Below are 227,754 nucleotides of genomic sequence, written 5' to 3'. Positions count from 1 at the left end.
AGTGGTCGACAGTGCGGTTGACGAAAGCCGCACTGTTAAAGTGCAGTTTGTCGCGCAAAATAACGAGCTGATGCCTTGGGAGTTTGGCCCGAATACCAGTCAGGTAGAGGTTCATCCCGGAGAGCCTGCGATGGTGACGTTCTACGCCAAGAACACCCAGAGCCACTATATGGTATCGCAGACCATTCCCAGCATCGTGCCCTCGCGTGCGGCAGAGTACTTTCATAAGACCGAGTGCTTCTGTTTTAACCAGCAACCGCTGGATGCCGGCAAAGAAGCCGATATGCCGTTGCGTTTTATTGTCGACCGGGATCTGCCCAAAGACATACACGTAATCACCCTTTCCTACACGATTTTTGACGTAACCGAGATGGCCGCAAAGCAGGATTCTGTCGCGGCGTCTAAATAGAAAGAGATTTTTCTCAAGCGAGAAAACGGAGAATTAATCATGGCGGGTCAAAGCAATGCCGGGCACGAAACCTATTACGTGCCGGAGAAAAGTAGCCTTGCTATCAACGCAACTATCGGTTTGGTAGCTTCGGTTTATGGCGCGGCCAGCGTAATTAACGACGCCAGCTATCGCCCCGGCGAAGAAACCAACTCTAGTTTTATCCTGTTTGCAGGTTTGGCGTATTTCGCCGCCACCCTGTGGGTATGGTTCGCAACCACTATTCGTGAAAACCGCCAGGGCATGAACAGTGCTCAGCTCAAGCACTCTTACGTGATTGGCATGCAGTGGTTTATCTTCTCGGAAGTGATGTTCTTTGCAGCCTTCTTTGGCGCCCTGTTCTACATTCGCAACCTGGCTGGCCCATGGTTGGCGGGCGAAGGCGATGGCGCGATGAACACGCTGCTGTGGCCTGGCTTTGAGTACAGCTGGCCGCTAATGGAAACGCCTCAGGACGCCGTTGGTGGTGTTTCCGGTCAGGCGGCTGCGGGGCACCTGGCGAACAATGGTGAATTTACCGGTGCCGAGAAGCACCTGTCGTTCCCCGGGTTCGCTAACATCGGCCACTGGTTGCCGCTGTACAACACCATCATCCTGCTGACCTCCAGCTTCACTTGCCACATTGCTCACATGGGCATCAAAGAGAACAACCGCAAGAAGTTTAACCTGTGGTTGTTCATTACTGTGGCGCTGGGTGCGATCTTCCTGTACTTGCAGTACATGGAATACCACGAAGCCTTGTTTGAATATGGCATCAAGCTGAACAGCGGTGTTTACGGCACAACGTTCTTCATGTTGACCGGCTTCCACGGCTTCCATGTGGCGATGGGTACCGTCATGCTGTTGATCCAGTGGCTGCGTTCAACAAGCAAGGGGCATTTCACGGCCGACGATCAGTTTGGCTTTGAAGCGTCGTCTTGGTACTGGCACTTTGTAGACGTGGTATGGGTATTCCTGTTCCTGTTTGTCTATATCTTGTAAGTAGCGTTTAGTGACGCCGAAAACGGCCGGATACGTGAGTTTGCATGGCAAATAGGCGTTTCCGGCCGTTTTTTTATGTGGTGCTTAGCGTGTGGCGCGGCCGTCATCCAGGTAGCGCTGATCCCAGGGAGCCTTTGAGCCAAGTTGGCCGGTATACACCCCGTAAAATAGAAAGCCCATCAGCAGCGTCGCAATCGCGAGGCGTACGCTCAGTGACTGCCAGGTGCGCATCGTCGTGCCCCGGTCTTTAAATAGAAAAAACAGGCCACTGAACAGGCTGAAACACAGTGCAATAAATAGCACTACAATGACGACTTTTAACCACATTAGAACTCTCCCATAGCGTTTGCCGCAGTATACACAATCGGAATCTCGACATGCCTCACACGCGCACGCCTTTGCAATGGTCGCTCGACTGGAAGTCTTTGATCGTTATCTTGTTGGCCCTGCCCCTGACGATACGGTTGGGCTTTTGGCAGCTGCAGCGTGCCGACGAGAAGCAACAGCTATTGGCAGCCGCTCAGGAGCGTCGACAACAAGCCGCAGTGGATATCGCCGCGCTTGACGACTACCCGAATTACCGTCCGGTTTTTGCCCTGGGACAATTTGACACCCAACGATACTGGTTATTGGACAATCGAATCAGGCAGGGGCAATTCGGTTATGAGATAATCGCGCTCCTGAATTTGGCTGATGGACGTAAAGTTCTTGTCGAACGGGGCTGGATTGCTGCTGATCCGAGCCGCCAAACCTTGCCGCAGATTACGTGGCCTGAGGGCAAGCTTCGTCTACAGGGTGAGCTATACAAATCGCTGGAAGAGCCGTTCAGCTTAGGAGAAGAGTCGCCGACAACGTGGCCGCGGCGCCAACAGTGGTTCGATGCCGATGAGGTCGCGCAGGAAATAGATGGTGTAATACCGACGGTAATGCGCCTGAGTGAACGCAGCCCGGCTGCGCTACGTACAGATCGTGTGCTGATAAATGTTTCGCCACAAAAGCACCACGGCTATGCCGTGCAGTGGTTTGCGATGGCGGCGATGTTGGCGGTGATATTTTTGATTCGCAACAGCAATGTGCTGGCGGTAATTAAACAGCGTTTAAAACAAGAGGGAAAATCATGACGTCGGAGCTGCCTTCAGGTAGTAAAAAGCAGGTTGCGCTAATTCTTGCCATTCCGGTGCTGGTTATTGCCGTGTCCAGCGTAATGTTTTTGTTGGCGCAAAAGCGAGTATTGGATTTTGGCACGGTCAATCGCGGTAGCTTAATTCAACCGCCGGTGCAGCTTAGCGAATTAACGCCGACCCGCGTTGATGGCAGCGAATACCTGTTTGACACCGCCGAGTCGCGTTGGGTGTTTATGGTTGTCGGTGGTCGCGAGTGCCAGGGCGCTTGCGAGCGCATGCTGTATTTAACGCGGCAGACACATGTGGCCTTGGGCAAGAAAACGGACCGGGTCGAGCGCGTCTACCTTGCTACTGAAGGCCCGTTGTCGCCACAGCTTCGCGATTTTATCGAACAAGAGCACAGTGACATCACAGTAGTAAATGTTGATGGTAGTCGCTTCCTCAAGGCCTTTTCGGCATTGCCGACTTCGCCACTGGACAAGCACAGCTTCTACGTTGTCGATCCGCTGGGGTGGGTGATGATGGTCTACCGTGCGGAGGATACCACCACGGAAACGTTAACAACCCTGGGCAAGGACGTGCTCAAAGACATGCGCCGCTTGCTTAAGTAGTGCGGTGCTGGCGAATACAAAACAGATTGGTAGAGAGATAGATGACGCTGTTTAATAGTCCCGATTTGCGTAAGCCCGGATTTCGTCTGGCATTCAGTGCCTGCTTGGTTGCCATTATTGTGTTGGGCATGGGGGTGTTTACCCGTTTGGCTGACGCCGGCTTGGGTTGCCCCGATTGGCCGGGTTGCTATGGTCACGTGTTATGGCCGACCGAAGACCACGAAGTTGCTCGCGCGAATGAAGCCTACCCGGAAATGCCAGTGGAGCACGACAAGACCTGGCCGGAGATGGTGCACCGTTATTTAGCGACGAGCCTGGGATTGTTCACCATTGGCATCCTAGTGTTTGCGCTGCGCAACCGTGGCCCAGAGCAGCCCCTGAAACTGCCGGTTTTTCTGCTGGCCTTCATCATCTTGCAGGGCATGTTCGGCATGTGGACGGTGACGCTGAAACTGTGGCCGCAAGTGGTCACTGCCCACCTGCTGGGCGGTTTCACAACCATCAGTTTATTGTGGCTGCTTACCCTGCGATTAAATAATCAGCGCTGGCAATTGCCTGCTATTGTTGAGCCAAAGCTGACCGCACTGCGGCCTTTGGTTGTTGTCGGGCTGCTGATTGTTGTCGGCCAAATCGCGCTCGGTGGCTGGACCACTTCCAATTACGCCGACATTGCCTGCCCCGACTTTCCGCGCTGCCAGGGTGCGTGGTTGCCGCCGATGGACTTTGCCAACGGCTTTAATATCGCTCAGCAGGTTGGGCCGAACTACCTCGGTGGCGTGCTGGACAACGACGCGCGGGTGGCCATCCATGTCAGCCATCGCATCGGCGCGCTCATAACGAGCCTGTACTTGCTGTTTTTGTTTGTGAAACTGCGCGGCTTGGCGACGGCGCCTGCGAAACGTCTGTCGGTGGTAATGCTTGCCGTGCTCGTTGCCCAGGTGCTTTTGGGTATTAGCAATATAGTATTTAACTTCCCCATTGCTGTGGCGGTGACGCATAACCTAGTCGGCGCGCTACTGTTATTGGTAATGGTGACAATGAATTATTGCGTGTTTACCGCAACGGTAAACCGTGGGGGTGTACGAGTATGAGCCGGGAAAATGTCGCCGAGGCCGAGCCGCAATCGTCGGCGGTGAGTTGGCGCGATTACTACGAGCTGTGTAAGCCGAATGTCGTCTTTCTCATGCTGCTGACATCGATCATCGGTATGTTTATGGCGGTCCCCGGCATGGTGCCATGGCGGGTGTTGGTGTTTGGCAACCTGGGTATTGGCTTGTGCGCGGCGGCCGCGGCGGCGGTCAATCATTTGGTGGATCGCCGTATCGATCTCATTATGGCGCGCACCCACAACCGTCCGATTGCGCAGGGGCGTTTGAAAACGGTTAATGCGGCGATCTTTGCTGCGGTTCTTGGGGTTGCAGGAATGGCGATCCTGTTAGTTGAGATCAATGCCCTGACGGCTTGGTTGACCCTCGCCTCGCTGCTCGGTTACGCCGTGGTGTATACCCTGTATTTAAAGCGTGCGACACCACAAAATATTGTCATCGGTGGTATTGCTGGTGCGGCGCCGCCGCTACTGGGCTGGACGGCGGTTACCGGTGAGATTCACGGGCATGCTCTGCTGCTGGTGCTGATTATCTTTGTGTGGACGCCGCCACACTTCTGGGCGCTAGCGATCCACCGGCGCGATGATTACGCTAAGGTCGATATCCCCATGCTGCCGGTGACCCACGGCATTGGTTACACCAAATTGCATACCCTGCTCTACACCCTGTTGTTGTTCGTGGTCACGCTGCTACCTTTCGCCACTGGAATGAGCGGCATGTTGTACCTGTTGGGGGCGATCTGTCTGGGTGCCGGCTTTATTTACTGGGCTATCGTGCTGCTGCGCGGCAATGACCCGAAAGCGCCGATGGCGACCTTCAAGTACTCCATTATTTACTTGATGGCCCTGTTTATTGTTATGTTGTTGGACCATTATATGCTGCCCGCAACGATCATTTACGAGGTGTCTGGCTATGAGTGAGGCCGCGGAAGCGACAAATAAGCAGCGGCGCGGCATACGTCTAACAGTTTTAGTTATTCTGCTGATTGCCGGCAGCTTGGTTGCAGGTTTCTTTTACGCCTTCACCAAAGCACGGGTGATGAGCAAGGACGAGCTGCGTGATCAGGGGGCCTACCTCTATGAGAACCCGCGCATGATTCCCGGGTTTAGTTTGCTCGATGAACAGGGGAAAACGCTGACCCCGGAGGCCCTCAAAGGCCAGTGGAATCTGATTTTCTTCGGTTTTACTTACTGCCCTGATATCTGCCCCACCACCCTGGCCCAGCTCAAGCTGCTATATCAGGAGCTGGAACCGGACGTTCAGGCGAACACTCAAATTTGGCTGGCCAGTGTTGATCCGGCCCGGGATACGCCCGAGCAAATGCGCAGCTACTTAGCGTTTTTTCATCCGTCATTTCGCGGGATCACAGGGGATTTTCTCGAGATCCACCGTTTTGCCACGGCGTTGAATATCCCCTTCGCCAAAGTGCCGGGCGGCGGTGACGATTACATGGTGGATCACAGCGCCAACGTTGCCTTAGTCAATCCTCAGGGGCATTCCCTTGGCTTTTTCAGGGCGCCGCTAGACATCAGTAAGATGAAGCGCAGCTTCCTGACGATCCGCGAGCATTATTAGGGTAGAAGCAAAAGCGCTAAAAACGCCGCGAGTCGGCGTTTTTTTATGCCTGACGAAAGCCGCGGCTAAACTGCGCCGCAACGAAGATAAGTGCTGCGCACAAGACAACGCTTGGCCCGCCTGGGCTGTCCCACGTCCAAGCAGCTGCCAGCCCTGAGGCCACCGCTGCGACGCCGCATAAAATCGCAATTACCGCACACTGCTCAGGGCTTCGGGATAATCTGCCCGCCGCCGACGCGGGAATAATGAGCATCGCGGTGATGAGCAGCACACCGACAACCTTCATCGCGACCGCGACGGTTGCGGCAATCAGCAGCATCAACAAAAGGCGCAGGGCGTTCACATTTCGGCCCTCTACAGCCGCTAACTCGGCGTGAGCGATTACCGCCACCAGGCCGCGCCAGTAGCAGCCCAGTAATAGCAATACAACGGTGGCGATGCCCGCCAGTAAGCGCAAATCTTCCGGCATTACCGCCAGCAAGTCGCCGAATAAAAAGCTATTGAGATCAAATGCCGGGCCATCCATAAATGACAGCGCTACCAAGCCCAGTGCCAGGCTGGTGTGGGAGAGAATGCCCAGTAAGCTGTCCAGGGCGGTGTCGCGCCATAACTGCAGGGCGAACAGCAGCACGGCGATGCCGGTGCAGGCGAGTAACACCGCCCACTCCAAGCGTATTTGCCAGCTTAAGCCGAGCGCGAGCCCCAATAGTGCCGAGTGCGCAAGAGTGTCGCCAAAGTAGGCCATGCGCTGCCAGGTGACCAGCGTGCCAAGGGGGCCGCACACCAGCGCCAATATCAGTCCGGCCGCCAGTGCGTTGAGTAAAATATCAGTCATGATGGCAGGGGCCGCCGCCCTTCTCCCTTACAACTTCGCCATGCATGTCGTGGCGGTGATCGTGGTCGTGTTGATAGAGGGCAATGGCCTCTGCGTGACGACGACCGAAAAGTGATAGATAAGCCGGATCATTGCTGACCGTCTCTGGGTGCCCGTGGCAGCAAACGTGCTGATTGAGGCAAATAACGGTGTCGGTCTGGGCCATCACCCAGTGAAGGTCGTGAGAGACCATCAACACCGCGCAGCCCAGCTGATCTCGCAACTCGCCGATCAACTCATAGAGTTCGGTTTGGCCGGTAATATCCACCCCTTGAGCGGGCTCGTCGAGTACCAGTAGTTCGGGCTCGGCAAGCAACGCGCGGCTAAGCAGTACGCGTTGAGTCTCACCGCCGGAAATATCGTGGAGTGGCCGGTCAGCCAGGTGGGCAATGCCCGTGCGGGACAGCGCTTGCTTGATGCTGCAGCGCCGCTGCTGCGACATGCGTAAGAAGCGACTGACGCTGATCGGCATCAGTGGGTTGATGCTCAGGCGCTGCGGCATGTAGCCAATGCGCAGGCCTGGGGCGCGCGTCACGGTGCCACTATCGGGGCGTTGGAGGCCCAAGGCGATGCGCAGCAGGGTACTTTTACCGGCGCCATTCGGGCCGATAATTGTCATGATTTCGCGTCTTGCCAGGTTCAGATCGATCTCTGACAGCAGGGTTTGCTGGCGGAGGCTGAGCGACACCTTTTCAAGCTGCAGAAGTCGGCTGTCACTCACTCTCGGGTTGCTCCTGGCAGCGCTGGCAGCTGCCGACGACCTCTACGCACTGCTCTTCTGCCTGGAATCCGCGCCCTTCAGCGGCTTGGCGGATAGCGCTATCGATCGCCTCGGCGTCGAGTTCAATGGCGGTATTGCAGTGTCGGCAAATGAGGAAGTGCCCGGAGTGTCGATGGCTTGGATCCGCGCAGCCGACAAAGGCGTTGAGCGACGCAATGCGGTGGACAAGCCCCTGCTCTAGTAAAAAATCCAAGGCGCGATAGACGGTAGGGGGCGTGCTGCGACGCTCGCTTTGCGCATCGAGCGACTCCAGCAAGCTATAGGCGCCCACCGGTTTGTGGCTATCCCAGATCAGGCTGAGAACATGCTCGCGAATCGGCGTGAGTCGTGCTCCGCGGTCGGCACATATCTGGCGCGCACGCTGCAGGGCCTCATCAATGCAATGTTGATGGTTGTGATGTTGCTCGGGTGCCTCGGTAGGCATTGGTCAGCACCTAGTAGAAATAATAATGTTATAATATTTCAATTTTCTTTCTGTTACACCACCTGACGTTGAGGTTACTGTCGATCATGCGCCGCTGCTGGCTGATATTGCTGTGTTTTTGCTGTATTTCTGTGCCGGCTTACGCGTCGTCCTTGCAACTGATGACTACCGTTAAGCCGCTGCAGTTGTTGGTGGCCGATATTGCCGGCGATGCCGCCGAGGTTGCGTTGCTGCAGTCTGCCACGACGTCACCTCACGATTTTCAGTTACGCAGCTCTGATCTCGGCCGTTTGGCAAAAGCGGATATGGTGCTGTGGTTTGGGCCCGCGTTGGAGCACTACCTCAGCAAGCCGATCCGCCGCTTTGACCATGCGGTTGCTCTGTATCCGGATGATCAGCCCGGTGATGTTGATGCTCATTACTGGCTGGATGTTGAGCAAATTCACTATATGGCGCGGCGCATCGCTAAGCTGCTGTCAGATCGGATGCCCAGTCGCAGCGCCTACTTCCATGCCAACGCGGCGCGCCTCACCTCTGCCCTGCGCCTGTATGACAAGTCATTAGCGTCTCGCTTGCAGCGAGCAAGTGATCGGCGCTATCTGTTTTTGCATGACGGCTTTTCCCGTTTTGAGGCTCGCTATGATTTGCGTGGCGGGCAGGTATTGTCGGGTGGTGAGGGCCGTATGGCGGGTGCGCGGCACCTGGCCGAGTTGCGCGAGCAATTGCAGGCGGGCGAGATACAGTGTGTGTTTCGCGAACCGCAATATCCTGCCGCGATGTTGAGGGTGTTGACGCAGGGACTGGACGTGCCAGTTGTCGAGCTAGACCCGATGGCGGGTGATATCACGACAGCTGGCGGCTTTATCGGCTTTTACCGCCAGCTTGGAGAGGCATTTGCGAGCTGTCTGGTCGCAAGCCCTTAGCGTTTACTGGTCGAGGCTTTTTGCGCCAGGCAGTGACGGCGCTTCGAAGTTGTCCAGTGCTACGCTCAGTGAGGCTGAGACCACATCCAGTGTGTTTGCCAGTACGCGTTCGGCATTAACGGTGTTGTTAACAGTCGTATTCTCCGGTGCATAGCTCGCGGTGGCTTCACTGTAGGCTAATACCAGCGGCGCGCCCGACGCCGTGTCCTCGTCAGCGGCAAACGCTGCGGTGCTGGCAATCAAAAGTAGTACTGCGCTGCTTAGCTTTTTCATCTCTCTTTCTCCTCTGTGGGGCGCTGTTGCCCCGGAACAAGATGCTGTTGTCACCTTGTGTTACGTAAGGTAACACATTGCCGATGGTTCAATGTGCTTAAATTTTGTTCATATTTGCGTAATGCACTGTTCATGGGGGTGTTGGGGTGTTACCTGGGGAAGTTTTCGGTAACACTCTGGCCGGCTGTGTGGGTCACTCGATTTCTGGCTTCGTGATACACTCGCGGCTTCTTCGGCTGGCAATGAATATTTCGACAATGACTGCGACATCTCCCCTTGTTTTGGTAGACGGTTCCTCTTATTTATACCGGGCTTTCCACGCTCTGCCTCCACTAACTAACTCCAAAGGACAGCCAACGGGGGCGGTGAAAGGTGTTATCAGCATGTTGCGCCGCCTGCAGAAGGATTACCCCGATAGCCCCATTGCCGTGGTATTTGACGCCAAGGGCAAAACCTTTCGCGACGACATGTACAGCGACTACAAGGCCAACCGCCCGCCTATGCCGGACGACTTGCGGGCGCAAATTCAACCTATTCACGACATTGTCGACGCCATGGGGCTGCCGAGACTGGTGATCGATGGTGTAGAAGCCGACGACGTGATTGGCACCCTGGCGGCCCAGGCCGGCGCGGACCGGCCGGTAGTGGTGTCGACCGGAGATAAGGATATGGCGCAGCTAGTGAATGCCCATGTCACGCTGGTGAATACCATGACCGATACCAAAATGGATGAGGCTGCCGTCGCCGAAAAATTTGGTATTCCACCGTCGTTGATTATCGACTATCTCGCGCTAATGGGGGATAAAGTTGACAATATTCCCGGTGTGGCCGGCGTTGGCGAAAAAACCGCCCTGGCCCTGCTGCAAGCCCTGGGAGGCATAAAAGATATCTATGCTCGGCTAGATGAGGTTGCGGACCTATCCATTCGCGGCGCCAAGAGCCTAGCGAAAAAGTTAGAGGCGTCGCGCGAGGCGGCTGAATTGTCCTATGAGTTGGCGACTATTAAGTGCGATGTGGCGCTCGATGTTGCGGTGGCGGATCTTCAGCCGGGTAGCGTCGACAATGAGCAGTTATTGGCGCTGTTTCGCGATATGGAATTTAAAGGTTGGGTCGACGAGCTGCAGCGCAATGAGGGGGCTGCCGAGGGAGGCGACGATCAGCCTGGTAACCCCTCCTCGGAGAAGCAGTACAGCGTTATTCTCGACGAAGAGAGTTTTCAGCAGTGGCTGGATCGACTGAGCGCAGCGGCATTGTTCGCTTTCGATACCGAGACAACCAGCCTGAATTATATGCAGGCGCGGGTGGTTGGGGTGTCTTTTGCCATTGAGCCGGGTGAGGCGGCCTATGTGCCCTTTGGTCACGACTATATCGACGCTCCAACGCAGCTCAGTGAAGAGCGCGTGCTCGGGGCCCTAAAGCCCTTGTTGGAAGATGAAAATGTCGCCAAGCTGGGACAAAATCTTAAGTACGATGCGAATGTCTTGGCGAACCACGGCATTACCCTGCGGGGTATCGCCGAAGACACCATGCTTGAGTCGTATGTGCTGGATTCCACGGGCAGCCGTCACGATATGGATAGCCTGGCGTTGAAATACTTGGGCCAATCAACCATCCACTTTGAAGACATTGCTGGCAAAGGCGCTAAGCAGCTTAGTTTTAATCAAATCGCTCTCGAGCAAGCCGGCCCCTACGCCGCTGAGGATGCCGACATCACCCTATGCTTGCATCAGGCCTTGGCGCCCAAGCTCAGCGAGGCGCTAGCCCTAGTTTCGGTGTACCGGGACATTGAGTTGCCGCTGGTGGCAGTACTGTCACGGATAGAGCGCAACGGCGCCCTGATCAGCCGAGACATGTTGGCGGTGCAGAGCATGGAGATTGCCGACAAGCTCAAGCAGCTGGAGCAGCAAGCCTACGACATTGCCGGTGGTGAGTTTAATTTGTCCTCGCCCAAGCAGCTGGGTGAAATTCTGTTTGAACGATTGGAAATCCCCGTTATCCGCAAAACGCCAAAGGGCGCGCCGTCTACGGCCGAAGAAGTGCTCGTTGAGCTGGCTCACGATTACCCCCTGCCGCAAGTTATTCTCGATTACCGAGGTTTGGCGAAGCTGAAGTCGACGTATACCGACAAGTTGCCGCAATTGATCGACCCGCAAACCGGGCGCGTGCATACCTCCTACCATCAGGCTGTTGCCGCCACCGGGCGTTTGTCGTCGTCAGACCCTAACCTGCAGAACATTCCCATTCGCAGTGCTGAAGGCCGCCGGATAAGAAAGGCCTTCGTTGCGCCGCAGGGGTACAAGATACTGGCGGCGGACTATTCGCAAATTGAGCTTCGCATTATGGCCCACCTCTCTGGTGACGAGGGCCTGATCAACGCCTTTAAAAATGGCGAGGACATTCACCGCGCCACGGCTGCTGAGGTATTCGGTGTGGAGTTAGACGCGGTGAGTGATGAGCAGCGCCGCAACGCCAAAGCCATTAACTTTGGGCTGATCTACGGCATGTCGGCCTTTGGCTTGGGGCGCCAGCTCCATATCGGGCGCAACGAGGCCCAGCAATATATCGACCTCTACTTCGAGCGCTACCCGGGGGTCAGGGAATATATGGACAATACCCGCGCGCTCGCGGCGGAAAAGGGCTATGTGGAAACCCTGTTCGGCCGCCGCCTGCACCTGCCGGAAATTAATGCGCGCAATGGCCAGCGGCGTCAGGCTGCCGAGCGCACGGCAATCAATGCCCCCATGCAAGGCACGGCTGCCGATATTATCAAGCGGGCAATGATTGCCGTGGATGCCTATCTGAGTGAGCAACAGCCCGACGCGAAAATGATTATGCAGGTTCACGACGAACTGATTCTTGAGGTTGCCGAGGATCAGCTCGATAGCGTTCAGGAGCGTGTTGTCGCGTTGATGGAGAGCGCTGCCGAGTTGGCTATACCGTTAGAGGTAGGAGTGGGCAGTGGCGACAACTGGGATGAGGCGCACTAGCGCCGCGTCTCAGTCCTGGCCGTCGAGCTCCTCGTCTTCTTCAAAGCGAGCCGTTAGCCATACATCGAGCTGTTCGCGAAGGTCATCCAGGCCGTCGCCACGCGGTGCTGAAAACAGCTGCGCGTTTACCAGCCCACCGTAGGGCTGCAGGGCTTTTCGCACTTGCAGCAGGGTCGACATTGCCGGCCCGCGCTTGAGTTTGTCGGCCTTAGTCAACAGGATGCGCACTGGCATCCCCGCTTGGTGGGCCCAATTCAGCATAGTGGTGTCGAAGTCGGTGAGCGGGTGGCGAATATCCATCATAAGCACCAGGCCGCGCAGCGATTGGCGGTGCTGCAGGTAATACTCCAGGTTGCGTTCCCATTCTTGCTTCACCTTTAGTGGCACTTTGGCGAAGCCGTAGCCGGGTAGGTCAACAAGTCGCATGCTGTCTTGTTCGTTCACAGAGAAAAAGTTGATAAGCTGGGTACGGCCTGGTGTTTTACTGGTCTTGGCCATCTTGCTGTTTTCCGTCAAGCGATTAATGGCGCTCGACTTGCCGGCGTTCGAACGGCCGGCAAATGCGACCTCCGCGCCGCTGTCTTCCGGGCATTGGGCAAGTTTGGGTGCACTTTTCATGTAGACGGCGCGGCGGTAATTAACAGAATTGGCCTTGGGCATAAAATATCCGGGGGAGTATTGCGGTGCATAGCAAGTCTAGGGGGGCCAAAAAATGGCCCAGACTCGGGCTTGTTGTGTATAATGCCGCAGTTTTTACTGGGGGTCATCACCCAGCGTGTCGCAGCTTTCACCGCGGGCGCCGGTCAGAAGAGAGGGTAAACCATGAAAAAATGCTTATTCGCAGTACTTCTTGCCATTACCAGCGTAGCCGCTAGTGCCAACGCCGATGTCGAGGCGCGTTACAAGAAGTCCTGTTACGCCTGCCACGGTTTTGGTGCCAATGGTGCGCCTAAAACTGGTGATGTTGCCGCCTGGACTCCGCGTTTGGAAAAGGGAATGGAAACGCTCGTAAAACACGCTCGTGAAGGCTTTAACACTATGCCGCCGATGGGTTTGTGCTTTGATTGCAGCGATGCCGACTTCCAAGCGCTAATTGAGTATATGGCGACGGCCAAGTAAGGCGCGCTAGAACTTCTGTTTTTAAAGAGTAAGTGATCATGAACAAACCTTTGCTAGTTTTTCTTGCTTCCCTGCTGCTGAGTAATGTTGCGGTGGCTGTGGAAGGTAACGCTGCTGCCGGTAAGTCAAAATCTGCCTCATGCGCCGCCTGTCACGGTCAAGACGGCAACAGCCCGGCACCCACCTTTCCTAAATTGGCTGGCCAGGGTGAGCGTTACCTGATCAAGCAAATTCATGACATCAAGTCGGGTGCGCGTCCTGTGCCAATGATGGCCGGCCAGACTGACAACCTGAGCGATCAGGACATTGCCGACATCGCCGCTTACTACGCGAGCCAGACTGGCTCTGTTGGCCAAGCGGACCCGGCGCTGGTTAAGAAAGGCGAAGCGATTTACCGTGGCGGTATTGCCGAGCGCGGTATTCCAGCGTGCTCCGCTTGTCACTCTCCTACGGGTGCAGGTATGGCAGCAGCAGGCTTCCCAAAATTGAGTGGCCAATACGCTGACTACACCGCAGCGCAGCTGAAGGCGTTCCGTGCAGCAATGGATGGACGCGAAGGTCGCGACAATGACGGCGAAGCGAAGACCATGCGCATGATCGCGTTCAAAATGAGCGATGCCGAGATTGAAGCGGTCTCAAACTTCATTCAAGGTCTGCATAACTAAGGTGTGCAGAGCTTGTGAAAGGCGGCAATAGCCGCCTTTTTTTTCGCCGCTGAATTGTTGAGCTGTAGGAACCGCACAGGCGTTGGCGTGTCTGATACACTCTATCGGCATCGCACTCGACTCGCATAAGTAATTAGGATGGGAATGATGAAGAAACACATCTCAATGTATCTGTTTGGCATGATGGCGCTGCTGGTATCGGCCTGTAGCAACGGTGATGCGACAGGGGGGCAGGCCGCCCAGGTTGCTGCTAAAACGACGGCTGAAACGCGCACCGCGCCGCCAGCCACAGCGGTCAACGGCGAAGGCTTTGTTCGTATTGCCCAGCCGGTACGCACGTCCGATGCGAATAAAATCGAAGTCGTGGAAGTGTTTTGGTACGGCTGTAGCCACTGTTTTGACTTCGAGCCTATGGTGAGCGCGTGGGCGAAACAGTTGCCTGAGGATGTGGCGTTTGTGCAGTCACCGGCAATGTGGAACGACTTAATGGTGCTGCACGCTCAGGCCTTTTATACCGCCAAAGCGCTGAACATTCTCGACCAGGTGCACGAGCCGCTGTTTGACGAGATCAACCTTAAGAAAAACCCGCTGCGAAATCGCGATGCGATTGAAAAACTGTTTCTTGAGCACAGCAATATTGATGCCGAGACCTTTCGTAAAACCTTTGACTCCTTTGGTGTGAAGAGCCAGGTACGGCAAGCCGATTCCCGTGCGCGTAGTTACGGTATCGCGGGTACCCCGGAGTTGATCGTCAATGGCAAATACCGGGTTACTGGCCGCGCAGCAGGCAGCAAAGCTAATATGTTGAAGGTGGCTGAGCAGCTTATTGAGCAAGAGCGCGCCGCCCGCTAAGCGCTTCCGCAAGTTAGTTTGACCCCGCCAGCGCGGCCCAGTCGCGCTGGCTTAGCGACGCGGTTATGTAGCGACTAACGTCGCCTATGCATCAGCGAAACGCCCCTTCATACTCTTTCTTTCCCGCGCCTTGTGGACCGTTTTATGTCGCCACTTCGTATCGCTGTTTTCACCGCCCTGTCGATGTTGGCCTTTACCGGCAATGCGCTTATTTGTCGTGCAGCGCTGTTGGGCGGCACGATAGATGCGGCCAGTTTTACAGCGCTGCGCCTGCTGTCGGGCGCCGCTATGTTGTGGGCGATTATTGCGGTGCGCAACATTCCCCATCGCGACGTCTCTCCCCCGGTATCCGCGCGCGTTATCTCCGGTTTTGTATTGTTTGCGTATGCCGCGGCGTTTTCCTATGCCTACGCTCGAGTATCCGCTGGCGCGGGTGCCCTGATTCTATTTGCCGCGGTGCAAACGGTGATGATCGGCTACGGCTTCTACCGCGGGGAGCGCTTTAACGGTTTGCAATGGCTGGGCCTGCTCCTTGCCTACGGTGGCCTGTTGGCACTCATGCTGCCCAGTGCCACAGGTGCATTAGAGGGCGCACCGTCGCTGCTGGCTTACCTCATTATGTTGATCTCTGGCGCGGCGTGGGGAGTCTACTCTTTGTTGGGGCGAAGGGTGGGCGATCCGCGCGTGATCTCGGCGCACAACTTCCTCTACTCTCTGCCATTCGCCGCGCTTCTTAGTCTGGCGATGTGGGCCGTTGAGCCGCCGCGGTTAGGCGCAGAGGGTGTTGTACACGCCCTGCTATCCGGAGCCGGCGCTTCGGCGCTGGGCTATATCGTATGGTATTCCGCACTGCCAGCGCTCAGGGCGACAACGGCGGCAAGTGTCCAGCTGAGCGTGCCGTTAATGACGGCATTGGGCGGCATTTTGCTACTTGCCGAGCCCTTCACCCTGCATTTTTTGCTGGTGTCGGCGGCAATTATTGGTGGCTTGGCGCTGGTGATATTCAGTAAATCACAGCGCGTCGAAAAAACCGGGCTGCGCCCTCGGTAGCTTGTATCGCTATACCGGCCGTTGGCTGACCATACGCGCCGGTGCCTGCTGAAAGTGGCGCTTGAATTCGCGGCTGAATTGCGAGGGGCTGCGGTAACCGACCAGTACTGCGGCTTCATTTGCGCGCCGTCCCTCGGTGGCCATCAGCTCTTTCGCCTTGCTTAGGCGCAGCTTCTTTAAGTACTGAAGGGGGGTTTCTCGGGTCACCTGGCGGAAGGCGCGATGAAAACTCGAGGGGCTCATTCCCGCATAGTCAGACAGGGCATCGACATTCAGGTCTTCGGCATAATGCCAGTGCATATGCACCAATACCCGTGCCACGCGTGCGTAGTGGCCGTCGTGTTGGGCAAGCTCGGTGAGTACATGCCCCTTCGGGCCAATCAGTATTCGGTAGATAAACTCTCGAACAATTGCCGGCCCCAGAACCTGTGCGTCCTGAGGGCTAAGCAGGGCCTCAAGCAAGCGTTTTAGCGTGTCGTTCATATTCGGACTCAAACGGTCGGAGCTCAGGCCGCAGTCGCCATTATCGCCGCGTTTTTGACCGAGGCTGGGTGTGACGTCAATGAGCTCCTGGAGCAATGCGGGATTAATGCTGATGGATATGCCCAGCAAGGGTAAGTTGCCGTCGCTATGTGCTTCGCACTCGAGTGGCAGCGGCACACCTTGCACCAAGTAGCGGCCGGGGCCGTAGTCTACCTGCTGGCCATTGAGATGAATGCGTTTGCGGCCTTGGGCCATCACGATAATGCCAGACTGATACACAAAGGGCTGGCGGGGGCTGCCGCGGCTTGCTCGGTAGATGTGAACACCGGGAATGATCGTGCTAAGGCTGCCTTCCAATGTATCCAGTGATTGACTGCTGATATAGCGCTGAAGCAGCTCGCGAATCGTATTCATAGAATGATTGCTTGTGGGGTGTTTTTTGCATTTTGGCAGGAATAGGCAAATAAAATCCAGTAATTGCGGTTTTTATTCCCATTAATAGCTCGTATTGTACATTGCATTGTGGCGCTGTTGTTGGCGCGACTCCCTGTGTTATCAATGAGGTTTAGTATGAAATTTTCGTTTGTGAACCCAACTCAAATTCATTTTGGTCAGGGCCAGATTGCCCGTATTGCCGACGCTATTCCCGCTGATTGCAAGGTTTTGCTGCTCTATGGCGGTGGCTCGATAAAGAACAACGGTGTGTATGAGCAGGTGGTTAGCGCCTTAGCTGAGCATCAGTGGCAGGAGTTCGCCGGGGTCGAACCCAACCCGACGGTTGAGACCTTGGACAAAGCGGTTGCTCAAGTAAAAGACAGTGGTCTGGATTATATTCTGGCTGTGGGCGGCGGCTCGGTTATTGACGGCGCTAAATATGTTGCCGCCGCCGCACTGTATGATGGTGAGGGCTGGGATATCTTGCTGGGCAAACACCGCGTAAAACAGGCGCTGCCAATTGGCGCCGTATTGACCCTGCCTGCGACAGGCTCAGAGTCTAACGGTGGTTCGGTGATCACCAAGAAGGCGACCCGCGATAAGTTGAATTTCATGTCGCCAGCGGTTCAGCCCGGTTTTGCCGTGCTCGACCCAGATGTGATGAAGACGCTCCCTGAGCGCCAGCTTGCCAATGGCCTGGTCGATGCCTGGGTGCATACGTGTGAGCAATATCTGACCCTGCCCACCGAGGCAATGGTTCAGGAAGGCTATGCGGAAGCACTGCTCAGAACGCTTAAAAGCCTGGGCGAGCGTTACGCTGAGCGCGATGATGACAGCTGGCGGGCCAACTTGATGCTGGCTGCCAACCAAGCGTTGAATGGTTTTATTGGCAGCGGTGTCCCGCAGGACTGGGCAACCCATATGATTGGCCATGAACTCACCGCACTCTATGGGGTGGATCACGGCCGTTCATTGGCGATTGTCCAGCCGTCACTGCTGCGCCATCAAATTGCGGTGAAGCGCGAAAAGCTTGAGCAAATGGCGCGCAATGTTTTTGGTTTGACTGCGTCTGCAGATCTCGCGGAGCGCTGCATTGATGCGATCGAAGACTTCTATCACAGCCTAGGCGTGGCCACCCAACTTACCGAACACGGCGGTGATAAAGCGGCGGCGATCGATGCGATTGTCGCGCAGCTGGAAGCGCACGGCATGGTCAAGCTGGGCGAAAATCGCGCCATCACGCCGAAGGAAAGCCGCGAGATTCTAGAGCAGGCGGTTGCATAGGGGCCGATGGCCCCTACTGTTGGGCCGGCGGTGGATTGCCTGACTGGGGCACGCGAATGCCGGCATCGACCGATGGGTCGTCTGCGCCGGGTTTGCTTGCTGCACGGAGGGCCGCTTCTTCATCGGCCGCCTCTTGTGCAGCGCGCTGCTCGGCGAGTTCTTTCGCCAGGGCGGCGCACTCGGCATTGGCAAAGGTGTTTTGGCAGAACGCCAGGCGCTGGTCGGGTGTTGGCGCGTTAACTCCCTGTTTCTCCAGGCGCTCTATCTCGGCTTCGACGGCTTGGCAGCGCGCCGACAGGCCGGTGTCATTGGCGATTTGAATGTTGAGCCCCGGCCGCGCGTTGAGCTCTAACATCATAGGGCCCAGGTCCTTATCCAGCACCATATCAACACCGATATAACCCAGGCCGGTAAGTTCATAGCAGCGCGTTGCCAGGGAAATAAAGCCCTCCCAAAATGGCAGTTCAACCCCGCGAACGGGGTTGGTGGTGTCGGGGTGGGTTTGAATCTTTTTGTTGAGCCAGGTGCCGTCGAGGGTGATGCCGGTGGCCAGGTCAACGCCGACGCCAATGGCCCCTTGGTGGAGGTTGGCCTTGCCGCCAGACTGGCGGGTTGGCAGGCGCAGCATCGCCAGAACGGGATAGCCCTTTAGCACGATGATGCGAATATCTGGCACGCCCTCGTAGCTGATGGCACTGAAGATGGGGTCCGGGATCACGCGGTACTCGATTAGCGCGCGATCGCGATGGCCACCGAGGGAATAGATTCCCGAGAGTATGCCCGACAGGTGGAACTCAATATCCTCAAGGCTGAGTAAGCGGCCTCCGGCGCTGCGGTAATAGCCCTCGAATTGATCGGCGATCACCATAATGCCATCGCCGCCAGCACCCTGAGACGGCTTGATGACGAAGTCACGGTGGCTGCCGATAATGTCGCGAATCTGACTAATTTGTTTCTCGGAATCAATGATGCCGTACATGGGTGGCACATGAATGCCGTTGTCTATCGCCTTTTGCTTGGTGAGAATTTTGTCGTCAACCAAGGGGTAAAGGTGGCGAGCGTTGTAGCGCAACACATAGTCGGAGTTGCGTTCATTGATGCCCATAATCCCCTTCTCGCGAAGGGTCTTCCAGGTTTTAAGTAGCGAGGTCATTGGCCGTCCTTAAGCATTGCTTTAAAGCGGAATAACTCGCTGATGCGATAGCCTCGGTAGTGGCCCATAGCCAGCATAATGGCCATTAGCATCAATAACACGCCGGGGAAGGTGAACACGAAATAAATCCACGGCGCGTAGCTCATCATCAAGTGGGCCAGCGTAGCGGCAATCAGGGTGCCGATGCCCACTTTTAGACTGTGCAGTCCGCCCCGCTCTTCCCAGACGATCGACAGCCGCTCTATCGACATGGTCAGGATCACCATTGGGAACAACGCAATCGACAGCCCGCGGTCGAGCCCCAGTTGGTGGCCGAGCACACTGATCAGCGCCATCACAATGACGACGAAGGTCAGCACGACCGATAGCCGCGAAAGTAACTGCAGGTGGAGGTGTTCTAAGTAGGAGCGCAGCCCCAGGCCGAGGGCGGAAATGGTCGTGAAGAGAATGATCCCCCACACCACCTGCGTTTCTCTGAAGGCCAAGCCGATTAATACGGGTGTGAAGGTGCCCAGTGTTTCGATGCCGACAATGTTGCGCAGGAACAGGATCAGCATCACCCCAATGGGGATCATCAGAATAATTTCAAAGGTCTGTTGGGATTGCAGCGGCAGGCTGTACATTGACAGCGCCCAGCTGTTTTCCTGACGACTTTCATTAATGCTCTGTGCCAGCATGATTGAGTTCATGGTTTGCCGAGTGGAATTAATCTCCACCTTAACCTGCCTGCCGCCGTCGACTTTTACCAGCGGGTCGCGTCCCGTCCACCACACAATTCGGTCATCGGGCAGGCCGAAAACACCGGTCTCGGTGTTGAAGTACAACCAGCGTTGACCGTTATAGCTGCGCATCCACAGCTCGGGCTGCTGGGTGCCGCTGCTCAACAGGCGCAGGGTATGTACCTGCTCCACGGGAATGTGGGCCGAAGACAGCAACAGCTCAAGTACGCGGGACTTACTCAGCTGAGAATAGTCATTGCGCAGCAACAGCCGCGCGTTGTCGTTGTTGCTGTCGTTAATCAGCTTAATGGCTTCGCGAATAAAGGTTTCGATATCGGCGGAGTGCTCGCGAATGGGCTTTAGCAGGGCCTCAACGGCCACTTTTTCAACACCTTTGAGATTGGGGCTTTCGCGAAATTGGGGGCCGGGTTCTTCATTGGACAAGCGCGTATTGCTGCGCTGGGTCAGCATTAGTCGGTAGAACAGTTGCTGCTGACCTTCAGCGCGCCGCGCTGACCATACCGCCCGGCGATTTTGTTCCAATTCGTCGATGTTCACCCCGTAGTTGCGAGCGATGAAGCTTTCATCAAGAGTGATGAATTTGCTCCAGCTCGGAGGCAGATACATCTGCACCTTCACCGGCGTTTTTTCCCGCGCGTTAAAGCTGATCTTGGTGTCGATAACCCAAACAGGCTCGGTGGTCTCCGCGCTGACCGGAATGTTCAACGCAAAAATCTGCCAGGCCGTGGCCGCCGCACCTAGCAATAGCAAGGCTGCGGCAAGCACTTTAACGTGCAGTTTGACGCCTTTCATTCGGCGCTCTCCTTATCGATATGTTTTGCCTTTTTCGCACAGGCGTTTTTGTCTTGAAGGTATTTTTCGCTGGGGTCGACAATCGCGTTGAAGGCAATCAATGGGTCAGAGCCGATCAGCATGGCCTTTGAAAATTGCCGGCGATCGGCCAGGTTCACTTCAACTTTACGAGAGGCGCCGCCAATACACAGGGTCAATTCAAGTACTGGGCGGCGGTGATAGTATTTGTCGTCCTCATCCATGTCGCCAGCCCGCCGAATTATACGGATGTGTTTCTCCAATGGCTGCGAAACGGACTTGAGCTCGCCACTGGGCAGTACTAAATCGAAGTGCACCATGTCGGGCTCGTCGCCGCGCCCCTTCTTCACTTTTGGGTTAATGGCGTTGATGGAGGCGCTCTCTGCGCCAGTGTCAATTTTGGCTTTGTAGCGGACCCCCAGTTCTTCGATATAGACATACTCACTGATGCCGAAGACGGTCTTCGCCTCGCTCACCGTTTGCGCATTGGACATGGCGGCTGCCGACAGACTCATGGCGGCGCTAACGATCAATAGACTGTGTCGAAGTAGTTTCACATCTTCTCCCGGTAATCGATGGTGGCGTCGTCGTTGCTTATCTAGCATAGAACACCGCGCTGTGACGGCGCCAGCGTTAAAGTCTCAACAGAGCTTGCCGGGCTTTAGTCCCTAATTTCCTGAAAAAGTGCTAAACAGGTTTCGCGACTTTCTTTGTGGTCGACAATCGCCTGGGGGTAGCCGGCGACATTTTTGGGTTGGTGCAGCGCCTTGCCGGAGAGCTCGCGCAGTTCGGGAATAAACTGCTTGATAAACTCGCCATCGGCGTCGAAGCGCTGACTCTGTGTGGTGGGATTAAAAATGCGGAAGTAAGGCACGGCATCGGTGCCCGTGGAGGCCGCCCACTGCCAGCCGCCATTGTTTGATGCGAAATCGGCGTCGATAAGCTGCTCAAGAAAGTGCCGCTCGCCCCAGCGCCAGTCGATGTGTAAGTGCTTGCAGAGAAAGGAGGCCGTTACCATGCGCAGACGATTATGCATCCAGCCAGTTTGTGCGAGCTGGCGCATGCCAGCATCCACTATTGGGTAGCCGGTCTCACCCGCTTGCCAGGCGGCAAAGTGTTCGGGATTGTTGCGCCAGCGCAATTTTTCGGTGTCAGTTTGAAAGGCGCGCCCCTTAACCACCTGGGGGAAGTGGTAGGCCACTTGGCGGTAAAATTCGCGCCACAGCAATTCATTAAACCAGTTGCCTGCGCTGGATTTCGCGTCCCACATGGCCTCGCCGCACTCCATTTGCAGGCGCGCTAAACATTGCCTGGGGCTGATCACGCCTAGCGCTAAGGCCGCCGATAAGCGCGAGGTGCCGTCGATAGCGGGGAAATTGCGCTGGTCGCTATAACTTGGCGCTTGCTCACTACAGAACTCACGGAGCTGCTCAAGCACCGCGTTCTCTGACACTGGCCAGTCACTGGCGTCGCGTTCTTCGCCAAAGGCCTCGATGCGGGGGATCGCCGCAGCTGCCGCTTGCGCTGGAGGGCGTGGCAATACGCGTGGGAAGTGCTCGCGCAAGCGCTGGCGGGCACGACGCGAGTACGGCGTAAACACTTTATAGGCGCTGCCATCGTCTTTGGTGCCCAGGTTTGGGTGAATGAGGCAGTCATCAAGCAGGGTAAGGGGAATCGGCAGCGCTTGCTTGCAGGCGGCATCGCGCTGCATTTCATCAACCAGTAGCTCTTCATGCGCGAATATTTGTGCAATGCCGTATTGCTGGCAGTAGTCCGCCAGCATCTTTGGAACATGGCGAAAATGCGCGGCATCGATAATGTCGAAGGGTATTCCCAATGCGGCGAGCTGCTCCGCCAAGGCCTGCAATGCGCGGCGCAAATAGTGGCGACGTATCGGTGCGATGCCGTGTTCGTCGAGTTGCGCCGGGCACAGGAAATAGACGGCCCGGCAGGGGCTGGCTGCCACTGCGGCGCTGAGAGCCGCGTGGTCGAGGCTGCGAAGGTCGTTGCGAAACCAGGCCAGTGCTGTCACAGGCCCACCCGCAATTTAAGGTCGCGCGGATAGGGATCGAAATAGTATTGATCCAATAAGTAGTCGACTTGGTACTTTTTCAAAAACATGGCCAGCATCTCCAGTGGCACCAGCAGTGGCAGCAGGCCGTTGGAGTAGTCCTCAATCACCTTGGTTAGTTGTGCTCGGTCCTCTTTTTCCAAGTGGTCTTTGAAAAAGCCCTGAATATGCATCAGCGTGTTGCGATGGTTTTTGGGGTTCGCGGGTTTCTTCAGAGCGTCCATAAAGCGGCGGATGTACTCGTCGGCACTTTTCTCTAGGTTGTCACTAAGGGTATCGGCGACCAGTGGCCCCAACTGCCGATAGATAGACTGGTTGTGTGCGAGCAATAGAAACTTATGCCGGCGATGGAATTCCTGCAGTGCGGCCACCGTCAGCCCCTCTGCTTGTATGGCCTGCCAGCGCGAGTAAGCGATAACGCGCAGTACAAAATTCTCTCGCAGGGGCAGGTCGTTCAAGCGGCCATTTTCCTCTACGGGAAGTAGTGGCAAGGCTTCCATCAGCTTGCGAGCATAAATGCCTACGCCGACCTTGCCTAAGCCCTGACCCGTTTCAGAGACAACGGGAACGCGCTCCATGCCGCAGCTGGGTGACTTGGCGCAAAAAATATAGCCACTGATATGTCCGAGCTTGGCGGCAGTGTCGCTGGCGAAAACCTGCATTTTCTCGGTGACATCCAGATCCGGGCCTTCCTTGCTGCCCTGTAAGCGCGGATTCTCCGGGTCGCCGACCAGGCGGATGGTTGGGCGCGGTACGCCCATACCGATGGCCTGCTCGGGACAGACTTTTACAAAGTCGAAGTGTCGGCTGAGCTCATCGGTAGCAAAAGGGAGGCGCTTGTGGCCGCCATCATAACGAACTTGGTCGCCGAGCAGGCAAGCACTGATACCAATTTGAATCGGGTGGGGAATTTCCATAGCAGCGTCCTCTGCGCACGTTCTTATGAGTCGAAATACGTGTTTGCATTGGCGCTAGATCAGCGCCACGAGGTTCTAGCTTAGTCGTTTTCGGCCGCTTTAGGCGAGGTTTGATGCGGTGTAGCCATAAACGTGATCAACGCATGATAGTCCTCGCGGCTGCAGCTGCCACACATCCCTTTTGCTGGCATTGCCTTAAAGCCACCTGTGGTGTGCTGCAGAAGGGTATCCATGCCCTTTTCAAGTCGCGGCCGCCAGTCTTCGGCATTGCCGCTGCGAGGGGCTCCCTTGGTGCCGCGACTATGGCAGCTATAGCAACTCTGGATATAGAGCGTCTTTAAGTCAGAGGATGATGGCATTACCGCCTTGTTGCCGGGTTCGCCGCAAGCGGCCAGCAGCATGGCTAAGAGAACAATGGCCGCGCGACTATTTTTCATTGAAGCCAAAGCTCGGTTGCTCGTGTTCACTCTGGCGGTCGATGGCACCCACATCCAGCAGCGGTGCCGCGTCGATATGTTGTGCATCCATCATCTGCGCGACGCGCTGTAGCGAGCTGATGATCTGCATTTGTTCCCAGTCCTGCAGGTCGCGGAACTGCCGCTTGAAGTATTCCTGGAGTGGTGTTGGCGCGTTGCGAATAATTTCAGCGCCCTGCTCGGTCAGGCAGGCAAAAACCTTGCGTTTGTCCTGGCTCGAGCGTTCGCGGACCACAAGCTGGCGCTTTTCCAGTCGGTCGATGATGCTGGTGACGGTTGCCTGGCTTAGGCTCACCTGTTTGGCGATATCCGAAATGATGGCGTCGCCCTGATCGCGCAGGGTTTGCAGAATCAGCATCTGTGGCGCCGTCAAGCCGGAGGTCTTCATCAGGTGTTTGGAGTGCAGGTCAACGGCGCGGGTAACGCGCCGCAGAGCAATCAAAACCTCTTCGATATTGTCGTCATCTTTCATGTTGGATGTCCTCGCAATCGGCCCATTTTAGTGCGCTTGCGGCAAAAATGCATTGCCATGATGCATTGCTCTCTAAGCCTTTGTTTGAAAAATGTGCAGCCATAAGGTTATAATGCTTCGTGTACTAAGTAATTATTTGGGAGGTTGAGTTCATAAACAGGCCGAATACAGCATAAATTGTTTATTTTTTGCTCATTTTTGTGGCCGGTTTATAATGAACACAAATAAATTGTGTTGAAATCAAATGAAGCGACGTCAGCGGACGCTTTTGAGCTGGTTTTTCGCCAACCTACGGCGGAAGATGGCTATCCACTCAATCAATTGGTGGCGAATAGCCCCCCCCTCGATCCGAATTCGGTCTACTGCAATCTGCTGCAGTGTACCCACTTTTCAGAAACCTCGGTTGCCGTAGAAGAAGATGGCCAGCTGGTCGGTTTTATCTCTGCCTACATTCCCCCAGCCAAGCCCGACACAGTATTCGTGTGGCAGGTTGTGGTTGATAAGAGCCAACGTGGCCGGGGATTGGCAAAAAAAATGATGCAGGAAATTGTGCAGCGGCCAGCTTGCGCCGATGTGCGATTTTTAGAAACGACGATCACGCCAGACAACGAGGCGTCATGGGCACTGTTCCGCAGCTTCGCTCGGGATATGAACACCGAGTTGAATCACGACATCTGGTTCGAGCGCGAGGCCCATTTCCACGGAAAACACGACAGCGAGGCATTGCTTCGCATCGGACCCTTCCCTCGACCCCCTTTAGAACAATAGCGGTCGACAACATTAAAGGATGCTAAGAGGACATTATTATGAGTATTTTTGATCAGCTTGAATCTGAAGTGCAGTGTTATGCACGTTCATTCCCGGTAACGTTTAATAAGGCGCAGGGTGAATACCTGTACGACGTCGATGGTAATCAATACCTGGATTTCCTCGCCGGTGCCGGCACGCTGAATTATGGTCACAACCACCCGGTGCTTAAAGAAGCACTGGTTGAATACATCATGCGCGACGGCATTACCCACGGTTTGGATATGCACACCGACGCCAAGGCCGACTTTTTGAACGCGTTTAGCGAGAACATTCTCAAGCCGCGCGATATGGAATACACCTTCCAGTTCACTGGCCCCACCGGCACCAACGCGGTTGAAGCCGCCATGAAGCTGGCGCGTAAGGTAACGGGCCGCAATACCATTATCTCGTTTACCAACGGGTTCCACGGCGTGACCCTGGGCAGTGTTGCTGCAACGGGTAACGGTCATCACCGCGGTGGTGCCGGTGTTGCCTTGGGCGACATTTCGCGTATGCCATTTTGTGGATACCACGGTCGCGACGTCGACACCATTAAGATGATGGATAAGCTACTTAGTGACCCGTCTTCGGGCATTGATCTTCCCGCAGCGGTGCTGGTGGAGTGTGTGCAAGGTGAAGGCGGTTTGAACGTCGCCAATAGCGATTGGTTGCGCGGCTTGGAAAAGCTGTGTCGCAAGCACGACATCCTGTTGATTGTTGATGATATCCAGGCCGGCTGTGGCCGCACGGGTACCTTCTTCAGCTTTGAGCCAAGCGGTATCAAACCCGACATCGTGACGATGTCGAAGTCGCTGAGTGGCTACGGCCTGCCCTGCGCAATTGTATTGCTGCGCCCCGACCTGGACGTGTGGGCACCGGGTGAGCACAACGGTACTTTCCGTGGCAATAACCACGCTTTTGTTACCGCAGCGGCTGCCATTCGCCATTTCTGGAAAGACGAGAGCTTCTCGAACGAGATCATTGAAAAGTCGGCGATTGTACGCGACCGCTTCAAGAAAATTTCTGATCGCTACGGTGTTACGCGAGCGGCTGTTAAAGGTCGCGGCATGATGCAGGGCATCGCCCTTGCCGATGGTGATACCGCCGACGCGGTAGCCCGTGCCTGTTTTGAGCGCGGCTTAGTGATTGAAACCTGCGGTAACCGTGGGCATATCGTAAAATGTTTCTGCCCGCTGACCATCGACAAAGACGAACTGATTCGCGGCATGGATATCGTCGCCGATGCCGTCTCGGAAGTCTTGTTGAAAGACGTTAAAAAAGCGTCTTAATCCTGCCTTGTATTCGAGCCCGCCCGGGCTCGGGTTTGGACCCGCCTTATGAGCGGGTCTTTGCAACAACTAAAGAAATTGGAAATCGAGTAATGATCGTAAGAACATTGGAAGAGTGTGAAAATTCAGAACGCAAAGTCGACGGCGGCAATTGGCAAAGTGTGCGCATGCTGCTGAAAGACGACAATATGGGCTTTTCTTTCCATATCACCACGATTCTTGCTGGCACGGAAACACCAATCCACTACCAGAATCACCTGGAGTCTGTGTACTGCATGGCGGGTAATGGTGAGATCGAAACCGTTGAAGACGGCAAGATATACAAAATTGAGCCCGGTACGCTGTATATCCTCGACAAGCACGACAAGCACTTACTTCGCGGTGGTAGCGAGGACATGAAAATGGCTTGTGTATTTAATCCGCCACTAAGTGGCAAGGAAGTTCATGATGAAAATGGCGTTTATCCCATTGACTGATTATTAAAAAGCACGCGAATAACGTCCTTTTTAATGACCGAATGGAGAATACGATGTCACACAGTGTAGAAAAAATTGGCGGCACCTCAATGAGCGATTATGCCGCGGTTCGCGACAATATTATTTTGGCGGGTGCTGAAGGTGACCACCTGTACGGCAGAATTTTTGTTGTGTCTGCCTATGGTGGCGTGACGGATATGTTGCTGGAAAATAAGCGCAACGGTAATCCGGGTGTCTACGGCCTGTTCGCCGATGATGAAGGCAGTGAGGCACTGTGGCGCGAAGCGTTGCGCAATGTTGCTAAGGCCTTGCATCAAATCAACGAAGAGCTGTTTGACGACGCCGAGCAACTTAATGAGGCCAATGCGTTTATTGACGGCCGCTTGTTCGAAGCTGAGCGCTGCATGGATAACCTGCACCGCCTGTGTCAGCACGGACACTTTGGTTTGGAAGATCACCTGCTAACGGTGCGTGAAATGCTGGCCAGTATCGGCGAAGTGCACAGTGCATGGAACACCGCCCAGTTGCTGCAGCGCGACGGTATTAACGCGCGTTTTGTTGATCTTTCCGGCTGGAGAATGGAATCGGCAATTCCCTTGGATGCCCACATTCTGCGTGAGCTGGAAAAGATCGACGTGCAGAAAGAGCTGCCCATTGTTACCGGTTATGCCTACTGCAGTGAAGGCTTGATGGCGACTTTTGACCGCGGTTACAGCGAAATGACGTTTAGTCGTTTGGCGGTAATGAGCAAGGCGGAAGAAGCGATCATTCACAAGGAATACCACTTGAGCAGTGCAGATCCACGCCTGGTTGGCGCAGAGAAAGTCGTGCCGATTGGCCGCACTAATTACGATGTTGCCGACCAGCTGGCCAATTTGGGCATGGAGGCGATTCATCCGCGTGCCGCCAAGGGCCTGCGCCAGGACAATATTCCGCTGCGGGTGAAAAATACCTTTGAACCAGAGCACGGCGGCACGCTGATTGATGGTGAATACACCAGTGAGCGCCCCTGTGTAGAAATTATTGCCGGTCGCAAGCAAGTTTATGCACTGGAAGTGTTCGACCAAGACATGGTCGGTTCACTGTGGGACTACGAGCAGAGAATACTCAGTGCGATCTCTCGCTTTAAAGCGACGGTGATCACCAAAGATATTAACGCCAACACCATTACCCACTACTTGGGCACTAACCTGAAAACGGTGAAGCGCATTGTTAAAGCAGTAAATGATGAATTCACGACTGCCGAAGTTAGCACGCGCAAGGTGGCCATTGTGTCGGCCATTGGCAGTGATATGAAGGTGCCAGGTATGCTGGCAAAAACGGTCTCGGCATTGGCGTCGGCGGATATCAGTGTACTGGCTATGCACCAGTCTATGCGTCAAGTGGACATGCAGTTCGTGATCAATGAAGATGACTACGAGGCAGCGGTCGCCAATCTGCACCGTTGTTTAGTAGAAGTCCATGATCACGGAGAGGCAATATGCGTGGCTTGACCCTGTGCTGGATAGTGGCAGCGCTGCTACCCTTAATGGCGTTTGCTGCTTCAGAGCAAGAGGTTAGTGACGAGCAGATCGATCAGCATATTGATCAACTGCAAGAGCCACTCTACTCCCCCTTCATCGAGCGCTATATCCTCGATGAAGTGCGGTCGCTAAGAATGGATATGGAGCGCAAGCATCGCGAACTCACTCAGGAAGTGGTGGATCGCGAGCTTGGCGCTGCAGACAAAGCGGTGTCCTACGCTACCAATACGGTTACGTATTTCTTCTATTTAATCGCGGGTGTCAGTTCGGCGCTGGTGTTGATCGGTTGGAATTCTCTGCGTGATATTCGCGATAAAGTGCATAGTGTTGCCAGTGAGCAGGTGGCCGAAATCGTTGAAGAATACGAAAAGCGATTGCGTGCGATAGAGAAGCAACTCAAGCAAGAAACTGAGCACATCGAATCCAACCGTGAAGAAATCAACCGCACGCAGGAGATCCATTCGCTGTGGTTGCGTGCCAGTCAGGAGGCCAGTCCGGCGGGTAAAATTGGCATCTACGACCAAATACTGGCCATTCGCCCCAGTGACATCGAAGCCATCACCTACAAGGCTGACGCCGCGCTGGATCAGGGCGAGCCACAGTGGGCGGTTAATCTGTGTCATCAGGCCCTCAGTCTCGACGAAACTAATGGCCACGCATTTTATCAGTTAGCCTGCGCTCACTCAGCAATGGGCAATCTCGATGACGCCGCACGTTACTTTGCTAAGGCGGTTTCTCAAGCTGAAGCCTATCGTGAGGAGTTGGAGCGAGACCCTACACTGGAGTCTCTGCGTGACCACCCCTTGGTCCACGAGTTACTTGACTCAACAGCAAACGACAATATTTAACGCTGCTCGGCACCGGGCAGTAACAATAGGAAGCCTATGCTTACTGCCTGGAGTTTTATTGCTTTTTTAAGTCTATTTGTCCTTATCGGCCTGTCGTCACTTTTCTACAGTAGCCATCACAGCAAGGACTACTACCTAGCCAGCAACAGTGTTAAGCCCTGGTTAGTCGGCCTTTCAGCGGTGGCTACTAATAACAGCGGCTATATGTTCATCGGTGTTATTGGCTATACCTACACTGTTGGTTTGTCCGCGTTTTGGGTCATGCTGGGTTGGATCAGTGGTGACTTTATCGCTTCCCATTTTGTGCATCGCAGACTGCGTGCGATGACTGCCAGGAATGGTGAGGTTAGCTATATCGGCGTGTTGTCGTCGTGGACAGGTAGTGCAAAACCCGCTTACCAAAGGTTAGCCGCAACCATTTGTTTGCTGCTGCTGGTCGCCTACGCCGCTGCGCAATTGCTTGCTGGCAGCAAGGCGCTGCATGTCTTGTTCGACTGGCCGATATGGGCGGGGGCGGTCAGTGGTGCTGTACTGGTATTGATGTACTGCTTGGCAGGAGGGATTCGCGCATCAATCTGGACCGATGCCGCGCAGTCGATGGTGATGATCTCCGCGATGGGACTGCTGTTGTGGGTGGCGGTCGATGGCCTGGGTGGAGCTCAGGCGACCCTCTCTCAGTTGCGCGACGTACCCGATTACATGAACTGGTTTCCCGAGGATCTCGCCTTTCCCGGCGTAATGGGGGCGGTGTTATTCGCATTGGGTTGGCTGTTTGCCGGCCTTTCCGTGGTTGGTCAGCCCCATGTGATGGTGCGGTTTATGACCCTGCGCGATGGCGCTGATATGAATCGCGCGCGCCAGTGGTATTACCTGTGGTTCACCGCGTTTTACTTAATGGCCACGTCTGTTGGCTTGCTGTCGAGGCTATACCTGCCCGAGGCTGGCAGCTTCGATGCTGAACTCGCTTTGCCTACCATGGCGCAACAGCTTTTACCGCCGGTGCTGGTTGGCCTGATTCTCGCCGGGGTGTTTGCCGCGACGCTATCCACCGCCGACTCCTTAATTCTGAGTTCATCCGCGGCGCTGACCCACGACTTGTTGCCACAGAATATTGAAAAACCCTGGCTGCTAAAGCTGTCGACGTTTGGTATTACCGCCACGGCTCTGACCTGGGCGCTACTCAGTGCGCAAAGCGTTTTTGCCATGGTAGTTATGGCGTGGTCCGGATTAGCCAGTGCATTTGTGCCGCTGTTGCTGGTGCTTATTTTTGGCGGTCGCCCCGGCCAGGGCGTCAGTATTACGATGAGTGTGGTTGGCATCGCCACGGCACTACTGTGGCGTTATTTCGACCTTCACAACATGGTTTATGAAGGCTTGCCTGGTATTCTTGCCGGGGTGGCGGTGTATGGGGCCAGCCGTATCTACCGGCGCGGGCAGCCAGTGCCGGAAGCGTCTCCTGAATGAAGGGTAGCGCGTGGCCCTAGCGAAATGCCGAAAATAAACCGACCACACTAATGGCCAACAGCACGCTACCGACTACCCGGAAAAATACCGGCGTTTCGGCCTGTAGCAGGCGGTCGTGCACCCGCAAGCCGATAACATGGCCGACGGCAGCGCAGGGCAGCAACCAGAGGTGGTGAATAAGCTGCAGGTCGACACCGGCCCAGACGAAGGCAGCCATTTTAATGGTCACCAGAATAAACCACAGCGCAAACAGTGTGTCGCGCAGGCGCTCCTTGGCGACGTGTTGGGCGACTACCGCTATGATCAGCGGCGCGCCGATGAGTGAGGTGCCACTGATATAGCCACCAACCATCAGAAACACGGCATCGACCAGACGGTTGTTGCTGCGAAATGGCTTATTAAAAATATAACTCAGTGAATACAGCATCACGATACTAAAAATAATACCGCTGAGTACGCCGCTGGGCAGGGTAATCAAACCGAAGACACCGAGTAATTTGGGGCCGATCATCACCGCCAGCGCCTTCCATAAATACTGCCAGTCCACCGTGCTCTGGGCGTTGCTGCTGCCTCCGAGGCGCTGACGATTGTTCAGGGCGATGGTTAACGATGAAAACACCAGTAAGTGAACGGAGATCAGCGGCAGGTAAACGAGTGGTGCGTTGTGTACCAGTAACAGGAAGGGTAGCGAGAGCACGGCGCCACCGAAGCCAAGGCCGGAGCGAACAAAGCCACTCCAGACAAAAATCAGCCCAATCAGAATATATTGCAGGGGTGCGAGTTCGGTCATTACAGCTCTTTAACTACGTCGCAGCGTAAGGGTGTGGTGGCGCATGATACCGGCTGCAAAGCCCCCTAGGCCAGCGCAGGATTAGCGCAGTGCGGCAACGAGCGAGCTGAATGGCGCCGGTCGGGCAATGTGGTAACCCTGGACTTCGTCGCAGTGATACTCTGCGAGAACAGCCAGTTGCTCGGCGCTCTCCACGCCTTCGGCAACAACGTTAATACCCAGTGCATGGGCCATTTCAATAATGACCTTAATCACCGCCCGGTGTTTATCCTGGGTCAGGTCAGAGACAAAGCTACGATCGATTTTCAGCGTGTGTATGGGCAGTGTTGCCAGGTACTGCAGCGACGAGTAGCCCGTGCCAAAGTCGTCAAGGGCGACATTGACACCGAGGCTGGCGAGGGTTGCCAGCGTATCGTTAACCAGCGAAGGCTCCAGCATCATCACGCTCTCGGTAATTTCTAACTCCAAGCGCCGATTGCTCGGCAGTCCAGCGACGGCATCGCGAAGGCTTGCCAGCAGGAGCGGGCTGGTAAATTGTGCCATCGATACGTTCACCGCAATGCAAAACGACTCACCCCCGGGAATTTCAGCCAGGTGCCTGGCGGCTTGTTGGATCACCCAGTCGCCAAGGTCATTGATCACCTCGCTCTGTTCTGCAATGGCGATAAACTCGTCGGGCGGTACGGCCCCAAGTTCGGGATGCTGCCAGCGCAACAGCGCCTCGGCGCCGTTGATTGCGCCGTCGTTCAGTCGCTTCTTCGGCTGAAAGTGCAGCGTTAGTTGCTCGTATAACGCGGGGCTTTGCAGTGCTGAGCGCAGACTGACATCGCGCTGCAGCCGATCCCATAATTCGGGGTGGTACTGGTTGATCTGGTTGTGTGGGTTGCGCACGGCAGCTGCCAGTTGTGCATGACGCAGGGCTTCTTCGGGCGTACCGGATCCGCGGTTGCTGGCTATTGCCGCCAGACCGATGCCGATATCGAGAGCGATAAGGTGCTCTCCCCAGCTCATTTGTGCGCCGATCTGGCGAAGCAGGTGTCGGCCGCGTTTCTGCCAGAGTGTCGAATCGGCAACGGCGAGTGGTAGAAAGAATTCGTTTTCGCCAATACGGGCAGTGAGTTTTTGCTGCTCGCTGATATAGCGCAGACTGTTGGCACAGTGTTGCAGCACCGCATCGCCGGCGCGATTGCCAAAAGCATCGCAAATGGCGCGATAGTTGTGCAGTCGGCAAATAAGCGCGCCGCGCGCCTCTCCCTCTGTGCTTGCCAGAGCAGCAATGCAGGCTTCCCGGTTAAGCAAGCCGGTGAGTGGGTCGCGCTTAACCGAATCCAAGTGCTGTTGAGCCTCAGTGTGGCCGCGACACAACAGGCTGAGGGTACCCATTAGCAGCAGTCCTGCCACAAACCATAGTTGCCATGCAAAATCCTGACGCTCGGCCAGCAGCGCCAAAAACGGCAGACCAATCATCACGACATCCAGGCAAAACAGCGGGTAAAAGCGCGCCAGCATTGGCATCGACATGGACAAAATCACAAACAAAAGCAGCATCACTAAAATCTGCTGCCACAGCGTTAAGTGGTCGGCAAAAGTCAAAAACAGGCAGCCCCAGGTAAGGTGGCCGAGGGCGCTAAGCGCACCATAGGGCACGAGCCAACTTTTTGCGGTGTTGGTGCAGCCATAGTGGCGAAATAGCAGTGGAATCAGGGTTAGCCCACCTTGTATGCATAGCAAGGTGCTCAACCAGTTCGTGATGAAGTGGTGGGGCAGGTCTTGGCTCAGTAGCACCATTAACGCGGCTGCGCCCGCTGCCGCCAGAAGATGAATATAGCGTACATCCCTGAGCAGCCGGGAGGCGGCGGTATCGGAGTAGTAATGGTTGAAAAAGCCGCGAAGGGCCATGGGTATGCTCCGTAGTGCTGCTGCGGGTCTGCGCTAATTGCTTTTACCGTATTGTAGGAACAAGGGGCTGAGCTGTCATAGTGATTTTACCGGGCTGTGAACTCTTGCCCATTGTCGCGACTGGTTTAGACTAGGGCGTTTGAGCCAAAGACAGTGAGAGATTATGCGTGTAGCTGAAGCCGTAAAAGCCCGCCGTTCCATTCGGGGCTTTAAGCCCGATCCGGTGCCTGAAGAACTGTTGCGTGAAATTTTGGATATTGCCCGCCATGCGCCATCTAACTGCAATACCCAGCCTTGGCATATCACCGTAGTGAGTGGCGAGGCGCGCAACAAGTTGGAAGACGCCATTGTCACTGAGATTCTCAGTGGTAAGGCGCCGTCGCCCGCGTTTAAACCCGGCGATGCCGATCTAGAGGGCGTGTATAAAGAGCGGCAATTCGACTGCGCGATGACCTACTACGGCACCATGGGCATTGAGCGCCACGAAAAAGACAAGCGTCAGGCCCTAATGTTGAAGAACTGGCAGTTCTTTGGCGCCCCGCACGTCGCGTTCATTTCTATGCCCACCAGCATGGGTTCGGTGAACGCCATCGATATTGGCATATACCTGCAGACGCTAATGTTGCTGCTCGTCGATTACGGCCTGGCCAGCATTCCCCAGGGCGCGCTGGCCTTTTTCCCCGATCCGGTCAAAGAGATCGCCAACCTGCCTGAGGGGCACGGCATCATTTGTGGGCTGTCTTTCGGCTACGAGCAGCCCGGTGAGCAAATCAATAAAGTGATCATGGATCGCGCGCCGCTGGAGGACGTCGCCACGCTGATTTCCTAGCTAGTGGGGTCGTTAATGCCTTTGGGGTTGGGGCCAAAGGCATTGTCGCCGGGCTGGCTGTCGAGCACGGTAAACACCAAAATAACCAAGGGGCCCAGTAGCGGAATCACAATTAGCAGCAGCCACCATGCGCTGCGGCCGATATCGTGCAGGCGGCGCGCAGCGTAGCCTATTGATGGCAACAACACCGCCAAGCCATACAGGCCGCTAAACAGCCCAGCGCCAATTTCGGCATTGCCCAGGCCCAAAGCGCTGTCGATTATGCTTAGCGCCATGCTGATCAATATATTGAACAGCACAAAAAACCAGTATTCGCGCCGCCGTGAGCGACCGCTAAAGTCCGCGTAATGTCGCCATGCGTTTACATAGCAGTCGAAGGGGCTGCGAGGGTTGGCGCTTTGTGGCTCCATAGTTGTCTCCCTGACAAGTCTGATAGGCGGTTTGCCGTCAGTCCAATTGTGCAACGATTTGTGTTCGTTGTCCTAGCCTTGCTTGCGGAACTTCATCCCTCGAAAGTTTCCGAGACCAGCTGCTGAGTTACCTCTGCAGCAGACGCAGCGCGGCAGTCTCGCAGAGAAGTCCCGGCCCATAGTGGTGAAAAGTCATCGCTGTTTTGGGCTTCTGCCACCGCGCTTAGCGGCGCAAGTAGGCCGCTGCAAAGTGGGAACGCCGGCAGGTCGTCGCGAAGTGCCCCCAGGGTTTGCATGAGCCGGTTGCTTAGCCCGCGCGCCGGTCTTCCGGAGAATAAGTTCGTCAGCTGGGTCGCCTCAGCCGAGGACGCATCGACAGCCGATGTTATGGCACGACGGTGAACCGCAGCGGTTTTGGCCTCTGGGCACAACAAATAGGCGGTGCCAGCCTGCACGGCATTGGCGCCCGAGGCAATGGCGAGGCGAACCGCAGGGGCGGTGCTAAGGCCGCCAGCCGCAATAAGTGGCAGCGAAATTCTATCTCGGCAAGCTTCTAGTAGCTTCAGTGTGGGCATCTGTCCTGCCAGGTCGCTGCGCAGGAAGTGACCGCGGTGCTCTCCTGCCTCCAGCCCCTGCAAGATAATGGCGTCTGCTCCTGCACTCTGCAGATGCACTGCCTCATCGACGGTGCAGGCAGTTGAAATAACGGCGCTGCCCCAGCTTTTTATTTGGCGCAGCAAAGCGGCTTTCGGCAATCCGAAGTGGAAACTCACTACCGGTGGCCGATACGCGGCCAGCAACTCTGCCTGCGCTGCACTGTAGGGTTGGCGGCTTGCGGGTGTCATTGGGTCGGGTGGGGCGATTCCCCACGCTTCGTAAAAAGGTTGCAATAGCTGTTGCCAGTGCTGGAGTTTCTCAGCATTGCGAGTGAGCTCGGCTGCTGCTGCATCGTGACAAAAGAAGTTGAGGTTATAGCTCTCCAAACCCCGCAATGCCTGGAGTTCCTGCTCCAGCTTATCGAGGCTTAGCATGGCACAGGGCAGCGAACCCAGCCCGCCGGCATGGCCGACAGCTAGCGCGAGTTCACTGTCTTGTGAGCCCGCCATCGGTGCTTGAATCACTGGGTGGCGAAAATGCGCGTTACCTAGCTGGAACATAGACTCTCCTGTTGGTTGGCGCTCGGCTACTACGCCTGACGGGTACCTGTGCAGCATGGGGTGTTCGAGCTTGATTGAAAACCGGCTTGCCCCACGTTTTTTAGGACTTGCTTGTCAATGGATAGGCCATCGGCTATAAATATTTAGTGCGCTGCTAAATATTGCCCCTGTGTGATTTTAGTGCGCAAGCGGTTGTCGACGGAAGGGAAGCCAGAGATCAGCCACGTTACACGCCCTCATATAAATCAAGGACGAGTCCAATGACGCAGCCGCGTTTTCAGCCTCAACACAGAGTATCGCTAATTTGGCGTCGCGATGCTGTGGCTGTCTGTACCGACCGTCCAATTGTTGTACTGGAGAATAGCAATGAATAAGAATTGGATTCTGGCTTCCGCCATCACTGCCACTCTAGCCGCCTGTGGTGGCGGTGGTAGCAGCAGTGGAGGCGGCAGCAGCTCGCCGGGCACTGTCAGCGGTGGTGCGTCTAAAGGTATTGTTATCGGTGGTGTGGTTAACGCCTACGCCATTGCCGACGATGGTTCGGTAGACAAAAGCAGCAGCGTTGCTGAACCGGACACGACGGCGGACGATGGCAGCTATTCTCTGACCCTTAATAGTAATTATCAGGGCGGTGCTCTGCTGATAGAAATTACGGCAGAAGATGGCACCACCATGCGCTGTGACCTAGTCGCCTGCGAGCACGATGGAGACATGGCGACAGTTAAATTTGGTGAGGATTACCCATTGGCCGCAGACTTTAGCATGCAGGCCATGCTGCCCTCTGCCTCGGGTAACGTGTCAGCCAGTATCACTCCTCTCACCAGCGCTGCAGCAGCACTTGGCCTGCAGAAAGTCGCGGCTGGAGCACGAGCAGAAGATGCAGCCATTGCCGCCAATGCCCAGGTGGCCAATAAACTAGGCCTGGCAAGCAGCGATTTGCTGAACCAGCCTATTGTCGACATTACCAATGCTGAGTCACTGAATGCCGCAGGTAAAGAGGCGCTGGAATATAACGTGAAAGCAGCCGCGGCCATCGCTTCCGCATTGCAGGCGAATGGGCGGATTGAAGATGCGCTGACCACTTTTTCCGATCAATACAAATCGGCCGGTATGGCCGATAAAGAGGATGGAGACCCTTCTATTTCTGTGGAGGAGCTGTTGGAAGCTGCCCAGGAACTGATGGATAAAGTGGCCGCTGTTGAAGGCGCGGACAATGAAGATATTGACGCGCTCGCCACTGAAATTGATGTCGAAGAGGGCAATGCTGAAACCAACGGTTCAACGACACCCAGCCAGGGTGAAGTGCCTGATGATGTCGGCTCGCAGGGCTTGCAGGCGAGTAAGGCCTTCGTTAAGCAGCTGCGCAATGTTGGCACTGCCGCCTTCCTAGAACCAGAGGGTGAAGAGGGTGAAGCGTTGGCCGGTTTTCAAACACAAGTGGACATGGCCAGCGACGTGCTGTCCACTGACGCCTCTGCGGTTGTTGAAGCGGCGGCGATGGGATTGAACGCCATTTCCTATGCCTTTGAGGCGGTGCAAGATGCCAAGGCGGATGAAGAACCGCTGCCCGAAAGTTTCGAGCAAGAGGGTGTCACCGTCGCCATTGAGCAAGTGGAAGGCGGCATTCGCTACAGCGTCGATCAAACCATTAACGGTGCGGCGGTTGTCTTGACGGCGCTGGATGATTCGGAGATCGATGAGCAAAGCACCGAGACCTCCGAGTTCGCCCCTGCTGAGCAAGAGCAGGCCGGTGAGGTGAAAACCGCGCGTGCGGTGGCCATTGAAGGCCCGCAGAATGGCACCACGGAAACCACCGAATCTGGCACGTCGGAAATTACGGCGGATATGCAGCTTAGCGGCTCTGCCAGCACGGATACCGTGACCTTTACTATCGCCGAAGGCTCGCTTTTTGAAGGCAGTCTGGTCGGGGAGTGGAGCGGCAGCGAAACCGACACTCAGTCAGCAAACGGCTACCAGTATGACGGCCAATATACCGACGAATTCACTGTTACCAATTTGCGCGCCATTATCAATGGCAGCTTGGAAACAGCGCTGGAAGGTGAGCAGACGGTGACGTTCAGCGGCGGCTTGGAGCTTGGCGTTGAGCGTTTCGACTCTGCGTATTCTGAGGAGTGGGGGGATCAGGCAAGCTGGGGAGGCGACAACGGCTATGAAGACAGCGGCTACGAAAATAGCCAAAGCACGGTAATGGTTGATGGCTTTGAACTCACCCTGTCGGGTTCCATTGCCAACAACGACGGTGATGCCTTCAACGCCAGCCTGGCTCTGCAAGCTGACGGTATCCACGAGGTTTGCACAGACGAGTATAGCTACTCCTATTCGATGGATGAGCCCTACCAGTGGGATGCCAGCTACGATTGCAGCTTGCAGGAAAGCGCTGAGCAATACGCCAGTGCCGCCATTGCAGTCAGCTTTGATATCGCGCTGGACGGCGTAGCCGACTTTGTGAAGCTCACGGCGACGGGAACCCGCACCGGCCTTGAAGAAGCTGATCTGGATGTTGAGCTTGCCTACAGTGGCAATACGCTGACAATTGCTCACACCGCAGACCTCTCCGAGGATGCACCTGAGGGTGGCAGCGTTACCGTTAGCAACCACAACGATGTGGTTATGACCCTGACGGAAGATGCCGACGGCGAACTGAGCGGTACCATCGAGCAGGACGGCGTAAAATATGCCGACATAGATGAAGACGCCGGCGCGCCGGTTATCACCTATACTGATGGCGAGTTTGAATCGTTCTAAGTAAGCGCGTTAAATAAACGTAAACAGGGAGGCCTAGCCTCCCTTTTCTATTTCTTACACAGAGCGTTTACCGTGAAAGCGCAAACCCATACACGTACATACTCAGTAATCGTATTGCTGGCAGGGCTACTTAGCATGCCACTCAGCCATGCCGAAAATGCTTTTTATTTCCAAGCAGAATCCGATGCCTATAGCGAAATCGCGCCGATAAAGCAGCTATTAGATGATCTAAACGGTCCGCGCTTCAGTCGAGGCGATCTCGCCTTCACTCACAATAAATTTGAAGTCGGCGAACGCGACGGCAACTGGGAAGTGAGCGCCTTTTATCGCTACGACTACTTCCTGGAATTCAGCAATGACACCGCAGAAGTCGCCTATGCTGATAAAAACGACAAAGAACTGGATAAGCAGCGCAACTATCACCTGTATATCGAGCCCAACCACTTGCGCGCTAAGGGCTTAGGGCTTGGCTATTATTTTTCGCTACCGGGTAAGGCCAAACTGAAACTACGCGCCAATTACCTCCGTGCGGAAGAGCTGACCGATGGCACGCTGAGTGGTCAGCTGCGCACGCTCGAAGACAAAGTCGAGGCCGATCTTGTCCTCGACTACAACTATTCCCGAGATGCCTTGCTTAAGCGCGAAGAGGAAAATGTCCGAGGCAATGGCCTCAGCCTCGACCTTGACCTGAGCTGGCCATTTGCCGAGCGATGGACGCTGGATGTGCGTGCCCGCGACCTGGTGTCAGAGATCCGTTGGCGAGATGTTACCTACACGCGGGCCTCGGCCATTAGCGATACCGTAAGCTACGACGATCACGGCTTTATCGACGTAAAGCCGACGGTGTCGGGGATTGAGTCCTATCGCGACCACAGTCAGACCTTGCCCCGCCGGATTGCCGCCATGCTTAGCCACCAATGGCGCGGCAGTGTGCAACTCACTGCTGGACTGCGCAGTGTCGACAAATACCTTTTCCCACAGCTTCATGCGTCTTGGGTGAGTAGCGGGACGCAGTGGCAGCTGGGGGTCGATATAGAACAGCAGGCGCTGATGCTGGGTGTAAATTATCAGGGCTTGAAATTAGACCTAAAAAGCGACGCCATCAAACCGAGTGATGCGAAAGCTTTCGGTTTAAGTTTGAGTTACACGTGGCGGCTGTAGGCGGCAGATCAACAGTTTTATTTTGCCTGTTGCCCTGAACGCGATTCGCGGCGTTTACTCGCCTTAATTCGTACATTCTTAAGCCGTCGTCAGCCAAACAAAAAGCCCCGCGAAAGCGGGGCTTGGTAGTTTTACGCTGGCAGGTTGGTGTAACCCAGTTCGTGGAAGGTTTGCAGCAGCTCGCGGTGTCCGAATGCCCCTGTGGCGCTTTGGAAACCGGCGGCTTTGAGTTGGCCGTTGAGCAGGCGTTGGGCGGCCTCGGCGCAGATTTCACCCGTAAAGGTATACGGAGCGTTCAGCGACAGCGGGAACACCGTCGTCACTTGGCGGCCCTGACCAATACAGGTGATCACGGTGCGGTGCAGGTCGCGATCGTCTTTGGGTGGCTCGGCGGGGGTCATTTCATCGCCGTAGCGGTTGGTGAGCTCTTCTTTCTCTTCCTGACTCATACCCTTGGATTCTTCGTTGAAGCGATGGATAACCGCAACGACGTTTTCGATGATTTCATCACCGAAAGCGGTCAGTACGCGACAGTTGCGCACGCGGTCGTCGTGCTCGTACCAAGCGGGCTCACAGCCACCGCTCCAGGGCAGGGCCAGCACCGGCTGCGACAGGTGGGGAACGCAAACAGTGAAGTGACGGTCGCCCTGCCACTCAACCATTTCGCCCTCTTTAATCATGTACTGCGGGTTGTTTACCATGCGCAGGAAGGATTTCGTTGAGGCCTGCGAAGGCAGCGCGTTATTGATCTGGTAGGTGATGTCGAGAGTGTCGACGCCTTCGGTTTCCAGTACAACTTCAGCGGCCAGGGCACCCGCTGCCCACATGTAGGAGTTGGCAGGGTTGAGCAACAGGTTTTTGTCGGCGAAAGCCTTGCCGTATTTGTCGCGAACGGCGATCACGAAGTCTTGCTCGCCAGTGGTGTCCAGGTAGTGGCAGTTGTTTTCCAGGCAGGCTTCAACCACCGGCCATGCCAGCTGCATGAAGGGGCCGGCAACGTTGATAACCACTTCCACTTTTGCAAACAGTGGCGCCAATTCGGCTTTGTCGTTGCTGGCGCGAACGATGGTGGCGGGGGCTTTGTGGCCCAGTCGCTCTTCCACGATGGCGAGGGCGTCTTCGAGTTTTTGCTGGTTGCGACCAACAAAGTAGAAGGGCAGGTTGCGCTGCGCCAGGCACTCGGCCACGAGTTTGCCGGTGTAACCGCTTGCGCCATAGATGAGAATTTTGGGTGCTTCTGACATGGTCTTGCTCCTGTAATTTTTGTTTTTCAGTGAGTACTTGGCCACGCCGCCTGGGCGGCGATTTGCGTCGCTAATTACGTTAATTAAGTGATGCTCTCGTCTGAATGCGAAATGAGGACAGCTATTTGCGAAATGAGGACAGCGATGCTAGCGTGAGCAAAAAATCGGTGACCCATGAAGCCCAAATACCACTCTGCCAAAACCATTCTTGCGCCGTTGATGAAGCTGCGCAGCGAGGGCATTTCTGTCGCGCAGTCGCTCACAGCCACGGGTTTGTCGCTGTCGATCCTGGAGCGCCCGGAACAGCACGTTAACCTCAGTCAGGAGCTGACCTTCCTGCGCAACCTGCGCCGGGTGAGCGGTGACCCCGGTATTGGTTTGTATGTGGGCAACTGCTACCCACTGAGCGTATTCGGTTTGTATGGCTACGCGTTGATGAGTGCCTCGACAATGCGCGAGGCGCTGAAGTTGGCCTACCACTTTGTGGAGCTGAGTTTTGCCTTTTACGAGCACAACATGCGCGTTGAAGACGGCTTTGTGGTGATGGCAATGGCCGCCGATGATTACCACGTCGAAGATCTACCCATGCTCAGCGAGCGGGAAATGACCGCTACTTTCATGATTTTGCGCGGCTTGCTGGGCGATGACTTCCACCCCGCTGAGGTGTGTTTTCGCCACGCCCGGCAGGTGGAGTTGAGCCGTTACCGGGATGTATTTGGCGTGGCTCCCACGTTTGGCGCAACAGAGAACGCCATGCGCTTCTCCCTCGATGTATTGGAAACACCGTTGTTGCAGTGCGACAGCGATACCGCGGCGCTGTGCATAGATCGCTGCGAGCGCATCAAGGCGCGCCTGTCAGAAGAGCACAATATTGTTGATGAAGTGAGGGAAATGCTTCTGCTCAGGCCGGGTTACTTTCCCGGTATTGAGGCAGTGGCGGAAAAGTTAAATATCTCGGGGCGCACACTGCGGCGCCGCTTGCGGGCCAGTGGTAGCGGCTATCAAAAAATTGTTGATGACCTGCGCTATGAGTTAGCGCGGGAGTATTTACAGGGCACGGCAATGTCGATCGAGCAGGTGGCATCGCTGCTGGGCTACAGCGATGCCGCTCACTTTTGCCATGCCTTTCGGCGCTGGTCGGGCTGTCCGCCCTCTCAGTTTCGCGGCGCCCCCGCCGCCTGACGGCGCTCGCCGGGGTTAACGCCGGTCCAGCGTTTATAGGCGTGACAAAAGCTGGATGAGTCGGCATAACCGAGGCGCACGGCAATTTCTTCCAGCGTAAATGAGGTGGTTTGCAGGTACTCCACCGCCAGATTTTTGCGCACGTCCTCCAGAATGGTTTTGTAGCTGCTGTCTTCCTGGCTGAGCTTGCGCTGCACCGTGCGAGCGGTCATGCCTAAGCGATCGGCGATGGTTTCCAGTGTAAAAATTTCCCGCGGTGATGACAGGATTTGATTGCGCACCACGTCCGAGAAGGTGTAATTCTTGGCCAGTTGTTCGCATATCATTTCGCACTGGCTGTCGTAAATGCGGGCAGTTTCTGGTTCGGCCTGCAGCAATTCTTGGTACAGCAGCGCGCTGTCGAAGACATAGCAATTTTCGGCAGCTTCGAAATACACCGGGCAGTTGAAATAGCGCCGGTACTCTTCTGCGTAGCTGGGTTCCGGCTGGCGTAAATGCACCTCGTGTACGGGAATGGGCTGGCCGAGGGCTTCCTTAAAAATAATATGCGAGGCGACCAGGCCGCGATCAATCATGTATTGGTGGCTGTCACCGAGGTCGCGCAGAGGCTCCAAACTGATATAGGCGCGGTCGTCGCGAATGGTGGTAATCCACTGCATATAGGTCCACGTCATCAGAATATTTTTATACAGCACCTGCATGCCCTGAAGCAGGTTCTCGCTGGTCATTACCGCCAGTCCCAATAAGCCATATGCCGACAGGTGATAGCGGCTACCCACCACCAGCCCCAGCTCGGGCTTATCCAGCGCGCGAATCACTTCAGAGGTAAAACTCAACTCTTGCTGTGGGGTAAGTTGGTAGGTGGGGCTGTCCAGCGCTTCGGGTGGAATATTGGCTTTATCCAGCACCAGCAACGGGTCCGCACCATGCTCTTTAAGCAAGGTAATTAAGGGGTTTAGGCCGTAGCCAAGGTGTCGGGCTGGCGGCACCGATAAAGAAGACCGAATCTCCATGAACACGTCACGCGCTGAAAATTGCTGTCGTAAATTAACAACCAGATTGTCTGCTGTAAACATCTAACTTTGCCGGGGCGCTGGCTACTATCCTCCCATCGATATCGCTTACTCATAACAAACATAACGAAGTAGAGGAAATGTCATGAACGATACCGCTCTTGCCACAGGCCCTGTGGATGTTGACTACCGCAACTTAGAAGCCCCTCTTTACCGCTGGCCGGCTACCCCCAAAAGCAAGCTGACCATCTCAGGTGCCGAGGCGAGCTTGCCCGAACATATTGCTGAATTCCAACAAACCCTGCGCGACTTTGCGATTAACGTGGTGCGCCCCATTGGTATTGAACTCGATAAGCTGAGCCCGGAAGAGGTGATTGCCAAGGATTCGCGTTTTTGGGAATTCCGCGAGAAGTACTTGGAGCTGGGCGTAACGATTGAAGCCCTTTCTGAAATGCCGCCGCGCGAGGCCGCCCTGCTGTTTAGCATTCTGTTTGAAGAACTGGGCTATGGCGACGCCGGTCTGGCGATTTCTGTGGGCGCCGGAATTTTGCCGCAGTGGCTGTCAGCCAAATTTGGTCGCGCTGACCTACTGGAAGAATTCCCCGACGCGATGCTTGGCTGCTGGGGTATTACCGAACCCGACCACGGTTCAGACATGCTCGACCCCAACGGCGCTGCCGCTCAGCCGGGTGGCAAGTACGGCCGCCCGAACCTGGTTGCAGATTTGACGGGCGACGACATTATTTTGAACGGCCAGAAAGCGGCTTGGGTTTCCAACGGCGTGATCGCCGACGTTTGTATTTTGTACTGCGCGGCCGACAGCGGTAACGGTGTTGACCCGCACAATGGCTGCGTGTTGGTTTTCCCAATGAACCTGCCGGGCATCTCCCGCGGCAAACCGCTGGATAAAATGGGGCAGCGCGCGCTGAACCAAGGTGAAATTTTCTTCGACAATGTTCGACTGCCGCGCAAATATTTGCTGGCCGGTCCTGAAGATTACCAGCGCGCCGTGTACTGCATTCACGCTGAAGCCAACGCACTGATGGGGGCCACCTTCACCGGCTTGGCGCAGGCGGCCGCAGACATGGCACTGGACTACGCTCACGAACGCGTTGCCGGTGGCACGCAAATTATTCATCACCAATCGGTGAAAAGCCGCCTCTTCCATATGTTCCGCAAGGTGGAGACCTCGCGCGCAGTGACGCGTCGTGCCCTCGACTACAACAACGACCCGGCAACGGCGATTCCCTCGCTGTGTTCAGCCATGTTCTCGAAAACCACCGGCACACAACAGGCCTTTGAGGTGTGCAGCGATGCGCTGCAAATATTCGGAGGCAATGGCCTGACTCGCGAGTACCCGATGGAAAAAATGCTCCGCGATGCCCGCGCATCAATGATTGAAGACGGCTGTAACGAAGTCCTGGCTATTAAGGGCGGCAGCTACTTGATCGACGAAGAAAAACTGGGCAACTAAGCCGGAGAAACCCGTGGAACAAAAAGCCTATATTGCGGGCGTCGGAATGACGCCCTTTGGGAATGCTATTGACCAAAGTTTGAGTCAGCTCGCTGGCGCCGCTATTCAGCAGGCGCTGCGCGATGCTGATATAGAAGCCTCTGAGTTGAATGCCGCCTACATGGGAAATGGCGCGGCGGCGGTCATTACCGGCCAAGTCTGTGTGCCAGGCCAGGTGGTGCTACGCAACATGGGCATTGGCCGCATTCCCGTCATCAATGTTGAAAATGCCTGTGCCACCTCGGCAACGGCCTTTCAGCAAGCGGCCACCATGATCAGCCTCGGCGTCTACGATGTGGTGTTGGTGTGCGGCTACGAAAAGCTTTATCACCAAGACAAAGAAAAAACCTTCTCGGTATTTACCGGCGCGGTGGATATCGACCAGATGGACAGTATTCGAGAAAGCCTGCAAGCGCGCAATGCCGCCATCGGTATGGACCTCGATATGAGCCAGGCTGGTATCAGTCGATCGTTATTTATCGATATTTACGCCACCTGGGCGCGTGAACATATGCACCAGTATGGCACCACCCGTGAACAACTGGCGGCGGTGTCGGCGAAGAACTCCATTCACGGCAGCATCAACCCGCTCTCCCAATTTCGCCACCGTATTACGGCCGAAGACGTCTTGTCGGCGCGTGCGATTGTCGACCCATTGACCCTGCCAATGTGCGCGCCCATTGGCGATGGCGCGGCGGCGCTGGTCATGGTGAGTGAAAAGAAAGCGCGAGAGCTGGGTATGTCGCGCTGCGTGCGCGTACGCGCCTCCTCTCTGCACAGTGGTTGGGACCGCGTTGACGACGAGCCGGAAATGGTGCCGCAGGCCGCAGAAGCCATTTATCAGCAAGCGGGCATCGGCGCCGACGATATCGACTGCGTAGAGCTGCACGATGCCTCGGCGATCTCTGAAATTAAATACTACGAATACCTCGGCCTGTGTGCAGAAGGTGAAGGCGGCGACTTTGTCGCTCGCGGTGAATCCACGTTGGGCGGTAGCGTGCCGGTGAATACCTCGGGTGGATTAATGCGCAAGGGTCACCCGATTGGCGCCACCGGTGCCGCCCAAATCGTCGAGTTGGTAACACAACTGCGTGGCGAGGCGGGAGACCGACAAGTTAACGGCGCGAAGCATGCTCTGGCTGAAAACGGCGGCGGCTTCATTGGCAGCGACGCTGCTGCGCTGGTGTTAAGCATATTGTCCAAAGAATAAGACTGTTGGGGGACACCATGAAAGATCAACGAATATTCGCCAATTTAATTGAGGCGAAAATGCAGCAACAGCCCGATCTGGACGTGCTGACATTTGTAAACATCAAACCCTGTGGTGGCTTTGAAGATGAAAAGCGAAGCTACCGCGATTTGTGGGAGCAAGGGCAGCGAGTCAACCAGGCTTTGCTGGAGCAGAACATGGAGCGCGGTAGTAGCTTCGCGTTAGTGATGCAAAACCACCCGGAATTTATTGACTGCATGGTCGGCAGCTCCCTGGCGGGTACAGTTTACGTGCCTATCGACCCGCGCACCGGCGGCGACCGTTTGCGCTATATGCTGAGCTGGGCCGAGTGCTCGGGCGTGGTCTGTGCAGACTACTGTTTTAACAGCGTCTACCAGGTGTGTAAGGACATGCCGCAGATCCGCTGGATCTGGGTGATGGACACCGGCGAGAAGGTTAGCCTGCAATCGGCTGACGAGCGCGTTGCACGATACAGCGACGTGATTTCCGGTCCCTATGAAGAGCGCGCCTGTCGGGTAGAGAGCGCCGACGAGGTGATGCAAATGCTGTATACCTCAGGCACCACCGGCGACCCAAAAGCGATACGCGCGCCATATACACGCTTTGACAATGTGGCATCAATTGGGCCCGCGATCGGTTTGCAAAGTGAGGACCGCCCCTACACCGGCCTGTCGCTAACCCACGCTAACGCGCAACTGGTCACTCTGGGCAATGTATTGAAAATGGGTCTGCGCGGGGTCATTAGCCGCAAGTTTAGTAAATCCCGTTTATGGGATATTTGCCGCCACTACGGCTGTACCATGTTCAACCTGCTCGGCGGCATGACCACGGCAATATACAGTGAGCCGCGCAAAGCCGACGATGCCGATAACCCGGTTCGCTATATTCTCAGTGCGGGTATGCCCGCCGCGATATGGGAAGATTTCAAACAGCGTTTTGACGTTGAGCTGTTCGAGTTTTACGGCGCCGCCGAAGGGGGTATGACCTTTAATCCACCGGGTGGACCCATCGGCAGTATCGGTAAGCCCCCTGCCAGTTTGATTGCCAAAGTCGTCGATGAAGACGGCCGCGAATGTGCCCCGAATGAGCGCGGAGAAATTGTGTTCGAGGCGGCGCCAGGGCAACCCACACTGGCCGTAAGCTATTTCAAAAACCCAGAAGCATCGGCAAAGAAAGTACAAAACGGCGTGTTCTTTACCGGTGACATTGGCCACCGTGATGAGGACGGATGGTTTTACTTCGACAGTCGCAAAGGTGATGAAATTCGCCGCAATGGCGAATTCATCGATACTGCAAAGATTGAAAAAACTATTGCCGAGTATCCCGATGTTGCCGATGTTTTTGTCTATGGTATTCCCGCTACCAACGGTGTGCCCGGCGAGAAAGATGTTATCGCTGCGGTAGTGCCGGTGGATGTGTGTTTGTTCAGCCCGCAAAAACTGCTCGATCACTGTCGGGCCGTGCTGGGCAGAACAGAGCTGCCGAGCTACATCCAGGTCATGTCAGAAATACCGAAAACCGCATCCGAAAAACCGCAGGCGCGCTTCTGTTATCAGCTTTTCCAAGAGCAAAAAAATCATGTTTATGACTTCGCGTCATAGCCGGAAAAGGCTGTCGTAAATTAACAGAAAAAGGGTCGGGAATAGGCATTACCGGCCTTTTAATAAGCGATTAATCTGACTGCTAATCACGTTCTCGTTGATACGTTAAAAAAAATAATACGCGGGAAAATTAATGACTAATTTTCCGCGATCTTGAAGGACCGGCAAGATGAATAATATAAGAGGCCGAATTGCAATGGCGGTGCTTGAGCACCGAATAATTGCTTCGATATTGTTTCTCGCAATTACCCTGTTCTTTGCCGCCGGTTTGAAAAATGTTCGTTTAGAAACCATTTTTTCAGACCTGCTTCCCAAGGACGATCCGTTTATTCATGTTTTTAAGGACCATCCGAATTTCGGTAATCCACTGACATTCACCTTGATGGTGAAGAATAAAAACGGCGATATATACAATGCTGAAACGCTGTCGAAAGTCTGGGATCTCACTCGCGACATTGACTTGTCGCCGGGGGTGGATCACGACCAGATACTATCGATTGCATCGGCAAAAGCGCGCTACGCAGAGGCGACGCCTTTCGGTATTGATGCCCAACCTTTGATGGGGGATTCGGTACCGGCAACGCCCGAAGAAGTGCAGCAATTTAAAGACAATGTTCGCAAGTCGCCGAATGCACGCCGGTTTCTTATTTCAGAAGACGAAACTGCAACATTGGTGACAGCAACATTTATTGAGCAGCGCCTGGACTACGGTGAGGCCTTCGCTTTTGTTAAAAAACTGGCCGATGATGCGACGGATGCAAATCACGATGTCTACATGGCGGGCCAGCCAGCGCTGACCGGTTGGGTCTATGAATACCAGCATCAAATGATTGGTATTTTCGCCATTACTCTAAGTGCATTGGTCATCGCCCTGGTGCTCTATACGCAGAACATGGCCGGCGTTGTTACACCGATATTTGCCAGTATTGTTGCCGCGATTTGGGGTTTTGGTTTTGCCGGTTGGATGAAGATGCCGATCGAGCCATTGTTGATGATTGTGCCGCTGCTGTTGATCGCGCGATCGTTTAGTCACTGCGTACAGTTCACCGAGCGTTTCTATGAAATTTTCGATCAACTCGGCGACAAGGTAAAAGCCGCAGGTTTAACAACCAGCGTGATGATGGCGCCATCTATTCTGGGCATTATCACCGACGCAGCGGGTATCTTCCTGATTTCTATCGCACCGATTCCGGCAATGGAACGCTTCGCGCTGTTCTGCGGTTTCTGGGCAATGATGTTAGCGCCGACTGGGGTATTTCTTGCACCGCTGTTGCTGTCAGTGCTGCCTGAGCCGCGCAACTTGAAAAAGATTGTCAGCGATCATTCCGGTGGTTTCCACGGCAAGGTGAAAGCAGCACTAGCCAGTATTTCCCGCTTGTCCCAAGGTCGTATTGCTCCCTACACCATGATTGTGGTGATCGCGGTGGGTGTGTTCTCGCTGTACCACTCGATGCGTATCCAGATCGGTAACCCGGTGGAGGGCAGCAACCTGTTGTGGGAGGACTCCGAGTACAACGTATCGGTGGCCCAGATCAATAATCACTTCCCCGGTGTGAATACGCTCGAAGTGATCCTGGAGGCGAAGGGCGACAGCGGTAGCGATCGCGTGGCCAAACAAGCCGATGCGGTGGCAACGATGTTGCAGCTGCAATCGATTATGGAGTCGGGCGAGCACGCGCCGCGGGCGACGCTGTCTTTTGCCGACTACTTAATGGATGCCAACCGGCTGATCTCCGGTGGCCACAGCAAGTGGTTGCCGCTGGACAATAACGACCGAGCTGCTAACGCTGCGGCGTCGGCAGTACTGATGGGAACCAGCCCCAAAGCGTTCTCGAATGTCGTGGACTTTGAATTGCAAAACTCCACTGTGTCCTTTTGGTATGCCGATAACAAACAAGACACCGTCGACAACGCGCTGGCGGCCGCGCGGGCGGCCGTGGAGCAAGTGGGTGCAGACCACGACGCTTTCACTGTGCGCCTCGGCAGCGGCACCATCGCTATCCAGCAGGCCATTAACCATGTGGTAGAGCGTTATCACTGGTTGATTATGGGTTTGCTCAACCTGGTCATTTTGGCAGTGTCGAGCTATGCCTATCACTCGGTGGTTGCCGGTGTGGTGCTGCTGATCCCGGTTAACCTGTCCAACATGATTTTGACCACCAGCATGTCGTTCATGGGCATTGGTCTGGACATCAACTCGCTGATGGTTGCTGCCATTGGTGTCGGTGTGGGTATCGATTACGGCATCTATCTGCTCAGTCGTATCTGTGAGGAATATCACGAGTGTGAGGACTATGGCGTGGCCATCACCTCCGCGCTGACCACTACCGGTAAGGCCATTATGTTCACTGCCAGCATCATGCTGCTGGGCATTCTTCCCTGGTACTTCCTATCCGGCCTGAAATTCCTGGCCGACATGGGCTTGCTACTGGTGCTGGTGATGCTGATCAACATGGTGATCGCATTGGTGGTGCTGCCGTTGTTGGTGTGGGTAATGAAGCCGAAATTCGTGTCCAGCAAAGACATTCTGGTCTTGGGCGAGGGTATGGACATTAGCAAACTTTTAGAAGAAGACGAGCGCGCAGCCGTTCAGCAACGCGCTGCAATCAGGGCCGAGGCGGTCAGCTGAGCCTGAGCTGACCGACAATCAATAAAAAGATAATCAAGGGTTCCCCCCGGAGGTAAACGATGCATATTAAAAAATACGATACTGACTTTAGCCGTCGCAGTTTCCTGGAAAAAACCGTTAAAGGTATTGGTGCAGCGGGCGTGATTGCGCCGCTGTGGCCACTGATCGCCAACGGCGCTGACATGAGTAAGGCCTATCCCGATGAACTGCTGTCTATCGAGATGCAAACCAAAGGCAAGATCAAACCGGGCGATGTGATTACCGCCGATAACGTTGAACATGTGAAGCACTTGCTCGACCCCGTTGCGTATATGCAAGTAAAAACCATGGGTCGCCGTATTCACATTGTTGAACCGGTAAAAGATATTACGCAGCTCTACCCCGCTGAATACCTCGAGGCCACCCTGCGCAATAAGGGTAAGGCAGTGCTGGACAGCGACGGCAACGTGTGGACGAAAGACGGCAAGCCCTGGATCGGCGGTAACCCCTTCCCCGAGCCCAAGAATGGTGTTGAGGCGCAGTACAACCTAACGATGAGCTGGGGTCGTCACGACTGGTCGCAGTACGCAGTGCGCGACTGGGATATCGACAACAACGGCAGTCTGTCTTACCAGTACGACTTTGTATGGAGTGAGCTGAATACTACGTCACGTGCCGACGGTCAGGTTTGGAAGGGCAAAGAAGACCTGCTGCGCTACCAGTCGGTATTCTTCACCGCGCCCAACGACAGTGCCGGTACCTCGTTCCTGAACATTTGGCATTACGATCAGCGTAAATTCCCAGAACTGCACGGTTATATCCCCGCTTTCCGCCGGGTAAGGCAGTTCCCCACTAACCAGCGTTTTGAGCCGCTGGTACCGGGTATCACTCTGTTCCTGTCAGATGCCTGGGCGGCCGGTGACCCGCTGCAAACCTGGGGCAACTACAAAATTGTCGGTCGCCAGCCAATGCTGGGTTGCATCGGTCCGCGCAATTTCCACGGTGGCCATCACGACAACTGGGAAAAACCCGTGCACGGTGGCCCTAAAGATCAGACCTTCTTCGACACCTACATGGAACTGGTGCCGGAGTGCATCGTGCTGGAGTCGGAGCCAACCGGCTATGCGCGTGCGCCCGTGGGTAAGCGCCGTGTATGGATCGATGTGCGCAACCAAATGTATGTCGCCTATGTGACCTACGACCGTCGCGGTGAAATCTGGAAGTCGTTTGAGCCGCATTACGCGCAGCAGTCGAACGACAAGATGACCAATATGGACGGCGCCAACCCCGCGTGGTCTTGGTCCAGTGTTCACAGCCACGACGTGCAGTCCAACCGCATGAGCCGTTTTGTACAGGCCAAGGGCGTAACGGGCGGTTACAAGACCAACTTCAATCCCGGCGATGTCGACGTGTACAACAAGTACCTCACCGTGCAAGCGATGCAGCGCCTGGGAGGCTGATATGGCTAGCGTTAAGAACCGCGTTGCCGCGGGGGTTTGTGCGCTGCTGCTGACGGCGGGGGCGATGCCCGCCGCCGCAGCCAGCAGTGAACAGGTACACCGAGGTCATCCCCACGATGTGCTTTTCGGCGTGAATACCAGCAGTGACGGCTTGCTTGCCGTGGGTAGCAATGGCCGCTTGTGGCAGAGCCGCGACGGTAGCCAGTGGCAGAGCAACAGCAATGTTGGTGATAGTCGCGCGCTACTGGCGGTGTCGGAGCGCCAGGGCAACCTGTTGGCTGTGGGCCAGCAGGGCGGCATTTTTCACAATGCCGGCGACGGCTGGAAGGCGATCGAGGCGCCGGTGAAAGAGCGCTTGTTTGCCGTCGCTCAGGGAGACTTCGGTCTGGCGGTCGCCACTGGTGCTTTTGGTGCGGTGCTGTGTTCACAAGACGGTGGTCGCAGTTGGCAGCAGTCACAGATCGATTGGCCGGCGCTGATCGGCCAGAACTATCAGCCACATGTGTATAACGCAGCAATAGATGCGCGCGGTCGCATTTACATTGTCGGTGAGTTTGGCATGGTCGCGCGCTCCGATGACGCTGGGAAAAGCTGGCAGTCGCTGCACAGCGGCGAAGCGTCGCTGTTTGGCCTCGCCCTCAGCGATACCGGTTTGGCCTATGCGGTTGGCCAGAGCGGAACGGTATTGCGCAGCAGGGATGGCGGCGAAAGCTGGAAAGCCATTACCAGTAATAGCGACGCCATCTTAATGGATGTTGCCATCCGCGCGGATGGCAAGGCGGTGGCGACGGGAATTCGTCAGGCCTTGAGTATTTCGCCGACCAGCAGTCAGGCGCGGGTACTGAATCACGACGCATTTTTAGAAAGCTGGTACAGCGATATCGCGGTACTCGGTAACGCTTTTTATGCCGTCGGTGAACAAGCCAAAGTGATCAAAATTTCTCTTTAAAAATAGCCTCGGAGAAGCGAGATGAAAAATAATAATCGGCTTAATTGGGCTCTCGCCACAACGGCGATGGCACTGTCTAGTCCATCGTGGTCGGCCAGTGGTGAGCTGCTGGGTGTCGACTACAGCCTTAGTGGTTTGATTCGTGTAGAGCTGGCTGCCAAAACGGTAAGTGACGAAAACCCCTACAACCAGCGCGGTAACCTCTTTAATGGCAAGGAGGTTGAGCGTAACGGTGGCCTCAACGTGGGTACGCTGCTCGGCCTGAATTTGCCCATTCCTATCAGTGCGCCGATCTCGGATACCGCGACGCGCAACGGTGTTCCGGCCGACAACGATTTTAATCACAGCCAGGTGCGTTTAGAGAGCACCCTGCAGCTCAAGTTTAGTGACAACTGGTCAGCGACGGCAAAGCTGCGCGGCATCTTTGACGCAGCCGAATACGATGAATTTGATCCGGACTCGGTGAACAGCAACGCCGCGGGTTACCTCTATGGCGAACCCAATTATTTCGAGTACGACGACTTTGAAAACGGCGGTGAACAGAATCCGCTGGAGATCGCTGGCGACAACTACATGGTCGACTTTCCGTCGCTGTACCTGGACTATCAGAACGGGCCGCTATTAGTGCGCGCCGGTAACCAGCAAATTGCCTGGGGGCAGGCCTTGTTCTTCCGGGTATTCGACGTGGCCAACGGCTTGGATTTGCGCCGTCACTCGATCTTCGATTTCGCTTCCGAGGAGTACGCCGATGAGCGTATCGCCTCGCCAGCCATCCGCGTGTCCTACCAGCTGAATTCCAACTGGGAACTGGACATGTTTGCGCAGAGCTTTCAGCCGACCATTTACGGCAACCCGAACACGCCCTACAACGTGATCCCTTCACAGTTTACCGTGCACGATCGCTACAGCAGTGTTGACGAAGAAGTGAATAGCGGTTTTCGCTTGAAAGGCTTTCTTGGCGACTTTGGTCTGCAGTTTATGTATACCAACCGCTACAACCCCGACGGGGTTGTGCGCTGGACTAAGTCTGGTGTGAACCGCGATGCTCCAGGCCTACCCGGCTCCGGTGCTATTCTTGCCGAAACGCCGCTTGAAGTGGACCCCACCGGGGTATGGAGTGCAGAGGAGTGGTTTACCTATGCGGGGATGGCGCGCCTCGACGGCACCGAAGGTCTGAACAACATTGTTACCGACTTCCCCGCATCGCAGTTGCTGTTGGCACGGCCGGTTCAGGGCATTGATGCGGCAAAAGAAGAGCTCGATCTGTTCTTCATCCTGACGGGTGGTTTCCTGAATAACCCGCTGTCTGGTCAGGGCGGCGGCGGTCTGCGCGGTCACATTGAGCGCACCTACCACCGCGAGGATGTTTTCGGCACCGGTATCAGCTATGTATTCAGTGGCGAGCCCGGCAGCTGGACGGATCAGTTGATTCTGAACTTCGAGGTTTCCTTCACGCCGGATAAAACCTTTACCCCTATCGACCTGGGGCAGGAATACATTGTTGAAGATGAATACGTGACTGCTCTGGTATTAGAAAAATATCAGCGCTTCAGCCGCAGCTTCCCTGCCACCTACATGGTTTTCCAGTGGATGCATCGCAGTGAGAGCGATCTGTTTGGCCGCCACTTAAGTGGTATGGGCGGCACGGTCAACAACACGCCTAAAGGTGTGGATGGTGGCTGGAACGGCCTGGTACTCGCCCTTCAGCAGCCCTTCCCTGGCTTGGTATGGCGAGCAGATTTGTCGGTGTTGTATGACACGCGCGGCGGCTTGTTTGTGCAGCCGGCACTGAAATGGAAGCCCTCTGGTAACTGGAACATAGAAATGTTCTACAACCACATGGACGGCTACGTTGATGGCGCCAACGAGAATGAAAATATCATGCAAACCGTGGACTGGGCCGATGAATTTGGTCTGCGCGTAGCCTACCAATTCTAGCGAACCCTACCCCCACCCTCAGGAAGTAATGGGACCTTGCCGGCGACTTTGTCGCCGGCTTTTTTACCGCGAGGATGTTGTATGAGTTTTCATATCAGGCGGTTTGACCGACAGTTTTCCCGGCGTGAATTTTTGCGTGTAGGCTCAGGTTTTGTCGGTGCGGGCCTGCTTATGCCGGCTTGGGCGGCAATGGAAAAACACGGTGATTATGCGGCGGCGTATCCAGAGGAGTTGCTGTCGATAGAGCAATATACCGGCGGCAAGCTCAAGGCCGGTGATGTGATCGACGCCGGTAATGTCGAGCTGGTAAAAGACCTTCTCGAGCCGGTGAAGTACATGCAAGTCAAAGACATGGGGCGTCGCCTGAGATTGCGTGAGACCACTCGCGATGTGATGAAGCTGAGCCCATGGGAATATATGGAAGCGAGCTTTCGCCACCGCGGCCAAGCGCGCTTTGACGACAATGGCAATGTTGTGACGGCCGACGGCAAACCCTGGATTGGTGGCTTGCCCTTTCCCGATGCCAAGACCGGTGTGGAGCTTTTTGCCGGCCTAACGTTAAGCTGGGGGCGACACGATGCTTCGTTCTATGCGATCCGCGAATACGACCTCAACCGCGATGGCAAAGTCAGCTACGGCTACGAAAATGGCTGGGCTGAATATGCGCCGACGGGGCGTTTGGTACTGCCCGGCGTTTACTGGAAGGGCCACGAAGACAAGCTGCGCTATCAGAGTGTCTTTTTCACGGCGCCAGACAGCGTGCGCGGCACGTCTTTCTTGAATATTTGGCACTACGACCAAAACAAATTTCCCGAGTTATACGGCTATATTCCCGATTTTAAACGTATTCGTCGCTTCCCCACCGATCAGCGCTTTGAACCGTTGGTACCGGGTTCCTCGTTATACCTGTCCGACGCGTGGGCGGCGGGTGACCCCCTGCACACCTGGGGCGACTACAAAGTGGTGTGGCGCGGACCCATGCTGGCCGCCGTCAGCGGTGGCTGGGCCTCGCAAAGTGAAGACTGGTCGCACAACACCCATGGCGGCCCACAGGGAGAAACCTTCTGGGATACCGACGTGGAATTGGTCCCAGAGGCCATTGCCGTTGATGCCAAGCCCACTGGCTTCCCGCGCGCACCCGTTGGCGTTAAACGGGTGTGGTTTGATGCGCGCACCCAGTTGCCGCTGGGCATGGTCACCTTTGACCGGCGCGGCGATCTATTCCGTTCCTTCGATGGTGCCTATGGGCTATACGAGGACGGCGACCGCCGGGTAATGGACGGTAAGCACCCCTATTGGTCGTGGTGCCATGTTCACGCTTTCGATGTGCAGACCGGAAAAATGACCCGTATAGAACAGCTGGCAGAAATCTCTGGCGGCCACCGAATGCGGGTGAACGATCACGATATTTACAACCGCTATTTAACCAACGGTGCCCTGCGCCGCTTGGGTAACTAACAACAAAAGGACTCACCATGACAGACACATACAAAGCCTTGCTTGGCGTACGCGACGACAGTGGCTACCGCGTTGAATTTCAGCAGCTCAGCAGCGAGCAACTTGGCGACGGCGATGTGGAGGTAGCGGTGGAATACTCTACCGTTAACTACAAAGATGGCCTGGCGATGAGTGACGCCATTCCCATTGTTCAAAAGCCTTCGCTGATTCTCGGCATTGATATGGCAGGCACTGTGGTTAAGTCTGGGAGCAGCCGCTTTCAGGTCGGTGACAAGGTGCTGATGAATGGCTATGGCGCCTCAGAAACGCACAATGGCGGCTATACCCAGCGCCTGCGTATTTCGAGCGACTACCTGTTGAAGGTGCCTGAGGCTTTCACTACCCGCCACGCCATGCTGCTGGGTACGGCGGGCTACACCGCGATGTTGTCTCTGCTGCGACTGGAGCAGCTCGGTATTAGCCCTGAGTCGGGCGAAGTGCTGGTAACCGGCGCGTCGGGGGGAGTGGGCAGCGTGTCCATTATGTTGTTGGCGGGCCTGGGCTATACCGTGGCAGCGTCGACGGGCCGCCTTGAAGAAAGCGAATATTTAAAGAGCCTGGGTGCAAACTCCGTGATCGATCGCCGCGAGTTGTCAGAAGCCGGTGAGATGATGCAGGCGCCCCGCTGGGCAGCGGCGGTGGATTCCTGTGGCAGCCATACCCTGGCCAACGTTATTGCCCAACTTCATTACAACGGCGCCGTGGCCGCGTGCGGCTTAGCCCAGGGCCTGGACTTACCCGGCAACATGATGCCCTTTGCACTGCGCAATGTCGCCTTGCTGGGCGTGGACTCGGTACACGCGCCAATGGCGCTGCGTGAGCGCGCCTGGCAGCGTTTGGCTGAGTCTGTCGACCTGAACAAACTGGAAGCGATGGCGGTTGAAATTGATTTCGACAACCTTCCTGAAGCCGCTGGGCAAATTTTGCAGGGACAAATTCGTGGCCGCGCCGTAGTGGATATCGCCGCGCGCTGAACCTCAATACACAACGGAAAATAACAATGAAAGAGAACAATCCTTTTTCGCTGCAGGGCAAAGTCGCTGTGGTGACCGGAGCGGCGGCGGGCATTGGCAAGGCCTGCGCCCAACGCATGGCATACTCGGGCGCCTCGGTGCTGCTCAGTGATATCGATGTGGCCGCCTGTCAGCGCTTGGCAGCGGAACTGAATGAACAGGGCTTTGACGCGCGCGCTATTCAGCAAGATGTGGTGTTGGAGGAAGACTGGCAGGCCTTGGTGGCAGAGTTGAAACAGTGGCACAACCGCTGGGATATTCTGGTGAACAACGCTGGCATTTACATTGGCGGTCGCCTGGAAGACAACTCGGTAGAGCAACTGACCCGTATCCACGAGGTCAATGTGCAATCGGTGTTTCTCGGCCTGCGCTATGCGGCTGAAACCATGCAGCCCAGCGGCTGCTTTGGTCGCGGTGGCAGCGTTATAAATCTGTCGTCCATCGCCGGGTTAATTGGCGTCCCTGGCCACAGCATTTACGGTGCAACCAAGGGCTCGGTGCGCTCTATCAGCAAGCATTCTGCGGTCGAGTTCGCCCGCTTTGGTTACGGCATTCGCGTTAATTCGCTGCACCCCGGTTTGATCGATACCGCTATGGCTGAACAGGTTTACGACGACTTTGTGGATGTTGGGCTCACCCAGTCTCGCGAGGAAGCCAGTGCGGTATTGGAGCAGCAGATGATCCCGATGGGGCGGCTCGGCACAGCCGAGGATATTGCCAATGCGGCGCTGTTTCTTGCCAGTGATGCCAGCGCCTATATCAGTGGCGCTGAGCTGACCGTGGATGGCGGTTTCACCGCAGCATAGGAGAGTGTGATGAGTATTCATTGTAAAGACAAAGTGGTGTTGATCACGGGTGCCGCCAAAGGCATTGGTGCGGCGGCGTGCCATGCTCTGGCGGCGGCAGGGGCGAAGCTGGCGGTGAGCGATATCGATCAGGACGCTGGCCGAGAACTGTGTGAGGCACTGCGCGCGGAGGGCGCCGATGCGGAATTCTTCCCCTTGGATGTGTGCGACGAGCAGCAGTGGCAGCATTGCATGGAAACGGTTGTCGCCAGCTTCGGTCAGCTGGACGGCGTCGTGAATAACGCGGGTATCGCGGTAATTTGCGGCCCCGAGGACGAAAGTCTGGAGGGTTGGCGGCGCACCCAGACCATTAATAGCGACGCGGTGTTTCTCGGCAGTCGTGCGGCCATCCAGACTATGAAAGCGCGCGGCGGGTCGATCGTCAATGTGTCGTCGATTGAAGGTATTGTCGGCGACCCAATGCTGCCAGCGTACAACGCCAGCAAAGGCGCCGTGCGCGCACTGACCAAGTCGCTGGCGCTGTATTGCGCTGATCGTGACTACGGTATTCGGGTGAACTCCCTTCATCCCGGTTATGTAGAAACGCCTCTGGTAAGCGGTGCCCTGGCCAAACTGTCAGAGGACGATGCCAATGCCTTCGCTACGCGAGTAGTGGCCAGCATCCCGATGGGGCGCATGGCGCGGGCAGAGGAAATCGCTCAGGGTATCGTGTTTTTGCTTTCCGACGCGGCAAGTTATATGACCGGCTCGGAACTGGTTATGGACGGTGGCTATACCGCCCGTTAAGAATCCCCTCGGGGAGGGAGGTGGCCGCTATCGCCCTGGCGACCACCTCTTTTTTCTCTCTCGCATCTGCTTTGCTCCGCGGTTGTAGTTCATCTCAATGATTTCTGTGTCAGACTTGTTATCCCGAGACCACAATCGGTAGCGGGTGTGAATAGCAAGTAAAGAGAGATGCAGTGTGAGTAATGGTGAAGGACGGCGCCTAAATAAGTTTATCAGTGACTCGGGCTATTGCTCGCGTCGCGAAGCCGACAAGCTGATTTTGCAGAACCAAGTCAGTGTCAATGGTAAACGCCCCGGCCTGGGTGCACAGGTGATGCCGGGCGATGTCGTGATGGTGGAAGGCAAGCGCATTCGTACGGTTAATGCGGATAAAACCGACAGGGTATATATCGCCTACAACAAGCCGGTCGGTATTACCTGTACTACCGAAGCCCATGTGCCGGGCAATATTATTGACGCCGTTGGGCACAAAAAGCGCATCTTTCCCGTCGGCCGTTTAGACAAAGATTCCGAGGGGCTGATTTTCCTCACTAGCGATGGCGACATCGTGAATAAAATTTTGCGCGCTGAAAATGCCCACGAGAAAGAATATATCGTCACCGTCGACAAGCCGCTGAGCGGACAGTTTGCCGAGCGAATGGCCAAAGGCGTGCCTATCCTGGGCACGGTGACCAAGCCCTGCAAGGTCATGATCCTCAGCCGCAATGTGTTCAAAATTATCTTGGTGCAGGGTATGAATCGCCAGATTCGGCGAATGTGCGAACACTTCGGCTATGAAGTGACGCGGCTCAAGCGCACGCGGATTATGAACGTCAAACTGGATGCGCTGAAACTCGGTCAGTGGCGCAATCTCAGCGCTGAGGAAATGGCAGAGATCAATCAAGCAGTGGGCGGTTTGTCGGGCACCGCAAAGGCGGCAGGTAAGTCGCGCCCACGGCGACAAACCGGCCCTAAACCAGGCGGTCGCCGGCGCTAGCGGCATTGTTAGGGCGCGTATATGAAACGTGTATTGACGGTTGGCGCGCTGTTTTTACTCAGCGGCTGTGCGAGCCGGGAGGTCTACGAGAGTATTCAGGCGAGTAATCGTTTCGAGTGCGATAAGCTGCCGCCCTCTCAATACGAGGCCTGTATCGCGCAGGCGGCGCAGCCTTACGACGAGTATGATCGCGAGCGTCGGGCCATAGAGTCTGACGAGAATTAAAAAGGTGGAAGGCCCAGGAGCCTTCCACAAGCACTACGCGTCAATTGAGGGCTAGCGCAGCTGACCCTCGTATCGGGCATTGTTGAGTAGGTACAGGCCGTAAAACACCGCAAAGGCAAGATCGGCGATCACAAAAATGGCAAAGGGCATCAGCGCCGGAAAGCTCAATGTATCCACCCAGGCCGCAACGAACACCAGGGTTTTGCCGATGCAGCCCATCCAAATAATATCTTTGTGGTCTTTTGGGCTGCCGGCAATGCGCCAATAACCAAAGCCAAACACCAATACCAGCACACCAAATTGATGAGCCCAGGGCAGTAGCTCGGGCACATAGAGGCTTTGCATTTGCAGCAGGGCAAAGAAGGCCTCAGTGGCAAATAACAGCATAAACGCCGCCGCGAAGTTGAAGAATGCGGCGAAGCGATAAAAGCGTTTCCAGGAAGTTTCATTTTGCATTGATGCTGGCCTCCGGGTGCGAGGGGGATTGTTTTAGGCGGTCGGCAATAGCGGCGCCGGTCAGTAAGCGCCAGGGTATCAGCAAGCCGCTTTGTTGTTTGTATTCCTGCCAGCCCGGGTGGCGGGAAATGGCGTGATCTTTGTTCTTCATCCGCGCCAGGAAATAGCTGGCCATGTAGGCGTAGATCGCCCAGGCGATCCAGTGTTGGGCCAGCATCGGGTAGGCCGCGTAAAGCATCAGCTCGCCAAGGTAATTCGGGTTGCGGGTGTAACGGTAGACGCCGTCGGTAATCAGCCCCGGTTGTTGGCGGTATTTAAGTATCCAGTGGCGCTGGCCATCGGCGGCCATCATGGTGACAACCCCGAGGGTGTGAATGGCAATGGCGGCAAATACGACAGGGCCACTGGGCTCAATGAAGCCCGAAATTAATAGCCATGGGGTGATCCAGTACCAGCCGATGAGAAAAACATAGAGGTTGATGGAGGCAAGTACGCTGATGCGGTCATTGAATTGGTGGTCGCGAAAGCCGAAGTCTTTTATCAGCCAGCAATAGCCATAGATGCCGTGCAGGCCAAGGTAGACCCAGGCAGTAGTGGTGAAATTGTCGTAGTAATTCATCATCGCGTAGATGATGAACAGGGTAAAAATCTTGTGGAAGTCCACTGCCCAGGCAACGCGAATGCGCGGCTTGCCAGGTGCGTTCCAGATCAGTTTGTCGACGAGGGCGAGAAAAGCGCGCGCCCAGCCGGGAATTGGTTCCCGTTGCTGTTCCATGGTGCATTCCTGTTATTGTTAGTGTGTGCCTGCCGATACTACGCGGCGGCCACAATTAGTGAATGCTTGCTGGCGACGCTTTTACTGTGAATTTATGACAGCCATCAAACGATGACGTCGGCCTCGTCACCGTTGCGCTCCAACCATTGCTTGCGGTCTGCGGCACGCTTTTTCCCGAGCAGCATATCCATCAGGGCATCGGTGTCATCGCCGGGTTCGATGCCCAAGCGCACCAGTCGGCGAGTATCCGGGTCCATAACAGTTTCGCGCAGCTGTAAGGGGTTCATTTCACCGAGGCCCTTAAAGCGCGTGACGGATACTTTGCCTTTGATTTTTTCCGCCTCTATGCGGTCGACAATGCCCTGCTTTTCGTCGTTGTCGAGGGCGTAAAACACCTCTTTGCCAACGTCGATGCGGTACAGCGGTGGCATGGCAATAAATACGTGGCCCTGTTCGACCATCGGGCGGAAGTGACGCAGGAACAGCGCGCACAATAGTGTGGCGATGTGGGCACCGTCGGAGTCTGCATCGGCAAGAATACAGATCTTGCCGTAGCGCAGACCGCTTAAATCGTCGGAGTCGGGGTCTACCCCCAGTGCCACGGAGATGTCGTGAACTTCCTGCGAGGCGAGAATTTGCTGGGAGTCCACCTCCCAAGTATTCAGGATTTTACCGCGCAGCGGCAAGATGGCCTGAAACTGACGGTCGCGAGCCTGTTTAGCCGAGCCCCCCGCCGAGTCCCCTTCCACCAAGAACAATTCTGAACGCTCACTTTCTACCCCGGCACAGTCTGCCAATTTGCCGGGCAGTGCCGGTCCGGCGGAGACTTTCTTGCGCACCACTTTTTTGGCTTTGCGCAGTCGGCTTTGGGCATTGCTGATGCACAGCTCGGCGAGTTTTTCGGCCTCTTCGGTATGCTGGTTTAGCCACAGGCTGAACGCATCTTTGGCCACGCCCGATACAAAGGCTGAGGCTTCGCGGGAACTGAGACGCTCTTTGGTCTGGCCAGAAAATTGTGGGTCGGCCAGCTTGGAAGACAGCACATAGCTGCACTTGTCCCAGATATCGTCTGGGGTCAATTTGACGCCGCGCGGGATCATGTTGCGGAACTCGCAGAACTCGCGCATGGCATCCAGCAAGCCGCTGCGCAGGCCGTTAACGTGGGTGCCACCCTGAGCGGTGGGGATCAGGTTAACGTAGGACTCGGCCAGCGGCTCGCCGCCTTCGGGCAGCCATTGCACAGCCCAGTCCACGCCTTCGGTGTTGCCACTGAAATGGCCGACAAAGGGTTGCGCGGGCAGGGTTTCGTATTCGCGAGTGTGGCTGGCCAGGTAGTCGGGCAGGCCATCTTCGTAGTACCACTCCTCACTCTCTTCGCCGGTTTCATCTTTGAAAATAACTTTCAGGCCCGGGCAGAGTACGGCTTTGGCACGCAACACATGCTTGAGGCGGCGCACCGAAAATTTGGCGCTGTCGAAGTATTGGGCATCTGGCCAAAAGCGCAGCAGTGTGCCGGTATTGCGCTTGCCGCAGCTGTCGATGACTTCCAGGTCGGAGGCTTTGTCGCCATTGGCAAAGCGCATTTGGTGAACCTGGCCGTCGCGTTTAATGGTGACTTCCAGTAGCGATGACAGAGCGTTGACCACCGATACTCCCACGCCGTGGAGGCCGCCGGAGAACTGATAGTTGTCGTTGGAGAATTTACCCCCGGCGTGCAGGGTGGAGAGAATCACTTCGACACCTGGCAGGCCCATCTCCGGGTGGATGTCTACCGGCATACCGCGGCCGTCGTCGGCGCAGCTTAGCGAACCATCGTTGTGCAGGGTGACGGTGATCTGACTGGCGTGGCCGGCCAGCGCTTCGTCGACGCTGTTGTCGATAATTTCCTGCGCCAGATGGTTGGGTCGGGCGGTGTCGGTGTACATGCCCGGACGCTTGCGCACAGGCTCAAGGCCGGTGAGAACTTCGATCGATTGTGAGGTGTATTGTGACATGCTCTACCACTGCGAGGCCGCATCGCGGCGCCGTGAATGAATCGGTTTGGGTGGGCTATTGTTAACCAGCCACGCCCAGAAATTCCACTATTGCGGGCAAATGCGCTTCGAAATTCACGAAGCTGTGGTCACCGCCGGGCTCAACGAGCTGCTTACAGTCGCGATAAGCCGCCACGGCGAGGCGGTAATCCAGCGTTTCGTCGCCCTCTTGCGCCATTAGCCAGTAGTGCTCGGGTGTAATGTCGGCTGGCGTTAGCGCGCGCAGGCAGGCGAGGTCTTCTTCTGTCACGCTGAAATGCTCGCCGGTATAGGGGTTGTCGTATTCGCCGATGAACTGCTCTCCCCACTCTCCCGGGGTAACTGCCGGGTTGACCAGCACGGCTTTTAGCTGGTGGCGCTCGGCCAGTACGGTCGAGAAGAAGCCGCCCAGCGAACTGCCGATAAGTGCCAGGGTGTCCGGTGCTGCGGCCAGTTCCTCTTCCACCACTTGCGCCAGTTTGGCAAAGGCCCCTGCCGGGTTGTTGGGCATGCTGGGAATACACAGCCTGACCGACGGGTGATGCTGCGCAAAGTAGTGTTTAACCAGTTGTGCTTTGTGTGATTGGGGGGAAGAGAGAAAGCCGTGTATATAAATGACTGTTGCGCTCATTCGTAGCCGTTTGCCGTTTTATCTACCGTAAATTCCACGCCGCTAACGCGCTCCACGCCTGTCTGCCAGTTGCCGTCGGTGTTCAAGGTGAACCAGCGGTAGCCAGGGTTTAGGTCGTCTAGGGCAAAGTCGCGGCTGCCAGGCGCGAATTGTATACAGGTTGAAGGCGTCGTCAGCAAGCGTTGCTGGCGATGGCGCTGCTCCGAGGCTTGGTGTACGTGGCCGGATACAATGGCCGCCACGCCGGGTTTGTCGTCGAGAATATCGAACAGCGCATCGGCGTTATCGATCAATTGCTCGTCCAGCCATTCGGCACCGAGCTTATTCAGGTGGTGGTGGACAAAGATAAAGGTGTTGCTGTCGCAGGGGTGTTGGCGGCACAGCGCCAATTCACTTTCAGCGAGATGGCCGCCTACTTGGCCGCTAACCGCCGAGTTTAAAAATAACAGCTGCCAGTTACCGAGTGTCGCCTGCTTTGGCATCAACGCCTCGCCCGCACATTGGTGCATGGTAGCGGGGTCGTCGTGGTTGCCGGGTAGCCATACAATCGTGTCCGCCAGCCCATCGAGCTTGGGAAGCAGGCGCTGATACGCCGCGGCGCTGCTGTCACCAGAGAGGTCGCCAGAGACTACCAGCATGTCGATGTGCGGGTGCTGGCGTTGCACCAAAGCGAGCACTTCGTCGAGGCTGTGGTCGGTATCCATGCCCAACAGCGAGCTGCCCGGGTTAGCGCCCAGGTGGCAGTCGGTAATCTGCACCAGGCAGAAAGGGGACGTCGCTGTTGCGTTGGCGCTGTTCACGATAAGCCTCGTTAATGTCTTCGGCTTTTATACGGTATGGATTGCCACAAATCCAGACGCAGTCCATTGGCGGGCGTTGCCGCGCGACAATAAATGTGTGATTTGCGACTGCAGTCTCGCTGCTAAAATTGTGTACCGGTCGCGCTGACCTTTTCTAATACAGCGCTGTCGTGCCGGTGACCGTGCCGCAAGCACTGACTTAGCCATTCGCCAAGAAAGCGGTTTAGCTGGGCCTTTTCGTCGCGTTGGAACATTTTATTATTCGGGTAGTCGTAGCGTTGCCGCAGGGCGTAGACCTGCTCGGCGCCGCTGACCTCGGCAAGCTTTGCGTCGTGATAGATACGCACCTGTAAGCACATAGCGGCCCAGGCTTGCGTTTTTGCCTGGGCCAGCCGCAAGTCGAGAAAGCTGGTATACGGTGCGCACTCGCGCACACGAATATTGAGCGCGTGATTGCCTACCCCAATGCAGAGCTCGTCACCGGCCTGAAGGGCGTCGGGTAGTAATTTCTGCAAACGCAGATAATTCATCTCACAGTCGGCAAGATGCGCGTTGAGGTCAACTTGGTAGTTCGGCGTCTTCACAAGGCTCCCGAATTTGCGTTCTAATTCAATAAGATTTTTTAATAATCATTCTCGCATAGGGCGAGTCTGATACACTGCGGGCCTGACGCAGCCCCTCCGTTAGCAGAACAGGTTAACTCTATGATTGCCAAACGTCACTTTCTCAGTGCAGCTGTTGCACTGGCTTTGGGTATTTCCGGTGCCCATGCCGACACATTGCTAGATGTCTACGAGCTTGCGGTGAATAACGATTTGCAGTTAAAAGCCGCAGAGGCGACCTACCGCGCCGATCTGGAGTCTGAAAACCTCAGTCGCTCAGCGCTGTTACCCCAGCTGAGTGGCCAAGCCTACTACCAGGATACTGAGACCGACGCGCAGTCTAAGAGTACGACTTTTACGGCGGGTGCTTTTGGTGGCGGATCGACGTCGATAATTGACCAAAAAGTGCATACCGGCTCAGAAGCGGAAAATTACTCCTTGAGCCTGAGTCAGGCTATTTTCGACCTGCCGGCGTGGTTTAGCTTTAAAGCGGGCCAAAAGATCACGGAACGCGCTAAGGCGCAGTTGGCGTATGACCAGCAAGAGTTGATTGTGCGTGTATCCGAAGCGTATTTTGAAGTGCTAAAGGCGCGGGAAAATCTCGACGCTTCTCGTGCCGAAGAGCGCGCGGCCAAGCGCCAACTCGAGCAAACGCAGCAGCGCTTTGATGTCGGCTTAATCGCCATTACCGATGTGCATGAATCGCGCGCGGTATACGACTCTACCGTAGCTCAGCGCTTGGGTTTTGAAGGCGCACTGGCGATTGCCCGTGAAAACCTCACCACTCTCACTGGTCAGGAGCACGGCAAGCTGTGGTCTTTGAAAGAGAGTTTCCCTATCGATAACCCACAACCCGCCAGCCGCGCGGCCTGGGTCGATATGGCCTTAAAGAACAACTACCAGCTTAAAGTGGCAACGGCGGCGTCTGGTTCCGCCTATGAAAATGCCCGTGCGAAAAAGAGCGAGCACCTGCCAAAGATTAGCGGTAGCTTCAGTTATACCAAGGAAGACCTGGACGGTTCGCGGCGCTTCAATCCCAGTAGCTCTTTCGCCGTGCCCCCCGACAGTGAGTATGAAACTGAGGCCCTGCGTGTCACGCTGACGGTGCCGCTGTTTACCGGTGGTGGCGTTAGTGCGGGTCGCCGCCAAGCCTACGAGCAGTACAATTCGGCGCAGTACACCGCGCAGCTGACTCAGCGTCAGGTCATTGCCGGGACGCGCGCTCAGCACATTGCGGTGAATACCGCCGTGCAAACTGTAAAGGCGCGCAAGCTGAATATTATTTCAGCGCGCAGCGCATTGGATGCGACCGAAGCCGGTTACGATGTCGGCACGCGCAACGTGGTGGATGTATTGGACGCCCAGCGCAAGCTATATGCAGCGCTGCGTGATTACAGTAATGCCCGCTACGACTACGTTGTGGACATGCTCAAGCTCAAACTGAACGCGGGCACTCTAAGCCCTGCGGATGTGAAGGGGCTTAATCAGTGGCTGCAGGAAGGTGATGCAGTATTACTGAACGGCAATGGCAAAGGCTGATTCCCGCCTGCTAACGCGGTTCCCACCGTGTAATTTGCGCTATACGAAGGTGCGCTAACGCTATAGCGCGCCTTCAACTTCCTCGATCAATTTTGCTAGTGCGCCACGATTGGCCTCGACAACTGCCAGGGCGTTGCGTCCGCGGGTTTCTCTTGCCTGGCTGTCGGCAAGCAAGGCGATGAGTTCATCGGCGATGCTTTCGGCACTGTCTAGCAGGCTTAGGCCGCCAGCGGTCTGCAATAATTCACTAATCTGTGCAAAGTTGAAGTCGCTGGGGCCAGCCAGTACCGGCAAGCCCCAGGCGGCAGCTTCCAAACTGTTGTGGCCGCCGCGCGGCACCAGGCTGCCACCGATAAAGGCGATATCTGCGGTGCCCAACAGCAGCAGCAGTTCACCCATGGTATCGCCCAGCAGGACTTGCGTGTCCGGAGATATGGCGCTCTCGGTGCTGCGGCGCTGGCAGCGCAGGCCTTTAGCGGCCACCAGCTTGGCAACGGTGTCAAAGCGTTCGGGGTGTCTGGGAACTAATAGCAACAGGGCATTGGGTTGTTGTTTGAGTACGCGCTGGTGGGCGTCCAGTAATATGCTGTCTTCGCCGTCGTGGGTGCTGGCGGCGATCCACACTGGGCGGTCCTGGCCAAATTGCTTACGCGTTTGCTGTGCCTGTTGGCGGAGGGTGTCGGGAATGGCGACATCAAACTTTATGCTGCCGGAAACGCGCAGTTGATCAGCGCGGGCGCCAATACTCAGAAAGCGTTCAGCGTCGTCCTGGCCCTGGGCGACGATCCGGCTAAAGGCTTGCATCACTGGCCGGCTCAGTCCGGATAGGCGTTGGTAGCCTCGTGCTGAGCGCGTGGAAAGACGGGCGTTAGCGAGCAAAACAGGAATGCCGCGCTGCGCCGTCATTTGCACCATATTTGGCCAGATCTCGGTTTCCATAATGACCGCTGCGCGCGGTTGGGTGCGGCGCAGGAAGCGGGCCACAGCACCAGGCAGGTCGTAGGGGGCGTAGACATGGTGCACCTGTTGACCAAACATGGCGCGAATCCGGCTGGAGCCGGTGGGTGTCATGCAGGTGACGACAATGGGCAGCTCTGGGTGTTGGTCCAGCATATGTTGGATCAGCGGTGCGGCAGCGATACTTTCGCCAACGGAAACCGCGTGTACCCATAGCCCTCCTGTTTGCTCGGGCGCTGAGACAAAGCCAAAGCGTTCGCCGATGCGGCGGCGGTAGTCGGGGGCGCGCAGCGCTCGGTAGGCTAGCCGTAGCAGGACCAGTGGCAAAATCAGGTAGAAGAACAGGCTGTAGAGTAGGCGCGGCATGGCGTTAAGCTTAGTCAGTGATACGGCGGCTAGCATAGCGGTCGCTGGCGACGCTGGCCAGCGCAGGCCAATGTTGATGGCTTTCACATCGCGTCTAGAGCTGTGTTATCATCCGCGATCCGTTATCACGATATCAACTTGGAGAACCAAGATGAGCGACAACATCGTTCACGTCACCGACAGCAGCTTTGAAGAAGAAGTGCTGAAGTCCGATCTGCCCGTATTGGTAGACTTTTGGGCGGAGTGGTGTGGCCCCTGTAAAATGATCGCGCCGGTCCTTGATGAGATCTCTGGCGATTACGCTGGCAAGATCAAGATCTGCAAGATCGACGTTGACGCCAACTCAGAAACCCCTGCCAAATTCAGTGTTCGCGGCATTCCCACGCTGATGATCTTCAAAGGCGGTAATGCTGAAGCCACCAAAGTAGGCGCCTTGTCCAAGTCGCAGCTGTGCGACTTCGTTGACAGCGCACTGTAATAGCAAGAGGCCTCGCATCAACGCGGGGCCTTTTCTTTTCTGCTTTACGGACCTGCCATTCGGTGATAGAGTTCGATCAATCCTCAAAATATTCAAAAATAACACCTTAATTTATTTCATATCTGCTTAATACGTCGAGCACGCGCCGGCCGCGACTTTGCCGTTCCTGCGTATCGTCCAAGCCTTATCTAATCGTAGCCAACAACCCAGAACTTATGAACCTTACTGACCTAAAAACCAAGTCCGCCCAAGAACTGCTCGACATCGCCAAAGAGATCGGCCTCGACAATATTGCCCGCTCTCGTAAACAAGACATCATCTTCTCGATCCTGAAGCGTCACGCTAAAAGCGGTGAAGACATTCACGGCGATGGTGTACTGGAGATCTTGCAAGACGGTTTTGGTTTCCTGCGCAGCGCCGACTGTTCTTACCTTGCTGGCCCTGACGATATCTACGTATCACCCAGCCAGATTCGTCGCTTCAATTTGCGCACGGGCGACAGCATTGCCGGTAAGATTCGGCCGCCGAAAGAAGGCGAGCGCTATTTTGCTCTGTTGAAGGTTGATGAGGTTAACTTCACGCGTCCAGAGCAGTCCAAAAACAAAGTCCTGTTTGAAAACCTCACGCCTCTGTTCCCCAATGAGCGCCTGACCTTAGAGCTGGGTAACGGCTCTACGGAAGATTTAACCGGTCGTATCATCGACCTGGCTGCGCCCATTGGTAAGGGACAACGCGGCTTGATTGTGGCGCCGCCAAAGGCCGGTAAAACGCTGATGTTGCAGAACATCGCGCAGAGTATTATCCGCAACAACCCCGAGTGCTACGTCATTGTATTGCTGATCGACGAGCGTCCGGAAGAAGTAACCGAGATGCAGCGCTCGGTGGGTGCTCGCGGGGCTGAAGTGGTGGCGTCGACCTTCGACGAGCCGCCGGCGCGTCACGTGCAGGTGGCGGAGATGGTCATCGAAAAGGCCAAGCGCCTCGTAGAGCACAAGAAGGATGTTGTGGTTCTGCTGGACTCAATTACCCGCCTGGCTCGCGCCTACAACACGATCGTACCGAGCTCGGGCAAAGTGTTGACCGGTGGTGTTGACGCTCATGCACTGGAGCGCCCAAAGCGTTTCTTTGGTGCGGCGCGTAACGTTGAGGAAGGCGGCAGCTTGTCCATTATCGCGACCGCACTGATCGACACCGGCTCGAAGATGGACGAGGTCATCTACGAGGAATTCAAAGGCACGGGCAACAACGAACTGCATCTGGATCGTAAGATTGCCGAGAAGCGCGTTTACCCCGCGATCAATATTCGCCGCTCCGGCACCCGCCGCGAAGAGCTGCTAACCAGCGAAGACGAGCTGCAGCGTATGTGGATTCTGCGCAAACTGTTGCACGGTATGGAAGACACGCCGGCGATCGAATTCCTGATCGACAAACTGAAAGACACCAAAACCAACGCTGAATTTTTCGATTCAATGAAGCGTAAATAAGGCCGCTGTCGGGGTTTCGCCGCAGTGGCGAAACCCCGACCCCGCCCGCCGGGCGCCGGATATCGGACACCGGATTATGAAGCACAAAGACCTCCGCGATTTTCTCAACTACCTTGAGCAGCAAGGCGAGTTGAAGCGTATTAGCTATCCTGTAGACCCCAACCTTGAAATGACCGAAATCTGCGACCGCGTATTGCGAGCAGGTGGACCGGCATTGCTGTTTGAAAACCCCAAGGGTTACTCCGTACCGGTGCTGGCAAATTTATTCGGCACTGAAAAGCGTGTGGCCATGGGGATGGGCCAAAAAGATATCGAGGCGCTGCAAGAGGTGGGCGAGCTGTTGGCATTTTTACGCCAGCCTGATCCCCCGAAAGGTCTGCGCGACGCCTGGAGTAAGCTGCCGATCTTCAAGCAAGTGCTCAATATGGGCCCGAAGATGGTGTCCAAGGCGGTGTGCCAGCAAAAGGTGATTCAGGGCGACGCCGTCAACTTACACCTGCTGCCTATTCAAACCTGCTGGCCAGAAGACGCCGCGCCGCTGATTACCTGGCCGTTGGTCATTACCCGCGGCCCCAATAAAGAGCGGCAAAATCTAGGCATTTATCGCATGCAGGTGATCGGCAAGAACAAGCTGATTATGCGTTGGTTATCTCACCGCGGCGGCGCGCTGGATTTTCAGGAGTTCAAACAGCAGCACCCGGGTGAGCGTTTTCCCGTTTCCGTTGCGCTGGGGGCCGACCCCGCGACGACCCTTGGCGCGGTGACGCCGGTGCCCGACACACTCAGCGAATACGCCTTTGCCGGTTTGCTGCGTGGTGAAAAAACCGAGTTGGTGAAGAGCCTCAGCAACGACCTGCAGGTGCCCGCCAATTGTGAGTTTATTCTCGAAGGTTACATCGATCCGGAAGAGATGGCCGACGAAGGCCCCTATGGCGATCACACTGGGTATTACAACGAAGTCGACCGCTTCCCCGTGTTCACCGTGACGCACATTAGCCACCGAGAAAACCCGATTTATCACAGCACCTACACCGGGCGTCCGCCAGATGAGCCTGCTGTGCTGGGTGTCGCCTTGAACGAAGTGTTGGTGCCCCTGCTGCGCCGGCAGTTTCCAGAAATTGTCGATTTCTATTTGCCGCCGGAGGGTTGCTCCTATCGCATGGCGGTGGTCACGATTAAAAAGCAGTATCCGGGACACGCCAAGCGCGTGATGTTTGGTGTTTGGTCGTTCCTGCGCCAGTTTATGTACACCAAGTTTGTCATTGTCTGCGATGACGATGTCAACGCCCGTGACTGGAACGATGTGATTTGGGCGATCACCACCCGCATGGATCCACAGCGCGATACGGTGATGGTAGAGCATACACCGATCGACTATCTGGATTTCGCCTCGCCGGTCTCTGGCCTCGGCTCTAAAATGGGTATGGACGCCACGAATAAATGGCAGGGCGAAACTGACAGGGAGTGGGGTCGACCAATTGTTAAGGACCCCGACGTGGTGAAGAAAGTCGACGATATTTGGTCGGAGCTGGGCCTGGAATGAGTAGCGTCGGGGCGCAGCTGCCGCCTCTGTCGCTGTATATTCATATTCCCTGGTGTGTGCGGAAGTGCCCCTACTGCGACTTTAACTCCCACGCCCAGCGCGGCGACCTGCCGGAGGCGGCATACATTGCCGCCATGCTCGAAGACCTCGATCAAGACCTCGATCAAGACCTCGACTACATTCAGGGCCGTGAGCTGGCCTCTATTTTTATCGGCGGCGGCACGCCCAGTCTGTTCTCGGCAAGCGCGTATGCGCAACTTTTTGATGGCCTGCGCCAGCGCCTGACGTTCTCCCGCGATATTGAAATTACCCTTGAAGCGAACCCCGGCACGCTTGAGCAGGGGCGGTTTGCGGCCTACCGTGAGCTGGGTATTAACCGCTTGTCGATTGGGGTGCAAAGTTTTGACGCCCAGCAGCTGAAAAAGCTCGGCCGCATTCACAGCGCCGACGACGCCTTGGCGGCTATTGCCAGCGCGCGCGATGCGGGTTACGACAACTTCAATATTGATTTGATGCACGGGCTAAGTGGCCAGACTGAAGCCGATGCACTGAATGATCTGCGCATGGCGATCGACAGCGGCGCGCCGCATATCAGCTGGTATCAGCTCACCATCGAGGCGAATACAGAATTCTACAAGCGCCCGCCCGAGCTACCCCAAGAGAGTGCCTTAATGGCCATGCAGCGAGCTGGCTTTGCGCTGCTGTCAGCTGCTGGCCTGGCTCGCTATGAAGTGTCGGCCTTCGCCCGCGACGGTCGCCGCGCTCGCCACAATCTAAACTATTGGCGCTTTGGCGACTATTTGGCGCTGGGCGCTGGTGCTCACGGAAAAGTGACCTTGCCTGGCGGCGTGCGACGCTACCAAAAAACCCGCAAGCCAGAGGATTACTTGAGTCGCTCACCGTCGCGAAGTAGTCAAGTGCAAAACGTCGCCGACGCCGACTTACCCTTTGAGTTTATGATGAACGTGCTGCGCTTGCGCGAGGGCGTTGAGAGTGAACTTTATTTACAGCGTACTGGCCTGCCCATTGCGGATATTGCGCCCGTTCTCAAGCGCCTTCGAGCTCGCGGTTTGCTGATTGACGAGCCTACACTTATCGCTTGTAGCGAGCGCGGTTTTGCGTTTATCGATAGTATTCTCAGTGAGTTTCTGGAAAGCGACTAGCGTTCATTCGAGGTGGTATATTCGTATTTGAGGAAGTGTTCAGTCGGTAATTACATATCGCCGTGTTAGATGTAATCAAGTAGTTTCAGTTTTCTGACTAAACATGAAATTGCTCGCTAGCGCGAACAAGGATGGACAGCGGTGGTTAATAAAGAGCTATTCTCCAAAGCATTGGACTCAACAGATGAAGGCGTCCTAATTGCCTCGGTGAGTCAGCGCCGCGGCGGTGAGATAGTTTATGTTAATCGCGCCTTCGAGCGAATGTTTGAGTGCAGTTCGAAAAAGCTTATTGGCAAAGGACTGACATTTTTGCGCCGGTTGAGTCGAGAAAAATGTATCGGTGATGCTGTGCGACGCGCGATTCAGCTAGGTAAGAGTGTTCATCTCATGGTTGAGCTGATGACTCGCCGCGGCAACTCGTTTTGCAGCCGCCTATGCATTTCTCCTATTTGTGATTCAGGCGGCTGTGTTAGCCATCTTATTCTTGTTAGTCATGATGTCAGTGAATTGCAGGCCTATCGCCGACAGGTTGAAAAGCAGAATCAATTCCTAGCCGAGCAGAATATCGAGCTAGAGGCCCTGGCAACTCATGACCCTCTCACTGGCGTATACAACCGCCGCTACTTTGATGCCGAATTCAAGCGCGCACTGGCCGTGCATCAGCGCCAGCAGATGCCGCTGAGCCTGGCATTTTTCGACGTCGATTATTTTAAGGATTACAACGACTACTACGGTCACGCTGCGGGTGACCGGGTGTTGGTCAGTGTTGCTGCGATAATACAGTCACACTTCTTTCGTGCTGGCGATGTTGTGGCGCGTTATGGTGGTGAAGAGTTCGTTGTGTTGTCGTCCGCTGAAGGCGATAAGACCGAGTTTCACAGCCATATAGAGCGTGTTCGGAAAGACGTCGAGGCGCTGGCCATGTGCCATATGAAGTCCCAGGCCGCCCCGGTTGTCACAATAAGTGCAGGAATTTATTGCGATGTGCCAAACGGTTCGAGCGAGCTTGGCGCGATTGTCGAGGCTGCTGACCGCAATATGTATCACGCCAAGGCGGGCGGTCGTAATCAAGTGTCTTGCGGCTAAGCAACGCTGCATCTCGTTGACCCCAGTCCCCCCTTTTTTGAAGAACAATCTCCATAGCAATTTTTGCTGACAGCGGCCTAGCGCTATTGCAATAATAGGGTCGAGATCTGTGTTTTTGTGCCGCTCATCCCCCCCTTAAGAAGGAGACTTATGGCGAATACCAACGGTTCATTTATCGTTAACTTTTTTAAACAAGAGTCCTCCGGCGGATTGCTACTCATGTTTTCTGCCCTGTTGGCGATCATCTTTGCCAACACTGCCCTCTCCCCCTATTACGAATTACTCCTTACCACACCTGTAGAAGTCCGCGTCGGCGCACTGGAAATAGCCAAGCCGCTGTTATTGTGGATTAACGACGGCCTGATGGCCGTGTTCTTTTTCCTAGTGGGCCTGGAGCTAAAGCGCGAACTTGTCGAGGGCGAATTGTCTGACCCCCGCAATATTATATTGCCCGGTATCGGGGCCATCGGCGGCATGGCCGTTCCCGCGCTGTTTTATACCTATTTTAATGAGGGAAATCCTGTTGCCATGCAGGGCTGGGCGATTCCCGCGGCAACGGATATAGCCTTTGCGTTAGGCGTGTTGAGTTTGCTGGGCTCGCGGGTGCCGGTGAGCTTAAAGATCTTTCTAACTTCGTTGGCAATTTTTGATGATATCGGCGCGATTATTATCATCGCGGTGTTTTATACCGCCAATATTTCCTTTGTGGCGCTGGTGATTGCCGCTAGTTGTATTCCCGCATTAATTATTCTCAATCGCCGCGGCGTGAGTGCCAACAGCCCATACATACTTCTTGGCACCATTATGTGGGTGGCTTTGTTGAAGTCGGGTGTGCACGCCACCTTGGCCGGGGTAGTGATGGCAATGTTCATTCCTCTGCGCAGTAAAGACCCGGATAATCCGTCGCCATTAAAAAGCCTGGAGCACGACCTGCACTCGGTGGTGGCATTTTTCGTGCTGCCGGTATTTGCCTTTGCCAATGCTGGTATCAATCTAAGCGGTGTCGGTGTTGAGCAGTTGATGCACGGCGTGCCAATGGGCATTGCTGCAGGCTTATTCCTGGGTAAGCAAATTGGTATATTCGGGTTGTGCTACCTGGCCATCAAGCTGCGTTTGGCTGAGATGCCCTCAGGTATGAATACCATTAGCTTGTACGGCACGGCAGCACTGTGCGGTATTGGGTTTACCATGAGTTTGTTTATCGGGTCGCTCGCCTTCGAGGAGACCGGGGTAAACCAACTGTTTGACGAGCGTTTGGGTATTATTGTCGGCTCGTTGATGTCCGGTGTGTTGGGTTACTTCCTACTGCGCCGTGCGCTACCTAAATAGATTGTCGTGAATAGTTATCGTGGCGGCGGGGCTTTCACCCCGCCCCATCGTTTAAGGAAAAAACCATGAATTACTGCCCGCAGTGCGCCAGCCCTATGGGCGATGTTTTGGTGGACAACGAAATTCGCAGTGGCTGCCCGGACAGGGACTGCGGCTACGTCCATTTCAACAACCCAGTGCCCGTTGTGGCGATGATTGTCGAAGTGGATGGCGGCGTGGTCCTGGCACACAATGTGGCATGGCCCAAAGCCTTCTACTCAATTATTACGGGCTTTCTCGAGGCGGGCGAAGACCCTCTGGAGTGCGCTCGCCGAGAAACCAAGGAAGAGCTTAATTTGCACGCCCTGGAAACTGATTTAGTGGGGGTGTACCCCTTCGCTCAGCAAAACCAAGTGATCATCGCCTACCATGTGAAAGCGGCTGGAGAGATTCGCCTGAATCACGAGTTGGATGACTATAAAATCATTCCTGTTGAGCAGCTCAAAGGGTGGGATATGGGGACTGGCCTGGCGATCAATGACTGGCTGGCGCAGCGGCGTCGCGACGCCTGATTATTCCTCCTCGCTGGCAGTGCCGCGATCTTTCTCCGCTTCATTTTTTGCTAGCAGGCGAGCGGCTTCGAGCTCTTCTGTAAGCGCGCCGAGTTCGGCTTTCACCGCTTCTCGGGCCTCGCCTTCCAGGGGCTCTTCCTCGTTTTTCAACTGGGTTTTCAGTGCGTTAATTTTATTTTCCAATGCAGTAACGGCACTGCTCAATTCCGCCTTATTAAATAAAACCTCTTCGGCGTGACCATCGTTGTGAGTCTCACGGTAATAGCGTCGTTTAACCGGAATAATAGGTTCGTCGGCATTGAGTACGCGCTGGTTCATAAAGTTTGGCGAGACGATTTCGATGCCGGCATCATGAAGTGCGTCGAGCATGCGCCCGCGTAGCTTGGAGCGCGTGCTTACCAGCAGAGAGGCTTCTTTCAGCCATCCGCTGGCGCGGTACAGCACGGAGAAATCACCCAGTTCGCGAATTTGCACAAAGCCGTTTTCAAGCTCTGCTTTATCGAGGGCACTTAATAGCGCGGCCTCAATGTCGCGGCGGTCAACGTCGTAACCCAGGGATACGTCCGCCGACACCACGGTGCCTGATGAGCGCACCACATTGTAGGGTTCCTGAACCAGCAACAGGTTGGGCACGGTGACCAACTCGCTGGTCTCGTTTTGGATTTCCACATGCAATAAGCCGAGTTGGCTCACCCGCCCCAATTCATTGCGAAACTCTATGTAGTCGCCCGCTTTGAAGCTGTTGACGGTGCGCAGCATAAACCCCGCCATCAGGTTACCCATTACCGAGGTTGACGACAGCGCGATGGCCGCTGAGGCGAGCAGACCGACCAGCGAAAACAGCTGTCCGCGTAGTTCGCTGTCCATGGGTAAGGTGGCAATCAGTGCAACCAGGCCAAGCAGTCGAAACACCAGGCGCATGCCCTGCTCGCGGTAGCGGATGTCGGCGCCGTGTTCTTTCTGAACGCTGAAGAGCTTGCGGGTAATCAGCCAGCCAATGACAATCAGCAGCAGAGCAACAAGCGCTGGCACCCAGAGCCCAAGCCAGGTAGGTAAAATGCCCTGTGCTGCGTCTATCGCCTGTTCCATACGTTTTTGCCTTACCTTCGCCGAGTTTCTGAGCTTTGATGGTGCTCAGTGTAGTCTGCTCGCTGTGTCGCGGATAGTCCTGTGCAGGCATAGGGTGAGTGCCCAGCGCTGTGTTAAACTGACCGGCTCAAACGGAGAGTCGATTTAACAAAGAGGTCAGCATGCCTGCATACCGTTCCAAAACCTCCACCGCCGGCCGCAATATGGCAGGTGCCCGAGCGCTGTGGCGCGCCACGGGTATGAAAGACGATGATTTCAACAAGCCGATCATCGCCATCGCCAACTCCTTCACCCAGTTTGTGCCGGGTCATGTCCACCTCAAGGACATGGGGCAGCTGGTCGCCCGCGAGATCGAAAAAGTGGGCGGTGTGGCAAAAGAGTTCAACACTATTGCTGTAGACGACGGCATTGCCATGGGGCACGACGGCATGCTTTACAGCCTGCCAAGCCGCGATATCATTGCCGACTCCGTTGAGTACATGGTCAACGCCCACTGCGCCGATGCCATTGTATGTATTTCCAACTGCGACAAGATTACTCCGGGCATGTTGATGGCGGCGATGCGTCTGAATATTCCGGTCATTTTTGTTTCCGGTGGCCCGATGGAAGCCGGCAAAACCAAGTTGTCCGAGCATAAGCTGGATCTGGTTGATGCCATGGTTATCGCCGTGGATGAAAATGCGGACGATGAGACCGTTGCCGAATACGAGCGCTCGGCGTGTCCAACCTGTGGCAGCTGTTCAGGAATGTTTACCGCGAATTCAATGAATTGCCTTACCGAAGCGCTGGGTCTGTCGCTGCCTGGTAATGGCTCGTTGCTGGCCACTCACGCCGACCGCGAAAAACTGTTTCTGGAAGCCGGCCGCCGAATTGTTGAGCTTGCCAAGCGCTACTACGAAGAAGACGACGACAGCGTACTGCCGCGCAATATTGCCAGTCGTGAGGCGTTCAATAATGCGATGGCACTCGATATTGCCATGGGCGGCTCAACGAACACGATTCTTCACCTGCTTGCCGCCGCTCAGGAAGCGGAGTTGGACTTTGGCATGAAGGACATCGACGAATTGTCTCGCCGCGTGCCTCAGCTCTGTAAGGTTGCACCGAATACACCGCTCTACCATATGGAAGACGTGCACCGCGCTGGCGGTGTTATGGGTATTCTCGGTGAGTTGGCGCGCGCTGACCTGCTCAACACCGGCCTGCCTACCGTGCATGCCAGCAGTGTGGCCTCGGCCCTGCAAACCTGGGACATCATGGTGACCGACAACGACGCGGTAAAAACCTTTTACAAGGCTGGCCCCGCAGGGATTCCGACGCAAACCGCCTTTAGCCAGGACACGCGCTGGTCGTCCCTGGATGCCGACCGTGAAAATGGCTGCATTCGCTCGCTGGATCACGCTTTCTCGGAAGAAGGTGGTTTGGCGGTGCTGCATGGCAACATCGCCGAGGACGGCTGCGTTGTAAAAACCTCGGGCGTGGATGAAAGCATCCTGGTCTTTGAAGGCCCGGCGCATATCTGCGAGAGCCAAGAGGATGCGGTTGATGACATCCTCAATGACCGTGTAAAAGCCGGTGACGTGGTGATTGTGCGCTATGAAGGCCCCAAAGGTGGCCCGGGTATGCAAGAGATGTTGTATCCCACCAGCTACATCAAGTCGAAAGGCTTGGGCAAGGCCTGTGCGCTGCTGACCGATGGCCGTTTCTCGGGCGGTACATCTGGCTTGTCGATCGGCCACGCCTCACCAGAGGCCGCAGCGGGCGGCGCCATTGGTTTGGTAGAGCAGGGCGATATCATTCGCATTGATATTCCTGCGCGCACCATTAATGTGCTGCTCGATGATGCTGAACTGGCTAAGCGCCGCAAGGCGATGGATGCCAAAGGCAGCGAGGCCTGGAAGCCACTAAAAGAGCGTCCGCGCAAGGTTTCTGCAGCGCTCAAAGCCTATGCCAAAATGGCAACCAGCGCAGATAAAGGTGCTGTAAGGGACATCAGTCAGCTGTAATGCACGCTGCGCCGCTGGAGCACACAGCGCTTCGGCGGCGCGCTAGCTTGCATGGCCAGCGGTGACACCAAGGAATGAGTGTATGGCGCAAGATTGGCGCCGGCTGGGGTATATCGCCGGTATTGTAATTCCTTTCTGGCTGCTAGTTGGGGTGATGCTCGCCGCATCGTTCTACCCTGGCTATAGCCATCGCCACCAAGCGCTGAGTGAATTGGGCGCGACTGGGGCGCCGACCGATGTGCTGTCACCACTGATCAATAATTTCCCGTTGGGCGGGCTGTTTCTACTGTTCGCCTATGCGGTTTTCACAACCTTCCCTCACTCCCGGTTGGCAAAGTTTAGCGCCGTGCTCATAGGTGTACATGGCGTGGCCAGTATCGGAGCTGGCCTGTTTTCCTGCGACATGGGTTGTAACCCGCCGTCTCCTTCTGTTGATCAGCAGCTGCACAATTTTTTTGGGGCGGTGATGTTTTTGAGTTTACTGATAGCGAGCGCACTGTGGAGTAGCCTCAGCTGGCGCGTGCTGCAGTGTCGCTGGCTGGCTGTGCTATCAGCCGCTTGCTGCGCATTGGCAATTCTGACCTTGTGGCCCATGGCTGCAGCCATCGAGTCAGGGGAAAACTTTGGCGTATACCAGCGCCTTAACTACGGCGTGTCGGTACTTTGGTTGAGCGCGCTGGCGGGTCAGCTTTATTGGCTGCAGGGCCGTCGATAAGGTCGGCAATGAACAGTTAAAGGGATCATAGATTATGGAAGAATCCTCGTCGCTAGAGCAGCAGTCAGCGGCCAATCAAGTTGCAGAATTCCCCGGTTACTTTGCGGTATCAACGACAAAGTTCATTGTCATGTCGGTGTGCACGCTGGGGCTGTATGAGGTGTTTTGGTTTTATAAAAACTGGCAGCGCGTGAAAGAAAAAACCGGCGCACAGATGATGCCATTTTGGCGAGCCGTGTTCGCGCCGCTGTGGGCCTATGTATTGTTTGATCATTTGCGCGACCAGCTTAAAGAATGGTACATAGCAAGCACGCTTGTCGCCGGCGCGTGGGCGCTCCTCTATCTTGCCTTTCAGGTGCTGTCGCAATTTGAAGCGCCAGTGGGCCTGTTGGCGATACTGTCTTTTAGTGCCCTGCTGCCGGCAAATGCCGCGATGAGCCGTATCAACGCTGTTCAGCAACCCCCTGTGGAGCTGAATGATAAAATACAGGGTTGGAATTGGCTGGCAGTGGCGCTAGGCGGCGTGTTTTATTTGATGTTGGCGCTGGCGTTGCTCGGGCCCGGTGACATGGCGCCGGCCCAGCGAATTTAACAGGGCAGAGTGCTGAGTTAGGGAGAATAATTATATGCAAAGACATAAGGGTAGTGTTGCGCTGGTTACTGGCGCGGCGTCGGGTATCGGGCGCGCTACGGCGATTCGGCTGGCGCAAGAGGGCGCAAGCGTTATGCTCTGCGATGTGAATATGAGCGGTCTAGAGGAAACGCTCAGCCTGATGCCGCCCTCTGCCCGAGTACAGTGCCAAGAGCTGGACGTGACTAACATCGACAGCTGCCAGCAAGCAGTTGCCCAATGCATGATCGATTTCGGACGGCTGGATGTGCTGTGCAATATTGCCGGCATATCGCTGTGTCGCAACCTTGCTGACATTACCGCAGAGGAATGGCAGCGGATCGTTGCGATCAATCTAAACGGGGTGTTTTACATGTGCCAGGCGGCAATGCCCCACTTGGTGGAGACCCGGGGGAACATCGTTAATATGGCGTCGACGGCGGGCCTGGAGGGCTTGGCCTACAACGCGGGCTATTGCGCAACCAAGGGCGCGGTAGTGATGTTAAGCAAGTCGCTGGCAATGGAGTTCTCGGGCAAGGGCGTACGCGTGAATGCCGTCTGTCCCGGCGCGGTGGAAACGCCGCTGAGTGCTAAATTTGAAATGCCGGAAGGGGCCGACCCCGCGCTTTTGGGGCGTATGTTCCCCCTGTTGGAGATGAGTCAGCCCGAGGAAATTGCCGCCGCCGTGGCCTATCTGGCCTCGCAGGAGGCGCGCTTTGTTACCGGTGTCGCGTTTGCCATTGATGGCGGCCAGACAGCTGGCTAATGTACAGATATTGAAAATAGTGCAATACTGAAAATAGTGCAATACTGAAAGTCGCTAAGCATCGCATCAATAACTATAAAAGCGAGATCGACTATGCACAAAGCCTTGTCTGGCGCACTCACGGCGAGTGCGCTAATGGTTACCCCCCTGCCCGGCGCTGCTGAATCTGAGCCCGCCAAGCAACTCAAGCTGGAAGAAGTGATCGTGACCGCGCAGAAGCGCGCGGAGTCTTTGTCGGATGTGCCGGTTTCAGTAACCGCACTGGACGGTGACAAGCTTAAAAAAGCCGGTATTGAAAACCTGAGCGACCTTTCCGATTACACGCCGAATTTTAAATTGGTGGAAGGCGGTTTAATTCCCAATGTGTATATGCGCGGCGTGGGCTCCGGTTCAAACCAGGGCTTTGAGCTGTCAGTGGGCATATTCTCAGATGGCGTTCACTTGGGGCGCCCCCACCAAACTCGTGGGGCCTTCATGGATTTAGAGCGAGTGGAGGTGCTGCGCGGCCCGCAGTCTATCCTGTTCGGCAAAAATGCGATTGCCGGTGCCCTGAGTTTGATTGCCGCCAAGCCCGGCGACGAGCTGGAGGCGAACTTTAGCGCGCTGCGTGGCGGCCCGGATGGCCAGCGGGAAATCTCTGCAATGTTGTCGATGCCGCTCAGCGATACCTTTGGCATTCGTGCGGCGGTGAGAACGCGAGACGAAGATGGTTATATGACCAATGAAAATCCCGCCGTCGATCGCGATGAACCGGGCGTCGAGGAATTCTCAGGCCGTATCACCTTTGGTTGGCTGCCCAGCGATGACATCACGACCAGCCTGAAGCTTGAAAAAACCAATCGCAAGCAGGATGGTCGTCAGTTTGAAATTACGCACGAGAGCGCACTGACAGGTTGTAGCGGTGAAAATGTCACCTTGGACGGCATTAAAAATACCGACGCCGAAGAGTACGCCGAAATCGATAATTACAATGCCACACTCAACGTCGATATCGATTTTGAGAAGGGGACGTTTAGCTCGGTAACCGCGGCGACCGGCTTCGAGTCAGAGGACTTGTTTGACGGCGATTCCAGCAGTTTTGATACCGTACCGCTGTTGGGTATTGAAGAGTACGACCAACGCAGCCAGGAGTTCCGTTTTACCTCTCCAGGTGGAGAGTTTATCGACTACATTGTCGGCGCCTTCTATCAGGAGGGCGAGATGACCTTCTACGAGTCTACGCCCTTGAAGGTGCGCAATGGCGCACTGGCAGATGCGGGCCGCAATCCGGTGGGCTGCCTGATCAATACACAGACCAACGTGGCTGCGGACCTTGAGAAAGACTTCTACATGGACAGCGAGGCGTGGTCGACCTTTGCCCAGGTAACCTTCAACTGGACGGACTCTTTGAGAACAACGCTGGGCCTGCGTTACGTGAACGAGAAAAAAACCGGCTTCCGTGAATTATTCCTCTATCAGTCGGGGACGAAAAATCCCGTTGATCCGGTGACTGCGACCGTACTGGGTGCGCTGAACATTGAGGAGCATGAGATCGAGGGTGGCCGCGAGGTGGGTGTCACCCTGCCGTCGGTCAATGTTCAGTGGGATCTCAATGAAGACATTATGACCTACGCCACCGTTACCCGCGGGGCGAAGTCAGGCAGTTTTGACGCGCGCAACAACAATGCCAAAGATGGGCCGGGCGGTGGTGGCGAGAATTTTGAGTTTGAAGACGAAGTGGCCGATGCCATAGAAATAGGCAGTAAAATGCAGCTGGCTGATGGCGCGGCGGAACTGAATATTGCCGTGTATCACGTTGAGTACGAAGACATGCAGGTGAGTGTCTTTGACGGCGTAGCCGGTTTTGTGGTGTCCAATGCAGGTAGTGCATTGACGAAAGGTGTAGAGCTGGATGGGCGCTGGCTAATGAGTGAATGGTTTATGCTCAGCGGCTCGCTTGCCTACTTGGATTTTGAGTGGCTCGAATACAAAGAGGGCCCCTGTGTGGCCACTGCCGACGAGGATATATGCGACCTCAGCGGCAAAGAAAATCAACAGACGCCGGAGTGGACGGCCACGCTATCGGGTACGGTGAGTATTCCCATGCCAGCCGATTTAATGCTCGACTTCACCGCTGACGCCTCATTCAAAGATACCCATTTTACCTCGGGTGACCTCGACCCTCGCGGCATTCAGGGAGCCTACACCAAGTTCAATGCGCGCTTGGCGCTCGGCGACAGCAATGGCGACTGGTCCCTGGCGTTGGTGGGTAAGAATATTACCGACGAGCTGACGATTGGTATTGGCTCGCCCACGGTGTTGGACGTCGGCGGGTATCGCGGCACCCTGGAGCCACGCCGATCTTATTATCTAGAGGGCCGCGTGCAGTTCTAGGGGCTGTTAACGCCCCCATACCGCAGAGATTTGCGCTTCCTCCATTTGCGCCGGTGCCTTACCGAGGTTCACGGCGCTTTTTTTTCTGTGCTACCTTAAGTTACTCAACAGCTTGTTTATCAGGGATTTTTTATGGATATTATCCGCATCATCTTTGCCATTTTGCTGCCGCCCCTCGGTGTATTCCTGCAGGTGGGCATTGGCAAACACTTCTGGATTAACATCATCCTTACGCTGTTCGGCTACCTTCCCGGCATTATCCACGCGGTTTATATCATTGCCAAAAAATGACGGATGACAACATCGCACTGCGGGTGCGTCGCAGCCGTCAGTGGGCGACGCTACTCGACGGCGCTTGGGGAATTCCGTTTACCCGTTGGCGTATCGGTATTGACCCTTTGCTGGGTCTACTTCCTGTGGCCGGTGATGTGGTCGGGGCGCTGCTCGGCTTGGGCATTGTCTGGCAGGCCCACAAAGCATCGGCGCCGCGGGCACTGAAGGTAAAAATGCTTGGCAATATCGCCCTGGACTTTGCCCTGGGCGCGGTACCGATCGTCGGTGACATTGCCGACATCGCCTTTCGTAAAAATGATCGCAATGCCAAGCTGCTTGAAGACTGGGCAAATCAGTTGGACCACAGAGCCGAAGCGCGTACGACGTCGCGCCACTAAAAAAGCCCCGATACCGGGGCAAGCATGGGGTGTCGCACAGGGTGGGAGAATCAGGCAGCTTGGTGTCGGTCGCCGTCGGCTTGCGCATCGCTTACCGATTGACGAATCAAGTAGTCGAATGCACCGAGAGCGGCGTTGGCACCGTCCCCCATGGCAATAACAATCTGCTTGTAGGGGGTGGTGGTTGCGTCGCCAGCCGCGAACACGCCGGGCATTGAGGTCTCGCCACGGTCGCCAGTGATCACTTCGCCGCGTTCGCTGAGCGCCACGCTGTCCTGCAGGAATTCCGTGTTGGGCACTAAGCCGATCTGAACAAAAATGCCCGACAGTGCAAGCTCGCGCGACGCGCCGGAATTGCGGTCGGTATATCGCAGGCCGGTTACACGCTCGCCATCGCCGAGTACCTCGGTGGTTTGCGCGTTCAGGATAAATTCGATATTCGCCATGGAGTTTGCTTTGCGCTGCAGCACCTCGTCGGCGCGCAGGGTAGTGTCAAACTCCAACACCGTGACATGCTCGACAATGCCAGCCAGGTCAATGGCTGCTTCAACGCCGGAGTTGCCACCACCGATTACGGCTACCGACTTACCCTTGAACAAGGGGCCATCGCAGTGTGGGCAGTAGGCCACACCTTTGCCCCGGTACTGTTGTTCGCCGGGAACATTCATTTCACGCCAGCGGGCACCCGTGGCGAGCATCACCGATTTGCTGCGCAGCGCCATGCCGTCGCCGATATCAACGTGGATAAGGCCTTGCTGGTCTGTGCTGAGGCCGTGGGCACGCTGCCCCTCCATAATATCGACGTCGTAACTACTGACGTGCGCTTCCAGGTTCGCCGCCAATTTTGGTCCCTCGGTTTTTGACACCGAGACAAAGTTCTCAATTCCGACGGTATCCATCAGCTGGCCGCCAAATCGCTCGGCCAGAATTCCCGTGCGGATGCCTTTGCGCGCCGCATAGATGGCTGCCGATGCACCGGCGGGGCCACCGCCGATAACCAGCATGTCGAAGGCATCTTTATCGGCCAGCTGGGCGCGGCGACGTTCTCCGGCATTGCTGTCGACCTTCTGCAAAATATCTTGAAGGCTGATCCTGCCCTGTGAAAACGGCGCGCCATTTAACAACACCGAGGGCACGGCCATGATGTTGCGCTCGCTGACCTCATCTTGAAAAAGTGCGCCGTCGATCATCTCGTGGCGGATGTTGGGGTTGATGGCCGCCATCATGTTCAGCGCTTGAACGACATCGGGGCAGTTTTGGCAGCTCAGTGAAATATAGGTTTCGAAGTGCAGATCGCCGTCCAGGTCGCGGATTTGTTCTATCAGCGCCGGGTCAATTTTCATTGGGTGGCCGCCGCTGTGAAGAATGGCCAGCACCAGCGAGGTGAACTCGTGCCCCAGAGGTAAACCGGCAAAGCGAATTTCGGTGTCGCCGGCTGCTGGGCGCACGCCCATGGCAGGGCGGCGGACGTCGGCATGGGTATCGCGACGAACGCGAATTTCGCTGGAAAGACTATCGATATCTTGAATCAGTGCCTCCAGTTGCAGGGAGGCCTCGCCCTGGCCGGGGTAGGCGACCAGCTCTACCGGCGTTTTCAGGTTTTCCAAGTAGTTTGCCAGTTGCTGTTTCATTTTCAGGTCTAACATAGTGGCCCCTGTAGATTGAGTCGGTAAGAGCGGCCCCGTTTGGGGCCGGTGTGGCCTTAAATTTTGCCGACAAGGTCCAGCGACGGTGACAGCGTATCTTCGCCAGGCTGCCAAGCTGCTGGGCAGACTTCGCCATCGTGTTCGGCGACGTACTGTGCTGCCTGCACCTTGCGAACCAGCTCTTTGGCTGACCGGCCGATACCCAGGTCATGCAGTTCGGCAACCTTGATTTCTCCCTCGGGGTTAATTACGAAGGTGCCGCGCAGGGCCAGGCCGTCCTCTTCGATCATTACGCCGAAGTTGCGCGAGATCTTGCCAGTGGGGTCGCCGATCATCGGGAATTGGATTTTGCCGATGGTGTCGGAGCTGTCGTGCCACGCTTTGTGGGTGAAGTGTGTGTCTGTGGATACGGAGTAAACCTCAACACCCATCTCTTGCAGCTGCGCGTAGTGGTCAGCCATATCGCCCAGTTCGGTGGGGCAGACAAAGGTGAAGTCGGCCGGGTAGAACATCACGACCGACCATTTGCCTTTCAGGTCGGCATCGCTAACGTCGATGAAGTCACCCTGGTGGAAGGCGGTCGCCGTGAAGGGCTGTACTTTACTGTTGATAATCGTTGGGAACATAGTGCTCTCCTGTATTGTTTAGCGTCGAAAATGTGAAGACAGGAGTGAGTCTACTCAGGGATTTAAATGCGATCTAATCGATCGTAATGATTATTTTAATAGATAAATCCTATGGTATGCTGCGCTAAAGCAAGGAGGAGTCATGGTTAAACTTCGCGATTTGCAGTACCTCGATGCAGTGGCGCGCCACCAGCATTTTGGCCGTGCGGCCGAGGCGTGTTTTGTCAGTCAGCCGACGCTGAGCGGGCAAATTATGAAACTGGAAGAGCAGATCGGTTTGGTGCTGATTGAACGCCACCGTAAGCGAGTGATGCTGACGCCCGCGGGCGAGGCCTTGATTGGGCGCGCGCGGGCCGTCCTGCGCGCTGCTGAAGACTTTGAGGACAGTGCGCGGGCACTGTCGGCACCGCTGTCGGGTGACTTCCACCTAGGCCTGATCCCCACCGTGGCGCCCTACTTACTGCCCCATATTATGGGGCCACTGGGGCGGGACTTGCCGGAGGTGAATTTTTATCTCCACGAAGACCAGACGCATGTTCTGTTGCAACAGTTGGATGACGGCAAACTCGATGTGGTGATCTTGTCCTGGCTGGACAGCATCGAAAATGTGGAGCGCTACAACCTCTACCGTGAGCCCTTGGTGTTGGCGGCGCCAAACCATACACCGCTGGCAAAACTGGATCGCGCTGCGCTCTCTGATCTGGATGGTCAGTTAGTGCTTACTTTGGAAGATGGCCACTGCCTGCGTGATGAAACCTTAGACTATTGCTTTTCAGCAGGAGCGAAAGAGGACCAACGCTTTCAGGCTACCAGCCTGGAAACCCTGCGCTATATGGTCGCCAGTGGTCTGGGTATTACCTTGATGCCACAGCTCGCTGTGCGCCCCGCCGACGAAGATCAGGGCCTGCATTACGTGCCTTTTGGTACGCCGCCGCCGAGTAGGGAAATCTGTCTGTTGGTCAGGCCGAACTATTCGCGTATGGAGGCGGTGCGGGCGATGGTCGCCAGTATCCGCGGGGCAATGGCGGGGGCGTTGTCAGAGGCTGAGGGGGTTTAGCAGGCAAAAAAAGGGGCGCCGCTTGGGGCGCCCTAATCATACCTAGAGTAGGAGACTTCGTAATCTTAGTCAGACGCCAAATCAGAAAGTTCCGCCGCCGACGGTGCAAACCAGTAACTGCCGGTTAGCGGCGTCGAAAAATCATTCAAGCGATCCACAATGCCATCGTCGGCTTTGCCAAACATGCTCGCTAAAATGTGGTCATATCGCTCGATCTCGCAGCTAAAAGACAGGAAGTAAAGACCGTGCTGAGAGACTCCGCCATAGGGAACGCTGCGTCGATATAATTTTTGTGCCACGCCATCGATCTTCACATCGCTGCGACTCACGTGTGAGTCGTCCGGCATGGCATCTCCTTTCAGCTCGACGCTGTCGGGCTTGGTGCGACCGATCACCTTTTCCTGCTCGTGTTGCGACATTGCGCGGAAGTGCTTCAAATTGTGCTGCCACTGCTGCGAGAGCACAAAGCTACCGCCGGCGCCGGGTTGGCCCTCGGGGATCAGTGCGACTTTGCGCTGGCCCTCTCCTTTCGGGTTTTCGGTGCCATCGATAAAGCCACTGAGATCGCGGGAGTCTTTGTACAGAAAGCCGTTTATCTCAAGGGAAACGGCAGCCACGTCCGTCAGTAATTCGCTGGCTTTCATGGCGGCGTCAAACAATGCGCTGTATTCGTCTCCATTGAGCCACAGTAAAATACTGCGCTGTGTGGCGGGGGCGGCGACGGCGCCATTGCCGACCGCGCTGAAGGGTTTCAGCCCGGCGGGTTGAGAGCGACCCAGCCGCTGCCAGCAGTCTGCGCCGAAGGCCCAAACGACGTTGAGCTGGCGGCCGTCGAGGTCTTGAAGGGCGCCTATGGCGTTTGCCAACGATGCCTGTAACGCCGCGTCACTGGTGGCGTCTAACAATTCAAATTCGAGAAAGATATGACGATGACTGCCTTCGACAAAAATGCCGGCTTGGGGAAGACTCATGCGGTGTTCTCTTTTGGTGTGCGAAAAGTCATTTTTTAACAGGCCGCTGCGGGGCTGGCAATCCCGTTTGCGGCAAAGCTTGTTCACAATAGGTGGCGGAATTACACTGTTTGGCCTTTTCGCGCCCCGCCGAGGATAGAGTATTGGCTACACGTTTTGAGCAAAGGCTGGCTTTTCTTGCCGAGCCTGCGCAGCACAGTCTACTGAGAGCGATCCGTCGCGGTATCGAAAAGGAAAGCCTGAGAATGGATGGCGACGGCCTGTTATCGCGCAGCGCTCATCCCGAGGCCTTTGGTTCACCGCTCTGCCATCCGTCAATCACGACGGACTTTTCTGAAGCGCTGCTGGAATTCATCACGCCGGTGAGCGAGAGCATAGAGGAAACACTGGCTGAGTTAGACAGCATTCATCGCTTTGCCAGCGGTAGTCTTGGCGACGAGATGTTGTGGAATGCCAGCATGCCCTGCCGTCTGCCAGCCAGCGACGACATTCCGGTTGCACAATACGGCAGCAGCCATTCCGCTACTATGAAAACCCGCTACCGCCTTGGTCTGGGCCATCGCTACGGCCGGAAAATGCAAACCATCGCGGGTATCCACTACAACTTCTCGCTGCCGCCAGCGCTGTGGGATGCGCTCTTTCAGCTTCAGGGCGGTGAGGGAAAAGCCGACAAGGACTTTATTACCGACAGCTATTTTGCGCTGATTCGTAATTTTCGCCGTTACTCCTGGCTGTTGATTTATTTGTTTGGCGCCGCCCCAGCGGTGTCTAAGTGTTTTGTGAATGGCCAGAGCCACAATCTCCAGGAGTGGGGTGAGCACACGCTGTATGCGCCGTATGCGACCTCGCTGCGAATGGGAGATCTGGGTTATCAGAGTAATGCCCAGAAGAACCTCGATATCTGCTACAACCACCTCGATTTTTATATCGACACCCTGCGCAACGCCATTACCACCTCGCATGCAGATTACGAACGCATTCCCGCCAATGAACAGCTGAGCAGTGGTCTGCTGCAAATCGAAAACGAGTTCTACAGCCCCATTCGTCCCAAGCGGGTGACCGACAGCGGCGAGATTCCGCTGGGTGCGCTGCGTCGCGGTGGCGTGGAATACATCGAGGTTCGCTGCTTGGATGTGAACCCGCTACTGCCTCTGGGTATCGATGCGCAGCAGGTGCGCTTTATCGATGCTTTCCTGCTGTTCTGCCTGTGCCAAAACAGCGACCTGTGTGACGATGACGCCAATGCAGCGATCACCGATAATCTGTTAAAAGTGGTTAACGAGGGGCGCAAGCCCGGCCTGACTTTGACCGGCGAGGCGGGTGAGCAGCGTTTATTAGTAGAGTGGGGAGAATCCCTGCTCGATGATATTGACGCGCTCGCCGAGCAGCTTGACCGGGCGCACGGTGAAACACACTACCGGGAAAGCTGCGCCGCGCAGCGAGCCAAGCTGCGCAACCCTGCGCTAACGCCTTCAGCGCGCATTCTCGACGAAATCCAGCAGCGCGATGGCAGCTTCTTCCACTTTGCTTTGCGCCAGTCCCAGGAGCACGCTGAGCGTTTTAAGCAGTCACCGCTCCAGCCCTCTGAGGTCAGCCGTTTCGCTGGCCTTAAAGTGGAGTCGCAGGCCCAGCAGGCTGAGATTGAGTCGGAGAATAGTGGCAGTTTCGAGGATTATCTGGCGCGTTTCTACCAGCAATATAAAGCCCTGTGAACTTCCTCGCCCACTTCCATATTGCCGACGTCATCCGTCGTCGACGTGGAGAGGCCGATCACGGCCTGCTAGTCGGCGCGCTGTTAGGGGATCATGTAAAAGGGCCGCTGAAGGGCGAGTATCCCAGCCACTGGGAACAGGGAATTCGCCTGCATCGGCGCATTGATGCGCTCACCGATAGCGATCCCGCCACGCGCCAGTGCCTGCGCGCTTTCCCCGCCCACTTTCGACGCTACGGCGGCATTGCCCTGGACGTGTGCTACGACCACTTCTTGAGTCGCCATTGGCAGGCTGACTGGCTGGATACAGCGCCCCAGGCGTTGGCGGCGTTTAGCGAGCAGTGTTACCAACAATTGCAGGCAGACAGTCGGCACTTTCCTCAAGCCGCGCGGCGCCAGAGCCGTTTTCTGGCCGAATACAATGTTCTGTGCTCGCTGCAAGACTGGCATAATATCGAGCGTACGCTAGCGCGCATCGCCCGCCGTTTGCAGCGGGATAATCCGCTCAGTGACTGCGGGCCGATCCTGACGTCTATGCAGGGTGAGATCGAAGCCAGTTTTCTGACCTTGTACCCGCGCCTGCTCGCTCAGCTCAGCGACGAATTTGCCAACGGAGCTACCGCCTGACTTGCCGAGCGGAACCGGCGGCAGCTAACCACAACAAGGGAATTATCATGGCCATCAGCTCACGCTGGATTTACTTTTTCATCTTTGCTTGTTGCACCGGTTTACTGGCTTACGCGCTGTATACCCAGTACGTTGATGGCCTGCACCCCTGCCCCCTGTGCATTACCCAGCGGGCCTTCTTTGTGTTCACCGGCGTTGTTGCGGTGATGGCGCTGATCTTCCACCCACAACAACTGGGACGTTATATTGCCAGCGGCCTCATGTTGGTCAGCTGTGCCGCGGGCGGCGGTTTTGCCTATCGGCAAATCTGGCTGCAAGGGCTGCCACCGGAACAAGTACCGGCTTGTGGTCCGAGTTTGGAATACATGTTTGAGAATCTGCCAATGAGCGAGGCGTTCAGCACACTGCTGATGGGCGATGGCAACTGCGCAGAAGTGGTCTGGACCATGTTCGGGCTGAGCATGCCAACCTGGTCGTTGATCGCCTTTGTCGGTTTGGCCTTGGCCGCCGTGGCGAGCGCGCTGCCCTGGGTACGCCGTTAATGCTGGCGGGATTTCTCACCTTATTTACCTGCCAATTAGCCGGTGAATGGCTGCAGCGGGTGCTGGGCTTGCCCTTGCCGGGGCAGGTGCTGGGCATGTTCTTGCTGTTTATTCTGCTGTGTGTGCGCGGCGCGCTGCGCGATGACGCGGTACCCGAGGGCTTGAGTCAAGGTAGTCAGCGGTTGATTGAGTTGCTGCCGATGCTGTTGATGGCACCGGCGGCCGGCGTGTTCTTCCTTGGCGCTGGCTTTGCGGATCAATGGCCGGGTTTTATTGCCGCGGTGAGTGTTGGCACCGTGCTGACGATGATTGCCTGCGGCCTGTTATTGAAAATGCTAACGCGCGGTCGGAAGCAAGGCCATGACTGAGCTGATGCACACCCCGCTGTTTGGGCTGACATTAACCTTGTTGGCCTATCAATGCGCAATGTGGGCCTACACTCGCAGTGGCAAAATGGCGATGTTGCACCCGACGATTAGCGGGGCCGTATTGATTGCTGTCGCCTTAAAAGCCCTGCAGCTTGATTACTTTGCCTACTACCAGGATATTAACTGGCTCAACTTTTTGCTGGGGCCCGCCACGGTTGCATTGGCAGTGCCGCTGTATCGGCAATTACCCCTGCTCCGCGAGCTTGCTGGCCCCTTATTGGTGACGCTGTTTTTTGGGGCGACGTTTGCGTGCGCCTCGGCGTTGTTGTTAGCGTGGTGGCTCGGGGCGACACAGGAAACGCTGCTGTCGCTGATGACCAAGTCGATCACCACGCCGATCGCGATTACGGTGACTGAAGAAATTGGCGGTATTACGTCGGTTGCCGTTGGATCGGTGATTCTCACCGGGGTGGCGGGTATCACCACAATCAGCTGGTTGTTTGAGCGGCTAGATATCCGAGATGACCGTTTGTGGGGCTTCTGCCTGGGGCTGGCAGCCCACGCCATTGGTACCTCGCGCGCCTTCGAACGCAGTCCGGTGGCCGGTGCCTTTGCCAGTTTGGCGCTGTGCCTGACGGGCGCGTTCACAGCCCTGTTTGTGCCGCTGGCGGTGAGTTGGTTCGCCTGAGTTTTGACCGCGGTGAAGCTTAGCTGCGCCAGAAGGCCGGGGTAAACAGCACCAACACGGTAATAAATTCCAAGCGTCCGAGCAGCATTCCCACGCTTAGAATCCACTTGCTGGTATCGCTCAGGCTGGCGAAGTTGCCCGCTGGCCCGATCAATTCCCCCAGCCCCGGGCCGACATTCATCAGTGCGGTGCTGGCGCCCGTGAGCGCAGTATCGAAATCGACGCCACTGAAGCTGAGCAATAAGGTAATCAGCATCAGGCTGATCAGCATGACAAATAAATAGGCAACGGATGACAGAAGAATCGCATCGTCTACTTTGTGGCCATTGTAGCGTCTAGGTACGACCGCGCGGGGGTGCAGGGCCCGCGACAGCGATTCCTTCAGACTAATGGCGAGCAGCTGGAAGCGAAACATTTTCACCCCGCCGCTGGTCGAGCCCGAGCAACCACCCATAAACGTCGCGAAGAAAAACAGCGCGGCGGCAAATGGCCCCCAGTGACTGTAGTCACCGCTGGCAAAGCCGGTCGTACTGATTACCGAGATAAGGTTAAAGCTGGACAGTGTCAGGGCGCGCAGCGGCGCCTGATGATTAACCAGTATTTGGTAGAGGCTGAGGACTAAACAGGCAGCGATGACGATCAATACGAAGCCGCGCAGCTGCTGATCTTTCCACAATAGCCAGCGCCGTTGTGACAGCGATTGCACATAAAGGGTGAACGGCAGCGCACCGATCATCATAAACACAATCGCCACCCAGTGGCTTCCCAGGTCGTCGAACTGAGCGAAGGAATTATCCGAGGTGGAAAAGCCGCCAGTCGATAGCGTGGTCATCGCGTGGTTAATGGCGTGGAAGCTGTCCATTCCGGCCAGCATATAAGCGCCGGAACACAGCGCGGTGAGTACCAGGTAAAAATAGATGATCCGGCTGATCATCGTCTTGGCGCGCGGCAGCGCTTTGTCTGACCAGTCAGAGGACTCTGTTTGAAAAAGGCGCATCCCGCCAACGCGTAAGAACGGCAGTATCGCCACGGCCATGGCAATAACGCCGAGGCCGCCTATCCATTGCAACATTGAGCGCCACAGCAGGATGTCGGCGGGCAGATTGTCCAGGCCGGTAAGCACCGTCGAACCGGTTGTCGTCAGCCCTGATGTCGACTCGAAAACGGCATCGCTAAGGCTGAACACCGTGTCGGTTAACAGCAGCGGCAAGGCACCAAGCAGGGACATCAGCAGCCAGCTCACGCTGGTAATTAAGAACATATGGCGCGGCGTGAGCGCGTGAATCTGGTAATTCCAGGTGGCCATGGCGCCAGCCAGTGCCAGGCTTTCGCAGACGAGCAGCACCAGTGTGTAGGCTGCGGCGTTGTCACTGCTGTAAATCCATGCGGTGGCCAGTGGCAGCATCAGGCTCAGGCCGAAGACGGCGATGGTAAAGCTGCAGACCTTGACGACGGGCATCGTCAGGCGCTGGGGGCTCATGCTGGGTCCTACTCTGCGCTGCGTGGTAAGTCGTTATTGCGGCACACGCCCAATTCAGCGGAACCGGCGCCACAGGCAATAATGGATTTAAATGCTGCGTCGAGTTTTATATCGGGCCGCAAGGTAACGCAATCACCGGGCAGGTGGTATACAAAGCCCGAGGTGGGGTTGGGGCCAGTGGGAACGAATACGCTGAACCAGCCATTGTCGTGGCGACTGGTGACGATGGCGGTAGCCTGGGTGGGAACGTCGCGGCCGTAGAGCTGAACGATGGCGACCTCGCCGCGGGTAAAGGGCGAGTTGCTGTCGTTGCCAAACATCTGCTGAAGGATGTCGCGGATCAGCCGGTAGCCGGGGGCGAAACGTGACAGGTGGCGGTCGATAAAGCCCTGAGCGAAGCGACCCGCACTGGTGGCGACCAAGGTGCCCACCACAAAGCAGGCGAATAAAATCAGTGCAATAACAACAACATCAATCAAAGCAGGTGGCGCACCGCTAATTTTCACCAGTGGCTCGGTGAGCGGCGCGATCAAACTTTGCACGGCATTTACCGCCCAGCGTAATGCCAGCAGCAGGATAACAATCGGGGCGATAACAAGGATGCCGCCAATAAAAGACTGGCCGATAAAGTGCTTGAACTTATTCATGATGACTCGCGGATTCCTGCTTGTCGGCGGAGCTAATAGTAAACAGTTTGTTCACGCTCGGCACGACTGCTTGCGAAACTAATGGCAATATTTGCCGTTTTTTACCGAATCAGTGTCAGCAGCTCGTCCAGCAAACGCTCGAGCTTGCGCAGTGAGCCGCATTCCGCCACGTAGTGACACGCCGTCTGGTAGCGGCGTATTTCCGAGTCACCCGTATTCCAGCGGCTCTGGGATTCTGGGTTGAACCACAGCACCAGGCGGGCGCGGTGGTAGAGTTCACGCAGTGCGGCAATGCCGGTGTCGCCGCCGTTGCCCCGGCCGTCGCCGAGAATAATGATGGTACTGCGACGATTGACGCGCTCTTCAACTAACTGGCGAAAGCTGTTCAGCGCGCGGCCGTAGTCGCTGTTGCCCATGCCGTGGCGCTGTTGAATAATCGCGAGGGCCTCGTCGGCATCGTGCTGGCGGAATAGCTCGCTGACTTCAACGCTTTCGCCACAGAAAACAAAGCTGCGTGTGTTGGGGAGCACGTCGGCCAGGGCCTGCATAAACAGCATTAGCACTTGCGACCAGCTGCTAACCGAGCCACTGAGATCGCACAGCACAAAAATTTCGCTTTTTTCGCGGCGGGTACTTTTCCAATAGCGGTGGAAGGGAACCCCTCCGAGTGCGATGTTGCGGCGCAAGGTCTTGCCGAGGTCTAAGCGGCCGCGCTTAGCGCGCCGATAACGCTGTCGATGCTTGGCGGCCAGTTTTTTGGCCAGCTTGCGTATCAGCGGCGGCAGGCGGTCGCGGTAGTAGGTGTCCAGTGCCGACAGCTGGCTATCGCGCATTAAGGTTTCTTGAAACTCGCGGGTAGCGGCATTGTTGTTGAGCAATAACTGCCGGTCTAGCAGTTCGCCGAGTTGTGCCAGTTGCGTTTCCCGCTCGCGTTCCAGCCACCGTGACTGTTGTTGCTCTGTTGGGCTGCCACCGGCCAATTGGGCGATACGCTCGCGGCGGCCGCTGTCATTGAGGGCATCGAGGATGCGGCGGCGGTATATGCCGCGTTGGGTGGGGTATTGCATTGCGGCCAGGTCGACTTCGCCCGCGGCGCGCATCAGCTCCGCGCGCAGTGCATCGCTGCCCATGCCGCCACCGCCACCCTGCCCTTGGCCCTCGCCCTCGCCGGCGGTTTCGCCGTCGGCACTGCGGTCTTGTGGGGCCTCTGGGTCGACGGTGTGTGTGGTGTCGTTGGGTGTTTCTGCCAGGTCAAAGAACTGGGCGAAGCAGCGGCTGAACAACTGGCGTTGCTCCTCTGACTTCGCCAGGCAGCTCGCCAAACCGTCGTGTAAAAGCTGGCGATCACCATAGCCAAGGCTGACAGCGACTTGCATGGCGTCTAGCGTTTCTGCGGTGGAAATACCGACCCCGGCATGACGCAGGTGGCGAATAAACTGCAGTAAGGTGGCTTCCACGTCGCTTTAGTAACGCTGGCTGAGTAGACGGGTGATTTCAGGCCGCACGATGTTGATATCTTCCTCGTATTTCAGCAGCACATTCAGGCTGTCATCAACCAGTGCGGCGGACAGGTTGTCGGCATGCAGCAGTAGTAGGCTGCGCGCCCAGTCGATCGTTTCGCTGATGGCCGGTTGTTTTTTCAGGTCGAGCTGACGAACCCCGTGCACAAACGTGACCAGCTGTTGGCGCAGGCTGTCGGCGACGTCTGGCACCCGGCTTTGCACGATGCGGCTCTCGAGCTCTGCTTCGGGAAAGGGGATGTACAGGTGCAGGCAGCGTCGCTTGAGTGCATCGCTGAGGTCGCGGGTATTGTTGCTGGTCAATAGCACCAGCGGCTTGTGTTTGGCGCGCAGGGTGCCAATTTCGGGCAGGGTGACCGCGAAGTCGGCGAGGATCTCCAGCAGCAGTGATTCAAATTCGTAGTCGGCTTTGTCGATTTCATCGATCAACAATACAGCGCCGTCATCGCTTTGCAGAGCGCTGAGCAGAGGGCGAGGTTCCAGAAACCGCTCTGAGTAGAAAATGTCATCGAAGTTGTGCAGGCGTTCTACGGCCGCGGATAGGTCGTTGGCGCCGCCAAGAATGCCTTGTAGCTGCTCTTTTAGCACTTGCACATAGAGCAGTTGCTTGCTGTATTTCCAGTCGTACAGCGCCTTGCTTTCGTCTAAACCTTCGTAGCACTGCAGTCGAAACAGCGGCAACTCGAGCATCGCCGCACTGGCGTTGGCGAGCTCGGTCTTGCCAACGCCGGGCGGCCCCTCAATCAGAATAGGGCGCTGGAGCGCGCGGGCAAGGTGCAGGGTGGTCGCGATTTGCTCGCTGGCGATGTAGCCCTGCTCGGCCAGCTGTGAAATCAGTTCATCGATGGCTTGTCTCGCCGTATTCATACAGAGTCCTGTGTTCGCTGCCTAGGGCCGCACTAGTTGAAGCAGAGATTGCCAGTGCCGTGGATAGCCTGCCTGAATGTCGCCGGCGTTGGCAAATTCATGGTCGCGGTAGTCGAAGCCCGGGCTAACCGCTTCGGAGATCAAGCCGTAGTCGCCTTCTTTGAGCTGGGAGGCTTTCCACCATCCGCCGGGCACATAGAGCTGCAGATGCTGTCCCTTTTCGAGGTCTGGCCCCATGACAAGGTGCTCAACATCACCGTTTTCCTTCAAGAGCGTGTAGTGAAGGGGGGAGCCGCCCTGCCAAAAATGCAGGATGCCGCTGCGATTGCGGTGCAGGTAGCCGGTGGCGCTGTCGGCGGTGAGCAAATAATAGATGCTGCTCATCAGCGGGCGCTGCGCACTGCCGTCGCCAGTGGTTTGTGGGTGGGTAAAGCTGCGCCTGAAATAGCCGCCCTCGGGGTGGGCTTCCAGTTTAAGCTGTTCGATAATTTGCTGCGCTTGCATGGCGCTTAGCCGCCAGTGGTATTCATAAAGCGCACGATCTGAGGCTCATCATTCAGGTCGAAGTGGTGGCGCTCAGGCTTGATGTCCATGGCGTCGATAATACGTTGCTGAAGCTGCTCTGGCTGGTTTTCCAGCACGCTTTTTAGGTCGACGGAGTATTCATTGCCCAGGCAAAGCAATAAACGCCCTTCAACGGTCAGCCTCACGCGATTGCAGAGATGGCAGAAATTGTGGCTGTGGGGAGAGATCAGGCCAACCCTGCTTGTGCTGTCAGCCATACGGTAATAGCGCGACGGGCCGCCACTGGTTTCCGCACTGGCGGTAAGTGGGTAGCGCGCGTGAATGCGCCGATGAATCTCGTCGCTGCTACAGAAGCTGAGCGCCCGGTCGTGCTCGCTGATGTGCCCGAGGGGCATTTCTTCAATAAAACTGATATCGACGTGGCGGTCGCGGGCGAAATCCACCAAGTCCAGGATCTCGTCATCGTTGCGGCCGTTCATAATGACCGCATTCAGTTTTATCCGCTCAAAACCGGCGGCTTTTGCGGCGTCGATGCCTGCCAATACCTTGCTTAGTTCGCCAACGCGAGTCAGCTCTTTAAAGCGATCTTCGCGGAGGCTGTCCAGGCTGATATTGATGCCGGTTAAGCCCGCGCGATACAGGGGCTCAGCATAGCGGTCCAGCTGAGCGCCATTGCTGGTCATATTGAGTTGCTCGAGGCCGTCCAGCGACGCTAAGCGCTCCACCAGCGACAACACATTGCGGCGCACCAGCGGTTCGCCTCCGGTCAAACGAATTTTTGTGACGCCCAATTGCACAAATGCCGCGCCAATGTCGTAGAGTTGTTCCAGACTAAGGATGTCGCGCCGGGGTAGAAAGGTCATGTCCTCGGCCATGCAGTAGACGCAGCGAAAATCGCAGCGGTCGGTAACGGAGAGGCGCAGGTAGTCTACCTGGCGGCCAAATCGATCTTGCAGTGGCGGAGTGGCTGTAGTCATCCGTCGATATTATCACAGCCTGCGGGCGGGTAGCCTGTAAGCAATAACATGTTGAGAGAGTGTTTATGAAATACAGCCTGGCGATTGCAATGCTGCTTGCCTGCGCAAGCGTTGTGCAAGCTGAACCCGGAAATGGCAATGCTTACGGCAAGGCCCACGCGCCGGGCCAAAATAAAGCACCGGGAGAGCCCGCACAGGGGCATGCTCACGGTAAAAACAAACAAAAAACGGCCGGCACACATGCTGCCCAAGGCAATGCAGGTGGTGGCGCGCAGGTGCGTGCCGATTGGCGGGTCTACGACCGCTTTGGCCAGGCGATATCGGCCAGCGCCTTAGCTGATGCCGTCGCCGTAGAAGCGGCGGTCAAAAAAGCGGGTGTCGACCCCTATTCGCAAGAGGCGGCGATGATTCGCATAAGCATGGGGCAATCGCCAGAAATTGCGGATAAGCCCAATGACGGCGCTTATAATGTGCACGGTGAAGCGATCTCACACCGTCAGGCCAGTGAGCGTTTTGCCGCCATAGCGGTGATGGAGCGTGCGGGCATAGACCCGGACAGTGAGCAGGCGGCGCAGATCCGTGCCGCGGCCGAGGGGCGTATTGAAACGGCTGACGGCGAAGAGGTGGACCAGCAAACCCTGGAAGATGTCGCCAAGGAAATCGCGGTTCAAGAAGCCATTATCTATACCGGCGCCAAGCCCGGCTCTGCTGATGAGTCGCTAATTCGCATGGGCGCCGATGTGTTTATGGAGAAGCTTCGCAGCTGGCGCCAGTAGCGAATAGACCGATTTTTATTGGCCTTAGAATCCCCCACTGTCGTATTTTGCCAGTGGGATGTCTCATTTTGTCATTGTCTGGCAGCTGGCAACGTTTACTCTGGAGGTCGTGAATAGGCCTTCTTTTTATAGGGTTTTTAGCCGCCTTGCGGCGATCTTTCTGCGTTAGAGCTGAGGACAAGTCAATGACTACCACAACAACTACTGTGAAACGCTACCCCATGCCCATGCCGTATGGGTGGTTTGCGGTTTCTTTTTCTGACGAACTGGCTCCCAGCGAGTCACGCGCTGTGCATTACTTCGGCCAAGAGCTGGTGTTGTTTCGTACAGAAGCCGGTCGCGCGGTATTGATGGAAGCATACTGCCCTCACCTGGGTGCTCACTTGGGCCACGGTATTCACGAGCGTTCGGGCACCGGTGGTGGTCGTATAGAAGGTAACAATATTGTCTGCCCTTTCCACTCGTGGAAGTTTAGCCCAGAAGGTGAATGTGTTGAGGTTCCCTACGCGAAGAATATGCCGCCTAAAGTGAAGGGCCAGAAGTGTTTGAAGTCTTTCCCGGTGCGTGAAATTAACCAAGTTATTTGGGCGTGGTACCACCCAGAAGGCGATGCGCCGAAGTGGGAAGTTATTGAGCACGACGAGGCAAACTCTGACGATTGGTCACCGCTGGATCGCTACGAATGGATTCTGAATACTCACGCTCAGGAAATGGCAGAAAATGCGGCTGACCCTGCTCACTTTAAATATGTTCACGGTACGGCGTCGTTCCCCGAGTGGGAAACCACCTACGACGGTCCTATGGTGCGCGGTTTGCAGCAGGCCAACATGCCGACGCCACGCGGTGAGGTACGCGGCTCAATCCGTACTGGTAGCGCTGGCCCCGGCCAGGGTTTCACTAAGTTTGAAGGTATCGCCGATACCTTCTTGATGGGGCTAACTACGCCGATTGACGATGACACGGTGCATGTCCGCTTTGCCTTCACTCAGCCCAAGGTTAACGGTGAAGTGCAGAAAGGCGGTGTGAACGCGGCGATTATCGCCAATATCGTTGGCCAGCTGGAGGAAGATAAGCCCATCTGGGAAAACAAGATTTATCGCCCGCTGCCAATTTTGTGCGATGGCGATGGCCCTATCGCGAAATTCCGCAAATGGTATTCTCAGTTCTATGCCGGTGGCTTCGACCCACGCTCGCTGTAAGGGCAAGTGTGACTCTGGTCAGATAAATGAAAAGGGCGCCCAACTGGGCGCCCTTTTTTGTATGGGTAGCGGCTATACTAGTGCGCAACCTATTCTTTCTGGAGATGTAATGAAGCGCGCAGTCATCCTGCTTTGGATCGTTTGCCTGATGCCCCTATCCAGCTGGGCGGCCTGCAAACTGCCTGCGCCGCCCAAGCAGTTCCCCGATGGTGAGGCGGCAAGCCGCGACGAGATGCAGCAGCTGCGCCAGCAACTCGAGCGTTATGTCGACGAGCAAGGCCGTTACCTAAAGTGCCTGGACGCCATGGAAAAAACTGCCAAGGGAACCGGTTATGACACGGCGCAACGCCGGTTGGAGCGCATCGCTCGTTACAATACTGCGATGGCGGAGATGTCGGCGGCGGTGGAGCGTTATAACCGCGAGGCTGAGCGCTTTAATCTGCGATGAGTTCAATGCCGCGGGTGGCGAGCTTGTCGCGCAGAGTCTGGCTGGCCGCTTCTGCCCCGAGAATGCACGCGCGTTGACGCCCCCTGCCTCCGCGAATGTAGCGATTATTTTCAAGCAAATCTTTCACCCGTCGCGCAATGGCTTCACCAGAATCTATCCAATTGATTCCCGGGAGGTGTTTGGCTAGTTGTGGTTTAACCAGTGGGAAGTGGGTGCAGGCCAATACAATCGTGTCCAGCGCTTTTGCGCTGGGGTATTGGTGAAATGCAGCTGCCACACTCTGCCAAACGTCAGGGGAATCCTCGTCCTGCCAGAATAACGTTTCCACCGCCGGTGCCAGTGCTTCTGCTCCTACCGATAGCACGGTGCAGTCGCTGGCAAAGGTGTCGATTAGCTCGGCAGTGTAGCGCCGTTTTATGGTGCCGGGCGTGGCGAGCAGGCCAATAACACGGCTTTTGCTTTGCAGGGCGGCAGGCTTAATGGCGGGCACGACACCCACAACAGGAAGGGAGACTTGCTGTCGTAAACTGGGTAGCACGGCAGTGCTGGCGCTGTTGCATGCGACCACCACGATATCGATGCGATGGCGCTGTAGCAAGGTGTGAATACGCTGGAGAATATGTTCTACCAGTGCATCCTCCTGCCACATGCCGTAGGGGAAGCCGCCGCGATCCATCGCGTAGAGCAGGTCAATATCGGGAAGCAAATGGTGGATTTCGGCGCCGATGCTCAGACTACCGACACCGCTGTCGAACACCAGCACCTGGGGGCGGTGCTCAACACTATTCATTCCCGGATCACAGCTGTTCAATAATCTTTTCAGCGGCGCTGACATCGACGCCACCGGCTGGCTCAACGGCAATAAAGCTTACGACACCATCTTCTGCAATCAACGCAAAGCGCTGGCTGCGTTTGCCCATGCCGTAGCCACTGGCATCCATTTCCAGGCCCAGTGCGGCGGTGAGTTCTGCGTTGCCGTCGGCGAGCATGAGCAGCTGTTCAGCGTTTTGGCTCTTACCCCAGGCATCCATCACAAAAGCGTCGTTGACCGACATGCACACGATGCTGTCGACACCCTTGGCTTTAATTGTGTCAGCGTGCACGACATAGCCAGGTAGGTGGGTGAGGCTACAGCCGGGGGTGAAGGCACCGGGCACGGCAAACAGCACAACTTTCTTACCGCTAAATATGTCGCCAGTGGTGATGTCCTGGGGGCCCTTTTCGCCCATAACTTTGAGCGTAACGTCGGGGATTTTATCGCCAGTTTGGATGCTCATATCGTTGTCCTTTAACCAGAAAAAAGAGGAGTTTGTGCTGCGCGACAAGTGTAGCAGAGCTAATAGCGTGTCGACATGCACTTGAAATATGCGACGCCAATACCCAGATAATGTTCAACAGCGAAAGCTGAAATTGTGTCGAAGTGTTATTGGAGGTGGTCTTATGAATAGCTATCTGCCCTTCACATTATTTGGAGACCTAAGCCGCAATTTTGATAGCCGCGGTGAGCCGGCCGAGAAGGCGCGTCGTGCGTGGGCGCCTGCTGTGGATATCAGTGAAGCGGACGACGCCTACCTGCTAAGTATGGATGTTCCCGGTATCAGCCGAGAGGCGATTGAGGTCAGCGTTGACGGCGGCGTGCTAACGGTTAAGGGCGAGCGCACTATCGACTATGCCGACGCAAAGTTGGCGGTAAACGAGCGCTGGCAAGGAGAATTTGTTCGCCGCTTCTCGCTGCCCGATACCGTGGATCAGGAGAAGATTGCTGCCAAGGTAGAAAACGGCGTCCTGGCGCTGCACATACCCAAACTTGCGGCGGCGGAACCGCGTCGTATCACCGTTCAATAGGCCCCCTGTTAAGCCCTGCCCTTGCAGGGCTTAATTGCCTGTGCTGGAATCGCAGGGTTTTTAATCACTGAGCCCTCTCCTATGCCCCCCTTTGATAAAGCGTCACTGCGTCGCGAGTGGCAAATATTCCTGCTGGCGCTGGGCTTTTTGAGTCGTATTCCTGTTCCCCAAGACCCTGACTTCAGCCCCGAAAAGCTTGATGGTACAGCGCGCTACTTTCCTCTCGTGGGGCTGCTGATTGGTGGCGTAACGGCGATTGCCTTGCTGGTTTTTTTCGCGTTGTTTAATAACCCGCTGTTGGCGGTGCTGTTGAGTATGGCGGTGGGCTTGTTGCTGACGGGCGCCTTTCATGAGGATGGTTTGGCCGACAGCGCCGATGGCTTTGGTGGCGGATGGCGCCGAGATGACGTGCTGCGCATTATGAAAGACTCGCGCATCGGCAGCTATGGCACCGCCGCGTTATTCATGGTGCTGGCCATTAAGGCGGCGAGCTTGTCGGCGATACCGATCGCCCAAGCGGTTGGCGGAATCCTCATCGCGCAAGTGGTGAGCCGTTGGCTGGCCATCTCCTTTCTGATCGATATGCCCTATGTGAGCGGTGAAGGAAAGTCGAAGCCTCTGGCGACCGCGCTATCACTGCGTGACTGGCTATTGGCAGGGCTGCCTGTTCTGCTGTTATTAGGCTGTGCACAGGCCTCGCAGTGGCTGCTCTTGTTGCTGATTTTGGGGGGCTTTCGGCTGGGTTTTGGCCGGTATTTGTCGCGCCGTATACAAGGGTATACCGGAGATGCGCTGGGGGCGGCGCAGCAACTGAGTGAAATACTTATCTACTTAGTGATCCTACTGTAGTTGTCAGCAGGTAGAGATGTCGCTGAACCACAGCTGAACGGCGACTGTAAATTGTTGTTCCTTTTAGCGGCGCACTTTGTCGGCGCTCGCTGGTCAGAGAGGTATCAGTAAGAGGAGATAACAATGTCTAAGTTCGCAGTTGTTGCCGCCGGCGTTGGCGCGGTTGCACTGGCCACGGCGGGTGGCTATGGCGGTTACCACTATCTGGAATCGCAGCCGCGCTATGCGCAGGTGTTGTCTGTTGAGCCAATTACCGAAACCTATTTTGTTCCCCGTGAAGAGTGTTACGACGAGGTGGTGCAAGAGCGGGCGCCGAGCCGTGACACTAATCAAATAGCGGGTACGGTTGTCGGCGCTGTACTCGGTGCGGTTATCGGTAAGCAAGTGGGTGGCGGGAACGGTAAAAAGCTCGCGACAGTGGCGGGTGCGGCTGCCGGTGGCTACGCGGGTAAGCGTATTCAGGAAGATATGCAGAGCAAGAATGTGCAAACCCGCACAGAACGTCGCTGCCAAACCCTACAAGACCCTAAACAGCGCGTCACTGGCTACGAAGTCAGCTATAGTCTTGAGGGTGAGCCGGGCACGGTTACATTGGCGCAGCGCCCGGGCGAGCAGATTCCTGTTGTTAATGGTGAGCTGGTACTGGAAGGCCCAGAGGGCTAGCTAGCACGTAAAGCCGGGCCATATGGCGCGGCGTTTCACGACCAGCCCTACAGGTCATCTTTTTAGACGAAAATGGGAGAGAGTATGAAATTTAATAAATCACGAAAGTTAGCCGCGATCTTTATGAGTGTATTGCTCTCGTGGATGGGCCTCGCCGCGACGACGGCCTCTGCGGCCATGGTCGATACATCAGTGACGATCAGTGAGTACAGTCTTGCCGAGGATAAGGCGGCATTGAAGTCGGCCCTCGACCGTGAAGATGTTCGCGAGCGCCTGCTTGACCTCGGTATTTCTATCGATGATGTCGATACCCGCATCGACGCGCTGACAGCCGATGAGCTGGCCAGCCTCAAAGCAAATATGGACGATATGCCTGCCGGTGCAGGTGCCGTCGGCTTATTGGCCTTTTTGGTGTTAGTGTTCTTTATCACTGATATTCTGGGTATTACCGATATCTTCCCCTTTGTGAACGCGGCCAACTAAAGACTGTTGCGTTATTTTCTTGCTATATGGACGCTGCTGCTAGTTGCTTGCAGCAGCGTTCCCGCACTTCCCCCTGCCACCCTGAATGACTTGGCAGGTACTCGTAAGCTCGATGTTCCCTTCGTTGCTCAGCAGGCCTACTACTGTGGTCCCGCGGCGTTAAGCTCTGTGGCGAATTACCGCGATATTCACATTGATCAGCAGTCCGTCGCTGACATGAGTTTTGTGCCCGAGCGCAAGGGTAGCTTAACGGTTGATATGCAAGCTGCGGGAAGGCGCATTGGTTTGTTGCCCTATCCTCTCGCACCAACGCTCGAAGACTTATTGAGGGAGCTCAATGCGGGTAACCCGGTATTGGTGCTACAAAATCTCGGTTTGAGCTGGTGGCCGCAGTGGCACTATGCGGTGGCAGTGGGTTATGACCTCAGGTCCAATACTTTGCTCCTGCACTCTGGGGAGAAGGCGTATTATCGGCTGGGTTTTGCAACGTTTACTGCAACATGGACGCGGGCAAAACACTGGGCGAGAGTGCTGGTTCCGGCCGCGGTGATGCCGGTCACGGCAATGCCTGTTCCCTATTTAAAGAGTGCCCACGCCTTTGAGGAAACCGGTGATATTGAGCGTGCGATGGGCTTCTATCAGCGTGCGGTAAATGAATGGCCAGACAGTGTGTTGGCATGGTTGGCCCTGGCCAATGCCGCCTATGCTCAGGGTGATTTCACTGGTGCGATAAACGGCTATGAGCGTGCGCTTGCGGTAGCGCCAGAACGCGCGTCGGTCTGGAATAACTATGCCTACGCCCTACATGCGCACGGTTGTTCGCAGCTCGCCATTGACGCCTTGGGTCGCGCATTGGCCTTGGCGCCGCAGGACGAAAATATTGCGAATAGTCGCGATGACTTACTGCAGCGGCCAGGGGGCAGCGCCCCGAGCGGGAGCTGCCCGGAGCGGCTCCCGCAATAGCTGCTACAAGCGTTTGCCCTTGCCCTGTTTGGCTTGAGCAAAGAGCGCTGCCATCGTGCCGCTGGGGGCGTTTTGCTGTTTTTTCTGTTGCTGTTTGACATCGCGGTTACTGCGTTCAGGTCGGCGTCCGCCCCTGCCCTCGGCTTGGTGGTCGCTGGCCTGATCGCTCAGGCGCATGGACAGGGCAATACGCTTGCGCGCGGCGTCAACATCCATGACCTTCACTTTCACGATTTCGCCGGCCTTCACAACGCTGTGAGGGTCTTTTACAAAACTCTCTGAAAGCGCGGAAATATGGACCAAGCCATCTTGATGAACGCCAATATCCACAAAGGCGCCAAAGTTGGTCACATTGGTTACCACGCCCTCCAGCACCATATCGGCTTCAAGGTCAGAGATCTTTTCAATACCATCTTTGAATTCGGCGGTTTTGAATTCCGGCCGCGGGTCGCGCCCCGGTTTATCCAGTTCGTTGATAATATCGCTGACGGTGGGGATGCCGAAGCTGTCGTCGGCGTAGTCGGCGGCATTGAGGCTTTTTAAGAAGCGACTATCACCGATCAGATTACTGACCTCTCGGCCGCAGCGCTGCACAATTTTTTCCACTACGGAGTAGGACTCTGGGTGAACCGCAGAGCTGTCCAGCGGGTTTTCACCGCCCATTACGCGTAAAAAGCCGGCGGCTTGCTCAAAGGTTTTGGCGCCAAAGCGACTGACTTCCATCAGCTGTGCACGGTTGCGGAAGGCGCCATGTTGGTTACGGTAGTCGACAATATTCGCCGATATCGACTGATTGAGACCCGACACCCGCGACAACAGCGCAGGCGATGCGGTGTTCACGTCCACGCCGACGGCGTTAACGCAGTCCTCAACGACGGCTTCCAGGCTGCGAGACAGCGCCGTTTGCGAGACATCGTGTTGATACTGGCCAACACCAATGGACTTGGGGTCTATCTTCACCAGTTCGGCCAGCGGATCCTGCAGTCGTCGGGCGATAGAAATGGCCCCGCGGATGGTTACGTCCAGGTCGGGGAATTCGCGCGCCGCGTACTCCGATGCGGAATAGATCGACGCCCCTGACTCGTTGACCATGATACTGGTACAGCCCAGTTCGGGGTGGGCGGCAAGCAGGTCTTTGACAAAGCGCTCGGTCTCGCGACTGGCGGTGCCGTTACCGATGGCGATCAGTTCGATATTGTGAGTTTTAATCATCGCGAGCAGGCTGGCAGCGGCCTCTGCTTGTCGATTTTGCGGTGGATTCGGGAAAATAGCGCCGTGATCCAATACCTTGCCAGTGGCGTCAACCGCTGCGACTTTAACACCTGTGCGCAGGCCTGGGTCGAGCCCGATGGTCGCACGTGGCCCCGCTGGTGCGGCGAGCAGAAGGTCTTTTAAGTTTCTGGCGAATACCTCAATAGCGCCGGCGTCGGCTTGCTCTCGAAGTCGGCCGAGCAGATCGGTTTCAAGGTGAGTGTAGAGTTTGATTCGCCAGGTCCAGCGCAGTACTTCCCGCAGCCAGCTATCAGCGGGGCGACCTTGATCCTCTATGGATAGGTGTTCTGCCAGCATCAGTTCACAGGGGTGAATTTTGGCCTCTGGCTCGCCCGCGACCAAGCTCAGCCCCAGAATGCCCTCATTGCGGCCGCGGAACATGGCCAAAGCGCGATGAGAGGGGGCACTTTTTAGCGGCTCGCTGTGCGCGAAATAGTCGCGAAATTTTGCGCCCTCTTCTTCTTTGCCAGCCATTACCGTGCTACTAAGCTGCGCGTTTTCCCAAAGGTAGCTACGCAGCTTGGCGATCAAGTTGGCGTCTTCGCTGAAACGCTCCATAAGAATATATTTGGCACCGTCTAGCACCGCTTTGCTGTCGGCAAGGCCCTGCTCGGCGTCGATGTAAGCCGCTGCCTCAGTGTCCGGGTCGAGCTTTGGATTGTCGAACAAGGCATTGGCCAGCGGTTCCAGGCCAGCCTCTATGGCAATTTGGCCCTTGGTGCGGCGTTTGGGTTTGTAGGGAAGATAGAGGTCTTCGAGTCGATTCTTGCTATCTGCCGCCAGAATGTCTGCCTCAAGTTCGGCGCTGAGTTTGCCTTGCTCGCGTATGCTGTTAAGAATACTGTCGCGGCGCTCTTCCATTTCGCGAAGGTAGCCTAAGCGACTCTCCAGCTCGCGCATTTGGCTATCGTCGAGCCCGCCGGTGACTTCTTTTCGGTAACGAGAAATAAAGGGGACCGTGGCGCCGTCATCAAGCAGGTTAACAGCGGCGCTAACCTGTGATTCTTTTACGCCCAATTCCTGGGCAATGCGACTCGAAATTGCTTGCATAATGTGTGGCCTGATACCGCGTAAAAACGCCACATTATGCAGAAACTTCGCGCTCGCGGCGAGGTTTTAGGCGTCTTTGGTCAATACGTCGAATAGGGTGCAGCACTCGTCGTAGAAGTAGCGGAAGTCAGTGGTGAGATAGGGGGCAACCAGCGACATAAGGTGGAAGACGCCTCGGTGGATGGTGATCTCGTCGGCGCAATTTTTCTCCCTCAGGCTGTTGTAGTTTAACCAGAATGTGAGATTGAGTACGACGTTGTCGCAGAGGCGCGAAAGTGGCGTGCCGGTGGTATCCAGAATTCCTGCGGCGACCAGCTCTTCGGCAACGGCTTCGGCAGCTTGTAATTTTAGATTAAGAAGTTTGCGAAAGCGCCGGTCGATATCTGGGTAGCGCTGTAAAATATCGTTGAGGTTGCGATATAAATAACGGTGTTTAAACAGCTGCTCGAAAACAATATACAGATAAAACCAAGCGTCTTGGGGGCTTAGGCTTTTTTGCAGAGGGGCTTGCAGAATATCGCTGAGCTCTAGTTCAAAGGCAGAGAACAGTTCTTCGATAATTTCTTCTTTGCCGTGGAAGTGGTAGTAGAGATTGCCGGGGCTGATGTTCAGCTCATTGGCGATATCGACGGTGGTGACGTTGGCTTCGCCCTCGTCATTGAATAGGGCCAAGCTTGCCAGCAAGATTTTTTCGCGGGTTTTCATCCCTGAGTTAACCACCCATATTCATCGACAGGGCGTTAAAGTGACACGCCTGTGGGCGCTTGTCCAGAGAGGACGCGACCCGCTTTTTAGCGGGTCGCGAAGGGCTTACTCAGCAGCTTTCTTTGCAGCGGCCTTTTTAGCGGGCGCTTTTTTGGCTGCAGTTTTCTTCGCGGCAGCTTTCTTAGCGGGGGCCGCCTTTGCTGGCGCCTTGCTGGCCTTGCTCAGTGCATCGACTTTCTTGCTCAGTGCATCCAGTTTTTTCTCGAGACGCTCTAGGTCGTCGGCGCTGGCAGTGTGACCAAAGCCCAGGCTTGCGCGCATTTTGCTGATGCGCTCTTCAATGGAAATAGTCTTGCCGATATTGCTGGCTTCGCCCAGTTTTTCGCGAGCTTGCACTTCCAGTTTGTTGCCCTTGTCGACCAGCTCTTTGAACAGGCGTGGGCTGTCTTTGCTTGCCTTTTCGTAGACTTCTTGTGCTTCGTCGTAGGCGCGGCCGTATGCACCAAGGCCAGCCAGCCAAATGCTTTTTGCCAGTTCACCGGCTTGAGAAGAAACGTCTTTCAGGCTTTTCTTGCTGTCGTTGCTCATAAGATTCTCCAATGTGCGAAACGTTTTTGCGCAGCAGTGAGAGTGGAGCTCCGCACTGATGCAAAAAAGCACGATGACCAAGATGGCGCATCGTGCAAAGCATAGTTAGGGTAAGGACCTAGGGGGGTAGGCAGTCAAAGTGACTGCCAAAATGCTCAATTACGATGCAGCAGCTTCTGTTGCTACAGCATCTTCACTTTTGCGAGAAACCAAGCCTTTTACCTTTTCGAGGTTGCTTTCCAGGCTTTCACGCAGCTCTTTAATGCGCACGTCTACCGCTTCGCTTTTTACTGACTCAAGCTTGGCAGTCGCTTCGGTTTTTGTTTCGTTGATCTTGGCAACAACTTGCTCTTTGCTTTCTTCAAACTTGGCAATGGCGCTGCTTTGTACTTGCTCGCCACGGCTTACCAGGCCTTCAAAAATTTCGTTGCGCTTTGCGTACAGATCTTTGTACTTAGCTTCAGTTGCCTTGATTTTTTCTTCGGTCAATTTAGCCAGCTCTTGGCTTTGCTCAAAAGCTTTACCAGCCAAGCCCAGTTGAGCCAAAAATACATCTTTGGCTACAGTGTTTGCTTTCTCAACGAAGTTAGTTTTTGCGTCGCTCATAGTACGTTCCTCTCTTGGGGGGTGCCCCGTAATGTGTGTTATCAGCGACGGCGCTAACTGCTGGCCGCCGGTCTCGCTGTATGGGGTGAACATTACGCATAAAAATTAGAAAGGGCATACTAAAGTGCACGTTTTCGGACATTGTGTCGCAGTTGATCGAATTATCGCACGGCTAGCAGGAGGTGACGGAAAGGATTGCCAGTGCCGTCGAATATTGTTTAGATAATATGACAGGGTCGCTGTTACGAGCCCGAATAATAAGAGAGAAAAAGATGGAAACTAGCACTAATGCTGCGGCCTCACGCAGTACCGCGAAAGAGTTGCGTTCTCTTGCTGAGATTTTTTCGGCAGTCTCCATGCGCGGTTTTCACCGTCACTTATCTTCGGGCGACGGCCACCCAGTGGTGATTGCACCGTCATTTATGACCAGCGATGTCGCGACGTCGGTAATGCGCCGAGCTTTGCGTCAAGCTGGCTTTGATGCCTATGGCTGGGAGCAGGGTCTAAATACAGGGCTGCGCGAGCAGGTTTACCTGAATTTCGAACGCCATGTAAAGGATTTGGCGAGCCGCTATGGGCGTAAAGTCAGTCTGGTGGGGTGGAGCTTGGGCGGCATATATGCTCGCAGCCTTGCCCAGCGTAATCCCGACTTTATTCGTCAGGTGGTGACACTGGGCTCACCGGTAAATATTCCGGAAATGCGCGGTGTATCCGGCCCTGTGTTGAAGTTATACGAAATGCTTAACCCCGGGGCGATGGATGACCCCATGCTGAATTGGCGGGAGGAGTGGTGCAGTGCGCCGCCGGTGCCTTCTACGGCGATGTATAGCGCCAGTGACGGTATTGTGGATTGGAAGTACTGCGTTCATCAGGAACCGGGCGAACAGAGCGAAAATTTACGGGTACCAGCGAGCCATATGGGGATGACCCATAATTTGGCAGTGCTGTATGCCTTGGCAGATCGTCTCTCTCAGCGAGAGGGTCAGTGGCGGCCCTTTGAGTTGACGGGCCTGCGCCGCCGGTTATTCCACGTGAGTGAGCACTTGGCGGCCGCATAGTGCGCTAACAGAGAAATACAGCATCGGCGGACTGTTTCAGTGCGAAACAGGCGCGCATAAAAAAGGGCAGCCCTTGGGCTGCCCTTTTTGCTATCTGGCTATTCGCTTAGCCTTTTGGGCCAGCGGCTACGATAGCCTCAGAGACGTCAAACTTGGTGATGTTCTCTTGGAACAGTTTCGCCAATTTGCTGGCTTCCTGGTCGTAGGCAGCTTCATCGCCCCACGCCTTGCGTGGGTTGATGTATTTGTCGTCTACGCCCGGAATTGCCTTGGGTATAGTCAGGTTCAGAATATCCAGTTGCTCGGTTTCTGCGCCGATCAACGCGCCACTTTGTGCAGCGGCAACCACAGCGCGAGTCACTGGGATGGGGAAGCGCGAACCTGTGCCGCCAGCTGCGCCTGAGCCGCCAGTCCAGCCGGTATTGATCAGGTAAACCTGAGAGTCGAAGTCTTCGATGCGCTTCATCAACAGCTCGGCGTATTCGCCTGCGGGACGCGGCATGAAGGGCGCACCAAAGCACGTGGAGAAAGTGGGGTGGATACCTGCTTCTGCGCCCAGCTCAGTTGAGCCAACGCGGGCGGTGTAGCCGCTCAGGAAGTGGAAAGCCGCCGCTTCTTTGGACAGGATAGAGATCGGAGGCAGAACGCCTGACACGTCACAAGTCAGGAAGATAACGGTCTTGGGTTCGCCGGCGGCATTCTCGATAACGCGTTTTTCAACGTTTTCCAGTGGGTAACAGCAGCGGCCGTTTTCCGTCAGGCTTGTGTCGTCGTAGTCTGCGGTGCGGCTGTTTTGGTCGATTACTACGTTTTCAACGATGGCACCGAAGCGGATGGCGTCCCAGATGATGGGTTCGTTCTTCTGGCTCAGGTTGATGGTTTTAGCGTAGCAGCCGCCTTCAATATTGAATACCGAGCCCTTCGCCCAGCCGTGCTCGTCGTCGCCGATCAGGTAGCAGCTAGGGTCTGCAGACAGGGTGGTTTTACCGGTGCCAGACAGGCCAAAGAATAAGGTGGTGTTGCCTTGCTCATCGACGTTCGCTGAGCAGTGCATCGGCATAACGTCTTTCTCTGGCAGCAGGAAGTTTTGCACAGAGAACATGGCTTTCTTCATTTCACCGGCGTAACGCATGCCTGCCAGCAGTACTTTGCGCTGGGCGAAGTTAATGATGACGCAGCCGTCAGAGTTAGTGCCGTCGCGCTCGGGGTCGCAGACAAAGCCCGCGCAGTTCAGAATTGTCCACTCTTCCTTGGCTTTTGGGTTGTACTTCTCGGGGCGTACAAACATGTTGCGACCAAACAGGCCTTGCCAAGCGGTTTGTGTGTTGACGACAACGGGAATGTAGTGATCTTCGTGAGCGCCAACGTGCAAGTTAGAAACGAAGCGATCGTGGTCGGCGAGGTAGTCTTCTACACGGCTCCACAACGCATCAAATTTGGCGGCGTCGAAGGGACGGTTAACGCTGCCCCAATCGATGCTGTCAGCCGTCGATGGCTCCTGAACAACAAAGCGGTCACCGGGAGAACGGCCGGTACGCTTGCCAGTGGTTACCACCAGTGCGCCCGTGTCGGCCAGTTGGCCTTCGCCGCGGGCCAGCGCTTGCTCGATTAGTTGGGCGGGGGTTAAATCTTTATAAACAGTTGTTTCAGCACTCATTCTCGGTATTCCTGTCACGTCGTCCCTGGGGACATTAGGAGGTCACAGTTGATCGGGGTAAACCCCCCGCGCGGGTGGCCAGATTTTGAAGGCGGCTATTATTGCAAAAATCGCCAAGCGGCGCTAACCCTGATCGCCGCCGATCTGCGGCGATTTTGGTTTTTTTTCACTCAATGCCGAGTGTTGGGTGCTGGGTCACCAAAGAGATTGGCAATATCCCCGGCTTCAAAGTGGAATTGGCGGTGGCAGAACTCGCAGTGGCTATCTATTTTCCCCTGCTCACTGAGAATGCTCTCCAACTCTTCTCGACCCAGAGAAACCAGTGCAGATTCCATGCGTTGCTGGCTGCAGCTACAGACGAATTTTAGCGACTTGGGCTCAAATACCCGCACGGTTTCCTGATGGTACAGGCGGTACAGTAAGCGGTCTGCGCTGAGTGTCAATAGTTCTTCTTGTTGAACGGTGTCGGCCAGGGTGGTGAGGTGTTGCCAAACGGCGGCATCACTTTGTTGCTCCGGCAGCTCTTGCAGCAGGATGCCCGCGGCGGTTTCGCCATCGGCGGATAGCCACAGGCGGGTGGCCAATTGCTCGCTCTGGCGGAAGTAGGCCTCTATACACGCGCCGAGATTCGCGCCATCTAAGCTGACAATCCCCTGATAACGTTGCCCTTTTTCAGGGTCTATGGTGATGGCTAGCTGGCCATTGCCCAGCAGGCTATGAAAGTCCTCGCCGATCGCCTGGCCGGCGTCGCGAGCAATGCCGCGAATGTCGCCGTTGGAATTTGCCTCGGCCATAATGAGCGGGACCTGGCCGTCCCCGCGGACCTGCAGAATCAGGCTGCCGCGAAATTTAATGGTGACACTCAGCAGGGCTGCGGCGACCAAAAATTCCCCCAGCAAAGCCGCGACGGCTGGTGGGTAGTGGTGGTTTTCCAGCATTTCACGATAGCTCTGCTGGATCTGGATATGCACGCCTCGCACATCACTGCCGTCGAAAATGAAGCGGTGAATTTGATCACTCATAAGGTGCTGTTTAGTCCTGTTGTTCGCGGAATCGGTGTATTTGGCGGCGCTGTTTCTTGTTGGGGCGCTCGCTGCGCAGCACCCCCGCTGCGGCCCCCAGCGCTTTCCGGTCGGCCGCATTCTGCTGGCGCTTGGCGATACTGGCGTCGGTTTCGCGGTAAAGTAAGGCGGCTTCGGGCGCGCCACGTCGCTGGTCGGAGATGGCGATAATCTCTACTTCGCGCTCGTCCCAGCCGGTGCGCAGCGTTAGCATGCCGCCCACTTCTACTTCTTTGCTTACCTTGCAGCGGGCGCCATTATAATGCACTTTGCCGCCCTCGATGGCCTGTTTTGCGATGCTGCGGGTTTTGTAGAAACGGGCGGCCCACAGCCACTTATCCAGGCGAAGGCGTTGTATGTCTTTGCTCAATCTCGGTCTCGCGGTGGTATTGGCAGAATTTCGTCAAAATGCTCGATAGCGGGGTAGCTTAACCCTTGGCGCAGGGGCGCGCGACTGTCGGGGCGCTTCATGGTAATTAAATGGCGTATGCCGTGGCGAGCGGCAGAGTCCAACACGGTGGCGGTATCGTCGATCAGCAGGCTGCGAGCGGGCTCGTAATGCCAGTGCTGGGCGAGCTTTTGCCAGAAGGTGTCGTCTTCCTTGGGCAGGGCGAGTTCGTGAGAGGTGATGATGCGCTGAACCCACTGGCCAAGACCGGTTTTTTCCAGCTTGATATCGAGGCCGCCCTGGTGGGCATTGGTGACCAGCCACACGTCCCGGCCGCTGCGTTGTAGGGCATCTAAAAATCGCTCTGTGCTGGGGTGCATGCGAATCAGGTGACTAATTTCGCGTTTGAGTGCGGTGATGTCGAGCTGAAGCTCTTCTGACCAGTAGTCGAGACAGTACCAGTTCAGTGAGCCGCGCTCAGCCATGATGCGAGCGATCAGTTCTTCACTAACGGTTTGGAGGTCGCCGCCATGAATCTCGGTGTATCGGCGGGGGAGGTGCTGTGTCCAGAAAAAATTGTCGTAATGCAGATCGAGTAATGTGCCGTCCATGTCTAACAGAACGGTGTCGATGTCTTGCCAGTTAATCATAGTGCCGCGCCCTAATTGCGCGGCGAAAACTAGCGCGCCGCGTTGACTCGCATTGCCTGGTGGCTAATGGCATCTTTCATATCAATGGTTTCAGCGTAGTTCACATTGAGCCACCACTCATCGCGGTTGCTACGGAATTGATCGATAGGGCGGCCGCGATGCGTATTTTCGCTGAAGATAGAACTTGTGCTGTTCGCTGCTGTTGCCATCACTGTGTCCTCTGCTGTGCGCTTAAGTGGTTGCGCTGGTTGAGTGTTAACCATAGTGATAGCGGCTCGGCAGCAGTATAGGGAAAAGCCCCTAACTCGTGAAGTGCCGTGTAAAACTGTGATCTGTGCACGGTTTTGAGGGCAGTTATTGTCTCGAATCATTCGCATCCACTCGCTGTCTAGCGGCTAATCGCTGCCAGTGCTGAGCGGCTGTCTAAGAGTTCAGCGTAATCGACACTAAGCCACCATTCGCTGCTGGAGTATCTATTTGTCGTTAACGAACGACGGGGTCCACGAGACTGAAAAATACGTTCCGTTTCTGCGCCTGCCGTTTTTTTAGATATTGGTGTTGAGCGGTTTTTAAAAAATTGCTTTGCCATGTTGAGTTGACCCCGTAAAAGAATGCTTTTCTTGTAGGGGTTAATTTAGCAATGTCATAGAGCTGCAGATATACGCAATAGTCGGTAGCGGAAAGTACCTAAGCGCCCTCAATATAGTGTTAGGGCGCTCGTTTTTGGCGTGGTTAGGATGGGTTTCAAGAGGGGATGTCTTTGAAGGCAATGCCTTTGTCGGCGCGAGGTTCTTGGGGCATTCCCAAAACCTGTTCAGCAATAATATTACGCATAACTTCATCGGTGCCACCCGCCAGGCGAATACCGGGAGAGAACAGAGCGGTTTTCTGGAAGTGGGCCTGTTGCGGCGCGATGTCCGGGTTCATCACTGGGCCGCTTTCACCGAGCAATTGTAGGGCATAGTTGGCAATGTCTTGATTCATCACGGCTCCGACCAATTTTCCGAGAGCGGCTTCGGCGCCGGGCATTCCCCCTTTGGCCACAGCAGTGAGCATGCGGTTAGTAGAGGCCTTGATTCCGGCGTGTTGGCAGTACCAATCGGCCAAGTGCTCACGGACAGAGGGGTTGTCGGATACTGGCTTGCCGTCTATCTGCAGCGTTTTGACTAATTGCAGCAGCTCTGGGAAACCGTCCGGCTGGACGCCGGAGATCGCCAGGCGTTCATTCATGAGCACTAACAGCGCAGCGCCCCAGCCGCCGCCAATCTCGCCGAGCCGCTGGCTGTCTGGAATCTCGGCGTCATTGAAAAATACTTCATTAAAATGCGCGTCGCCATCCATTTGCTTGATGGGTTTAACGTCCACACCGGGCTGGTGCATATCGATGTAAAACATTGTCATGCCACGGTATTTAGACACCTCGGTATCGGTGCGGCACAAAATAACACCGTAGTCCGAGTGCTGGGCGCCAGAGGTCCAGATTTTCTGGCCGTTTACTACCCATTTGTCACCTTGCTTGACTGCACTGGTGCGCAGCCCGGCGACGTCGGAACCGGCACTCGGTTCTGAAAACATTTGGCACCAAACATCTTCAGCGCTGGCCATTCTTGGTAGCAAGTGCTGTTTTTGCTGCTCGCTGGCGAAGTGCATAATCGCCGGGCCACAGTTGCCTATGCCAATAACAAAGTAGCCATCGGGCTCGGCATAATTGGCCACTTCTTGAGACCAAATCACTTTGTGGATCTGGCTCAAGCCGGCGCCGCCATACTCTTTAGGCCAGTCGAGACAGGCAAATCCCGCGTCGGCCACTTTTTTGTACCAGCGTTTGGCATCGTCATAGCGTTCGGCCTGGGAGGGGCGACCCGCGCCGGTTTGTTTTGGGCGCGCATTGGCAGTGAGCCATTGGCGTACTTCTGCGCGAAATGCTGCTTGTTCGGGGGTATCTTTGAAGTCCATTGTCAGCTCCGGTGCTTAAGCAGTTAGCAGTTGTTCGGTGAGGCGGTTTTTCCAGACGGGGGCGCTGCCGATAACGCTTGAGAGTAGCTGGGCGCGTCGGTAGTAAAGGTGGCAGTCAAACTCCCAGGTAAACCCCATGCCGCCGTGGGCCTGAATGTTCTCTTTGCTGCACAAGTAGTAGGCGTTTATCGCGCTGACGCGAGCGGTGGCGGCGGCCAGAGGCAACTCGCGTTCGCCATCGGTCATGGCCCAGGCCCCATAGTAGGCGTTGGATTTCGCCAGCTCCTTTGCCACAAACATATCGGCGAGCTTGTGTTTAATCGCCTGAAAGGAGGCAACTTGGCGACCAAATGCGTAGCGGCCTTCTGTATAGGTTTTTGCCATATCAATTACGGCTTCACAGCCGCCTACTTGCTCAAAGCTGAGCAGTACGGCGGCGCGATCAAGTAGCTGTTGATAGCAATGGGGGAAATCTTCGCCATTGCCCAACGGCTCAGAGGGGGCGTCGGTAAATTGAAGTGTGGCCATTGCCTGACTGGGGTCGATTGTCTGCTGGACTTGGCGTTGTATGGCACTGTTGTTGAGGTCTGCCTTATAAAAGGCCATGCGGCCGGCTTCATCGCGCGCAGCAACAATGGCGAAATCAGCGGCGTGGCCGTGCAAAACAGCCTGAGCCGTGCCGTTCAAGACGGCGTCGATAGCCGTAACGGTATTTATAGCGCCGTGGTTTAGACTGCGCGTTTCGGGCAGGGCAACACAGGCTATGGCGTCGCCGCTGGCCAACTGAGGAAGCCATTCAGCCTTCTGGGTGTCGCTGGCGCAGAGTTTTACCGCCTCGGTGGCAAGGTAGACTGAGGCGGTAAAGGGCAGTGGTGCCACTGCGCGACCCAGCTCCTGGGCGATGACGCACAGCTCCAGGTAGCCCATGCCGAGCCCCCCGAATTCTTCGTCGATCGCGATGGCGGGCCAGCCAAGCTCGGCCACCTGTTTCCACAGTGTTTCGTCATAGGCTCTCGCGTGCTCAAGGGCCTGTCGCGCGCGGTCTGGCGGGCATTCTCGGCTCAATACGAGACGAGCTTGGTCCTGAATGGTTTTCTGGTCGTCGGAAAAATCAAAATTCATAGATCGGCTCCTACTATTTTTATCTAATACGGCCGTATTAGTTTGTTGGATTCGCGTGCGCAATGCAGCAGTGACATGAGCCAACTAACTATAGAAGAGCGAGAAATAAAAAACGGCCACTAGAAGCTAGCGGCCGTTTAGATAAAGCGGGGGGAGCTGAGATTAGAAGCGCAGTGCGCGCATGCTGGCGTGGAATTCAGCTTTGCTAACAGGGTGCTGACGGTAAATCAGTGCCAAGCGTCCAGTTAGCGGCACGAGGTCATCAATGCTCAGGCTCTTGCCGGTTTGCGCATTGTAGTTGTGCAGCGGCTCGATGAGCAGTTCGCGCCACAGGCGGTCGGACTCATCGTTGTCGATGTGCGGCATGATCTCTGCGGAATTGCGGCCGCTGGTGATTTCCAGGCGGTTGTCCTCGGCGGGGCGGTAGTTGGCAGTAAACCAAATACACTCTTCCAGCATACGAGGGAAATCCTCTTTGTATTCTGCAACGACATCCTTGAGCTGTTCGAACATGCGATTGCGCTCAATATCGACAAGCGAAGAGATGATGTCGGATTTGCCGGTGAAGTAGCGATAAACTGTCCGCCGCGTCACGTTGGCGACATTGGCAATGTCTTCGATAGTTGTAGACTTAACGCCTTTTGCTGCAAAGCAGCTTACCGCCGCCTCAAGCAGGAGTTTCTTGCCGGTTACCAGATCATCTACTCGGGCGCCATTGCCCCAACGTTTGTTCGTTTTCATACTTACCACGCTCTGAATTTACAACACGGTTCTTACAGCTTGTTTGTGTGTCACTATGCTAGCACGCTGTAATCTTGCAGATGATCAGAAAAAGGCTCAATCGACTAAGGGATTATACGTATAGCCTGTGAAGTAGTGATCATTTTGGTGCAAAACGGCGCTGCTTACCTCTCTATATCCCGTTGGATGCGCGGCGTGACAGCAACGATCTGGCTCGGCATAATGCCGCTCATCACTGAAGAGGATACCTGTGCATGCCATACGCGACGATAACTGGATGGGGAAAGTGCGTTCCCCCCGCTGTGCTGAGTAATGAAGACCTGACAACCTTCCTCGATACGTCTGATGAGTGGATCTCGACGCGTACCGGGATCAAAGAGCGCAGAATCTCTCATGTGTCCACCGCGACTCTGGCAAGCATGGCGGCAAAACGCGCCTTGGCCGCTGCCGACCTCGACCCCGCCGAGCTGGACATGATCATTCTGGGAACGGCTTGCCCGGATACACTGATTCCGAATGCGGGGTCATTCGTGCAGGACAGCATCGGCGCGAAAAATGCAGCGGTTTTTGACCTCAATGCCGCCTGCACGGGTTTCGTCTATGGCCTGAGTGTGGGCACGGCGATGATCCGTTCTGGTGCAATGAAGAAAGTACTGGTAATCGGCGCTGATCGAATCCCCTATTTCCTCGACTACAGCATGCGTGATGTCGCAGTACTGTTTGGCGACGGTGCGGGTGCAGTCATCCTTGAGGCGGGCGAAGAAGAAAGCGGCATGCTTGCGGAGCGCCTCGGCTGTGATGGCGATGCTCGAGATATTTTGTCGGCGCGTGATTCCGGTACCGTTCGTGAGCGCTTTGCTGGTATCGATGGTTATTACGATATCAATTTCGAGGGGCCGGAAATATTTAAACGCGCGGTGCGTGGCATGGGCCAAGCGGTAACGGACGTACTTGATAAGTGCGGGCTGGCTGCTGAAGACGTGGATGTGCTGGTCCCGCATCAGGCGAACATTCGTATTATCGAAACACTGATGAAGCGTTTGAAGGCACCGGAAGAAAAGGTCATCGTTAATATTGAAAAATATGGCAATACCTCTGCAGCGACGGTGCCGATTGCTTTGTGCGAAGCGCTTGAGCAGGGCCGCATTAAGCCCGGCGACCACATTTTGACAGCCGCCTTTGGCGCCGGTCTAACCTGGGGTGCGGCACTCATTAAATGGGGTGATCGCGTGACGCCGCTGCGTGAATGCGAAGAAGATTTGCCGCCCTGCGATAAAACGGCGTTGGAGCTGCTGAAACCCTGGATTGAAGGCAGCAACGCCGCGGCGGCCAAAAAAGCGGCCGAGGCGGATAGCTAACGGGCGCTGGCCAACCACTGTTTTACCTGCTGTACCGCGAAGGTGGCGCTGCGTAGCGCCCCTTCCGCATTGCCTCCGGCGCAGTAATCCCCTGCCAATGCAATTTTTAACCTATCGTCAGCACGCTGCGTGTCGCAGTTAACCGCTGTTTCTGCTCTGGCGAAACGCCAGCGCTGTATGTCGCTGTGTAGCAGTGGTGGCGTGGGCGCTATCGATGCCAGCTCGGTAATCACCCTATCGATAATTTCGTTATCGCTGCGTTGTTCAAAGTGATGGCTGGCATCGCCCGTCAGCTCGATGGAATAACAGTGCTGATGGTCCCGCCCTGGCGCGGCCGACAAGCAAACGATTCGGCGCAGTATCGCGTGCGATTCAATATCGATAATCTCGCTCGGCGCCCATGCACCTTCAAATTGAACAATCACCGTCCAGCCCGCTTGCCAGGGTGATTCGGCAATGGTGAGTGAGCTGGTTGTGGGTAACAGGTCTTGGGCCTGGGGGGCGGGGGTGGCGAGAATCACCGCCGAAAAATCACCGAGATCCCCCCCTTTGTCATCGCGCAATGACAGCGTTGTTGATGTTGGGTGTATGGCGGCTACTCGTTGCCCCCGGCGAACCCCAATGCCGTCAGCCAGAGCATGGCAAAGTTGGTTGTTGCTGCCCGCCGCCGTGTAGTGTGTTTGGGTCGCTTGTGTTAGCAATTTACCATCGCGCCACAGCGCGGCGGTATATGGCTGGGCGCTGATGGCGTCACTGGGGAAGTATTGAAGCTGCTCTGGCGTCAGGGCGAGTAGGGGGGCGCCGATATCAACGTTGCCCCAGGGGTGCCGGCGCCGGGCGAGTCGCCCGCCCAGGCCGCGCGACTTTTCAAAGACGGCGACGGGTAGGCCGCACTCGTTGAGCATTTTTGCGCAAAGCAGGCCGCTCAATCCGGCGCCGATGATGGCTACGGGGCTCAATGGGGCTTCTCAAGCACGAATTGATAAACATCTATCGAGCCCGCGCGAAAGCCGCCTTCGCAATAGCCAAGATAGTATTGCCACATGCGTTTAAAGCGTTGATCAAACCCCAGCGGGAAGATGTCTTCCCAGCGCGCATTAAACGCCGTCGCCCAGTGCGCCAGAGTTTTCGCATATGACAGGCCGAAGGGCAGCTCGCTTTTTACGTCGAAGCCCGCTTTGCTGGCATGGGAGCGGAAGATGTCAGGGCTTGGCAGCATGCCTCCGGGGAAAATATAGCGCTGGATAAAATCCGGATTGTCGCGGTAGCCTTCGAAACGTTTTTCTTCAATGGTGATCACCTGTATTGCCGCTCTGCCGCCTGGCTTGAGGCGGGCATACAGGGTGTCGAAATAGGTTGGCCAGTACTGTTCACCGACAGCCTCAAGCATTTCTATGGAAACAATGTGGTCGTATTGATCGCGGGTGTCGCGGTAATCGGTGAGGCTAAATTTGGCTCGGCCGCTAAGGCCGGCGTCTGCGATACGTTGCCGGGCATAGCTCAGCTGCTCTTTGGACAGGGTGATGCCGTGGAGGGAGACATCCTGTTGTTGGCAGAGTTGTTCTGCAAAGCCGCCCCAACCGCAGCCCACTTCCAAAACGCGGTCGCCACTCTGCACCGCCAGTTCATCAATTAAGCGCTGATACTTGCGGTGCTGGGCGCTGCGTAAATCATCAATGCCCTCGTCGAATAGTGCTGACGAGTAGGTCATGCTGTCGTCTAGCCAGTGGCGATAAAAATGATTGCCCAAGTCATAGTGGTAGGCAATATTGCGCTTGCTGCCGCGCTTATTGTTGGCGTTGCGCCGGTGTTGTAAACGTTGCAGCCACTGCTTGGTTTTGCCGCTCGCCAGCATATCGCCGAAGTGTTCCTCGTTGACCACGATCCACTCCACTAGCGCAGCCAAGTTGGGGCAATCCCAATCGCCATCCATATATGCTTCGCTCCATCCGACAGAGCCGCCACTAAAGGCTTTACGCAATCCTTTCCAGTTATTAAGAATCACATTGGGTGCCAGTCGCCCGTCACTTTGATCACCAAAGCTGAGCTGACTTTTGTTGGGTAAAGTGACGGTGAGTGAACCGATTTTGGCATTGGCGAGCGGTGCAAGCACCTTTGCCAGCAAGTTCCGCTGGCGTTTTGCCCACCAGCTGGTGCCGAGCTGCTGCTGTAATTCTATGGCGGCTGTCTTCATCGCGTATCCTGTTAACGATTACGTTTATGGTTTACGAGTCATTACGAGAGACAGGGTATTTTGGTTCAGCGGGGCGCGGAAGTATTCGCATACCCTTGACATAAAGTTTGAGTGCCTGCCAGTGAATGGCAACCATCACGCTGGCGGTCATGAACGGCAGGCGGAAGAAGCTGCCCAATAAATTCCAGTCGTTTAGCGTATGGCGAACACCCCGGAATACGGCGTGCAACAGCGCTTTGCCGGCTTCAGTCTCACGTATTGCAACAGCCAATCGGGAGCCTGGTTTGCGCAGTCGGAAGTGGTAAGTCGCCTCCAAAGGAATAAAAGGTGAAACGTAAAACGCTTTATCGCAACGCTGGCGAATAATCTCTCTCTGGCCTTCACCTGTGACAGTAATTAAGTAGCTATGACGCTGCCCGAAGGTGTTGCTGACTTCGTACAACACCGCGAAGATGTCATCACTGGCGTTGTAGCAGTAGTAAACGCTTAGGGGGTTAAAGGTGTAGCCAAGGATGCGCGGGTAGCACAGTAACTCTGCGCGATGGAGGGGCTCTTCGATACCGTGCTCGCGAAGCGTTTGTTGAAGGTAGTCTTTAGGTGCCCGGCCATCGCCAGCGCCGAAGTCGCGATAGTGGAAGCTAAACAGATTAAACCGGTTCACCGACAGCAAGTGACAGCGCGCGGCGTCTTGCTCGAGTTTGTCCAGATCAAACAGAAAACTGTCGATACGGTAGCGAAAGCGGTGCTTTACTGGCCGAAAGCGATGGTGGAGCACTTCGCCTCGATACAGGGCGCTGCTTGCGTCACTCATGCTGCTGAACTGCTAACCTCGGCAGGCAGCGGCAAGTTGATGCGGTCGTCCTCGGGTTTTGCCTGCCATGGGCGCAGGCCGCCACCGAGGCGCTCCGCCACCGCGAGCCCCGATTGGATGCCATCCTCGTGGAAGCCGTAGCCGAAGTAACTGCCGCAGAACCAACTGCGCTGCTGGCCTTGCAGCGCCCAGAGGTCTGTTTGCGCTGCCAGTGCCTTGCCATCGAATACCGGATGCTGATAGCTGAACTCACGAAAAACGTGGCGGGCGCGGGGCTCGGTCAGCGGGTTTAGCGATACGACGATGGGCTCTGCGCATGGCAGGTGCTGCAGGGCGTTCATCCAGTAACTTACCGAGACCTTGGTTTCGCCTTGCTGGCGGTCTCCCATGTAATTCCAGCTGGACCAAACAGTAGGCCGCTTGGGGAGCAAACGGGGATCACAATGCAACACCGCGCGATTCTCCTCGTAGCGGAAGGCGCCAAGAGTCTTACGCTCGGCCTCGCTGCTTTGGCTGAGCATGGCGAGCGCCTGATCGGCGTGGCAGCCGAACACCACCTGATCAAATCGATGAGACTCCCCGGAATCATCGACAACAATCACGTGGTCCTCGAAACGGTCAACGCGAGAAACGCCGCAGTTGAGCTTGATGTGCTGCTCGAATGGCGCGGCCAGCCGTTTCACATACTCTACTGAACCGCCAACCACGGTTCGCCATGTCGGCCGGTTTTTTACCTGCAGCAATCCGTGGTTTTGGCAGAAGCGCAAGAACGTTTTGGCCGGATAGGCGAGCATTTGGTTTACCGGCGTTGACCAGATAGCCGCTCCCATCGGCAGGAGGTGATCGTCGCAAAAGCCAGCGCCGAAGCGCTCGCGTTTCAGTAGTTCTCCCAGCGACATGCTGTCGGGCAAGGTTTCCATCCAGTTTTCGCTTTCTCGGTAGAAGCGCAGCAAGTCTGCGAGCATTTTCCAAAAGCGGGGGCGCAGCAGGTTGCGCTTTTGCGCGAACATGGTGGCCAGTGAGTTCGAGCCGCTGTATTCCAGCCTGCCGTCGTCAAGCGACACGCCAAACGACATGTCTGTGGCAAGGCTGTCGACGCCGAGCTGCTTGAAAAGGTTAACAAGGTTGGGATAGCACTTGTCGTTGAACACGATGAAGCCGGTGTCTACCGCCGTGGTGCCCGCGGTTGTGGAGATCTCCACGGTATTGCTGTGACCGCCAAGGCGATCGTCTTTTTCGAATACGGTGATGGCGTGGCCACTGCGTTGCAGAAGCCAAGCGCAGCTTAGCCCTGAGATACCTGAGCCGATAATGGCGATACGTTGTTTAGTTGTCATAGTGCGGGCAATTCTGATCTTATGAGTTATTAGTTACGTATTCCCTCACTATTGTGATCACTTTTCCTTGTTCTTATGACACTTTATACGGGCTTTGGGAAATAATTAACAGGGTGTTGGCTGTGCCCGTCCGTGCTCAGCGATCCAAGGAGATACTACCATGCCCCAATCCCGAAGGCTGTTTCGCTATGCCTTGCCCGGTTTACCCCTGTCTGCCCTTGGGCTGCCCTTTTATATCTATGTGCCTCTGTGGCTCGCCGAGCAGGGCGACTACGGCTATGCCCTTGTTGGAGCGGTTTTCTTTTTGGCGCGACTTGCTGATGTCGTGACAGACTTGCCCGTTGGCGCGTTGGTAGACCGACTCGGTGCGCGAAGAATATTGTGGCTCGCTGGCTGGGTGCTAATGACGCTGAGTGCGGCTTCGCTATTGTTCCTCCCCCATCCCTGGCCGGCGTTTAGCCTGCTGCTGGCACTGGTGGTGTTAATGCTGGGGTGGACGATGATTACGGTGCCTTGGCTCTCGCTGCCAGTGACGCTCAGTCGGGACGACGACCAGCGCTTGGCGTTTAACAGCGCGCGCGAGGCCATGTTGCTGTTTGGCACGCTACTGGCGATGTTGGCGCCCGCCGTGTTTGCACCGGAGCACCTGATTACGGTGGCGGCCTTTATGCTTCTCTTGCTTTTGGTGGCAGTTTTATATCAGGGCAGTCATCGACCGCCGCCGGGCACCGAGGCAGCGCCTTTTCGCCAGTTACTCGCTGAGCCACGCGTGGCGGCACTGGCGGTACCCTGGTTTTTAAACATGTTGGCGAATGCGATTCCCGGTACCGTGCTGGTGCTGTTTATGCGCGAGGTGTTAGAGGCCGAGGCAATGATTCCGGCGGCGCTGCTGAGTTACTTCCTCGCGGGTCTGCTTGCCGTACCGCTGTGGTACGGTCTCGCGCGGCGGTGGGGTAGCTTGTTCTGTTGGCGCCTTGGGTTGGTGCTGTCGGCGGTTTTATTTAGCTTTGCCATACTGCTTGGGGCAGGCGATGTGTATTGGTTTATTGCCATTAGTGTGGGCACTGGTTTGATGCTCGGTGCGGATCAGGCAATTCCCTCAGCGATGCAGACAGGTCTGGCAAAGAAGCTGATGGCAGAAAAACCGAATACTGCCATCGCGGCCAGTCTATTTGCACTGTGGAGTATGCTGGGTAAGGCAGCGATGGGGCTGGCTGTTGGTGTGGGCTATTTGTGGCTGGGTAGCCAACTTGAACCAGAATTAGCGTCAGTGCCGCCCGATTGGGCAATCACGGCGGCTTACGTTGCGGCGCCGGTGGTATTGAAGCTGGCAGTGTTTTTCTTACTCGGACGCAAACAGCTGCGTTACTTAAGCGAAGAGGTGCACGATGCGTAAATTAGCAGGCGGATGGCGATTTGTAGTGGTAATGACCTTGCTTGCCGGGGTAGCGGGGACCGCCCAGGCCTTGAACTGGCAAACAGTGGCCGCTGACACCTATAAATTGCTCTGGAAGGAAATTACCTACACTGAGTTACAGGTGGACGGTGAGCAAGCGATGCCCGCGGAGGGAGACATTCTTACGCCCAGCTATGCCAAGCAAATTGTTATTCGCTACGGCTTGTCGGTGTCTGCCGAGCGTTTTCGCAAATTGACTGATGACAGCTTGGCAGGCGGCTACAGCGAGGAGGAGTTAGCACCTCATCGTCGCGCCATTGATACCTTTAATAGTTGGTATCTCGGTGTTGAAAAGGGAGACAAGTACCGGCTCAGCTGGCAGCCCGGTGTTGGCTTGAGTTTGCATCACAACGAGACGCATCTTGGCACCCTGGCAGACGCGCAGGCTGCGCAGGTGATCTTGAGCGTGTGGCTGGGGCGGGCGGCGGTTAGTGAGGACCAGAGAGATTCCTTCCTGCGGCAATGGCGCAGTGCCACGAATCGCCTAGCCGAGAATTAGTTATATGGATATAACGCTTCGGTCTATATAAAAAATCCAGCTTTACGACACATTTTGCTAGCATTCGCGTCATTTTACGCCGCGCTCCCGTTGCGGTGTTAGCAAAAGGTGATTTTTGTGGCTCGTCAAACGCCCTCTCTGCTTCCTAAGTTTTTATTCCTTGTCGCATTTGGCTTGAGCGAACAGGCCCAGGCGGTGACGCCCAGTCGGGGCTTGGATATTGAAGAAATTATCGTCACCGCCCAGAAAAAAGAGGAAGGGGCCAACAGTATTCCGCTGGCGATCGCCACCTACACCGGCGAAGACTTGACGGCACTCGGTGTGGCCGATACGCGCGACTTGGGCCGCTTGTTGCCAGGGTTTTCCTACGCGGATGGCGGATTTAACGTACCTATTTATACACTGCGTGGGGTCGGCTTTAACGAAAACAGCCAGACTGCCAGCGCCACAGTGGGCGTGTACGTTGACGAGTTCAATCTGCCGTTCCCGGTAATGAGCAAAGGCAGCAACCTCGACCTGGCGCGCGTCGAGGTATTGAAAGGCCCGCAGGGCACGCTCTACGGCCGCAATACCACTGGTGGCGCTATCAATTATATTGCCAATAAGCCCAGTGAAGTATTCGAGTACGGCGGCGACCTCAGTTACAGCCGGTTCGATACCCTGGCTGCTGAGGGTTTTGTGTCGGGACCTGTCACAGATACCGTGTTCGCGCGACTGGCTTATACCACCACCCAATCGGGAGAGGGTTGGCAGCGCAGCCGCACGCGCTACGCGGGCAGTGATGCCTACAATGGCAAAACGGGGCGCGACCCCGGCAATGAATATGACCGTTTCGGCTACGACCGCTTAGGAGAGGTTGATCGCGATGCCGCGCGTTTGTCACTGCGTTGGGAGGGCGGCGAACAATGGACCGTGAATACCCACCTGTCGGGCTGGCGCGATCGCTCAGAACCGCAAGCGCTTCAGGTCATTGCCATTGAGTCGCAAAACGCCACCCTCGGCGATTTTGGCCTGCACCCTGACGTGGCTAATTACCCCGTTAATGACCCGGATACTGACGATGCTCAGGCGGCCGACTGGCCGAACAATGGGCTGAACTTTCGCCTGAATGATAGTTTCGTCTCGGGTGGGCTGCGCCTGGATTATCAGTTGGACGAGCGCCACGACATGGTGCTGTTGTTATCGGCCGGTCGGTTTGAGTCTGATGGTAGCTTTATTCCTCAGTCGGGCCTGGATACCGTCAATACAGAGCGAAATGTGTTCGCAACAAGCGATTTTTACAACGCGGAGCTGCGTTTTTCCGGTGAGCTGGGTGACGATCTGTTTTGGCAGTTAGGCGTGAACTACAGTGAGGACGAAGTCGATGAATTTCAGCGTCTTCACCATGAGAACGTCAGTATCGTCTTCCCGGTTGGTCCGCTAGGCGGCCTTCTCGGTGACGGCTTTGCACTGCTGGACAATCGCTCCGGCTTTGGCGGAAATCAAACGGCAGAGGTAGCGGCGATTTTTGCCAACACCGAGTGGCAATTCGCTGAGGACTGGAAGCTGACCCTTGGCGCGCGCTATACCGATGAGCTGCGTGAGTTTAACGGTTGTTCCCGCGATGTTGATGTGGAGGACAACCCCGGTGCAGATCAGGAAGCACCGGGAGCCCAGAACAGAGGGATAGGCTTGGCTAATGCGATAACCCTAATCAGTCTGGCGCAGGCGCCGATGGCTGGTTATGCGCCGGGCAGAGCAGAGCGCGGTGGTTGCTTCACCCTCGACAGTGAAACACGTCGCCCCGGTCGGTTTTTTGGTGAGCTGCACGAGGACAACGTGTCCGGACGCATCGCCGTGGACTGGGAGTTTGCGCCGGAGAAGCTAGTGTTTTTGGGCTTGAGTCGGGGTTACAAGTCGGGAAGCTTCCCGCTGATCAATATTTCGGACTCGGTGCAGTATGCGCCCGCGACGCAGGAACGCCTTGATGCTATTGAGCTGGGGACGAAGTTGCGCTTATTTGAACGTATGCAATTGAATGCCTCGGTATTCGACTACCGCTACCGAGACAAGCAGTTGGTAACGAACTTTCGCGACCCCATTTTCGGCGCGCTGCCAGCGCTTCGCAATGCGCCCAAGTCCTCAGTGCGCGGCGCTGAGCTGGACCTGAAAATGACACCCTTCGCGGGCCTATTCCTTGCCCTACAGGCCTCTTACCTGGACACTGAAGTAGAAGAGTTCATCAGTGGCGATCGCAATGGTGAAGAGTTTGACTTCAGCGGCAAGCCCTTTAATTACAGCCCGCAATGGGAATACTCCATTGTTGCTGAATACACCTTGCCGCTGTTCGACGACTATGAGCTCTCCGTAGGCGGCGATCTGAGCTATCGTGGTGAGACCAATGCTTCGTTGGAGAAAGACCCACGCTTTTTCATGGAAGATTATACGGTGATCAATGCGCGCTTGGGCTTTGCGCCACTGGCGGGGCCTTGGAAGGTACAGCTGTGGGGGCGCAACATTACCGATGAGTACTACTACAATAACGTCACCAACCAGCTCGATACCATCGGTCGTTATACCGCCATGCCTGTGGTGTGGGGGGCAACAATTAGCTGGCGCCGCTAGCGTCAATCACTGGTAGAATTCGCCAACTGCGCTATATATATCTAACAAGTTGCCGTGGCGGTATTTGCTGGTGAGGAACACGCTATTAGCCCTGAAGCCTTCCTACTGAACGTCCAGAGTAGTTTGAACTATCCGCTTATCACGCTGGGTGAGCGGCCCATTACGCTGGGTACACTGCTCGCAGGGCTGGTGATTGTCGTTACTGCGCTGCTGCTTTCCAAAACACTGCGTCGAAGCCTGAGGGGCATCGCCTCGCGGCGCAGTGGTTTTAGCTCCAGCTCCCTCTACACCATGGAGCGCCTAACGCACTATGTCGTGCTGGTGTTGGGCAGTTTTTTCGCGCTCTCTGTTGTCGGTATCGATTTTTCTAAGCTGGCCCTGGTCGCCTCTGCGCTATCTGTGGGCATTGGCTTTGGGCTTCAGGCGATATTCAGTAATTTCGTCTCCGGTTTGATTATTTTGGTCGAACGTTCACTAAAGGTTGGTGACTACGTTCAGCTGGAGAGCGGTGTGATTGGTGTGGTCAGTGAAATCCGCGTTCGGGCGACCTTAATTACGACACTCGAAAACGCAGAAGTGGTGGTGCCGAACTCGGAGTTTGTGAATGGTAAGGTGACCAACTTTACCTTGAGCAACAACTTCTGTCGCTTGCGGGTTCCCTTTGGCGTAGCCTACGGAACTGATAAAGAACGCCTGCGAGAGGTCGTATTGGCGGCGGTAGCGGGGCAGCATCAAACCCTGTTGGATTCACCGTCGCATCAACCCACCCTTCAAATGAAAGGTTTTGGTGATTCAAGCTTGGATTTTGAGCTGTTAGTTTGGGTTAAGCCTGAGTTTGCTGCCCAGCAAAGCTCAACGCGTTCTGCCTACCTGTGGGCCTTGGATACGGCGCTGAATGAGGCGGGTATCACGGTGCCATTCCCGCAGCGAGACCTTCATCTTGTGTCGGGTCTGCACCCTTGGGTTGCAGAGGACAGCGGCTAAAAATCGGAGCGCTGTGGGTAATTTCCCACTAAACGTCGCCGTTATTTGCGGAGTTTGAGGGTAATTTCTTTGCATTGACTGAAAAAAATTAAAAAAAAGTAATTCATGCCAATGGTATGCACATGAAGATTGTGCATACTTCAAGCTGCGGGATGCTATAGAGTTTCGGTCTGCCGAGAGCAAAAGCATAAATTGCCGAAAGGGGACGCCCGAACTAAAGAAACAGGAAAACAGTATTCTTGCCGCCTTACCGATAACAACAATATCGCCGGGTTTTCGTGGAGCTCGGTAACAGCTTTAACTTCTTGAAAAACGAGGGTCACAATGAAGAAACGGATCAGCGCCTTATTACCGTTAAGCTTGGTGGGTGGTCTCACCCATGCAGCGCCGGTGCTAGAAGAGGTTGTCGTCACCGCTCAACTGCGCGAACAGAGCCTGCAAGACGTGCCGGTATCGGTGAGCGCCATTGGTGGTGAGAAAATGATGGAGGCGGGCCTGGCGAAGATAGAAGACCTGCAGGCCTATGTTCCCAACTTCACCATGTCTGAGTCCGGCATCGGTACCGATATTTATATTCGCGGTATCGGCTCTGGTGAAAACCAGGGCTTTGAGCAGTCGGTGGGTATGTATGTCGATGGTATCTACTTTGGTCGTGCTCAGTTGGCACGTGCGCCATTTCTAGATTTATCCCGTGTGGAAGTACTGCGTGGGCCACAGAATATTCTGCTAGGTAAAAACAGCATCGCCGGTGCGATTAACATCAAAACAGCGGATCCCACCGAAGATTTTGAGGGTAACGTTCAGGTTACCTACGAGCCAGATCAAAACGAGCGCATTGTCGATTTGGTTGTCAGTGGCCCCATCAGTGATCGCTGGTCTTACCGTTTCGCCGCGCGTAAGCGCGAGCTCGATGGTTTTATGGAAAACCTCGTCCTGGATCGCGACGAAGCGCAGCGCGATGAAGAAACATTCCGCTTGAAGCTGGGTTGGGATGTCACTGATAACGTTACGGCAATGTTTAAAGTTGAAGCGGGCAGCTTCGACGTTGTGGGTCGGAACTCTGAAATCATCACTAATTACGAGTCCAACTCCGATGTATTCCTGTTCCAAGGGCGTACCTACGGCGAGATTATGGATCGCACGGTGTTTCCCGACGCAGGAGCTTTGGGGGGCTTAGTTGGTTTGTTGCCCGCGCCTATTCTCAATATTCTTCAGCTACAGCCGAATGGCTCTGTTGTTGATATCGACTCCGACGAAGGCGTGCTGAACAACACCGCTGATCGCAAACGCCACAGCAATGGCGACTTTAGTTACAACGATACCTATAACTTTACCGCTAACCTGGATTGGTATCGTGACGACCATCAGTTCACGTCCATCACCGGCATCATGGGGTATGAGTACGACGAAGACTGTGACTGTGACTTTACCGGTGCTCCGCTGTTCCAGGTTGAGTTCCAGGAAGAGTACAAGCAGTTCAGCCAGGAGTTCCGCTGGATCTCGCCCGCTGGCGAAACCTTTGAGTTTATCGGTGGCGCCTACTTCCAGTATAGCGAGCTGGACTTCTTCGACTCACTCTACCTCCCCTCAGACATTATTCCGCAGCTCGTTAACGCCGCCGATTTGTTGGAAGGCGGTGCGCGCGGTGACCTGGATCCGCTGGCCGGTGCAACAGGTTTTGAATTGCTGGGTGTGGGTGATGCCGGTAATGCACTGCGTGGCATCCGCACTCCCCGTAACTTCTACAGCGAATCAAGCATCGCTTCTACTTTCCTGCAAACCACTTGGAATATGGCGGATACTTTCCGCATGACATTGGGTGGTCGTCTCACCTGGGAGAATAAAGAAGCGTCTCGAAAACTAGAGTTCGGCTTGGACGACGGTTCTATTCAGCCTATTGGCGAAGTGGACACCGCCGCTGCAGTCAGCTTTGCTGCTGAGCGTCACGACCTCAAAGGCGAGCGCGAAGAGCTGCAATTCGCACCGTCGATCAACTTCCAGTGGGATGCCACCGATGAGTTGATGGCGTACTTCACGGCAAGCAAGGGCTTCAAATCCGGTGGTTTCGACGCTCGTTCGAATTCGTCACCCAGCGCTGATCCCACGCCGATCAACCCTAACGCGCCAACGGGTACTAACCAGCAAGTGTTGATCGGTAGCTTCGAATTCGAAGAAGAGGAAGCACTGAGTTACGAGCTGGGCTTTAAGTCGACGCTGCTCGATGGTGCCGCTGAGCTGAATGTTGCGCTATTCCGCACCGAGTTCGACAACCTGCAGGTCAGTGTCTTTGACGGCACCCTTGGCTTCAACGTGGGGAATGCGGCGAGCGCAATCTCTCAGGGTATTGAGCTAGACGGCCGGATGGCATTAACCGAGAATCTGATGCTTGCCGGTGGCTTGGCCTTCCTTGACTTTGAGTTCCAGGACCACCAATTCGGTACCTGTATTCAGGATCAAGTTCCAGACAACCCCAATGGCATCAACTGTGACTACAGCGGCAAGACTAACCAGTATGTTGCCGACTACTCTGGTAACTTGTTGCTGTCGTACGAGCGCCCGCTGTGGGATTTCCTGATGTTCCGCGCGAATGTGGATGCGATCTTCACCGACGAGTACCACCCCTCGCCGAATATGGATAACCGTATTAAGCAAGAAGCGTACATTACCTATAACGGCCGCTTGGCAATTTCCTCTATCGAAGGCGATTGGGAGCTGGCCCTGCTGGGTAAAAACCTCAGTGATGAGTTGATCGTTGTTTATGGTGTTGACGCGCCTACCGCGAAAACCATCACCGGGGCGACCACGCACCACGGTTTGATCAACAACCCCCGCACCTTCGCCTTACAAGCCAGCTATCGCTGGTAAGGGCGCGCTCTCTCGCACAGTGGCTTGCCGCTGTGCGAGAGGCATGTAACAATCCTATTCTCTGGACTGTGGTAACTGCGTATACCAATTATTTCCTGCTCGTCTAACGTATAACAAACGCCAAAAATCGGCGAATCCGAGCGAGAACAAGGTATACCGTTATGACACCCGGACTATTTTTACTTGCGTTCGCAGTTGCGCTTGTCGCTTGGCACTCCTTGATGCCTGTGCGCAGTGTTAAAGCGGCGAGTGCGCCAGAAAACGGCGATGCAAAGGATATTGATACGCGTCAGTAAGCTGGAGCAGGGATGTGCCGTCGCAGTTTTGGGACGGGTGACATCACATGACGGGATACTGCCGAAATGGGCGGCGGTGATCGAATACGATGACACCAAATTTATGGGGCCTTTTTAGGCCCCTTTTTTTATCCTCATTTTTCTTTTTGTAGTCTTCTACGGCATCAATTTATTAATTTTATGTATTAGTGAGCATCTGATAGCCTTTCGGACAAATTGCTGCTGAGGTGTGCAGATGTAGCTGCTATGGCACACCTAATGCATGAGTGAAAATAACTATATTGGCCATAGGTAGTGAGTGATGATGCGGTATCTCGCGGTAATACTTTTATTATTAACAGCGCTGACAGCGTGTGGGGGCTCCGGTTCGAGTTCGTCGGGTAGCTCGGGCGATGTTCCGGGCGACAATGGCGGCGGTGACCAGGAGCCCGTTGTTGGCCGGACATTTGTCATTGAACCGGGAGAGTCCGCAACCAATGATATGGTGACGGCGATGATCGCCGCTCGCCCCGGTGACACTATCGAATTTAGCGAAGGTTACTTTGAGCTGCGCTCAGGACTGCAGATTTCCTCCACGGAAAATATTCACATTAAAGGCCAGGGGATGAATGAAACGGTCCTGTCCTTCAAGGAGAGTAGTTCGCAAGAGGGCTTTTTGGCCAATACGGTCCGCGGTGTGGTTGTCGAGGACCTCACCGTTTTGGACTCGCCGGGCGACGCCTTTAAGCTCCAGGGTGTTGATCACGGCACCCTGCGTCGGGTGAGAGCCTTCTGGTCGAGTGGCCGCAATACCGCCGACGAAGACCCGGTGACGGCAGAAAATTACCGAGAAAAGCTCCAGGTTGCCTGTACCGATCCGGCGCGGCATAACCCCAATAACCCAAACCCCACTGAAACCGATACCACATCGCCAGATTACACCGTTAGTATTCTGTCGGGACGCTACGGCATATACCCGGTCAATTCGCAGAATATCCTGGTTGAGAATGCGGAGTCGGTCGGTGCTTCAGATGCCGGGATTTACGTCGGCCAGACCGATAATGCGATCATTCGCAACAGTCGCGCGGCATTTAATGTCTTCGGCTTTGAAATCGAGAACGTGCGCGGCGGCGAATACATGGGCAATATTGCCGAGTGTAATACCGGCGGTTTCCTGATCTACGACCTGGACGGCCTAACTCGCTACGGCAGCCGTACGCGCATGTATCAAAATATTGCCCGCAACAATAACACTTACAACTTTGCTGAGCCGGGCAGTTTGGTCGCAAACGTTCCCCGGGGGGTCGGCATGATCACCCTCGGCTACGATAAAATCGACGTGTTCGATAACGTTTTCGAAGATCACGGCACAGCGGGTATCGTACACACCAGCTACGAGTTGATGGGTGCGCCAGGTGATCGGCGCCTGGATATGTACACAGAGGGTGTGCATATTTTCAACAATATCTTTAAAAACAACGGTAATGATGTTCCCCAGCCGGATTTCGCGACAATCTTAGCGACAGAGGGCGAGCAGGTAACATCGGCGTTTCCATTGCTGGTCGGCTTGAAGGTGGCGGCCGCTACGGGCCAATACCGCGGCGCGCATATTGTTTGGGATGGCTATGCAGACAGCTACGACGAAAACTGCCCCTATCCTACAGATGATCAGGGCCAGCCTATCCCCCGGGATGAAGAGGGCAAGCCCATCTCCGGCAACCACTACCCCAACCCGGATTGCCGCTACAACGCTTACAAGTTTGATACCGCGACCGCCGAGCGCAAAAAGCCCCAGTGGTGGTTCTCTTGTATCGATGATGACAATAATTTCGATGGTGATAGCTTAGCCTACGCTAACTTCCACGGTACCGAGGGCCTGGAGTTACTGCTTAATGCGCCGCCAGAGTCAGCGGATGACCTTATCGAGGTGGTTCAAGGGCTGCAGGGTTTTGCAGCAGACACCGATATTACCCCCCATAAATGTGAAGATCAGTATGGCAGTAACTTGCCGTTATTGCCGCCTATCGTCATTCCTGAGTTTGAGCCGTCAGTCGCCGTTGACCCCGCGCCTACTCAGGCTGAGATCGACGCGCTGTGCGAGGCGTCCACCCCCGCAGGTGAGATCAATGCAACGGCCTACCGCGTCAACTGTCCGCAATTGGATCAGTATCAGCTATTCGCTGATGCCGAGGATCCGCGGAGCATGCCCAATGGCCGCGGTGTGCCATTTGTCTTAAACAGCAAGCTGTTTTCTGACTACTCCACCAAGTATCGCGCGGTGTTTATCCCGGAGGGAGAGCAGGCCATTTACCGCGATGGTGCCGATGGCAGCAATGCAACGATCCTATTCCCGGTGGGAACAATCATTGCGAAAAGCTTTGCTTTCGCCGATGAAACCGCCAACACCGAAGAGGTGGTGGAGACCCGTTTGCTGATCAAGCGTAAAACCAGCAGCGATCAGGTTTACTGGGACGGCTTGGAATACATCTGGGAGCAGGAAAATGGTAAGCGGGTTGCCCGCCTCGCACAGGGCGGAGGGGTTGCCAGCGTGTCGTGGAATTACCACGATGTAAACAGCGGTGAACTGTACAGCGGCGCCACCGACGAATACCTACTGCCCAATGCGAATCAGTGTCTGAGCTGCCATTCGAATGACGATGCGGAAACCGGTGCGGCACCGATTGGGCCCAAAGTGCGCAATTTGAATCGCCCGTTTGCCAGTGAATCGCCGATTAGTGCTGGCATTGAGCAACACCCGGTGAATGGCGAAAACCAGATCTTGTATTGGTGCCGCAACGGCCTGATGAAGAACTGCCCAGAGGGCTTGCAGCTCGATCCAGTCAGCAGCTACATCACCAATATTGAAAGAAACCCGATCTTTAACGTTCCTGGCGACTCCGGTGCCGATGCGGATAGCGATGCTGATATCGAGGCGCGGGTGCGAAGCTATCTGGAGGTTAACTGCGCCCACTGCCACAACCGTCGGGGCCTGGCTCAAAATACCGGCTTCTATCTGGATGTCTTCCGTGAGGTGAATGACACCTATGGGATTTGTAAGGGGCCGACTGCCAGCGGTACCGAGGGGCGCGGTGGTCGAGAGTATGACATCGTACCGGGAAGTGCAGCGGAGTCTATTCTGCCTTATCGACTCGGGCCAGAGGCCACTACCCTGGCTGCGAAGATGCCGCCCATCGCCAGAAGCACGGTCCACAGTGGCGCCTTTGCACTGGTGAGCCAGTGGATCAATGACGTCGTTGATAGTAGTTACGACAATGCTGATGCCTGTAACGGCAGTTCAGATGAGGCGGATGACTCGCCGACATTGCCGCTGTGTGCACCGGATCAAGTACCGGGCATTGGTGGGGAGTGCCTACCGCTGTAGTGATGGGCAAGGGGGCAAGAAGCCCCCTTTTTTATGAGGCGGTTACGCGGCGAGCGCTAATTTCTTTGCGTATTTTTCGCGTTTGCCAGGCAGCACATTGATCTTTTCCAAGTCTCCGCAGGCCCATTCAATAACGCGTTTATCCATCACTTTGAACCACAGTGGTGGAATATAGGCGAGCAAGAACATTTCGTAATAGCCCCATGGCAGCTGAGGCACATCGTCGAAGTGGCGAAGGCATTGGTAGGAGCGGCTGGGGTGTGCGTGGTGGTCAGAGTGGCGTTGCAGCTGGAAGGTAAACAGGTTTGATACCAGAGCATTTTGATTCCAGGAATGCTGCGGGCGAGGGGGTTCATAGCGGCCACTGCTGTCTTTGCTGCGCAGCAAACCATAGTGCTCAATGTAGTTGGCCAATGATAGGTTCATATGCCCAAGCCACGCGCTGAACAGAGCAAAGCCGAGAATCACAGGGCCAAACAGTAGGCCTACCGCCGTGAAGAAGGTGAGGCCGATGATCACACCGGGTAGGATTTCATTTTCCAGTGACAAAACGGACTTGCCTTTTTTAGCCAGGCGCTCCGCTTCGAGCTTCCAGCCTCGATACCAGGTTAAGGGCTGCTCCCTGAGAATAAATTGGTAGAAGGTTTCGCCCATCTTTGATGAGGCCGGATCATCAGGTGTCGCGACATAACGGTGGTGGCCGCGATTGTGTTCAACATTGAAGTGCGGCAGTGCAGCGATACCCAAGGCTAGGCTGGCCGCCCAGCGATCGCTGCGATTACGCTTATGGCCTAGCTCGTGGCCAAGGTTGAGCAGACCGCCGCCAAAGCCCATGCAGGAAATGGACAGTGCTGCCAAGCCCCAGATCGACAGATCAGCCCACCACGCATAATAGATGCCGGCGCAGAGCGCAGCGATAGAGCCACCGAGTGCGCAGAATAATGCGGCTTTGAAATACCCGTCGGCCTCCAGTGCCGGAACGTCCTCTTCTGCATGGTTATTCGGATCTTGGCCGAGTAAGCGGTCGAGTAGGGGGACGCCGATGTAAAACAGCGGATAGCCGATCATCAGCCACGCGACGTTGCCGGTGAGCTCAGCGGGGATAATGCCAATTAGTAATACCCAGGGCATCACGGCCGCGTTGACAAGCCAAAGCCAGCGCAGGCGTTGTGTGAGGTCGGTAATCGACACGAAAGATGTGGTGTTTGCCATGAGATAGGTCTCCGCCTTGTTATTATCTTCGCCAAGCTTAGTCCGCCTTGTTAGGGCTGCCCATGTTGCGACTGACCTCTATTATTGTTAATTTCGGCCATCATGAATAAAAATAACAATTATGGGGCGGCAAACTACCATGCGCTGCGCCCCGCGCTGGGGCTACTCGTGTTGTGCCAGGCGCTCGATGAGCTGGCACTGGATACCGATGCCGTATTGGCCGCCACTCAGCTGACTCGGGACTTTTTGGAAACGCCCGGTGCGTTGATACGTCGGGAGCAGGAAATCGCCTTTATCGAGCATGTGCTGGCCAGTAACCCCCGTGCCGACTTGGCGTTTCGAGTGGGCCTGCGCTACCACTACGGCGCCTTTGGTGTGTGGGGCTTGGCGCTGACCAGCAGCGAAAATTTAATACAGGCCTTCGAAGTGGCTCATGAGTTTATCGAGCTCACCCACAGTTTTGCGGGCCTGGAGTTGAAGCTTGATGGCGATATTGCCACGGTTGAGGTGCATGCTGATTACCCGGCCGGTCCGGTGAGAAACTTTGTTATTGAGCGTGATTTAGTGATCACCCTGATCATTGCCGCTGAAGCGGCAGGCCGACGATTGCCGGTCATTGATGTGGAGATCAGTTTGCCGAGGCCAGACTACGCTGCAGAATTGGAGCGAATGGCCGGCGTACAGATCCAGTGGGCGGCGGAGCATACTCGCGCCCACATACATCGCGAGGAATTACTAAAACCCCTGCCTCAGGCAAACCCGATTACCTGGTCTGCCTGTGTGCGCCAATGCCGGGACCTGATTGCTCAGCAGCATGGTGAGCGGCCCTTCGAGATTCAGTTGCGTCAATTGATTGCCGAGAGCCATTTTGCGGGGATCAAAGTGGTGTGCCGCCGTTTGGGTGTTTCCGAGCGCACACTGCGGCGCCAACTGCGCGATGAGGGTCACAGTTTTCGCCAACTTCAAGAAGATGTGCGTCGGGAGCTGGCCGAACAGTGCTTAGCCGATCCGGCACTCAGCCTGGAAGCCATTGCTGAGCGCCTTGGTTACAGTGAAACGGCAAATTTCTGCCACGCCTTTCGTCGCTGGACCGGGCGTAGCCCGGGCGCTTACCGACGAGGGCTGCAGCCTCGCTGACTACTTGGCGGTGAGCGCTTCGCCCTCAAAGGCAATGCCGCTCCAGCCGCTGCGCATAAAGTTGCGGATATTGGCGTGATCATCGCCATCGGGGTGCTGAAGTACATCGATGCGATAATAGTCGCCGAAAGCCTGTAATGTGGCCTGCTCGCTTAGCCCTTCACGCAGGGCAAAGGCGAAAATTTTGCAGGAACCATTATTGCTGTTGGCGGCATTGTGCGTGTCGCCGTTGCGAAAAGCCGTGGGCGTAAAGTCGAAGTTCGTGTCGATATAGTCGATAACATCAGTAAATTGGGCGCTGCCGGCCTCCAGGGCCGAGAGTAAAGTGTCTTTGTTCATGGGGGTTCCGAAATATGACCAAACGGGGGCGGGAAGTATAGCGGGCCTGCCTCGATGAGTCAGTGCAAGGCAGGCCCGGGTCGACGTAGGGCTACAGCATTTTGCGAGCCAGTTCCTGCATCAGTGCTTCCATTGCCGCTTCGCGGTCGCCGAGCAGGTCTTTGTAGCTGGCCAACAATTCGCGCTTTTCTTGCAGCTGATTGAGTTCGCTGCCGTATTTGTTTTGAATATCAGACTTTAGCGAGGCCTCCAGCTCTTTCAGTTGGCCCTTCAGCTCTTCGCCCAGAACGTCACCCAAAATGCTGTCAAGGTTGGACTTGAGCTTAACGATGGGGTCGTCGACGCTACCATTCACGCGCATGTCCATGACCAGCTTGCTGACACCCTCCAGCGCGCGAGCCAAGCGTTGCGCGGTTGGGTTTTCGCCGCCAGCACTGGCCACGAGAATTTTGGCTTGATTGACTAGGCCTTTTACCGAGCCGCTAAGATCGTCGCCATTGAGAGAGAAGTTCGCGGCGATATCGGCCAACCCTTGCTCGAGCTGGAGCGGCAGCTGCGGGCTTTGTGAGAGCGCGATGCCTGACAGCAGCAGCTGCTTGAGGGTCATGCTTACGTTGGCGCTCATGGCATCGTTTTGCTGCTTAAACAGACCGTCGATGAGCAATTGCGCCTGCTCCTCAACACCGCCTTGCAGTTTCATGGCAATGGGCTTTTCAAGCTTGTCGGTGATGTCTTCAATTTTTCCGTTGTACGCTAACTTTTGCTCGCCAACCATTTGGTAGCCGTCGATCAGCACTTCGCGAATCAGTATGCTGACGGGCAGTTCGCTGCTGCCGGCGGGTTCGCTGGGCGCAGAGGATTCCTTGGCAGCGAGCTCCCCCATCGTTTGCTTATAAAGCGTTAGGCCGCGCTGCACGAACTTTGTCGCATCGTCACCCAGCAGGAAACGCAACATGCCGTCGCTGCCTTGGTCTACGCCATACTTGCTCATAATGCGTTGCGACTGTGCAGCGGGCAGCCGGGCTGCGCGCGAACTTAAGGCTTTGGCGGTATCCACGTCGGCGGAAATTTCCTTATTCAGCCCTTTGAATTGTTTGAGCTCGTCTTTGATGTCATCGCGCAGTTGTTTGGCACCGGCAATGCGCTCAAAGGTATTCTTTTCTTTCAGTGCCTCCCAGCGCGCCTTAAATTCGTCGAGGCGCTCCTGTTGAGGAAGCGTCTTCGATTTCTCTTGCCACTTTTCCTCCAGGGTTTTGAAGCCGTTTTCGATCTCCTCCACCTCGGCCTGAATAATCGCCTGCTCTTCGGCCATAATGGCATTGGCGTTGGGCAGTTCGATGCTAGGTAATCCGCCTTCTTCTTTGGGCTTGGCGGGCGGCATACTGCCGTCGAGGGTGCCCGGCGTGCTGCGCTCGGTGGCCATCTGCAACCCGGACAATAAGACCTGATCGGCGATAAACTGACGCTTGATCAGCGCCTTGCTGTCGACGTCGGCCGACACCTTCTCGCTTTCCAGTAGGTTGCTCATCGGTTCATTGGGGTTGGCGACGGTCAATCCGTACAGGGCGACATGGGTCGGATAGAGCTGGATATCCACGTCGTCAACATTGACTTTGGCGCCGACGGCCTTGCTGCCTTCGCTCTCAATCGCCCACTTTGCGATAGGTTCCAGTGCAAAGGCCACTGTGGCGACGATAATAACGACCAATAGTAATAGGCCGCGCAGTATCCATTTCATCATGCGCTTACACTCCTTATTGCGGTGCGGGCAGGTGTTTGCCCAATAGTGGTGACAGCATAGCGATTCCCTTGTGACCTCGAAACCGCCATTTTGCTCAATTGTGACGCGGAGATAGCCGCCGATTCGCGGGCGTGGAGGTCAGCCTATGTGGCGGGGGCTGCTCAGCTGCCGCTGAATTCGCTGGGCAGGCGTTTCACCAGTTGAGAAACGGCGAGGCCGCGGTGACTGAGGCGGTTCTTTTGCTCCGGGGGCAACTCCGCCGCGCACTTGTTAAGCTCGGGGATAAAAAAATGGGGGTCGTAGCCAAAGCCATTGGTGCCTCGTGGTGCATCGATAACTTCACCCCGCCAGCGGCCCTCGCAAATGATCGGGGCGGGGTCTTCCGGGTGGCGAACAAATACCAGCGCGCAGTGGAAATGGGCTTTGCGTTGGCAGATGTCAGCCAGATCGCGCAGCAGCTTGGCATTGTTGTCGGCGTCTTTCGCGCCTGCACCGGCATAGCGGGCAGAATAGATTCCGGGTGCGCCGCCCAGGGCGTCGACGCACAGCCCGGAGTCATCTGCCAGTGCGGGCAGGCCGGTTTGCAGGGCGGCGTTGCGCGCTTTAATTAAGGCATTCTCGACAAAGCTCAGGCCGTTTTCCTCGGCCTCTTCAACCTGGAGGTCGCGCTGACTGATCAGTGAAAAACGCTCGCCCAAAAGCTGGCTGAATTCGGCGAGTTTGCCAGCGTTGCCGGTGGCGACGACTATTTTTAAGGTCATGCCTTAATTCTCTATATGCAGGGTTTTATTGAATTGAATATCGTAGGGCTGGGGGCGGGTGGCGGTGTTCACGCGCAGACGGAAATCGCGGGTTTCCTGTTTGCCATCAATGGATAATTCGGCGATGTAATAAATAGCATCCTGCTCGATGATTTCTCTAAAGTTCAGCGGTGTTCTGTGTATCAAGTCTGAGCTGTTGCCAGTGACGGTGGCCCGGATAGGCCCGCTGCTGCCATCGCTGGCGTGTCGCACCGAGACATTGACTAGGAATTTGTCCTTGCCGCGCGTAATGCCATAGCGACGGGCGACCTCGGGGGTGAGAAAGCCCGTGTTGAAAACATTGAAGTAAACCGTGTCAGCGCCGAAAGTTTGCGATGTGGGTGGCGACACCGGCGCGGCGTCTTGGGCGAGGCTGGGCCATGCACACAGGCCTACAATCATCAGCGTTACGAGTTGGCGGGCTGCGTTCATGGTCATTTCCTTGCCGTTTGCAGTGGTTTATTTACTAATATGATAGACCGCCGTCACCCCGAGCACATTGGGAAAGCGCTGGGCGAGGGCCCCTTGCGTGTTGTCTCCACTGACTACGCTGCTGTTGAGAATGCGGATGAATTTTTCGTCGCACAGGGCTTCGAAGTCGCGCACGGTGCAAAAATGAATATTGGGCGTGTCGTACCACGTGTAGGGTAAAAATTTACTCACCGGCATGCGCCCGCGTCCCGTGAGGTGCCATCGGCTGCGCCAGTGGCCAAAGTTCGGGAAAGTGACGATGCACTCGCGGCCGACTCGCAGCATTTCATCGATAACGAGGTGCGGATAGCGCAGCGTTTGCAGGGCCAGCGTCATCACCACGACATCGAAGCTGTCGTCGCGAAAATTCCCCAGGCCGGTGTTGAGGTCGTGTTCGATAACATCCACGCCCTTGCTCAGCGCTTCGGTAATATTATCGGGGTCGATTTCCAGGCCCAAGCCGGAAACTTGCTTCTCTGCAGCCAGGGTCTTTAGCAGTGTGCCGTCGCCGCAGCCCAAGTCCAGGACCCGGGCACCGGGCTTGATCCAAGGCTGGATCAGGGTGAGGTCAAAGCGCATCACAGGCCCTCCGCAACACGTTTCATGTAGGCGTTGAATACCGCCATATAGCGCGGGATGGGAATCAAAAAGGCATCGTGGCCGTGATTCGCCTCAATCTCTGCATAGCTAACGGATTTACCCGCCGCGACTAAGGCATCGACAATTTCTCGCGACCGGTCCGGGGCAAAGCGCCAATCCGAGGTAAATGACATCACCATAAATCGGCACTTGGCGTGGCTGAATGCCGCGACCGGGTCGTCGTCATACTCGCGGGCCAGGTCGTAGTAGTCCAGTGCCTTGGTCATCAACAAGTAGGTATTGGCGTCGAAGCTTTCAGCGAAGCGCGAACCCTGGTGGCGCAGGTAGCTTTCTACCTGGAACTCCACAGGCCCTTGCGAGCCGAGTTTCAGGTCTCCGGCCTTGAGATCGCGGCCGAATTTTTCCTTCATGCCGTCGTCGGACAAATAGGTGACGTGGCCGATCATTCTGGCCAGTGCCAGGCCCTGGCGGGGCAGCGTGTCGTGCTCTAGATAGCGGCCCTGGTGAAAGTTGGGATCGGAGCAAATGGCATTGCGAGCGATCTCATTGAAGGCGATATTCTGCGCCGACAGCTTCATTGCCGAGGCGATCACGACGCAGTGGCGCATGGCATCGGGGTACTCCAGTGCCCAGCGCATCGCCTGCATACCGCCGAGGCTGCCACCGATAATGGCGGCCCATTGCTCAATGCCAAAATGCGCCATCATCAGGCGTTGGCTCTCCACCCAGTCGCGACAGCGTAAAGGCGGGAAGTCCGGCCCCCAGGGCTTTCCGGTTTCCGGATTGATGGAGGTGGGGCCGGTAGAGCCGTGGCAGCCGCCGATATTGTTAATGCTTAGCACGAAGAACACATTGGTGTCGATCGGCTTTCCAGGCCCAATGCAGCTGTCCCACCAGCCGGGCTTGCGCTCATCAGGGTGGTGTCGCCCCGCGGCGTGATGATGGCCGCTGAGTGCGTGGCAGATCAGAATGGCATTACTGCGCGCGGCATTTAGCTCGCCGTAGGTTTCAAAGACAATATCGTGTTCGGGCAGGCTGCGACCACAGGAGAGCGCCAGTGGCTGATCAAAATGCAGGGTCTGTGGCGTGACGATGCCGACGCTGTCTTGTTGCTCTGGCTGGTGTGTCACCTTCCTGATTTACCCCTTGTTAACGGCGGTGATGTGCAAATTTCCCGGCAGCTTGCCGGGTGTTTGAATTCTAAGGGTTTTTTGTCGACTTTGCGCGCCTGACGACAGGCTGACCTGGGCTTTTTTTACCCCGAATTGAGCCGCGAGAAAGGCGCAAAGTGCCCGATTGGCTTTGCCGTCTACCGCCGCCGCCCGCAATCGCACCTTCAGGCGCTCGCCATGATGCCCGGCAAACTCTTCGCGGCTGGCGCCTGGCTGCACGTGGCAGCGCAAGATCAGCGTATCGTCCTGCCAGGAATAAAAGTCTGCCACAGGGCTGCTACAAGCCCATTACCAGTGCGGGGTGAAGGCCGACGGACGCCCCCATATGGCGGAGCAGCACTTCCAAAACATTAATACTCAGAAACACCAGTATCGGCGAAAGATCGAGTCCACCGAGTGGCGGTATCAACTTGCGAAATGGCGCCATGACCGGCTCGGTGATTTGGTGGAGCAATTGCGCGCCGGGGTTGTAGCTACCCTGAGCCACCCAGCTGAGGATAATGCTGCCGATGATGGCGAAGAAATACAGGTTTAGTACCATCGCGCACAGGCCAATGATCGACCAGAGCAGAATTTGCGCTGGATTCGGGAATACACTGAACAAAATTTTGCACAGTAGCGTGATGCCGATCGCTTGTATGACAAAAGCGAGCAGCAGTGATGCACTATCGATTCTGCCTAGCGGCGGCAGTAAACGGCGCAGTGGCAGCACTAGCGGGTTGCTAAGTTTCACAATGGCCTGAGAGATCGGGTTGTAAAAGTCGGCCCGAACCAGCTGCAAAATTAACCGCAGCATAAAGACCAGCAGGGTCAGGCTGATAAGCGTGTTAAGCAGCAAGTAGGAAATATCATTGAATGCTGACATGGCTGGTTTTATTCCCCTTCGAGCTCTCGGCCCAGTTCTTCGGCACGTAAGGCCGCACCGCTGAGTGCGGCGTCGACGAGTTGGCGAAAGCCGCCGTCTTCAAAAATAGTGATCGCGCGCTCAGTCGTGCCCTTTGGCGAGGTGACGCGTCGGCGTAGCTCTGCGACATCCACATCGCTCTCCAGTGCCATTCTGGCGGCGCCGAGGGCCGTTTGCTGGCTGAGTTTCGCTGCTAGCTCACTGTTTAGTCCTAGCTTTTCTCCTGTGGCTTGCATCGCTTCCATCAGCAGGAAGAAGTAGGCCGGGCCACTGCCGGAAACTGCGGTAACGGCGTCCAAATCCGCTTCGCTGTCTACCCAGAGCGCCAGGCCTGTGGCCTGCATAATTTTTTCTGCCAAATCACGCTGCTGCTCGGAGACGACATCATTGGCATAGAGCCCTGTTGCGCCGCAGCGAAGTAGCGCTGGGGTATTGGGCATGCAGCGCACTATTGCTAAATTGCCGCCAAGCCAACGGTTTAGGCTGTCGCTAGTGATGCCTGCGGCAATACTGATGATCATCGGGCGATGTTGCTGCACCAGTGCGCTGATTTCGCTGGCAACGGTTTTCATGAGTTGCGGTTTGACCGCCATAACGATCACATCACAGCCGGGAATGATCGCGTGGTTGTCCTGGCTGGTTTGAATATTGCCCAGCGCTGACAGTTTGGACAGGCTATCGGCGTTGGGGTCACCCGCGCGAATATTCTCTGCGTCGATGCCACTGGCGAGCAGTCCACCGATTATGCTGGCAGCCATATTGCCGCCGCCAATGAATCCGATTGTTGCTGTGCTCAACGAGAACCTCCGGTGCTATCTTGCCGCGCTGGCAAGGCGAATAGGCCAGCGAGTATATCAGGCCGCAAATGGCGGCTGAAGTTAGGGGCTGTTCACACTCACTAAATTATCGCTGCTGGCGCTTACTTTTAGCCCGGCTTAGGTCGTTTAGCCATTTCAACGCCAGGCCGGCAGCGTCATGAATGTGGGCAGCCCCTAGTTTTTTGTGGCCGACGTTCGTGGGCCAAAGATGGCGGTGCCGACGCGCAGCAGGGTAGAGCCCTCGAGAATGGCGGCGTCAATATCACCGGACATCCCCATCGACAGCGTGTCGAGGGTGAGTTCGGGTAGTGCTGATGCTATTTGATCGCGAAGTTGCCGAAGTTGCGCAAACGCTTGCCGCTGCTCGGCAAGATCGGTGCTGGCGGCGGGGATGGCCATGAGGCCGCGGAGTGTGAGCCCCGGCAGCGCGGCGACGCCTCGGGCGAGGTCCAGTGCGTTGCTGGGTAATACCCCCGACTTTGTGGCTTCCTCGCTAATGTTGACCTGCAAGCAAATGTTCAGTGGGGGCAGCGATGTTGGCCGCTGATCGCTGAGCCGGCGAGCGATCTTGAGTCGGTCGACACTGTGTACCCAGGAAAAGTGTTCGGCTATCTCGCGGGTTTTGTTGGATTGTATCGGGCCTATGAAGTGCCAGCAGATATTGAGGTGGCTTAGGGCTTGCTGTTTTTCCCTGGCCTCTTGGAGGTAGTTCTCGCCGATATTAGTCAGGCCATTGGCCACTGCGTCGGCAACCTCGTCGGTATTGCGGGTTTTGCTTACCGCTAGCAGGGTAATTTCTGCTGGATTGCGCCGCGCATCAGCGGCACATTGAGCAATGTGCGCTCGCAGGGATGCTATATTTGAAGACAGTACCTGGGAGTGTGTCATCGCTATTTTTTGCTCCACGTCGCGTTCTGGTTGATAGGGTGCTGCCATAATAAAAGCATTGTGTTGGCGCGCTGCGGTAACGCATTATCCTACTACGCATAACAATAGAGAGCAGGCAGCCTGCCCATTGCTGTAACTAAGGAGAATCATGGATATTACAGAGTTGCTGGCGTTTAGCGCCAAGCAAAATGCCTCGGATTTACACTTGTCTGCCGGCCTGCCGCCGATGATTCGTGTCGATGGCGATGTGCGGCGTATCAATGTGCCGCCCATGGAGCACCGCGAAGTTCACAGCTTGATTTACGAGATTATGAACGACCGCCAGCGGCGTGACTACGAAGAATTCCTCGAAACCGACTTCTCCTTTGAGGTGCCCGGTGTTGCCCGCTTCAGGGTAAATGCCTTTAATCACAACCGCGGTGCTGGTGCGGTGTTTCGGACAATTCCGTCGAAGGTGCTGACCCTTGAAGACTTGGGGATGGGGAAGGTCTTTCAGGATGTATCCATGTTGCCGCGCGGGCTGGTGTTGGTGACGGGCCCCACGGGCTCGGGTAAATCGACAACACTTGCGGCGATGATCGACTATATTAACGACAACAAGTTTGACCATATTCTCACCATCGAAGACCCCATAGAATTTGTACACGAGTCGAAGAAATGCCTGGTGAACCAGCGCGAGGTGCACCGCGACACCCACGGCTTTAACGAGGCACTGCGCTCGGCGCTGCGTGAAGACCCCGATATCATCCTGGTGGGGGAGCTGCGTGACTTAGAAACCATTCGTTTGGCACTGACGGCCGCTGAAACCGGACACTTGGTATTCGGGACTCTGCACACCACCTCTGCGGCAAAAACCATTGACCGGGTTGTCGACGTATTCCCTGGGGAAGAGAAGTCGATGGTGCGCTCCATGCTGTCGGAGTCGCTGCAGGCAGTTATCTCGCAAACACTGTTGAAGAAGCCTGAGGGCGGTCGTGTTGCTGCCCATGAAATTATGATTGGCACGCCCGCCATTCGTAATTTGATTCGTGAAGACAAGGTCGCACAAATGTATTCAGCCATACAGTCCGGGGCGAATGTCGGTATGCAGACGATGGATCAGTGCCTGAAAGAGCTGCTGTCCAAGCGGCAGGTCACGCGCGATGCGGCTAAGTTAAAAGCGCGCTTCCCCGAGAATTTTTAGAATGAGGCGGCGCGAGCGCCGAGGAGAGTAGGGTGGAAATCGAGAAGCTGCTGCGCATCATGCAGGAAAAAGGCGCTTCAGACTTATTTATCTCAGCAGGGGTGCCGCCTTCGGTGAAGCTCAATGGCCAGCTGATACCCATGAGCAGTAATGCGCTAAGCCCCGAGCAGGCTCGGGAAGTTGTGCTGGGTGTGATGAATGAGCAACAGCGCCGCGAGTTTGTTCGCGACAGAGAGTGTAACTTCGCCATCAGCTCGCGGGGCATTGGTCGCTTCCGCGTCAGTGCGTTTTATCAGCGTAATTTGGTGGGGATGGTATTGCGCCGAATTGAAACGCGCATTCCCACCACCGATGAGCTTGGGCTGCCGGACACGATCAAGGATCTGGCGATGACCAAGCGCGGGCTGATTATCTTCGTCGGTGCGACGGGAACGGGTAAATCAACGTCGCTGGCGTCGATGATCGGTCACCGCAACGAAAACTCGCGCGGCCACATTATCACCGTGGAAGACCCCATCGAATTTGTACATCAGCACCGTGGTTGTATCGTTACTCAGCGTGAGGTGGGCATTGATACGGAGTCCTTTGAAGTGGCGCTGAAAAATATGCTGCGCCAAGCGCCGGATGTCATCATGATCGGTGAGGTCCGCTCGCGGGAAACCATGGAGCACGCCATCACCTTTGCTGAAACTGGGCACTTGTGTCTCTGCACCCTGCACGCGAACAACGCCAACCAGGCACTCGACCGAATCTTGCATTTCTTTCCGCCAGAGCGTCACAGTCAGCTGTGGATGGATTTGTCATTGAACTTGCGGGCCATGGTGGCGCAGCAGCTGTTGCCGACGCGCGATGGTCAAAGCCGCCGCGCTTGTGTGGAGATACTGCTCAATACGCCCTTGGCCGCCGATATGATTCGCAAGGGCGAAGTGGCTGCGCTGAAAGACCTGATGCGCCAGTCCACCGAGCAGGGGATGCAAACCTTTGACCAGGCCTTGTACGACTTGTACGTAGCGGGCGAAATTACTTACCAAGATGCCATCGCTCACGCGGATTCGGCGAACGACCTGCGGTTGCTGATTAAGCTGGGTGCCGACAATAACGTTGACAAGATGCAAAGCGCGGCGGGTAACTTGACGATGCAAGAGGTGGAAAAGGACACCCCGGGCGGCATTGGCCGCCGCTAGGCTGTAGGGGTTTACAACTTTTACCCCCGCTGCCGCATCCAGCTTTCCAGGATGATCGCAGCACTGAGGCCATCGACGCCGCGGTCTTTGAAGCCTTGGTTGCCGGCCTGCTCAATTAGCTCCCCTTTGGCTTCGAAGCTGGATAGTCGTTCGTCAGCAAAGTCGACCGCAACGCCAAAGCGGCCGTGAATGCGGTTGCCGAACTTCCGCGCGCGCTGACACATTTCTGACTCGCTACCATCCATATTTAACGGCAGCCCGACGACCACGGTTTGCGGTTGCCATTCTTTCAGTAGCGCTTCTATTTCGTGCCATTGCGGAATGCCATCTTTGGCGCGCAGCGACTTCAGGGCTGACGCACTGCCGGTGAGGCTTTGCCCCACGGCGCAACCAATCCAGCGGAGCCCATAGTCGAAGGCGAGATAACGTTGTGCTGCACTCATAATGGTAAATTTCTATTGGTGAGGCGGTATTGTAGCGCAGCGAAGGGTAGCCTTCAGGCGTGGCCGCTATCTGAGCCGAGTTGGGCGAAATTAATGCCTAGTTTAGCCAGTGCAGCATCCACACGCTGATCGGCAGGAGTGTCGAAGATGACTTTGTCGTCAGCGGGTAGTGACAGCCAGGCATTGTCGGCGAGCTCTTCCTCTAATTGGCCGGGCGCCCAGCCAGCATAGCCAAGGGCAATGAGTGTGTCAGCGGGGCCGCTACCCCGCGCGATGGCGTCAAGGATGTCCAGTGAGGTGGTAAGCGCCAGTTTGGGGCTGATTTCAATGCTGGCATCCCAGCGCTGTTTGTCGCGGCGATGCAAAACAAAGCCGCGGTCAGTATGAACGGGGCCGCCGGCAAAAACGGGTTGCTTGCGGTGCTGCCCTGGTTCGTCAAAGTCGAGCTGGGCCAGAATTTCCTCGACATCCATATCCAGAGGTCTGTTGACGATTAAGCCCATGGCGCCATTCTCGTCGTGCTCGCAGAGATAGACCAGGCTATGGGCAAAAATGCCTTCGCCAAGGTTGGGTAGGGCGACAAGGAAGTGATCCTGCATTGACGAAAAGGTGGGCTCAGCCATAACAGCTCCGAGGCAAGCAGTTAGCGCAGTAGTTTTTAGTATGGGGTAATTTTTGCCAATCTCAAGCGCTAGTGGCTGTTCGCGCGCAGACTGTTGCGCTCGAAGCGCCAGGTGCGAACGATGCCGAGGCGATTTTTGCCATCGAGTACGTCTTTGGGAATGGCCTCGTAGGGGGCCGCAAGTCGGACAATTCGGTTTGCCGCTTTGTCGAGCTCCGGGTGGCCGGAGCTACGCATAATTCTCACCTCATCGATACGGCCGTCTGGGAAAAGCATAAGCAGCATGCGCAGCTCACCGGTCAGGCCTTGTTTTCGGGCGCTTTCCGGGTAGTGCAAGTTTCCAATGTGCTCAACATGTGATTCCCAGCGATCCAGATACAGGGCGTCGGGTGAGCCGCGGGTGGCGACGGAGGTGATAAATTTCGGCCTGGGCATGCTGGCGTAGGCCTGGTTTAGGTGGTCAAGTTGGGCTTCGAGCGCCGCGATGTTCTCGCTCAGCTCGGTCATATCGTCATCGCCATTGAGAGGCTGCGGTTGGCGCTTATCGGCGTTTTGATCCGTTACGATACGCTGCGCGCTGTCGTTGCGACTGTGGAGGATGGCGCGATTTTCACTGGCCTGCTGGGCCTTCGTTTGTTTGAAAACGTGTTCGGGTGGCGCGCTATTGTCGTGGAAGGCGCTATCGATACGACTGCTGAGCTCTGCTTTGTCTTTCAGGCTGCCGCTGCCCAATTGGTCGTGCTGGGCAATGTAGTCGGCCTTTTCTGGCGCGTTTTGGCTTTGATATTGCGCGAGAGTGACCTCAAGGCTGGGTAGTTTTGGGTCACTGCTCAGTGCAGAAAAGCTGATGCCCAAAATAAGTGCTGCGTGCAGCGCTGCCGCGAAACAGAAAATAAAGCCGAGGCGCTCGGGAGAGTCCGAGCGCTCTTCGTGAATAGGAAAGGCGACTGCCATTGACTATTGCGCCCGCTTGGCTGCCAGTTTATTCGAAATTGCATCCATGAGTTGGCCGGCAATGTCGGTGCCAAACTGGGCATCGATTTCGCGGATGCAGGTAGGGCTGGTGACATTGATTTCCGTCAGCGAGTCGCCAATAACGTCCAGGCCAACAAACAGAAGGCCCTTCTCGCGTGCTACCGGGGCGACTTGGGCGGCTATCCAGCGGTCGCGCTCGCTGAGCGGCTGTGCCCGCCCGCTGCCACCTGCTGCCAGATTGCCGCGGCTCTCTCCGGCGGCGGGAATCCGCGCCAGGCAGTAATCGACCACCTCGCCGTCGACCAGCAAGATGCGCTTATCACCCTCTTTAATTTCGGGGAGGTAGCGCTGTGCCATGGTCATGGTGCGGCCGTGGTTTGTGAGGGTTTCAATGATTACTGAAACGTTGGCATCGTCAGGGCGCAGGCGAAAGATAGAGCTGCCGCCCATACCGTCGAGCGGCTTCATGACGACGTCGCCGTGTTCGCGGTGGAAGGCGCGCAAGCGAGCGGGGTCGCGGCTGACCAGCTGGGTGGGTGTGCATTGTGGGAATTGCAGTGCGAACAGTTTTTCGTTGCAATCGCGCAGCGATTGGGGGCGGTTCACCACCATTGCACCCTGGCGTTCGGCCAGTTCCAGTATATGAGTGGCGTAGAGAAACTCGTTATCGAACGGGGGATCCTTGCGCATCAAAATGACGTCAAGTTCTCCAAGGTCGATGTCTTGGGCATCGTCGAGCTGATAAAAGTTGTCGGGGTTTTTGAATGGGGTGATCTTGCGCACTTGCGCACGCGCAGCCCCTGCGGTGATATAAAGATCGCTCAGCGTCATGTAATCGATATGCCAGCCGCGCTCGTCGGCGGCCCACAACATGGCGAGAGTGGAGTCTTTTTTGTAGTTGACCTGTTCGATCGGGTCCATGACCACGCCTAAGCGAATCGTCATTTAATCACCTGTGGCAAATATGTGAGACAGCTCCCAAACCCTTAATGAATATGGGGACGCGACCCGAAGGCCTTGCGATGATGGCGAGGTATTTGGATAGGGGCCTTCATGAGGGAGGCGCTATCTACGGGTAAACGCGCTATGCTCTTTTGTAGAGCATGCTCTCATCGCTCAACTAAAATACCGTATTCCCCGTGCTTACGGCAATTGGTGTTGCGGTAAAGCCGCCTGCCGGTGGGCGCTTTGACATAATAAGATGATGGCGGGTGCGAGCATTCCGTGGTAAAAATTTCGCTCTGAAAATAGGTTGCGACGCACCGTCGCGACGCTATCGGATTGGCACAGAATAAGGTTGTGAGTTTATGGAAGCCAATTTTTCTGACCTGAAGGTCATGATCATCGATGACAGTAAAACCATTCGCAGAACGACGGAGACTTTGCTCGCCAAGGCGGGCTGTACCGTGGTGACGGCAATAGATGGCTTTGATGCACTGGCAAAAATTGCCGATACCAAGCCCGATATTATTTTTGTCGATATCATGATGCCCCGGCTCGATGGTTACCAAACCTGTGCCTTGATCAAAAACAACAGCGAGTTTAAGTCGACGCCGGTGATCATGCTCTCAAGTAAGGACGGCTTGTTCGACAAAGCGAAAGGCCGTATCGTTGGGTCGGATCAGTATCTGACCAAGCCCTTCAGTAAGAATGAATTACTCGATGCCATTCAGGCACACGTATCAAACTGATAATAAATATAAACCACATAAAAGGGCCGCACAGAAAGGCCTGCTATATGCTCCTGAATCTAAAGAACAGGGGTGCTACTGCGAGAGGGATGTAATGCCACGTGTATTGATCGTTGATGATTCGCCCACAGAAATTGTGAAGATTCGCCAAATTCTCAGTAAAAACGGCTACGACGTGATTACTGCAGAGAGTGGTGAACGGGGCATTGAGCTGGTGCGAGCGGAAAGCCCCGACGTTGTACTGATGGATATCGTGATGCCGGGCCTCAATGGCTTTCAGGCAACACGTCAGCTCAGCCGGGACCCTGATACCAGCAGCGTACCGGTGATTATTGTTACCACGAAAGATCAAGAAACGGATCGCCTCTGGGGGCAGCGTCAGGGGGCGAAGGGCTACCTGACTAAGCCGGTAGACGGCAAGCTGTTGATCAAAACGATTGAGTCAGTTCTGAATTAAGGTAGCCCGTCACCATGACCGAAGCGCAGAGCGCCTTTCGTTATCTAAGTGAGCTGGCCCGTCGCAGTCGCCGTGCCGACGGCGACGTTGTCGAACAAACCGACAGCCAAGAATCCCTGTGGAGCGGTATCGGCTTCGCTATTGGTTCGCAGTATTGTGTGGTGCCTATGGGCGAAATTGTTGAAGTCCTCAGCGAGCCTCCGGCAACCCGGCTTCCGGGCGTGAAAAGCTGGATCAAAGGCGTCGCCAATGTGCGGGGGCGTCTGTTGCCGCTGGTGGATCTCGCACAATTCCTTGATGACACAACCGCAACGGCCAGTGGTCAGCGCCGCGTTTTGGTGCTTGAGCGCGGCGAGATCTATACCGGCCTGGTTGTGGATGACGTTTTCGGTATGCAGCATTTTCACGCGGATGCATTCAGTGAAGAGCTCGGCAGTATTTTGCCGCCAATGCAGCGCTTCAGCGACGGCGTTTATCGGCAGGGCAGTCGAGAATGGGCGCTATTCAGACCACTAAAACTGATGGAAGTCAGAGACTTCTACGAGGTCGCCATATAGGCGCGACAACGACAAGAAAAACATGGAAATATCCTGGAGTCGGGGCAAATGAAAGCAGCAAGAAAAGGCGATGCCGCTAAGCTAAAAACGGGGCGTGCGGCCAGTGTTATTGTCGCATTGATGCTGGTTGGGTTTATCGGGGCAGGCTTTAATACCTATGTGATACTGCGCGATGCCGGTTACGATCAGCGCTACTTGGAGTTGACGGGTGAAATGCGTCTCTATGCGCAGCAGCTGGCAAATGCGTCGCGCGAGGCCGCGCTGGGTGACACCGCCTCCTTTGATACGCTAGCCAGGGCGCAGCGGAATTTTGGTGCGGTGCGCCGCGAGCTGGTGGAGGGGAGCAAAGATCTGCCCTCGCCGGCGGACATGCTCGGCGGCGACATTGCTCAGCTCAATCGCTTGTGGGCACAGGTAGACAGTGCTGCAGAAACCATTGTTAGCAACCGCGAGCGCATCGTTTTTCTCTACGAGGTCGCTGCAAACCTCAACCAACTTATTCCCCAGCTTCAAGATGCCTACAACAAAGTTGTAGGCATTATGCTCAAAAGCGATGCCTCGGCTAACCAGGTGGCCATTGCTCAGCGTCAGTCGCTGCTGTTGGAGCGGATTGCGCGCAACGTAGACCGCATGTTGGAGGGCACCGATGCTGCCACCGCGGCAGCCGAGCAGTTTACGGTCGACGCCAATGAGTTTGGCACGGTACTGCGCGGCATGCTGGCGGGCAATAAAGCGATCGGCGTGGCTCCGGTTGCCGACAAAAATGCGCGCAACCTGCTAATGCGGGTCGGGCAGGACTTCCAGATGATTAGTGGTTCGGTGGACGAAATTTTCCAAGTGTCTCCGGAACTACTGAAGTCGGCAGAAGCGGCAGGCGTGATTGTCGTAAATGTTCCGGAGATTATGCAGGTCACTAGTAACCTTTCTAGTCGCATTAGCCGGCTTGATGAAGAGCGCCCATTGTCGGTGGTTACCGCGATTGGCTTTGTGGGCGTCGTTGTTATTGCACTTGGCCTATTGGGTATGAACTCCATTCGCACCGCGCAGCAGCGCTTGCGGGCAACGGCGGAAACCAACGAACGAAACCAAACGGCAATCTTGCGCCTGCTTGATGAATTGGCTGACTTGGCCGACGGTGATTTGACAACGTCGGCAACGGTGACCGAGGACTTCACCGGGGCGATTGCCGACTCGATTAACTACACCATCGACCAGTTGCGGGTCTTGGTTTCGCAGATTAACGAAACCGCGCAGGAGGTGTCGCTCGCGGCCCAGGGGTCACAGGCCACCGCGCTGAATTTGGCCGAGGCCTCAGAGAGTCAGGCCCGCGAAATTGCCGGTGCCTCGGCGGCCATCACCGAAATGGCGGTAACGATCGACAAAGTATCCAGCAATGCCCGTGAATCTGCTGCGGTTGCCCAGCGCTCGGTAGCTATCGCTAATACCGGTGCTGAAGTCGTACAGAACACGATAAAAGGCATGGACAATATCCGTGAGCAGATTCAAGAGACATCCAAGCGTATCAAGCGACTGGGTGAGTCGACGCAGGAGATCGGTGACATCGTCTCGCTGATCAACGATATCGCGGATCAGACCAATATCCTGGCACTGAATGCCGCCATTCAGGCCTCGATGGCCGGTGATGCGGGTCGTGGTTTTGCGGTGGTCGCGGATGAAGTTCAGCGCCTTGCTGAGCGCTCGTCGGGTGCGACAAAGCAAATTGAGGCCCTGGTAAAAACGATTCAGTCCGACACCAATGAAGCGGTTATTTCCATGGAGCAAACCACCTCGGAAGTGGTCCGGGGGGCACGCCTTGCTCAGGACGCGGGTGCCGCACTAACAGAGATCGAAACGGTATCTCAGGAATTGGCGGAATTGATCGAAACGATCTCAAACGCAGCGGCCGATCAGGCGAAGTCGGCGGGGCAAATCTCGTCAACGATGAAGATCATTCAAGAAATTACTTCGCAAACCTCAGCGGGTAGTACCGAAACAGCGAATTCGATTGGGGAGTTGGCCACCATGACCGACGACCTGCGCAGCTCGGTGGCCGGTTTCACCTTGCCGAACCAATAGTATAAGCCCTGAGCGCTGGCCGACAGGGGCTGTCGGTGAAAAATAGGAACAAAGGCTGACGGATATGAGTGACCGCCGAGATTTTATTGCGCTGGAGTGGCTGAGCGAAGAGCTTAAAGCCACACTGCTGCAATGTGCTGCGATGATTCGCGATTCTGCGTTACACAGCAGTGAGCCGGCAACGCTTGAGCCACTCAGCGGTCAGCTGCACCAAGTGCAGGGCTCGCTGCAAATGATCGAGTTCAGCGGTGCCGCGCTGTTGCTTGCAGAAATGGAAGCTGCCGTAACCGGAGTGATAGAGCGCGACGTACCGGTGGCGCAGCGCGGAGACCTGCTGGAAGCGGTTGCCGTTGCCTGTGAGGCGTTACCTCGATATTTCGACTCTTTGCGCAATGCGCGCAGCGAACTGCCGGTCGATCTTATTCTCGTTTTCAACGAATTGCGCGCGGCGCGCGGTGGTCGCCTGCTTTCCTCGGGGCTGCTGTTTGAGGCCTCGCAAACACAGCTCGCGGTGGAACCCTCGCTGCAGCGCGATGACTTGGCTGAGTTAATGGCCAAGCTTCACAAAATGTACCAAATTGCCCTGAAGGCCTACCTCGACGGTGGCGACGATGACAAAAATCTCGCCTATCTGCATAAAGTCTGTAGCCGCGTTGCGCGCTTACAGAGTGAGCAGGCCAGCTATTTGCTGTGGCAGTCTGCGAGTGTACTTATTGAAGCGATTCAGGCTGACCGTCTCCCCGCGGGTGCGGTGCGCATCGACTTCCTGCACCGCTTGGGGCATGAAATTCGCACCCTTGCCAACGGCGCACCCTCCGATGCGTCGCGACATGCCTTGCTCGACGATATTGTTTTCTACGCGCTGTGCAGTGCCAACGAGAGCGAGGCGCTGAGCCGGCTTCGCAAGACTCAGGGTTTCCCCACCGGTCTCACCTCTTTTGAGGGCCAGCAGCAGTTTATTGCCACCGCCCAGCCACGCTTGGTTGTGGCATTGCGGGATTTATCGGCAGAGCTGGATAGCGGCGTTGAAGTCAGCCGCATAAATGAACGGGTCGAGGTCTTTGCCGACGCCATGGCGATATTGGGCTTAATCCAGCCCCTGTATGCGCTGCGCAGCGCGGCTGCCGGTATTGAATCCGGGGTTGAGAGTGCACAGCTTAGCTTGAGCCGCGTGCTTGCGAGAGTGGCCGAACAGCTCGATGTTGAGCCAGAGCCTGCTGCACCCCAACTGCCGGCGAGTGGTGAGCAGCAGTCGACGATTGGTGCAGCGCGCGCCGAATTGGCAGACATTCAGGAAGCGCTCGTCAACTATGTGGCAGAACAATGCCAGCATCACTATTTGCAGGGCTTGCCACAGCGTATCAGTGATTTGGCGGTCGCGCTGCAGGCTAGCGAACACGCCGATGCCGCTGCGGTGATGGGACGGGCGGCGGATTACATTCGCGAGCAATTAGTGGACGCCGAACAGGTGCCAGAGTGGCCGATGCTCGACGCGTTGGCCGATGCAATGACCTCCGTCGATTACTACTTAGAGCGCAGTGCCGACGGGCCGAGGGTAGAAGACCAAGGGCTGATTCGGGTCGCTGCGGAGTGTGTGGCAAGGCTGGGCTATCCCGTCGACCAAAGCGCGCCAGATAATATTATTGCCATGCCGGTTAAGGCGACCGAAGAGGCACCCCTGGCTGAGGACGAGGGCGAGGAATTTGTCGAGCCAGTCGCTGCGACAGAGGAATTGGCTCTCGACCCCGATGTGCTCGACATCTTTATTGAGGAAGCAGGGGATGTGCAGGCAAGCCTGGGCGAGAAGTTACCTCGCTGGCGCGATGGTTTGTCGTCGCCGTCACTATTAGCGGACGTGCGCCGAGCCTTTCACACCCTGAAAGGCAGTGGTCGAATGGCGGGGGCGGAGCAGTGTGGCGACTTTGCTTGGGCGATTGAGAACATGCTCAACAAGGTTGTCGACGGTTACTTCACGATGGATCCGCTGCGCCTTAGTGTGGTTGAACGAGCGGCTCAATTACTCCCCGAGCTGATTGAAGAGCTGTCTCATAAGAGGGCCTTACCACCGTCGCAGTTGCGCGATTTACTTGCCGATGCAGAGTTGTTGGCAAAGGAGCAAAGTCCGGAGCTCAGTGCGCAGGAACCTGTGGTCAGCGACGGAGAACAAGCCGAACTAACCGCCGTGTTTATCGGTGAGGCGGAAGTTCACCTGCGCCAGGTTGAACAGTTTCTTCAAGGTGTTTACAGCTACCCTGTCCATCTCAGCGATGAGTTGCAGCGCGCCCTACATACCTTGAAGGGCTCGTCGAAAATGGCCGAAATATGGGCGGTGGCCAGTATTATTACGCCGCTGGAAGGGCTGGTAAAAGAAGCCCGCTCGATGCGCATCGCGGTGGATGAAGCGTTCATACAGTTGGTCGCTGATGTGCTGGCGGAAACGCGCAAGCTAGTGCAGCGTTTGCGCCACAGCCCGGCTTCCAGTTTGGAGGCATCATCGGCGTTGCGCGAACGTATTCAGCAGGCCGAAATCAGCTTGATGGCGCAGGCGGAAACCGCCGAGGCCCAGCGACAAGCCGGCCAAATAGCCCCTGATGCGCTAAATCAGTTCTTACTCACCTTTGGCGATCATATTCAGGGCTTGATCGATAAAATTCGCGATGCCGATCAGCCGATAACTGCCTCGGTCATGCAGGAGTACGCGCCGATAATGGGGCAGTTCGCCCAGCGCGCAGAGGATATTGGCAGTGAAAGCACCGCCGAGATAGCGCAGGCCCTGCAGGTATTGCTCAGCCATGGTCGCGATCCATTAGCAGCCGAGTTCTTGCAGTTGACCGAGCGTGCCCTCGACCAATTGATGGACGACCTGAATCAAATTGCTGCGGAAAACAGTGCCGAGGTGAATGCAGAGCTGCTTGAGCAGCTGCGCGACTTCGACGCCTCGGCGCTTGTCGAAACGCCCGCCGCTGCTCTTGCCGCTACTCCTTCATCGGCTGAGTTGTCTGAAGACAGTACCGCGATGGCAGCGCCATTGCCCGCGGCGGATATTGAGGATATCGACCCGGATATTCTCGAAATCTTTATGGAAGAGGCGAGGGACTTACTGGAGGGTTTGGACAACGCCCTGCACAGTTGGGATGAAGATCGCGACAATCCCCGCTATCTCGATGATGTGCAGCGTTATTTGCATACCTTTAAGGGCGGTGCGCGCCTTACCGGCCTAACGGCGATGGGTGATTTCGCCCACCAGATGGAAACCGAAATCTCCGAGTCCCTTGCCAAAGGTGAGAGGTCTTTGGCGGACTTGCTGCCGATTGTTCAGCAGGCTCAAGACAAACTGGTGGCGATGCTCGACGGTTTGGACACCGAGGCAGCTGCCCCCACTCCGGCGGCACCGGTAGTGACCTTAGAGGTCGCGCCGGCGTCGGAGGCAGTGGCCCCTAAACCTGCTGAAGGCACGGCGCCGCAGTGGTCTGCGATACAGGCACGCGGCCCGCAGGAAATGATCAAGGTACCCTCTGAGTTGTTGGAGCGGTTGATCAACCTCGCCGGTGAAACCTCGATTGCTCGCGGTCGTATCGAAGAACAGGTGAGTGAAGTTCATTTCTCGCTGGAAGAAATGGAAATGACCGTTGAGCGCTTGCAGGAGCAGGTGCGCCGACTGGACATGGAAACCGAAGCACAAATTATTCACCGCCAGGAGCAAATGGAGAGTGAGGGTGCTGAGGGCTTCGATCCACTGGAATTCGACCGCTACTCACAGCTGCAGCAGCTGTCGCGAGCACTGCTGGAATCGGCGTCGGATTTGGTCGATTTGCGCAATACGGTCGTCGATAAAAGTCGCGATATGGAGACCTTGCTATTGCAGCAGTCGCGGGTCAATACCGAGCTTCAAGAAGGTCTGATGCACTCGCAGATGGTGCATTTCTCGCGCATGGTTCCGCGTTTGCGACGCGGCGTCCGTCAGCTGTGTGGCGAGCTGAATAAAGACGTCGACTTCAAGGTTTACAACGCCGAAGGCGAAATGGACCGCAGGGTGTTAGAGCGGATTATTCCCGCGCTGGAGCACATGCTGCGAAACGCCATTGACCACGGCATAGAGTCGGCGGAACAGCGCGAGCAAAGCGGTAAGCCTGCTCAGGGTGAGCTGTCGATGCGCTTTGATCGCCAGGGCGGTGATGTCGTGATTACGATTAGCGACGATGGTGCGGGCATTGATTTGGCTGCGGTTCGGGCCAAGGCTGAGCGCATGCACTTGGTTGCAGCAGGGGCTGAACTTAGCGAGCGTCAGTTACTCGATTTTATTTTCCATGCGGGCTTTTCCACTGCAGACAATGTTACGCAGATATCCGGCCGTGGTGTCGGTATGGATGTGGTGCATAGCGAGATCAAGCAGCTCGGCGGTTCCATCGAGGTGAGCACCTCGCAAGGGCAGGGCAGCCGCTTTGAAATTCGCCTACCGTTTACGGTGTCCGTTAACCGCGCACTCATGGTCAGTGTCGGGGGTGAGGTCTATGCCGTGCCGCTGAACAACATCGAAGGCATCGTGCGCGTCAGCCCTTATGAGCTGGAGGTTTACTACGAAGACGGTGGTCCGGACTTTGAGTATGCCGGTCAGCAATACAAGCTGCGCTATATGGGGCAGTTGATGGGTGTGTCCGCCCCCCACTTAGAGGGCCAGTTGGAGCCGAAACCTGTACTGCTGATTCGCAATGCCGAGCCGGCAACCGCGGTACAGGTTGACTCATTGATGGGCTCGCGGGAAGTGGTGGTGAAATCACTGGGGCCGCAGTTTGCCGCTGTGCCGGGTTTGTCTGGCGCCACGGTGCTGGGTGACGGCAGTGTGGTGGTGATTTTGGATATGCTGGCCAGTATCCGCGCCGACGCAACGCGGCGCTTGAGTGGTGCTGAAGTGCAGGGGCAGCTGCCCAGCAGCGACGTTCCCGTCAAACATGTCATGGTTGTCGACGATTCGGTGACCGTGCGCAAGGTGACGTCGCGCTTGCTTGAGCGCCAGCAGATGAAGGTCACACTGGCGCGCGATGGGCTGGAAGCCGTCAACCAGCTGCAGGAAATGGATGCGCTGCCGGATGTGATATTGCTGGATATAGAGATGCCGAGGATGGATGGTTTTGAAGTGGCTAGCCGCTTGCAGAGCTCGCCGCGCTTCAAGGAGATTGCCATTATTATGATTAGCTCGCGAACCGGCCAGAAACACCGCCAGCGAGCGTCGGGCTTGGGTGTCACGCGCTTCCTGGGTAAACCCTATCAGGAAATACAGCTGCTAAAAGCGATTGAGGAAGTTATGTCGAAGGTGGACGCGGAATGATGCATGCCTTACCTGATGCCTCCTTGGCGAACCTGATCATGCCCATCTCCGGTGGCGGGCTGCTGCTACCCAATAGCTGTGTGGTGGAGGTTGCCAGTGCGCGACAGTTGAGCTCTGCCATGGCATCGACCTTCATTTTGGGGATGTTGCGCTGGCGCCAGCGCGAGATTCCACTGGTGTGCTTTGAAGGCTTGCGCGACGGTGAGTTGCCTGTGGAGCCAGCGATCCGACAAGTGGCGGTGATGGCCGGGCTGAACGACCGCGAGCGCCTGCCGCATTACGCGATATTGCTGTCGTCGGTGCCCCACTTGTTAAGTGTTCACGCCGGCGATGTTAAGACCTTGGATCACTGCGAGGATCAGCCGGTGATTTTCGCCGACGTTGAAGTGCATGGCCAGCGCTTATTGATACCGGATATTGACGTGCTTGAGGAAAAAATCCTCACGGAACTCTCCCCTGCGGAGCAGGCGGAGTGATCGCTAGGTAAAATCTCCCCAGCGCGCCTGAAGAACACTGATTGCTGCCAGTGGTGCCGTTTCGGTGCGCAGAATTCTCGGCCCCAGGGCCATGCAGTTAAAGCCCAGCTCGATGCTACGGGCAACCTCATCGTCAGTGAGTCCGCCTTCGGGGCCCACCAGTAAGGCAACACTTTTTGGGGCTGCGGACCGGGCGACGCTCTCGCCGTGGTGTGGGCTGAGTACCGCCTTGTACTCGGCGCGGCAGCTATTGATCCAGTGCTCAAGTTCCTGAGGGGCGGCGACATCTACCAGCTGGCTGCGGCCGGATTGCTCGCAGGCGCTGATCATGACTTGCTGCCAATGCCGCCATTTCTTTTCTTCGCGCTCGGCATTGAGCTTCACATCGACCCTTTCGCTGCGCAACGGCACTATCCGCGCAACGCCCAGTTCAGTCGCTTTCTGAACAACCCAGTCCATGCGGTCGCCCTTCGAGAGGCCAATACCCAGCTCGATTCGCAGCGGTGATTCGCAGTCTTGCGAGCTGTCTACATCGGTGACTGAGCACCACAACTGGCGCCGGTTGGCGTCAGAAATGGTGGCCAGGTAGTCGTTGCCGTCGCCGTTAAACAGGCGCACAGAGCGGCCCACTTTCATGCGCAGTACCTGCAGCAGGTAGTGTGCTGCGCGCTCCTCCAACTCAAGTTGCTGACCATTGCTTAAGGCTTGCGAGGTATAGATTCGGGGAATTCGCATTATCTAACTATCTTCCCCCGTTAAAGCGCTTTGATAAACGCTTTTGAATTGCGCTGAAAGTTGTAGAGTTTCTGTTTGGCTTCGGGCAATTCGGTAAAGGGGCATTGCACATAGCCCTGCTCTTGAAACCAATGAGCGGTTTGCGTGGTTAGTACAAAAACCTGGTTTAGCCCCTGTTGCCGGGCTTCCCGCTCAAGCTGGGCCAGCAGTCGCTCGGCGCGATCGGCGCCGCGGTAATCGGGATGCGTGGCGACGCAGGCTATTTCCCCGGCGCCGGCTTCGGCGTAAGGGTAAAGTGCTGCACAGGCGATGACCATGCCATCGCGAACCAAAATTTTGAAATGACCGATTTCATTTTCCAGCAGTTCGCGCGAGCGTTTCAGCAATACGCCCCTCGCCTCCAGCGGCTCGATAATCGCTAAGATGCCCCCGATATCGTCGATGCTCGCGGTGTGGAGTTGCTCGTAATGTTCCTGGGTTACCAGCGTGCCGGCACCGTCGCGAGTAAAGAGTTCTTGTAACAGGGCACCGTCTTCTGAGTAAGACACCATATGGCAGCGGTCGATGCCGAGGTCTCCGGCGTCAACGACCGCTTGCACGATACTGTCTCGTCCCAGGGTGGGCTGTCGTTGCAGCTCGGCATCGACATCCCGATACTCACACTGGCGGATCAGGCGCTGCTCGCTGTCTAATAATCCTGAGCCGCCGGTGAGCAAAATCAGCTTGTCGGCTTTTAGGGTCGCGGCGGTATGAACGGCAACGTCTTCGGCGCTCAGGTTGAAGATTTCTCCCGTTGGCGAATAGCCAAGTGGCGATAACAATACGATGGCCTGCTGATCCAGTTGCTGGGCAAGCGCGCCGGCGTCCACTTTGCGCACCACGCCGGTGTGCTTGAAGTCGACACCGTCGATCACGCCCATCGGGCGGGCTGTGACAAAGTTGCCTGAGCAGACGCGAATGGACGCCCCGTGCATCGGCGAGTTGGCAACGCCCATCGACAGCAGGGCTTCGATATGGGCACGCAGTGAGCCGGCAGCATCGGTTACGCAGCGCAGCTCTTGTTCGTCAGTAATGCGTAAATCATTGTGGAATTGACTGGACAGGCCCGCGTCGCTGACGCGCTGTTCTATCTGCGGTCTGGCGCCGTGTACGAGCACTAGCCGCACCCCAAGGCTGTTTAGCAAAGCGATATCGTGCACAATATTCGCAAAATTAGCATCGGCTATCGCCTCGCCGCCGAGCATCAGTACAAAGGTTTTTCCACGGTGGGCGTTGATATACGGTGCGGAGTTTCTAAACCATTTCACGTATTCGGTGTGTTCTGACATGGCGGTGGCCGCTTGCTGTGTTAATAGGAGTATTTTGTTTGCATGGTCAGTAGCTTACAAGGCATTTTTGAAAAATGCTCGGGCACTGGTGAGTGCAGGGGGCCGCGGTGAACGCTAGCCGGCAGTCTTCGCGGACACTGGAGCAGTGGGCGAGCGAGCTGGCCGAGGATATCGACCGGCATTTCCTGCAAGCGCATGAGCGGCTAGAGGAGGTGTACCGTCGCGAGTTTAAGGCCTTGCCTGCCGTTATGCGCCGCCACTGGCAGCACCGCCGAGATATTCCGGCGGATTTAGCGGCACTGCCGCGCAGCCTGTGGCGGATAGTTCGCCGCAGGCCTCAAAGCGTCAGGCCACTTACCGGTAAAGAGCAGGCTGTTGCCCAGCTGTTGGCAGACCACGTGATTGACCTCAATGGGCTGCAAACGCTGCTGATGAATCGGCTGACGTCTCACCCAGATTACGACCCCAATGCGGTCGCGCAGCTGCAGTCCGAGTTGGCGCCCTTGCAGCCAGAGTTGGCTGAACGCCGCCTGAAGCAAGCCGTCGCGCGATGGGGGCTAAGCCAGGATAGCAGTCGCGATATGCTGGTGTTCCTCGCTTTGGGGCTCGCCGGCAGAGGCCTGAGTGACAAAGTCTTGTTTGGCAGTGCTTCTCTGTTAGGGGCGTCGGCGGCCAGCTCTTTATATATCGCCAATCAAGGCTGGCTGGCTGCCTGGTGGTCGAGCTGGGTTGGTGTGCCCGCGTGGGTTTCTATCAGCGGTGCGGCGGCGGGCATGGTGGGTGTGTTACTGCTGACACCTTTAGCTGCACCCTTTGTTGAGTGTGGGATGAACCGTATGTGGCGTCGTCAACGCTTGCACCGATTGTTAGACGAGGTGCATCGCCAGCTGCGCCCGCCGCTGCGCGAGCAACTGTGGCATTACTGCAGCTACTTACAGTTTTTGCCTGATTTATTGTTGTTGCTACGGCAGCTCAAATAAAAGATGTATTGGCAGTGCTGGCGCGGGTTACACTCCGCGACTTTCTAGCCGCTATTTTTGGGGGTGGTGTGGCAACAGAGCCATTGGGTAGCGCGCAGTCGCGCGAAGCGATGTTTGATGAGCTGGCAGCGGCGCTGTCGGAGCGCGGCTATGCGGTGATTCAATCTGCGCTTCCCAGCAGCTTAGCGAGCCAGCTGCAGCAGCGAGTGGCGTCTCTGGGTGACAGTGCTTTTCGCCCTGCAGGCGTGGGGCGGCAGCAAGCCTATCAGCGCGACGACTATGTTCGCAGCGATCATATACGCTGGTTTTCTGACAGCGAGCCGAGCGAAGCGGGGTATTTGGCATGGATGGAAATGCTGCGCGTCGGTATCAATCGGCGGCTTTTCCTGGGCTTGTTTGATTATGAGTGCCATTTTGCGCGCTACACTCCGGGGAGTTTTTACAAAAAACATGTCGACGCTTTTCGCGGGCGTAGCAACCGCGTACTGTCGACGGTGTTCTATCTCAATCCGCAGTGGGGTTCTGCCGATGGCGGTGAGCTGCTGATATACAGTGGTGACGGTCAGGTGGAGGCGTCGGTTCAGCCGACGATGGGGACCCTGGTGGTGTTCCTCAGCGAGACGGTTCCCCACGAAGTACTCCCCGCCGCGCGTCTGCGCCATAGCATTGCGGGTTGGTTTCGGGTCAATGCGAGTTTGGGAGCAAACATCGACCCACCGTCGTAGCCTACAAGCGCCGCAAAATACCCAGGCTATTCACGCGCTCGACCGCTTCAAATAAGCCGGAGGCGAGTGCCAAGCGATAGATGGCAATAGGCGCTTGGCCGCCCTCTTCGGGATTGGGGAATAGGTCGTGAATAGCCAGGATACCGCCGCGCTGAATGTGGCTTGTCCAGCATCGGTAGTCGTTTAGGGCTGCCTCGAGACTGTGCCCACCATCGATGAAGACCATTGCTAAGGGGGTTTGCCAATGCTTGGCACACACTTCGGAGGGCGCAACCAGCGGTACCACCCACTGCTCAAAGTTAGCGCGCCGGATATTTCGGCGAAACTCAGCAAAGGTGTCGAAGTGGGCGTCGTTGGCGTTGTACAGCTCGGGGTCGTGAAACATTTCCCCCAATTGGTGTTCTTCGGAGCCGATGTGGTGGTCAACGGCGTACACAACACCGCTCTCAGGGGCGCTATCCTGGCAAGCCTTGGCAAGATAGAGAGTAGATTTTCCGCAATAGCTGCCCACTTCTAGCAGGGCGCCCCGCGGGGCTTGCTCGCAGCCGTGGCGGTAAAGGGCATCGGCTTCGTCATCGGCGAGAAAGCCTTTTACAAGGGCGATATCGATGGGCAGAGAAACGGGCATGGTGTTCACCAAAAAATACGGAAGCGAAACCTTAGCCAAAGTCCTGTCGGTGAGCAACTTACCATCCTGTCAGCTTTCACTCTGTTGTTTCGCGTGTCTATACTGATGAGCTCATTACCTCGATGTGGAGAACAAAATGCTTAAGCTCTATGGGTTTGCTGTGAGTAATTATTTCAACATGGTTAAGCACAGCCTGTTGCATAAGGGCATTGATTTTGACGAGATCACGGTTTACCCGAGTGCTGAGCCCGATTATCTGCGCAAGAGCCCGCTGGGCAAGGTGCCTTGCATTGAAACCGATCAGGGCTTTCTCGCAGAGACCAGCGTGATAGTGGAGTACTTGGACGCGCGCTATCCAGAGCAGCCACTGCTCCCAAGTGACGAGTGGCAGCGAGCGAAGTGTCGGGAGCTAATGAAGATTATTGAGCTGTATTTAGAGCTTCCCGCTCGCCGTTTGCTACCAGCGGTACTGGGGGCAGCAAAAGCTGATGAGGGCGTTGTCGCCGAGGTTGCTGAGGCGCTCGACAAAGGCGTTAGGGCGCTGTCGGCGCTGGTTTCACCTCGGCCCTTCATTATGGGTGAGCAGATGACGGCCGCGGATATTGTATTGCGCTACGCGCTGGTCGTTGTTGAACTGGTTAGCGGCGCCTTGTATCAGCGAGATGTCTGCGTCGAAGTGGCCGGTCTGCCTGAGTGGAAAGCGCGCATGGCGGAGATGCCCATCAGCCAGCAGCTGGATGCGGAGTCTGAAAAAGCCATGGCGGCCTTCATGGCAATGGTTCAGGGCAAGTAGCCCGCCAGCATTGGCAGGCTCAGTCTGCCAATGCTTCCAGTTGTTCTTGCAGTTCCAGCCACGCCTCTTCCGCAGTGTTGTTTTCTGTTTGCAGGCGCGCCTGCTCAGCCAACAGTGTTTTCAATTGTTGTTTGTTGGCCTCATCGTACAGGCTGGTGTCGGCGAGCTGAGCTTCTATGGCCTGCAACTGCTCGGCGACTTTTTGCAGTGTCCGCTCTAGTTTTTTGATCTCATTGTTGAGGGGGGCCAGTTTTGCCCGTTTTGCGGCGGCGTCTTGGCGCGCTTTCTTCTTGTCGACAACGGGTGCCGTGCTGGCCGGCTGCGGCTTATCGCCCAGTTCTCTGTTGCGGCTCAATAACCATTGGCGGTAGTCATCCAGGCTGCCGTCGAAGGGGCTAACCGAGCCGTTGTCGACCAGCAGCAGCTCGTCGACGGTATTGCGCAACAGGTGGCGGTCGTGAGAGACCACAATCACCGCACCTTCAAATTCCTGGAGGGCACTGGTGAGCGCGTGACACATCTCCAGGTCCAGGTGGTTGGTGGGCTCATCGAGTAGCAGTACGTTGGGCCGCTGCCAAACAATAATAGCGAGTGCAAGGCGCGCTTTTTCACCGCCTGAGAAATGTAAGCAGCTGCCTTCGGCGCGCTCACCCTTAAAGTTAAAGCCGCCGAGAAAGTTACGAATATCCTGCTCTCGGGCGTCGGGCCGGAGACGCTGAAGCTGCAACAGCGGGCTGGCATTGAGATCCAAGGACTCCAACTGGTGTTGGTGGAAGTAGCCCATGTGCAGGTGTTCGCCGCTGTGGCGCTGCCCGCTGAGTGGCGTTAGCGTCCCCGCGAGGGATTTCATTAGTGTCGACTTGCCCGCGCCGTTGGCACCGAGCAGGCCTATTCTGCTGCCTGGGTGAATGCTCAGGTTTACCTTGTTGAGTAAGGGCTCACTATACCCCAGCGCGGCATTGCTGAGTCCCAGCAGCGGGTCGGAGTACTGACTCGGCGCATAAAAGCGAAAATGAAAGGGGGAGTCTACATGCGCGGGAGCGATCTCGCTCATGCGCTCAAGGGCTTTAAGTCGGCTTTGTGCCTGCTTGGCTTTACTGGCTTTGGCGCGAAAGCGGCGCACAAAATCTTCCATATGGGCGCGCTCAGCCTGCTGCTTTTCATAGGCTTGCTGTTGCTGCGCCAGGCGCTCTGCTCGCTGGCGTTCGAAAGCACTGTAATTGCCGCGATAGCGATGGAGTTGATGGTGTTCCAGGTGAACGACAAAGTCGCAGCAGGCGTCGATAAAATCGCGGTCGTGGGAGATAAGCAGCAGCGTACCTTCATAGCGTCGCAGCCACTGTTCCAGCCACAGACTGGCGTCGAGATCCAAGTGGTTGGTCGGTTCGTCGAGCAGCAAAAGGTCCGACGGGCACATCAGGGCCTGGGCTAGATTGAGGCGGATGCGCCAGCCCCCCGAAAAGTCACTGACCGGCTTGCCCACCTCTGTCAGCGCAAAGCCCAGCCCCTGCAGGAGTTGTTCGGCGTCGCTGCGAATTTGGTAGGCGTGGATCAGCTCCATCTCCGCCAACAGCTCGGCAAGACGATGGTCGTCATTGCAGGTCTCAATATCGGCTTCGATGCGGCGGTAGTGCTGGTGGCCGTCAATCACGTATTCGATTGCCGGCCGGTCACTGGCCTCTACTTCCTGGCGCATTTGCGCGATCTGCCATTGCGCGGGCATCTGCAGGTCGCCGCTGTCATAGCTGAGCTCATTGCACAGCAGTTTAAACAGGCTGGATTTACCGCTGCCATTGGCTCCAACCAGCGCCATGTGCTCGCCGGGATTCACGCGCAGCGACGCCTCCTCTAGCAAGGCTTTGCCACCGCGTTGTAAGCTGAGATTTATCAGTTCAATCATGGGGCGCGATTATAGCGCGGGTGTATGGGCGAGTCGGCAGATTTTATGGCAAGCGAGACAGATTCTTCACAAAGCGGTGTGTTGTGGGACTATGCGCTTGAGCGTTATGCGCGCGATGGCGTCGCCGAATGCTGCATAGCCTTGCAAGATGAAGCCGGGGCAAACGTACTGTTAATTATGGTTGCGGCCTATCTGGCCGAGCGCGGCATACGGCTGACAGGGCCGCGTGTGCAAGTGCTGGTTAGCGGCGCGAGCGCGCTACAGGATTCGCTGATAGAGCCGCTTCGCGCGTTGCGGCGTGCCAGCCGGCCCCAGGGCGGCGAGGCCTGTGAGCGGCAGCGCGATACCTATCAGAGCCTGAAACAGGCGGAGCTTGTGGCCGAGCGCTGGCAGCTGGCACAGCTCGAGGAGCTAGTCTTGCCTTGGAATCCAGAGCAAGTGCCAACGCTGCAATTATTGCAACGTAATATCCGCGCTGTTGCCGGGGCCGCCGAGAAGACCGTTCTTGATCGTCTCGTCAGGGCATTAAGCACAGAACGGTAAAGGCGGTGTTAGAAGTCGTCGAACAGACTTGCTAGGCGGTCTTCGGCCTTATTCGGGTGGCTGGGAATGTCGCTCATCCGCTTGGGCAGACGTTGTCGTGGTGTGGCTTTCTTCGCCAGCGTTGCGGTAGTGCTGGTAGCGTCAGCGCTTTTTGGCGTGGCTGGCGCTTTTGCTTTCGGCGGAACCTGGCTTTTTTTCGGTGTTACAGGCGTTTCAGGCTTTTTGGCGGCTTTTGGTTCTGACTTCGGCTTCGGCTTTGACGCGGCTTTGGTCGGGGAGGAACTTTCTTTCGGTGCGGCCTTGGTACTTTTTGTTGCGGGTGCTTTCGCCGTTTTGGTCACTGCTGGCGCTTTTTTTGTCGCTTTGAGTGATTTTTCGGCATCATTCATTGCTTTGATTACCGCTTTTTCTTTGCGCAACTGGAGCTTTAGGCTCAATGCTTCACTGCGCAGCTCCGCAAGCTGGGTTTGTGCATCGTCCAGCTGTTGTTGGGCCCTGGTCAGGCTGTCTTCCGCCCGCTTGATCAGGCTGGGTTTCTCGCCTTGCTTGTCGCGCAGCCGCTGTTTCGCTTCACTGTGGTTGTGGCGCGCCTTCTCTGTTTTTGTTTTCTGCGTTTCTACTGATTTTTCAATGGCTTGTAGCTGTTTTTCGAGGGTGGCGAGCTGTTTGGCGCGCAGCGTTTCCAGTTCTGACTGGAGGCGCTGCAGCTCGGCCAAGGGCTTCTCTTTTACTTTCTTTTTATTAAATACCATAGTTATGGGCCCGCGGAATGATTAAAAAACCGTCAAATTCCATTATACAAACTTGTTGGCGGGAAGCTATCTGCTGGTTGGCGCCAATTTTTGTCTGCGCCTGTGTCTATGTGAACGCTTGTGGCAGACTATGGTCTGACACAGGTGCCGCCGAATGACTCGGCGGTTCCCAATTCCCTAAGAACTAAGGTAGTTTCATGAAAAAAACAGTAGTGGGTGCGGTGGTAATGAGCGGGTTGCTGGCTGCCTGCGGTGGCAATAACTCTGAACCATCATTAGATTCCGAGATTGCGAAGGTAAGCTACGGAATTGGCGCAAATATTGGTTCGCGATTCGGCGACGACTTACCGCTGGATGTCGATGCATTTAGCGCGGGTGTACGTGACGCCATTGCCGGCGGTGAGCTGAAAATGAGCGATGAAGAGATTATGTCGACGCTGCAAGCTTACCAGCAAAAGCAGATGGCCGAACGTCAGGTGGAATCTCAGGCCCTGGCTGAAACAAACCGTAAAGAAGCTGAGGCATTTCTGGCAGAAAATGCGTCTGCCGAGGGTGTTGTCGTCACCGACAGCGGTCTGCAATACAAGGTACTGGCAGAAGGAGATGGCGCGAGCCCGAGCGAGAGTGACACGGTAGAAGTGCACTACGAGGGAACATTGCTGGATGGCAGCGTGTTTGACAGCTCCTATCAGCGGGGTGAAACCGTAAGCTTCCCGGTGAATGGTGTGATCGCGGGCTGGACTGAAGCGCTGCAGATGATGAAGGTTGGCTCCAAGTGGAAACTGTTTATCCCCTCTGACCTGGCCTACGGCCCTGGTGGCGCGGGACAGATGATTGGCCCCAATGCGGCACTGGTTTTTGAAGTGGAACTGCTGGGCATTAAAGGCAAGTAAACGAGGATAAGGGCTCTTTTTTGCAGGTGCTCAGAGAGCCCTTATTGGCATTTTACTCCCAATAAAAAAACCCCAGTATTCGCTGGGGTGAATTCTTTCTAGATCGGAGATAGTGCCTCAGGGAGCTTTTGCTGAGCGGTGGTGTAACGCCGCCATTGTGCAAAGTTTGGGAAAGAGCTGCGAAGCCGTCTCTGCAAAATGTGGTGTTTCACTGCCTAGCAGAAAACCCAAGTGGTGCGATACGTCCTTGTATGCACCGGTGTCATCCTTGACACCTTCATCATAGCTTTTCCTCGTTCTGCCACCAGACGAGATCAGAGCGAGATAATGTGAGACATCGTCTACTGGTGACGGTCGGGGTGTTGGATCGAATCGTCGAGCATACGGTCAACGGTGGGAAAGTCGAAGGAAAAACCTGCCCTCAGTAAGCCGTCAGGAATAATGCGTTGGGAGCTGTAGAATAACTCCCGCATTTCTCCAAACAGGATCTTCGCGGCAAATTCAGGAATTGAAAACAGCAGGGGCCGCCGCAGTTTATTTGCCAGTAACTGGCTGAACTCGCGATTTGTGACAGGCTCAGGCCCGCTGATATTGAACGGCCCCTCTAACTCCTTGTTCTCAATCAAAAAAAGCAGCGCTTTAACGGCGTCATGGCGGTGGATATAGGCCTGCCACTGCTTGCCATGGCCGAAATAGGCGCCGACACCGAGTGAAAAGGCCGGCCGCATTTTTGCCAGAGCGCCGGCATCTCTGCCTCTGTCCAGCACGACGGCAAACCTAGCGACGATGGTCCTGCAGGGGCTGTTGATGCTCTCTTCCCAGCGTTGGCAGAGCTCAGCAGAGAAGCCTCGGCCAATTGGGGAATTTTCATTGAGTTCTCTGTCACCGCCGTCGCCATAAATGCCGATCGCCGATGCATTGATGAAGGTGTGAAGTGACGGCCAGCGTTTTACCGCGACGTTTACTTGCTCGGTTGCTGAGAGACGGCTGCTCAGTAGTCGGTCTTTTTGCTGTGCGCTCCATCGCTTTGCGGCAATGTTTTCCCCGGCCAGATTCACCACGATATGGGCGTCGATCTCACGCAAGGTGCTGTAATCATGGAGCTGGATGTCTGCTTGCTCCTCCCCAAAAACTGCTTGTAAATGTGCCTTCGAGCGACCCACCGCGTGTACCTTGTAGCCCTGAGCAAGCAGCTGGCAGCAAAGTGCCTGGCCTATAAAGCCGCTGGCACCAATAACCGCGACACTTTCCTGTTGTGTTCCCATGACGTGCTCCTTGGCTGTCGGGTTATAGATACGGCGCGAGTTGATCGTCTAGCCACTCTTCTAACCAGGCTTGTTGCAATGCACTGGGCTCGGTGCCCGGTATTACCGACGTTGGGTGTGGCTGCCGGTCTAGCCAAAGCGCTCCGCTGAGCGGCAATTTTGCTGCGGATGCCAGCCAAACTGCGGTATCTGCAGCCATTCGGCTGTCGCGTAACACCCCGGACATCAGTCGGTTAAACGCAGGCAGTGACTTCTCCACGCCGGGGGTTGCCGCCCAGCCTGGGTGCATAGCGTAGGTGGCTGGCAGAGTCTCTTGCTGTTGAATTTGGGTATAGCACAGCAGCGCTCGCTTCGCGTTTGCGTAAGCGCCACTGCCGTTGTACTTCGACTTGCGCCATTGCATATCGTGTTGGCGAAGGGCCGACAAATACAGGCCGCCAGACACAACATTGACGATCCGCGAACTGTCAGTAAAAGCGGGGCTGAGCAGTTTGCTCAGCAGCACTGGGCTGAGCAGATTTACCGCCAAGGCAAGTTCGTTGCCTTCTTCGGTTTCTTCACGTTCAGCAAACAGTGCTCCGGCATTGTTGATGAGCACATCAATGTTTGGAAAGTCAGTGAGCAGCTGTTTGGCCGTCGCCGAGGTTTGTGCGAGGGAGGATAGCTCGACGTTGTATGAGTGTATGTTACTGCCCTCGCAACCACTGCTGTTGAGAATGTCGCGAGTGCAGTCCCGCAAACGCTCGTCACCGCGCCCGAGTAGTACCAACGTAGCCCCCAGGCCGGCCAGAAGCTTAACCGCGGCGAGCCCCAAACCACTGGTAGGCCCCGTTAACACCACGACCTTGCCGTCCATGCGTTCGCTCAGCGCTTTGTCAGCCATGTTTAAATAGCCGTGCTTGCTGAATTTTATCGCGCCGGGCAGGATAAGTTGATCGTGAATACGCGTGGACAGTTTAGGCGTGGCGCGAGGACTGGGTTTCGGGGTCAGGGCATCGGCAATCCCCTTTGCCACGCGCTTACTGAGTCGGTTGAGGGCGGGCTTAAAAAGCGGGGAAAGTGCTGCCGGTAAACCGTCGAAGGTCAGCGTTGCGCGGTAGCGAATTTCGGTGAGTTCGGGTCCGAGCGCTTCAAATTCGATGTCGTCTACGGCATGCAGGCGGCCGGGGCTATTACCGCTGTCATCTGCCAGTGAATATCCCTCCAAGGAAACCAACTTATTTTCCTCGGCGTGGGTTTCCTGATAGTGCATGGTCAGCTGTTTGTTGGGCCTGTTAAAGCTGAGCCGATAGCTTGCGGGCATCGAAGGGTCAGCCCCCAACTTTTCCGCGCGATACACCGATGGGTCCCATTGCTCGATATTGGAGAAGTCGCGCAGGTATGAATAGCAGTCGCTCACGGCGCGCTGTACCCGAATTCGTTCGAACAATTGTTGTTGCATCTCGTCACTCCCTGAAGGATTTATCACATCTACGCGGTGCAAATGTTTACAGATCAAGGACGAGTGGTGTCAGTAAGGCCGTGGCTTAGTGAATCTCTGGTAGGAATAAGGCCAGCACCAGCATGGCGCCAGTGAGAATTATGAGGTGGTTATTCAGGGTGTTATTAAACATCGCTGCGCTCCTTCGTGGCAAACCTTCGGATCCATCCGAGGGGCGCATTATCCGATAGCCGAAAACAAAGCCCTATCGAGAATTTTGGCAATAATATTAGGCTGAAGGAGTGAGGCGCTGCAGGAGAGAGGTGAGAAAAGGTGGAGAATGGCCCGCCCGAGAGGATTCGAACCTCTGACCTTCGCCTCCGGAGGGCGACGCTCTATCCAGCTGAGCTACGGGCGGTTTAGCAGCGCGCAACTATAACAGAGCGTTGTCAGACTCACAATTTCGATAGTGTAGTGCAGCTATATTTATTAACTTTCGTTAACTCATCGTTGTGGTATTGCATGGGTGTCTCTATGTAGGTATTTTGTGACATAGCCCTCAAAAAACAAAATCCTTGTAGCTATGATTGCAACAACCTTCATCATCGACCGCCTGAATAATCTCTATGCGCTGGCCGCGGAGCTGCCTCAGCACAAATACGAGGAAGAGTTTTGCCGGCAGGTAAGTGAGGATTTCTCATTGGCTTATTGTCAATGGTGGGGGTGCGACGGCGACGATGTTCGAAAGCGGCGCTTGTTAGGCGAATATAGTGACAGTCCGGCAAGCAAAACCGTTGTTTGTGAGCTCAGCAGTGCTAGCCACGGCTGCCACCGGCTTGTGTTTGGCTTAATAGGCAAGTCTTTTGAAATGGCGGATGAAGCTTGGCATGCGCTGGCGCAGGGCATGGTTGCTGCCGCCTATAATGCGCAGCGTTTTGTGGGGAGTCGCATGGTCTCCGCTCCTGCGGATACCGGTGTGGCGTGGCTTGATAACGACGGTAAGCTAGTGCGTTTTTGCAATGCCTTTAAAGCGCACATGCTTGCTCAGTATCCTTCCTGGGGCGGTGCGTCACTGCCTTTTTCCTTGCCCTCTCCAGACGTGGAAGGTTTCGTATGGCAGGGCTTGTATATTCGCGTGCTGCATCTCAACGAAGGCATCCGTATCGCCGCGCACACCGATCGCCGTGCAACGAACGTGCTGACCGAACGGGAAATGGATGTGGTGCGCTGCATTGTCGATGGATGCAGCTTTAAAGAGGTGGGGCGACGCTTGGGTATTTCCCCGTCGACAGCCTCCAGTCACTTGTATAAGGCCTATGACAAGTTAAAGGTGCGCGGTCGCGCGGCACTGGTGCAGTGGTATAGTCGCCGAGAAAGTGGCGCGGCATAACATAAGCCTCCTCTCAACCCTGCCTAGAGTTAATGCGCAGAACGAGAACGGCCCTTAAACAGCGTTTTCCCTACGCCTTTGGGCGGTTTGTGTTAACCGCCAGCGATGATTAATAGAACAGCTGCCCCGCAAGGTGTATCTGAAAAAACTTCAGTAGATACTTACGTATTGCAGTGCGTCGTCACTGTAGACCCAGCCTAGACCGCTCACATTGAGCGTCACCTCTCCCTCACCGCCTTTAGGCAGCTTGAAGTACCGTGTTACCCCCGGCCATGCATAGGCATAAAAGGGAATGGCGTTGCCATTTTGCCAGCGATAGGCATTGATGTGTGCGGGCTTACTGCCGTGATTTTCCAGTATGAGGTAGTGGTCATTGCCGCGGTGTGCCGTGCGGTAATGCACGCGCTCCGTGGCATTTTCGCGGGTGATAAACACCGGCAGCGAATGCACCAGAGAGTGCAGGTCGTTATCGCTGCTCTTCGAGTGCCAGTTGACGTTAAGTCGGAACAGGCTCAAGTCATCAATGTCGCGATCATGGAGAGAAACTGTGATAGTTATTTTGCTGTTTGCCGGAATCTGCGTTTGAGAAGTCGATAGCTTAACTGCTCTGCGATTAAGCATGGCCTGTTCGTCGGCCCGAGTGTCCAAGCCGTTGGCTTGCCAGGGGCTCAAACCAAAATTAAAAACCAGCGGCTGATCTGTTTGGTTAACAACCGTGAACGTCGCCTCGTTTTGTGTCGGTGAAAGATAGGCTTCCGAGGGGGTGACAAATACCGAACCCTGCGCGGCGTGAGCAAGGGTGGTTAACAATATCCAAAATAGTCCGGAGCGTAGCGTTTTCATAGTTAGGCTTAGGCAGGTTGTTATGTCGAAAATAGTGCGCGAAAAAGACCTTCGCGTTGCCTCTGTCTGTCACCGCAATGCCGAGTGGCGCTGGGGCAGCAGTTTACTTGAGGTAATTCTATGTGCAGCCCACTAAGGAGCTACCTAGGTATGGAACTACAGTAAGTTGTTGGTGAGGGCCCGGCTATAGCAAATTTTGCTACCCCGAGCAGCGGAGCGACGATTTATGGTTGCGCGGCTTGTTGCTGGGCAGGGGCTTGGCTCTTGGTCCAGCCATAGGTGCGCAGCTGCAGCGTGATGTCGCCGTCGCCGGTGGTGGGGAGCTTGAAGGTGCGGGTCTTTCCGGGCCAGGCGTAGGCAAAAAAGGGCGTATGTTCACCGCCGGTGCGGCGATAGGCCTTAACGTACACGGGCTTTTGTCCGTGATTTTTCAGTACGAGATAGTCGTTGTTGTTGCGGCGAACGGTGTGGTATTGCAGCTGGTAGTCTGCATTGGGCGCCGTAACAAACAGCGGGAAGGAATAACCCGGCTGTAAACTAACGCGATTTTGTTGCTGGCCCTCAGTGGTGCTGGCCTTCCATGCAACATTTAGCCGAAACAGGTGGAGGTCGGCCACGCTTTTGTCGCGCAGAATCACCCGAAAAACCTGCTGGCCGCCGCCCTCGACCCGCGCGACCGGCGGGTAGGCCAGTAGGGCTTTGTTTTTGAGTAGCCGCTTTTCCTGCTCCACATCGTCGCGATAACTGGACAGCCAAGGAGCAATACTCAGACTGACGTCGATATCGCTGGCGGTATCATTACTAAGAATAAAGCTCGCTTCGCGCTTGTCTGCTGAAAGTGTGGCCTCTGATGGCGTCATGGTGACGTCTGCCCAGCTCAATGGCGAAAAAAGCAGTAGTGTGAAAATGACGAGTATCGAACTTTTTAAAAGGTGCATACGGGTTTCATTGCAAGGGGTAAAGGCCGCCTATAGGGCGGCCTATATTCAGTTGAGGCGAAGCGGCTTAAGCGCCAGTGTCGGCTGGGGCTTCCGCGTCAAATTTCACAAAAAGATTTTGTGCGCTTTCTGCTGAAACGTCACCGAAAACATCGCCAACATCTCCGTCAATCGAGGCTTTAAATGTGTAAGTAACAGACCCGCCATTGCCATCTAGATTTGTGTTGATATCACTTACGTTCTTAAAGGTGGTTCCGTCCTCAGATGCCTGCAAGGTCGCTGTCTTTGCGGTTTCGTTGATCTTGATGTCGATAGAAGAACTACGAGCCGTATAGTCAGCTGTTGTCCCTGCGACAGTCATAGCAACATTGTAAGAGTTACCAGATGCGTCGTCCGAGCATGTAATAGAGAGCTGCTCAGTTGCTGTAGCAACATACTGTGCTCCGGCTTGACCGAATTCAAATGACAGGCCTTGAGTGGAGCTCTGTTCGCCTTGCAGTTGCCCAAATTCGTCGGGCTCATTGGTAGTCTGTGAGTCACCGCCAAAAGAGCAGGCAACAACTTCGTTGATTGTTCCGCTCACCGTTAGTGGTGTTTGGCTCTCGCCGGTGTATACATTTGGAGTAGCCGCAAAGGCTGCTGTACTGCTTAGTAGAATGGCCGCCGCCAAGGTTTTTTGTTGTAGTTTCATCGTTTGTTCCTTCTCCAGTTGTTTTGACGAGCTCTGCGGCTCGTGTCACATACACTAGCGATGTGTGTTGTAGCTGTGCTATAGCAAATTTTGCTAAGGCTTTGGTCAATCTTCACTATTACACTTGCAGTCTGTTTGATGTTATTGGTCGCAACTGTGCCGCATGTAAGAAGCGTATTTATCTCCCTCGCATTGGCTATGCTGGCTAACCTGCCCGCTGAGTCGGGGTCGTTGCGCGTGGTGGATATGGATTTTTCCGGCACGGTGCGCGCCACGGTTGTGCTGTTTGAAAGTGGGGAGTTGCCCGGTGATTTTTTAATGGCCGAGGCCGACCTGCCCAAACGTTTGCTCGATGGCGAGGCGCTGTCTTCGCTTCCGCGGCAAAGTGCGGCGGGCTGTGAACAATGCCTTAGGCTGAGCAGCTTGGGTGACGTGCGCTTTAACGAGCGCACCGCTTCGGCCCAGCTATTGCTTCACCCGCGTTTATTGCCCGAGTCCCGCTTGTCGATGGCGCCTTCAGCGCGCCGCTTTCGGCCGCAAAATAACTATGGCTTGCAAATCAATTGGGGGCTGCGGGGCGCCGAAAAAAAGTCGGCAGATCAAAGGGTGTTGACGGGCGCCGCGGACCTTGGGCTGGTGGCCTCGCTCGGCGGGGGCGCGGTGCTGCGCCACGATGCCGCGTGGCTGGAAGATAGCGGCTGGCTGCGCGGCAGCAGCTCACTGGAATATGTGGTGATCGAACATCAGCTGGAAGTTGTGCTGGGCGATGCGGTGACCGCCTCGGGGCCGTTGAGCAGTGCCCAGCGCTTTGCCGGCCTGAGTCTTCGCCGGCGTTTCGACACACAGCCTGGCCAGGTGATCACGCCAGCCTATGATTTAGCGACTGTATCGCGCTTGCCCGGGGTCGCTGAATTGTTTATCGAGGGTGAGCGCACTCGCCGCGAAAATGTTGCTGCCGGACGCGTGCGTTTTGAGGACATTCGCGGTGACAACGGCAGTAATGTGACCCTGCGTTTTACCGACGAACTTGGCGTGGTGCAGGAGGTGTCGGCGCGGTTGTTGGGGACGACGCAAATGTTGGGGCGTGGCCAGTTGGACTTCGACCTTGGGGCGGGGCTGTTGCGCAAGGATAGCAATCGTTACGACGGCCGGGTGGGGGCTGCCGGTGTGCGCTATGGCCTGCTGAACTGGCTTAATGTTGAAGGCCTTGTCGAAGCGGTAGACGAGCAACTCAACGCAGGGCTGGGGGTGATGCTGGCAACGCCCGTGGCGCAAATTGAGCTTAGTGCATCGCAAAATTACTATCCCGACGACCTTGCTCCACCAGTTGAAGAAGGGGGAGAGGGGCGGGCCTATACCTGGTCGGTGTCTAACCGCGCTGCGCTGCGCAATCCAAAGGTGATATTTGGCTATAGCGGCCGCTACGTGGATGGCTTCCGGCGGCTCGGCAGCGACGAGGCCGTGGGTAGCTTTCAGCGTTTTTTCGCCGCAACACGCCTGGGGAATAACAGCCTGGGGGGCTCGCTGACCCGGGTTGACGGGCGTCACAGTGGCGCGCTGCGACTGAGTAGAAGCATCGGCGGCTGGGGACTGTCGCTGGGGGCCAGTGCAGTTGAAGGCGAGCAGCCGCTGTATTTCGCCAGCCTGGCGTGGTCGCCGAGGCGCTCAGGCACGTTGCGCAGCCTGCAATATGGTTACGCTAATGGGGTGGAGGTGGACACTCACAGTGCAGAGGCGAGTTTCTACGCTGAAGACCAGCGCTTTAGCGCCAACTTGCGGCATCAGTCGGTGTTTTCGGAGCTGGGGCGGTTGCCAGGGTCAGAGCGCAATGAGCTTGAACTGGCAAAGCGCTGGCGCACCGTCAATGCTGGGGTTCAGTATCGCAGTATTGGCGAAACGGCAACGACCAGCGCCAGGGTCAGTGGCGGCCTTGCCTTAACGTCGATTGGGGCGGTGAAAGCACTGCCGCCGTTCACGAGTCAGGCGGGCTACTTAGAGGTGAACACGGGCTTGGCCGGCGTTAGCGTTGACTACGGGGAGGGGGGGGTGACGGCCGATGACAATGGCACCGTGGTGATACCGGCGCAGGGCTTTCGCCCCACGAATTTTGCTATCGACCTGGATTCGCTGCCCGACGGTTATACGACGTCGCACCAGCGCAGTGACACGGTGGTGGTGCCGGGCACGCGGGGCATTGTCGAGGTGGTGGTTGCAGCGCCCGGGTTTTTATTGTTGATTGATGGCGCGAAAAGCGGCGATACCGTTACCTGGAATGGCCGAGACTACCCGGTTTTTGGTGTTGGCAGTTATATCGAAAATGGCCATGCGGGCGTTAATGAACTGGTGTGGCAGGGCAAGACATATCGCGTTTCCCTGCCGCGGATTGGCAATGATATTCCTGAGTTTTTCTTTGACGCTAAAGCGGGGGCGCTCCGGCAGGAGCCGTAAAACGGGTTATGACGCGTTTTTATTATCTGATAATAGGCATGGTTTTCGTGCTGGCTTCTCTTCCCGTCACGGCATTAGAGCTGGATGAGACGCTGCCCTTGTCGATTCCGCCTAGTGTAAACGCGCTTCCAGAGGCACCCCTGCGCTTGCCCGGGGCTCGACTGCCCTCGATGAATTTGCGTGGCGGTGCTTTGGTGGCAGAGCTGCCGGACGAGGTGGCGCGGGCGGCAGTGACACAGGGGGCAATGGCTGAGTTGGCGCATCGTTGCTCGGTACGACAAAGCGCTCTCGCACTGCCGCTGGGGGCCCTGAGCCCGGGCGCCCACAGTGAGGCCTTTAGTCAGGCTCGGGCTTTTCAGGTTGCTTGCCCCGAGCCGGCGAGTTACCGGCTGATAATCGTCAACGCGCAGGGAGAGGAGCTGCCTCAGGGGGTGGTGCCGGTGCGAATCGGCGATAGCGGCGGTGGTCAGCTGCACATCACTATTGATGGTCGCGAGCCCGGTGGGTTAATCCGCCACAATGGTGTGTTGCCAAAAACGCATCAACTCGCTGTTGAACTGCGCGATGAGTTCGGTCGCGGGCGAATCCCTTCCGCCAGTGGCGTGCTTACGATGGCGAAGCACGATTTGTCTTTGGTACTGCGCCCGGCACTGCCAGAAGAGCGCTAGCGAGCAATCCTCGATTCGTCAACTGTGACGTAGTTCGCGCTAACACATTCCCTCAACTAATGCCCGCTATTGGTGCATTTTATTGGCGCGTCGTCAAGGTATGAACTTGAATTCACTCCGTTGCGCAAATGTGTCATAGCTTGCGTGGCACTCCCGGCGTGCAAATGCGCGCCGAATAATAGTTATAACAACAGGAGAGAGTGATGCTCAAAAGTTCTGTAATGCGGAGGGTGCTCGGCCTTGCGCTGCTATTTGCCGCGGGGGATGCCTTTGCTAACCCGTGTTTGATTTTTGTCCACGGTAAGCAAACGGATACCAATACCTACACGTCGTATTCTGCCGCCCGAAATTATTGGGTGAATGGCAGCGATGACTTTGTTCGGACGGCAACGAAAAACTACCAGGCTTCTTACTATGTGGTTGGCTATAACGGTACTCGTCCTTATTGGGAGTCAGAAGCGGCGGGCGAGGTTGCCAACGAGATTGTGAATGCGACCAATGGCGGTGCTGACGGGGGTGGCAATAGCTGCGCGAAGAGCTATGCCCAAGGCGGCACGTTTTGGATTGTTGCCCACAGCATGGGCGGCGTGATTACCGATTACATTTTAGGGAATGACGACAGTTCAGACCCCAACTACAACTACAACGGCCCTTACGACACGGTGGCCAGCCGGGTTTCCCTAGCGGTGACTACCGGTGGTGCACACCGCGGTTCCGAGGGGGCTGACGCTGTGTGCGGGCAGTCGAGTGGCGGGTGTAACTGGTTCGCCGGATGGATACAGGATTGTGATGATGCCACTTATTGGCTGCGCAGTTCCAATGATGTTCAGGTGCGTACTTACGCCTCTGCCCCCGCGAAAAACATTTATCTCACCGGCGGCTACGAAGCTATTTTTGGTGCTAGTGCCTGTTTGAGCGGTGAGGACGACGGTGTTGTGCAGTACGCATCAATCTTTGCCTGTGACGGCAGTGCGAGCACCAGCTATAACAACAGCAACGCCTGTAATAACAGCTACAAACAAGAGATTTCAGGTTTCTTTAACCTCGATGCCGCCCATGAAAACCACGGCGATGAGCGCGATGACAGCGACTCTGATACCCGCCGGCAAATTCCAGACGGGATTTGGACTTGCAGTGGCAGCAGCTGCTCACCTAATACGGTGGTACAGAGCTCAATGACCACGGCTGAGTTTATTAGCATTCTTTATTAAGGGCGTGTATTCGGAGATTGATGATGAAAACAATAGTAAAAGGCGCCCTGTTGAGTGGCGCGATGTTAGCGGCGATGGCCGGGACCACACAGGCGCAATCACTGGGTAATTTGGCCAAGCAGGCCGCCGAAAGTTACCGCGTACAAGCGCGTTATCCCGCGTGGTCGCAACCCTTGGCGCGCGATGCGTTGAACCCTATCGTTTCAGAGCGCGAGCCATCGGTTATTTCCACTGGTGGCTATGGTGGCACCGCCTTGTCATTTTGGAGTGATGCCAGCCGCTATGAGCCGGGCGATGTTGTGCGTGTGAGCGCAAAGGTCAGCCGGTCTTCGGCCCTGGAGGGGGCGGAATCCGATGCTTGGCAAGTGCAAGCTGAGCTGATGTCCGGGCCCGATGCGGTGCTTGCTTCCCTGCCACTGCGCGATGATGGCAAGGGCGCAGATCAGCGCGCGGGCGATGGTGTGTACACGGGCGAGCTGGTGTTGCTGGAAGATTGGCAGCCGGCGCTCGGCAAGGCCAAAAATATGGGGCTGAGGGTATCTGCCGATAATGGCAAGGACCTACACCGCAGTATGGGGGGCTTCCTCTACAGTCGGCCTGCTGCTGAACTGACCGGACACTATCGCGATGTGGTTAAGGATGGCAACCTGGTTGTTCAAGTCAAGGTGAATGTTGCGCAAGCCGGCCGCTTCCATTTGTCTGGCGTGTTGGCGACACTCGATGCCGCTCCCTTAGCCTTTGCTCAGCAAAGCTTTCAGCTCGAGCCGGGGCAACACTGGCTGGATTTAGGCTTTTACGGGCTGATCTTTCGCGAGCTAGGGGTGACGGCTCCTCTGCAGTTGCAATCGGTAACCCTGAGTACGGTTGGCACCATGCCGAACGCACTCGGCCCGGTAGAGAGCAATGTGCTCACTACGGCGCCGCGTCTACCCACCCAGTTTACGGCGAAGCCTTTTGCACGGGCTGACCTGCTCGATGCGGCTGAGCGTTTAACAGGAGCCGGTGAAAGCTGATTTGGGGTTGCTCCAGACTTGGGGGCTCATGCCCCCTTTTTTATCTCTGTTAGTTTTGGATCCTTCCCGGCTGCGAATACGTAAAGACCAGCCAGTACCGTGAGGTTTCGGCGAACGCAGACGCTTATGGAGTAATAAGCGCCATGCGGATATAATGCGCAGCAGAATTTTTAGGCTGAGCAGCCACAATTTCGAGAGGGTGGGAAAACCGTGATGAATCAGATGGGTAAAATGCTGGTAGTGGTCGTTGCGTTGCTGGCCGAAGTTTCAGCGTGGGCAATGACAGATAAGCAGCGTGCAGAGGTTGAATCTCGCATCGCGCCAGCTGGTCAAGTTTGCCTGCAAGGCGACAGCAGCTGTGGTGCCACCGTGGCGGCAGCAGGCGGTGCAGCGAAGTCTGGCGAAGAAGTTTACAAAGGTAGCTGCCAGGGCTGTCATGCGGTAGGCGCGGGCGGTGCACCGAAATTAGGTGACGTTGCTGACTGGGCGGCGCGCACGGAAAAAGGCTTGGATGCCGTCTATGCTAACGCTATCAATGGCTTCAACAACATTGGCATGATGCCGGCGAAAGGCTTGTGCATGAGCTGCTCTGATGATGAAGTAATCGCGGCGGTTGATTACATGATTGAGAACAGCAAGTAATTGCTAGGCAGTCTGCCGAAGCCGCGCTAGTCGCGGCTTTTTTTTTGCGTTGAAAAAGGTACTGGCGGCATCTGCATGCTGTGACATTTCGTAGAGTTTTGAGTAATAGCTGCGTACATTATGCAGTAACTAGCGATCGGTGCAGGCGAAAAGTGATGAACAAGGTATTCATTCTAATAGCGGCAGGCTGCTTGATAGCCGCTTGTGGTGGCTCCTCCTCGAGCGGCGGTAATACGCCGAGTTCACCGGAGACCTCAGGTGGCGGTGGTCAGCCGCCTGTTAGTGGGGGCGGAACCGTGAGCTTTGGCGAGCCGCTGGCGACCCAGATACGCCCCGGCGTTGAGGTTGTCGCTGATGGCTCCAGCTGCACAAGTAATTTCCTTTACCAACTCAACGCCGAAACAGTTTACCTTGGCGTGGCCGCGCATTGCTTTAGCCCCGATACCAACAGCGGTGTTGACCCCTGTGAGAGTCGCAGTTTGGATATCGGCTTTAACCAAGTGATAGTCGAAAATGCTCAGCAGCCAGCGGAGCTGGTATACAGCAGCTGGCGAGCGATGCAAGAGGTGGGTGAAACCCCCGGCTCAGACGCTTGCCGCTACAACGACTTTGCTCTGGTAAAACTGCACCCCGATGATATTGCGAATATTCATCCCGCAACCGTCGCTTTTGGTGGCCCCGTTGCGCTCGCTACAGGCACCGCTGACGTGGGGGAGGATATTTTTCTCTACGGTCATTCTTCACTGCACTTTGGCGTTCGCGAGTTAGAGACAATGGTGGGTAGTATTGTTGAGGTTGAGGGGGGCGGCTGGTCCTATAGCGTGTCTACCGATACTCCCGCCGTGCCGGGAGACAGTGGCGGGCCGGTATTAGACAGTCAGGGCCGAGCGCTGGCAGCCACGAGTGTGCTCTCTGTTGGCGTGCGGCTCGACCCACTGAGAAATGGCGTGGTCAACCTTGATCGGGCGTTGCGTTACGCTAAGGAAAATGGCTTTGTCGACAAGGGGTTGAGCTTGATCACCTGGTCAGATTTTCGCCCCAACGGCGACCTCTGACTCAGCCAAGCATGTCGCGCAGGCTCGCCAAGGTTTCACCGCCGCGTTTTTGATTTTGTGCCGGATCGGCATCAGCGCGACCTTCCCATTCGACATCATCTTGCGGCAGCTCGGCTAAAAAGCGGCTGGGGTCGCAGCTGGTAAATTCGCCGAAGCTTTTGCGCTTGGCGCAATAGGTCATGGTCAGTGTGCGTTGGGCGCGGGTGATGCCGACGTAGCAGAGCCGCCGCTCCTCTTCCACCATGTCATCATCGATACTGTTTTGGTGGGGCAGCAGCCCCTCTTCCATGCCGATCATAAATACGTGCGGAAACTCCAAGCCTTTAGCTGCGTGGAGGGTCATCAGCTGGACTTGGTCGGCACTTTCTTCCTCGTCGGCTTGGCGCTCCATTAAATCGCGAAGCACCAAACGGCTGATGGCTTCTTCAAAGGTCTCGTTGCGTTCTTCGTCGCTGAGGTTTTGCTCCAGCGAGGCGATGAGGGTATGCACATTGTTCATGCGTCGTTCGGCAACGGCCACCGACGAACTGTTCTGTATCAGCCAGTCCAGGTAGTCGATATCGTTGCAGAGCTGTTTGACGGCCGCGATGGCATCGTCCTCGTAGCAGCGCCGCCGCATCCCGTCCAGCCATTGCGTGAATTCCTTCAGGCGGGTGACGGCGGCCTCGGGTAGGCGCTGGGCCAGGCCCATTTCGTCGCAGGCGCTGTACAGGCTAATTTCCCGCTCGGTGGCGTAGCTCCCCAGGGCTTCGAGTGTCGAGGTGCCAATTTTGCGGCGCGGCACATTAACGATGCGCAGAAAGGCATTGTCGTCATTTTGGTTAATCATCAGGCGCAGGTAAGCCATGATGTCTTTGATTTCATTGCGACCAAAGAAAGAGGTACCGCCGCTCAGCTTGTAGGGTATCTGGTGGCTTTGCAGCTTGAGCTCCAACAGGCGCGACTGATGGTTGCCGCGATAGAGCACGGCGTAATTGCCAAAGCGACCGCCGGTGCGGATTTTGTGGTCGAGAATTTCGACCGCCACCCGCTCGTTTTCGGCGTCTTCATTGCGGCAGCGAATAATGCGGATGGGGTCGCCAAAACCCAGGTCTGACCACAGCGCTTTGTTCAGCTCGTGGGGGTTATTGGCGATAACGGTATTGGCCGCTTTAAGAATGCGCGCGGTAGAGCGGTAGTTTTGCTCAAGCTTGACGACCTTCAGGTGAGGGTAGTCCTTGCCGAGTAGTGACAGGTTTTCCGGTTTTGCGCCGCGCCAGGCGTAAATGGACTGGTCGTCATCGCCCACCACTGTGAGGCCGCCCCGATCGCCGACCAATTGCTTCACCAGCGTATATTGCGCGCTGTTGGTGTCCTGGTATTCATCGACCAGCATATAGCGAATTTTATTGCGCCACTTGTCGAGGATGTCGGGGTGCTGCTCAAACAGCAGCGCTGGCAACAGGATCAGATCGTCGAAGTCCAGGGCGTTATAGGCTTTTAACGCTTTTTGGTAGCGAATGTAAGCCTGGGCGCAGAGCATATCAGCTGGGCCTTCCGCCTCAGCGACGGCCTGCTCGGGCAAAACGAACTCGTTTTTCCAATGGGAAATACGTTGCTGGATGCGGTCCGCTTGATCGCCGTCGCTGCCGTGTTCTTGAATAAGTAGGTCGCGAATCAGAGCCTGGGCATCTTGCGCATCAAAAATTGAGAAGCCCGACTTGTATTTCAGTGCGGCGTATTCGCGGCGCAGAATGTTCATGCCGAGGTTGTGGAAGGTCGACACGGTGAGGCCGTGAGCGGCTTTGCCTTTGACGAGTGTGCCCACCCGTTCCTTCATCTCGCGGGCCGCTTTGTTGGTGAAAGTAACCGCCGCGATATGCCGGGCGGGAATGCCGCATTTTTCGATCAAGTAGGCCATCTTGCGCGTGATAACACTGGTCTTGCCGCTGCCTGCACCGGCTAATACCAGCAGCGGGCCGTCGATGTACAGAACCGCCTCGCGTTGTCGATCGTTGAGTTTGCTCACGCTATATCACTGGGCCGAAAAAAGGCTGGCAATTGTAGCAGTGCCATCGTTAATTCGACACCGCTATCCCTGCGCTGAGCGCAGTTGCTTCTTTACTGCGGGCGGGGGAGTTAAGCGCGGAAGTGCTCGAGCAATAACCCGTTTACGGTCTCGGCCTGGCTGAGGCTCATCCAGTGCCCGCCATCGAGCTTTTGGTAGCGCCACGGCCCATTGACCCACGCTGCAGAGTCGCGCATCTGATCCTCGGTTAAAAAGGCATCTTGCGCACTCCACAAACCGAGCGTCGGCGCGCTAACAGGCGGCTGCTTGCGCAGTAGTATTTCGGCAAAATTGGCGCGATAAATGCGCACTGCTGCACGCATTCTACCGGGTTGGCGTAAACGCGACATCACCTCGTCCATATTCGGGTGGGAGCCAAAGATCCGGCGGAGTGAGAAGCGCCCGCTGCCGGCGAGTAGGCTGTCCGCCAGGCCGCGCAGCTGGAAAAACAAGGTATACCAGCCCGCGCGTTTTTGGGCCCAGCCCGCGCGAGCATAAACGGTGGGGTGGCCGACCGACATAACCGCCAGGCGCTGGACACTGCCAGGATGCTTCGCCGCCAATATCCAGGCGATAACGGCCCCCCAGTCGTGGCCGACCACATGGCTTTGCTTGATTTTTAGGTGCTTAAGCAGTGCCAGATGATCGCTGATAATGTTGTCGGCGTGATAATCGCTTTGTTTGGGGGCAATGTCGGAATGGCCACAGCCTACGGTGTCTGGGGCAATGCAGCGAAAGCCCGCTTGGTGCAGAGCCTGTATTTGTGGTTGCCACATTTCCGCTTGGTCGGGGAAGCCATGCAGCAGCAGTACCGCCGGGCGTAGATGATCATTAGGAGCGGAGTCCAAATAGGACAGGCGAAGCCCTCGATGGCTGAAAGCATGGCGTTTGGGTGTCACGGTGCACTCCTCAATGATGACCTTTATGCAGCAGGCGGCGGATCATGAACTGCATTACTCGGTTAAAAATCCACGGACAATACCTGGCAAGGGACGCCGTAAACCGACTGCGTACACCGGGAATGATCATCCAGCGACCCGCATCCAGGCCGCGCATTATGCCGTCAAGTGCGGTGTTGGTATCCAGTGAGCCGGCGAATTTTTTAAGCTCCAGAGAGATTGGGTCGCCCTGCTGGCGCTCACTCTCAACCATGGGCGTCTCGACCTCGGGTGGACAAATACAGGAAATGCCAATTCCGAGAGGCTCGTACTCATAGCGCAGAGTGGTTGCTAAGCCGACAACCCCGAACTTGGACGCACCATAGGCGGCGTAGCCATAGTTGCTGACCAGCCCTGCCATTGAAGCAACCAGTGCTAAGCGACTGCCCGCCGACATGTGGGGCAAAACCGCACTGGCAAAGTGCACGCTGCCACAGAGGTTAATTTCAATAACACGGGCAAAGTCCTTGGCAGCCATTTCTGCAAACCGGCAGTTGAGTATGACACCGGCACAGTTGATCGCCAGTTCAATAGAGCCATAGTTGTCTGCCGCTCTGGCGGCGGCTTCTGCACAGGCCTGCGCATCGCGAATATCCACGGTGTAGGCTTGCCATTGCGAGCTCGATGCGGCCGCTTGTGACAACTGTTGCTTGGCGCTGTCGCCGAATGAGAGGTCGAGAATGCTGAGGCGGTAGCCGCGTTCGAGCAAACGAAGTGCAAGCCCTAGGCCGAGACCGCTGGCGCCGCCGGAGATAATACAATGAGGGGGTGTTTTCATAGTGTTTTTCGCCTTTAGCGCTCGCCGATATCACGAAGCCACTGCTTAGAATATTCCATGCCCTCAGCGAGGGGGACTTTGGGTTCGAATCCTAATAATTCCCGGGCTTTACGGCCATTAAAGGCCCCTTTTCGGTTGAACATGCGCATCGTATCCGGACAGGACTCATCGCGCACGCCGCGCCATCGATTAAGGGTGTGTATTGCTTTTGTTAGCGGAATGGCGGCTTGCAGCGGCAGGCTGGGCGGCCGACCGCGGCGCCCGGCCCAGCGCCAGTGGTAACTGAAAAACTCCCCACAGCTGACGGCCTGCTCTCCCCACAGAATGAAAATTTGCCCGCTGGCCGCCTCGCTGTGCGCCGCGAGCAGCGTGCCGTCTATCAGGTCGTCGATATAGATGGGCGTGAAGATACCGCGACCGCCATTGGGCAACAAAAGCCTGCCGGATCGCGCCATTTTAAGGGGCTCGAGCAGCCAGGCTCGCGACCCGGGACCATAGACGTCGCCAGGGCGAATAATGCAACAGTCGATGTTGCCGCTGGCGTGGGCGGCGAGCACCAGATGTTCGCTGGCACCTTTGGCAACACCATAGCGGCAGTGCTTGCCAATCACGACGGGAGCCTGCTCGTCAGCGCCATCAACGTAGTCATAGCCCATTGCAAGAATCGAAGAGAAGTGCACGAAACGCCGACAGCCAGCGCGTTGCGCACTTGCCAAGGCATGGCGCACGCCGTCGACGGTAATGCGCCGATAATCCGCCCATGATGCCGACAATGAAACGACCGCTGCGGTGTGTATGAATAGCTCGCAGCCTTCCACGTGATGGGCCCACTGCTGGGGCTGGCAGAGGTCGGCGGCGACGATGCCTTGCTCTGGATTGCCCTGTAAGTCCATGCCGCGCACCTCACAGCCGAGGTCCCGGTAGCGCTTCATTAACTGTTGGCCGATAAAGCCTTGCGCGCCTGTGATAAATACCCGCTTTGGTAGTGGCGCTGTGGTCATGGTGTGGGGCACGTGTAGTCGGCGGCGGAGGGGCGAATATAGCGGGCGGGTTCCATACCGCGCTCCGCAACCAGCTCGTCAAACATATGCATGATATCGCTCGCATCCATAATGCCGAGGTAGTTGCCTTCATCGTCGAAATTGACGTTGGCGCCATAGACCACCATCACCGCAACGGCTGGCTCGCTGGCGTCGGCAGGCACCGTAAATTGGTGGATGGAGCCGCCGGGTTCATAGAGATAGCTGCCCGCAGTTTGGGGTTGGTCGGGATATTCCACATAGTTCCAGCTGCCCGACAGGGTGAACAGATGCACAGTGCCGGTATGGTAGTGCTTGGGCAAGACAACGCCAGGGTGAAAGACGGCGCGAAGCACCCAAATACCCTGGTGGGGGTCGAGGAACAGGGGCTGCGCATCAACACCGGGAACGCCTGGCAAGGCATCTTTGTACATGGGCATTTCGTGGGTGTTCAGCGTGAGTAATGCTTTGTGATCCATAGCGGGTTTGGGGAGCATGGTGAGCGCCTCTTAAATTATTAGCGTTATTGCAGGCTGGAGCTTATCTACGTTTTCGTGGCCAGGCTTGATATATTGCGAGTCAATATTTGATAAAACGCGAGTCTGCCGTGCAGCATTTTGTTCGAAGTGGTGCCCTACTGGGTTTTTCTGAGTGGGTGCGAGATTGCGGCCAGAACCCCAATGCGCTGATGGCGGAATTTGGTTTGACGCCAGCGGTGGTACACGACCCGGATCTATACCTTTCCTATACCGTCTTAGCGCAGTTAATGACGGCTGCCGCCGAACGCTGTGGGCGCGAGGATTTTGGGGTGCAGTTGGGAATGCGCCAGGGGTTAGAGGCAGTGGGGGCGCTGGGTTCGGCAATGTGTTTGCAGGCAACGATAGCCGATGCCCTGCGAATGATGCAGCGTAACCTCGATTTTCATGCCAGGGGTGTGGTGGTTAGCGCAATATCCAGCGAGCGATTCATCGAGATACGCATGGACTTTGCTTTCGCCTCGGTGGTGGATTGCGGGCAGCTGGCAGGCTTGAGTTTGGCGTTGTTGGCGCGTTGCTTGGAGCAGTTGCAGAGCTCCCCCGTGCGTCCAGACTCCCTGGCTCTGCGAGCGCAGGCACCTGCGGCGGCGGAGCTTTCGGCGCTGTTTGGCTGCCGGGTAGAGCCCGATGAGGGCTGCGATGCACTGCGTTATCCATTGTCGCTGATGAGCTCGGCGGTCGATGTAGAGCCCGGCCTGCGCTCACGCTTAAGCGCGCAGTGGCGAGGTGCATCTGAGCCGGCCTCGTTAAGCCTGCGCCAGCAGTTGGATCAAACGATAACGGCGTTGCTGCCAACGGGAGAGTGCAGCTTAAGCATGGTGGCTAGGGTGATGGGCTTACATCCGCGCAGTCTTCAGCAGCGCCTGCAGTGCGAGGGAAGCAGTTTTGCTCAGGTGCTGTCCGCGCGTCGCCAATATTTGGCCTGCGAGCATTTAGCGCACAGCGATATTGACCTGACAACGCTGGCTTTGAGCTTGGGTTATTCTGAGCTGGCGGTATTTAGTCGGGCCTTCAAAGTGTGGACGGGGGTGTCGCCAAGCCAGTGGCGCAAGCAATTGGCTTAAGCCCTACACAACAATGCGATTGCGACCGGATTCTTTCGCTTGGTAAAGCTTGCTGTCAGCCATTTTTATCAGTGTATCCAGACTGTCATCTTGGCCATTGCTCAAGCCGCCGCTGACGGACAGCGTAATATCGTAGCCGTTTTCCTTGACCGGATTGTTGGCCAGTTTGCGGCGAAAGTCGTCGAGTCGATCAAAGGTGTGTTCGGCATTTTGCTCGCTGAGTATGCAAAATTCCTCACCGCCGAAACGGGCGATCAGATCGTCAGGGAAGGCGGATTGCAGCAGCGCTGCGAGGTGTTTTAGAGCCGTGTCGCCAGCGTCGTGGCCGAGGCTGTCATTAATATGCTTAAAATGATCGATATCCAGCATGGCAACCGACAGCGGCAGTTCTTGAAACTGCGCTTGCTGATGACGCAATTGCGCCTCACTGAAAAAATAGCGGCGGTTGTAGAGCTTGGTCAGGTAGTCGCGATTTGCCGCGTCTCGTATCTCGTCGATGCGATCCATGTATTCCAGGTTTTGGTTTACCCGGCAGAGCAGCTCCTCGTAGCCAAAGGGTTTGCTAATAAAGTCATTGGCGCCACTTTTTAGAAAACGCGCAGAGAGCCGGGCGTCGTTAGAGCTGGACAGGCCAATGATCGCTAGTTGATCCTTCGCGTACTTGGCGCGTACTTGTTGAATAAAGTCGAAGCCGTCCAATACCGGCATATTGTAGTCAGTCAGGACCAGGCGGATATTGGGTTGCTCGCGAATACAGTCGAGGGCCTCTTGGCCGTTGTGGCAAACCAACACATTCAGACACTGAATTTCCAAGTAGCGCTTCAGCATGGCGGCGGCCGATGGCGAGTCATCGACAACCAATACCTGCGTGCTGCGATTGCGATGAATACGCTCAACCAGCCGACTGGCATAGTCGTAGGCGCTAATGTTCTTCTTTAGCACGTAGTCGACAACACCGAGCTCGATCATGCGATTGCGCAGCTCGTCGCCGAAGAAGCCGGTTAGCACCACCACGGGGATGTCAAAGGATTGCACCACCGGTACCACTTCGCCATTGGGGGCGTCAGGTAGGTTTAAGTCGACGAGGGCGGCGGTAAAGGGCGTTTTGGTGTCGCGTATTAACTGTTTTGCTTCAGCGCCGCTGGCAGCGACACAGGCCTGAAAGCCGGGAATATCCTCGATAATTGCTCTGGCCATGCTGGCCAGCGAGCGGTTGTCCTCGACGATCAAAACATTCGGCATAACCCCGAAATCCTAGAAGTTCTTCTTATATGGTGTTCGATTGTAAGTGCCGATGGCTGTGAAATAGATTCGTATAGTCACCTACCTGGGGTCAGAGTTCTCCGCGGTAGAGCGCGGCCTCGCGCAAGTGCTTCAGGCCAATATCGTTGCTGCTTTCGAGGTCGGCGATGGTGCGCGCCGTCTTTATCAGGCGGTGCTGGCCGCGCGCACTGAGGTTGATGCGCGCTTCGATGTCCCGGATGAAGGCTTTACCCTCGGTATCTAAGGGGCAAAACCGGCTGAGCTGCCCGGCATCAAGCAGGGCGTTGCTGCAGCCCTGGCGGTCGAGCTGGCGCTGATGCGCTGCGCTCACCCGAGCGCGTATGGCGTCGCTGGGTTCGCCCTCAGGGCTGTCTTGTAGCTCACCGGCGGCCATGCGATTCAGGCGCAAGCGCAAGTCAATCCTGTCCAACAAGGGCCCCGATACACGGCTGCGGTAGCGCAGTATTTGGTCGGGGGTGCAACGACAGGCTTTTTGGGGGTCGCCGTCAAAGCCGCAGGGGCAAGGATTCATTGCCGCTACCAAAGCGAATCGAGCCGGGAATCGGAGTTGATGGCGCGCTCTGGAGATGACCACCTCGCCCGATTCTATGGGCTCGCGCAGCACTTCCAGCACTTTGCGTGGGTACTCGGGCAATTCATCGAGGAAAAGCACGCCGCGATGAGCAAGGCTGATTTCGCCGGGGCGCGGGCTACTACCGCCGCCGACAAGCGCAGCGGCCGAGGCGGTGTGATGTGGGTTGCGAAATGGGCGCTGAAGCTGCAGTGGTTGGCCAACGATCGACTGGACAATGGCGATTTCGCGACACTCCTGCTCTGTTGGGGGCGGGAGGATACCGGGCAGCCGGCTTGCTAACAGCGTTTTGCCCGTACCGGGAGGGCCGCTAAATAGCAGGCTGTGAAATCCCGCTGCAGCGATCTCCAGCCCACGCTTTGCCAACAACTGACCGCGTACATCGCGCATGTCCGGATACGCAGCGGGCCGTGTATCGGCGGCGTCTGTCTCCGGCCCCAAACTCTGCTGGCCCTTTAGAAACGCCACCACGCCGAGCAGATCTGTGGCCTCCTGCAATGTATCCGGGGGGAGCAGCTCTGCCAGTGAGGCGCTGCCGGCGGGTAAGACCAATTGCCTGGATGCGTCTGCGGTTGCCAGGGCGGTGGGCAGGGCAGCATTGACCGTTCTCAGCTCGCCGCTTAGCCCCAGCTCGCCGATGAACTCATAGGACTCGGTCTCGCGTTTTTGTAATTGGCCGCTGGCAACGAGGATGCCGATGGCGATAGGCAGGTCAAAGCGGCCGCCCTCTTTGGGCAGGTCTGCTGGCGCTAAGTTGACGGTGATGCGGCTGACGGGAAAGGTAAAGTGAGAGTTGATCAGCGCCGAGCGCACGCGGTCTTTGGCTTCGCGTACGGTTGCTTCCGGCAGCCCGACAATATTAAAGGCCGGAAGCCCGGCGGAAAGGTGCACCTCAATGGTGACGAGCGGGGCATCTACCCCGAGGCGCGCACGGCTGTGTACAGTGGCCAGTGGCATAACTCAATCCCTGAGTATTTTTGCAATTGCGAGCAGCCGTCCTGCTGCGCGCAAGACGGTTTATTTATTCTCGGCACTTTCCAAACTGGCAGTAATCTCGGCCAGCTGTCGCTCGGCGGCTTCCAGACGAGCGCGGGTGCGATTGAGTACCGCGGTTTGCGCATCGAATTCGTCTCTCGATACCACATTCATCTTGCTGAAGGCGCTTTGTAGTAGTGCCTGCAGTTTGGCTTCGATGTCTTGCTGAATATCCGGGCCTTGGCTGATCAGGCGCCCGGCCTGTTCAGCAAGTTGGGAAATAAAGTCGGGTTTTGCCATGGCGATACTCTCTCGTTGCTGGCGACAGTTTATCGCACTTTTGCACGGCGTCGCAGAGCGTGCACAGTTTTTGTTCCCGGCGGTGTTTGCGCTGTTTAGGGGCGGCAAATGAGGGCAATGTGAAATTGCACTGATATGGTGCTTAGCTCAGTGGTGTTGGTATTTTGTGATCGGAAATAGTGCGGAAAGGAGCGTAAAGGGGTGTTTTGTGGAGGAAAAGCCCTGATTTTGGGCGATTTTAAACCTGGCACGCCCCATGCATATAGCTAGGCATGTGATGTTCAGGGCCTTCCCTAACCGCATACGTTCAACGAGAGAAGACTATCGGAGACTAGAACATGAACACTTGGAAAAAAATGCTTGGTGTAGCAGTTGTAACAGCAGCCCCTTTCGCGGCTTCAGCTGCGGAAATTAGCGGTAACGTGACAATGGCAACGGACTATGTGTTCCGTGGCTACTCACAAACGAGTGAGAAAGGCGCCATTCAAGGCGGCTTTGACGTCGACTTTGGCAACGGCTTTTACGTTGGGACTTGGGCATCAAACGTCGATTTCGGCAGCGAAGTAACCACTGAAATGGATTTCTACGGCGGATACGCCTTCGACGTTGCTGAAGGTGTCGGCCTGGATCTGGGTGTTGTTCACTTTATGTACCCCGGCGATGAGGCAGCACTGAATTACCAAGAATATATTGCGTCGGTATCGGTCTCAGACTTCAGCTTCGGCCTGGTGTATTCACCTGATTACTTTGGTGATGGCAACGGTGACGCAACGGTAATTAACCTCGACTACAGCATGAGTGTGGCGGAGGACGTGAGCCTTGACTTCCACGTGGGTCAAACCACCACAGACGAAGACGGACTGGTCGATGACGACGATAGCTACATCGATTACATGATCGGTGCTAACTACGACGTTGCCGATGTGACGCTGACTTTGGCCTACTACGGCACTGACGTTGATAACGACGCGGCTGCAGACGGCGATGCAGACGACCGTTTCGTCTTCTCTATCTCAAAAAGCCTGTAATTAGATCGCGGCGGGCACGTCAGTGCCCGCCTGCCCTCAAGGCTATTAGCAGGAGAACAACATGAAATTAATTACAGCGATTATTAAGCCTTTCAAACTCGACGACGTTCGCGAGTCTCTGTCAGACATCGGTGTGCAAGGCATCACCGTGACCGAAGTGAAGGGTTTCGGACGACAGAAAGGTCATACAGAACTGTACCGCGGCGCGGAATACGTTGTGGACTTTCTGCCTAAAGTGAAAATTGAGGTAGCGGTCGCCGATGGCGATGTTGAGGCTACGCTCGAAGCTATCAGTAAGTCTGCCAATACCGGCAAGATTGGTGACGGCAAAATCTTTGTCTCTGCCCTTGAGCAGGTGATCCGTATTCGTACCGGCGAAGCTGGCGAAGACGCGATCTAAGAGTAGCGGGCTACCCGCCACGCGGTGGTGGTAAAGCAGTAGGCCCCCAAATTTTTCCGGAGGAATCCCAGTGGAAAATCAAATTTTTGAACTTCAGTACGCAATGGACACGTTTTACTTTCTTGTCTGTGGCGCACTTGTAATGTGGATGGCTGCAGGCTTTGCCATGCTAGAAGCGGGCTTGGTTCGCAGCAAGAACACCACAGAAATCCTGACTAAAAACGTCGCGTTGTTTGCGATCAGCTGCATCATGTACTTGGTGTGCGGTTACGCGATCATGTACGGCGGCGACATCTTGTTAAGTGGCATTGGCGACTTCGACCTTGAAGGCGTGTTGGCAGACTCGGCAGAAGCCGGCTTTGACGGCGGTTCAGTATACTCTGGCGCTTCCGACTTCTTCTTCCAGGTGGTCTTCGTTGCAACCGCAATGTCGATCGTATCCGGTGCTGTGGCCGAGCGCATGAAGCTCTGGGCATTCCTGGCCTTCGCGGTTGTGATGACGGGTGTGATCTATCCGCTGGAAGGGTCTTGGACCTGGGGTGGCAACGACGTATTCGGTTTGTATAACCTCGGCGACCTTGGCTTCTCTGACTTTGCTGGCTCGGGCATTGTACACATGGCAGGTGCCGCTGCGGCGCTGGCTGGCGTGTTGCTGCTTGGTGCTCGTAAGGGCAAATACGGTGCAAACGGTCAAGTTAACGCGATCCCCGGTGCAAACCTGCCACTGGCGACTCTGGGTACCTTCATCCTGTGGATGGGTTGGTTCGGCTTCAACGGTGGCTCAGTACTGAAACTCGGCGATGCTGCCAACGCACACTCTGTTGCCATGGTCTTTTTGAACACCAACGCGGCGGCAGCCGGTGGTGCCGTAGCAGCCCTGGCGGTCGCACGCATCTTATTCGGCAAAGCTGACCTGACTATGCTGCTGAACGGTGCGCTTGCTGGTCTGGTAGCGATTACTGCTGAACCTTCTACACCTACTGCCTTGCAAGCGACCTTGTTCGGTGCCGCGGGCGGCGTACTGGTGGTATTCAGCATCCTGGCTCTCGATAAACTGAAAATCGACGACCCCGTGGGTGCGATCTCCGTCCACGGTGTTGTGGGTCTTCTGGGTCTGCTGCTGGTGCCGGTTACCAATGACGGTGCGAGCTTCAGCGGTCAGCTGATCGGCGCTGCAACCATCTTTGGCTGGGTATTTGGTGCAAGCCTGGTAGTGTGGCTGGTGCTGAAAATGGTCATGGGTATCCGTGTTAGCGAAGAGGAAGAATACGAAGGCATGGACTTGGCAGACTGCGGTATGGAAGCATACCCCGAGTTTGTGAAGAGCTAAGTCAACGCCTCCTTTTGATCAGGGCGCCCTTGCGGCGCCCTTTTGCCGTTGTAGGGATAGGCTGCAGCAATGGCGCTACGCTTGCCAAGGGTACTGGGCCTAGGCTAAGTTAGCGCAAAGTCGACATTTGGGAGATAGTTTCGAGATGAAACTGGTAAGTGCAGTAATTAAGCCGTTTAAGCTGGATGACGTGCGTGCGGCCTTGTCTGAAATTGGTGTTCAAGGGGTTACGGTTACCGAGGTAAAAGGCTTTGGGCGCCAGAAAGGGCACACTGAGCTATACCGCGGCGCAGAATATGTTGTTGATTTTCTGCCGAAAGTGAAGCTGGAAATCGCGGTGGCAGATGACCTGCTGGAGAAGGTCATCGATACCGTTACTAAAGCGGCCAATACCGGCAAAATTGGCGACGGTAAAATCTTTGTTACCGCGCTAGAGCAGGTGATTCGTATTCGCACCGGCGAAACCGGCGAAGAAGCGATTTAGCCCGCAGAGCTTTTTAGTGAATGGCGCTTCGGCGCCATTTTTTTTGCCTGAATGTTCGTCAATCAACGCATTATTATTGTTTGAGTAGATATTGCCTGAGTGACATAACGAAAAAGCCTAATAAGGCGCTTGTCAGCCCGGCTGGGGTCGCAGTATAAAGCGGTGACGACTGACTGTTCTCCAACGCGGAGGGTAAGCTGATGGGATCAAAAGTTCGAGGCGGTGATACAAAAAAACACCTTGGCTTAGGCGTGAATGAGCCGCTGACGAGTCACGACCGAATGCGGGAGCAACTCGCTCAGGATGTCGCTGAATTCCTAGCGCACGGCGGTCATATTACTGAGCTTGAGCCGCATATGCGCAGCGGACATGCGGATGCTGATCAGGACGGCGTTTAACGCGTATTTTCAACCTGCTCGATAAGCGTGGGCAGCTCGCGCCAATCTGCAAAGTGGCCGTGAGCCCCCGTGTGCTTTTCGCGGCCAATCCCGGGCATAAGTGCTTGAATGCTGGTTAAGCCCGCCCCCTGCGCGCCGTCAATATCATCCCGTGGGTGGTCGCCAATATGAAGCAACTCACCCTTAGCGCAGCCGGCGGCAGCAAGCGCGGCGTGAAAGGCAGCAGGGTCGGGTTTGCTAATGCCGATGTCCTCCGCTTTTATGCAGGCGTGAAAATGTCGACTGCAGGGGTGCATGCGCAGGTCCGCGTTGCCATTGGTTAAGCTGACCAAAAGGAATCGCTCGCTAAGCGTGCGTAACACCTCTTCTACATGCTGAAAGAGTTGAACATTTTGGCGAGCTGCAATGAAGTGAGTAAAGACTTCGGCAGCGATCTCGGGACTCTGCTCGCCATAGCCGCAATCGCGCAGGGCAAGTTCCAAACTGAGTCGACGCCATTCACTGATCTGGTGACGCAGTGCGGGTTGCTGCTTCAATAACGCAAGGCGATGCTCGCGCAGTGCTTCGGCTGGGTAGTGTTCCGCGAGCTTTGGTGCCAGCTCCAGTGCTTTTTGCTGAAACACACGCTCTGCGGACTCCAGCACCGGGCGGCTTGGCCAGAGTGTGTCGTCGAGATCAAAGCTGATTGCGCGAATGCGTGCCATGGCTAGTCCTTTCTGGTTTTGCGTCCCGCTCTGGGGTGAGCCTGATCATAAACCTTGGCGAGGTGCTGAAAATCCAAGTGCGTATACACCTGGGTCGTGGACAAATTTGCGTGCCCCAATAGCTCTTGTACGCCGCGCAAGTCGCTGCTGGATTCGAGCAGGTGGCTGGCGAAGGAGTGCCTCAGCATATGCGGATGAAGCGCTTCAGGTATGCCTTGCTGCTTGGCGCGAAGTTTGATGCGGCTCTGAATTGCGCGGTGACCAAGGCGTCCGCCGCGCATGCTGGTGAAGAGCGCGGTGTCTTCATGGGGGCGACAACGCAGCCAACTCTTAACCGCCTGGCATGCCAGGCGGCCCACAGGGAGTGTGCGGCTCTTACGCCCTTTGCCGGTGACCGCAACTAGCCCTTCGCGCAGGTCAATATCGTCGACATCCAGATCGGCGAGCTCAGCTAGACGCAGGCCCGATGAATAAAACAACTCCATTATGGCGCGGTCACGTAGATCAATCGGCTCACTTCCCGGAAAGGCAAGCAATTGCGCTATCGCTTCTGCATTGAGTGTTTTAGGCAGGGGGCGCCCCCGTCGGGGTGCGGTGATTCCATCGGCGGGGTTTTTCTTCGCACCGAAATCACGTTGGCGATGCTGGTAAAAACTACGCAGTGATGAAAGTTGCCGCTGGATGCTCGCCGGAGAGGCGCCACTGCTTCGTTGCTGGGCAATTAACTGGCGGATATGGGCGGCGTCGAGCGCGCCGCTGTGTGTCAGTTTGCGCTCTTCACAATAATTGGCGAGTTTGCTCAGGTCTCGCTGGTAGGCCTCCACTGTATGGGGAGAAAGCCGTCGGACATCGCGCTGATAGTCAAGGAATTGCCGGATTTCCTGTTCAAGCATACGGTTGGCCTGTGTTCGAAGGTCTCAGCTTAGGTTGTCGCGCGCCAGTGGGCAAGGCTACGGGCTTATGTCGGCACATGCGGGCTTTCATTTAATGGAGAATATGATAAAACGAGCTGAGACGCTGATAAATAATAAGGACAACAATGACGGATAACGCGCTGCCCAAAGTGACGGAGATGCCACCGTGGTGGTTGAGTCTCCCGGAAGATTTTTACAGTCAATCCGACGGTACCGAGCTCGACGGTGAGTCCCCCCTGCAAGTTTATGGAACTGCTGCGGTAGACCGTGTGCTGCGCACCGCATTGGGGTCGGCGATCAGTGCATCGTTGTTGCCCAAACTACTGTTAAACCCCAGCGCCTTGGCAGATGAGCGCCGGTTCATGGACTTTTACGCCGGACTGGCCGCACAGCGCGATGTCACGAAGGTTTTTAAGACGCCCCCTCAGGTCGATGTAAAGGCCGTGCAAACACCGCGTTGGGCCGGTTGGCGAAAGAAAGTACCCACCCTTCAGCTCAGCTTCGACAGCCCCTTTGAGCCACTGAACCCGGATATGGTGGATCGCTACCTCAGCCATCAGCGCAATCGCCGCGCGCAGGTGCAGTACTGGAGTCACCCGGAGGGGTCGCGACCGACGCTGATTTTTGTGCACGGCGTGGTAGCCAGCGACTACGAGTTCAATAGCCGTTTCTTCTCGTTGCCGTGGTTTTACGAGCGCGGCTATGACATTGCACTGTTTACTATTCCCTTTCACGGGCAGCGTGCAGGGCGTTTGTCATTGTTTAGTGGCCAGGGTTTGTTTAGTGATGGCTTTGCTCAGATGACCGAGGGCATGCTGCAATCGATCTGTGACCTGCGAGTATTGGTGGACTTCCTAGAGCGGCGCGGTGCTCCGCATATCGGGATTTCCGGTTTGAGCCTGGGGGGCTACCTAAGCGCCTTGTTGGCGGCGGTTGAGCCGCGTCTGGCCTTTTGCATACCCAACTCCCCGTTGGTTGCGCCGGTAGATACCATCCGAAGCTGGCAGCCGACCCACGAGATTATGGAGTTAATCGAACGGCGCTCGGGCTTTTCGGCCATGGACTTGCGTCGAGGAATGGCGATACACAGCCCCTTGAGTTATCAGCCTCTGCTAGACCCTGAAAAAGTGATGATTATTGGTGGTGCCGGTGACCGCTTTACACCGCCGCGTTTTGTGCGGCTACTGCACGGTCATTGGCCCGATAGTCATTTGCACTGGTTCCCCGGCAATCATGTTATCCACCTGGGGCGCCAGGAATACCTGAAGCTAATGCTGAGCTTTATGGACAGCCACTGCCAGGGCCAGACGCTACAACAACGGGCGCAGGCTTAGCTGGCGATCGGCGGGTCTTCGCCGGGCGCGGGCGGGTAGGCTTCGGGCTCAAAGGCTTCCATAATTTCGTTGTAGTGCAGTAAGGCCTCGTCGATATCCGCCTTATATTTGGCGATGTGAAAGAGCGCGTCGCCCTCATATATTAGGGGAAGGTAGGTGCGACCGATAACGATGCCGGCCTCGTTAGCGACGATCTCTACGTCGCCGCTACTATCGCCGATGGGGTCAGAGATCACGGCGATTACTTCATCTTTCTTGACGAATGCGCCCAGGGGAACGAGTGCCCTCAGTACGCCGCTAACCCTGGCGCGCACCCAAAAAGATTGGTCGGTGACCATCGGTGTGCGTTTTGGTCGCTTGCTGCGAGAGGCAGGCAGCATGCCAATCTGTCGCATCACGTTGATAATGCCCGACACACCGGCGCGAATGGCGACTTCGTCGAAGCGCAGTGCTTCCCCAGCCTCATACAACAGAATGGGTATCTTTTGGTCATTCGCCACCTCGCGCAATGAGCCATCGCGGGTTTTCGCGTGGAGCATTACCGGGGCGCCGAAGGCTTCGGCCATCGCGCGAGTGCGCTCGTCTTGAAGGTCAGCGCGGATTTGCGGCAGGTTTCCGCGGTGGCGAGCGCCGGTGTGAAGGTCAATCCCGTAGTCGCAATGGGCAACCACTTCATTGAAAAAACTGTGGGCGATACGGCCCGCCAGTGAGCTTTTGGGAGAGCCTGGGAAGCTACGGTTGAGGTCTCGTCCGTCGGGCAGGTAGCGGCTGTTATTGAGAAAGCCGTGTACATTGACCACGGGTATGGTGACCAAAGTGCCGCGCAATGAGCGCAGGGAGCGATGCTGGAGCAGGCGCCGGACAATCTCTACGCCATTAATTTCATCGCCGTGAATGGCGGCGCTGACAAAGAGGGTTGGCCCCTCGCGTTTGCTGCGCACGGTTTTAATGGTGATGGAAAGCTCGGTATGGGTGTAGAGCTTTGCGACCGGCAGCGCCAGCTGTTGGCGGCTGCCGGGAATAATCTCTGTGCCGGCGATTGAAATACGCTTTGCCTGTTGGCGGCTGCGCCGTGTTCTTGCTGCGGGTTTTTCTGACACTCAGTTCGGCTCCAGAGCGATGTGGTGGCTAAATTTAGCCTCGTCCACGTGTTTTAGTTTTATTGGGGCCAGCATTCTCTTCGATAAACTTCACGATTTCGCCAGCAACATTTTTGCGGCTAGCATTCTCAATTCCTTCCAGTCCGGGGGAGGAGTTGACTTCCATAACCAGAGGGCCACGCGAGGAGCGCAATATATCCACCCCGGCGACATTCAGGCCCATAATTTGCGCGGCCTTGACCGCTGTGGCGCGCTCCGCCGGCGTCAGCTTGGTTAATTCGGCGCTGCCCCCGCGATGAAGGTTGGAGCGAAACTCGCCGCTCGCTGCGGTGCGCTGCATGGCCGCCACCACTTTGCGACCGATGACCAAGCAGCGGACATCCGAGCCGCCCGCCTCTTTGATGAACTCCTGGACGAGAAAATCGGCTTTGAGCTCGCGAAACGCATCGATAACACTTTCTGCGGCCTTGGCGGTTTCTGCTAACACCACGCCCCGCCCTTGAGTGCCCGCGAGCAGTTTGACGACGACCGGTGCGCCGCCCACCAATTTAATGAGTTCCTTGGTGTTGTGCACGTCGTGGGCGAAGCTGGTTACGGGCATGCCGATATTTTTGCGAGACATTAATTGCAGGGCGCGCAATTTATCGCGGGAGCGCCCCAGCGCTACCGACTCTGTCAGGCTGTAGGTGCCCATCATTTCGAACTGGCGGATAACCGCCAAACCATAGGTCGTGATAGAGGCGCCGATGCGCGGAATAATGGCGTCGAAATCTTCCAGCTTTTCGCCCTTGTACCACACCGCAGGCTCGTTAGAGCTCAGCTCCATATAGCATTTGAGTGTATCGAGCACACGCACTTCGTGGCCCCTTTCCTTGCAGGCTTCGACCAGTCGCCGGGTAGAGTAAAGGCGGCTATTGCGTGACAGTATGGCGATTTTCATAGTCGGTACTCTCCGTGCACCTTCGGTGCGCAGTGGGTTAAGGCTGGGGCTCGCTCGCACAGTAAGAGCGACTGGGGTCGACAATATAGTTTTTCATTGCCGTGCGCCCAATTAGCATTCGAAACAGCATGTCAGAGCGGTCGGCCAGGGTCATCTCGATAGACAACTGCTGATCGCCGAGCGCAAGGGTCGTTTCGATTACGTAACGCATGCTGCGGTGACCGCCGGAGTCCGTCACCTGGCGATAGTCTTTAATTTCGGCTTCGCAGGAGACCGTTTCAGTGTCGTCATGTTGCTGAGGGTGTACTTTAAATTTCACCCATGGCTTGCCGTCGCGGTCGAAGGTTTGAATGTCGAAGGCGTGGAGGGACGAACTGCGGGCGCCGGTATCGACTTTCGCCTTCAGGTGGCTGATGCCCAGGTCGGGCAGGCCAACCCATTCTCGCCAGCCAAGAACGCTTTGTGTTGTTAGAGGAGCTGCCAAGCGATAAGCCTCACGCTGTATTGACGGTATAAAGGGTTATAGCGTTGACCCTAGCATAATGCGCGGATTATGCGCGAACACTGGGGGGAAGGAGAAGGACTATTTTCAGGAAATGCGGCCGCCGTTTCGGGCGGCCGCACAGGGCGCTACTTACGGATCATGGCGTTCAGTGTTTTGTCGGCCTTGTCACCGTAGGGTGGCAGCATGCCCCCCAGCTTTTGAAAGTTGAGATTACTCTGTTTATAGACCGCTTTAGCGTGGCTAAATGTGCGGAAGCCATCGACGCCATGGTAGTTGCCCATGCCGCTAGGGCCAATGCCGCCAAAGGGCAGGTCTTCACAACTAACATGGAAGATAACGTCGTTAATGGTCACTGCGCCGCTAATGCTGTGGTCGAGAATCCGCCGCTGCTCGGCATCGTCTTTGCCAAAGTAGTACAACGCCAGGGGCCGGGGGCGGGCATTAATGTAGTCCAGACAGTCGTCGAGCTTGCGGTAACTCTTCACGCAAAGAATGGGGCCGAAAAGCTCCTCTTGCATGACCTTGAGCTCGTCACTGGGATTAACAATGACGGTTAACGGCAGTTTGTGAGTGCCATCCTGCCGGTCGAAGTTTTCATTCGCAGGATTGAACTCGCGAACGTCAGCACCTTGTTCGCGCGCGTCAGCCAAATAGCTTTGCAGACGCTGGAAGTGGCGGCCATTGACCACGGACGTGTAATCCGCATTATCCAGCAGCGAGGGAAACAGGCTGCTCAGGTGGTTCATTACCGCGCTGATAAAGTCTTCAAGCTTCGCTTCTGGCACAAACACATAATCTGGTGATAGGCAGACCTGGCCAACGTTGAGAATTTTGCCGTTCACAATACGCTCGGCCGCTTCTTGTAGCGCGTAGCTGTCGCTGATGATCACCGGTGACTTGCCGCCCAGCTCCAGCGTGACCGGCGTTAGGTTGTCGGCGGCGGCGCGCATAATATGACGAGCAATGGAGGTCGCGCCGGTGAAGATAATGTGGTCGAAGGGGGCCGCTGAGAAGCTGGCGCCCACATCGGGACCGCCGTTGATGGCAACCAGCTCATCTTCTTTAAAATATTTGGCAACCAGTTTTTCCACCAGCTCTCCGGTTTTGGGTGTGACTTCCGAGCATTTAATCATCGCTCGGTTGCCTGCGGCCAGCACGCCCGCCAGCGGTGAAAAGATCGTATTAATGGGGAAATTCCAAGTGCCGATAATGCCGACAACGCCCACGGGCTGGTATTCGACACGCGCCTTGCCACCTAACAGATTCATTGGAAAGGGGGCTTTGCGTTTTTCGTGCTTCATCCATTTTTTGAGGTGCTTTTTGCTGTGCTTCAAGCACTCGATAGTGGCATAGATGTCAGACATCAGTGACTGATGGCTGCTGCGGTGGCCGAAGTCTTCACTCAGGGTCGCGACGATGTCGTCGCGGTTGTCGAAGATCAAATCGATCGCGCGCGTCAGTCTGTCGATGCGAGTTTCGGCGCTGACGGCGCCGCCGGCAATGTAGGCATTGCGTTGCTTGTTTAGGATGCACTGGATATTTTCTGCTGCGCTGTTGTCAACCTGACTGTTCATTGTTGTTCTCCCGCTTGATGAGTGGTGGTGACGCACGTTTATCGCGGCGTCATATTATTGTCCGGGGCATTGCCGCCGGTGTGATTATGGAATGATTCAGAGAAGGAAGCCCAGTCCCATGAAATTGTTGCGAAATGTACTGCTGAGCCTGTCGGTGTGTCTGCCTTTGCCACTGTTGGCGTCGGCGCTCCCCGATGATCCCCATATTGTTGTGCAGGGCTACGGTGAAGTTGAAGCGTTGCCCGATAGCGCCGAATTGCGTCTTCAGGTGTCTGACACGCAGAGCACGGCTTCTGCCGCAAAAGCCAACGTCGACCGACGCGTGGCGGCGGTACTCGCGGCCGCGCGCGCTCAAGACATTGCCGACACGGCTATTCGTGCATCGCAGATCCGAGTTCACCCCGACTATGTCTGGGAGGACGGTAAGCGCAGGTTGCGGGGACAGCGGGTCGAACGCCATGTCGATATTTCGCTGGCTGACCTGAGTCGCTATGGGGATCTTGTGGATGGCTTGATGGCGGCGGGCATCACTGAATTGGGCCAGGTGCAATTTGTTGTCGCCGATCGCGACGTATTGGCCGAGCGTGCCCTGCTTGCCGCGGTGGCTGACGCTCGCCAGCGGGCGACGTTGCTGGCCAACAATCTGGGCCGTAAGCTGGGCAAGGTGTACCGCATTGACGCGAGCAGTGCGCCAGCGGTGCCGCGTGGCAATCCCGGCGTGATGATGATGGAAGCGAAAGCCAGTGCCGATGCGCCGATGCTGCTGGGGAAAGAAACCGTGTCGTCGCGCTTGTCGCTGGTGTTTTTGCTCGACTAGCGCGCGATGGGCATAAAAAAAGCACCCATCAAATGGGTGCCAAGCGGGGGTGCTACTATGGAGACGTTTGTTAGCGACTGCTAGCGTTGAAGCGGTCGCTGTTAAACATGATTCCACTATAGCCATTGCCCCCATGTCACAATATTCGTAATTGTGCCTATCGCTGTAATGGCTGGCCGCAGGCGGGTATGGCTCACTCAAGGTGTTACGTCCTTGAACGTTAACAAGTGCTGCTCGGCATGACTGAAATCCCGCACAGTGCCGGCCACACGATAGGCCTGTTCTATTTGTGGTGAGGTATAGGTATAGCAGGCGCCATACATAACCTCTCGCGAATCATTAGCCGCCTCGCCGGCCATTGCTTCCAGGTCGTATCGCCGCGCGCTGGAAACAAAGTAGGCCTTCTGTAAGGCGAAGGCGGCGCGTTGCTCCTCCCCCTGAAATGCGCGACCGGCCCAGGCCGTAAAGCCTTTGAACAAGACATTCCCCGCGAATTCAGCGGGCTCGAGAATTGTCCAATCACGGCAGCGCCAGCGGTGCACCAGCTCGTCGTTGACGCGGACTTCGGCAATACCACCTTGCTCACCGGTTTCATCATCGATGCGCATATCGTAAACCCGCTCACCTTCACCGCGTGCTGCCTGAGCAATGGCGAGCAGACAGAGGTCGTAGAGGTGGGTGCAATTGGCGGTTGGATTGCTGTGGGCAAGCAGTACCTGGCTGTCTTGCGTGACGGGCAAACCCACCAAGCCCTGCAGTGGCGTAACGGCGCCTGGGCAGGTCGAAAAAGGAATGCGCAGTGTCTCGGCGTTGATGGCGGTTACCGTGCTGCCGTCGTGGTCCAACGTTAAACGAAAACCGTGGTTGTGGTCTTCCAATTCGGCAACCACCTGAAACTCAGAGGCGCGCAGCTGTATTCGGCGGCGAAAGCAGCCGCTTCCGTAGTTGGGGTTCTCTGGATAACTGTTGTAGGTCGACATGGTATTTCTCCAAGCTCAACCCTTGATACTACCCGCTCTGCGCGCGCAGTGATTGACCGTTCCGGTCGATTTGGGTGACGCATGAGGTCACTGGCTGACGGCGTGGCTTTTCGCGCCTATTCTCAGTATGTTGGTGACTGCGCAGAATAACGGCTGATATCCCCCCGCGCCGATGCCGGGTAGGGGGATATTGCAGCAAATCTGTTGGCCTGGTCGAGGAAAGACAAGTGGATGAGTATCAACAGCTAATTAGCCTGATATCACTGACCATGGGGGTGGCATGGGCCAGTGGCTTGAATCTCTATGCGGCAATTTTGGTGTTGGGCTTGGGCGGTGCCAGTGGCGGCATCGTATTGCCTGAGAATTTACAGGTCGTGCAAGACCCGGCAGTAATTATGGCTGCGGGCCTGATGTACGGGGTGGAATTCTTCGCCGATAAAATTCCCGGTGTTGATACCGGCTGGGACGCGCTGCATACGTTTATCCGTATTCCCGCTGGGGCCCTACTGGCGGCTAATTCACTGGGTGATGTGAGCCCGGCACTACAACTTGCTGCAGGCATTGTCGGCGGCTCGGTGACGTCGGTAACCCACGCTGCGAAAGCCAGCAGCCGTATGCTGATCAATACCTCGCCAGAACCAGTAAGCAATTGGGCGGCCTCGATCGGCGAGGATGTCGCCGTGCTAGGTGGTTTGTGGATGGCCGTGAATCACCCGCTGGTGTTCCTGATTCTATTTGTGCTGTTCCTGCTATTGCTGATTTGGCTGCTGCCGAAATTGTGGCGTGGCATTGCGCGCATATTCCGCAAACTGGGGCAGTGGTTGGGCTTGAGCGAGGCCGCCGAGCAGGAAATTGCGCCAGACGAGGGGGAGGCGCTGGCAGACTCGCTCAAAGAGTTAGAGGGCATGCACCGCTCCGGCAGCCTTACCGATGACGAGTTCGCGCAGGCCAAGCAAAAGCTATTGCGCAGCTAAGTCCTGAGCAATAGGGCTTAGGAGCTGCAACGCCCGGCGGAAATGCCCCAAACCCCAGACCGAAGCTGCCTTTTGCTCATTGTTGCCGCATAATGTCGCTGTCATCAGCCCGATTGGGCTGGAGCGACGTACCGTCGTTCCTATTCGCGTTATTGAAAACAACAGAGAGTGCCCATGTTCAGCCCTTTTTGTCGCCAACGTTTGCTGGTTATCGGCCTGGTTTTGGCGTGCAGCAGCGCACCTGTTCACGCTGGTTTATTGGCAGACCTGAGCCGAGCATTAGGCCTGCTGCCGGTGTTAACAGCAGTGAGCGATACAACAGGGCTGGCTCTGGACGAAACCGTGTTGGCGCTCGACGCCTCCTTGTCGGGAGGCTCAGTTTCTATGGCACCGGTAGCCCCTGCTGGGTTGGGAATGTCTGAGCGCGAGCGCTCCCAGCTGGCGGAGATGGATGCGCCGGCGAGCCAAGCGCTGGTGGCAGGACCCCTTGCCGAGGGCGGTGATCAGCCGGCGCTGGGTGAGGTGGAGTACCGTGACCCCCGCTATGAAGTTGCCTATGCCCAGACCGGCCCTCTCGATTGCCGTGACGGCGATGGTGATGGCGTCTGTGACCGCGACGACCAATGCCGAAGCACACCGCCGTCACATCGGGTAATGGCTAATGGCTGTCATTTGGAATCGGCAAGCCCATTGCGTCTGGATGGGGTGCATTTTGCCAGTGGCCGCTGGCAGTTGAGTCCGTCTGCGAAAGCCGTGTTGAATTTGGTGGTGGATGTCCTGCGTGAAGCGCCTTCGGGGCGCATTGAAATTGCCGGTCATACCGATAGTTCGGGCAGCGAGGCCTATAACCTTCGCCTGTCCGAGCGCCGTGCGGGAGCCGTTCGCGACTACTTAATAAGCAAAGGGGTTAGCGGTGAGCGTTTGCGAGCAAGAGGGTATGGCGAAGCGCAGCCGGTAAGTTCAGCCGAGCCGGCGCGCAACCGTCGTGTTGAGCTTCGCCTGCAAGCTGAATAGTTAGTGATACCGATAATTCCAGTTTAAGGAGAAAGAACATGGCAATTGATTTGCCACCCGTGATGCCGCCGCAGCTGGCGACGCAACAACAAGTCGAGTTTGCGAAACAATACCAAGGTAGCTACGTGCAGCGGGAGATTAACGGTGTGTTGCTGCGTGTTCAGGAAGCGCCTTACCTTTCAGAGGCGCAGCTGCAGGCGATCCTGGACGGCGCAGATAGCCCCTCTGCGGCGATCACCGCATTGAGTCGCCGCTACTACAATATGGGGCACCTGTTAGTGGGGCTGAGTTATTTCCGGCTTGGCGACACCGTGACGGTAATGGTCTCTCAAAATCGTGTGAAGGGCCTTCGAGGTGCGCCCTTGCTCACCCACTTTTTCTCTGGCCTGGTAGGTGATGACAACCTGCAACTGCACGAGTTTGACCGCGCTCGGGTGCCCGCGTCGATATACGCGGAGCGAGCGGGGCTGGAGTACAGCATTAGCTACGAGGCCCATGCAGACAATGAGGTGATTCTGGACTTCGTAGAGCGCGAGGCTGCCGATAGCGATGCCACGGATGTTGATGTGGAGCTCAATAACCGCGGTAGCCGGTTTTTGGGGCGATATTTTGCCCGTGTGGGTCTTGCCCACCGTTTTGCCACTGGCACCGAACTGAAGGCCAATGCGCAAACGGTTATTCGCGACTGGGGTGAAACTGGTGATGGCGATGATTACCAGCAAGTCGAGGTCAGCGTCGACCAGCCGTTACGCTACGGGCTCTACGGCATTGATCTATCCTATATTCGTTATGAGCGCGCCCCCGAGGTTGTCGTAACGAGCAGCGGGGGTGGGTTTTGCCTGCCGCCATTGATTAGTTGCCCTATTCAACAGCAGGTGCTGACACTGCCGCTGGATGCCGAGATTCAGCAGGCAAGTCTGCGTGGTGAGCAACTGCTGTTTAGCAACCCCCTGCGTCGTTTTAATGTCTTTGAGCGCCTCTCCTATGTGGACTCACGCATTGAGCCCCAAGCCGGTGGCGATGCGCTTTTGGAGGAACGCTTCGTGTCTCTGGAGCTCGGTGCGCGCTACACCCTGCGCGAGCAGTGGTTGGGTCGCCCGGTATTCGCGCGAATGGAGTTTGCCACGGAGCTGGGGTTGAGCGATGACGATGGCAGTCTTGGCCAAGAGCCAACAGCGAAGGTGGCGATTGGCCGACGCAGCGCCGAGTATCTGATTGCCAAGCCCGCGGTGGCGATGACGCTTGCACTCAGTGGCAACACGGAGTTGCGGCTGTCGGCGCAGGGACAGTGGACCGACAATACACAACTGCCTCAGCAGCGCCAGTGGGTGCTGGGTGGCGGCAGCAGCTTGTCAGCCTGGTTGCCGGGCACGCTTGTTGGCGATGACGGTGTGCACGCCAGCATGGCGATTCAGCGTGAGTACGCATGGCGCGATCTTACGTTAACGCCTGCGCTGTTTGTCGAGTATGGTGCCGCCAGGTTTACTGACACCGACGATGAACTCGGCGAGTGGCAAAACCTGGCCGATGCAGGCCTTGGGGTGAGCTTGGAGATGCCCTACGGTTTGAGTAGTCACTGGGTGGCGGCAGTGCCCCTGGCCGATGATGTCGACGACGAGGCGCGCCTGGATAGCAAGGAAGTCGATTTCTATTGGAGCTTGCGCTGGCAGTGGTAGGCGGCTAAGCGCACTCTTAGCGCGCCAACAACTGATCCAGTAATTGGCTAAGCTGTTGGCGCTGATCATCAGCCAGCGGTGCGAGCCACTGTTTTTGCAGCTCACACAGTGTTGTCATCGCCTGTTCAGCACGGCGTATTCCCGAAGGGCTGAGTTTCACTAATTGGCTGCGGCCATCATCGGGATTGGCGGGGCGCTCAATCAAGCCCGCCGTTTCCAGCCGTTTCAGCAGCTTGGTTAAACCGCCGCTGCTCATCAACAACGCCTTGCACAGTGCCGTCGGGCTAACGCAGTGCGGCGGCGGTTGGCGGCGCAGTGCCGCGAGCACATCAAACTCTGCTGGCAATAGGTTGTGGCTGCCTAGCTGCTCGCTGCCGGCACGCAAATAGTCATCGGCGCTTCGCAGCAGTCTCAATATCGAAGGTTGGCAATCTCTGTAGGCTTGGGGCCAGTTCTCGCGTTGCTGTTCACGCAGCTCGGCAATGCCTATGCGTCGGTCGTCCATCGCGTTGTTTCCGTCGTGTGGGAAAAGAATTTTATCTTGCTAGAAAGATAGTTGCCAGTTACTCTGCTCGCTTGCCTAACTGGAGCCGTTATGAATTCGCGAGCGGTGTCGCTGCCCATTACCTTTCTGCTAGCGTCGATTTTTGCCTTGTCACCTTTGGCTATCGACCTGTATTTGCCGACAATTCCGGCTATCGCCCGGGACTTTTCTGTGCCGGTGCAGCAGCTGGCGATCACCGTAAGTCTGTATATTTTGGGCCTGAGCTTTGGACAGTTTTGCGGCGGGCCCCTCAGTGACTACTGGGGCCGCCGGCCGGTATTGTTTGGTGGTTTGGCGATCTTTTTTGTCGCCAGCGTAATTCTGGCCTTTGCTGAAAGCCTGGAGGTCTTTTGGTTCGCCCGGGTATTGCAGGCTGTCGGCGGTGGTTTTGCTTCCGTTGTGGTGCCGGCGATTATTCGCGATAACACGGAGGGGCAAGCGACTGCCAAACTGTTCGCACTGATCGCGTTGATTACGATCTTCGCGCCTGCCATCGCGCCAGCACTGGGCACGCTGCTCTATACCTTGAGCGGCTGGCGAGCCGTTTTCGTTGCCTTGGCGGCCTACGCCTCTGTGGTGCTACTGGCAACGTGGCGCTTCCTCCACGTTACCGACGCCTCAGCATTACCGGGGCCCGCGCAGAGTTTGTTGCAGCGCTATCGCCATGTATTGCGTCACCGCGTGGCTATGCGCTATGTGTTGGTACAAGGCCTGACTTTCGCGGTGATGATGACCTTCCTAGTCAATTCCGCCGTGGTGTATATGGAGCACTACGGGCAGAGTGAGGCTGTGTTTTCGATTCTGTTTGCGGCCAATATTGTTACCCTGGCGATCGCCAACCGGGTGAATAACTATCTGCTCAATACCTTGCCTGCGGCCAAAATACTTTATGGTGCGGTGATGCTGCAGGGGGTTGCGTGCATCGGTTTGCTGCTTGTCACACCGTTTAACCCGCCTTTGTGGTTAGTGGTCGGGCTAATTGTGGTGAGTGTGGGTGCTCTGGGTGGGGTTATGGGCAATACCCAGGCCTGCTGCCTGCACTTTTTTCCCAAGCACAGTGGCATTGCGTCGGCGTTGCTGGGCAGTGGCCAGTATTTAATTGGCGCGCTTGTCAGCGCCCTGTCCACGCGTTTTGTCAGTGATCAGTTGTGGCCGATGACAATAACCATGGCGCTTTGCTCTGTGCTGGCGCTAATAGTCTTGCCGCGCCCCTCTCTCTACGCTCGCCAGGTGGAAGCGGATAGTTATGCAGAGGCTCACTAGGGCCTGTTAACAGGTCCTAACTGTTTTGGCATAGCTCGAGCCAGCGAATGATCCCCTCGCTGCGGTATTTTTGGCGGTGCAAAATGAAGTAGAAGTTGCGTCGCAGGTCCCGACTCGGAGTAGGGAGAGCGATGATGCGGCCGCTATCTATGGCCGCTTCCAGTGAGACGCGTGACAGGCAGCCGATGCCCAAGCCGTTCTCGACCGCACGTTTGATTGCCTCTGTATGTTGCAGCTCCAGACCAATTGTCATGTTTGGCAGCAGATCGTGCATGGCGCGATCAAACGCTTGGCGTGTACCCGAACCCGGCTCGCGCAGTATCCACTGAGCCTTTACAAGGTCGTCGTCTGTCAATGAGCTTTTCTTGGCAAGTGGGTGCTGCGGGCTGCAAAACACTTGCAGCTCGTCCTCTCGCCAGGGCGTTACCTCCAAATCGGGGTGTTGGAACTCGCCTTCAATCAGCCCCATATCCAAATTAAAGCTGAGCACCTGTTGGCCGATGGCCTCCGTGTTGGCGACATGCAGCTGCACGCTGGCGCTGGGGTGGCGTTGAATGAACTCCGCCATGATGTCCACGGCAAGGTAATTACCAATGGTCAGCGTAGCGCCAATTTTAATTTCACCAATACAGTCATGTTGTTTAAAGGCGTGTTCTAAGGCCTGTGCCTGGTCGAGTAAAGATTCCGCTTGCGGCCTGAGGGCGCGGCCTAACTCATTGATTTGCAGTCGTTTACCGACGCGGTCAAACAATTGAATAGAAAACTGTTTCTCCAGGTCTTTTAGTGCGCTGGACGCGGCGGACTGGGACATTGATAGCTGTTGGGCGGCGCGAGTGATGTTCTCGGTATGGGCGGCCGCGAGAAAGACTTCTAGCTGGCGAAGTGTGTAATGCATATCAATTGATCCGATTATTTAAATTCAAATAAGTTGTTTTGCCGATATGTTAGCCGCGACGTACAGTAACTGCAAATTCAATGGCAGCAGCCAAGTAGCACAGTATCAACGAGGTGAGCAATGAAGACGATAAGTTCTGAGCGAGTAACGAGCGTGCATCATTGGAATGATACGCTGTTCAGCTTTAAAACCAGCCGCGACCCTTCATTTCGATATAAAAACGGTCACTTCACCATGATCGGTTTACCGCAGGCCGGACGCCCGCTAATGCGTGCCTACAGCCTGGTGAGTGCTAACTACGAAGATGAGCTGGAGTTTTTCAGTATTAAGGTTCCCGATGGGCCGCTGACGTCGCAATTGCAAAAAATACGCGTGGGCGACGAGGTGCTGGTGAGCCGTAAACCGACCGGAACATTGATAGCAGACAATCTGTTGCCCGGGCGCAACTTGTACCTGCTCTCTACGGGAACCGGTTTGGCGCCCTTCATGAGCCTGATTAAAGACCCGGAGCTCTACGAGCAGTACGATAAGGTGATTTTAACCCACGGGGTTCGTTACCAGAGCGAGCTGGCTTACCAAAAGCTGATTTGTGAAGAGTTGCCCGGCAACGAGTACTTTGGCGAGCTGGTGCGCGACAAGCTGTTGTATTACCCAACGGTAACCCGAGAGGCGTATCGCAACAATGGCCGCTTAACAGACTTAATACGCTGCGGAAAACTCATGTCCGATGTGGGTTTGCCGGCCCTGAATCCCGAACATGATCGCTTCATGTTGTGCGGCAGCCCGGCCATGCTAAAGGAGAGTACGCAGTTGCTCCACAGCCTGGGATTTCGCGAAACGCGCGCGGGCGACTACGGGCACTACGTGATTGAGCGGGCATTTGTTGAGCACTGAGGCTGGTAGAGGCGTGGTCGCGGGATAAAAAAGTTGCCTCTGGCTGCTTTTTTATCCCGATATTGATGGCGAATGTGGAGTCGCGGCGCGGCTCTTGTTAAGTTACGGCTTTCTGTTTCTCCTAAGATAGCCGCATATGTTAAAGAAAATTCTTTTGGCACTCTTGGTGCTCGTCGGGGCGGCTGCCGCCGTATTTGTCTTTACTAAAAAGCCTGAACCTCTGGCGGCCGATTCGGCGTCGGCGCAGTGGTTGCAAGCCGGCCCTCAAGAGGTGACATTTTTTGATGTCACGCTTGTAGACGACACGCGGCCTATGCAGGCGAATGGCGATTTTTCCGGTAGCGATGAGCGCGAGCTGAAAACGCGTATATGGCTGCCCGAGGTGCTGCATGGTCGCGCACCACTGGTGATATATAGCCACGGCTTTATGTCGGACCGAACCGGCGGCCGTTATTTGGCCGAGCATTTGGCCAGCCACGGTTATATTGTGGCGGCAATGGACTACCCGCTTACCAATTTTAATGCCCCTGGCGGCCCATTGGTAAAAGACGTGGTGAATCAGCCCGGAGATATCAGTTTCCTGATTGACCAATTCCTAAGCTGGAATGCCGAGCAGGGCAACCAGTTTTACCAGCATATTGACGACTCGCGTATTGCCGCGATTGGATTGTCGCTGGGCGGTATGACATCGACAATGGTCGCCTTTCATCCGCGTTTGCACGACCCCCGTGTCAGTGCGGCGGTGTCGATTGCCGGGCCCAGCTACATGTTTGGCCCTGCTTTTTTCCAGAGCCGACCACTGCCTTTTATGATGATAGCCTCGCCCATAGACCCGATGATCAGCTATCAGGATAATGCCGCCGATATTCCTCAGAGGGTGCCCGGTGCGACACTGGTTACCATTGATGGCGCTTCGCACACTGGCTTTGCCAGCTTGGCTCGTGCCCTGCGATGGATGGACAACCCGGACAGTTTGGGTTGTCGGCAAGTCAATCAAGGCTTGGAGAAAACCGAAGACGATGATTGGAGTCACGAATTAGGCAGCTTGGAAGAGGGCTTAATTTTTGCTGAGCATCCCAAACTGTGTACGCAGATGCCGCTGCCGACGGCGATGAACCCGATTCGTCAGCATTGGCTAAATACCCTGGCGATTTATGCATTCTTAGAATCACATTTCGCTTTAGGCCAGCAGCAGCGTGTGGCTGCTAAGCGTTTTCTTGGCGAGCAACTGCCGGCCGAGCAATCAGATGTCAGCGTACAGCTGCCATAACGCATTTTTGGGGCCTTTCATGAAAAAGGATATTTAATGACTCGTCCCCCTCGCTTTTTTTGCCGCGCGCGAGCCTTGCTCGCCGTATGTTTCTGCGGGCTATCCTCTGCGGTGTTGGCGCAATCGTTAGTTCGCCCGCCGCTGGAATTTTTACCTGATGTGGATGCCGAGCCGGAGGCGGTATCGTCACTGTTGCGTGCCGAGCAAATGCAGTTGGCTAAGATGGATAGCTATCCCCGCGGTGGGCCCGATGCGATTGCCGGCGTGGGTGATTGGTGGCTCAGTAACGGTGTGCTTTGCGCGGCGATAAGTGATGTAGAACACGACGCGGGCATCGTTAGCGGCGGTGGCAGCTTGGTCGATCTTGGCTACTGTGACCGGGACGATGACCAGTGGAGCTACGCCAATTTCCTGACGGGTTTGAGCAAAGACACCGCGATTCCCGTGCAGCGCATTCACGCCGAAATTCGTGATGGTGGTGCCGAAATCGTTACCCTGGGCCAGCGCGACGGCTTGCGTCAGATTGTTCGCTACCGTCTTGAAGAAGACAGTCAAACACTGAACGTGCAGGTAGAGATAAGCCGTTATGCCGAGGGGCCTGCGCTGCGTTTGAGCGGTCTATTTACCCTCTACTCGCAGCGGGCACTGTCGCCCTTTAGCTATTCGAGCTATACGCCAGAGGCGACATTGGGCTTTGCACAAAAGCAGATAGATCGCCACGACACCGCTTCGTTGATCAATGGTCTCATGCCCGCAGACTGGAATATTCTGGTTGGCAGTGACGCCTATGAGGCCGGGGTCAGTTATGGCGTCCAGCTTGAGTCGGCTGAGCTGATTACTGCCAGTGGTACACGACGCTCGCTACCGACGTTCCTGGCGGTGTTTCCCGATTACAGTATGCACGGCTGGATGACGCGCCCTTTGTGGATGCAAAGTGAGCGCCTGAATTGGTTGTCGATGTTGCAGAACCGGTTTATGGATATCGACAAAAAGGAGCGCTTGCTCGCCAACTTTAATGTGGTGGTAGGCAAGCGCAGCGACGTGGCATCGGTCACCGACCAGATCTATCGGGGCCCCGAGCTGCGTGGCTATAGCAGCCACCAAGCGGTGTCCTTTTCGGTGTGGGACCGGCATGAAAGAGCCGTAACGCAGGTGCGCCCTAATGCCGATGGTAGTTTTCGCGTGCGCCTGCCCGATCGTGCCCAGCGCGTCAGGGTTAGCGCAGTGACCCCCTGGGGGCAGCGCAAAGCGAGAGAGTTATCGGTGGTGGATAGCCGCAATGACTCGGGGCGTTGGCTGTTTACCCAAAATGGTGAACTCAGTTTGCCCCGCAATGTTGCCATGAGTTTGTATTTTTTCGGTGTAAACGGCACGGCAGACCCAGAGTTTGGCGACGACTTGCTGGCGTTTTCAGAAGGGGGGATTGCCCAGCGCAATGAAGATCAGGGGAATCGCATTGACCTTGCCGGCGTTCCCTCTGACCCTGAGCGTATTTCTTTACCCGAGGGGCACTACCGCGTGCTGGTGGGGCGCGGAATTGAATATGACGTCGAAGAATACCTGCTGACTGTTGTCGCCGGGCAGCGCAGTGAGTTGCCCATTCGGCCACCCCAGCGAGCGTGGTATAGCGAAGACTGGCGAAGCGCTGATTTACACGTTCACAGTGGCGCCAGCTTTGATTCGGTACTGCCCCTGCAAGAGCGCCTGCGCAGCTTTGTCGCGCAGGGCGCCGAACTTCTGGTCGCATCAGAACACAATCGCATTGTCGATGGTCGGAGTGCGGTGTCGGCGATGGGATTGAACGGGGTGCTGCAGCTTATCGTCGGCAGTGAGTTCACGGGCATGGCGCACACTGCCAAGGCACCGTTCACAATTGGCCACAGTAATGCATTTCCCCTGCAGGCGCGGCCGGAGCAATACGCTGGCGGTATTCCCAAAATTGAAGGTAGAGCGTTGCGCGAATTGATTGCCGATGTTAAGCGTCGCGATCCGGGCGCGCTGTTTCAGCTAAACCATCCACGGGCTGTTGCTCCGCTAGACACTGACTTGGCGTTTTTCGAGCACCTTTCTGTGGGGAAAGAGTATGACCCTGCACTGCCCTTGAATAGTGATAACAATAACAGCCTGCTGAAGGTGGATCCGGCCAGCGGTGCCCGCGATATTGATTTTGACTTGTTGGAAGTGCTTAACGGCAGTGAATTTGAGGTGTATGAGACAGTGCGTGACGACTGGTTCTCGCTGCTGAACCAGGGCGCCAGGCGCGGTGCGACGGGAAATAGCGACTCCCATGGTCGTCGTCAGCACGCCGCGATCCCAAGAAATTATATTTATCTTCCGGAGTCGGGCGGCTTGCCCATCAGCGAGGCGGCGCTGGTGGAGGCGCTGTCTGAGGGGCGCAGTTTTATGACGACCGGCCCGTTTATGGCGCTTACCCTGCGAGAGGGTGACCAACGAGCGGGTATTGGCGATACCTTCGCGGGGCGTAGGGCAGAGTTACATGTGCAGCTGCGCTCTGCGCCCTGGGTCGAGCTGGAGCAGATGACAATTTGGGTAAACGGTCGCATATATCGTCAGCTGCCATGCCGGGCTAACGACCACAAAGTAATAGAGCTGGTGGTCGAGGAGGATGCCTGGGTAGTGGTTGAGGTAAGCGGGCCTGCGGGTGACCGTTACCGCCAGCTTTACCCCGGTTTGCGTCCGCTGGCGCTGAGTAACCCCATTTACTTTGATGCCAATCGAGATGGAAAGTGGCGCGCACCGCTGAACTAGGACTACTATTTAATTGTCATAAGCCACAGTAATAATACCGGATGTGAATAGTGGCCCTTTTTTATTGGAAAGCTTGTGCCATTATCGAGTCAGAGTCTGTAGCAGAAACAGACATACCAAAGTGTTAGGGGGAAATATGATCCGTATTCAGAAGTCCATGCGCCTCGTTGCATGTATCACCGTCGCGCTATTTGTCACTGCGTGTAGCATCGACCCGTACACAGGTGAAGAAAAAGCCAGTAATACCGCTAAAGGCGCCGGCTGGGGCGCTCTCGGGGGTGCGGTGCTAGGGGCGGCTGTATCCAGTAAGAAAGACCGTAAAAAAGGTGCGTTGATCGGCGCTGCAGCTGGCGCTGCTGCGGGTGGTGGCTACGGTTATTACATGGACCGCCAGGAAGCCAAACTTCGTGCCCGCTTGGAAGGCACTGGCGTCGGCGTACAGCGCGTTGGCGATACCATTAAGCTCATCATGCCGGGGAATATCACTTTTGATACCGGTAGCTCTGTCATCATGGGTGGTTTCACCAGTGTGCTGGACAGCGTCGCGCTAGTGGCCAAAGAGTTTGATAAAACACTGATGCAAGTAAACGGTTACACAGACTCGACCGGCAGCTTTCAGACCAACCAGACATTGTCAGAGCAGCGTGCAGGCAGCGTAGCGCGCTACTTCATGAACCAGGGTGTTGCGTCGAGCCGCATTCGCGCAACGGGTTATGGCCCTCGCGACCCAATCGCGGACAACAGCACTGCCTCTGGGCGTGCTCAAAACCGCCGTGTAGAGATTGAACTGCTGCCAATGCAGCAGTAAATCACTGCTTCTCTGCGTGGGGCGCCGCTCGGCGTCCCTTCTCTTTTCAAGGCAAATTCCGTGAATAAATTTTTTGTTGCTGCCATTGCGCTGCTATTGAGTGCCTGTGCAAGCTTTAGTCCCATTACCAAACCAGAAGTGGCGATAACCCGCATTAATGTGGGTGCGTCAAACGGTCTTCAGCAGCAATTGCTGGTGGGCTTGCAGTTGGATAACCCAAATGGCTTTGAGCTGAATCTGGGGCGGCTGCGCTATGAAATGCACCTGGCTGGCAGCAAGCTAGCATCGGGCAGCTTTAATGAAGAAGTGCGGGTGCCGGCGAATGGTCAGAGCAATATTGAGGTGCCAGTGGGTATTAACCTGCTCAGTGGTATTGGCTTGCTGCGCAATTTGCTGAGTAACGTTGGTGCCGACCTGGATTACGAGCTCAAGTTGAGTGCCGATGTGGGCAACTTTGGCCTGGGGGATATGACGGTCGTCAAGAAGGGCGTTGTCGGCATCAACGGCCGAGCAACGCCCTAGTTACAGTGCTATGCCCGGCGTGCGGCCTTGCTGCCGCTGTCGCTCAAACTGTCGTGCAGTGCAATCAACTGCTGCGTAAGTTTGTGGGAGGGGGCAAGGTGCACAAGCGGTAATTGCCGGTTGCGTGATTCCTTCATTTTTACAGAGCTGCTCAGGTATTGTTCGAAAACGGGCAGCTCGTTCGCACGCAGGCTGTCTACCAATTGGGCGGGCAAGCTCGCCTGGGCCTGAAACTGATTGACCACAATACCTTCTAAATGCAGCCCTGGGTTGTGGTCTTCGCGAATCTCCTCCACGGTTTCCAGTAAGCCCATCAGCGCGCCCTGCGAAAAGCTATCGCAGTCGAAGGGGATGACCAGGCTGTCGGCGGCAATCAGGGCTGAGCGGCTGTAAAAATTCAATGCCGGTGGCGTATCGATATAGATATGCTCATATTCTTTTTCCAGCTCGCGCAGGGCATCGCGGAGTTTGTAGATTTTGTGTCGGCTCTCGAGTTCGCGCTCGATTACTGCTAACTCAGGGCTTGAAGGCATCAAGTAGAGATTGTCGAATTCGGTTTCGTATACGCAGTCACCCGCGTCTTTGCTCTTGCCAAAAAGGGCCAGCTTTTGCTTAAAAAAGCTGGCGGCATTGTCGTCGAGGTCACGAAACTGTTCACCAACGAGGTACTCGCTGCTGTTGCCTTGGATGTCCAAGTCGATCAGCAGGGTTTTAAAGCCTTTCCAGGCGCTGATAGCTGCAAGGTTGCAGCTGATACTTGTTTTGCCCACACCGCCTTTTTGGTTAAAGATAACCCGCTTCATTGACTCGCCCTATTGCACATTGTTCGAAGTGGATAATGCTAGCAGTTCCGCGGGTTGTGGGCTATGGCTGATGACTTAGACTGCGGTAGATTTACGCTCATTCAGCCACGCTGACGTTCGGCCAAGGCCGAGTAGCAGCACGGTAATGTAACCCAGCGCTAGGTTGTTCGCGTAATCGCGGTGCAACTCTTTGCTGAAGATGAGACATTCACAGAAGTGAGCGGCTAATAGGCCGTAGCCGACCCAGTTGATCCAATGGCTGCTGTCGCCAGCCAGGGGCTGGAAAAAGTTGATCACAAAAGCCAGCCAAAATACCAGTGTGGCAATGTTCATTATGCGGAGTCCCATAGGCACCTCTTGTTGTTATTACTTTGCGGATAATTGTTGGCCACGCATAATGCGATATTCGTAGTATTGCTGCAATCACTAGCCAGGAGTTGATGGATGTATACAGGCATTGTTCAGGGCGCATTCCCCTTGTGTGGTTTGGTCGATGAACCGGGGTTGCGGCGCCTGGCCGTGGATCTGCCCGAGTCTCTGCAGGATGAGCTGAGCATTGGTGCCAGTATTGCGCTAAATGGCGTATGTATGACGGTCACTCGCATTGACGGGCCGACAGTGCACTTTGACGCGATGCAGGAAACGCTGTCGCTCACCACGCTGGGTCAGCTAAAAATGGGTGACAGCGTCAATGTTGAGCGTTCCGCTAAGCAGGGGGCGGAAATCGGCGGCCATCTGATTTCCGGCCACATTGATGGGCGGGCCAGAGTCTGTGAGGTGCAGCGTTCTGAAAACAATGTGAGTTTGTATTTCCAGTTGCCCGAGGCCTTGTGTAAATATGTTTTCCACAAGGGCTTCATTGGCTTGCATGGTTGCAGCCTAACTGTAGCGAGCATGGATAAAGAGCGCGGTATTTTTTCCGTCTGTTTGATTCCGGAAACGCTTCGCAGCACTAACTTAAGCGCACTGGAGGTGGGCAGTGAAGTGAATATCGAGGTGGACCGTCAGACCCAGGTTATTGTCGACACAGTGGAGAGGGTGTTGGCAGAGCAGGGGGTAAACCGGGAGTAAAAACGGCGCCTTGAGGGCGCCGTTGTTCGGGTCTTTTACGCGTCTGGCATCAAGCTATTGATGCGATCCAGTGCGTCGACGTACTCGTTGATCAGGCGGAACACCACATTGCGGGTGGACTCGACCTCATTGATCTGCCCGACGACCTGTCCTACCGGGTTGAAGGCAACTTTTTGACATTCACCCACCGCGGCATATTTGGCGGTGCGACGAATGCCGTCGCCGGAAACCAAGCCTTGCAGCGGCATGCCCAGCGGCTCAGGGTTGCCGGGGGTCGACCACGCGTCGGTCCAGTCATTCTTGAGCATTCGACAGGGCTTCCCAGTCCAGGAGCGTGAGCGCACAGTGTCTTCACTGGTTGCTTTTAGCAGCGACTCTTTCTGTGCGGGTTCGGCGTGCGCCTCTTCAACGGTCAGCCACAGTGAGCCGCTCCATGCACCGGCGCAGCCCATCGCCATCGCCGCCAGCATTTGTTCGCCGCTGCCAATACCGCCAGCAGCCAGTACGGGGATGTCGCCCGCCGCTTTTACGGCCTGTGGCCAGAATACGATAGAGCCGACATCACCAGTGTGGCCGCCACCTTCGCCGCCCTGGGCAACGATAAAGTCCAGACCCGCTTCGCGGTGGGCTTTTACCTGCTTGACCTTGCCGCACAATGCGCCGACCAGGCGGCCGCTGTCTTGAATCATTTTGACCTTGTCAGCCGGTGGTGTGCCGAGAGCGTTGGCGATCAGTTTACACTTGGGGCGTGTGAGGGCCTCTTTGAGCAGTGGAGTGGCTGTGGCTTCTGTCCAGCCAAGCAGGCCCATACCCTTGCTACCGTCTGGCCACTCGGGAACGCCGTGGTCCGCCAGCAGTTTTTGTGCGAAATCCACGTGCTCCTCGGGCACCATATCCCAGAGCTGCTTTTCCAGCTCCTCGGGGCTCATATCGCCCATGCCTTCATACTTTTGCGGGATAACGATGTCCACGCCATAGGGCAGGTCACCAATGTGGGCGTCGATCCAATCAAGTTCTTCTTTTAGTTCTTCGGGCGAAAAGCCAACCGCGCCGAGTACACCGATACCGCCGGCTTTACTTACGGCCACCACGACGTCACGGCAGTGAGTGAATGCGAAGATTGGGTACTCGATACCCAGTTTTTTACATAGTTCGGTTTGCATTACCTAAGCCTCTGAATCAGGGCAACACCCGCTGGCGTGCCGTTCGATGAATACGCACTACAGTATTGCTAAGGCGGTGGAGGGCAACAATGGCGTAAGTTATCATTGCCCAGTGACGAAAAAGATCAGTTGCTTGTCCTGATGACGCTTGTTTTCGCATGGCCGGGGGAGTAACAATAAGGGCTTCGATCCAACCCTGGAAAATGACCGTACTATGGATAATTGCCTTTCTGCAGGTGCGCGTCTATTGCTGCTCAAGCGCCGGCATCGCGCCTTAGACGAAGAAATTTCGTTGTTGGCGTCGAATCCCTGGCAAAATCAGTTGCTATTGCAGCGCCTAAAAAAAGAAAAACTACGTATTAAAGACACGATCGAACGCCTGCACAGCGAGATGATTCCAGACATTGACGCCTAGTGTTTGTGAGATATATCTCACAACACGGGCTGGTGATAACGCCTGTTGGCCCAACGTCGAGCCTGCTCTAATAGCAGTCGTCAGGAAGACTAAGGCATTCAATGGATTGGATGCGACAGTGGAAGTCGAATTTTCAGAAAGCCGGCGCTTGCGCCGGCTTTTTGGTTTCTGGCGTTTACTCCTTAATTGCCGTCGCGGCGATCACCTTCTACACTGCCCGCCTCATTTTCTGCATTGACGCTAGCCCAATGTCCGACCGAAACTTTGACGGAATTGCCCAACGCTTTCAGCGCAATATCTATGGCAATCCGAAAGGCCAACTTCGCCTGGCAATTTGCCGCCGAGAGCTCGAGGAGAAGCTGCCAGCGCTTTTTGGTGGTGAGCCGGTAAGCATTTGGGATGCCGGCGGTGGATTAGGGCAAATGGCCGAGGTCTTTCTCGAGCAGGGGCACCGGCTTGAGCTCAATGATATTTCGCAGGAGATGCTTGATCTGGCAGGGGAGCGTTTATCTTCATACTGGCGCACAGGGCAGTTGTCATTGTCCCATGCGCCTATTCAAGGTATGGCCGCTCAGGGGCAGTTTCAGTTGGTGATCTGTCATGCCGTGCTGGAGTGGGTAGCAGATATGGAGCAAGTGCTGTGCCATCTGGCAGCCGGTATGAAAGAGGGCGGCCACCTGTCGTTGATGTTCTACAACCTCAATGCATTGGTATTGGGCAATATGATTAAGGGCAATTTATACAAACTGCGTGACGAGGATTTTGCCGGACACCCCGGAGGCTTAACGCCGCCATCGCCCCGCCGGCCGCAGGATGTCGAGGCGGCGCTTTCCGCGGTGGGTCTTGAGGTGGTGTCGCGCCGAGGGGTTCGCATCAGTCATGACCTGATGTCCAGACAATTACGCCGCGAGCGCAGCGTTGACGACATGCTTGAAATCGACTGGCAGTACGGCGCTCAGGAGCCGTTTTGGGCCTTGGGGCGCTATGTTCACTTGTTGTGCTGCCACAAGAGAGACGCGGTTTAGTTCGCACTACTGTTTATTGGAAGGAGCACCTGAGAAAACGTGCATACCAGGTTCTGCTAGGGGCGTTAAAGTGTGGCGGGGAATTGACTGCCCGCCGGTGTGGCGGGCGGCATTTCGTCGCGATGGTGATGGACTGGCGACGGTTTGTACTCAGCTGCCGGCGTTGGAGGTGGTATGCCTGCAGTGGCTAGCGTTTACAGCGCGATGAAGCAGGCAATAAGCCCCGCTGCGACAATGCTGATAAAGCTCACGCGAGCAGTGATGTCAGCATAAATTTCTGCATTGTTCATTTCAGTTGCAGTGATCGCTTTCATAGTGTGATCCTCTCGGTTTTGCTGCTGTGGTTTTTTTACAGTGCAACGATGCTGGCAATAAAGCCGGCGGCAATGATGCTGGCCAGTGCAAGACGGGCTGCGATATCCGTTACCACTTCTGCTTTGTTGATCTCGTTGATAGTCAATGTATGAGCCATGTTGTTTCTCCTGTGAATGTCTTGATGACAGGGTCAGTATAGGGAGAAAGCGGCTTAACAGGGGTTACAGGGAGGTGGGGAGCCGGCGTCGTGTGTGTGGCCTAAGGTGGCGAAAATTAAGCTTATGAATGCTGGATAATTTCAATAAAATCAGTGTGTTAAATTAATTCTAAGCAAAAGTTCATCATTTGTTTAAGCCCCTGCCATCATGTCGCGGGGGTTAAATTGCTGTAATACATGGGAAACGGCGGGGTCGCCGCTTCCCATGCAAGCAAATTCACTGCCGGGGAGCGAGGGGCGTGCGCCGGGTATCTGCTCGCGGTGTCCGGGGGCCTAAGCGTTTGCTCAGCAGTCCGAGCACCCGCTCTGCCGTGTGACGATAGGCGGTGAGCTTGCCGCCGTATACCGACAGGATTTTCGGGCTATTTTCGTCGTCACACATCAGGAATGTGTCGCGCAGGCGTTTGTTGGCGCTGTCATCCGAACGTGGAAGAACGCGCAGCCCTGCCCATGCGTCGATAAGCGCGGGTTTCTCACCCGGGAAAAAGTGGCTGAGCGTATTTTGAAGGTAGGTGATTTCATCGTTGCTTGGCGCGATATTATCTGGCCCATCGCGGTGAATGACCTCGGTGGTGCCAACCAGTGTATGCTCGCCCCAGGGCATGGCAAAAACGGCGCGCCGGTCGCTGGGAGCCTCCATGTAGTAGACACCACGCCCGAGGCGTTTATCGACCACGATATGGCTGCCGCGCACAAGTTCGATCTCCTCGGTCATCGCTGCGTTTTCGATGCGCTGCGACGTTTGATTTACCCAGGGCCCGGTGGCATTAACCAGGCTTTTACAATGGCAGCGGCGCTCACCGTCAGCCGTGTTGAAGGTCAGCGAATAGCCATCTTCGTTCTTTTTGGCTTCTAATAGCTCCCAGCCCGTGAAGGTTTGCGCGCCCAGTTGTGCGGCGGAGTCGACAACGGCCTCGGTTAACAGCCGGTCGTCGGTTTGACCGTCCCAGTATTGGAATACCGCCTGCAGGCCGTTGGTATCCAAGCCGTCAAGGTTGTTCCACTCTTCTTTCTTAAGTTTGCGGAAATGCCCCAGCGGGCCGCCGCCACTCAACAAGTAGTAGAGCGTCAAGCCGGCGCGAATTTGCCACGGGCGGCGCGAGGTATTTTTATAAATGGGTATATAAAAGGGTACTGGGCGGACAAGTTCTGGCGCGTTGCGCAGCAGCTGGGCACGCTCGCGCAGACTGTGGAACACCAGGGAGAACTGTGCCGTTTCCAAATAGCGAAGACCGCCATGAATTAATTTGCTTGAGCGCTGGGAGGTGCCTGCCGCCCAGGTTGCACGCTCGAAAATACAGCTGTCGTAGCCCGCTGCCGCTGCGGCTTGGGCAATGCCTGCGCCCTGAACGCCGCCGCCAATGATGGCAACTTCGGTGTGGATATCGTTAGACAAGGTGGAGCTCCTGTAATACTTCGCCAATATTAAAACTTTCTATTCCGGCGGCTCCGCGTTCGAACCAGTCGCGGGCCTCAAGGGCGCTGCCTACCTCATAGATCAGCAGCGGTAGCGGCAGGGTGCGCAGATCGGTCTCTACGGGGACGCAGTTGCGGTCCATAAACACGATTTCAGGCGTCAATTCAGCCAGCGACGCCAGCTGCCAGTCCGGCCAGTAGTCGAAAACCGCGCCGCACCGCTGCCAGCCGTTGTTCTTGGCAACTAGCAGGGCGTCGAGCTCAAAGCTGATGAGCACACAGCGGTGTTGATAGCCCTGCAGGGCTTGCGTGACCGCGGTGACCATGGCGTTTGCGCCAAACTGGGCGAGACTTTCCCCTTTCAGCTCGACATAAATATTTACCGACGGGTAGTCGTCGAGTAAATCGGTCACCTCCCGTAGGGGGCTGAGCGGCGTGCCCCTGAACTGGTCTCCAAAACGCTCGGGCTCATAGGCTGACATCGTTGCGAGTTCGGCCGCCGTATAGTCCCAGATCATGCCGGGTTGTTGGCACAAACGTGTTAACGCTGGGTCGTGGAAGATAAACGGTGTCCCATCAGCACTGAGCTGCACATCTAGCTCGAGCTTAACCGCGCCCGCGCGAGCCGCTTCGCGCAGTGCCAGCAAGGTGTTCTCTGGGAAATGCCGCCGCCAGCCACGGTGGGCGACAAAATTTTCGATCTGCATAGGGTCTTTCCTGCCAAGGGGGCAACTTTAGCTGTTACGTCTTACAGGAAAAAGATGGTTGATGCACAATAGCCAACTATTTGCTTTATTGCTTGAGAAACTGCGCGGTTAAGACGCGTTCAGGGGAGGGATATGCTGGGAACGTCGGTTAAAAAGCTAATTAATGGTAGCGTAGAGCTGGGTGCAACGGTCGAGATAAAGGGGTGGTTGCGCAGTCGTCGAGACTCCAAGGGCGGCTTCTCTTTCTTGGCGGTGAACGATGGTTCTACCCAGTACGCTTTGCAGGTGGTGGCACCGGGCGAGTTGGTCAATTATCAGTCGGATGTGCAGCGTTTAACTGCTGGCTGCTCGCTGAGTGTTGTCGGTACGCTAGTCGCCTCTCAGGGGAAGGGGCAGAGCGTGGAAATTCAGGCGCAGGAGATCGAGGTCTACGGCTGGGTCGACGACCCCGATACTTACCCCATCGCTAAAAAGCGTCACAGTTTTGAATACCTGCGTGGGGTGGCGCACCTGCGCCCACGTACCAATACCTTTGGCGCGATTACGCGTGTGCGCACGGTGCTGGCCAATGCGGTGCACCGCTACTTTTTTGAACGCGACTTTCAGTGGATTAATACGCCGCTGATAACGGCCAGCGACTGTGAGGGCGCGGGAGAAATGTTTCGTGTCAGCACGCTTGATTTGCAAAATTTGCCTCGCGACAACCACGGCGCTGTCGACTTCAGTCAGGACTTCTTTGGCCGGGAGGCATTTCTTACCGTATCGGGGCAGCTTAATGCGGAAGCGTACTGCCTGGCGATGAGCAAGGTGTATACCTTTGGGCCGACCTTTCGCGCGGAAAATTCCAATACTAGCCGGCACTTGGCTGAGTTTTGGATGGTTGAGCCCGAGGTAGCTTTTGCCAATCTTGATGACGATGCCGCCCTGGCAGAAGACTTTTTGCGTTACCTGATTAAGCAGGTGCTGGAGCACTGCGAAGACGACCTGGCTTTCTTTAATCAGTATATCGACGACACGGTGCTGTCGCGCTTGCAGGCGGTGTCTGAGCGTGAGTTCGCGCGCATGGATTACACCGAGGCGGTGAAAATACTCACATCAGCGCAGACCTCTTTTGACTACCCGGTGGAATGGGGGCGAGACCTGCAATCCGAGCACGAGCGCTATCTTTGTGAGCAATATGTGGGTGGGCCGCTAATCGTCAGTAACTACCCAAAAGATATTAAAGCGTTTTACATGCGCCTGAATGATGATGGCAGAACGGTGGCTGCCATGGATGTGCTGGCACCGGGCATTGGTGAAATTATCGGCGGTAGCCAGCGTGAAGAGCGCCTGGATGTTCTCGACCAACGCATGAAGGATCGACAGTTGGAAGGGTTGGAGTGGTATCGTGATCTGCGCCGCTACGGTACCGTGCCTCACGCTGGCTTCGGCCTGGGTTTTGAGCGGCTGTTGAATTACATCACCGGCATGGACAATATCCGCGACGCGATTCCCTTCCCCCGCGTGCCGAGGCACGCGGAGTTTTAACGGGCGTCACTCACGCTGGCGTTCAGGCGAGCGTGAACAGCAACTTGCGCTGGAAGGGGTCGATCTCGGCCACCTTCACCGTAACTGCCTGCTCCAGTTGATAGGTTTGCTGGTCGTTATAAAGGCGCAGGGTGTCGGCGTCGAAACTGAGCTTTTCAGGAATCGATCGAGCCTCCACGAATCCGCTGATACCGCTATCGTGGAGCTCGACGGTAAAGCCGCCGCCATTGAGGTGGGCAATGTGGCCTGCGTATGTCTGCTCTGAAGGCTGTTTGGCCAGATACTGGTACTGCAGCCATTGCTCCATTTGCCGGCTGGCTTGGCGCACATTGCGCAGCTT

At 55.9% G+C, this 227,754-nt stretch carries 220 protein-coding genes and 1 tRNA gene (2 of these 221 only partly in view); 116 read left to right on the top strand and 105 right to left on the bottom strand.

Annotated elements, in window-relative coordinates; genetic code table 11:
- On the top strand, positions 1–409 hold the 3' portion of the coding sequence (locus tag H573_RS0105510; RefSeq protein ID WP_027873388.1) for a cytochrome c oxidase assembly protein. Its footprint begins 158 nt before the window's first position; the window shows 409 of its 567 coding nt (coding positions 159–567); its start codon lies beyond the left edge, outside the window; its stop codon occupies positions 407–409.
- 39 nt (positions 410–448) lie between these two features.
- The gene (locus tag H573_RS0105505) at positions 449–1,429 is read left to right on the top strand and encodes a cytochrome c oxidase subunit 3 (RefSeq protein ID WP_027873387.1); all 981 of its coding nucleotides are present in this window, start codon (positions 449–451) and stop codon (positions 1,427–1,429) included.
- Between the two features lie 84 nt (positions 1,430–1,513).
- Here the strand turns inward: H573_RS0105505 and H573_RS0105500 are convergent, their stop codons facing one another.
- Positions 1,514–1,756 (bottom strand): DUF2909 domain-containing protein, encoded by a 243-nt coding sequence (locus tag H573_RS0105500; protein ID WP_027873386.1) that lies wholly within the window; start codon positions 1,754–1,756, stop codon positions 1,514–1,516.
- Between the two features lie 50 nt (positions 1,757–1,806).
- Here H573_RS0105500 and H573_RS0105495 point away from each other — a divergent pair, with 50 nt between their 5' ends.
- Genes H573_RS0105495 through H573_RS0105475 form a run of 5 tightly spaced genes read left to right on the top strand, consistent with a single transcriptional unit; the run spans position 1,807 to position 5,845 of the window.
- On the top strand, positions 1,807–2,550 hold the full coding sequence (locus tag H573_RS0105495; RefSeq protein ID WP_051171037.1) for an SURF1 family protein: 744 nt from the start codon (positions 1,807–1,809) through the stop codon (positions 2,548–2,550).
- A complete protein-coding gene (locus H573_RS0105490; protein ID WP_036255773.1) occupies positions 2,547–3,164 on the top strand; it encodes a hypothetical protein in 618 nt (205 codons plus the stop codon). The genes H573_RS0105495 and H573_RS0105490 overlap by 4 nt, the downstream gene beginning before the upstream one ends.
- Before the next feature lie 41 nt (positions 3,165–3,205).
- Positions 3,206–4,255 (top strand): COX15/CtaA family protein, encoded by a 1,050-nt coding sequence (locus H573_RS17170; protein WP_051171036.1) that lies wholly within the window; start codon positions 3,206–3,208, stop codon positions 4,253–4,255.
- Positions 4,252–5,190, top strand: a complete 939-nt coding sequence (gene cyoE / locus H573_RS0105480; RefSeq protein WP_027873383.1) for a heme o synthase — start codon at positions 4,252–4,254, stop codon at positions 5,188–5,190. The genes H573_RS17170 and cyoE overlap by 4 nt, the downstream gene beginning before the upstream one ends.
- Positions 5,183–5,845, top strand: coding sequence for an SCO family protein (locus tag H573_RS0105475; RefSeq protein ID WP_027873382.1), 663 nt, complete (start codon positions 5,183–5,185; stop codon positions 5,843–5,845). The genes cyoE and H573_RS0105475 overlap by 8 nt, the downstream gene beginning before the upstream one ends.
- A gap of 43 nt (positions 5,846–5,888) precedes the next feature.
- Here the strand turns inward: H573_RS0105475 and H573_RS0105470 are convergent, their stop codons facing one another.
- Genes H573_RS0105470 through H573_RS0105460 form a run of 3 tightly spaced genes read right to left on the bottom strand, consistent with a single transcriptional unit; the run spans position 5,889 to position 7,924 of the window.
- On the bottom strand, positions 5,889–6,680 hold the full coding sequence (locus H573_RS0105470) for a metal ABC transporter permease (protein ID WP_027873381.1): 792 nt from the start codon (positions 6,678–6,680) through the stop codon (positions 5,889–5,891).
- Positions 6,673–7,440 (bottom strand): zinc ABC transporter ATP-binding protein ZnuC, encoded by a 768-nt coding sequence (gene znuC, locus H573_RS17165; RefSeq protein WP_036255770.1) that lies wholly within the window; start codon positions 7,438–7,440, stop codon positions 6,673–6,675. The genes H573_RS0105470 and znuC overlap by 8 nt, the downstream gene beginning before the upstream one ends.
- Entirely contained in the window at positions 7,433–7,924 is a 492-nt protein-coding gene (locus tag H573_RS0105460; RefSeq protein WP_027873380.1) for a Fur family transcriptional regulator, read from the bottom strand. The genes znuC and H573_RS0105460 overlap by 8 nt, the downstream gene beginning before the upstream one ends.
- Before the next feature lie 86 nt (positions 7,925–8,010).
- Between H573_RS0105460 and H573_RS0105455 the strand changes: the two genes are divergently transcribed.
- Complete coding sequence (locus H573_RS0105455; protein WP_027873379.1) at positions 8,011–8,847, top strand: metal ABC transporter solute-binding protein, Zn/Mn family; 837 nt, start codon at positions 8,011–8,013, stop codon at positions 8,845–8,847.
- A 3-nt stretch (positions 8,848–8,850) separates the two neighbouring features.
- Here H573_RS0105455 and H573_RS0105450 read toward each other — a convergent pair whose 3' ends face one another.
- On the bottom strand, positions 8,851–9,120 hold the full coding sequence (locus H573_RS0105450) for a hypothetical protein (protein ID WP_027873378.1): 270 nt from the start codon (positions 9,118–9,120) through the stop codon (positions 8,851–8,853).
- A gap of 257 nt (positions 9,121–9,377) precedes the next feature.
- Here H573_RS0105450 and polA point away from each other — a divergent pair, with 257 nt between their 5' ends.
- Positions 9,378–12,107: a DNA polymerase I gene (polA, locus tag H573_RS0105445; protein ID WP_027873377.1), complete on the top strand. Its 2,730-nt coding sequence runs from the start codon at positions 9,378–9,380 to the stop codon at positions 12,105–12,107.
- A gap of 9 nt (positions 12,108–12,116) precedes the next feature.
- Here polA and yihA read toward each other — a convergent pair whose 3' ends face one another.
- Entirely contained in the window at positions 12,117–12,767 is a 651-nt protein-coding gene (yihA, locus tag H573_RS0105440; RefSeq protein ID WP_027873376.1) for a ribosome biogenesis GTP-binding protein YihA/YsxC, read from the bottom strand.
- Positions 12,768–12,929: 162 nt separating this feature from the next.
- Here yihA and H573_RS0105435 point away from each other — a divergent pair, with 162 nt between their 5' ends.
- From H573_RS0105435 to H573_RS0105420, 4 genes are all read left to right on the top strand, one after another.
- On the top strand, positions 12,930–13,226 hold the full coding sequence (locus H573_RS0105435) for a c-type cytochrome (RefSeq protein ID WP_027873375.1): 297 nt from the start codon (positions 12,930–12,932) through the stop codon (positions 13,224–13,226).
- A gap of 38 nt (positions 13,227–13,264) precedes the next feature.
- On the top strand, positions 13,265–13,891 hold the full coding sequence (locus H573_RS0105430) for a c-type cytochrome (RefSeq protein WP_027873374.1): 627 nt from the start codon (positions 13,265–13,267) through the stop codon (positions 13,889–13,891).
- A gap of 144 nt (positions 13,892–14,035) precedes the next feature.
- Positions 14,036–14,743 (top strand): thiol:disulfide interchange protein DsbA/DsbL, encoded by a 708-nt coding sequence (locus tag H573_RS0105425; RefSeq protein WP_027873373.1) that lies wholly within the window; start codon positions 14,036–14,038, stop codon positions 14,741–14,743.
- Between the two features lie 144 nt (positions 14,744–14,887).
- A complete protein-coding gene (locus H573_RS0105420) occupies positions 14,888–15,793 on the top strand; it encodes a DMT family transporter (protein WP_027873372.1) in 906 nt (301 codons plus the stop codon).
- Positions 15,794–15,802: 9 nt separating this feature from the next.
- On the opposite strand, the gene H573_RS0105415 is transcribed toward H573_RS0105420, so the two are convergent.
- On the bottom strand, positions 15,803–16,690 hold the full coding sequence (locus H573_RS0105415) for an AraC family transcriptional regulator (protein WP_027873371.1): 888 nt from the start codon (positions 16,688–16,690) through the stop codon (positions 15,803–15,805).
- A 156-nt stretch (positions 16,691–16,846) separates the two neighbouring features.
- On the opposite strand from H573_RS0105415, the gene H573_RS0105410 reads away from it, so the two are divergent.
- Complete coding sequence (locus H573_RS0105410) at positions 16,847–17,995, top strand: iron-containing alcohol dehydrogenase (protein ID WP_027873370.1); 1,149 nt, start codon at positions 16,847–16,849, stop codon at positions 17,993–17,995.
- Between the two features lie 13 nt (positions 17,996–18,008).
- Here the strand turns inward: H573_RS0105410 and H573_RS17160 are convergent, their stop codons facing one another.
- The 7 genes from H573_RS17160 to H573_RS17150 form a co-directional block, all read right to left on the bottom strand.
- On the bottom strand, positions 18,009–19,148 hold the full coding sequence (locus H573_RS17160; RefSeq protein WP_084497935.1) for an alpha-L-glutamate ligase-like protein: 1,140 nt from the start codon (positions 19,146–19,148) through the stop codon (positions 18,009–18,011).
- Positions 19,145–20,680: an inactive transglutaminase family protein gene (locus H573_RS0105400; RefSeq protein ID WP_027873369.1), complete on the bottom strand. Its 1,536-nt coding sequence runs from the start codon at positions 20,678–20,680 to the stop codon at positions 19,145–19,147. The genes H573_RS17160 and H573_RS0105400 overlap by 4 nt, the downstream gene beginning before the upstream one ends.
- Complete coding sequence (locus H573_RS0105395; RefSeq protein ID WP_161624241.1) at positions 20,677–21,255, bottom strand: ATP-dependent zinc protease family protein; 579 nt, start codon at positions 21,253–21,255, stop codon at positions 20,677–20,679. Before H573_RS0105395 ends, H573_RS0105400 begins: the two co-directional genes overlap by 4 nt.
- 104 nt (positions 21,256–21,359) lie before the next feature.
- The gene (gene phrB, locus H573_RS0105390; protein ID WP_027873367.1) at positions 21,360–22,730 is read right to left on the bottom strand and encodes a deoxyribodipyrimidine photo-lyase; all 1,371 of its coding nucleotides are present in this window, start codon (positions 22,728–22,730) and stop codon (positions 21,360–21,362) included.
- Positions 22,727–23,686 (bottom strand): YbgA family protein, encoded by a 960-nt coding sequence (locus H573_RS0105385; RefSeq protein ID WP_027873366.1) that lies wholly within the window; start codon positions 23,684–23,686, stop codon positions 22,727–22,729. Before H573_RS0105385 ends, phrB begins: the two co-directional genes overlap by 4 nt.
- Before the next feature lie 80 nt (positions 23,687–23,766).
- Positions 23,767–24,123, bottom strand: coding sequence for a c-type cytochrome (locus H573_RS17155; RefSeq protein WP_205618897.1), 357 nt, complete (start codon positions 24,121–24,123; stop codon positions 23,767–23,769).
- Positions 24,113–24,634 carry a MarR family winged helix-turn-helix transcriptional regulator gene (locus H573_RS17150; protein WP_036255765.1) on the bottom strand — a complete coding sequence of 174 codons (522 nt, stop codon included), beginning with the start codon at positions 24,632–24,634 and terminating at the stop codon, positions 24,113–24,115. The genes H573_RS17155 and H573_RS17150 overlap by 11 nt, the downstream gene beginning before the upstream one ends.
- Before the next feature lie 231 nt (positions 24,635–24,865).
- On the opposite strand from H573_RS17150, the gene ectA reads away from it, so the two are divergent.
- The 6 genes from ectA (at position 24,866) to H573_RS0105345 (ending at position 31,023) form a co-directional block, all read left to right on the top strand.
- The gene (ectA, locus tag H573_RS0105370) at positions 24,866–25,402 is read left to right on the top strand and encodes a diaminobutyrate acetyltransferase (RefSeq protein WP_027873365.1); all 537 of its coding nucleotides are present in this window, start codon (positions 24,866–24,868) and stop codon (positions 25,400–25,402) included.
- Positions 25,403–25,440: 38 nt separating this feature from the next.
- Complete coding sequence (ectB, locus tag H573_RS0105365; protein ID WP_027873364.1) at positions 25,441–26,712, top strand: diaminobutyrate--2-oxoglutarate transaminase; 1,272 nt, start codon at positions 25,441–25,443, stop codon at positions 26,710–26,712.
- Positions 26,713–26,804: 92 nt separating this feature from the next.
- A complete protein-coding gene (locus H573_RS0105360; protein WP_027873363.1) occupies positions 26,805–27,188 on the top strand; it encodes an ectoine synthase in 384 nt (127 codons plus the stop codon).
- Between the two features lie 53 nt (positions 27,189–27,241).
- Positions 27,242–28,681, top strand: coding sequence for an aspartate kinase (locus H573_RS0105355; RefSeq protein WP_027873362.1), 1,440 nt, complete (start codon positions 27,242–27,244; stop codon positions 28,679–28,681).
- Positions 28,669–29,559, top strand: coding sequence for a TPR end-of-group domain-containing protein (locus tag H573_RS0105350; protein WP_036255764.1), 891 nt, complete (start codon positions 28,669–28,671; stop codon positions 29,557–29,559). Before H573_RS0105355 ends, H573_RS0105350 begins: the two co-directional genes overlap by 13 nt.
- 36 nt (positions 29,560–29,595) lie before the next feature.
- On the top strand, positions 29,596–31,023 hold the full coding sequence (locus tag H573_RS0105345) for a sodium/proline symporter (RefSeq protein WP_027873360.1): 1,428 nt from the start codon (positions 29,596–29,598) through the stop codon (positions 31,021–31,023).
- Between the two features lie 16 nt (positions 31,024–31,039).
- Here H573_RS0105345 and H573_RS0105340 read toward each other — a convergent pair whose 3' ends face one another.
- Together H573_RS0105340 and H573_RS18875 are read right to left on the bottom strand one after the other, a co-directional pair.
- Entirely contained in the window at positions 31,040–31,813 is a 774-nt protein-coding gene (locus tag H573_RS0105340) for a sulfite exporter TauE/SafE family protein (RefSeq protein WP_027873359.1), read from the bottom strand.
- A gap of 81 nt (positions 31,814–31,894) precedes the next feature.
- Positions 31,895–33,712, bottom strand: coding sequence for a putative bifunctional diguanylate cyclase/phosphodiesterase (locus H573_RS18875; RefSeq protein WP_027873358.1), 1,818 nt, complete (start codon positions 33,710–33,712; stop codon positions 31,895–31,897).
- A gap of 163 nt (positions 33,713–33,875) precedes the next feature.
- On the opposite strand from H573_RS18875, the gene H573_RS0105330 reads away from it, so the two are divergent.
- On the top strand, positions 33,876–34,541 hold the full coding sequence (locus H573_RS0105330; protein WP_027873357.1) for a nitroreductase: 666 nt from the start codon (positions 33,876–33,878) through the stop codon (positions 34,539–34,541).
- Here the strand turns inward: H573_RS0105330 and H573_RS0105325 are convergent.
- Entirely contained in the window at positions 34,538–34,951 is a 414-nt protein-coding gene (locus H573_RS0105325) for a DUF805 domain-containing protein (protein WP_027873356.1), read from the bottom strand. The two genes, H573_RS0105330 and H573_RS0105325, sit on opposite strands and share 4 nt — an antisense overlap.
- Before the next feature lie 92 nt (positions 34,952–35,043).
- Complete coding sequence (locus H573_RS0105320; protein WP_027873355.1) at positions 35,044–36,108, bottom strand: NAD(P)H-dependent flavin oxidoreductase; 1,065 nt, start codon at positions 36,106–36,108, stop codon at positions 35,044–35,046.
- 366 nt (positions 36,109–36,474) lie between these two features.
- On the opposite strand from H573_RS0105320, the gene H573_RS0105315 reads away from it, so the two are divergent.
- Entirely contained in the window at positions 36,475–38,874 is a 2,400-nt protein-coding gene (locus H573_RS0105315) for a hypothetical protein (protein WP_027873354.1), read from the top strand.
- A gap of 72 nt (positions 38,875–38,946) precedes the next feature.
- A complete protein-coding gene (locus tag H573_RS0105310; RefSeq protein WP_154653839.1) occupies positions 38,947–40,035 on the top strand; it encodes a hypothetical protein in 1,089 nt (362 codons plus the stop codon).
- Between the two features lie 131 nt (positions 40,036–40,166).
- Here H573_RS0105310 and H573_RS0105305 read toward each other — a convergent pair whose 3' ends face one another.
- A complete protein-coding gene (locus tag H573_RS0105305; protein ID WP_027873352.1) occupies positions 40,167–41,279 on the bottom strand; it encodes a saccharopine dehydrogenase family protein in 1,113 nt (370 codons plus the stop codon).
- Positions 41,280–41,453: 174 nt separating this feature from the next.
- Between H573_RS0105305 and H573_RS0105300 the strand changes: the two genes are divergently transcribed.
- Positions 41,454–42,461 carry an AraC family transcriptional regulator gene (locus H573_RS0105300; protein ID WP_027873351.1) on the top strand — a complete coding sequence of 336 codons (1,008 nt, stop codon included), beginning with the start codon at positions 41,454–41,456 and terminating at the stop codon, positions 42,459–42,461.
- On the opposite strand, the gene H573_RS0105295 is transcribed toward H573_RS0105300, so the two are convergent.
- Complete coding sequence (locus H573_RS0105295) at positions 42,434–43,537, bottom strand: AraC family transcriptional regulator (protein ID WP_027873350.1); 1,104 nt, start codon at positions 43,535–43,537, stop codon at positions 42,434–42,436. The genes H573_RS0105300 and H573_RS0105295 overlap by 28 nt on opposite strands.
- Before the next feature lie 82 nt (positions 43,538–43,619).
- On the opposite strand from H573_RS0105295, the gene H573_RS17140 reads away from it, so the two are divergent.
- The 13 genes from H573_RS17140 to H573_RS0105230 all read left to right on the top strand — a co-directional run bounded on the left by H573_RS17140 (position 43,620) and on the right by H573_RS0105230 (position 60,077).
- Complete coding sequence (locus H573_RS17140) at positions 43,620–44,948, top strand: acyl-CoA dehydrogenase family protein (protein ID WP_084497933.1); 1,329 nt, start codon at positions 43,620–43,622, stop codon at positions 44,946–44,948.
- 13 nt (positions 44,949–44,961) lie between these two features.
- Complete coding sequence (locus H573_RS0105285) at positions 44,962–46,197, top strand: thiolase family protein (protein ID WP_027873349.1); 1,236 nt, start codon at positions 44,962–44,964, stop codon at positions 46,195–46,197.
- Between the two features lie 17 nt (positions 46,198–46,214).
- On the top strand, positions 46,215–47,819 hold the full coding sequence (locus tag H573_RS0105280) for an AMP-binding protein (protein ID WP_027873348.1): 1,605 nt from the start codon (positions 46,215–46,217) through the stop codon (positions 47,817–47,819).
- A gap of 169 nt (positions 47,820–47,988) precedes the next feature.
- Positions 47,989–50,448 (top strand): efflux RND transporter permease subunit, encoded by a 2,460-nt coding sequence (locus tag H573_RS0105275; protein WP_036255761.1) that lies wholly within the window; start codon positions 47,989–47,991, stop codon positions 50,446–50,448.
- A 59-nt stretch (positions 50,449–50,507) separates the two neighbouring features.
- Positions 50,508–51,887, top strand: coding sequence for a DUF1329 domain-containing protein (locus tag H573_RS0105270; protein WP_027873346.1), 1,380 nt, complete (start codon positions 50,508–50,510; stop codon positions 51,885–51,887).
- Between the two features lies 1 nt (position 51,888).
- Positions 51,889–52,836, top strand: a complete 948-nt coding sequence (locus H573_RS17135) for a WD40/YVTN/BNR-like repeat-containing protein (protein WP_051171035.1) — start codon at positions 51,889–51,891, stop codon at positions 52,834–52,836.
- A 21-nt stretch (positions 52,837–52,857) separates the two neighbouring features.
- A complete protein-coding gene (locus tag H573_RS0105260) occupies positions 52,858–54,774 on the top strand; it encodes a DUF1302 family protein (RefSeq protein WP_027873345.1) in 1,917 nt (638 codons plus the stop codon).
- 81 nt (positions 54,775–54,855) lie between these two features.
- Positions 54,856–56,232 carry a DUF1329 domain-containing protein gene (locus tag H573_RS0105255; protein WP_027873344.1) on the top strand — a complete coding sequence of 459 codons (1,377 nt, stop codon included), beginning with the start codon at positions 54,856–54,858 and terminating at the stop codon, positions 56,230–56,232.
- Between the two features lie 17 nt (positions 56,233–56,249).
- Positions 56,250–57,245, top strand: a complete 996-nt coding sequence (locus H573_RS0105250) for an MDR family oxidoreductase (RefSeq protein WP_027873343.1) — start codon at positions 56,250–56,252, stop codon at positions 57,243–57,245.
- 26 nt (positions 57,246–57,271) lie between these two features.
- On the top strand, positions 57,272–58,090 hold the full coding sequence (locus H573_RS0105245) for an SDR family NAD(P)-dependent oxidoreductase (protein ID WP_027873342.1): 819 nt from the start codon (positions 57,272–57,274) through the stop codon (positions 58,088–58,090).
- 9 nt (positions 58,091–58,099) lie between these two features.
- Complete coding sequence (locus H573_RS0105240; RefSeq protein ID WP_027873341.1) at positions 58,100–58,876, top strand: glucose 1-dehydrogenase; 777 nt, start codon at positions 58,100–58,102, stop codon at positions 58,874–58,876.
- Positions 58,877–59,051: 175 nt separating this feature from the next.
- A complete protein-coding gene (gene rluF, locus H573_RS17130; protein ID WP_084497931.1) occupies positions 59,052–59,852 on the top strand; it encodes a 23S rRNA pseudouridine(2604) synthase RluF in 801 nt (266 codons plus the stop codon).
- A 21-nt stretch (positions 59,853–59,873) separates the two neighbouring features.
- A complete protein-coding gene (locus H573_RS0105230) occupies positions 59,874–60,077 on the top strand; it encodes a hypothetical protein (protein WP_027873340.1) in 204 nt (67 codons plus the stop codon).
- A 51-nt stretch (positions 60,078–60,128) separates the two neighbouring features.
- Here the strand turns inward: H573_RS0105230 and H573_RS0105225 are convergent, their stop codons facing one another.
- The 6 genes from H573_RS0105225 to H573_RS0105200 form a co-directional block, all read right to left on the bottom strand.
- Complete coding sequence (locus H573_RS0105225) at positions 60,129–60,533, bottom strand: hypothetical protein (RefSeq protein WP_027873339.1); 405 nt, start codon at positions 60,531–60,533, stop codon at positions 60,129–60,131.
- The gene (locus H573_RS0105220; protein WP_234701839.1) at positions 60,523–61,308 is read right to left on the bottom strand and encodes a methyltransferase family protein; all 786 of its coding nucleotides are present in this window, start codon (positions 61,306–61,308) and stop codon (positions 60,523–60,525) included. The genes H573_RS0105225 and H573_RS0105220 overlap by 11 nt, the downstream gene beginning before the upstream one ends.
- Positions 61,309–61,412: 104 nt before the next feature.
- Positions 61,413–63,302: a DNA topoisomerase IV subunit B gene (gene parE, locus H573_RS0105215; RefSeq protein WP_027873337.1), complete on the bottom strand. Its 1,890-nt coding sequence runs from the start codon at positions 63,300–63,302 to the stop codon at positions 61,413–61,415.
- A gap of 61 nt (positions 63,303–63,363) precedes the next feature.
- Positions 63,364–63,951 carry a YqiA/YcfP family alpha/beta fold hydrolase gene (locus H573_RS0105210; protein WP_027873336.1) on the bottom strand — a complete coding sequence of 196 codons (588 nt, stop codon included), beginning with the start codon at positions 63,949–63,951 and terminating at the stop codon, positions 63,364–63,366.
- Positions 63,948–64,751, bottom strand: coding sequence for a 3',5'-cyclic-AMP phosphodiesterase (cpdA, locus tag H573_RS0105205; RefSeq protein WP_027873335.1), 804 nt, complete (start codon positions 64,749–64,751; stop codon positions 63,948–63,950). The genes H573_RS0105210 and cpdA overlap by 4 nt, the downstream gene beginning before the upstream one ends.
- Before the next feature lie 122 nt (positions 64,752–64,873).
- Positions 64,874–65,335: a DUF1249 domain-containing protein gene (locus H573_RS0105200; protein ID WP_027873334.1), complete on the bottom strand. Its 462-nt coding sequence runs from the start codon at positions 65,333–65,335 to the stop codon at positions 64,874–64,876.
- Between the two features lie 120 nt (positions 65,336–65,455).
- Here H573_RS0105200 and H573_RS17125 point away from each other — a divergent pair, with 120 nt between their 5' ends.
- On the top strand, positions 65,456–66,892 hold the full coding sequence (locus tag H573_RS17125) for a TolC family outer membrane protein (RefSeq protein WP_036255759.1): 1,437 nt from the start codon (positions 65,456–65,458) through the stop codon (positions 66,890–66,892).
- A gap of 60 nt (positions 66,893–66,952) precedes the next feature.
- Here the strand turns inward: H573_RS17125 and waaA are convergent, their stop codons facing one another.
- The gene (gene waaA / locus H573_RS0105190; RefSeq protein ID WP_307681703.1) at positions 66,953–68,302 is read right to left on the bottom strand and encodes a lipid IV(A) 3-deoxy-D-manno-octulosonic acid transferase; all 1,350 of its coding nucleotides are present in this window, start codon (positions 68,300–68,302) and stop codon (positions 66,953–66,955) included.
- A 64-nt stretch (positions 68,303–68,366) separates the two neighbouring features.
- On the opposite strand from waaA, the gene trxA reads away from it, so the two are divergent.
- The 7 genes from trxA to H573_RS0105155 all read left to right on the top strand — a co-directional run bounded on the left by trxA (position 68,367) and on the right by H573_RS0105155 (position 75,849).
- Positions 68,367–68,693 carry a thioredoxin TrxA gene (trxA, locus tag H573_RS0105185; RefSeq protein WP_027873332.1) on the top strand — a complete coding sequence of 109 codons (327 nt, stop codon included), beginning with the start codon at positions 68,367–68,369 and terminating at the stop codon, positions 68,691–68,693.
- A gap of 215 nt (positions 68,694–68,908) precedes the next feature.
- Entirely contained in the window at positions 68,909–70,177 is a 1,269-nt protein-coding gene (gene rho / locus H573_RS0105180; RefSeq protein WP_027873331.1) for a transcription termination factor Rho, read from the top strand.
- 76 nt (positions 70,178–70,253) lie between these two features.
- Complete coding sequence (gene ubiD / locus H573_RS0105175) at positions 70,254–71,720, top strand: 4-hydroxy-3-polyprenylbenzoate decarboxylase (protein ID WP_027873330.1); 1,467 nt, start codon at positions 70,254–70,256, stop codon at positions 71,718–71,720.
- Positions 71,717–72,883 (top strand): radical SAM family heme chaperone HemW, encoded by a 1,167-nt coding sequence (gene hemW / locus H573_RS0105170; RefSeq protein ID WP_027873329.1) that lies wholly within the window; start codon positions 71,717–71,719, stop codon positions 72,881–72,883. The genes ubiD and hemW overlap by 4 nt, the downstream gene beginning before the upstream one ends.
- A gap of 141 nt (positions 72,884–73,024) precedes the next feature.
- Entirely contained in the window at positions 73,025–73,969 is a 945-nt protein-coding gene (locus H573_RS18870) for a sensor domain-containing diguanylate cyclase (RefSeq protein ID WP_051171033.1), read from the top strand.
- A gap of 150 nt (positions 73,970–74,119) precedes the next feature.
- Entirely contained in the window at positions 74,120–75,298 is a 1,179-nt protein-coding gene (gene nhaA / locus H573_RS0105160) for a Na+/H+ antiporter NhaA (protein WP_027873328.1), read from the top strand.
- 65 nt (positions 75,299–75,363) lie between these two features.
- Complete coding sequence (locus tag H573_RS0105155; RefSeq protein WP_027873327.1) at positions 75,364–75,849, top strand: NUDIX domain-containing protein; 486 nt, start codon at positions 75,364–75,366, stop codon at positions 75,847–75,849.
- On the opposite strand, the gene H573_RS17115 is transcribed toward H573_RS0105155, so the two are convergent.
- The gene (locus H573_RS17115; protein ID WP_051171032.1) at positions 75,850–76,938 is read right to left on the bottom strand and encodes a mechanosensitive ion channel family protein; all 1,089 of its coding nucleotides are present in this window, start codon (positions 76,936–76,938) and stop codon (positions 75,850–75,852) included. It abuts the gene before it with no gap.
- A gap of 161 nt (positions 76,939–77,099) precedes the next feature.
- Here H573_RS17115 and ilvD point away from each other — a divergent pair, with 161 nt between their 5' ends.
- The 7 genes from ilvD (at position 77,100) to H573_RS0105115 (ending at position 84,076) form a co-directional block, all read left to right on the top strand.
- Entirely contained in the window at positions 77,100–78,941 is a 1,842-nt protein-coding gene (gene ilvD, locus H573_RS0105145) for a dihydroxy-acid dehydratase (protein ID WP_027873326.1), read from the top strand.
- An 82-nt stretch (positions 78,942–79,023) separates the two neighbouring features.
- Positions 79,024–79,656: a DUF998 domain-containing protein gene (locus H573_RS0105140; RefSeq protein WP_027873325.1), complete on the top strand. Its 633-nt coding sequence runs from the start codon at positions 79,024–79,026 to the stop codon at positions 79,654–79,656.
- Positions 79,657–79,690: 34 nt separating this feature from the next.
- On the top strand, positions 79,691–80,248 hold the full coding sequence (locus H573_RS0105135) for a hypothetical protein (protein ID WP_027873324.1): 558 nt from the start codon (positions 79,691–79,693) through the stop codon (positions 80,246–80,248).
- Positions 80,249–80,282: 34 nt separating this feature from the next.
- On the top strand, positions 80,283–81,032 hold the full coding sequence (locus tag H573_RS0105130; RefSeq protein WP_027873323.1) for an SDR family NAD(P)-dependent oxidoreductase: 750 nt from the start codon (positions 80,283–80,285) through the stop codon (positions 81,030–81,032).
- Positions 81,033–81,125: 93 nt separating this feature from the next.
- Positions 81,126–83,405, top strand: a complete 2,280-nt coding sequence (locus H573_RS17110) for a TonB-dependent receptor (RefSeq protein WP_051171031.1) — start codon at positions 81,126–81,128, stop codon at positions 83,403–83,405.
- Between the two features lie 132 nt (positions 83,406–83,537).
- On the top strand, positions 83,538–83,696 hold the full coding sequence (locus tag H573_RS19265) for a YqaE/Pmp3 family membrane protein (RefSeq protein ID WP_036255757.1): 159 nt from the start codon (positions 83,538–83,540) through the stop codon (positions 83,694–83,696).
- Positions 83,693–84,076 (top strand): DUF4112 domain-containing protein, encoded by a 384-nt coding sequence (locus tag H573_RS0105115; RefSeq protein ID WP_027873322.1) that lies wholly within the window; start codon positions 83,693–83,695, stop codon positions 84,074–84,076. Before H573_RS19265 ends, H573_RS0105115 begins: the two co-directional genes overlap by 4 nt.
- Before the next feature lie 50 nt (positions 84,077–84,126).
- Here the strand turns inward: H573_RS0105115 and ahpF are convergent, their stop codons facing one another.
- Both ahpF and ahpC read right to left on the bottom strand, forming a co-directional pair.
- The gene (ahpF, locus tag H573_RS0105110) at positions 84,127–85,722 is read right to left on the bottom strand and encodes an alkyl hydroperoxide reductase subunit F (protein ID WP_027873321.1); all 1,596 of its coding nucleotides are present in this window, start codon (positions 85,720–85,722) and stop codon (positions 84,127–84,129) included.
- A gap of 56 nt (positions 85,723–85,778) precedes the next feature.
- Positions 85,779–86,348, bottom strand: a complete 570-nt coding sequence (gene ahpC, locus H573_RS0105105) for an alkyl hydroperoxide reductase subunit C (protein ID WP_027873320.1) — start codon at positions 86,346–86,348, stop codon at positions 85,779–85,781.
- Between the two features lie 142 nt (positions 86,349–86,490).
- Between ahpC and oxyR the strand changes: the two genes are divergently transcribed.
- Entirely contained in the window at positions 86,491–87,405 is a 915-nt protein-coding gene (gene oxyR, locus H573_RS0105100) for a DNA-binding transcriptional regulator OxyR (RefSeq protein ID WP_027873319.1), read from the top strand.
- 65 nt (positions 87,406–87,470) lie between these two features.
- Here oxyR and H573_RS0105095 read toward each other — a convergent pair whose 3' ends face one another.
- Complete coding sequence (locus tag H573_RS0105095) at positions 87,471–88,376, bottom strand: Dyp-type peroxidase (RefSeq protein ID WP_027873318.1); 906 nt, start codon at positions 88,374–88,376, stop codon at positions 87,471–87,473.
- Positions 88,377–88,519: 143 nt separating this feature from the next.
- Here H573_RS0105095 and gshA point away from each other — a divergent pair, with 143 nt between their 5' ends.
- From gshA to H573_RS0105070, 5 genes are read left to right on the top strand one after another with little or no spacing between them, the layout of a single operon-like run.
- Positions 88,520–90,088, top strand: coding sequence for a glutamate--cysteine ligase (gene gshA, locus H573_RS0105090; RefSeq protein WP_027873317.1), 1,569 nt, complete (start codon positions 88,520–88,522; stop codon positions 90,086–90,088).
- The gene (locus H573_RS18865) at positions 90,085–90,714 is read left to right on the top strand and encodes an acyl carrier protein phosphodiesterase (RefSeq protein ID WP_051171029.1); all 630 of its coding nucleotides are present in this window, start codon (positions 90,085–90,087) and stop codon (positions 90,712–90,714) included. The genes gshA and H573_RS18865 overlap by 4 nt, the downstream gene beginning before the upstream one ends.
- Before the next feature lie 47 nt (positions 90,715–90,761).
- A complete protein-coding gene (locus H573_RS0105080) occupies positions 90,762–91,256 on the top strand; it encodes a disulfide bond formation protein B (RefSeq protein WP_027873316.1) in 495 nt (164 codons plus the stop codon).
- Positions 91,256–91,624 carry a CidA/LrgA family protein gene (locus tag H573_RS0105075; protein WP_027873315.1) on the top strand — a complete coding sequence of 123 codons (369 nt, stop codon included), beginning with the start codon at positions 91,256–91,258 and terminating at the stop codon, positions 91,622–91,624. Before H573_RS0105080 ends, H573_RS0105075 begins: the two co-directional genes overlap by 1 nt.
- Positions 91,617–92,312 carry an LrgB family protein gene (locus H573_RS0105070; protein ID WP_027873314.1) on the top strand — a complete coding sequence of 232 codons (696 nt, stop codon included), beginning with the start codon at positions 91,617–91,619 and terminating at the stop codon, positions 92,310–92,312. The genes H573_RS0105075 and H573_RS0105070 overlap by 8 nt, the downstream gene beginning before the upstream one ends.
- A 19-nt stretch (positions 92,313–92,331) precedes the next feature.
- Here the strand turns inward: H573_RS0105070 and H573_RS0105065 are convergent, their stop codons facing one another.
- The 6 genes from H573_RS0105065 to moaA form a co-directional block, all read right to left on the bottom strand.
- Positions 92,332–93,792, bottom strand: coding sequence for a TrkH family potassium uptake protein (locus tag H573_RS0105065; protein ID WP_154653838.1), 1,461 nt, complete (start codon positions 93,790–93,792; stop codon positions 92,332–92,334).
- Positions 93,793–93,800: 8 nt separating this feature from the next.
- On the bottom strand, positions 93,801–94,439 hold the full coding sequence (locus tag H573_RS0105060) for a DUF502 domain-containing protein (protein WP_027873312.1): 639 nt from the start codon (positions 94,437–94,439) through the stop codon (positions 93,801–93,803).
- Positions 94,440–94,540: 101 nt separating this feature from the next.
- Positions 94,541–95,896 carry a VWA domain-containing protein gene (locus tag H573_RS0105055; protein WP_027873311.1) on the bottom strand — a complete coding sequence of 452 codons (1,356 nt, stop codon included), beginning with the start codon at positions 95,894–95,896 and terminating at the stop codon, positions 94,541–94,543.
- Positions 95,897–95,902: 6 nt separating this feature from the next.
- Positions 95,903–96,826, bottom strand: a complete 924-nt coding sequence (locus H573_RS0105050) for an AAA family ATPase (RefSeq protein WP_027873310.1) — start codon at positions 96,824–96,826, stop codon at positions 95,903–95,905.
- A gap of 21 nt (positions 96,827–96,847) precedes the next feature.
- Entirely contained in the window at positions 96,848–97,330 is a 483-nt protein-coding gene (locus H573_RS0105045) for a cupin domain-containing protein (protein ID WP_027873309.1), read from the bottom strand.
- 5 nt (positions 97,331–97,335) lie between these two features.
- Positions 97,336–98,328, bottom strand: coding sequence for a GTP 3',8-cyclase MoaA (gene moaA / locus H573_RS0105040; protein ID WP_027873308.1), 993 nt, complete (start codon positions 98,326–98,328; stop codon positions 97,336–97,338).
- 65 nt (positions 98,329–98,393) lie between these two features.
- Here moaA and H573_RS0105035 point away from each other — a divergent pair, with 65 nt between their 5' ends.
- The 3 genes from H573_RS0105035 (at position 98,394) to H573_RS0105025 (ending at position 100,751) form a co-directional block, all read left to right on the top strand.
- Entirely contained in the window at positions 98,394–99,104 is a 711-nt protein-coding gene (locus H573_RS0105035) for a hypothetical protein (protein ID WP_027873307.1), read from the top strand.
- 185 nt (positions 99,105–99,289) lie between these two features.
- Complete coding sequence (locus H573_RS0105030; protein ID WP_027873306.1) at positions 99,290–100,303, top strand: Rieske 2Fe-2S domain-containing protein; 1,014 nt, start codon at positions 99,290–99,292, stop codon at positions 100,301–100,303.
- Between the two features lie 109 nt (positions 100,304–100,412).
- Positions 100,413–100,751, top strand: a complete 339-nt coding sequence (locus H573_RS0105025; RefSeq protein ID WP_027873305.1) for a hypothetical protein — start codon at positions 100,413–100,415, stop codon at positions 100,749–100,751.
- Here the strand turns inward: H573_RS0105025 and murI are convergent.
- Both murI and H573_RS0105015 read right to left on the bottom strand, forming a co-directional pair.
- The gene (murI, locus tag H573_RS17095; RefSeq protein WP_051171028.1) at positions 100,738–101,541 is read right to left on the bottom strand and encodes a glutamate racemase; all 804 of its coding nucleotides are present in this window, start codon (positions 101,539–101,541) and stop codon (positions 100,738–100,740) included. The genes H573_RS0105025 and murI overlap by 14 nt on opposite strands.
- A gap of 7 nt (positions 101,542–101,548) precedes the next feature.
- Positions 101,549–102,028, bottom strand: coding sequence for a peroxiredoxin (locus H573_RS0105015; protein ID WP_027873304.1), 480 nt, complete (start codon positions 102,026–102,028; stop codon positions 101,549–101,551).
- 163 nt (positions 102,029–102,191) lie between these two features.
- Here H573_RS0105015 and H573_RS0105010 point away from each other — a divergent pair, with 163 nt between their 5' ends.
- The 5 genes from H573_RS0105010 (at position 102,192) to H573_RS17090 (ending at position 105,554) form a co-directional block, all read left to right on the top strand.
- A complete protein-coding gene (locus tag H573_RS0105010) occupies positions 102,192–102,596 on the top strand; it encodes an Hsp20/alpha crystallin family protein (RefSeq protein ID WP_027873303.1) in 405 nt (134 codons plus the stop codon).
- Positions 102,597–102,677: 81 nt separating this feature from the next.
- Positions 102,678–103,445, top strand: a complete 768-nt coding sequence (locus tag H573_RS0105005) for an adenosylcobinamide-GDP ribazoletransferase (RefSeq protein WP_027873302.1) — start codon at positions 102,678–102,680, stop codon at positions 103,443–103,445.
- Positions 103,446–103,568: 123 nt separating this feature from the next.
- Complete coding sequence (locus H573_RS0105000) at positions 103,569–104,108, top strand: glycine zipper 2TM domain-containing protein (RefSeq protein ID WP_027873301.1); 540 nt, start codon at positions 103,569–103,571, stop codon at positions 104,106–104,108.
- 84 nt (positions 104,109–104,192) lie between these two features.
- Positions 104,193–104,591: a PA2779 family protein gene (locus H573_RS0104995; RefSeq protein ID WP_036255755.1), complete on the top strand. Its 399-nt coding sequence runs from the start codon at positions 104,193–104,195 to the stop codon at positions 104,589–104,591.
- A gap of 6 nt (positions 104,592–104,597) precedes the next feature.
- A complete protein-coding gene (locus tag H573_RS17090; RefSeq protein ID WP_084497928.1) occupies positions 104,598–105,554 on the top strand; it encodes a PA2778 family cysteine peptidase in 957 nt (318 codons plus the stop codon).
- Between the two features lie 3 nt (positions 105,555–105,557).
- On the opposite strand, the gene H573_RS0104985 is transcribed toward H573_RS17090, so the two are convergent.
- The 4 genes from H573_RS0104985 to H573_RS0104970 all read right to left on the bottom strand — a co-directional run bounded on the left by H573_RS0104985 (position 105,558) and on the right by H573_RS0104970 (position 109,775).
- Positions 105,558–107,876 carry a Tex family protein gene (locus H573_RS0104985; RefSeq protein ID WP_027873299.1) on the bottom strand — a complete coding sequence of 773 codons (2,319 nt, stop codon included), beginning with the start codon at positions 107,874–107,876 and terminating at the stop codon, positions 105,558–105,560.
- 66 nt (positions 107,877–107,942) lie between these two features.
- Positions 107,943–108,581 (bottom strand): TetR/AcrR family transcriptional regulator, encoded by a 639-nt coding sequence (locus tag H573_RS0104980; protein ID WP_027873298.1) that lies wholly within the window; start codon positions 108,579–108,581, stop codon positions 107,943–107,945.
- A 105-nt stretch (positions 108,582–108,686) separates the two neighbouring features.
- Entirely contained in the window at positions 108,687–109,169 is a 483-nt protein-coding gene (locus tag H573_RS17085) for a phasin family protein (protein ID WP_036255753.1), read from the bottom strand.
- Positions 109,170–109,328: 159 nt separating this feature from the next.
- Positions 109,329–109,775, bottom strand: a complete 447-nt coding sequence (locus H573_RS0104970; protein WP_027873297.1) for a hypothetical protein — start codon at positions 109,773–109,775, stop codon at positions 109,329–109,331.
- Between the two features lie 272 nt (positions 109,776–110,047).
- Here H573_RS0104970 and H573_RS0104965 point away from each other — a divergent pair, with 272 nt between their 5' ends.
- On the top strand, positions 110,048–110,833 hold the full coding sequence (locus H573_RS0104965) for an esterase/lipase family protein (RefSeq protein ID WP_027873296.1): 786 nt from the start codon (positions 110,048–110,050) through the stop codon (positions 110,831–110,833).
- 106 nt (positions 110,834–110,939) lie between these two features.
- Here the strand turns inward: H573_RS0104965 and H573_RS0104960 are convergent, their stop codons facing one another.
- The 8 genes from H573_RS0104960 to H573_RS18860 form a co-directional block, all read right to left on the bottom strand.
- Entirely contained in the window at positions 110,940–112,490 is a 1,551-nt protein-coding gene (locus tag H573_RS0104960) for a phosphoenolpyruvate carboxykinase (protein WP_027873295.1), read from the bottom strand.
- Positions 112,491–112,660: 170 nt separating this feature from the next.
- A complete protein-coding gene (gene hslO, locus H573_RS0104955) occupies positions 112,661–113,512 on the bottom strand; it encodes an Hsp33 family molecular chaperone HslO (protein WP_027873294.1) in 852 nt (283 codons plus the stop codon).
- Positions 113,513–113,522: 10 nt separating this feature from the next.
- Positions 113,523–113,909 (bottom strand): RNA-binding S4 domain-containing protein, encoded by a 387-nt coding sequence (locus H573_RS0104950; RefSeq protein ID WP_027873293.1) that lies wholly within the window; start codon positions 113,907–113,909, stop codon positions 113,523–113,525.
- Between the two features lie 8 nt (positions 113,910–113,917).
- A complete protein-coding gene (yrfG, locus tag H573_RS0104945; RefSeq protein ID WP_027873292.1) occupies positions 113,918–114,589 on the bottom strand; it encodes a GMP/IMP nucleotidase in 672 nt (223 codons plus the stop codon).
- A 29-nt stretch (positions 114,590–114,618) separates the two neighbouring features.
- Positions 114,619–114,798, bottom strand: coding sequence for a hypothetical protein (locus H573_RS0104940; RefSeq protein ID WP_027873291.1), 180 nt, complete (start codon positions 114,796–114,798; stop codon positions 114,619–114,621).
- A gap of 535 nt (positions 114,799–115,333) precedes the next feature.
- Positions 115,334–116,545 (bottom strand): acyl-CoA dehydrogenase family protein, encoded by a 1,212-nt coding sequence (locus tag H573_RS0104935; RefSeq protein ID WP_027873290.1) that lies wholly within the window; start codon positions 116,543–116,545, stop codon positions 115,334–115,336.
- 15 nt (positions 116,546–116,560) lie between these two features.
- Positions 116,561–117,667 (bottom strand): acyl-CoA dehydrogenase family protein, encoded by a 1,107-nt coding sequence (locus H573_RS0104930; RefSeq protein ID WP_027873289.1) that lies wholly within the window; start codon positions 117,665–117,667, stop codon positions 116,561–116,563.
- 162 nt (positions 117,668–117,829) lie between these two features.
- Positions 117,830–118,408: a TetR/AcrR family transcriptional regulator gene (locus H573_RS18860; RefSeq protein ID WP_027873288.1), complete on the bottom strand. Its 579-nt coding sequence runs from the start codon at positions 118,406–118,408 to the stop codon at positions 117,830–117,832.
- Positions 118,409–118,662: 254 nt separating this feature from the next.
- Here H573_RS18860 and H573_RS0104920 point away from each other — a divergent pair, with 254 nt between their 5' ends.
- Positions 118,663–119,766 carry a ketoacyl-ACP synthase III gene (locus H573_RS0104920; protein ID WP_027873287.1) on the top strand — a complete coding sequence of 368 codons (1,104 nt, stop codon included), beginning with the start codon at positions 118,663–118,665 and terminating at the stop codon, positions 119,764–119,766.
- On the opposite strand, the gene H573_RS0104915 is transcribed toward H573_RS0104920, so the two are convergent.
- The 4 genes from H573_RS0104915 to H573_RS0104900 are packed head-to-tail and all read right to left on the bottom strand — an operon-like array spanning position 119,763 to position 124,108.
- The gene (locus H573_RS0104915; RefSeq protein ID WP_027873286.1) at positions 119,763–120,725 is read right to left on the bottom strand and encodes an NAD(P)/FAD-dependent oxidoreductase; all 963 of its coding nucleotides are present in this window, start codon (positions 120,723–120,725) and stop codon (positions 119,763–119,765) included. The genes H573_RS0104920 and H573_RS0104915 overlap by 4 nt on opposite strands.
- Positions 120,722–121,960 carry an SAM-dependent methyltransferase gene (locus H573_RS0104910; RefSeq protein WP_027873285.1) on the bottom strand — a complete coding sequence of 413 codons (1,239 nt, stop codon included), beginning with the start codon at positions 121,958–121,960 and terminating at the stop codon, positions 120,722–120,724. Before H573_RS0104910 ends, H573_RS0104915 begins: the two co-directional genes overlap by 4 nt.
- A 31-nt stretch (positions 121,961–121,991) precedes the next feature.
- Positions 121,992–122,771, bottom strand: coding sequence for a DUF1365 domain-containing protein (locus H573_RS0104905; RefSeq protein ID WP_027873284.1), 780 nt, complete (start codon positions 122,769–122,771; stop codon positions 121,992–121,994).
- Positions 122,768–124,108 carry an NAD(P)/FAD-dependent oxidoreductase gene (locus H573_RS0104900; protein WP_027873283.1) on the bottom strand — a complete coding sequence of 447 codons (1,341 nt, stop codon included), beginning with the start codon at positions 124,106–124,108 and terminating at the stop codon, positions 122,768–122,770. The genes H573_RS0104905 and H573_RS0104900 overlap by 4 nt, the downstream gene beginning before the upstream one ends.
- 160 nt (positions 124,109–124,268) lie before the next feature.
- Here H573_RS0104900 and H573_RS18855 point away from each other — a divergent pair, with 160 nt between their 5' ends.
- From H573_RS18855 to H573_RS0104860, 6 genes are all read left to right on the top strand, one after another.
- On the top strand, positions 124,269–125,504 hold the full coding sequence (locus tag H573_RS18855) for an MFS transporter (RefSeq protein ID WP_051171025.1): 1,236 nt from the start codon (positions 124,269–124,271) through the stop codon (positions 125,502–125,504).
- The gene (locus H573_RS0104890) at positions 125,497–126,063 is read left to right on the top strand and encodes a chalcone isomerase family protein (protein ID WP_084497927.1); all 567 of its coding nucleotides are present in this window, start codon (positions 125,497–125,499) and stop codon (positions 126,061–126,063) included. The genes H573_RS18855 and H573_RS0104890 overlap by 8 nt, the downstream gene beginning before the upstream one ends.
- 117 nt (positions 126,064–126,180) lie before the next feature.
- Positions 126,181–128,667 carry a TonB-dependent receptor gene (locus H573_RS0104885; protein ID WP_161624240.1) on the top strand — a complete coding sequence of 829 codons (2,487 nt, stop codon included), beginning with the start codon at positions 126,181–126,183 and terminating at the stop codon, positions 128,665–128,667.
- A gap of 54 nt (positions 128,668–128,721) precedes the next feature.
- Complete coding sequence (locus H573_RS0104880) at positions 128,722–129,651, top strand: mechanosensitive ion channel family protein (RefSeq protein ID WP_051171024.1); 930 nt, start codon at positions 128,722–128,724, stop codon at positions 129,649–129,651.
- A gap of 324 nt (positions 129,652–129,975) precedes the next feature.
- Positions 129,976–132,516 carry a TonB-dependent receptor gene (locus H573_RS0104870; RefSeq protein ID WP_027873279.1) on the top strand — a complete coding sequence of 847 codons (2,541 nt, stop codon included), beginning with the start codon at positions 129,976–129,978 and terminating at the stop codon, positions 132,514–132,516.
- A 597-nt stretch (positions 132,517–133,113) separates the two neighbouring features.
- Entirely contained in the window at positions 133,114–136,173 is a 3,060-nt protein-coding gene (locus H573_RS0104860) for a parallel beta-helix domain-containing protein (protein WP_027873278.1), read from the top strand.
- A gap of 42 nt (positions 136,174–136,215) precedes the next feature.
- Here the strand turns inward: H573_RS0104860 and H573_RS0104855 are convergent, their stop codons facing one another.
- Positions 136,216–137,385, bottom strand: a complete 1,170-nt coding sequence (locus H573_RS0104855) for an alkane 1-monooxygenase (protein WP_051171023.1) — start codon at positions 137,383–137,385, stop codon at positions 136,216–136,218.
- Between the two features lie 102 nt (positions 137,386–137,487).
- Here H573_RS0104855 and H573_RS0104850 point away from each other — a divergent pair, with 102 nt between their 5' ends.
- Positions 137,488–138,522, top strand: coding sequence for an AraC family transcriptional regulator (locus H573_RS0104850; RefSeq protein WP_027873276.1), 1,035 nt, complete (start codon positions 137,488–137,490; stop codon positions 138,520–138,522).
- Here the strand turns inward: H573_RS0104850 and H573_RS0104845 are convergent, their stop codons facing one another.
- The 10 genes from H573_RS0104845 to H573_RS0104800 all read right to left on the bottom strand — a co-directional run bounded on the left by H573_RS0104845 (position 138,523) and on the right by H573_RS0104800 (position 146,303).
- Positions 138,523–138,861 carry a HopJ type III effector protein gene (locus tag H573_RS0104845; RefSeq protein ID WP_027873275.1) on the bottom strand — a complete coding sequence of 113 codons (339 nt, stop codon included), beginning with the start codon at positions 138,859–138,861 and terminating at the stop codon, positions 138,523–138,525. It abuts the gene before it with no gap.
- Between the two features lie 91 nt (positions 138,862–138,952).
- A complete protein-coding gene (locus tag H573_RS0104840) occupies positions 138,953–140,602 on the bottom strand; it encodes a TIGR03545 family protein (protein ID WP_027873274.1) in 1,650 nt (549 codons plus the stop codon).
- A 161-nt stretch (positions 140,603–140,763) separates the two neighbouring features.
- On the bottom strand, positions 140,764–141,363 hold the full coding sequence (gene rdgB, locus H573_RS0104835; protein WP_027873273.1) for an RdgB/HAM1 family non-canonical purine NTP pyrophosphatase: 600 nt from the start codon (positions 141,361–141,363) through the stop codon (positions 140,764–140,766).
- A gap of 3 nt (positions 141,364–141,366) precedes the next feature.
- Positions 141,367–141,834 (bottom strand): DUF4426 domain-containing protein, encoded by a 468-nt coding sequence (locus H573_RS0104830; RefSeq protein ID WP_161624239.1) that lies wholly within the window; start codon positions 141,832–141,834, stop codon positions 141,367–141,369.
- Between the two features lie 27 nt (positions 141,835–141,861).
- A complete protein-coding gene (gene metW / locus H573_RS0104825; protein ID WP_027873271.1) occupies positions 141,862–142,452 on the bottom strand; it encodes a methionine biosynthesis protein MetW in 591 nt (196 codons plus the stop codon).
- On the bottom strand, positions 142,452–143,603 hold the full coding sequence (metX, locus tag H573_RS0104820) for a homoserine O-succinyltransferase MetX (RefSeq protein WP_027873270.1): 1,152 nt from the start codon (positions 143,601–143,603) through the stop codon (positions 142,452–142,454). Before metX ends, metW begins: the two co-directional genes overlap by 1 nt.
- Before the next feature lie 9 nt (positions 143,604–143,612).
- A complete protein-coding gene (locus tag H573_RS17070) occupies positions 143,613–143,915 on the bottom strand; it encodes a DUF167 domain-containing protein (RefSeq protein ID WP_036255749.1) in 303 nt (100 codons plus the stop codon).
- A 7-nt stretch (positions 143,916–143,922) separates the two neighbouring features.
- On the bottom strand, positions 143,923–144,510 hold the full coding sequence (locus tag H573_RS0104810) for a YggT family protein (RefSeq protein ID WP_027873269.1): 588 nt from the start codon (positions 144,508–144,510) through the stop codon (positions 143,923–143,925).
- An 8-nt stretch (positions 144,511–144,518) separates the two neighbouring features.
- Complete coding sequence (proC, locus tag H573_RS0104805; protein WP_027873268.1) at positions 144,519–145,346, bottom strand: pyrroline-5-carboxylate reductase; 828 nt, start codon at positions 145,344–145,346, stop codon at positions 144,519–144,521.
- Positions 145,347–145,541: 195 nt separating this feature from the next.
- The gene (locus tag H573_RS0104800) at positions 145,542–146,303 is read right to left on the bottom strand and encodes a YggS family pyridoxal phosphate-dependent enzyme (protein WP_234701838.1); all 762 of its coding nucleotides are present in this window, start codon (positions 146,301–146,303) and stop codon (positions 145,542–145,544) included.
- A gap of 100 nt (positions 146,304–146,403) precedes the next feature.
- Between H573_RS0104800 and H573_RS0104795 the strand changes: the two genes are divergently transcribed.
- Complete coding sequence (locus H573_RS0104795; protein WP_027873266.1) at positions 146,404–147,438, top strand: type IV pilus twitching motility protein PilT; 1,035 nt, start codon at positions 146,404–146,406, stop codon at positions 147,436–147,438.
- 59 nt (positions 147,439–147,497) lie between these two features.
- Complete coding sequence (locus tag H573_RS0104790) at positions 147,498–148,622, top strand: PilT/PilU family type 4a pilus ATPase (RefSeq protein ID WP_422730522.1); 1,125 nt, start codon at positions 147,498–147,500, stop codon at positions 148,620–148,622.
- 20 nt (positions 148,623–148,642) lie between these two features.
- On the opposite strand, the gene ruvX is transcribed toward H573_RS0104790, so the two are convergent.
- The 4 genes from ruvX to gshB form a co-directional block, all read right to left on the bottom strand.
- Positions 148,643–149,065 (bottom strand): Holliday junction resolvase RuvX, encoded by a 423-nt coding sequence (gene ruvX, locus H573_RS0104785; RefSeq protein ID WP_027873264.1) that lies wholly within the window; start codon positions 149,063–149,065, stop codon positions 148,643–148,645.
- A 53-nt stretch (positions 149,066–149,118) separates the two neighbouring features.
- Positions 149,119–149,688, bottom strand: coding sequence for a YqgE/AlgH family protein (locus tag H573_RS0104780; protein ID WP_027873263.1), 570 nt, complete (start codon positions 149,686–149,688; stop codon positions 149,119–149,121).
- A 68-nt stretch (positions 149,689–149,756) separates the two neighbouring features.
- A complete protein-coding gene (locus H573_RS0104775) occupies positions 149,757–150,641 on the bottom strand; it encodes an energy transducer TonB (RefSeq protein WP_051171021.1) in 885 nt (294 codons plus the stop codon).
- A gap of 3 nt (positions 150,642–150,644) precedes the next feature.
- Entirely contained in the window at positions 150,645–151,607 is a 963-nt protein-coding gene (gene gshB, locus H573_RS0104770; RefSeq protein ID WP_027873261.1) for a glutathione synthase, read from the bottom strand.
- A 362-nt stretch (positions 151,608–151,969) separates the two neighbouring features.
- Between gshB and pilG the strand changes: the two genes are divergently transcribed.
- The 6 genes from pilG to H573_RS0104740 all read left to right on the top strand — a co-directional run bounded on the left by pilG (position 151,970) and on the right by H573_RS0104740 (position 161,245).
- Positions 151,970–152,353 carry a twitching motility response regulator PilG gene (gene pilG / locus H573_RS0104765; protein ID WP_027873260.1) on the top strand — a complete coding sequence of 128 codons (384 nt, stop codon included), beginning with the start codon at positions 151,970–151,972 and terminating at the stop codon, positions 152,351–152,353.
- A 94-nt stretch (positions 152,354–152,447) separates the two neighbouring features.
- Positions 152,448–152,810, top strand: coding sequence for a response regulator (locus H573_RS0104760; protein WP_027873259.1), 363 nt, complete (start codon positions 152,448–152,450; stop codon positions 152,808–152,810).
- Positions 152,811–152,824: 14 nt separating this feature from the next.
- On the top strand, positions 152,825–153,367 hold the full coding sequence (locus tag H573_RS0104755) for a chemotaxis protein CheW (protein WP_027873258.1): 543 nt from the start codon (positions 152,825–152,827) through the stop codon (positions 153,365–153,367).
- A 48-nt stretch (positions 153,368–153,415) separates the two neighbouring features.
- Entirely contained in the window at positions 153,416–155,443 is a 2,028-nt protein-coding gene (locus H573_RS0104750; protein ID WP_027873257.1) for a methyl-accepting chemotaxis protein, read from the top strand.
- A 64-nt stretch (positions 155,444–155,507) separates the two neighbouring features.
- Positions 155,508–160,769, top strand: coding sequence for a hybrid sensor histidine kinase/response regulator (locus H573_RS17065; RefSeq protein ID WP_051171020.1), 5,262 nt, complete (start codon positions 155,508–155,510; stop codon positions 160,767–160,769).
- A complete protein-coding gene (locus H573_RS0104740; protein WP_027873256.1) occupies positions 160,766–161,245 on the top strand; it encodes a CheW domain-containing protein in 480 nt (159 codons plus the stop codon). The genes H573_RS17065 and H573_RS0104740 overlap by 4 nt, the downstream gene beginning before the upstream one ends.
- Before the next feature lie 3 nt (positions 161,246–161,248).
- Here the strand turns inward: H573_RS0104740 and H573_RS0104735 are convergent, their stop codons facing one another.
- Entirely contained in the window at positions 161,249–161,980 is a 732-nt protein-coding gene (locus H573_RS0104735; RefSeq protein ID WP_027873255.1) for a 16S rRNA (uracil(1498)-N(3))-methyltransferase, read from the bottom strand.
- Positions 161,981–162,000: 20 nt separating this feature from the next.
- A complete protein-coding gene (gene argA, locus H573_RS0104730; RefSeq protein ID WP_027873254.1) occupies positions 162,001–163,308 on the bottom strand; it encodes an amino-acid N-acetyltransferase in 1,308 nt (435 codons plus the stop codon).
- Positions 163,309–163,415: 107 nt separating this feature from the next.
- Here argA and H573_RS0104725 point away from each other — a divergent pair, with 107 nt between their 5' ends.
- A complete protein-coding gene (locus H573_RS0104725) occupies positions 163,416–164,288 on the top strand; it encodes a hypothetical protein (protein WP_027873253.1) in 873 nt (290 codons plus the stop codon).
- A gap of 68 nt (positions 164,289–164,356) precedes the next feature.
- The gene (locus H573_RS0104720; RefSeq protein ID WP_234701837.1) at positions 164,357–165,013 is read left to right on the top strand and encodes a 2OG-Fe(II) oxygenase; all 657 of its coding nucleotides are present in this window, start codon (positions 164,357–164,359) and stop codon (positions 165,011–165,013) included.
- Between the two features lies 1 nt (position 165,014).
- On the opposite strand, the gene H573_RS0104715 is transcribed toward H573_RS0104720, so the two are convergent.
- Positions 165,015–165,641: a class I SAM-dependent methyltransferase gene (locus H573_RS0104715; protein ID WP_027873251.1), complete on the bottom strand. Its 627-nt coding sequence runs from the start codon at positions 165,639–165,641 to the stop codon at positions 165,015–165,017.
- Between the two features lie 136 nt (positions 165,642–165,777).
- On the opposite strand from H573_RS0104715, the gene H573_RS0104710 reads away from it, so the two are divergent.
- The gene (locus H573_RS0104710) at positions 165,778–166,434 is read left to right on the top strand and encodes a glutathione S-transferase family protein (protein ID WP_027873250.1); all 657 of its coding nucleotides are present in this window, start codon (positions 165,778–165,780) and stop codon (positions 166,432–166,434) included.
- Positions 166,435–166,453: 19 nt separating this feature from the next.
- Here the strand turns inward: H573_RS0104710 and H573_RS0104705 are convergent, their stop codons facing one another.
- Entirely contained in the window at positions 166,454–168,334 is a 1,881-nt protein-coding gene (locus tag H573_RS0104705) for an ATP-binding cassette domain-containing protein (RefSeq protein ID WP_027873249.1), read from the bottom strand.
- A gap of 45 nt (positions 168,335–168,379) precedes the next feature.
- On the opposite strand from H573_RS0104705, the gene H573_RS17060 reads away from it, so the two are divergent.
- Complete coding sequence (locus H573_RS17060; protein ID WP_161624238.1) at positions 168,380–168,877, top strand: TIGR02444 family protein; 498 nt, start codon at positions 168,380–168,382, stop codon at positions 168,875–168,877.
- Between the two features lie 8 nt (positions 168,878–168,885).
- Here H573_RS17060 and H573_RS0104695 read toward each other — a convergent pair whose 3' ends face one another.
- The gene (locus tag H573_RS0104695; protein WP_027873248.1) at positions 168,886–169,629 is read right to left on the bottom strand and encodes a hypothetical protein; all 744 of its coding nucleotides are present in this window, start codon (positions 169,627–169,629) and stop codon (positions 168,886–168,888) included.
- Positions 169,630–169,826: 197 nt separating this feature from the next.
- Between H573_RS0104695 and H573_RS0104690 the strand changes: the two genes are divergently transcribed.
- Complete coding sequence (locus H573_RS0104690; protein WP_027873247.1) at positions 169,827–170,522, top strand: BamJ family beta-barrel-assembly machinery protein; 696 nt, start codon at positions 169,827–169,829, stop codon at positions 170,520–170,522.
- 341 nt (positions 170,523–170,863) lie between these two features.
- Here the strand turns inward: H573_RS0104690 and H573_RS0104685 are convergent, their stop codons facing one another.
- The 3 genes from H573_RS0104685 to H573_RS0104670 form a co-directional block, all read right to left on the bottom strand.
- On the bottom strand, positions 170,864–171,787 hold the full coding sequence (locus H573_RS0104685; RefSeq protein WP_027873246.1) for a TIGR01777 family oxidoreductase: 924 nt from the start codon (positions 171,785–171,787) through the stop codon (positions 170,864–170,866).
- A 22-nt stretch (positions 171,788–171,809) separates the two neighbouring features.
- The gene (locus tag H573_RS0104680) at positions 171,810–173,228 is read right to left on the bottom strand and encodes an SDR family NAD(P)-dependent oxidoreductase (protein ID WP_027873245.1); all 1,419 of its coding nucleotides are present in this window, start codon (positions 173,226–173,228) and stop codon (positions 171,810–171,812) included.
- A 320-nt stretch (positions 173,229–173,548) separates the two neighbouring features.
- Positions 173,549–173,625: transfer RNA gene (locus H573_RS0104670), tRNA-Arg, on the bottom strand.
- A gap of 165 nt (positions 173,626–173,790) precedes the next feature.
- On the opposite strand from H573_RS0104670, the gene H573_RS0104665 reads away from it, so the two are divergent.
- Positions 173,791–174,597: a helix-turn-helix transcriptional regulator gene (locus tag H573_RS0104665; RefSeq protein WP_027873244.1), complete on the top strand. Its 807-nt coding sequence runs from the start codon at positions 173,791–173,793 to the stop codon at positions 174,595–174,597.
- 150 nt (positions 174,598–174,747) lie between these two features.
- Here the strand turns inward: H573_RS0104665 and H573_RS0104660 are convergent, their stop codons facing one another.
- The 3 genes from H573_RS0104660 to H573_RS0104645 form a co-directional block, all read right to left on the bottom strand.
- On the bottom strand, positions 174,748–175,440 hold the full coding sequence (locus tag H573_RS0104660; RefSeq protein ID WP_027873243.1) for a fimbrial biogenesis chaperone: 693 nt from the start codon (positions 175,438–175,440) through the stop codon (positions 174,748–174,750).
- A 224-nt stretch (positions 175,441–175,664) separates the two neighbouring features.
- Positions 175,665–176,378 (bottom strand): fimbrial biogenesis chaperone, encoded by a 714-nt coding sequence (locus H573_RS19585; RefSeq protein WP_027873242.1) that lies wholly within the window; start codon positions 176,376–176,378, stop codon positions 175,665–175,667.
- A gap of 67 nt (positions 176,379–176,445) precedes the next feature.
- On the bottom strand, positions 176,446–177,069 hold the full coding sequence (locus H573_RS0104645; RefSeq protein ID WP_027873241.1) for a hypothetical protein: 624 nt from the start codon (positions 177,067–177,069) through the stop codon (positions 176,446–176,448).
- 156 nt (positions 177,070–177,225) lie between these two features.
- Between H573_RS0104645 and H573_RS0104640 the strand changes: the two genes are divergently transcribed.
- From H573_RS0104640 to H573_RS17055, 6 genes are all read left to right on the top strand, one after another.
- Positions 177,226–179,517: a fimbria/pilus outer membrane usher protein gene (locus H573_RS0104640; protein WP_161624237.1), complete on the top strand. Its 2,292-nt coding sequence runs from the start codon at positions 177,226–177,228 to the stop codon at positions 179,515–179,517.
- 8 nt (positions 179,518–179,525) lie between these two features.
- Positions 179,526–180,185 carry a hypothetical protein gene (locus tag H573_RS0104635; protein ID WP_027873239.1) on the top strand — a complete coding sequence of 220 codons (660 nt, stop codon included), beginning with the start codon at positions 179,526–179,528 and terminating at the stop codon, positions 180,183–180,185.
- Positions 180,186–180,388: 203 nt separating this feature from the next.
- Complete coding sequence (locus H573_RS0104630; RefSeq protein WP_027873238.1) at positions 180,389–181,396, top strand: hypothetical protein; 1,008 nt, start codon at positions 180,389–180,391, stop codon at positions 181,394–181,396.
- 23 nt (positions 181,397–181,419) lie between these two features.
- Positions 181,420–182,409 carry a DUF4785 family immunoglobulin-like domain-containing protein gene (locus H573_RS0104625; protein WP_027873237.1) on the top strand — a complete coding sequence of 330 codons (990 nt, stop codon included), beginning with the start codon at positions 181,420–181,422 and terminating at the stop codon, positions 182,407–182,409.
- 213 nt (positions 182,410–182,622) lie between these two features.
- Positions 182,623–183,051 carry a c-type cytochrome gene (locus H573_RS0104620; protein ID WP_027873236.1) on the top strand — a complete coding sequence of 143 codons (429 nt, stop codon included), beginning with the start codon at positions 182,623–182,625 and terminating at the stop codon, positions 183,049–183,051.
- A gap of 155 nt (positions 183,052–183,206) precedes the next feature.
- Positions 183,207–184,106 (top strand): S1 family peptidase, encoded by a 900-nt coding sequence (locus H573_RS17055; RefSeq protein WP_084497926.1) that lies wholly within the window; start codon positions 183,207–183,209, stop codon positions 184,104–184,106.
- A gap of 1 nt (position 184,107) precedes the next feature.
- Here the strand turns inward: H573_RS17055 and rep are convergent, their stop codons facing one another.
- The 5 genes from rep to H573_RS0104590 form a co-directional block, all read right to left on the bottom strand.
- Positions 184,108–186,114, bottom strand: coding sequence for a DNA helicase Rep (gene rep / locus H573_RS0104610; protein WP_027873235.1), 2,007 nt, complete (start codon positions 186,112–186,114; stop codon positions 184,108–184,110).
- Positions 186,115–186,224: 110 nt separating this feature from the next.
- Positions 186,225–187,052, bottom strand: coding sequence for an alpha/beta fold hydrolase (locus H573_RS17050; protein ID WP_051171017.1), 828 nt, complete (start codon positions 187,050–187,052; stop codon positions 186,225–186,227).
- A gap of 10 nt (positions 187,053–187,062) precedes the next feature.
- On the bottom strand, positions 187,063–187,869 hold the full coding sequence (locus tag H573_RS17045) for an SDR family NAD(P)-dependent oxidoreductase (protein WP_051171016.1): 807 nt from the start codon (positions 187,867–187,869) through the stop codon (positions 187,063–187,065).
- 14 nt (positions 187,870–187,883) lie between these two features.
- Positions 187,884–188,870 (bottom strand): NAD-dependent epimerase/dehydratase family protein, encoded by a 987-nt coding sequence (locus H573_RS0104595; protein WP_027873234.1) that lies wholly within the window; start codon positions 188,868–188,870, stop codon positions 187,884–187,886.
- Positions 188,867–189,385 carry a 2,4'-dihydroxyacetophenone dioxygenase family protein gene (locus tag H573_RS0104590; protein WP_027873233.1) on the bottom strand — a complete coding sequence of 173 codons (519 nt, stop codon included), beginning with the start codon at positions 189,383–189,385 and terminating at the stop codon, positions 188,867–188,869. The genes H573_RS0104595 and H573_RS0104590 overlap by 4 nt, the downstream gene beginning before the upstream one ends.
- 110 nt (positions 189,386–189,495) lie before the next feature.
- On the opposite strand from H573_RS0104590, the gene H573_RS0104585 reads away from it, so the two are divergent.
- Positions 189,496–190,488: a helix-turn-helix domain-containing protein gene (locus H573_RS0104585; RefSeq protein WP_036255744.1), complete on the top strand. Its 993-nt coding sequence runs from the start codon at positions 189,496–189,498 to the stop codon at positions 190,486–190,488.
- 3 nt (positions 190,489–190,491) lie between these two features.
- Here H573_RS0104585 and H573_RS0104580 read toward each other — a convergent pair whose 3' ends face one another.
- The 3 genes from H573_RS0104580 to H573_RS0104570 form a co-directional block, all read right to left on the bottom strand.
- Positions 190,492–191,730 carry a GGDEF domain-containing response regulator gene (locus H573_RS0104580; protein ID WP_027873231.1) on the bottom strand — a complete coding sequence of 413 codons (1,239 nt, stop codon included), beginning with the start codon at positions 191,728–191,730 and terminating at the stop codon, positions 190,492–190,494.
- Positions 191,731–191,821: 91 nt separating this feature from the next.
- Positions 191,822–193,300 (bottom strand): YifB family Mg chelatase-like AAA ATPase, encoded by a 1,479-nt coding sequence (locus tag H573_RS0104575; RefSeq protein ID WP_027873230.1) that lies wholly within the window; start codon positions 193,298–193,300, stop codon positions 191,822–191,824.
- Positions 193,301–193,360: 60 nt separating this feature from the next.
- Positions 193,361–193,618: an accessory factor UbiK family protein gene (locus tag H573_RS0104570; protein WP_027873229.1), complete on the bottom strand. Its 258-nt coding sequence runs from the start codon at positions 193,616–193,618 to the stop codon at positions 193,361–193,363.
- A 338-nt stretch (positions 193,619–193,956) separates the two neighbouring features.
- Between H573_RS0104570 and H573_RS17040 the strand changes: the two genes are divergently transcribed.
- The 5 genes from H573_RS17040 (at position 193,957) to H573_RS0104540 (ending at position 197,258) form a co-directional block, all read left to right on the top strand.
- Positions 193,957–194,646, top strand: a complete 690-nt coding sequence (locus H573_RS17040; protein ID WP_051171015.1) for a TorF family putative porin — start codon at positions 193,957–193,959, stop codon at positions 194,644–194,646.
- 61 nt (positions 194,647–194,707) lie between these two features.
- Positions 194,708–195,046, top strand: a complete 339-nt coding sequence (glnK, locus tag H573_RS0104555) for a P-II family nitrogen regulator (protein WP_027873228.1) — start codon at positions 194,708–194,710, stop codon at positions 195,044–195,046.
- A 70-nt stretch (positions 195,047–195,116) separates the two neighbouring features.
- A complete protein-coding gene (locus H573_RS0104550) occupies positions 195,117–196,376 on the top strand; it encodes an ammonium transporter (RefSeq protein ID WP_027873227.1) in 1,260 nt (419 codons plus the stop codon).
- Between the two features lie 145 nt (positions 196,377–196,521).
- Positions 196,522–196,860 (top strand): P-II family nitrogen regulator, encoded by a 339-nt coding sequence (glnK, locus tag H573_RS0104545; RefSeq protein ID WP_027873226.1) that lies wholly within the window; start codon positions 196,522–196,524, stop codon positions 196,858–196,860.
- Between the two features lie 200 nt (positions 196,861–197,060).
- Positions 197,061–197,258, top strand: a complete 198-nt coding sequence (locus H573_RS0104540) for a hypothetical protein (RefSeq protein WP_027873225.1) — start codon at positions 197,061–197,063, stop codon at positions 197,256–197,258.
- Here H573_RS0104540 and H573_RS17035 read toward each other — a convergent pair.
- Entirely contained in the window at positions 197,255–197,962 is a 708-nt protein-coding gene (locus H573_RS17035) for an HAD family hydrolase (protein WP_051171014.1), read from the bottom strand. The two genes, H573_RS0104540 and H573_RS17035, sit on opposite strands and share 4 nt — an antisense overlap.
- A 2-nt stretch (positions 197,963–197,964) precedes the next feature.
- Positions 197,965–198,855, bottom strand: a complete 891-nt coding sequence (gene xerC, locus H573_RS0104530; protein ID WP_027873224.1) for a tyrosine recombinase XerC — start codon at positions 198,853–198,855, stop codon at positions 197,965–197,967.
- Between the two features lie 146 nt (positions 198,856–199,001).
- Here xerC and H573_RS0104525 point away from each other — a divergent pair, with 146 nt between their 5' ends.
- Entirely contained in the window at positions 199,002–200,210 is a 1,209-nt protein-coding gene (locus tag H573_RS0104525; RefSeq protein WP_036255742.1) for an alpha/beta hydrolase family protein, read from the top strand.
- On the opposite strand, the gene H573_RS17030 is transcribed toward H573_RS0104525, so the two are convergent.
- From H573_RS17030 to H573_RS0104505, 4 genes are all read right to left on the bottom strand, one after another.
- Positions 200,207–201,310 carry a succinylglutamate desuccinylase/aspartoacylase family protein gene (locus tag H573_RS17030; protein ID WP_051171013.1) on the bottom strand — a complete coding sequence of 368 codons (1,104 nt, stop codon included), beginning with the start codon at positions 201,308–201,310 and terminating at the stop codon, positions 200,207–200,209. The genes H573_RS0104525 and H573_RS17030 overlap by 4 nt on opposite strands.
- A 34-nt stretch (positions 201,311–201,344) precedes the next feature.
- On the bottom strand, positions 201,345–202,250 hold the full coding sequence (rimK, locus tag H573_RS0104515) for a 30S ribosomal protein S6--L-glutamate ligase (protein WP_027873222.1): 906 nt from the start codon (positions 202,248–202,250) through the stop codon (positions 201,345–201,347).
- Positions 202,251–202,287: 37 nt separating this feature from the next.
- The gene (locus H573_RS0104510; protein WP_027873221.1) at positions 202,288–202,734 is read right to left on the bottom strand and encodes an ATP-dependent zinc protease family protein; all 447 of its coding nucleotides are present in this window, start codon (positions 202,732–202,734) and stop codon (positions 202,288–202,290) included.
- 146 nt (positions 202,735–202,880) lie between these two features.
- Positions 202,881–204,329, bottom strand: a complete 1,449-nt coding sequence (locus H573_RS0104505) for a coniferyl aldehyde dehydrogenase (RefSeq protein WP_027873220.1) — start codon at positions 204,327–204,329, stop codon at positions 202,881–202,883.
- 118 nt (positions 204,330–204,447) lie between these two features.
- On the opposite strand from H573_RS0104505, the gene H573_RS0104500 reads away from it, so the two are divergent.
- Positions 204,448–205,146 carry an SIMPL domain-containing protein gene (locus H573_RS0104500; RefSeq protein ID WP_027873219.1) on the top strand — a complete coding sequence of 233 codons (699 nt, stop codon included), beginning with the start codon at positions 204,448–204,450 and terminating at the stop codon, positions 205,144–205,146.
- A gap of 197 nt (positions 205,147–205,343) precedes the next feature.
- Here the strand turns inward: H573_RS0104500 and H573_RS18850 are convergent, their stop codons facing one another.
- Complete coding sequence (locus H573_RS18850; RefSeq protein WP_051171012.1) at positions 205,344–206,126, bottom strand: DUF2889 domain-containing protein; 783 nt, start codon at positions 206,124–206,126, stop codon at positions 205,344–205,346.
- 227 nt (positions 206,127–206,353) lie between these two features.
- On the opposite strand from H573_RS18850, the gene H573_RS0104490 reads away from it, so the two are divergent.
- From H573_RS0104490 to H573_RS0104480, 3 genes are all read left to right on the top strand, one after another.
- Positions 206,354–207,100 (top strand): DUF4126 family protein, encoded by a 747-nt coding sequence (locus H573_RS0104490; protein ID WP_027873218.1) that lies wholly within the window; start codon positions 206,354–206,356, stop codon positions 207,098–207,100.
- 174 nt (positions 207,101–207,274) lie between these two features.
- Entirely contained in the window at positions 207,275–208,114 is an 840-nt protein-coding gene (locus H573_RS18845) for an OmpA family protein (protein ID WP_051171011.1), read from the top strand.
- A gap of 38 nt (positions 208,115–208,152) precedes the next feature.
- Positions 208,153–209,790 carry a ShlB/FhaC/HecB family protein gene (locus H573_RS0104480; protein ID WP_027873217.1) on the top strand — a complete coding sequence of 546 codons (1,638 nt, stop codon included), beginning with the start codon at positions 208,153–208,155 and terminating at the stop codon, positions 209,788–209,790.
- A gap of 16 nt (positions 209,791–209,806) precedes the next feature.
- Here the strand turns inward: H573_RS0104480 and H573_RS0104475 are convergent, their stop codons facing one another.
- The gene (locus H573_RS0104475) at positions 209,807–210,295 is read right to left on the bottom strand and encodes a MarR family winged helix-turn-helix transcriptional regulator (protein WP_036255740.1); all 489 of its coding nucleotides are present in this window, start codon (positions 210,293–210,295) and stop codon (positions 209,807–209,809) included.
- A 90-nt stretch (positions 210,296–210,385) separates the two neighbouring features.
- Here H573_RS0104475 and H573_RS0104470 point away from each other — a divergent pair, with 90 nt between their 5' ends.
- Positions 210,386–211,597, top strand: a complete 1,212-nt coding sequence (locus H573_RS0104470; protein ID WP_036255738.1) for a multidrug effflux MFS transporter — start codon at positions 210,386–210,388, stop codon at positions 211,595–211,597.
- Positions 211,598–211,613: 16 nt separating this feature from the next.
- Here H573_RS0104470 and H573_RS0104465 read toward each other — a convergent pair whose 3' ends face one another.
- Positions 211,614–212,492, bottom strand: a complete 879-nt coding sequence (locus H573_RS0104465; protein WP_027873214.1) for a LysR family transcriptional regulator — start codon at positions 212,490–212,492, stop codon at positions 211,614–211,616.
- Positions 212,493–212,612: 120 nt separating this feature from the next.
- Here H573_RS0104465 and H573_RS0104460 point away from each other — a divergent pair, with 120 nt between their 5' ends.
- The 5 genes from H573_RS0104460 to H573_RS0104440 all read left to right on the top strand — a co-directional run bounded on the left by H573_RS0104460 (position 212,613) and on the right by H573_RS0104440 (position 218,755).
- Positions 212,613–213,386, top strand: coding sequence for a ferredoxin--NADP reductase (locus tag H573_RS0104460; RefSeq protein ID WP_027873213.1), 774 nt, complete (start codon positions 212,613–212,615; stop codon positions 213,384–213,386).
- A 136-nt stretch (positions 213,387–213,522) separates the two neighbouring features.
- Complete coding sequence (locus tag H573_RS17015) at positions 213,523–214,656, top strand: alpha/beta hydrolase family protein (protein ID WP_051171010.1); 1,134 nt, start codon at positions 213,523–213,525, stop codon at positions 214,654–214,656.
- A 36-nt stretch (positions 214,657–214,692) separates the two neighbouring features.
- Entirely contained in the window at positions 214,693–217,425 is a 2,733-nt protein-coding gene (locus H573_RS0104450) for a CehA/McbA family metallohydrolase (RefSeq protein ID WP_027873212.1), read from the top strand.
- Between the two features lie 157 nt (positions 217,426–217,582).
- Entirely contained in the window at positions 217,583–218,233 is a 651-nt protein-coding gene (locus tag H573_RS0104445) for a YiaD family glycine zipper/OmpA-like lipoprotein (RefSeq protein WP_036255856.1), read from the top strand.
- A 60-nt stretch (positions 218,234–218,293) separates the two neighbouring features.
- Positions 218,294–218,755 carry an LEA/WHy family protein gene (locus H573_RS0104440; RefSeq protein WP_027873210.1) on the top strand — a complete coding sequence of 154 codons (462 nt, stop codon included), beginning with the start codon at positions 218,294–218,296 and terminating at the stop codon, positions 218,753–218,755.
- An 8-nt stretch (positions 218,756–218,763) separates the two neighbouring features.
- Here H573_RS0104440 and H573_RS0104435 read toward each other — a convergent pair whose 3' ends face one another.
- Both H573_RS0104435 and H573_RS0104430 read right to left on the bottom strand, forming a co-directional pair.
- A complete protein-coding gene (locus H573_RS0104435) occupies positions 218,764–219,558 on the bottom strand; it encodes a ParA family protein (RefSeq protein ID WP_027873209.1) in 795 nt (264 codons plus the stop codon).
- Between the two features lie 75 nt (positions 219,559–219,633).
- Entirely contained in the window at positions 219,634–219,906 is a 273-nt protein-coding gene (locus H573_RS0104430; RefSeq protein ID WP_084497921.1) for a DUF1145 domain-containing protein, read from the bottom strand.
- Positions 219,907–220,002: 96 nt separating this feature from the next.
- Between H573_RS0104430 and H573_RS0104425 the strand changes: the two genes are divergently transcribed.
- Positions 220,003–220,629, top strand: coding sequence for a riboflavin synthase (locus tag H573_RS0104425; protein WP_027873207.1), 627 nt, complete (start codon positions 220,003–220,005; stop codon positions 220,627–220,629).
- 35 nt (positions 220,630–220,664) lie between these two features.
- Here the strand turns inward: H573_RS0104425 and H573_RS0104420 are convergent, their stop codons facing one another.
- Positions 220,665–221,792, bottom strand: a complete 1,128-nt coding sequence (locus tag H573_RS0104420) for a nitronate monooxygenase (RefSeq protein ID WP_027873206.1) — start codon at positions 221,790–221,792, stop codon at positions 220,665–220,667.
- A 214-nt stretch (positions 221,793–222,006) separates the two neighbouring features.
- Here H573_RS0104420 and H573_RS0104415 point away from each other — a divergent pair, with 214 nt between their 5' ends.
- Both H573_RS0104415 and H573_RS0104410 read left to right on the top strand, forming a co-directional pair.
- Positions 222,007–222,207, top strand: a complete 201-nt coding sequence (locus H573_RS0104415) for a YdcH family protein (RefSeq protein ID WP_027873205.1) — start codon at positions 222,007–222,009, stop codon at positions 222,205–222,207.
- A 101-nt stretch (positions 222,208–222,308) separates the two neighbouring features.
- Positions 222,309–223,232, top strand: a complete 924-nt coding sequence (locus H573_RS0104410; RefSeq protein ID WP_051171009.1) for a methyltransferase domain-containing protein — start codon at positions 222,309–222,311, stop codon at positions 223,230–223,232.
- Between the two features lie 349 nt (positions 223,233–223,581).
- Here H573_RS0104410 and H573_RS19815 read toward each other — a convergent pair whose 3' ends face one another.
- The 3 genes from H573_RS19815 to H573_RS18840 form a co-directional block, all read right to left on the bottom strand.
- Positions 223,582–223,704 (bottom strand): hypothetical protein, encoded by a 123-nt coding sequence (locus H573_RS19815; RefSeq protein WP_267878898.1) that lies wholly within the window; start codon positions 223,702–223,704, stop codon positions 223,582–223,584.
- Between the two features lie 277 nt (positions 223,705–223,981).
- Positions 223,982–225,160: a glycerol-3-phosphate dehydrogenase/oxidase gene (locus tag H573_RS0104395; RefSeq protein WP_027873203.1), complete on the bottom strand. Its 1,179-nt coding sequence runs from the start codon at positions 225,158–225,160 to the stop codon at positions 223,982–223,984.
- The gene (locus H573_RS18840; protein WP_051171008.1) at positions 225,153–225,887 is read right to left on the bottom strand and encodes a glycerophosphodiester phosphodiesterase family protein; all 735 of its coding nucleotides are present in this window, start codon (positions 225,885–225,887) and stop codon (positions 225,153–225,155) included. The genes H573_RS0104395 and H573_RS18840 overlap by 8 nt, the downstream gene beginning before the upstream one ends.
- Before the next feature lie 132 nt (positions 225,888–226,019).
- Here H573_RS18840 and asnS point away from each other — a divergent pair, with 132 nt between their 5' ends.
- The gene (gene asnS / locus H573_RS0104385) at positions 226,020–227,414 is read left to right on the top strand and encodes an asparagine--tRNA ligase (RefSeq protein WP_027873202.1); all 1,395 of its coding nucleotides are present in this window, start codon (positions 226,020–226,022) and stop codon (positions 227,412–227,414) included.
- Positions 227,415–227,436: 22 nt separating this feature from the next.
- On the opposite strand, the gene H573_RS0104380 is transcribed toward asnS, so the two are convergent.
- Positions 227,437–227,754 carry the final stretch of a VacB/RNase II family 3'-5' exoribonuclease gene (locus H573_RS0104380; RefSeq protein WP_154653834.1) on the bottom strand. It continues 1,647 nt past the right edge of the window, so the window shows 318 of its 1,965 coding nt (coding positions 1,648–1,965); its start codon lies beyond the right edge, outside the window; the stop codon is at positions 227,437–227,439.

It is taken from the genome of Neomelitea salexigens DSM 19753, assembly GCF_000422345.1.
Lineage (GTDB): Bacteria > Pseudomonadota > Gammaproteobacteria > Pseudomonadales > Spongiibacteraceae > Spongiibacter > Spongiibacter marinus_A.
The sequence above is the reverse complement of the archived record's forward strand: the minus strand, read 5'-3'. Positions and strand labels throughout refer to the sequence as shown.

Coding starts and splice junctions, on each gene's coding strand:
- H573_RS0105505 (WP_027873387.1), top strand. CDS start 449: ATGGCGGGTCAAAGCAATGCCGGGCACGAAACCTATTACGTGCCGGAG.
- H573_RS0105500 (WP_027873386.1), bottom strand. CDS start 1,756: ATGTGGTTAAAAGTCGTCATTGTAGTGCTATTTATTGCACTGTGTTTC.
- H573_RS0105495 (WP_051171037.1), top strand. CDS start 1,807: ATGCCTCACACGCGCACGCCTTTGCAATGGTCGCTCGACTGGAAGTCT.
- H573_RS0105490 (WP_036255773.1), top strand. CDS start 2,547: ATGACGTCGGAGCTGCCTTCAGGTAGTAAAAAGCAGGTTGCGCTAATT.
- H573_RS17170 (WP_051171036.1), top strand. CDS start 3,206: ATGACGCTGTTTAATAGTCCCGATTTGCGTAAGCCCGGATTTCGTCTG.
- cyoE (WP_027873383.1), top strand. CDS start 4,252: ATGAGCCGGGAAAATGTCGCCGAGGCCGAGCCGCAATCGTCGGCGGTG.
- H573_RS0105475 (WP_027873382.1), top strand. CDS start 5,183: ATGAGTGAGGCCGCGGAAGCGACAAATAAGCAGCGGCGCGGCATACGT.
- H573_RS0105470 (WP_027873381.1), bottom strand. CDS start 6,680: ATGACTGATATTTTACTCAACGCACTGGCGGCCGGACTGATATTGGCG.
- H573_RS0105460 (WP_027873380.1), bottom strand. CDS start 7,924: ATGCCTACCGAGGCACCCGAGCAACATCACAACCATCAACATTGCATT.
- H573_RS0105455 (WP_027873379.1), top strand. CDS start 8,011: ATGCGCCGCTGCTGGCTGATATTGCTGTGTTTTTGCTGTATTTCTGTG.
- H573_RS0105450 (WP_027873378.1), bottom strand. CDS start 9,120: ATGAAAAAGCTAAGCAGCGCAGTACTACTTTTGATTGCCAGCACCGCA.
- polA (WP_027873377.1), top strand. CDS start 9,378: ATGACTGCGACATCTCCCCTTGTTTTGGTAGACGGTTCCTCTTATTTA.
- yihA (WP_027873376.1), bottom strand. CDS start 12,767: ATGCCCAAGGCCAATTCTGTTAATTACCGCCGCGCCGTCTACATGAAA.
- H573_RS0105435 (WP_027873375.1), top strand. CDS start 12,930: ATGAAAAAATGCTTATTCGCAGTACTTCTTGCCATTACCAGCGTAGCC.
- H573_RS0105430 (WP_027873374.1), top strand. CDS start 13,265: ATGAACAAACCTTTGCTAGTTTTTCTTGCTTCCCTGCTGCTGAGTAAT.
- H573_RS0105425 (WP_027873373.1), top strand. CDS start 14,036: ATGATGAAGAAACACATCTCAATGTATCTGTTTGGCATGATGGCGCTG.
- H573_RS0105420 (WP_027873372.1), top strand. CDS start 14,888: ATGTCGCCACTTCGTATCGCTGTTTTCACCGCCCTGTCGATGTTGGCC.
- H573_RS0105415 (WP_027873371.1), bottom strand. CDS start 16,690: ATGAATACGATTCGCGAGCTGCTTCAGCGCTATATCAGCAGTCAATCA.
- H573_RS0105410 (WP_027873370.1), top strand. CDS start 16,847: ATGAAATTTTCGTTTGTGAACCCAACTCAAATTCATTTTGGTCAGGGC.
- H573_RS17160 (WP_084497935.1), bottom strand. CDS start 19,148: ATGACCTCGCTACTTAAAACCTGGAAGACCCTTCGCGAGAAGGGGATT.
- H573_RS0105400 (WP_027873369.1), bottom strand. CDS start 20,680: ATGAAAGGCGTCAAACTGCACGTTAAAGTGCTTGCCGCAGCCTTGCTA.
- H573_RS0105385 (WP_027873366.1), bottom strand. CDS start 23,686: ATGGAAATTCCCCACCCGATTCAAATTGGTATCAGTGCTTGCCTGCTC.
- H573_RS17155 (WP_205618897.1), bottom strand. CDS start 24,123: ATGAAAAATAGTCGCGCGGCCATTGTTCTCTTAGCCATGCTGCTGGCC.
- H573_RS17150 (WP_036255765.1), bottom strand. CDS start 24,634: ATGAAAGATGACGACAATATCGAAGAGGTTTTGATTGCTCTGCGGCGC.
- ectB (WP_027873364.1), top strand. CDS start 25,441: ATGAGTATTTTTGATCAGCTTGAATCTGAAGTGCAGTGTTATGCACGT.
- H573_RS0105360 (WP_027873363.1), top strand. CDS start 26,805: ATGATCGTAAGAACATTGGAAGAGTGTGAAAATTCAGAACGCAAAGTC.
- H573_RS0105355 (WP_027873362.1), top strand. CDS start 27,242: ATGTCACACAGTGTAGAAAAAATTGGCGGCACCTCAATGAGCGATTAT.
- H573_RS0105350 (WP_036255764.1), top strand. CDS start 28,669: ATGCGTGGCTTGACCCTGTGCTGGATAGTGGCAGCGCTGCTACCCTTA.
- H573_RS0105345 (WP_027873360.1), top strand. CDS start 29,596: ATGCTTACTGCCTGGAGTTTTATTGCTTTTTTAAGTCTATTTGTCCTT.
- H573_RS0105340 (WP_027873359.1), bottom strand. CDS start 31,813: ATGACCGAACTCGCACCCCTGCAATATATTCTGATTGGGCTGATTTTT.
- H573_RS18875 (WP_027873358.1), bottom strand. CDS start 33,712: ATGGCCCTTCGCGGCTTTTTCAACCATTACTACTCCGATACCGCCGCC.
- H573_RS0105330 (WP_027873357.1), top strand. CDS start 33,876: ATGCGTGTAGCTGAAGCCGTAAAAGCCCGCCGTTCCATTCGGGGCTTT.
- H573_RS0105325 (WP_027873356.1), bottom strand. CDS start 34,951: ATGGAGCCACAAAGCGCCAACCCTCGCAGCCCCTTCGACTGCTATGTA.
- H573_RS0105320 (WP_027873355.1), bottom strand. CDS start 36,108: ATGTTCCAGCTAGGTAACGCGCATTTTCGCCACCCAGTGATTCAAGCA.
- H573_RS0105315 (WP_027873354.1), top strand. CDS start 36,475: ATGAATAAGAATTGGATTCTGGCTTCCGCCATCACTGCCACTCTAGCC.
- H573_RS0105305 (WP_027873352.1), bottom strand. CDS start 41,279: ATGTCAGAAGCACCCAAAATTCTCATCTATGGCGCAAGCGGTTACACC.
- H573_RS0105300 (WP_027873351.1), top strand. CDS start 41,454: ATGAAGCCCAAATACCACTCTGCCAAAACCATTCTTGCGCCGTTGATG.
- H573_RS0105295 (WP_027873350.1), bottom strand. CDS start 43,537: ATGTTTACAGCAGACAATCTGGTTGTTAATTTACGACAGCAATTTTCA.
- H573_RS17140 (WP_084497933.1), top strand. CDS start 43,620: ATGAACGATACCGCTCTTGCCACAGGCCCTGTGGATGTTGACTACCGC.
- H573_RS0105280 (WP_027873348.1), top strand. CDS start 46,215: ATGAAAGATCAACGAATATTCGCCAATTTAATTGAGGCGAAAATGCAG.
- H573_RS0105275 (WP_036255761.1), top strand. CDS start 47,989: ATGAATAATATAAGAGGCCGAATTGCAATGGCGGTGCTTGAGCACCGA.
- H573_RS0105270 (WP_027873346.1), top strand. CDS start 50,508: ATGCATATTAAAAAATACGATACTGACTTTAGCCGTCGCAGTTTCCTG.
- H573_RS17135 (WP_051171035.1), top strand. CDS start 51,889: ATGGCTAGCGTTAAGAACCGCGTTGCCGCGGGGGTTTGTGCGCTGCTG.
- H573_RS0105260 (WP_027873345.1), top strand. CDS start 52,858: ATGAAAAATAATAATCGGCTTAATTGGGCTCTCGCCACAACGGCGATG.
- H573_RS0105255 (WP_027873344.1), top strand. CDS start 54,856: ATGAGTTTTCATATCAGGCGGTTTGACCGACAGTTTTCCCGGCGTGAA.
- H573_RS0105250 (WP_027873343.1), top strand. CDS start 56,250: ATGACAGACACATACAAAGCCTTGCTTGGCGTACGCGACGACAGTGGC.
- H573_RS0105245 (WP_027873342.1), top strand. CDS start 57,272: ATGAAAGAGAACAATCCTTTTTCGCTGCAGGGCAAAGTCGCTGTGGTG.
- H573_RS0105240 (WP_027873341.1), top strand. CDS start 58,100: ATGAGTATTCATTGTAAAGACAAAGTGGTGTTGATCACGGGTGCCGCC.
- H573_RS0105230 (WP_027873340.1), top strand. CDS start 59,874: ATGAAACGTGTATTGACGGTTGGCGCGCTGTTTTTACTCAGCGGCTGT.
- H573_RS0105225 (WP_027873339.1), bottom strand. CDS start 60,533: ATGCAAAATGAAACTTCCTGGAAACGCTTTTATCGCTTCGCCGCATTC.
- H573_RS0105220 (WP_234701839.1), bottom strand. CDS start 61,308: ATGGAACAGCAACGGGAACCAATTCCCGGCTGGGCGCGCGCTTTTCTC.
- parE (WP_027873337.1), bottom strand. CDS start 63,302: ATGTCACAATACACCTCACAATCGATCGAAGTTCTCACCGGCCTTGAG.
- H573_RS0105210 (WP_027873336.1), bottom strand. CDS start 63,951: ATGAGCGCAACAGTCATTTATATACACGGCTTTCTCTCTTCCCCCCAA.
- H573_RS17125 (WP_036255759.1), top strand. CDS start 65,456: ATGATTGCCAAACGTCACTTTCTCAGTGCAGCTGTTGCACTGGCTTTG.
- trxA (WP_027873332.1), top strand. CDS start 68,367: ATGAGCGACAACATCGTTCACGTCACCGACAGCAGCTTTGAAGAAGAA.
- rho (WP_027873331.1), top strand. CDS start 68,909: ATGAACCTTACTGACCTAAAAACCAAGTCCGCCCAAGAACTGCTCGAC.
- ubiD (WP_027873330.1), top strand. CDS start 70,254: ATGAAGCACAAAGACCTCCGCGATTTTCTCAACTACCTTGAGCAGCAA.
- hemW (WP_027873329.1), top strand. CDS start 71,717: ATGAGTAGCGTCGGGGCGCAGCTGCCGCCTCTGTCGCTGTATATTCAT.
- nhaA (WP_027873328.1), top strand. CDS start 74,120: ATGGCGAATACCAACGGTTCATTTATCGTTAACTTTTTTAAACAAGAG.
- H573_RS0105155 (WP_027873327.1), top strand. CDS start 75,364: ATGAATTACTGCCCGCAGTGCGCCAGCCCTATGGGCGATGTTTTGGTG.
- H573_RS17115 (WP_051171032.1), bottom strand. CDS start 76,938: ATGGAACAGGCGATAGACGCAGCACAGGGCATTTTACCTACCTGGCTT.
- ilvD (WP_027873326.1), top strand. CDS start 77,100: ATGCCTGCATACCGTTCCAAAACCTCCACCGCCGGCCGCAATATGGCA.
- H573_RS0105140 (WP_027873325.1), top strand. CDS start 79,024: ATGGCGCAAGATTGGCGCCGGCTGGGGTATATCGCCGGTATTGTAATT.
- H573_RS0105135 (WP_027873324.1), top strand. CDS start 79,691: ATGGAAGAATCCTCGTCGCTAGAGCAGCAGTCAGCGGCCAATCAAGTT.
- H573_RS0105130 (WP_027873323.1), top strand. CDS start 80,283: ATGCAAAGACATAAGGGTAGTGTTGCGCTGGTTACTGGCGCGGCGTCG.
- H573_RS17110 (WP_051171031.1), top strand. CDS start 81,126: ATGCACAAAGCCTTGTCTGGCGCACTCACGGCGAGTGCGCTAATGGTT.
- H573_RS19265 (WP_036255757.1), top strand. CDS start 83,538: ATGGATATTATCCGCATCATCTTTGCCATTTTGCTGCCGCCCCTCGGT.
- H573_RS0105115 (WP_027873322.1), top strand. CDS start 83,693: ATGACGGATGACAACATCGCACTGCGGGTGCGTCGCAGCCGTCAGTGG.
- ahpF (WP_027873321.1), bottom strand. CDS start 85,722: ATGTTAGACCTGAAAATGAAACAGCAACTGGCAAACTACTTGGAAAAC.
- ahpC (WP_027873320.1), bottom strand. CDS start 86,348: ATGTTCCCAACGATTATCAACAGTAAAGTACAGCCCTTCACGGCGACC.
- oxyR (WP_027873319.1), top strand. CDS start 86,491: ATGGTTAAACTTCGCGATTTGCAGTACCTCGATGCAGTGGCGCGCCAC.
- H573_RS0105095 (WP_027873318.1), bottom strand. CDS start 88,376: ATGAGTCTTCCCCAAGCCGGCATTTTTGTCGAAGGCAGTCATCGTCAT.
- H573_RS0105080 (WP_027873316.1), top strand. CDS start 90,762: ATGGCCATCAGCTCACGCTGGATTTACTTTTTCATCTTTGCTTGTTGC.
- H573_RS0105075 (WP_027873315.1), top strand. CDS start 91,256: ATGCTGGCGGGATTTCTCACCTTATTTACCTGCCAATTAGCCGGTGAA.
- H573_RS0105070 (WP_027873314.1), top strand. CDS start 91,617: ATGACTGAGCTGATGCACACCCCGCTGTTTGGGCTGACATTAACCTTG.
- H573_RS0105065 (WP_154653838.1), bottom strand. CDS start 93,792: ATGAGCCCCCAGCGCCTGACGATGCCCGTCGTCAAGGTCTGCAGCTTT.
- H573_RS0105060 (WP_027873312.1), bottom strand. CDS start 94,439: ATGAATAAGTTCAAGCACTTTATCGGCCAGTCTTTTATTGGCGGCATC.
- H573_RS0105050 (WP_027873310.1), bottom strand. CDS start 96,826: ATGAATACGGCGAGACAAGCCATCGATGAACTGATTTCACAGCTGGCC.
- H573_RS0105045 (WP_027873309.1), bottom strand. CDS start 97,330: ATGCAAGCGCAGCAAATTATCGAACAGCTTAAACTGGAAGCCCACCCC.
- moaA (WP_027873308.1), bottom strand. CDS start 98,328: ATGACTACAGCCACTCCGCCACTGCAAGATCGATTTGGCCGCCAGGTA.
- H573_RS0105035 (WP_027873307.1), top strand. CDS start 98,394: ATGAAATACAGCCTGGCGATTGCAATGCTGCTTGCCTGCGCAAGCGTT.
- H573_RS0105030 (WP_027873306.1), top strand. CDS start 99,290: ATGACTACCACAACAACTACTGTGAAACGCTACCCCATGCCCATGCCG.
- H573_RS0105025 (WP_027873305.1), top strand. CDS start 100,413: ATGAAGCGCGCAGTCATCCTGCTTTGGATCGTTTGCCTGATGCCCCTA.
- murI (WP_051171028.1), bottom strand. CDS start 101,541: ATGAATAGTGTTGAGCACCGCCCCCAGGTGCTGGTGTTCGACAGCGGT.
- H573_RS0105015 (WP_027873304.1), bottom strand. CDS start 102,028: ATGAGCATCCAAACTGGCGATAAAATCCCCGACGTTACGCTCAAAGTT.
- H573_RS0105010 (WP_027873303.1), top strand. CDS start 102,192: ATGAATAGCTATCTGCCCTTCACATTATTTGGAGACCTAAGCCGCAAT.
- H573_RS0105005 (WP_027873302.1), top strand. CDS start 102,678: ATGCCCCCCTTTGATAAAGCGTCACTGCGTCGCGAGTGGCAAATATTC.
- H573_RS0105000 (WP_027873301.1), top strand. CDS start 103,569: ATGTCTAAGTTCGCAGTTGTTGCCGCCGGCGTTGGCGCGGTTGCACTG.
- H573_RS0104995 (WP_036255755.1), top strand. CDS start 104,193: ATGAAATTTAATAAATCACGAAAGTTAGCCGCGATCTTTATGAGTGTA.
- H573_RS0104985 (WP_027873299.1), bottom strand. CDS start 107,876: ATGCAAGCAATTTCGAGTCGCATTGCCCAGGAATTGGGCGTAAAAGAA.
- H573_RS0104980 (WP_027873298.1), bottom strand. CDS start 108,581: ATGAAAACCCGCGAAAAAATCTTGCTGGCAAGCTTGGCCCTATTCAAT.
- H573_RS17085 (WP_036255753.1), bottom strand. CDS start 109,169: ATGAGCAACGACAGCAAGAAAAGCCTGAAAGACGTTTCTTCTCAAGCC.
- H573_RS0104970 (WP_027873297.1), bottom strand. CDS start 109,775: ATGAGCGACGCAAAAACTAACTTCGTTGAGAAAGCAAACACTGTAGCC.
- H573_RS0104965 (WP_027873296.1), top strand. CDS start 110,048: ATGGAAACTAGCACTAATGCTGCGGCCTCACGCAGTACCGCGAAAGAG.
- H573_RS0104960 (WP_027873295.1), bottom strand. CDS start 112,490: ATGAGTGCTGAAACAACTGTTTATAAAGATTTAACCCCCGCCCAACTA.
- hslO (WP_027873294.1), bottom strand. CDS start 113,512: ATGAGTGATCAAATTCACCGCTTCATTTTCGACGGCAGTGATGTGCGA.
- yrfG (WP_027873292.1), bottom strand. CDS start 114,589: ATGATTAACTGGCAAGACATCGACACCGTTCTGTTAGACATGGACGGC.
- H573_RS0104940 (WP_027873291.1), bottom strand. CDS start 114,798: ATGGCAACAGCAGCGAACAGCACAAGTTCTATCTTCAGCGAAAATACG.
- H573_RS0104935 (WP_027873290.1), bottom strand. CDS start 116,545: ATGGACTTCAAAGATACCCCCGAACAAGCAGCATTTCGCGCAGAAGTA.
- H573_RS0104930 (WP_027873289.1), bottom strand. CDS start 117,667: ATGAATTTTGATTTTTCCGACGACCAGAAAACCATTCAGGACCAAGCT.
- H573_RS18860 (WP_027873288.1), bottom strand. CDS start 118,408: ATGAAAACGAACAAACGTTGGGGCAATGGCGCCCGAGTAGATGATCTG.
- H573_RS0104920 (WP_027873287.1), top strand. CDS start 118,663: ATGCCATACGCGACGATAACTGGATGGGGAAAGTGCGTTCCCCCCGCT.
- H573_RS0104910 (WP_027873285.1), bottom strand. CDS start 121,960: ATGAAGACAGCCGCCATAGAATTACAGCAGCAGCTCGGCACCAGCTGG.
- H573_RS0104905 (WP_027873284.1), bottom strand. CDS start 122,771: ATGAGTGACGCAAGCAGCGCCCTGTATCGAGGCGAAGTGCTCCACCAT.
- H573_RS0104900 (WP_027873283.1), bottom strand. CDS start 124,108: ATGACAACTAAACAACGTATCGCCATTATCGGCTCAGGTATCTCAGGG.
- H573_RS18855 (WP_051171025.1), top strand. CDS start 124,269: ATGCCCCAATCCCGAAGGCTGTTTCGCTATGCCTTGCCCGGTTTACCC.
- H573_RS0104890 (WP_084497927.1), top strand. CDS start 125,497: ATGCGTAAATTAGCAGGCGGATGGCGATTTGTAGTGGTAATGACCTTG.
- H573_RS0104870 (WP_027873279.1), top strand. CDS start 129,976: ATGAAGAAACGGATCAGCGCCTTATTACCGTTAAGCTTGGTGGGTGGT.
- H573_RS0104860 (WP_027873278.1), top strand. CDS start 133,114: ATGATGCGGTATCTCGCGGTAATACTTTTATTATTAACAGCGCTGACA.
- H573_RS0104855 (WP_051171023.1), bottom strand. CDS start 137,385: ATGGCAAACACCACATCTTTCGTGTCGATTACCGACCTCACACAACGC.
- H573_RS0104850 (WP_027873276.1), top strand. CDS start 137,488: ATGAATAAAAATAACAATTATGGGGCGGCAAACTACCATGCGCTGCGC.
- H573_RS0104845 (WP_027873275.1), bottom strand. CDS start 138,861: ATGAACAAAGACACTTTACTCTCGGCCCTGGAGGCCGGCAGCGCCCAA.
- H573_RS0104840 (WP_027873274.1), bottom strand. CDS start 140,602: ATGATGAAATGGATACTGCGCGGCCTATTACTATTGGTCGTTATTATC.
- rdgB (WP_027873273.1), bottom strand. CDS start 141,363: ATGACCTTAAAAATAGTCGTCGCCACCGGCAACGCTGGCAAACTCGCC.
- H573_RS0104830 (WP_161624239.1), bottom strand. CDS start 141,834: ATGAACGCAGCCCGCCAACTCGTAACGCTGATGATTGTAGGCCTGTGT.
- metW (WP_027873271.1), bottom strand. CDS start 142,452: ATGCGCTTTGACCTCACCCTGATCCAGCCTTGGATCAAGCCCGGTGCC.
- H573_RS0104810 (WP_027873269.1), bottom strand. CDS start 144,510: ATGTCAGCATTCAATGATATTTCCTACTTGCTGCTTAACACGCTTATC.
- H573_RS0104800 (WP_234701838.1), bottom strand. CDS start 146,303: ATGGCAGCACCCTATCAACCAGAACGCGACGTGGAGCAAAAAATAGCG.
- H573_RS0104795 (WP_027873266.1), top strand. CDS start 146,404: ATGGATATTACAGAGTTGCTGGCGTTTAGCGCCAAGCAAAATGCCTCG.
- H573_RS0104790 (WP_422730522.1), top strand. CDS start 147,498: ATGCAGGAAAAAGGCGCTTCAGACTTATTTATCTCAGCAGGGGTGCCG.
- ruvX (WP_027873264.1), bottom strand. CDS start 149,065: ATGAGTGCAGCACAACGTTATCTCGCCTTCGACTATGGGCTCCGCTGG.
- H573_RS0104780 (WP_027873263.1), bottom strand. CDS start 149,688: ATGGCTGAGCCCACCTTTTCGTCAATGCAGGATCACTTCCTTGTCGCC.
- H573_RS0104775 (WP_051171021.1), bottom strand. CDS start 150,641: ATGGCAGTCGCCTTTCCTATTCACGAAGAGCGCTCGGACTCTCCCGAG.
- gshB (WP_027873261.1), bottom strand. CDS start 151,607: ATGACGATTCGCTTAGGCGTGGTCATGGACCCGATCGAACAGGTCAAC.
- pilG (WP_027873260.1), top strand. CDS start 151,970: ATGGAAGCCAATTTTTCTGACCTGAAGGTCATGATCATCGATGACAGT.
- H573_RS0104760 (WP_027873259.1), top strand. CDS start 152,448: ATGCCACGTGTATTGATCGTTGATGATTCGCCCACAGAAATTGTGAAG.
- H573_RS0104755 (WP_027873258.1), top strand. CDS start 152,825: ATGACCGAAGCGCAGAGCGCCTTTCGTTATCTAAGTGAGCTGGCCCGT.
- H573_RS0104750 (WP_027873257.1), top strand. CDS start 153,416: ATGAAAGCAGCAAGAAAAGGCGATGCCGCTAAGCTAAAAACGGGGCGT.
- H573_RS17065 (WP_051171020.1), top strand. CDS start 155,508: ATGAGTGACCGCCGAGATTTTATTGCGCTGGAGTGGCTGAGCGAAGAG.
- H573_RS0104740 (WP_027873256.1), top strand. CDS start 160,766: ATGATGCATGCCTTACCTGATGCCTCCTTGGCGAACCTGATCATGCCC.
- H573_RS0104735 (WP_027873255.1), bottom strand. CDS start 161,980: ATGCGAATTCCCCGAATCTATACCTCGCAAGCCTTAAGCAATGGTCAG.
- argA (WP_027873254.1), bottom strand. CDS start 163,308: ATGTCAGAACACACCGAATACGTGAAATGGTTTAGAAACTCCGCACCG.
- H573_RS0104715 (WP_027873251.1), bottom strand. CDS start 165,641: ATGCCCGTTTCTCTGCCCATCGATATCGCCCTTGTAAAAGGCTTTCTC.
- H573_RS0104710 (WP_027873250.1), top strand. CDS start 165,778: ATGCTTAAGCTCTATGGGTTTGCTGTGAGTAATTATTTCAACATGGTT.
- H573_RS0104705 (WP_027873249.1), bottom strand. CDS start 168,334: ATGATTGAACTGATAAATCTCAGCTTACAACGCGGTGGCAAAGCCTTG.
- H573_RS17060 (WP_161624238.1), top strand. CDS start 168,380: ATGGCAAGCGAGACAGATTCTTCACAAAGCGGTGTGTTGTGGGACTAT.
- H573_RS0104695 (WP_027873248.1), bottom strand. CDS start 169,629: ATGGTATTTAATAAAAAGAAAGTAAAAGAGAAGCCCTTGGCCGAGCTG.
- H573_RS0104690 (WP_027873247.1), top strand. CDS start 169,827: ATGAAAAAAACAGTAGTGGGTGCGGTGGTAATGAGCGGGTTGCTGGCT.
- H573_RS0104685 (WP_027873246.1), bottom strand. CDS start 171,787: ATGGGAACACAACAGGAAAGTGTCGCGGTTATTGGTGCCAGCGGCTTT.
- H573_RS0104680 (WP_027873245.1), bottom strand. CDS start 173,228: ATGCAACAACAATTGTTCGAACGAATTCGGGTACAGCGCGCCGTGAGC.
- H573_RS0104665 (WP_027873244.1), top strand. CDS start 173,791: ATGATTGCAACAACCTTCATCATCGACCGCCTGAATAATCTCTATGCG.
- H573_RS0104660 (WP_027873243.1), bottom strand. CDS start 175,440: ATGAAAACGCTACGCTCCGGACTATTTTGGATATTGTTAACCACCCTT.
- H573_RS19585 (WP_027873242.1), bottom strand. CDS start 176,378: ATGCACCTTTTAAAAAGTTCGATACTCGTCATTTTCACACTACTGCTT.
- H573_RS0104645 (WP_027873241.1), bottom strand. CDS start 177,069: ATGAAACTACAACAAAAAACCTTGGCGGCGGCCATTCTACTAAGCAGT.
- H573_RS0104635 (WP_027873239.1), top strand. CDS start 179,526: ATGACGCGTTTTTATTATCTGATAATAGGCATGGTTTTCGTGCTGGCT.
- H573_RS0104630 (WP_027873238.1), top strand. CDS start 180,389: ATGCTCAAAAGTTCTGTAATGCGGAGGGTGCTCGGCCTTGCGCTGCTA.
- H573_RS0104625 (WP_027873237.1), top strand. CDS start 181,420: ATGAAAACAATAGTAAAAGGCGCCCTGTTGAGTGGCGCGATGTTAGCG.
- H573_RS0104620 (WP_027873236.1), top strand. CDS start 182,623: ATGAATCAGATGGGTAAAATGCTGGTAGTGGTCGTTGCGTTGCTGGCC.
- H573_RS17055 (WP_084497926.1), top strand. CDS start 183,207: ATGAACAAGGTATTCATTCTAATAGCGGCAGGCTGCTTGATAGCCGCT.
- H573_RS17045 (WP_051171016.1), bottom strand. CDS start 187,869: ATGAAAACACCCCCTCATTGTATTATCTCCGGCGGCGCCAGCGGTCTC.
- H573_RS0104595 (WP_027873234.1), bottom strand. CDS start 188,870: ATGACCACAGCGCCACTACCAAAGCGGGTATTTATCACAGGCGCGCAA.
- H573_RS0104590 (WP_027873233.1), bottom strand. CDS start 189,385: ATGCTCCCCAAACCCGCTATGGATCACAAAGCATTACTCACGCTGAAC.
- H573_RS0104580 (WP_027873231.1), bottom strand. CDS start 191,730: ATGCCGAATGTTTTGATCGTCGAGGACAACCGCTCGCTGGCCAGCATG.
- H573_RS0104575 (WP_027873230.1), bottom strand. CDS start 193,300: ATGCCACTGGCCACTGTACACAGCCGTGCGCGCCTCGGGGTAGATGCC.
- H573_RS0104570 (WP_027873229.1), bottom strand. CDS start 193,618: ATGGCAAAACCCGACTTTATTTCCCAACTTGCTGAACAGGCCGGGCGC.
- H573_RS17040 (WP_051171015.1), top strand. CDS start 193,957: ATGAACACTTGGAAAAAAATGCTTGGTGTAGCAGTTGTAACAGCAGCC.
- glnK (WP_027873228.1), top strand. CDS start 194,708: ATGAAATTAATTACAGCGATTATTAAGCCTTTCAAACTCGACGACGTT.
- glnK (WP_027873226.1), top strand. CDS start 196,522: ATGAAACTGGTAAGTGCAGTAATTAAGCCGTTTAAGCTGGATGACGTG.
- H573_RS0104540 (WP_027873225.1), top strand. CDS start 197,061: ATGGGATCAAAAGTTCGAGGCGGTGATACAAAAAAACACCTTGGCTTA.
- H573_RS17035 (WP_051171014.1), bottom strand. CDS start 197,962: ATGGCACGCATTCGCGCAATCAGCTTTGATCTCGACGACACACTCTGG.
- xerC (WP_027873224.1), bottom strand. CDS start 198,855: ATGCTTGAACAGGAAATCCGGCAATTCCTTGACTATCAGCGCGATGTC.
- H573_RS0104525 (WP_036255742.1), top strand. CDS start 199,002: ATGACGGATAACGCGCTGCCCAAAGTGACGGAGATGCCACCGTGGTGG.
- rimK (WP_027873222.1), bottom strand. CDS start 202,250: ATGAAAATCGCCATACTGTCACGCAATAGCCGCCTTTACTCTACCCGG.
- H573_RS0104505 (WP_027873220.1), bottom strand. CDS start 204,329: ATGAACAGTCAGGTTGACAACAGCGCAGCAGAAAATATCCAGTGCATC.
- H573_RS0104500 (WP_027873219.1), top strand. CDS start 204,448: ATGAAATTGTTGCGAAATGTACTGCTGAGCCTGTCGGTGTGTCTGCCT.
- H573_RS18850 (WP_051171012.1), bottom strand. CDS start 206,126: ATGTCGACCTACAACAGTTATCCAGAGAACCCCAACTACGGAAGCGGC.
- H573_RS18845 (WP_051171011.1), top strand. CDS start 207,275: ATGTTCAGCCCTTTTTGTCGCCAACGTTTGCTGGTTATCGGCCTGGTT.
- H573_RS0104480 (WP_027873217.1), top strand. CDS start 208,153: ATGGCAATTGATTTGCCACCCGTGATGCCGCCGCAGCTGGCGACGCAA.
- H573_RS0104475 (WP_036255740.1), bottom strand. CDS start 210,295: ATGGACGACCGACGCATAGGCATTGCCGAGCTGCGTGAACAGCAACGC.
- H573_RS0104470 (WP_036255738.1), top strand. CDS start 210,386: ATGAATTCGCGAGCGGTGTCGCTGCCCATTACCTTTCTGCTAGCGTCG.
- H573_RS0104465 (WP_027873214.1), bottom strand. CDS start 212,492: ATGCATTACACACTTCGCCAGCTAGAAGTCTTTCTCGCGGCCGCCCAT.
- H573_RS0104460 (WP_027873213.1), top strand. CDS start 212,613: ATGAAGACGATAAGTTCTGAGCGAGTAACGAGCGTGCATCATTGGAAT.
- H573_RS17015 (WP_051171010.1), top strand. CDS start 213,523: ATGTTAAAGAAAATTCTTTTGGCACTCTTGGTGCTCGTCGGGGCGGCT.
- H573_RS0104450 (WP_027873212.1), top strand. CDS start 214,693: ATGACTCGTCCCCCTCGCTTTTTTTGCCGCGCGCGAGCCTTGCTCGCC.
- H573_RS0104445 (WP_036255856.1), top strand. CDS start 217,583: ATGCGCCTCGTTGCATGTATCACCGTCGCGCTATTTGTCACTGCGTGT.
- H573_RS0104435 (WP_027873209.1), bottom strand. CDS start 219,558: ATGAAGCGGGTTATCTTTAACCAAAAAGGCGGTGTGGGCAAAACAAGT.
- H573_RS0104430 (WP_084497921.1), bottom strand. CDS start 219,906: ATGGGACTCCGCATAATGAACATTGCCACACTGGTATTTTGGCTGGCT.
- H573_RS0104425 (WP_027873207.1), top strand. CDS start 220,003: ATGTATACAGGCATTGTTCAGGGCGCATTCCCCTTGTGTGGTTTGGTC.
- H573_RS0104420 (WP_027873206.1), bottom strand. CDS start 221,792: ATGCAAACCGAACTATGTAAAAAACTGGGTATCGAGTACCCAATCTTC.
- H573_RS0104415 (WP_027873205.1), top strand. CDS start 222,007: ATGGATAATTGCCTTTCTGCAGGTGCGCGTCTATTGCTGCTCAAGCGC.
- H573_RS0104410 (WP_051171009.1), top strand. CDS start 222,309: ATGGATTGGATGCGACAGTGGAAGTCGAATTTTCAGAAAGCCGGCGCT.
- H573_RS19815 (WP_267878898.1), bottom strand. CDS start 223,704: ATGGCTCATACATTGACTATCAACGAGATCAACAAAGCAGAAGTGGTA.
- H573_RS18840 (WP_051171008.1), bottom strand. CDS start 225,887: ATGCAGATCGAAAATTTTGTCGCCCACCGTGGCTGGCGGCGGCATTTC.
- asnS (WP_027873202.1), top strand. CDS start 226,020: ATGCTGGGAACGTCGGTTAAAAAGCTAATTAATGGTAGCGTAGAGCTG.